The sequence below is a fragment of the Kitasatospora sp. NBC_00374 genome, from assembly GCF_041434935.1.
Lineage (GTDB): Bacteria > Actinomycetota > Actinomycetes > Streptomycetales > Streptomycetaceae > Kitasatospora.
Genome location: NZ_CP107964.1, coordinates 5,960,042 through 6,190,194, shown reverse-complemented (window position 1 = coordinate 6,190,194; position 230,153 = coordinate 5,960,042). Strand labels below are relative to the sequence as shown.

General features: G+C 72.3%; 203 protein-coding genes, 1 tRNA gene, 3 rRNA genes, 3 pseudogenes and 1 riboswitch (2 of these 211 running past the window's edge). Of the genes and pseudogenes, 73 read left to right on the top strand and 137 right to left on the bottom strand.

Annotation, left to right across the window (positions count from 1 at the left end; translation table 11 throughout):
* The 12 genes from OG871_RS27645 to OG871_RS27590 form a co-directional block, all read right to left on the bottom strand.
* Positions 1–611, bottom strand: the beginning of a protein-coding gene (locus OG871_RS27645; protein ID WP_371500315.1) for a hypothetical protein. Its footprint begins 2,827 nt before the window's first position; only the first 611 of its 3,438 coding nucleotides appear in the window; the start codon lies at positions 609–611; its stop codon lies off the left edge, out of view.
* A 14-nt stretch (positions 612–625) separates the two neighbouring features.
* The gene (locus OG871_RS27640; RefSeq protein ID WP_371500313.1) at positions 626–1,459 is read right to left on the bottom strand and encodes a hypothetical protein; all 834 of its coding nucleotides are present in this window, start codon (positions 1,457–1,459) and stop codon (positions 626–628) included.
* A complete protein-coding gene (locus OG871_RS27635) occupies positions 1,459–5,163 on the bottom strand; it encodes a hypothetical protein (RefSeq protein WP_371500311.1) in 3,705 nt (1,234 codons plus the stop codon). Before OG871_RS27635 ends, OG871_RS27640 begins: the two co-directional genes overlap by 1 nt.
* The gene (locus OG871_RS27630; RefSeq protein ID WP_371500309.1) at positions 5,153–5,422 is read right to left on the bottom strand and encodes a hypothetical protein; all 270 of its coding nucleotides are present in this window, start codon (positions 5,420–5,422) and stop codon (positions 5,153–5,155) included. The genes OG871_RS27635 and OG871_RS27630 overlap by 11 nt, the downstream gene beginning before the upstream one ends.
* A 5-nt stretch (positions 5,423–5,427) precedes the next feature.
* Positions 5,428–6,021: a hypothetical protein gene (locus OG871_RS27625; RefSeq protein ID WP_371500307.1), complete on the bottom strand. Its 594-nt coding sequence runs from the start codon at positions 6,019–6,021 to the stop codon at positions 5,428–5,430.
* Between the two features lie 175 nt (positions 6,022–6,196).
* On the bottom strand, positions 6,197–6,571 hold the full coding sequence (locus tag OG871_RS27620) for a hypothetical protein (protein WP_371500306.1): 375 nt from the start codon (positions 6,569–6,571) through the stop codon (positions 6,197–6,199).
* A gap of 222 nt (positions 6,572–6,793) precedes the next feature.
* Complete coding sequence (locus tag OG871_RS27615) at positions 6,794–7,360, bottom strand: hypothetical protein (protein WP_371500304.1); 567 nt, start codon at positions 7,358–7,360, stop codon at positions 6,794–6,796.
* Positions 7,361–7,504: 144 nt separating this feature from the next.
* Positions 7,505–7,933 carry a hypothetical protein gene (locus OG871_RS27610; RefSeq protein WP_371500302.1) on the bottom strand — a complete coding sequence of 143 codons (429 nt, stop codon included), beginning with the start codon at positions 7,931–7,933 and terminating at the stop codon, positions 7,505–7,507.
* Positions 7,926–8,171, bottom strand: coding sequence for a hypothetical protein (locus OG871_RS27605; RefSeq protein WP_371500300.1), 246 nt, complete (start codon positions 8,169–8,171; stop codon positions 7,926–7,928). Before OG871_RS27605 ends, OG871_RS27610 begins: the two co-directional genes overlap by 8 nt.
* A gap of 111 nt (positions 8,172–8,282) precedes the next feature.
* Complete coding sequence (locus OG871_RS27600) at positions 8,283–8,753, bottom strand: hypothetical protein (RefSeq protein WP_371500298.1); 471 nt, start codon at positions 8,751–8,753, stop codon at positions 8,283–8,285.
* Complete coding sequence (locus OG871_RS27595) at positions 8,753–9,094, bottom strand: hypothetical protein (protein WP_371500296.1); 342 nt, start codon at positions 9,092–9,094, stop codon at positions 8,753–8,755. The genes OG871_RS27600 and OG871_RS27595 overlap by 1 nt, the downstream gene beginning before the upstream one ends.
* Positions 9,094–9,702 (bottom strand): hypothetical protein, encoded by a 609-nt coding sequence (locus OG871_RS27590; protein WP_371500294.1) that lies wholly within the window; start codon positions 9,700–9,702, stop codon positions 9,094–9,096. Before OG871_RS27590 ends, OG871_RS27595 begins: the two co-directional genes overlap by 1 nt.
* 652 nt (positions 9,703–10,354) lie before the next feature.
* Between OG871_RS27590 and lysS the strand changes: the two genes are divergently transcribed.
* Positions 10,355–12,019 (top strand): lysine--tRNA ligase, encoded by a 1,665-nt coding sequence (lysS, locus tag OG871_RS27585; RefSeq protein ID WP_371500293.1) that lies wholly within the window; start codon positions 10,355–10,357, stop codon positions 12,017–12,019.
* Between the two features lie 49 nt (positions 12,020–12,068).
* Here lysS and OG871_RS27580 read toward each other — a convergent pair whose 3' ends face one another.
* The 8 genes from OG871_RS27580 to OG871_RS27545 are packed head-to-tail and all read right to left on the bottom strand — an operon-like array spanning position 12,069 to position 18,391.
* Complete coding sequence (locus OG871_RS27580) at positions 12,069–12,614, bottom strand: AAA family ATPase (protein ID WP_371500291.1); 546 nt, start codon at positions 12,612–12,614, stop codon at positions 12,069–12,071.
* Between the two features lie 30 nt (positions 12,615–12,644).
* A complete protein-coding gene (locus OG871_RS27575; protein WP_371500289.1) occupies positions 12,645–13,496 on the bottom strand; it encodes a class I SAM-dependent methyltransferase in 852 nt (283 codons plus the stop codon).
* Positions 13,497–13,530: 34 nt separating this feature from the next.
* Positions 13,531–15,312, bottom strand: coding sequence for an amino acid--tRNA ligase-related protein (locus tag OG871_RS27570; RefSeq protein WP_371500287.1), 1,782 nt, complete (start codon positions 15,310–15,312; stop codon positions 13,531–13,533).
* Complete coding sequence (locus OG871_RS27565; RefSeq protein ID WP_371500285.1) at positions 15,309–15,971, bottom strand: hypothetical protein; 663 nt, start codon at positions 15,969–15,971, stop codon at positions 15,309–15,311. Before OG871_RS27565 ends, OG871_RS27570 begins: the two co-directional genes overlap by 4 nt.
* Positions 15,964–16,500 carry a dCTP deaminase gene (locus OG871_RS27560; RefSeq protein WP_371500283.1) on the bottom strand — a complete coding sequence of 179 codons (537 nt, stop codon included), beginning with the start codon at positions 16,498–16,500 and terminating at the stop codon, positions 15,964–15,966. Before OG871_RS27560 ends, OG871_RS27565 begins: the two co-directional genes overlap by 8 nt.
* Entirely contained in the window at positions 16,497–16,997 is a 501-nt protein-coding gene (locus OG871_RS27555) for a deoxycytidine deaminase (protein WP_371500281.1), read from the bottom strand. The genes OG871_RS27560 and OG871_RS27555 overlap by 4 nt, the downstream gene beginning before the upstream one ends.
* Positions 16,994–18,211 (bottom strand): cytochrome P450, encoded by a 1,218-nt coding sequence (locus OG871_RS27550; protein ID WP_371500279.1) that lies wholly within the window; start codon positions 18,209–18,211, stop codon positions 16,994–16,996. Before OG871_RS27550 ends, OG871_RS27555 begins: the two co-directional genes overlap by 4 nt.
* Positions 18,212–18,268: 57 nt before the next feature.
* Positions 18,269–18,391 carry a hypothetical protein gene (locus tag OG871_RS27545; RefSeq protein ID WP_371500277.1) on the bottom strand — a complete coding sequence of 41 codons (123 nt, stop codon included), beginning with the start codon at positions 18,389–18,391 and terminating at the stop codon, positions 18,269–18,271.
* 129 nt (positions 18,392–18,520) lie between these two features.
* Between OG871_RS27545 and OG871_RS27540 the strand changes: the two genes are divergently transcribed.
* The 3 genes from OG871_RS27540 to OG871_RS27530 are packed head-to-tail and all read left to right on the top strand — an operon-like array spanning position 18,521 to position 20,246.
* A complete protein-coding gene (locus tag OG871_RS27540; RefSeq protein ID WP_371500275.1) occupies positions 18,521–19,378 on the top strand; it encodes a helix-turn-helix domain-containing protein in 858 nt (285 codons plus the stop codon).
* The gene (locus OG871_RS27535; protein WP_371500273.1) at positions 19,375–19,689 is read left to right on the top strand and encodes a DUF397 domain-containing protein; all 315 of its coding nucleotides are present in this window, start codon (positions 19,375–19,377) and stop codon (positions 19,687–19,689) included. The genes OG871_RS27540 and OG871_RS27535 overlap by 4 nt, the downstream gene beginning before the upstream one ends.
* Positions 19,690–19,715: 26 nt before the next feature.
* On the top strand, positions 19,716–20,246 hold the full coding sequence (locus OG871_RS27530) for an SDR family NAD(P)-dependent oxidoreductase (protein WP_371500271.1): 531 nt from the start codon (positions 19,716–19,718) through the stop codon (positions 20,244–20,246).
* A 50-nt stretch (positions 20,247–20,296) separates the two neighbouring features.
* Here OG871_RS27530 and OG871_RS27525 read toward each other — a convergent pair whose 3' ends face one another.
* From OG871_RS27525 to OG871_RS27510, 4 genes are read right to left on the bottom strand one after another with little or no spacing between them, the layout of a single operon-like run.
* Positions 20,297–21,121 (bottom strand): hypothetical protein, encoded by an 825-nt coding sequence (locus OG871_RS27525; RefSeq protein ID WP_371500269.1) that lies wholly within the window; start codon positions 21,119–21,121, stop codon positions 20,297–20,299.
* Positions 21,102–21,947 carry an aldo/keto reductase gene (locus OG871_RS27520; protein ID WP_371500267.1) on the bottom strand — a complete coding sequence of 282 codons (846 nt, stop codon included), beginning with the start codon at positions 21,945–21,947 and terminating at the stop codon, positions 21,102–21,104. Before OG871_RS27520 ends, OG871_RS27525 begins: the two co-directional genes overlap by 20 nt.
* Positions 21,944–23,134: a cupin domain-containing protein gene (locus OG871_RS27515; protein ID WP_371503447.1), complete on the bottom strand. Its 1,191-nt coding sequence runs from the start codon at positions 23,132–23,134 to the stop codon at positions 21,944–21,946. Before OG871_RS27515 ends, OG871_RS27520 begins: the two co-directional genes overlap by 4 nt.
* Before the next feature lie 14 nt (positions 23,135–23,148).
* Positions 23,149–23,289, bottom strand: coding sequence for a hypothetical protein (locus OG871_RS27510; protein ID WP_371500265.1), 141 nt, complete (start codon positions 23,287–23,289; stop codon positions 23,149–23,151).
* Positions 23,290–23,618: 329 nt separating this feature from the next.
* On the opposite strand from OG871_RS27510, the gene OG871_RS27505 reads away from it, so the two are divergent.
* Complete coding sequence (locus OG871_RS27505) at positions 23,619–24,656, top strand: NAD-dependent epimerase/dehydratase family protein (protein ID WP_371500263.1); 1,038 nt, start codon at positions 23,619–23,621, stop codon at positions 24,654–24,656.
* Positions 24,657–24,718: 62 nt separating this feature from the next.
* On the opposite strand, the gene OG871_RS27500 is transcribed toward OG871_RS27505, so the two are convergent.
* Positions 24,719–26,047 carry a DNA-binding protein gene (locus tag OG871_RS27500; RefSeq protein WP_371500262.1) on the bottom strand — a complete coding sequence of 443 codons (1,329 nt, stop codon included), beginning with the start codon at positions 26,045–26,047 and terminating at the stop codon, positions 24,719–24,721.
* A gap of 523 nt (positions 26,048–26,570) precedes the next feature.
* Here OG871_RS27500 and OG871_RS27495 point away from each other — a divergent pair.
* The 9 genes from OG871_RS27495 to OG871_RS27455 all read left to right on the top strand — a co-directional run bounded on the left by OG871_RS27495 (position 26,571) and on the right by OG871_RS27455 (position 36,114).
* Positions 26,571–27,401 (top strand): hypothetical protein, encoded by an 831-nt coding sequence (locus tag OG871_RS27495; RefSeq protein ID WP_371500260.1) that lies wholly within the window; start codon positions 26,571–26,573, stop codon positions 27,399–27,401.
* A gap of 64 nt (positions 27,402–27,465) precedes the next feature.
* Positions 27,466–28,962, top strand: a complete 1,497-nt coding sequence (locus tag OG871_RS27490) for an amino acid permease (RefSeq protein ID WP_371500258.1) — start codon at positions 27,466–27,468, stop codon at positions 28,960–28,962.
* A complete protein-coding gene (locus tag OG871_RS27485; RefSeq protein ID WP_371500256.1) occupies positions 28,959–30,371 on the top strand; it encodes a glutamine synthetase family protein in 1,413 nt (470 codons plus the stop codon). Before OG871_RS27490 ends, OG871_RS27485 begins: the two co-directional genes overlap by 4 nt.
* Positions 30,372–30,455: 84 nt before the next feature.
* Positions 30,456–31,961 carry a Mur ligase domain-containing protein gene (locus OG871_RS27480; protein ID WP_371500254.1) on the top strand — a complete coding sequence of 502 codons (1,506 nt, stop codon included), beginning with the start codon at positions 30,456–30,458 and terminating at the stop codon, positions 31,959–31,961.
* 29 nt (positions 31,962–31,990) lie between these two features.
* Positions 31,991–32,512, top strand: a complete 522-nt coding sequence (locus tag OG871_RS27475) for a LuxR C-terminal-related transcriptional regulator (protein ID WP_371500252.1) — start codon at positions 31,991–31,993, stop codon at positions 32,510–32,512.
* Positions 32,513–32,538: 26 nt separating this feature from the next.
* Positions 32,539–32,757: a hypothetical protein gene (locus OG871_RS27470; RefSeq protein WP_371500251.1), complete on the top strand. Its 219-nt coding sequence runs from the start codon at positions 32,539–32,541 to the stop codon at positions 32,755–32,757.
* A 78-nt stretch (positions 32,758–32,835) separates the two neighbouring features.
* Positions 32,836–33,210: a hypothetical protein gene (locus OG871_RS27465; protein ID WP_371500249.1), complete on the top strand. Its 375-nt coding sequence runs from the start codon at positions 32,836–32,838 to the stop codon at positions 33,208–33,210.
* Positions 33,211–33,458: 248 nt separating this feature from the next.
* The gene (locus tag OG871_RS27460; RefSeq protein WP_371500247.1) at positions 33,459–33,941 is read left to right on the top strand and encodes an NUDIX domain-containing protein; all 483 of its coding nucleotides are present in this window, start codon (positions 33,459–33,461) and stop codon (positions 33,939–33,941) included.
* A gap of 169 nt (positions 33,942–34,110) precedes the next feature.
* Positions 34,111–36,114: an ABC transporter ATP-binding protein gene (locus tag OG871_RS27455; protein WP_371500245.1), complete on the top strand. Its 2,004-nt coding sequence runs from the start codon at positions 34,111–34,113 to the stop codon at positions 36,112–36,114.
* 292 nt (positions 36,115–36,406) lie between these two features.
* Here OG871_RS27455 and OG871_RS27450 read toward each other — a convergent pair whose 3' ends face one another.
* Together OG871_RS27450 and OG871_RS27445 are read right to left on the bottom strand one after the other, a co-directional pair.
* Positions 36,407–36,862 carry a hypothetical protein gene (locus tag OG871_RS27450; protein WP_371500244.1) on the bottom strand — a complete coding sequence of 152 codons (456 nt, stop codon included), beginning with the start codon at positions 36,860–36,862 and terminating at the stop codon, positions 36,407–36,409.
* The gene (locus tag OG871_RS27445) at positions 36,862–38,178 is read right to left on the bottom strand and encodes a phage major capsid protein (RefSeq protein WP_371500243.1); all 1,317 of its coding nucleotides are present in this window, start codon (positions 38,176–38,178) and stop codon (positions 36,862–36,864) included. The genes OG871_RS27450 and OG871_RS27445 overlap by 1 nt, the downstream gene beginning before the upstream one ends.
* 347 nt (positions 38,179–38,525) lie before the next feature.
* Between OG871_RS27445 and OG871_RS27440 the strand changes: the two genes are divergently transcribed.
* On the top strand, positions 38,526–39,203 hold the full coding sequence (locus tag OG871_RS27440; protein WP_371500241.1) for a hypothetical protein: 678 nt from the start codon (positions 38,526–38,528) through the stop codon (positions 39,201–39,203).
* 63 nt (positions 39,204–39,266) lie between these two features.
* Here the strand turns inward: OG871_RS27440 and OG871_RS27435 are convergent, their stop codons facing one another.
* The 9 genes from OG871_RS27435 to OG871_RS27395 all read right to left on the bottom strand — a co-directional run bounded on the left by OG871_RS27435 (position 39,267) and on the right by OG871_RS27395 (position 48,817).
* The gene (locus tag OG871_RS27435) at positions 39,267–40,091 is read right to left on the bottom strand and encodes an N-acetylmuramoyl-L-alanine amidase (RefSeq protein ID WP_371500239.1); all 825 of its coding nucleotides are present in this window, start codon (positions 40,089–40,091) and stop codon (positions 39,267–39,269) included.
* A 105-nt stretch (positions 40,092–40,196) separates the two neighbouring features.
* On the bottom strand, positions 40,197–41,357 hold the full coding sequence (locus OG871_RS27430; protein WP_371500238.1) for an HK97 family phage prohead protease: 1,161 nt from the start codon (positions 41,355–41,357) through the stop codon (positions 40,197–40,199).
* 68 nt (positions 41,358–41,425) lie between these two features.
* A complete protein-coding gene (locus OG871_RS27425; RefSeq protein ID WP_371500236.1) occupies positions 41,426–42,457 on the bottom strand; it encodes a hypothetical protein in 1,032 nt (343 codons plus the stop codon).
* A gap of 89 nt (positions 42,458–42,546) precedes the next feature.
* A complete protein-coding gene (locus tag OG871_RS27420; protein WP_371500234.1) occupies positions 42,547–43,572 on the bottom strand; it encodes a hypothetical protein in 1,026 nt (341 codons plus the stop codon).
* A 122-nt stretch (positions 43,573–43,694) separates the two neighbouring features.
* On the bottom strand, positions 43,695–43,940 hold the full coding sequence (locus tag OG871_RS27415; protein WP_371500232.1) for a hypothetical protein: 246 nt from the start codon (positions 43,938–43,940) through the stop codon (positions 43,695–43,697).
* A 63-nt stretch (positions 43,941–44,003) separates the two neighbouring features.
* On the bottom strand, positions 44,004–46,070 hold the full coding sequence (locus tag OG871_RS27410; protein WP_371500230.1) for a phage portal protein: 2,067 nt from the start codon (positions 46,068–46,070) through the stop codon (positions 44,004–44,006).
* 14 nt (positions 46,071–46,084) lie between these two features.
* Positions 46,085–46,306, bottom strand: coding sequence for a hypothetical protein (locus OG871_RS27405; protein WP_371500228.1), 222 nt, complete (start codon positions 46,304–46,306; stop codon positions 46,085–46,087).
* 10 nt (positions 46,307–46,316) lie between these two features.
* Positions 46,317–46,685, bottom strand: a complete 369-nt coding sequence (locus OG871_RS27400) for a hypothetical protein (protein ID WP_371500226.1) — start codon at positions 46,683–46,685, stop codon at positions 46,317–46,319.
* Between the two features lie 425 nt (positions 46,686–47,110).
* On the bottom strand, positions 47,111–48,817 hold the full coding sequence (locus tag OG871_RS27395; protein WP_371500224.1) for a DEAD/DEAH box helicase family protein: 1,707 nt from the start codon (positions 48,815–48,817) through the stop codon (positions 47,111–47,113).
* 187 nt (positions 48,818–49,004) lie between these two features.
* On the opposite strand from OG871_RS27395, the gene OG871_RS27390 reads away from it, so the two are divergent.
* Complete coding sequence (locus OG871_RS27390; protein ID WP_371500222.1) at positions 49,005–49,493, top strand: hypothetical protein; 489 nt, start codon at positions 49,005–49,007, stop codon at positions 49,491–49,493.
* A 43-nt stretch (positions 49,494–49,536) separates the two neighbouring features.
* On the opposite strand, the gene OG871_RS27385 is transcribed toward OG871_RS27390, so the two are convergent.
* The 3 genes from OG871_RS27385 to OG871_RS27375 form a co-directional block, all read right to left on the bottom strand.
* Positions 49,537–50,721: an AAA family ATPase gene (locus OG871_RS27385; protein ID WP_371500220.1), complete on the bottom strand. Its 1,185-nt coding sequence runs from the start codon at positions 50,719–50,721 to the stop codon at positions 49,537–49,539.
* A 444-nt stretch (positions 50,722–51,165) separates the two neighbouring features.
* A complete protein-coding gene (locus OG871_RS27380; protein ID WP_371500219.1) occupies positions 51,166–52,326 on the bottom strand; it encodes a hypothetical protein in 1,161 nt (386 codons plus the stop codon).
* Positions 52,327–52,398: 72 nt separating this feature from the next.
* Positions 52,399–52,629, bottom strand: a complete 231-nt coding sequence (locus tag OG871_RS27375; protein ID WP_371500218.1) for a helix-turn-helix domain-containing protein — start codon at positions 52,627–52,629, stop codon at positions 52,399–52,401.
* 745 nt (positions 52,630–53,374) lie between these two features.
* Here OG871_RS27375 and OG871_RS27370 point away from each other — a divergent pair.
* Both OG871_RS27370 and OG871_RS27365 read left to right on the top strand, forming a co-directional pair.
* Entirely contained in the window at positions 53,375–53,683 is a 309-nt protein-coding gene (locus OG871_RS27370; RefSeq protein WP_371500216.1) for a helix-turn-helix transcriptional regulator, read from the top strand.
* Between the two features lies 1 nt (position 53,684).
* Positions 53,685–54,962, top strand: a complete 1,278-nt coding sequence (locus OG871_RS27365; protein WP_371500214.1) for a tyrosine-type recombinase/integrase — start codon at positions 53,685–53,687, stop codon at positions 54,960–54,962.
* Between the two features lie 203 nt (positions 54,963–55,165).
* Here OG871_RS27365 and OG871_RS27360 read toward each other — a convergent pair whose 3' ends face one another.
* From OG871_RS27360 to OG871_RS27340, 5 genes and pseudogenes are all read right to left on the bottom strand, one after another.
* Positions 55,166–56,821, bottom strand: a complete 1,656-nt coding sequence (locus tag OG871_RS27360; RefSeq protein ID WP_371503446.1) for an IS1182 family transposase — start codon at positions 56,819–56,821, stop codon at positions 55,166–55,168.
* A gap of 787 nt (positions 56,822–57,608) precedes the next feature.
* Complete coding sequence (locus tag OG871_RS27355) at positions 57,609–60,536, bottom strand: tetratricopeptide repeat protein (RefSeq protein WP_371503445.1); 2,928 nt, start codon at positions 60,534–60,536, stop codon at positions 57,609–57,611.
* 285 nt (positions 60,537–60,821) lie between these two features.
* Positions 60,822–62,264, bottom strand: a pseudogene (locus OG871_RS27350) (SAV_2336 N-terminal domain-related protein); the annotation flags it as partial.
* On the bottom strand, positions 62,221–63,174 hold the full coding sequence (locus OG871_RS27345; protein ID WP_371500213.1) for an AAA family ATPase: 954 nt from the start codon (positions 63,172–63,174) through the stop codon (positions 62,221–62,223). The pseudogene OG871_RS27350 and the gene OG871_RS27345, both read right to left, overlap by 44 nt.
* Entirely contained in the window at positions 63,171–64,700 is a 1,530-nt protein-coding gene (locus OG871_RS27340; RefSeq protein ID WP_371500211.1) for a hypothetical protein, read from the bottom strand. The genes OG871_RS27345 and OG871_RS27340 overlap by 4 nt, the downstream gene beginning before the upstream one ends.
* Before the next feature lie 261 nt (positions 64,701–64,961).
* On the opposite strand from OG871_RS27340, the pseudogene OG871_RS27335 reads away from it, so the two are divergent.
* The 3 genes and pseudogenes from OG871_RS27335 to OG871_RS27325 all read left to right on the top strand — a co-directional run.
* Positions 64,962–65,866, top strand: a pseudogene (locus OG871_RS27335) (IS3 family transposase); the annotation flags it as partial.
* A 289-nt stretch (positions 65,867–66,155) separates the two neighbouring features.
* Positions 66,156–67,355: an IS30 family transposase gene (locus OG871_RS27330; protein WP_371503444.1), complete on the top strand. Its 1,200-nt coding sequence runs from the start codon at positions 66,156–66,158 to the stop codon at positions 67,353–67,355.
* Between the two features lie 4 nt (positions 67,356–67,359).
* Positions 67,360–67,656 (top strand): annotated as a pseudogene (locus OG871_RS27325) (transposase); the annotation flags it as partial.
* 380 nt (positions 67,657–68,036) lie between these two features.
* Here OG871_RS27325 and OG871_RS27320 read toward each other — a convergent pair.
* The 8 genes from OG871_RS27320 to OG871_RS27285 form a co-directional block, all read right to left on the bottom strand.
* Positions 68,037–69,146, bottom strand: a complete 1,110-nt coding sequence (locus tag OG871_RS27320) for a hypothetical protein (protein ID WP_371500209.1) — start codon at positions 69,144–69,146, stop codon at positions 68,037–68,039.
* 325 nt (positions 69,147–69,471) lie between these two features.
* A tRNA-Pro gene (locus tag OG871_RS27315) sits at positions 69,472–69,545 on the bottom strand.
* 159 nt (positions 69,546–69,704) lie between these two features.
* Complete coding sequence (locus tag OG871_RS27310; RefSeq protein ID WP_371500207.1) at positions 69,705–70,985, bottom strand: MFS transporter; 1,281 nt, start codon at positions 70,983–70,985, stop codon at positions 69,705–69,707.
* Positions 70,986–71,120: 135 nt separating this feature from the next.
* Positions 71,121–71,903, bottom strand: coding sequence for a DUF1684 domain-containing protein (locus OG871_RS27305; protein WP_371500205.1), 783 nt, complete (start codon positions 71,901–71,903; stop codon positions 71,121–71,123).
* A gap of 121 nt (positions 71,904–72,024) precedes the next feature.
* Positions 72,025–72,888 carry an acyl-CoA thioesterase gene (locus tag OG871_RS27300; protein WP_371500203.1) on the bottom strand — a complete coding sequence of 288 codons (864 nt, stop codon included), beginning with the start codon at positions 72,886–72,888 and terminating at the stop codon, positions 72,025–72,027.
* Positions 72,889–73,079: 191 nt separating this feature from the next.
* Positions 73,080–73,751, bottom strand: coding sequence for an alpha-ketoglutarate-dependent dioxygenase AlkB (locus OG871_RS27295; RefSeq protein WP_371500201.1), 672 nt, complete (start codon positions 73,749–73,751; stop codon positions 73,080–73,082).
* Between the two features lie 109 nt (positions 73,752–73,860).
* Positions 73,861–74,238 (bottom strand): transglycosylase family protein, encoded by a 378-nt coding sequence (locus OG871_RS27290; RefSeq protein ID WP_371500199.1) that lies wholly within the window; start codon positions 74,236–74,238, stop codon positions 73,861–73,863.
* A gap of 258 nt (positions 74,239–74,496) precedes the next feature.
* Positions 74,497–75,264: a transglycosylase family protein gene (locus OG871_RS27285; RefSeq protein WP_371500198.1), complete on the bottom strand. Its 768-nt coding sequence runs from the start codon at positions 75,262–75,264 to the stop codon at positions 74,497–74,499.
* 596 nt (positions 75,265–75,860) lie between these two features.
* Here OG871_RS27285 and OG871_RS27280 point away from each other — a divergent pair.
* Together OG871_RS27280 and OG871_RS27275 are read left to right on the top strand one after the other, a co-directional pair.
* On the top strand, positions 75,861–76,736 hold the full coding sequence (locus OG871_RS27280; RefSeq protein WP_371500196.1) for a hypothetical protein: 876 nt from the start codon (positions 75,861–75,863) through the stop codon (positions 76,734–76,736).
* Positions 76,737–76,997: 261 nt separating this feature from the next.
* Positions 76,998–77,612: a hypothetical protein gene (locus OG871_RS27275; RefSeq protein ID WP_371500194.1), complete on the top strand. Its 615-nt coding sequence runs from the start codon at positions 76,998–77,000 to the stop codon at positions 77,610–77,612.
* 212 nt (positions 77,613–77,824) lie between these two features.
* On the opposite strand, the gene der is transcribed toward OG871_RS27275, so the two are convergent.
* From der to OG871_RS27260, 3 genes are all read right to left on the bottom strand, one after another.
* Positions 77,825–79,345: a ribosome biogenesis GTPase Der gene (der, locus tag OG871_RS27270; RefSeq protein WP_371500192.1), complete on the bottom strand. Its 1,521-nt coding sequence runs from the start codon at positions 79,343–79,345 to the stop codon at positions 77,825–77,827.
* A gap of 286 nt (positions 79,346–79,631) precedes the next feature.
* Positions 79,632–80,348, bottom strand: a complete 717-nt coding sequence (cmk, locus tag OG871_RS27265) for a (d)CMP kinase (RefSeq protein WP_371500190.1) — start codon at positions 80,346–80,348, stop codon at positions 79,632–79,634.
* 181 nt (positions 80,349–80,529) lie between these two features.
* Positions 80,530–81,615 (bottom strand): prephenate dehydrogenase, encoded by a 1,086-nt coding sequence (locus OG871_RS27260; RefSeq protein WP_371500188.1) that lies wholly within the window; start codon positions 81,613–81,615, stop codon positions 80,530–80,532.
* A gap of 296 nt (positions 81,616–81,911) precedes the next feature.
* Between OG871_RS27260 and OG871_RS27255 the strand changes: the two genes are divergently transcribed.
* From OG871_RS27255 to OG871_RS27245, 3 genes are all read left to right on the top strand, one after another.
* The gene (locus OG871_RS27255; RefSeq protein WP_371500186.1) at positions 81,912–83,966 is read left to right on the top strand and encodes a mucoidy inhibitor MuiA family protein; all 2,055 of its coding nucleotides are present in this window, start codon (positions 81,912–81,914) and stop codon (positions 83,964–83,966) included.
* 4 nt (positions 83,967–83,970) lie between these two features.
* Positions 83,971–85,575, top strand: a complete 1,605-nt coding sequence (locus tag OG871_RS27250; RefSeq protein WP_371500184.1) for a mucoidy inhibitor MuiA family protein — start codon at positions 83,971–83,973, stop codon at positions 85,573–85,575.
* Between the two features lie 70 nt (positions 85,576–85,645).
* On the top strand, positions 85,646–86,008 hold the full coding sequence (locus OG871_RS27245) for a DUF952 domain-containing protein (RefSeq protein ID WP_371500183.1): 363 nt from the start codon (positions 85,646–85,648) through the stop codon (positions 86,006–86,008).
* A gap of 31 nt (positions 86,009–86,039) precedes the next feature.
* Here OG871_RS27245 and OG871_RS27240 read toward each other — a convergent pair whose 3' ends face one another.
* The 10 genes from OG871_RS27240 to OG871_RS27195 form a co-directional block, all read right to left on the bottom strand.
* Positions 86,040–87,020: a helix-turn-helix domain-containing protein gene (locus OG871_RS27240; protein WP_371500181.1), complete on the bottom strand. Its 981-nt coding sequence runs from the start codon at positions 87,018–87,020 to the stop codon at positions 86,040–86,042.
* A gap of 198 nt (positions 87,021–87,218) precedes the next feature.
* Positions 87,219–88,577: a pseudouridine synthase gene (locus tag OG871_RS27235; RefSeq protein ID WP_371500179.1), complete on the bottom strand. Its 1,359-nt coding sequence runs from the start codon at positions 88,575–88,577 to the stop codon at positions 87,219–87,221.
* A gap of 55 nt (positions 88,578–88,632) precedes the next feature.
* The gene (gene scpB / locus OG871_RS27230; protein WP_371503443.1) at positions 88,633–89,247 is read right to left on the bottom strand and encodes an SMC-Scp complex subunit ScpB; all 615 of its coding nucleotides are present in this window, start codon (positions 89,245–89,247) and stop codon (positions 88,633–88,635) included.
* Positions 89,248–89,519: 272 nt separating this feature from the next.
* Positions 89,520–90,398, bottom strand: coding sequence for a ScpA family protein (locus OG871_RS27225; RefSeq protein ID WP_371500177.1), 879 nt, complete (start codon positions 90,396–90,398; stop codon positions 89,520–89,522).
* A gap of 69 nt (positions 90,399–90,467) precedes the next feature.
* Positions 90,468–90,974, bottom strand: a complete 507-nt coding sequence (locus OG871_RS27220) for a hypothetical protein (RefSeq protein WP_371500175.1) — start codon at positions 90,972–90,974, stop codon at positions 90,468–90,470.
* Complete coding sequence (locus tag OG871_RS27215) at positions 90,971–92,032, bottom strand: ParA family protein (RefSeq protein ID WP_371503442.1); 1,062 nt, start codon at positions 92,030–92,032, stop codon at positions 90,971–90,973. The genes OG871_RS27220 and OG871_RS27215 overlap by 4 nt, the downstream gene beginning before the upstream one ends.
* Before the next feature lie 545 nt (positions 92,033–92,577).
* A complete protein-coding gene (ald, locus tag OG871_RS27210) occupies positions 92,578–93,693 on the bottom strand; it encodes an alanine dehydrogenase (RefSeq protein ID WP_371500173.1) in 1,116 nt (371 codons plus the stop codon).
* Positions 93,694–93,934: 241 nt separating this feature from the next.
* Positions 93,935–95,887, bottom strand: a complete 1,953-nt coding sequence (locus OG871_RS27205) for an AAA family ATPase (protein WP_371500171.1) — start codon at positions 95,885–95,887, stop codon at positions 93,935–93,937.
* Positions 95,888–96,045: 158 nt separating this feature from the next.
* Positions 96,046–96,720 (bottom strand): NUDIX domain-containing protein, encoded by a 675-nt coding sequence (locus tag OG871_RS27200; protein ID WP_371500170.1) that lies wholly within the window; start codon positions 96,718–96,720, stop codon positions 96,046–96,048.
* Between the two features lie 202 nt (positions 96,721–96,922).
* On the bottom strand, positions 96,923–98,599 hold the full coding sequence (locus tag OG871_RS27195; protein ID WP_371500168.1) for a CTP synthase: 1,677 nt from the start codon (positions 98,597–98,599) through the stop codon (positions 96,923–96,925).
* Between the two features lie 685 nt (positions 98,600–99,284).
* On the opposite strand from OG871_RS27195, the gene OG871_RS27190 reads away from it, so the two are divergent.
* Positions 99,285–101,246, top strand: coding sequence for a glycoside hydrolase family 15 protein (locus OG871_RS27190; protein ID WP_371500166.1), 1,962 nt, complete (start codon positions 99,285–99,287; stop codon positions 101,244–101,246).
* A 37-nt stretch (positions 101,247–101,283) separates the two neighbouring features.
* On the opposite strand, the gene OG871_RS27185 is transcribed toward OG871_RS27190, so the two are convergent.
* The 3 genes from OG871_RS27185 to OG871_RS27175 form a co-directional block, all read right to left on the bottom strand.
* Complete coding sequence (locus OG871_RS27185) at positions 101,284–102,447, bottom strand: glycosyltransferase family 4 protein (protein ID WP_371500165.1); 1,164 nt, start codon at positions 102,445–102,447, stop codon at positions 101,284–101,286.
* Positions 102,448–102,676: 229 nt separating this feature from the next.
* Entirely contained in the window at positions 102,677–104,410 is a 1,734-nt protein-coding gene (gene recN, locus OG871_RS27180) for a DNA repair protein RecN (RefSeq protein ID WP_371503441.1), read from the bottom strand.
* A 75-nt stretch (positions 104,411–104,485) separates the two neighbouring features.
* Positions 104,486–105,139: a YitT family protein gene (locus OG871_RS27175; RefSeq protein ID WP_371500163.1), complete on the bottom strand. Its 654-nt coding sequence runs from the start codon at positions 105,137–105,139 to the stop codon at positions 104,486–104,488.
* A 98-nt stretch (positions 105,140–105,237) separates the two neighbouring features.
* On the opposite strand from OG871_RS27175, the gene OG871_RS27170 reads away from it, so the two are divergent.
* Entirely contained in the window at positions 105,238–106,740 is a 1,503-nt protein-coding gene (locus OG871_RS27170) for a PLP-dependent aminotransferase family protein (RefSeq protein ID WP_371500161.1), read from the top strand.
* A gap of 29 nt (positions 106,741–106,769) precedes the next feature.
* Here OG871_RS27170 and OG871_RS27165 read toward each other — a convergent pair whose 3' ends face one another.
* The 4 genes from OG871_RS27165 to OG871_RS27150 form a co-directional block, all read right to left on the bottom strand.
* Entirely contained in the window at positions 106,770–107,672 is a 903-nt protein-coding gene (locus OG871_RS27165) for an NAD kinase (protein WP_371500159.1), read from the bottom strand.
* A 93-nt stretch (positions 107,673–107,765) separates the two neighbouring features.
* Entirely contained in the window at positions 107,766–108,572 is an 807-nt protein-coding gene (locus tag OG871_RS27160) for a TlyA family RNA methyltransferase (RefSeq protein WP_371503440.1), read from the bottom strand.
* 53 nt (positions 108,573–108,625) lie between these two features.
* Positions 108,626–108,808, bottom strand: a complete 183-nt coding sequence (locus OG871_RS27155) for a hypothetical protein (protein WP_371500157.1) — start codon at positions 108,806–108,808, stop codon at positions 108,626–108,628.
* Complete coding sequence (locus OG871_RS27150; protein WP_371500155.1) at positions 108,801–109,664, bottom strand: hypothetical protein; 864 nt, start codon at positions 109,662–109,664, stop codon at positions 108,801–108,803. The genes OG871_RS27155 and OG871_RS27150 overlap by 8 nt, the downstream gene beginning before the upstream one ends.
* A 198-nt stretch (positions 109,665–109,862) precedes the next feature.
* Here OG871_RS27150 and OG871_RS27145 point away from each other — a divergent pair, with 198 nt between their 5' ends.
* The gene (locus OG871_RS27145) at positions 109,863–110,210 is read left to right on the top strand and encodes a sterol-binding protein (protein ID WP_371500154.1); all 348 of its coding nucleotides are present in this window, start codon (positions 109,863–109,865) and stop codon (positions 110,208–110,210) included.
* Between the two features lie 26 nt (positions 110,211–110,236).
* Here the strand turns inward: OG871_RS27145 and OG871_RS27140 are convergent, their stop codons facing one another.
* The 3 genes from OG871_RS27140 to OG871_RS27130 all read right to left on the bottom strand — a co-directional run bounded on the left by OG871_RS27140 (position 110,237) and on the right by OG871_RS27130 (position 113,426).
* Positions 110,237–111,727, bottom strand: coding sequence for a VWA domain-containing protein (locus OG871_RS27140; RefSeq protein ID WP_371500152.1), 1,491 nt, complete (start codon positions 111,725–111,727; stop codon positions 110,237–110,239).
* Positions 111,728–111,805: 78 nt separating this feature from the next.
* The gene (locus OG871_RS27135) at positions 111,806–112,849 is read right to left on the bottom strand and encodes an HAD-IIA family hydrolase (protein ID WP_371500150.1); all 1,044 of its coding nucleotides are present in this window, start codon (positions 112,847–112,849) and stop codon (positions 111,806–111,808) included.
* Positions 112,850–112,922: 73 nt separating this feature from the next.
* Positions 112,923–113,426, bottom strand: a complete 504-nt coding sequence (locus tag OG871_RS27130; RefSeq protein ID WP_371500149.1) for a tetratricopeptide repeat protein — start codon at positions 113,424–113,426, stop codon at positions 112,923–112,925.
* A 96-nt stretch (positions 113,427–113,522) separates the two neighbouring features.
* On the opposite strand from OG871_RS27130, the gene OG871_RS27125 reads away from it, so the two are divergent.
* On the top strand, positions 113,523–114,896 hold the full coding sequence (locus tag OG871_RS27125; protein ID WP_371500147.1) for a DUF1015 family protein: 1,374 nt from the start codon (positions 113,523–113,525) through the stop codon (positions 114,894–114,896).
* Between the two features lie 60 nt (positions 114,897–114,956).
* Here OG871_RS27125 and OG871_RS27120 read toward each other — a convergent pair whose 3' ends face one another.
* From OG871_RS27120 to tyrS, 5 genes are all read right to left on the bottom strand, one after another.
* Positions 114,957–115,802, bottom strand: coding sequence for a hypothetical protein (locus OG871_RS27120; protein ID WP_371503439.1), 846 nt, complete (start codon positions 115,800–115,802; stop codon positions 114,957–114,959).
* Positions 115,803–117,605: 1,803 nt separating this feature from the next.
* Positions 117,606–117,722, bottom strand: a 5S ribosomal RNA gene (rrf, locus tag OG871_RS27115).
* A gap of 87 nt (positions 117,723–117,809) precedes the next feature.
* Positions 117,810–120,931 (bottom strand): 23S ribosomal RNA (locus tag OG871_RS27110).
* Between the two features lie 283 nt (positions 120,932–121,214).
* Positions 121,215–122,738 (bottom strand): 16S ribosomal RNA (locus tag OG871_RS27105).
* Together the 16S, 23S and 5S rRNA genes form the textbook arrangement of a ribosomal RNA operon.
* Before the next feature lie 574 nt (positions 122,739–123,312).
* Positions 123,313–124,578: a tyrosine--tRNA ligase gene (gene tyrS / locus OG871_RS27100; RefSeq protein ID WP_371503438.1), complete on the bottom strand. Its 1,266-nt coding sequence runs from the start codon at positions 124,576–124,578 to the stop codon at positions 123,313–123,315.
* A gap of 249 nt (positions 124,579–124,827) precedes the next feature.
* Here tyrS and OG871_RS27095 point away from each other — a divergent pair, with 249 nt between their 5' ends.
* A complete protein-coding gene (locus OG871_RS27095) occupies positions 124,828–125,337 on the top strand; it encodes an HNH endonuclease (RefSeq protein ID WP_371500145.1) in 510 nt (169 codons plus the stop codon).
* Between the two features lie 54 nt (positions 125,338–125,391).
* On the opposite strand, the gene OG871_RS27090 is transcribed toward OG871_RS27095, so the two are convergent.
* The 7 genes from OG871_RS27090 to OG871_RS27060 all read right to left on the bottom strand — a co-directional run bounded on the left by OG871_RS27090 (position 125,392) and on the right by OG871_RS27060 (position 131,396).
* Entirely contained in the window at positions 125,392–127,356 is a 1,965-nt protein-coding gene (locus OG871_RS27090) for a PQQ-binding-like beta-propeller repeat protein (RefSeq protein ID WP_371500144.1), read from the bottom strand.
* Between the two features lie 98 nt (positions 127,357–127,454).
* Positions 127,455–127,754: a 4a-hydroxytetrahydrobiopterin dehydratase gene (locus OG871_RS27085; RefSeq protein ID WP_371500142.1), complete on the bottom strand. Its 300-nt coding sequence runs from the start codon at positions 127,752–127,754 to the stop codon at positions 127,455–127,457.
* A gap of 18 nt (positions 127,755–127,772) precedes the next feature.
* A complete protein-coding gene (locus OG871_RS27080; RefSeq protein ID WP_371500140.1) occupies positions 127,773–127,952 on the bottom strand; it encodes a DUF1272 domain-containing protein in 180 nt (59 codons plus the stop codon).
* A 90-nt stretch (positions 127,953–128,042) separates the two neighbouring features.
* Positions 128,043–128,807, bottom strand: coding sequence for a sulfite exporter TauE/SafE family protein (locus tag OG871_RS27075; protein ID WP_371500138.1), 765 nt, complete (start codon positions 128,805–128,807; stop codon positions 128,043–128,045).
* Positions 128,808–129,026: 219 nt separating this feature from the next.
* Positions 129,027–130,043 carry an SPFH domain-containing protein gene (locus tag OG871_RS27070; RefSeq protein WP_371500136.1) on the bottom strand — a complete coding sequence of 339 codons (1,017 nt, stop codon included), beginning with the start codon at positions 130,041–130,043 and terminating at the stop codon, positions 129,027–129,029.
* Positions 130,044–130,053: 10 nt separating this feature from the next.
* Entirely contained in the window at positions 130,054–130,476 is a 423-nt protein-coding gene (locus OG871_RS27065) for an NfeD family protein (RefSeq protein WP_371500133.1), read from the bottom strand.
* Positions 130,477–130,604: 128 nt separating this feature from the next.
* The gene (locus OG871_RS27060) at positions 130,605–131,396 is read right to left on the bottom strand and encodes an ABC transporter ATP-binding protein (protein WP_371500130.1); all 792 of its coding nucleotides are present in this window, start codon (positions 131,394–131,396) and stop codon (positions 130,605–130,607) included.
* A gap of 200 nt (positions 131,397–131,596) precedes the next feature.
* Here OG871_RS27060 and OG871_RS27055 point away from each other — a divergent pair, with 200 nt between their 5' ends.
* Positions 131,597–132,391, top strand: a complete 795-nt coding sequence (locus tag OG871_RS27055) for a hypothetical protein (protein ID WP_371500128.1) — start codon at positions 131,597–131,599, stop codon at positions 132,389–132,391.
* 21 nt (positions 132,392–132,412) lie between these two features.
* On the opposite strand, the gene OG871_RS27050 is transcribed toward OG871_RS27055, so the two are convergent.
* The 3 genes from OG871_RS27050 to OG871_RS27040 form a co-directional block, all read right to left on the bottom strand.
* On the bottom strand, positions 132,413–133,069 hold the full coding sequence (locus tag OG871_RS27050) for a response regulator (RefSeq protein WP_371500126.1): 657 nt from the start codon (positions 133,067–133,069) through the stop codon (positions 132,413–132,415).
* Entirely contained in the window at positions 133,062–134,252 is a 1,191-nt protein-coding gene (locus OG871_RS27045) for a GAF domain-containing sensor histidine kinase (protein ID WP_371500124.1), read from the bottom strand. Before OG871_RS27045 ends, OG871_RS27050 begins: the two co-directional genes overlap by 8 nt.
* Positions 134,253–134,430: 178 nt before the next feature.
* Positions 134,431–137,025: an FHA domain-containing protein gene (locus tag OG871_RS27040; RefSeq protein WP_371500122.1), complete on the bottom strand. Its 2,595-nt coding sequence runs from the start codon at positions 137,023–137,025 to the stop codon at positions 134,431–134,433.
* Between the two features lie 234 nt (positions 137,026–137,259).
* Between OG871_RS27040 and serB the strand changes: the two genes are divergently transcribed.
* Complete coding sequence (gene serB, locus OG871_RS27035; RefSeq protein WP_371500120.1) at positions 137,260–138,516, top strand: phosphoserine phosphatase SerB; 1,257 nt, start codon at positions 137,260–137,262, stop codon at positions 138,514–138,516.
* A 57-nt stretch (positions 138,517–138,573) separates the two neighbouring features.
* On the opposite strand, the gene OG871_RS27030 is transcribed toward serB, so the two are convergent.
* The 3 genes from OG871_RS27030 to OG871_RS27020 form a co-directional block, all read right to left on the bottom strand.
* Positions 138,574–139,101 carry a histidine phosphatase family protein gene (locus OG871_RS27030; RefSeq protein WP_371500118.1) on the bottom strand — a complete coding sequence of 176 codons (528 nt, stop codon included), beginning with the start codon at positions 139,099–139,101 and terminating at the stop codon, positions 138,574–138,576.
* A gap of 90 nt (positions 139,102–139,191) precedes the next feature.
* Complete coding sequence (locus tag OG871_RS27025; protein WP_371500116.1) at positions 139,192–139,314, bottom strand: SGM_5486 family transporter-associated protein; 123 nt, start codon at positions 139,312–139,314, stop codon at positions 139,192–139,194.
* A gap of 48 nt (positions 139,315–139,362) precedes the next feature.
* Positions 139,363–140,667, bottom strand: a complete 1,305-nt coding sequence (locus OG871_RS27020; RefSeq protein ID WP_371500115.1) for an MFS transporter — start codon at positions 140,665–140,667, stop codon at positions 139,363–139,365.
* Positions 140,668–140,752: 85 nt separating this feature from the next.
* Here OG871_RS27020 and OG871_RS27015 point away from each other — a divergent pair, with 85 nt between their 5' ends.
* Positions 140,753–141,424, top strand: a complete 672-nt coding sequence (locus OG871_RS27015; protein WP_371500113.1) for a FadR/GntR family transcriptional regulator — start codon at positions 140,753–140,755, stop codon at positions 141,422–141,424.
* 71 nt (positions 141,425–141,495) lie between these two features.
* Here OG871_RS27015 and fabI read toward each other — a convergent pair whose 3' ends face one another.
* Positions 141,496–142,263, bottom strand: a complete 768-nt coding sequence (gene fabI, locus OG871_RS27010; protein WP_371500111.1) for an enoyl-ACP reductase FabI — start codon at positions 142,261–142,263, stop codon at positions 141,496–141,498.
* Positions 142,264–142,268: 5 nt separating this feature from the next.
* Positions 142,269–142,988, bottom strand: a complete 720-nt coding sequence (gene fabG, locus OG871_RS27005; RefSeq protein WP_371500109.1) for a 3-oxoacyl-[acyl-carrier-protein] reductase — start codon at positions 142,986–142,988, stop codon at positions 142,269–142,271.
* 272 nt (positions 142,989–143,260) lie between these two features.
* Here fabG and OG871_RS27000 point away from each other — a divergent pair, with 272 nt between their 5' ends.
* From OG871_RS27000 to OG871_RS26975, 6 genes are all read left to right on the top strand, one after another.
* Complete coding sequence (locus OG871_RS27000; RefSeq protein WP_371500107.1) at positions 143,261–144,412, top strand: MBL fold metallo-hydrolase; 1,152 nt, start codon at positions 143,261–143,263, stop codon at positions 144,410–144,412.
* A 184-nt stretch (positions 144,413–144,596) separates the two neighbouring features.
* Complete coding sequence (locus tag OG871_RS26995) at positions 144,597–146,150, top strand: TldD/PmbA family protein (protein WP_371500105.1); 1,554 nt, start codon at positions 144,597–144,599, stop codon at positions 146,148–146,150.
* Positions 146,150–147,553 carry a metallopeptidase TldD-related protein gene (locus OG871_RS26990; protein WP_371500103.1) on the top strand — a complete coding sequence of 468 codons (1,404 nt, stop codon included), beginning with the start codon at positions 146,150–146,152 and terminating at the stop codon, positions 147,551–147,553. The genes OG871_RS26995 and OG871_RS26990 overlap by 1 nt, the downstream gene beginning before the upstream one ends.
* A gap of 35 nt (positions 147,554–147,588) precedes the next feature.
* Positions 147,589–148,137 (top strand): RNA 2'-phosphotransferase, encoded by a 549-nt coding sequence (locus tag OG871_RS26985; protein ID WP_371500101.1) that lies wholly within the window; start codon positions 147,589–147,591, stop codon positions 148,135–148,137.
* A 126-nt stretch (positions 148,138–148,263) separates the two neighbouring features.
* Positions 148,264–148,614: a DUF3099 domain-containing protein gene (locus OG871_RS26980; RefSeq protein ID WP_371500100.1), complete on the top strand. Its 351-nt coding sequence runs from the start codon at positions 148,264–148,266 to the stop codon at positions 148,612–148,614.
* 303 nt (positions 148,615–148,917) lie between these two features.
* Entirely contained in the window at positions 148,918–149,163 is a 246-nt protein-coding gene (locus OG871_RS26975) for a hypothetical protein (protein ID WP_371500099.1), read from the top strand.
* A 34-nt stretch (positions 149,164–149,197) separates the two neighbouring features.
* On the opposite strand, the gene moaA is transcribed toward OG871_RS26975, so the two are convergent.
* From moaA to OG871_RS26955, 4 genes are all read right to left on the bottom strand, one after another.
* The gene (gene moaA / locus OG871_RS26970) at positions 149,198–150,187 is read right to left on the bottom strand and encodes a GTP 3',8-cyclase MoaA (RefSeq protein ID WP_371500098.1); all 990 of its coding nucleotides are present in this window, start codon (positions 150,185–150,187) and stop codon (positions 149,198–149,200) included.
* Positions 150,188–150,286: 99 nt separating this feature from the next.
* Positions 150,287–151,906, bottom strand: coding sequence for a cation acetate symporter (locus OG871_RS26965; RefSeq protein WP_371500096.1), 1,620 nt, complete (start codon positions 151,904–151,906; stop codon positions 150,287–150,289).
* Positions 151,903–152,247 (bottom strand): DUF485 domain-containing protein, encoded by a 345-nt coding sequence (locus tag OG871_RS26960; RefSeq protein ID WP_371500094.1) that lies wholly within the window; start codon positions 152,245–152,247, stop codon positions 151,903–151,905. Before OG871_RS26960 ends, OG871_RS26965 begins: the two co-directional genes overlap by 4 nt.
* A gap of 242 nt (positions 152,248–152,489) precedes the next feature.
* On the bottom strand, positions 152,490–153,533 hold the full coding sequence (locus OG871_RS26955) for a zinc-dependent alcohol dehydrogenase family protein (protein ID WP_371500092.1): 1,044 nt from the start codon (positions 153,531–153,533) through the stop codon (positions 152,490–152,492).
* Between the two features lie 168 nt (positions 153,534–153,701).
* Between OG871_RS26955 and OG871_RS26950 the strand changes: the two genes are divergently transcribed.
* The 5 genes from OG871_RS26950 (at position 153,702) to OG871_RS26930 (ending at position 157,625) form a co-directional block, all read left to right on the top strand.
* Positions 153,702–154,691, top strand: coding sequence for a DEDDh family exonuclease (locus OG871_RS26950; protein WP_371500091.1), 990 nt, complete (start codon positions 153,702–153,704; stop codon positions 154,689–154,691).
* Between the two features lie 32 nt (positions 154,692–154,723).
* On the top strand, positions 154,724–155,521 hold the full coding sequence (locus OG871_RS26945; RefSeq protein WP_371500089.1) for an SURF1 family protein: 798 nt from the start codon (positions 154,724–154,726) through the stop codon (positions 155,519–155,521).
* A gap of 29 nt (positions 155,522–155,550) precedes the next feature.
* Positions 155,551–156,195: a hypothetical protein gene (locus tag OG871_RS26940; RefSeq protein WP_371500087.1), complete on the top strand. Its 645-nt coding sequence runs from the start codon at positions 155,551–155,553 to the stop codon at positions 156,193–156,195.
* A 64-nt stretch (positions 156,196–156,259) separates the two neighbouring features.
* Positions 156,260–156,820, top strand: a complete 561-nt coding sequence (locus OG871_RS26935) for a VanZ family protein (RefSeq protein ID WP_371500085.1) — start codon at positions 156,260–156,262, stop codon at positions 156,818–156,820.
* Positions 156,821–156,863: 43 nt separating this feature from the next.
* A complete protein-coding gene (locus tag OG871_RS26930) occupies positions 156,864–157,625 on the top strand; it encodes an SDR family oxidoreductase (protein WP_371500083.1) in 762 nt (253 codons plus the stop codon).
* A 7-nt stretch (positions 157,626–157,632) separates the two neighbouring features.
* On the opposite strand, the gene OG871_RS26925 is transcribed toward OG871_RS26930, so the two are convergent.
* The 9 genes from OG871_RS26925 to OG871_RS26885 form a co-directional block, all read right to left on the bottom strand.
* Positions 157,633–158,265 carry an alkaline shock response membrane anchor protein AmaP gene (locus OG871_RS26925; protein ID WP_371500081.1) on the bottom strand — a complete coding sequence of 211 codons (633 nt, stop codon included), beginning with the start codon at positions 158,263–158,265 and terminating at the stop codon, positions 157,633–157,635.
* Entirely contained in the window at positions 158,262–158,933 is a 672-nt protein-coding gene (locus tag OG871_RS26920; protein WP_371500080.1) for a DUF6286 domain-containing protein, read from the bottom strand. Before OG871_RS26920 ends, OG871_RS26925 begins: the two co-directional genes overlap by 4 nt.
* On the bottom strand, positions 158,930–159,283 hold the full coding sequence (locus OG871_RS26915) for a hypothetical protein (RefSeq protein ID WP_371500078.1): 354 nt from the start codon (positions 159,281–159,283) through the stop codon (positions 158,930–158,932). The genes OG871_RS26920 and OG871_RS26915 overlap by 4 nt, the downstream gene beginning before the upstream one ends.
* Positions 159,283–159,474: a hypothetical protein gene (locus OG871_RS26910; protein WP_371500077.1), complete on the bottom strand. Its 192-nt coding sequence runs from the start codon at positions 159,472–159,474 to the stop codon at positions 159,283–159,285. The genes OG871_RS26915 and OG871_RS26910 overlap by 1 nt, the downstream gene beginning before the upstream one ends.
* A 24-nt stretch (positions 159,475–159,498) precedes the next feature.
* On the bottom strand, positions 159,499–159,981 hold the full coding sequence (locus tag OG871_RS26905) for an Asp23/Gls24 family envelope stress response protein (RefSeq protein WP_371500076.1): 483 nt from the start codon (positions 159,979–159,981) through the stop codon (positions 159,499–159,501).
* 167 nt (positions 159,982–160,148) lie between these two features.
* The gene (locus OG871_RS26900; RefSeq protein WP_371500074.1) at positions 160,149–160,955 is read right to left on the bottom strand and encodes an enoyl-CoA hydratase/isomerase family protein; all 807 of its coding nucleotides are present in this window, start codon (positions 160,953–160,955) and stop codon (positions 160,149–160,151) included.
* A 233-nt stretch (positions 160,956–161,188) separates the two neighbouring features.
* Entirely contained in the window at positions 161,189–161,422 is a 234-nt protein-coding gene (locus OG871_RS26895; RefSeq protein ID WP_179419346.1) for a helix-turn-helix domain-containing protein, read from the bottom strand.
* A gap of 387 nt (positions 161,423–161,809) precedes the next feature.
* A complete protein-coding gene (abc-f, locus tag OG871_RS26890; RefSeq protein WP_371500072.1) occupies positions 161,810–163,408 on the bottom strand; it encodes a ribosomal protection-like ABC-F family protein in 1,599 nt (532 codons plus the stop codon).
* Positions 163,409–163,686: 278 nt separating this feature from the next.
* The gene (locus tag OG871_RS26885; protein WP_371500071.1) at positions 163,687–164,604 is read right to left on the bottom strand and encodes a hypothetical protein; all 918 of its coding nucleotides are present in this window, start codon (positions 164,602–164,604) and stop codon (positions 163,687–163,689) included.
* Positions 164,605–164,806: 202 nt separating this feature from the next.
* Between OG871_RS26885 and OG871_RS26880 the strand changes: the two genes are divergently transcribed.
* Positions 164,807–165,205, top strand: coding sequence for a neutral zinc metallopeptidase (locus tag OG871_RS26880; protein ID WP_371500069.1), 399 nt, complete (start codon positions 164,807–164,809; stop codon positions 165,203–165,205).
* A gap of 53 nt (positions 165,206–165,258) precedes the next feature.
* Positions 165,259–166,383, top strand: a complete 1,125-nt coding sequence (locus OG871_RS26875; protein ID WP_371500067.1) for a glycoside hydrolase family 26 protein — start codon at positions 165,259–165,261, stop codon at positions 166,381–166,383.
* On the opposite strand, the gene OG871_RS26870 is transcribed toward OG871_RS26875, so the two are convergent.
* The 9 genes from OG871_RS26870 to OG871_RS26830 all read right to left on the bottom strand — a co-directional run bounded on the left by OG871_RS26870 (position 166,360) and on the right by OG871_RS26830 (position 176,996).
* On the bottom strand, positions 166,360–167,517 hold the full coding sequence (locus tag OG871_RS26870; RefSeq protein ID WP_371500065.1) for a GNAT family N-acetyltransferase: 1,158 nt from the start codon (positions 167,515–167,517) through the stop codon (positions 166,360–166,362). The two genes, OG871_RS26875 and OG871_RS26870, sit on opposite strands and share 24 nt — an antisense overlap.
* Positions 167,514–168,248, bottom strand: coding sequence for a lipopolysaccharide biosynthesis protein (locus tag OG871_RS26865; RefSeq protein ID WP_371500063.1), 735 nt, complete (start codon positions 168,246–168,248; stop codon positions 167,514–167,516). Before OG871_RS26865 ends, OG871_RS26870 begins: the two co-directional genes overlap by 4 nt.
* A 66-nt stretch (positions 168,249–168,314) precedes the next feature.
* Complete coding sequence (locus tag OG871_RS26860; protein ID WP_371500061.1) at positions 168,315–169,511, bottom strand: glycosyltransferase; 1,197 nt, start codon at positions 169,509–169,511, stop codon at positions 168,315–168,317.
* On the bottom strand, positions 169,508–170,308 hold the full coding sequence (locus OG871_RS26855; RefSeq protein ID WP_371500059.1) for a polysaccharide deacetylase family protein: 801 nt from the start codon (positions 170,306–170,308) through the stop codon (positions 169,508–169,510). Before OG871_RS26855 ends, OG871_RS26860 begins: the two co-directional genes overlap by 4 nt.
* On the bottom strand, positions 170,298–172,028 hold the full coding sequence (locus OG871_RS26850; RefSeq protein WP_371500057.1) for a lipid II flippase MurJ: 1,731 nt from the start codon (positions 172,026–172,028) through the stop codon (positions 170,298–170,300). The genes OG871_RS26855 and OG871_RS26850 overlap by 11 nt, the downstream gene beginning before the upstream one ends.
* Positions 172,025–173,362: an O-antigen ligase family protein gene (locus tag OG871_RS26845; RefSeq protein WP_371500055.1), complete on the bottom strand. Its 1,338-nt coding sequence runs from the start codon at positions 173,360–173,362 to the stop codon at positions 172,025–172,027. Before OG871_RS26845 ends, OG871_RS26850 begins: the two co-directional genes overlap by 4 nt.
* Position 173,363: 1 nt before the next feature.
* The gene (locus tag OG871_RS26840) at positions 173,364–174,866 is read right to left on the bottom strand and encodes a sugar transferase (RefSeq protein WP_371500053.1); all 1,503 of its coding nucleotides are present in this window, start codon (positions 174,864–174,866) and stop codon (positions 173,364–173,366) included.
* A 348-nt stretch (positions 174,867–175,214) separates the two neighbouring features.
* Complete coding sequence (locus OG871_RS26835; RefSeq protein ID WP_371500051.1) at positions 175,215–176,378, bottom strand: glycosyltransferase; 1,164 nt, start codon at positions 176,376–176,378, stop codon at positions 175,215–175,217.
* A 177-nt stretch (positions 176,379–176,555) separates the two neighbouring features.
* On the bottom strand, positions 176,556–176,996 hold the full coding sequence (locus OG871_RS26830) for an SRPBCC family protein (RefSeq protein ID WP_371500050.1): 441 nt from the start codon (positions 176,994–176,996) through the stop codon (positions 176,556–176,558).
* 347 nt (positions 176,997–177,343) lie between these two features.
* Between OG871_RS26830 and OG871_RS26825 the strand changes: the two genes are divergently transcribed.
* From OG871_RS26825 to OG871_RS26810, 4 genes are read left to right on the top strand one after another with little or no spacing between them, the layout of a single operon-like run.
* A complete protein-coding gene (locus tag OG871_RS26825; RefSeq protein ID WP_371500048.1) occupies positions 177,344–177,937 on the top strand; it encodes a hypothetical protein in 594 nt (197 codons plus the stop codon).
* Between the two features lie 31 nt (positions 177,938–177,968).
* Entirely contained in the window at positions 177,969–178,502 is a 534-nt protein-coding gene (locus tag OG871_RS26820; RefSeq protein ID WP_371500047.1) for a SigE family RNA polymerase sigma factor, read from the top strand.
* Entirely contained in the window at positions 178,499–179,200 is a 702-nt protein-coding gene (locus OG871_RS26815) for a hypothetical protein (protein WP_371500045.1), read from the top strand. Before OG871_RS26820 ends, OG871_RS26815 begins: the two co-directional genes overlap by 4 nt.
* A gap of 35 nt (positions 179,201–179,235) precedes the next feature.
* Positions 179,236–180,129, top strand: coding sequence for a HipA family kinase (locus OG871_RS26810; protein ID WP_371500044.1), 894 nt, complete (start codon positions 179,236–179,238; stop codon positions 180,127–180,129).
* 122 nt (positions 180,130–180,251) lie between these two features.
* Here the strand turns inward: OG871_RS26810 and OG871_RS26805 are convergent, their stop codons facing one another.
* The 3 genes from OG871_RS26805 to OG871_RS26795 all read right to left on the bottom strand — a co-directional run bounded on the left by OG871_RS26805 (position 180,252) and on the right by OG871_RS26795 (position 184,344).
* On the bottom strand, positions 180,252–181,736 hold the full coding sequence (locus OG871_RS26805) for a S8 family serine peptidase (protein WP_371500043.1): 1,485 nt from the start codon (positions 181,734–181,736) through the stop codon (positions 180,252–180,254).
* A gap of 156 nt (positions 181,737–181,892) precedes the next feature.
* Entirely contained in the window at positions 181,893–183,020 is a 1,128-nt protein-coding gene (locus tag OG871_RS26800) for an amidohydrolase family protein (RefSeq protein WP_371500041.1), read from the bottom strand.
* Between the two features lie 4 nt (positions 183,021–183,024).
* Positions 183,025–184,344 (bottom strand): glutamine synthetase, encoded by a 1,320-nt coding sequence (locus OG871_RS26795; protein ID WP_371500039.1) that lies wholly within the window; start codon positions 184,342–184,344, stop codon positions 183,025–183,027.
* 104 nt (positions 184,345–184,448) lie between these two features.
* Here OG871_RS26795 and OG871_RS26790 point away from each other — a divergent pair, with 104 nt between their 5' ends.
* The 3 genes from OG871_RS26790 to OG871_RS26780 all read left to right on the top strand — a co-directional run bounded on the left by OG871_RS26790 (position 184,449) and on the right by OG871_RS26780 (position 187,141).
* On the top strand, positions 184,449–184,730 hold the full coding sequence (locus OG871_RS26790) for a hypothetical protein (RefSeq protein WP_371500037.1): 282 nt from the start codon (positions 184,449–184,451) through the stop codon (positions 184,728–184,730).
* A 155-nt stretch (positions 184,731–184,885) separates the two neighbouring features.
* Positions 184,886–185,524 carry a TetR/AcrR family transcriptional regulator gene (locus OG871_RS26785; protein WP_371500035.1) on the top strand — a complete coding sequence of 213 codons (639 nt, stop codon included), beginning with the start codon at positions 184,886–184,888 and terminating at the stop codon, positions 185,522–185,524.
* Between the two features lie 126 nt (positions 185,525–185,650).
* On the top strand, positions 185,651–187,141 hold the full coding sequence (locus OG871_RS26780; protein ID WP_371500033.1) for an MFS transporter: 1,491 nt from the start codon (positions 185,651–185,653) through the stop codon (positions 187,139–187,141).
* A 63-nt stretch (positions 187,142–187,204) separates the two neighbouring features.
* On the opposite strand, the gene OG871_RS26775 is transcribed toward OG871_RS26780, so the two are convergent.
* Complete coding sequence (locus tag OG871_RS26775) at positions 187,205–187,786, bottom strand: Uma2 family endonuclease (protein WP_371500032.1); 582 nt, start codon at positions 187,784–187,786, stop codon at positions 187,205–187,207.
* Positions 187,787–188,217: 431 nt separating this feature from the next.
* On the opposite strand from OG871_RS26775, the gene OG871_RS26770 reads away from it, so the two are divergent.
* The 9 genes from OG871_RS26770 to OG871_RS26730 all read left to right on the top strand — a co-directional run bounded on the left by OG871_RS26770 (position 188,218) and on the right by OG871_RS26730 (position 199,867).
* On the top strand, positions 188,218–189,996 hold the full coding sequence (locus OG871_RS26770; RefSeq protein WP_371500030.1) for a 3-hydroxyacyl-CoA dehydrogenase family protein: 1,779 nt from the start codon (positions 188,218–188,220) through the stop codon (positions 189,994–189,996).
* Positions 189,997–190,223: 227 nt separating this feature from the next.
* Positions 190,224–191,114 carry a TetR family transcriptional regulator gene (locus OG871_RS26765; RefSeq protein WP_371500029.1) on the top strand — a complete coding sequence of 297 codons (891 nt, stop codon included), beginning with the start codon at positions 190,224–190,226 and terminating at the stop codon, positions 191,112–191,114.
* Positions 191,115–191,493: 379 nt separating this feature from the next.
* Complete coding sequence (ccrA, locus tag OG871_RS26760) at positions 191,494–192,831, top strand: crotonyl-CoA carboxylase/reductase (RefSeq protein ID WP_371500027.1); 1,338 nt, start codon at positions 191,494–191,496, stop codon at positions 192,829–192,831.
* Between the two features lie 8 nt (positions 192,832–192,839).
* Entirely contained in the window at positions 192,840–194,864 is a 2,025-nt protein-coding gene (locus OG871_RS26755) for a protein meaA (protein ID WP_371500026.1), read from the top strand.
* 21 nt (positions 194,865–194,885) lie between these two features.
* Entirely contained in the window at positions 194,886–195,848 is a 963-nt protein-coding gene (locus OG871_RS26750; RefSeq protein ID WP_371500024.1) for a CoA ester lyase, read from the top strand.
* A gap of 33 nt (positions 195,849–195,881) precedes the next feature.
* Positions 195,882–196,385 carry a MaoC family dehydratase gene (locus OG871_RS26745; RefSeq protein ID WP_371500022.1) on the top strand — a complete coding sequence of 168 codons (504 nt, stop codon included), beginning with the start codon at positions 195,882–195,884 and terminating at the stop codon, positions 196,383–196,385.
* Between the two features lie 162 nt (positions 196,386–196,547).
* Positions 196,548–197,750 (top strand): acyl-CoA dehydrogenase family protein, encoded by a 1,203-nt coding sequence (locus tag OG871_RS26740; protein WP_371500021.1) that lies wholly within the window; start codon positions 196,548–196,550, stop codon positions 197,748–197,750.
* Positions 197,751–198,306: 556 nt separating this feature from the next.
* Positions 198,307–198,999 carry a phosphatidylserine decarboxylase gene (locus tag OG871_RS26735; RefSeq protein ID WP_371500019.1) on the top strand — a complete coding sequence of 231 codons (693 nt, stop codon included), beginning with the start codon at positions 198,307–198,309 and terminating at the stop codon, positions 198,997–198,999.
* A complete protein-coding gene (locus OG871_RS26730; protein WP_371500017.1) occupies positions 198,986–199,867 on the top strand; it encodes a phosphatidylcholine/phosphatidylserine synthase in 882 nt (293 codons plus the stop codon). Before OG871_RS26735 ends, OG871_RS26730 begins: the two co-directional genes overlap by 14 nt.
* Positions 199,868–199,950: 83 nt before the next feature.
* On the opposite strand, the gene OG871_RS26725 is transcribed toward OG871_RS26730, so the two are convergent.
* The 3 genes from OG871_RS26725 to OG871_RS26715 form a co-directional block, all read right to left on the bottom strand.
* Positions 199,951–201,456 carry a hypothetical protein gene (locus tag OG871_RS26725; protein ID WP_371500015.1) on the bottom strand — a complete coding sequence of 502 codons (1,506 nt, stop codon included), beginning with the start codon at positions 201,454–201,456 and terminating at the stop codon, positions 199,951–199,953.
* 166 nt (positions 201,457–201,622) lie between these two features.
* Positions 201,623–202,723: an alpha/beta hydrolase gene (locus OG871_RS26720; protein ID WP_371500013.1), complete on the bottom strand. Its 1,101-nt coding sequence runs from the start codon at positions 202,721–202,723 to the stop codon at positions 201,623–201,625.
* A 117-nt stretch (positions 202,724–202,840) separates the two neighbouring features.
* Positions 202,841–203,425 carry a helix-turn-helix domain-containing protein gene (locus tag OG871_RS26715; RefSeq protein WP_371500011.1) on the bottom strand — a complete coding sequence of 195 codons (585 nt, stop codon included), beginning with the start codon at positions 203,423–203,425 and terminating at the stop codon, positions 202,841–202,843.
* A gap of 453 nt (positions 203,426–203,878) precedes the next feature.
* Positions 203,879–203,992: riboswitch (cobalamin riboswitch) on the top strand.
* A gap of 91 nt (positions 203,993–204,083) precedes the next feature.
* On the opposite strand from OG871_RS26715, the gene OG871_RS26710 reads away from it, so the two are divergent.
* From OG871_RS26710 to OG871_RS26690, 5 genes are all read left to right on the top strand, one after another.
* A complete protein-coding gene (locus tag OG871_RS26710; protein WP_371500010.1) occupies positions 204,084–205,049 on the top strand; it encodes a cobalamin biosynthesis protein in 966 nt (321 codons plus the stop codon).
* Positions 205,050–205,209: 160 nt separating this feature from the next.
* The gene (locus OG871_RS26705; protein ID WP_371500008.1) at positions 205,210–206,736 is read left to right on the top strand and encodes a cobyric acid synthase; all 1,527 of its coding nucleotides are present in this window, start codon (positions 205,210–205,212) and stop codon (positions 206,734–206,736) included.
* Between the two features lie 48 nt (positions 206,737–206,784).
* Entirely contained in the window at positions 206,785–208,833 is a 2,049-nt protein-coding gene (locus tag OG871_RS26700) for a putative cobaltochelatase (RefSeq protein ID WP_371500006.1), read from the top strand.
* A gap of 4 nt (positions 208,834–208,837) precedes the next feature.
* Entirely contained in the window at positions 208,838–209,443 is a 606-nt protein-coding gene (cobO, locus tag OG871_RS26695; protein ID WP_371500004.1) for a cob(I)yrinic acid a,c-diamide adenosyltransferase, read from the top strand.
* A 4-nt stretch (positions 209,444–209,447) separates the two neighbouring features.
* Positions 209,448–210,842, top strand: a complete 1,395-nt coding sequence (locus OG871_RS26690) for a cobyrinate a,c-diamide synthase (RefSeq protein WP_371500002.1) — start codon at positions 209,448–209,450, stop codon at positions 210,840–210,842.
* Here the strand turns inward: OG871_RS26690 and OG871_RS26685 are convergent.
* A complete protein-coding gene (locus tag OG871_RS26685) occupies positions 210,839–212,020 on the bottom strand; it encodes a DUF4190 domain-containing protein (protein ID WP_371500000.1) in 1,182 nt (393 codons plus the stop codon). The genes OG871_RS26690 and OG871_RS26685 overlap by 4 nt on opposite strands.
* Positions 212,021–212,254: 234 nt before the next feature.
* Here OG871_RS26685 and OG871_RS26680 point away from each other — a divergent pair, with 234 nt between their 5' ends.
* Both OG871_RS26680 and OG871_RS26675 read left to right on the top strand, forming a co-directional pair.
* Positions 212,255–212,725 carry an OsmC family protein gene (locus OG871_RS26680; protein ID WP_371499998.1) on the top strand — a complete coding sequence of 157 codons (471 nt, stop codon included), beginning with the start codon at positions 212,255–212,257 and terminating at the stop codon, positions 212,723–212,725.
* A 267-nt stretch (positions 212,726–212,992) separates the two neighbouring features.
* On the top strand, positions 212,993–213,949 hold the full coding sequence (locus tag OG871_RS26675; RefSeq protein ID WP_371499997.1) for a GNAT family N-acetyltransferase: 957 nt from the start codon (positions 212,993–212,995) through the stop codon (positions 213,947–213,949).
* Positions 213,950–214,064: 115 nt separating this feature from the next.
* Here the strand turns inward: OG871_RS26675 and OG871_RS26670 are convergent, their stop codons facing one another.
* The 4 genes from OG871_RS26670 to OG871_RS26655 all read right to left on the bottom strand — a co-directional run bounded on the left by OG871_RS26670 (position 214,065) and on the right by OG871_RS26655 (position 217,797).
* Positions 214,065–214,322 carry a hypothetical protein gene (locus OG871_RS26670; RefSeq protein WP_371499995.1) on the bottom strand — a complete coding sequence of 86 codons (258 nt, stop codon included), beginning with the start codon at positions 214,320–214,322 and terminating at the stop codon, positions 214,065–214,067.
* A 267-nt stretch (positions 214,323–214,589) separates the two neighbouring features.
* A complete protein-coding gene (locus OG871_RS26665; RefSeq protein WP_371499994.1) occupies positions 214,590–215,612 on the bottom strand; it encodes a TolB family protein in 1,023 nt (340 codons plus the stop codon).
* Positions 215,609–216,901 (bottom strand): MFS transporter, encoded by a 1,293-nt coding sequence (locus OG871_RS26660; RefSeq protein WP_371499992.1) that lies wholly within the window; start codon positions 216,899–216,901, stop codon positions 215,609–215,611. Before OG871_RS26660 ends, OG871_RS26665 begins: the two co-directional genes overlap by 4 nt.
* A 5-nt stretch (positions 216,902–216,906) precedes the next feature.
* Entirely contained in the window at positions 216,907–217,797 is an 891-nt protein-coding gene (locus OG871_RS26655; RefSeq protein ID WP_371499990.1) for an alkaline phosphatase family protein, read from the bottom strand.
* 282 nt (positions 217,798–218,079) lie between these two features.
* On the opposite strand from OG871_RS26655, the gene cobC reads away from it, so the two are divergent.
* Entirely contained in the window at positions 218,080–219,522 is a 1,443-nt protein-coding gene (gene cobC, locus OG871_RS26650) for an Rv2231c family pyridoxal phosphate-dependent protein CobC (protein ID WP_371499988.1), read from the top strand.
* Here the strand turns inward: cobC and OG871_RS26645 are convergent.
* The 4 genes from OG871_RS26645 to OG871_RS26630 all read right to left on the bottom strand — a co-directional run bounded on the left by OG871_RS26645 (position 219,491) and on the right by OG871_RS26630 (position 223,090).
* Positions 219,491–220,342 carry an MOSC domain-containing protein gene (locus OG871_RS26645; RefSeq protein ID WP_371499986.1) on the bottom strand — a complete coding sequence of 284 codons (852 nt, stop codon included), beginning with the start codon at positions 220,340–220,342 and terminating at the stop codon, positions 219,491–219,493. The two genes, cobC and OG871_RS26645, sit on opposite strands and share 32 nt — an antisense overlap.
* Complete coding sequence (locus OG871_RS26640; RefSeq protein WP_371499984.1) at positions 220,321–220,851, bottom strand: hypothetical protein; 531 nt, start codon at positions 220,849–220,851, stop codon at positions 220,321–220,323. Before OG871_RS26640 ends, OG871_RS26645 begins: the two co-directional genes overlap by 22 nt.
* 108 nt (positions 220,852–220,959) lie before the next feature.
* On the bottom strand, positions 220,960–222,087 hold the full coding sequence (locus OG871_RS26635) for a M48 family metalloprotease (protein WP_371499982.1): 1,128 nt from the start codon (positions 222,085–222,087) through the stop codon (positions 220,960–220,962).
* Positions 222,088–222,127: 40 nt separating this feature from the next.
* A complete protein-coding gene (locus OG871_RS26630) occupies positions 222,128–223,090 on the bottom strand; it encodes a DUF5937 family protein (RefSeq protein WP_371499980.1) in 963 nt (320 codons plus the stop codon).
* 70 nt (positions 223,091–223,160) lie between these two features.
* On the opposite strand from OG871_RS26630, the gene OG871_RS26625 reads away from it, so the two are divergent.
* Entirely contained in the window at positions 223,161–224,408 is a 1,248-nt protein-coding gene (locus OG871_RS26625; protein WP_371499978.1) for an MFS transporter, read from the top strand.
* Positions 224,409–224,496: 88 nt separating this feature from the next.
* On the opposite strand, the gene glnII is transcribed toward OG871_RS26625, so the two are convergent.
* A complete protein-coding gene (gene glnII / locus OG871_RS26620) occupies positions 224,497–225,519 on the bottom strand; it encodes a glutamine synthetase (RefSeq protein ID WP_371499976.1) in 1,023 nt (340 codons plus the stop codon).
* Between the two features lie 193 nt (positions 225,520–225,712).
* Positions 225,713–226,648: an SCO1860 family LAETG-anchored protein gene (locus tag OG871_RS26615; protein ID WP_371499974.1), complete on the bottom strand. Its 936-nt coding sequence runs from the start codon at positions 226,646–226,648 to the stop codon at positions 225,713–225,715.
* 308 nt (positions 226,649–226,956) lie between these two features.
* Here OG871_RS26615 and OG871_RS26610 point away from each other — a divergent pair, with 308 nt between their 5' ends.
* Complete coding sequence (locus OG871_RS26610) at positions 226,957–229,017, top strand: transglycosylase domain-containing protein (RefSeq protein ID WP_371499972.1); 2,061 nt, start codon at positions 226,957–226,959, stop codon at positions 229,015–229,017.
* A 51-nt stretch (positions 229,018–229,068) separates the two neighbouring features.
* On the opposite strand, the gene OG871_RS26605 is transcribed toward OG871_RS26610, so the two are convergent.
* Positions 229,069–229,746 (bottom strand): uracil-DNA glycosylase, encoded by a 678-nt coding sequence (locus OG871_RS26605; RefSeq protein ID WP_371499970.1) that lies wholly within the window; start codon positions 229,744–229,746, stop codon positions 229,069–229,071.
* Between the two features lie 23 nt (positions 229,747–229,769).
* Positions 229,770–230,153, bottom strand: the end of a protein-coding gene (locus OG871_RS26600; RefSeq protein ID WP_371499968.1) for an amidohydrolase family protein. Its footprint extends 708 nt past the window's final position; only the last 384 of its 1,092 coding nucleotides appear in the window; the start codon falls outside the window, past its right edge — the gene reads right to left on this strand; its stop codon occupies positions 229,770–229,772.

Genomic DNA, 230,153 nt, shown 5'->3' with positions numbered 1-230,153 from the left:
TAGGCGCGCAGCTGGTAGCCCTCCATGCGCACGTCGGCCCAGCCGGCGCCGGTGATGGCCGAGAGTGTCTTGAGTAGGTCACCGCCGGCGTCGTACTGCGCGGTGTAGGTGGTGGGCCAGGGCCGCCCAGCGCTGTCGACCGCGGAGGTGAAGTCCCATGACACCTCGGGCAGCGTGCCGCGTGCCTGGGCGCGCTGCAGGAGCGTGGCGAGGATCGCGCCGGGGCTGGCGTTGACGAACGGGAAGTGCGGGTCGAGGCCGATGACGGACGCGCCCGGGGTGTGCCCGACCGGGTAGATCAGAGCGCGTTCCAGCAGCGCGAGGGCGCCGCGGCAGCCGATCTGGATGGGCCGGGCCTCGCCTCCGCCGTCTGCCGGGTCGTCGCCGTCGTCCTCCAGGAGGTAGCGCTCCGGCCGTTCGGTGCCGTTGATGACGAGCGCGATGCGCGGGTCGTCGCCTGCCAGCAGCGCGGCGCCGGGGGCGTTGCGGGCGTAGGAGAAGGCGAGGCTGCCGGGCCCGTTGTGCTCGGCCTGGACCTTGAGGGCACTCGGGTAGGGCAGCAGCCCGAGCAGGGGCCCGCTCGGGCTGTAGACACGCAGGTGGACGGCCACGATGTGCTCCGGTATCAGGTCAGGTAGGCGCGGCGGCCGGTGACGGTCAGTTGGGTGCCGGCTCCGGCGTTGGTTCCGGACAGGCGCACGCTCGGCGGGCTGCCGGGCCGGCCGGGGGCGAGGCGCAGGAACGCGGGCCCGGAGTTGGTAAGCCGGGCGGGGTCGGGAACGAGGCCGCCGGCGCCGGTCAGCTGCCACGTGGCAGAGTCCACAGTGAGGGACTGGCCGGCGGCGATCTGCCCGGTGTAGGTGAAGGAGTCGCCGTAGCGGCCGGGCCCGTCGGTGGTGTCGGTGACGGTGGGCGCGGTGATCGGCCCGGTGATGCGGTAGGCGAGCTGTTCCATGGGTGCGGTGGCGTCCGCGAACGGCGTGAGGGTGAGGTCCTGCGGCAGGGCCGCTCCGGGGACGGTGGCCTCGAACGCGATGTCGGCGGACTCCCAGTAGCCGGCGGGCACGTTCACCTCCACACCGACCCGCATGCCGCCTTGGCCGAGCGGGGTGGGTGCCAGCGAGGACAGCACCTCGCCCTGGCAGCGGCGGATCTGTCCGGCGGCGGTGTGCCGTTCGAAGGTGAGCAGCCGGTGCGGGCGCACCAGCGCGCGGAGCAGGTCCTCCCAGGCGCGCTCGACGTCGGCCCAGCCGCCGGAGGCTGGCGCGAGCCACAGGGCGAGGGTGAACTTGCCGGGGCCGTGGTGCTTGGGCCTCCACAGTTCCCCGATGCGGTTGGGCACGGCGGCGTTCGCGCCAACAACGGCGGGGGTCGTGGACAGGCCGGTGCGGTACTCCACGTCCCGCACCAGCCCGTCGGTGAGCTCGTAGCCGTCCACCAGCCAGCGTTCCCGGGCCATCAGGCGCTCTCCTTGTCGAACAGGCCGAACGAGGCGAGGGCCCGCAGCCGGTTGTTGATGGTCTCCCCGGGGCTCTCGGGCGCCGGGTTGGTGATGTACTGGACGATCGCTCCGGGCGAGATGACGGTGCCGATCCGGTCGCCTTGGCCGCCGTCGGCGAGCTGCCCGCGGGCGGCGTTGATCGCGCCGACGGCGGAGCTGCCGCCGAGGCCCCGTACGGCCTGCGGGGTGAGGACGCCTTCTCCAGGGGACAGGCGGGCCAGGGTGCTGTCCTGACCTGGGGCGTAGCCGGGTACGACGCCGCCGGTGGCGTAGCCGCGCACGAAGGACAGCACTCCGTCCACGGCCCGGTTGACCATGCCGCGCAGCATGTCGCCCCATGCGTTGTCGGGCATCCAGTTGAACCAGCTGCGGATCGGGTTGAGCGCCTTGGCCAGGGCGCCGGCGGCCCAGCCGCGCAGCCGGTCCGAGACGGAGTCGACGATGCCGCCCAGGCCGAATCCCTGCGTTGGGGCGCTGGCCTGCTGAAGGCGTCCGGCGCGCGCGGCATCGTTGAGCGCGGTGATGCCGCCTTCGCCGCCGAGCTGGCGCACGGCCTGCGGGATCAGGACGCCTTCGCCGGGCGAGAGCATGGCGGGCACGGTGTCGCGGCCTGGGGCGTAGCCGGGCACGACTCCGCCTCGGGCGAAGCCGACGGTGAAGCTGGGCAGCTTGCCCAGGCCGAAGCTGTCTGCGATCCAGTTCCACAGCTTGCGGATCCCGCCGTCGTAGACGGTGTTCACCCAGAAGCGGATCGGCGTGGCGAAGATCCCCGACAAGGTGGGCCAGATCCACTTCACGAAGCCGACCAGGCCGTCGATCGCGAAGCGGATACCGTCGACCAGGCCGCCGATGGCGCCGTTGACGACGTTCCTGAACCACTCGGACTTCTGGTAGGCCGTTACGAAGGCCAGCACCAGGGCAGCGACCGCCGCGACGATCAGCATCACGGGGTTCGCCGAGAGGGCGAGCATCGCGATGCGGACGGCGCCGATGGCGTTCGAGACGGCCGTGATCCCGGCTGCGACGCCGGCCATCGTCAGGAGCGCGGACACGAACGCGCCCATGCCGGGGATCGACAGCAGTACCTCCACGGCGGACGCGACGGCCTGTATGACGAACAGGAATCCGGACAGGGTGTTGCCGAGGCCGCCGAGTTCAGCGGCGATGTTCGCCACTGACGTGATCAGGCTGAGCAGTTGGCCCCACAGCTGGCCGTTGCCGAGCGCCCCGGCGAGTTGCATGACTGCGGGCAGGAACTCGGTGCGCAGCCGGGCGATCAGCGGCGCGAGGCTGGGGTTGTTCGTGAAGTTGAACCAGGCGACGCCGACGGCCGCGACCAGGCGGCCGATCTCCTGGACGACGGGGACGGTGTTGGCGAAGTACCCGGCGAGCTTGGCCTGTGTCTCTCCCTCGCCGGTCAGTGTGCGGAAGCTGCTGGCAGCGCTGGCCAGGGAGGTGAGCAGGGCTTGGCCAGCGGGGGCGGCGGCCTGGCCGATGTGGAAGACACCGACCGCGATGTCCCGCAGGATGCCCCACAGCTGCGCGCCGGTGTCCCCGGCGCGCTGGAAGAACGTGCCGAGCTGGCCGCCGTCCCGGCCGGCCCGCACGAAGGCCGCGGCAGCGGCCATGCCGCGCTCGGCGGCGCCGGCCAGGCGCTCCACCAGCGGCCCGGCCGCGACCGTGATGTTGCGCAGCACATCGGCCGCACTCAGGCCGGCGGTGGCAAGCGAGCCGATGACCCGCGTGTTGGTCGCGGCGATCTGCGCCAGGTCCGCGCGCCAAGGCCCGGAGGTGACCATCTCCGCCCCCCGGATCGCGACCTGCCCGAGTACCTGCCCGGTCTGTGCGAGCGCGCTGTTGAAGATCGGCAGCAGCTGCAGGCCGCGGGTGATGGCCGTCTCCAGCGGCGGCAGGAGCGCTTCCTGCGCGGTGTCCCGCAGCCCCCGCAGGGCCGGTTGGACGGTGCCCTGGAGGAAGCGGGCGAAGCGCTGCCCGGCCGGGGACAGCTTGTCGAGCGCGGCGGCGGCCGCGTTGGCCGCCGTGCCGCCGGAGGCCAAGGCCTGGCTTTGGTCGCGTAGTGCCCGCGCTACGTCCCGCTGGGCGTCCGCTATCTGCTCGGCGGAACGTTTCTGCTGACGCTCCGCGTCGCGAACAATGCGGTCGAGCTCGGCGTGGGCGTCCTGGACTTCCCGGACGGCCTCGACGCGGGCGCGGGCCGCCTGCTGCTCCGCGTCCTGGACACCCCGGACGGCGTCCTGCTCCTCCTCCTGGACCCGGGTCAGCTCCTGCTTAGCAGCGGTGACCTGATCGCTGCCCTCGACGCCTTCCTGGTTCGCCTTCTTGACGTCCTCGGCGAGCCGCTGATTGCGGACCCGGACGTCCTCGAGCTGGTTGGTGGCCTCCTGGAAGGCGATCTGCGCCTCGCGCCGGTGGGTCTCGGACGCGAACGGCGAGGTGTTGACCTCGTTGAGCCGGGAGCGGGCCTGCTCCAGGCTGAGCAACGCCTTCTGCTCCTCCAGCGGCCCCCGGGCGGCGTCCCGGTTCAGGTCCTCCAGAGAACGCTGAGCATCCCGCCGGGCGTCGTTCAGCGCCTCCTGCGCGCGGGTCGCCGCCTGGTTGGCGCGGGTGACCGTCAGCTCGGCCGCCGCCAGCTGGCGGTCGGCGGCGGCCACGGCAGCAGCAGCCTGCTCCTGGACGTCCGCGAGGCGGCGGCGGGCCTGCGCAACGTGCTCGGCTCCGCTCAGGGCCTGTTCGTCGGCGTCACGCTGCGCCGCACCGAGGCGGCGCTGGGCGTCCGCGACGCGGTCAGCGGCGGCCTGCCGTGCCTGCGCGGCGGCGCTGGAGGCTCCGGCGGCCTGGGTGTCCGCCTGCCCGAGAGCCTTCACGGCGGCGCCGATGCCGCTGAACGCGGCCACGATGGTGCCAGCTCCCTGGGCCGCGGCGCTCATCGCTCCGGGGAGCGCACCAAGCAGTCCGACCGCAGGGGCGGCGGCCGCGCCCATGGCGAAGAGGCCACCGGCTGCCTGGGTGAGCGCCTGGCCGAGCGCGAGCGCGCCGGACGCCATCGCGGGCAGGCGCATCAGCCCGGCAATGGTGGACCCCAGCCCCCCGGCGGCCTCGGCGAGGCCTCCGCCCGCGCCGCCTCCGCCGGTGTTGATCGGGATGTCCAGCGGGCGGCCCGCCGTCGTGCGAAACGCGGCGACCCGCGCGGCAGCGGCAGTCGTGTCGACCTCGACCCGGACGTTGACGGACAAGCCGGCCAGCGCTGCCCGCACCCGGGAGCGCAGCCCAGCGGTGTCGACGTCGAGGCCGACCTTGACCGTGTTGGTGGCGGCTTCGACGGCCACCTCGACTCGGCGGCGCAGGTTGCCGGTGTCGAACGCGACGCCCACCCGCACGTGGGCGCCCCGGGCGGTCGCTGCCCGGATCTTCTCGGCCAGGCCCGAGGTGTCGGCATCGACCGCGACCTTGATCCGGGCACGGGCAGCCTGGGCGGCGGCCTGCATCCGCTGGCGCAGCCCGGCGGTGTCGGGCTCCAACCGCACCCGCGCGCGCAGGTTGCGGGTCGCCGCATCCACTCGGGCCCGCGCGTCCTGCGCGAACCCGGATGAATCAGCGGCGACCTGGACGACCAGGCGACCGGAGTCGATCTCATCCGTCACCGCGGGGCACCTTCCTGGTAGTGCCGCGCAGGACAGCGACCGCACGGGCAATCCCGTCCGCGTCGTGTCCCTGCGTGTGGCCGGCCCGCAGATGGGCCGGGCGGGGCAGCTCGACCGGCTGCCGCAGACGGCGCTCCGCCGCCATCACCGAAATCAGCTCGACGGCCTGCGCGAGGAGTTCCTGTGTCAGGCCCCAGCGATCGGAACCGACTTCGCCGGCGTCGCGGCGCAGCAGCGCCTCCGCCGGCAGTCCCCGCATCAGGGTCAGGAGGCGGCGGGTGCCGAGGAATCCAGGGTCACCGGGCCGTCGCCAGACGCCCCGGGCGTCGAGGTGGTAGAAGCGCTGGAGGTCGGCTTCGAGGTCGTCCCAGCGTTCGAAGGCGTCTCGGACGGCCCGATGAGTTCCCCCAGGCCCGCACCCCCGCCCATGTACTTCGTCCAGGCGAAGCGCACCAGCTCCAGCACATCGGAGTGGCTGGGCCGCTCGGCCATGAGCCGCGTGTAGCCGTCCTCACCGAGCAGTCGCCGGCCCATCTCCCCCGCAGCGGCGATCAGGTCGGACGGAAGGCCGGGCTCGGAGCCGAGGACATCCACGATCAGGCCGGCGGCCTCCGCCTGCTGCTCGCCCTTCGACTGGGCGGCCTCCACCAGCTTGCGCAGCAGCAGTGGCAGGTACGGGACCCCGATCAGCGGCTGCCACACCTCCAGGGGCAGTTCGGCGGGCAGGACGGCCACCTGGGCGCCGCCGAGGATGATCGGCTCCTCCCCGACGGTGTACTCGGCCTTCGCAGCGCGCGCCTTGTCGGCGGCGGCGGCCAGACGGCGCTTGCGCGCGGCGTCCAGATCGATCCCGGGCATTCAGGGCTCCTCGGTCTGTCGGGCGAGTGATCGCCGCAGACGCTAGGAGCGGCCCGGGGTTAGCGTCGCCCCGAGACGCTGGCCGGGCAGGGGACGAGGCGGCCCGTGAACGCGGCGAAGGGGGCCACGCCTGGGGTGACCCCCTCCCGGGTGCAGATCGACCGCTGACGGCGGCCTACGCGGGCTTCAGGGCCGCGTACTCGGTGCGCAGCCACTCCAGCGCGGCTCCCAGCGCTTCGGACTGCGTGGTGTAAAGCCGCTCCCGCCACTCGTCCTTCCCGGCCCACCCGTCGGTCTCCGAGTGCCACCGCCAGCCGGGGCCGCGCGGGCCCCACTCGCACATGCACGACTCGGTGTAGAAGACCCTCACCCGCCTGCGGGCCCACGGCCGGATCCGTGCGCTTCCGGACGCGATCGCCTCGACCCGGCCGCCCAGGCGCTGCTGGATGCCGTACCAGCCCGGCGCCAGGTGCACGAGCGTACCGAACCGGGTGTACCCGGCCTCCTCGTCCAGCCGGACGAACGTCCCTTCCGGGTAGGGCAGTTCCATGATTCCTCCCCATGCCTGTTGTGGTCCGGCCAGCCTCTGCGGCGGCGGCCGGTGCTGGGCACAGCGAAGCCCCGGCCGGGGGGGTGGGCCGGGGCTTCGCGGATTGCAGCCAGGCCCACCCTGGGGGGTAGGGGCGGTCGGGCTGACACACACCACAGTAGGCGCACGGGTGGCTTGTGGGCACAGCGACAAGAACGCCAACTTCGTTGACAGGAAGGCTGGTCAGGCTGCCGGGGCGAAGCCGGGATCGTCGGTAAGGTCGTACCAGGGGTCGCCGACGGCGCCGCCGATGACCTTGAGCTCCAGCGGCAGCGTGGACTCCGCGTCGTTGGGGAACTTCTGGTTGACCGAGGCCACCTGCTCGCACAGTGGCACGATCCGCCGGTAGTGCTTGGCCCCGTCGATCAGCTCGATCACCGCGGCGAACTGGTTACGGCCGCCCACGGCGGGCGGCGTGTACCGGTAGAACGTCTTCCCGCCCGCGGTGACGCTAGTGACCGCGCCGCCGCCGTACACCGCGACGATGTTGGTGGCGTTCCACTCCTGCAGCTCGACCTTGGCCGTCGCCGCGTCCTCAGTCTGGATGGTGCGGGCCGCGTACCGCAGCTGGTGAGACTTGATCTCCTCGAACTTCGGATCGGTGTTCCACTCCAGCGACCCGGGCTTGAACAAGCCCACGTCCTTCCAGGCAGCCGGCATGGCCACGATCGGATCGGCGGGCGCGACGGTACCCGGCACCGCCAGGTACAGCCGCGCCATCTGGGCGACGAACATGCTCTCCGTAGGCACGAACGATCTCTCCTCGGGGCGGACCGGTAGGTGTGCCGGACCGTAGGCGCCCGCCGGCCGTAGCGTCGCGCCGTCCCCGCCCCGACTGGGCGGCCCCTTGCCCGCGCGCGTAGGGCTGTCGCAGAACTCGCGAAATCCCGTGGTTCAGCCGGCGGCGGGATGGGCCGTCAGCGCCACCACCCCGAGGTACCGGCCCTGCCCGGTCGGCTCGGGCAACCACCCGCCGGTGGACAGGGCCTGTACGGCGGTCACCACAGGCTGGCCCGGCAGCGCGGGCCGCACGGTCAGCTCGTGCAGCGCCTTCACCGCCGTGGTGAACGCCAAGCGCAGCGCGGGCCGGGCCGTGGAGCGGTCGACATCGCCCAAGGCCTCCACCTGGATGTGGAACGTGCCGAGCCAGCGCCAGCCGGCGGCGGCTCCGCCGGGAATCTGTGTGATCCGGATACGCGGGTAGGGCGGTGCATTGCGCGCCCCGACCCGGCCCTTGCCGCCCAGCACGCCCGTCAGCTCCTCATGGTTGGACAGCCAGTCCACCACGAGGAGTTCGGCGTCGAGGGAGGCGAGATCACGCACTCGGCTTGGCCTCGGCCTTGTCCGCCGGGGGCTTGGCGGCGAGCTGCTTGCGGGACGGCTCGGGCGCCAGGGCCTTCGCTACGGCCTCCGGGTCGGACGGGTCGGCGCCGGCCACGTAACCCGAGGCGATGAGCTGCCTGGCCTCGTGGTGCGGCACCTCGATCTCGTCGCCGGGAGCCAGGTCCGCGCCGTCGCGGGTCAGGTGGTGGGCGAGAGTGATCCGGACGTTGCTGGCCATGGGGGGCTCCTTCAGGACGGAATGGGATGACCCGCCGAAGGAAAGCAAGCCGAGACGGCTACCGTCCCGCCGTGCCGGATGAGGCACGGCCGTCGGGCCTTGCGGGTGCTGTCAGCGGTGGCGGGTGGCGACCTGCGCGGCGGCCCTGCTCATGAAGTGCGTGCCCTCCCCCTGCGCGAACTCGGCATCGGCGGCGCCCGGGAAGTCGCAAACGACCTGGACCTCCGCACGCGAGCCGCGAATGGCGGCCTTGCCCGCAGTGATGGACGCAGCAACGGCCTCAGGGTCCTCGGTGACTGTGCACCGGCAGCCGGCAGTCTCCTCGATCGGCCCGCTCGGGTCGCGAGGGCCAGCAAGCAGAGCACCACCCACGTTGAACGGCACCGGAGCAGGCCGGGTCTGCCCGTCAGCGTCCCGGTGACTGGGGCGTGCCTGCCCGTCTTCACGTGTGTGCCAGGTCTTCGCGCCGGGCGCCAGCCGCCGGGCTTCGACGGCCACCTCTTCCGCCAGGCGCTCTGCGCGCCGGGCCAGCAGTGGGGCCAGCCGGTCCGCGATGTCGGGCGGCAGTTCGAGCTGTGCCATCAGGGGTGTCCTTCCGGTCGGGTGCCGCCTGCGGCCCGCGGCCGGGCCGTCACACGCATGTAGGTGAGGGCTGGGTCTACCGCGTTTCGCAGCTCGTCGGCTGTCAGCACGGTCCACTCGTCGCCGGTGGCCGGCTCCGCCACGATGTCTCCGACGAGCAGGCGTCCCGCCCGCGGGTCCACGGCAAGAAGCCAGGTGCCATCCGTGTGAGGTTGAGCGCGGCCGGGCCACGGGCCGCGCAGTTCACCGGGCGGCCCTGTCGTCTCGTCTCCGTAGGCGTCGAGTAGGGGCATGCCGCGGGTGCGCACGCCGAGCTGCCGGTCGGCGAGCAGGACGGCCATCACAGGCCGCCCGTGCCGGGGATGCCTCGGATCGTGAGCCCGGGCGGGGTGGGCCGTACTGGGGCCTGGTAGACCCGGCGGCCGCGCAGGCGCCATCGGTCCGTCGTGGCCAGGTCTGGGGGCGCGAGCAGCGCAGGCGGTTCGACGGCGGTGTCGTAGGTGACGGACTGACCCTCGACGGAGGCGGAGGAGACGCGGCGCTGTCGGGCGGGTGCGTCGGCCAGCAGCGGATGCTGGCAGGCGGTGGCACGCAGCCACAGGCGCAGCGGGGCGGTCTCCGGATTGGAGCGGGCATCGATGCCCGCTGTGTACCGCACGGTGTAGGTGGGCGCGCCGAAGCCGAAGGCGCCGGGCGGAGAGTTGGGCTCCGAGGTCGCTGATAGGACCGTGACCACGGGGGTGTGGCGCAGGACCAAGCCGTCCGGGCTGGCGTGAACGCCGTTCTCGGTGTACTCCGCCGGGAGCAGCGGCCTCCCGAGATGAGCCACGAGGGCGTCCTGAGCGTCCACGATCGCGGTCTCGATGCGCTGGCGTACCTCGTCGGCTACGGGCACCGGGTAGCCGAGACGCCGGGCGACGTCCTCCTCCGTGACGATCAGCTCCGTCATGGGGTGTCCTCCTTCAGGGCCCCTGACATAGGACCGACTAGAGGTGACGGTAGGAGGTGGGCGTGCTTGCGTCCCGCCGGGAGGGCAGCAGGTTCCCCCCGGGGAACCCAACGGGTTTCCCGAGGGGAACCCCTTCCTTCCTTATCCTTCCTTTGTTCTTCCTACCCCCTTACCCCCAAGGCTGGGCGGACAGCTGGAGCGCCCGGGTGATCACCTGGTGTCTGGTCTCGAAGGGCGGCCTCCAAGGTGGACACGCCGTCAGCACGCGTCCACTCTCGGGGAGCGATGGACGCTGGCTCCGGGTCGAATGCTGTGCCGGGCGCCAGCCAGCCCGGCAACCACGGTTCGGTGCCCCGCGGGCAGGGGCCGTGGCACTGCCCGTCCACGCTCCAAGGCTGCCTCCCAACTTCGGTGCCCGGGAGGGCGGCTAAGTGGTTGGCCACGTAGTCCGTGTCTCTGGCCAGCCACGCAACCTTCCACGGCAGCGACGTCGAGCGCGGCCTTCCTGTGGTGTGAGTGATCCACCCTGCTGGGCTCATTAGGGAACGCCCACAGATTCGGTGGCTGACGCGTGGCCTATCTGGCTTAGGCCAGATAGGCCAGGCCATATCCTTGGAGTCTCTGAAAACCCATCAGTTGGAGGATCTTGCACATGGGCGTGAAGCAGGGCGATTGGGTGGTCGCAGCGGCAGACCAGGTCATCGCCGAGGGCAAACGCCGTGGTGACGGGACTCCGCTGGTGTGCGCATCGGGTATCAGCCCGTCCGGGCCGATCCACCTGGGCAACCTCCGGGAGATCATGGTCCCGCACTTCGTCGCGGACGAGCTGCGCCGTCGCGGGCTGGAGTGCCGACACATCCTGTCGTGGGACGACTACGACCGGCTGCGAAAGGTACCGGCTGGCCTGCCCGCCTCGTTCGCCGAGCACATCGGCCGGCCGCTCACCTCGGTCCCGGACCCGTGCGGCGAGCACAAGAGCTGGGCGGAGCACTTCAAGATCCCGTTCCGCGCCGCCTTGGCGGAGCTGGGCGTCGAAGTGGAGGAGATCAGCCAGACCCAGATGTACACCTCCGGGGCGTACCGCGAGCAGATCCTGCACGCGATGCGGCACCGCGCACAGATCGACGCCGTCCTCGGGCGATACCGCACGAAGAAGGCAACGCAGACCGCCCCGGATGAGGCGGAGGAGGCCGACGAGGTTGCGGCTGCCGGCGGCGGCTACTACCCCTACCGGCCGTACTGCGCGGTTTGCGGCCGTGACACGACCACGGTCGAGTCCTTCGACGAGGCCAGCACGGCGATCCGCTACCGCTGCGAGTGCGGTCACCAGGACGGCTTCGCCCTCGCGGAGGCGGACGGCGGGAAGCTGGTGTGGAAGGTCGACTGGCCGATGCGCTGGGCGTTCGAGGGCGTGACCTTCGAGGCCGGCGGCGTTGACCACTCCTCCCCGGGTAGCTCGTTTACCGTCGGATCCCAGCTTGTGCGCGAGGTTTTCAGCGGCCACCCGCCGTCGTACCTCGGGTACTCGTTCGTCGGCATCAGCGGGATGTCGAAGATGTCCGGTTCGGCTGGCGGGGCACCCACGCCGACCGACGCCCTGGGAATCCTGGAAGCGCCGGTGATGCGGTGGCTGTACGGGCGGCGTCAGCCCCGGCAGTCGATCACGGTGGCGTTCGACCAGGAGATCCTGCGGCTCTACGACGAGTGGGACGCGCTGGCGCGGAAGGTGGAGTCCGGCACGGCCACGGAGCTCGATGTCGCCGTACGCGAGCGCTCCGTTGCTACAGCGGCCGGACAGCTGCCGTCCACACCGCGGGCGCTACCGTTCCGCACGCTCGCTTCGGTGGCTGACATCAGCGCCGGGAACCCAGAGCAAACCCTGCGGATTCTGCGCGACTTCGCCGGGGACGAGCCATTGGCCTCGCTGGACGATGCCCGGCCACGTCTAGACCGGGCGCAGGCCTGGGTGAACGGCTACGTCTCGGCCGAGGAGCGCACCCAGGTTCGTAACGAGGCAGACCACGAACGGCTGGAGCAGCTGTCGCCGTCACAGCGGGAGGCAATCAAGCTGCTGCTTGACGGCCTGGACGAGCACTGGTCGCTGCCAGGGCTGACGGGACTGGTGTACGGCGTCCCGAAGCTTCAGGCTGGCCTGCCGTTGGACGCTCCGGCATCGCCGGAGCTGAAGGCGTCGCAGCGGGAGCTGTTCGTGCTGCTGTACGAGCTCCTGGTCGACCGGGACACGGGTCCGCGGCTTCCCACGCTGCTGCTGGCGCTCGGGGCTGACCGGATCAGGTCGCTGCTGACCGTGGCGTAAGGGGTGTCGGCGGGGCGGAGCCGTGGTCGGCTCCGCCCCGCCACGTTGTTCAGTGTGCGGCCTGCGGTTGCAGGCCGGTGCGGTCGAGGATCTCGTCGGCGACCTGATCGGCCGGGCGGTGTTCGGTGTCGAGATGAGTGGCGAACAGTGGGCTGCGCAGGCTTTCGAGGCAGCGTTCGACCTGGTTTCCCTCCCAGCTGAGAGGCCCCCACTTGTCGGGGCCTTCGCCGCGCTCGCGCAGGCGGCCCCGGATGGTCGCAGGTACGGCGAGGAGCGTGAAGTGCCGCACCTCGTGGCCTTGGTCGCGTAGGGGCTGGACGATCTGGGCGAAGACAGTGGGCCGGGCGATGGTCATGGGCACGAGGATCGGCCGATCGTAGGAGCGAGCGGCTTGGTCGAGCAGGCAGTGGGTCAGCACCGGCCAGACGGGCTCCAGCTCGAACTCCTCGGTTCGCAGGTCCAGGGGGAGCTGGGCCCAGAGCATGTGTCCGACCTTCTCGGGGTCGAGGACCAGGGCGTGGGGCAGTCGGGCGGCGAGGGCTCCGACAGTTGTGGACTTGCCGACGCCGAAGGCCCCATTCACGAAGACGATCACGCGATGTCCCCTTTCTGTGGGCGGGCGGGGTCAGAACTGCTCGACATAGCGGGCGGGGTAGGTGCGGGAGTCGTAGCGCAGGACCAGGACCGTGTACCGCTGGTGGCGGCGCAATGTGTTGGTGGCCTGCTTCACCTGGCGCAGGCGGTCGGTCATGGCGTTGCGGACGGCGGGGTCGCGGATGCCGGCCTGGGCGCACGTGCGGTCGATGGTGGAAGCGCAGTAGTGCTCCATGGCGTCGTCGGGTTCGACGGTGAGCTGGTGGTCGGCCTGGTAGAGGACGTCGAGCCCGGCGAACAGGGCGAGGGCCTGCTCGCGCGTCTCCATGGGGCTGGTGATGCCGAAGACGTCGCGGCGAACGGCGGCGACGTGCTCGGGCAGGGGGTCGGGGGCCCAGAAGGGCGCGGCGAGGAGGTATCCGCCGTGGTCGAGGAAGCCGAGTAGGCGCTTCGCCATGGCTGGTGGGTCGGGGAAGAAGCCGAGGGCGGCGCCGACGGCGATGTGGGTGAAGGTGCGGTCGGGCTGGAAGGTGGTGCCGTCGGCCTGGCGGTAAGTGAGGCGCAGGGCGGGGTCGAGGGTGCGGTGGTTGTAGCGGGCGAGGGCGACGGAGTCCTGGTTGATGTCGAAGCCGGTGGCGGTGCAGCCGGTGAGGCGGGCCAGCTCCCGGGAGGTGAAGCCGGTGGTGCAGGCGACGTCCAGGATGTGGCTGTCTCGGTCGATGCGGGAGTGCAGGGCCCAGGTGTTGACGGTCGCGTGGGCGCCGGGCATGACGTTGGTCTGGTTGATCATGGCGACGAAGTCGGGGTAGCTGGCGGCCCACACGTCGGCGGCGGCGCGGGGCACGGTGCGTAGGGGCCAGTTGGTGGCCGTGGCGGTGGTCATGTCGTCCTCTCGGTGGTCTGGGGAATGCTGGTGGTCAGGCGGCTGACGCTCGGCGGGGGCCGGGGATGCTGGCGTGGGCGAGGGCGGCGAGGCGGGTGACGGACATGCCGAGCCCGACGCACGGCGGCAGGCCGCTGTCGAACACGTCCAGCACGCCCTGGTAGGTGCGGTGGGCGGCGTGGCGGTCGGTGGTGAATTGGGCGCGGAATGCGGCGGCGAGCCGGGCGGGGTCGCGTTCGTTGCGGGCGATCTCGGCGAGTTCGAGTCCGTCGACGTACAGCCACACGCGTTCGGCGGTGCGGCCGGTGCCGGCGATGAGCGGGGAGCCAGGTCCGGGGATGTGGGTGATAGCGGTGAGGCCGCGCAGGTTCTGCCGGACGCTGTGGCGCCACAGACGTCGGGCGAGGAGGTCGGGGTCGTCGGTGCGGGCGGCGGTGTACGGGATCTGCGGGTAGGCGAGTGCCCGGATGGCGGGGGCGTCGACGGGGTGGATGCCGGTGATGTCCTGGAAGGCGTCGTCGAAGGTGCGGTGCCGCAGGGGGCCGGGGAGGTGGAGAATGCCGGCGACGAGGCCAGCGAGGTAGCGGGTCGCGTGATCGAGGTCGAGGTCGGCGGCGTACGCCTCCAGCATCACGAACTCGCTGACCGGTTGGCCTCGGCGTCCTTCGTTGCGGAAGCTGGGGCCAATCTCGTAGCAGCGGCTGGTTCCGGCGGCGATGACGGCGAGCAGGTCGAGTTCCGCGGTGACGCGCAGGTACTGGCGGCGCCCGGTGGCGTGGGCCCAGGTGGTGAACGGCCGTGCGGCTCCGCCGAAATAGGCGTCGGTGAGGACGGGGCCGATCGCCTCGCGGAATCCGTCCGCGGCCAACCGGGCCCGCAGGGGGGCCAGCGCGGGCGAGAGGTCGGGGTGGGGTGACGGTGGTGGGGCGCCGGGCTCGTGGCGCTCCAGTTGCCGGACGAAAAGGGTGGGCTCGCCGGTCCGGCTGGCCGAGCAGGTTCCGCGCACCACGACGAGGTCGCCGGGCTGGAGCGTGCTGGCCTTGTCGGGGTCGAAGGCGAGCTGGGCGGTGCGGCCGTCCCATGCAAGGTCGGCGAAGGTGAGGTGGCGGTGTGCGCGGACGGTGGCCACCCGGCCGGACAGGCGCAGCACATGGTCCGGCGCCGGCCAGGCGGCCCAGTCCGCCGTGGGGAGTGCTTGGTTGCACCGCTCGGCGGCTCGTGTCCGGCTGACGGGTACGGGGGCGAGCGGGTCGTCCTCGCCGGTGAGGTGCAGCAGCAGCCGGGTGGGGTCCTCAGTGCGGGGGTCGAGGAGCCAGGCAGTTCTGCGCAGAAGGGTGCGGCGCAGGGGTTCGTCGGCGGTGGGCAGTTGCCGCAGGAGGTAGTGCACGGCAGCGGCGCGAAGTGCGTCGGTCCGGCAGGGGATCTGGCTGGTGAGTGCTCTGGTCGCGGCAGTGAGGAGGCCTGGGTCTGCGTGACTGTGGGGCCAGGGCAGGCTGCCGGGGGCTGCAGCGGCGATGAGGGCGTGGAGGAGGACGTCCTCCTCGCGGGGGCCTGTCGGCCCGGTCGGCCGGGCTTGCGGGGGGATGGCGGTGTCAGTGCGGGTGGCGTGGAGGGTAACGGCGGGGTGAGGTCCGTGGCCGAGGAGGCGGGCAATTCCGGCGAGCAGTTCGTCGGCTCCGTCGGCCGGAGGGTGGGTGAACAGGGCCTGTGCGGCGGACAGGAGTTCGGCGGGTGCGTTCCAGGCGGTAGGAACCGTGGTGGCGTGGGTGGCGGCTATGTCGGCGGCGAGCTGGTGGAGGCTGGGGTGCGTCTTCATGCAGTCTCCGGGCAGTGCAGGCCGGGCTGCCACCAGGTGACGGGCGGGTCGTCCTGGTGCAGGGGTGCGATGAACTTCAGTGCTTCGATGTCCTGTTGGGCGAGCGCCGGGTCGTAGGGGCATCCGGCGACGGTGTGGGCGTCGCGGATCCGCTGACGGACGACCGGGGCGATGACGCTGCCTTTAGGGCTGGCGTGGCGGTCGAAAGAATGGACGGGCTGCAAGAGGAGAAAGGTAGAGGTGAGGCCGTGGGTGGAGCGGGGTGAGGTGGAGGGGTAGCAGGGGGCGAAGACGACGACGAACCAGCGGGTGCCGGCGAGGGTGAGCCACCAGCCGGGGGTTCCGGCATCGCGCAGGGCCGTGCCGGGATCGGTGCCGATGGCGTCGAGGAGCCCGGAGATCACTTGGCGGACTGTGACAGCCAGCGTGTCGAGGTCCGCGCCGAGCGGGCGGTAGGTGAGTTCGAGGACCAGACCGTCGAGTTCTTCGGCTTGGGCGCGCCAGGCGAAGTCGACAAGGGCGGGTGCGGCGGCCCGACCGGCAGTGAAGGCGTCGGTGCCGTCGAAGACCGGTGCGGCTTCCAGGCGGGCGCGGGTCGCGAACAGGCAGGCCGAGTCCTGTTGAAGGGAGGTGAACGTTCCCACCGGGATGTCAGTCACGGGCTGCCGCCGCCCACGGGTCGAGGTGGCTGCGCGAGGGCAACGGGCCGTCCGCGCCCTGGTACTTGCCCGTGTAGAGCTCGATCTCTCCGTACGGCACCCAGAAGGTGGCCTGTGCGACGAGCATGCCCGGGAAGATCATGACAGGCAGCGTCGCGTACAGCTGGAGTGTGGAGCGGCCGTGGAACCCGAGGTCGATCAGGTCCGCGGTCACGTGGGCGAAGGCACCCAGGCGGGCGAACCCGGACTTGGCGTGGATCAGGGGGACGTAGTGGTCACTGCCGAGCCGCTCGGCGGTTTCGGCGAGCACGAAGTCACCGGCCTGGAGGACGTAGCCGGTGGCGGGGATCTCGCGGGTCTCGTGCGCGGACGGCAGGCGGGGGTCGAGGACATCGTCGAGGTAGACCAGCAGCCGGTGTCCGAGGGCGAGATCGTAGGAGTTGGTGGTGCAGCGGGCCGGGTCGAAGGGGTCCATGGTGATGCGTCCCTGCTCGACCTGGCGGGCGATCTCCGGTCCGGTGAGGATCACGCGGGGGCTCCGATCATCTGCGATTCACAGGGGTGGCTGAACCCCGCGTACAGCGCCGGAGTCGGTTGGACGGGGCCGGCGTTGTGCCAGAAGGACACCTGGCCGGCGACCATGCCGGGGAAGATCCACGTCGGCTTGGCCGCGACGATCTCCAGCGTCCAGCGGTGCTGCGAGGTGGTGTGCCCGAGGTCTGCGGACAGTTGTAGGAACAGCCCGCGGCGGCCGTTGGAGCTGCATCCGATCAGGCGCATCGCAAACTCGCGGCTGCCGATGACCTCGGCAGTGTGACCCAGGTACATCCGGCGTGGGCGCAGGAGATAGCCGTCCGAGGTCATCTCCACTGCGCTCCAGCGCTTGGTCCGCTCGTTGTAAACCCTGAGTTCGGTGCCCAGGTGATAGTTGCAGCTGTTCGGGTTCACGGCGTGGTCGGCGAGTGGGGCGAAGGTGATGCGGCCGGCCGCGACCTCCTGCCTGATCGCGGGACCGGTGAGGATCACCTCGTGCTCCCGGAGACCACGGCCGTAGGCAGGAGGGATGCCGAGCGGATTACCTGGGAGGGCTTCCACGCGACCTGGTCGGCCTGGATCCGCAGCTGGTCCGCCCGGCGGACGAAGGCCCGCAGCATCGCGGTGGCCTCCATCCGGGCCAATGCAGCGCCGAAGCAGGCGTGCGGTCCGTGCCCGAAGGCAACGTGCGGGTTAGGACTGCGGTCGGGCCGGAACTCCTCCGGCTCCTCGAAGATCTCGGGGTCACGGTTCGCCGAGGACTGCAACAGGACGAGCCGCCGCCCCGCGCTAATCGGGATGCCGAAGACATCGCAGTCCGCAGCGGCGGTCCTGGCCGTGATCATCGCCGGCCCATACAGGCGCAGTACCTCCTCGACGAACCCGGCCGCGAAGGCGTCGTCGGCAAGGACCCGGTCCCAGTGCTCGGGGTGTTCGGCGGCGGCGAGTAGCAGGGCCGAGATCAGCCCGCCGGTCGTTTCGTGACCGCCGACGAGCAGGGCGATGAGATTCGACACCGCCTCGATACGGGTAAGGCGGTCGCCCTGGGCCTCGACATCGACGAACGCCGAGACGATGTCGTCGCCAGCCTGGGCGCTCCGCTGCTCGATAAGGTCACCGAAGTAGGACGCCAGCTGGGTCCATGCACGGGCAAGCTGCTGCTCCTGGTCGCCGGTGAGCGCGGGCTCGGTCAGGAGGATAACGTCGTCCGACCATGCCTTGACCGTGGCGCGGTCCGCGATGGGGATGCCGAGCAGCGTGCTGATGGTGTCGACCGGCAGCGGCTCGGCCAGTCCACTGACTGCGTCACCGCCTCCGGACCCGATGAACCGCTTGACCAACTCGTCCGCCGCATCTGCAATGTGCCTCTCCAGGGCAGCTATCCGGCGCGGTGCGAAGGCCTTGGACAGCAACGTCCGGATACGCGGATGCTGCGGGGCGTCGGCGTACAGCACCCAGGAGGTGACCGGGCCGACGAGGGAGCGCAGTTCGGGCGGAAGCTCGTCGAGCATTCCCCTCGCCGTGGGCGCGCAGGTGAACCCCGGCGCCCGCAGCAGGTGGCGCACCTCCCGGTAGCGGGTGAAGACGAGGCGCCCGCTGCCGAGGTCGGGGCAGTCGATGGCCCTCGGTCCTCGGGCGAGCGCGGCCAGGGCGTCCTCTCTGTCCGCACCAGTATTCAGCGAGGCTAAGACGGTTTGCTGGTCCATACGTACCTTCCGGGTTCCAGGTGGCGTCTGGCAGTGAGCACCCCGCCGGCCTGCAAGTCACAGCAGCTGGACGGGGACGGGCCGACGAGCGCACAGCGTGGCCCGCGAGAGCATGCAGGCCAGCGATCCGAAGGAGGCGCCCAGCGCGATGGAGATGAGGACAAACTCCGGACTGCTCAACGATAATGACGCTACGTCAGCCCAAAGGGCAAGACCGTCGAAAGGGAAACAGTGTCCCTTTCGCGAGCCAGGCATATGCATCAACTGGCCCAAGCGCTAGCCTTTCCCCGACGAGGGAGGTGTCCAAGCATGGCCGTTGAACCCACACCGCGCCGCCGCCGCATTGGCAGCGAGGTCAGGCAGGCCCGCCTCCGCGTCGGTTGGTCGGTGGAACAGGCCGCCGAGGCCCTCGGGTACGGCTCCGCTTCGACCATCTCCAAGATCGAGAACGGCACGCAGGGCATCAAACTCCAGCAGCTCCCGCACTTCTTCCAGGTCCTGCAGATCGACGACCCAGAGGTTCAGGAAGCCTGGCGCGACATGGTCCGCAACGCACGAAAACGCGACTGGCACCAGCGGTACCCCGGAGTCGTCGACGATCCCCTCGGCGACTACCTCGCCAGCCTGGAGCTCGCCTGCGCCCTCTTCATCTGGTACCCCGTTGTCGTCCACGGCCTCTTGCAGTGCGACGACTACGAGCGCGCCGTCATCATCGCGAGCCGGGCCTGGAAGAGCGAGGAGGACATCGGACGCTTCATCACCACCCGCCGCAACATGCGTCTGGAGGCTCTCGACCGCCAGCCGGCCCTCCCGATCTGGGCTGTGCTCACCGAGGCACAACTGCGTCAGGAAGTCGGCGGCCGACAGACTGCCCGCGCCCAGGTCGAACACCTCATCAACCTGGCGCGCACGCACCGGAACATCGTCATCCAGGTCATCCCGCTCTCTCATGGCGCGCACGCGGGCATGGACGGCCCCTTCATGGCGATGTCCTTCCCGACCGGCCGCGACACCGTCACCATCGAAGGCATGCGCGCCGCGCTCCACCTCCACGACCCCGAAACCGTCACCGCCTACCGCACCACCAGCGACCACCTCAAGACAGACGCCCTGTCCCCGGCGGACTCGCTGGCACTGCTCTCCAGAATCGCCAAGGACCTCTCGTGACCCACGCCAACCTCAAGCAGGCCCCACCCGTCCAGCAGGCCAGCACCGCCTACTGGGGCCCGAAGGGCATCGTCACCGCCGACGAGAAGAACTCACTGGATCCGACGTGGGTCCAAGCGCAATACGACCAAGCGGAATGGCAAACGGCCAGCAGCGGCGGCACCAACTGCGTCGAGATCGCCTTCCTGGCCCGTGGACTGGTCGGGATGCGGGATTCCCTGAATCCCGACCAGCACCCGCTTCTCTTCACTGAGGGTGAATATGACGACTTTGTCGACGGCCTCACGGCGGGCAAGCTCCGCCGCCGCTGACCCACCCGCTTCGCGACACTGGCCGCATGACATTCTCGGAACACCGTGTCGCACTCGTCTCCGGCGGCAACCGCGGCCTCGGCCTCGCCATCGCCACCCGCCTCGCCGAACAGGGGATGCAGGTCGGCATGGGGGTACGCGACGCCCTGGCCGGCCGCGACACCCAGGCCGCCCTCAGCCGTAGGGGGCTGGTCGTCCACTCCCACGTCCTGGACGTCACCGACCCCGCGAGCGTAGCCCTCGCCGTCGCCGACGTGGCGGCACCGCTGGGCCGCCTTGACGTCCTCATCGACAACGCTGCCGTCGCCATCGACCGCCGACAGCCGGCCGCAGCACCGACTTCGAGAGGGTCCGCGCCACCCTCGACACCAACCTCCTCGGCGCCTCGCGGCTCAGCGCCGCCGCGATCCCCGAGATGCGCAAGAACGGCTACGGCCGGATCGCTTCCGCACGACCGTTCTCCTGTCGAACTCGACTCCCGATCCCTGCTCGACGCGGCTGAGCAGCCCCTCGACCGGGTCGACACGAAGGTCCACATCCCGTCCACTGGTTGCTGAGAGCGCCATGCTGGGGGCCGTAACAGCGTTGTTGTCGGGCCCGCCCGTGGTCAGCACGCGGGGCGAACGCCGGTGAGTCTGTATGCGGCGTCTGCGAGGAGTGGCGCCAGTTCCGGGTAGTATCCGCGGTCGACGGCTTGGAGCATCTCCGCGAGGGCGATCAGTCGGCCGACACGTCCGGCCGGGGTGTCGAGGACGGCGGAGAACTCCGCGCGGACGTGGTCTGCGACTGCGGGCACGAGAAGGCTGCTGACCCACAGGACCGCGGGGTCGTAGCCGACGGGGACGAGTCCCCAGCGCTCCCAGTCCAGAATCATGAGCGGTTTGGCGGTCAGGTTGGCCCACTGGAGATCGCCGTGGCCGGTGGTCCGCTCGACCGTAGCGGGGGCCGGGATGCCGAGGTACTTCGGGAAGACCTCCTCGACCCATTCGGGCCGCAAGAGGATCTTTGTCCCGGGGGCCATGGCGATGCCGGCCAGCGCGGTCTTCAGACCGCTCCACCAGCTGTCCTCCAGGCCCGGGTCCTGGCGGAGGTGCGGTGTCGAGGACACCGCGGAGCCGACCAGGTCGAAGACATCTGCCTGGTAGGCCCAGGCGGCCTCCGTCCAGTCCAGGGTGTCGTGCAGCCGCGGGCGCGGGACGGACTCCGGGATGAACTGCTCGGCTCCGAGAGGCCCTTGGCCGGTGGGCCGAGGGGCGAATCGGCGCCGGCCGCTGGAGACACGCAGCCAGAGGTCCCCTGCGCGGCGGCCGACCGTCGACCCGGAGGTGCCGAAGACAGACGGCCCAGTGCAGGCGAGGCCGAGAAAAGCTGCGGCCTTGGCGTGCGCGCCGTCCAGGCGGTGGCGGGCGGCGTCATCCGGCTGAAAGGACATCTAGCACCTTCCTGAGTCGGTCTTCCGGGATCGGGCGGGCGAGGGCCGTCGTGGCATCGTCCCAGTGCGCGCGGCTGCTGGTCGAGGTGAGGACGACGTCGAGAGCCGGGCAGGCCCCGACCAGGTGGAACGCGGCGGCGTACGGGTTCGATCCCGGCTGAATGAGATTCACCAGTTCGGGTGTCATCAGCGCGGGGAGTTCGCCACCGTGCAGGGGTGCGGAGGCGAAGGTGGTGATCCCGGCTTCGCGTGCGTGGACAAGTGGTCCGTCCCCGTCGAGAGCCTGGGTGAGGGACTCGGCCATTACCAGGCTCACCGGCATCTGCACCCCGGTGAGGCGGTGGCTCTGCGACCCGGCGGCGGCGCGGGCCAGGGCGACCAGCTCGGCGACGGTGAACGCCCGGGACGTGAAGCCGGACCAAGTGGCGACGCCGTAGCCGCCGATGCGCCCGGCGTGCGCGAACTCCTCGAGCACAGCGAACGCGCCGAGTACGTTCCGGTGCAGCTGCCCGCGGTCGTAGCTGGACCGCTCGGGGTTGTGGACGAACACCAAGTCCGCCTGGCCGAGGTCGGCGAGGGTCTGCTCGGTCTGGGAGCGGACGAACTCCGGGGCGATGCTGTGGCGTCCCTGCGGATCAAAGCCGGTCTTCGTCGCCACCCGAACACCCGGGTACTCCGGAAGAACGGCAGCGAGCTCGCGGTGGGCGCGGCCGTGCGCGTAGTTGGGAGCCGTGTCGATCCAGGGCGTTCCGGCCAAAAGGGCGGTGCGCGCCGCCTCGCTGACAGCGCGCACCCGGTAGGTCCCCAGGCCGAGAGCGGCGTTCACAGTGCTGCCTTGACGACGCAGGCAACCTGGCCCTTGATGAGGACCGCCAGGACGCCTGCCACGTCCTTGACTTCCAGGTCGGCGGCATCGGCGAGGTCCCCGATAGTCACGGGCTCGCCCGCGACCAAGGCGCGGAGCGCGGGGGCCGCCTGCTGCGCGAACTCCCACTCGGTGCCGGCCGCCGCCAAGGTGACGGTTCCCGCGGTGATGTTGGTCGTGAGCTTGGCTCGGGCCGCCGTGAGCCGTACGGCGATCTTCCGACGAGGCGGGAGCTCCGCCACGTACGGCAGGGACGGGGCCGGGCGGCCGAAGTGGGTGGTGTCGACAGAGTCCGCCCACCGGTCGATCAACTCGGGGTCGGACAGGGCGGCGATCATCGCAGTTCGCAAGGCTTCCAGGTACGTGGATTTCGCCGGAGATTCCGCGTGGCGGGGGATGTCCAGCCGCATGACGGCGTCCGTATGCATCTGGTCGGCCAGCCAGTTGATGAGGCTGGCTCCGGTGTGGGTGACGAGGCCGAATGTGAGGTGCAAGGATTCGGTGCCCTGGTCGGCGGTGACGGCGTGCCACCATCCGCGCGGCAGGTAGAGGACGTCACCCGGGGTAAGGACGATGTCAGCGACCGGTTCGCCGTCGGGTTCCTCCGGAGACTCCACGTCGCGGAAGGTGGGCGCAGTCCGGGTCGGCTCCCATAGCCGCCAGCGCTTCGCGCCGTGCTGCTGGACAACGACAACGTCATGGTCGTCCCAGTGCCGACCGAAGCCTTCCCGCTCGGTCCACGAGGCGTAGGCGTTCGTCTGCACGGGCGTGCCGAAGAAGCGTTCCAAGGCCTCGGCGGCGGCACGGATCGGCGGGTGGATCTCGTCGATCGCGTCCACGACTAAGGACGCGCCTTCGGCGAGCCTGGCATGGAGTTCGGCAGGGTGAACCCGGTTCCAGGTCACTCCGCGCCGGTTGGTGATCGGGGCCGAGTACCGGCCGAGGGGGGTGGTCTCCCCGTCCTGCGACAGCCGCAGCCTCGGCGGCTCCATGCGGTGCGTCGCGACGATGGAGTTCAGATCGTCCCAGGGGAGGAGGGAGCCTGTGTCGGTCCCGTCTGCCGGGAAGATGGCGTAGGAGCGGTGGAACACCCGGGTGAGGAACTGGTCCCCACCCAGGCGCACCGCCCACGAAGCGGCATCGTGCATCGTGGGCATCTGGATCAGGTGTCGTTCTGGTCGGACTTACCGCCCGTGTTGTCGGACGGCAGGTCCGCGCGGGACCGTGCGGCCCGGATGTTGCGGACGGCGACCAGGAGGCCGCCCCCCTCGTTGTCCTGAACAGCGGGCGTCATGCTTTCCATCAGGTACTCCTCTTGGATTCTCCCGCTGGCTTGTTCGGCGGGAATCGTGGTGAGTCCCGCGGGTGGCCGAGACAGACGCTCGTGCCGACGGGAATTCCCGGCAGCCACCGGTTGATCGATCCGGATCAGCGGTGCGGCCGAGCAACCCAGTCTGTCCGGGAGGCATTGACAGGGCCATGCCTTCGACCTGTCACTTCGGCGGCCTCTCTTCGCCGACGTGTCATCGAGGTGTCATCTTTGTCGCGGTCACGGCTGCGGCCTGGGGGTTCGGGTTTGACCGTGCGCTACGGGGTGGCGAGCGGGTGCCAACTCTGGGCAGGATGCCTGGCATGAGAGTCTTGGTGATCGGCGGCGGTTGGTTTCTGGGTAAGGCCGTCGTTGAGGAAGCGCTGGCCCGGGGTTGGGCCGTCACGACGTTCAATCGGGGCAGGTCCGGGGCGTTCTTTCCGGGCGTCCAGCGGGTGATCGGTGACCGTACATCGGCGGACGACCTGTCCCGGCTGGCAGAAGCGGGCCCGTGGGACGCCGTGATCGACACTTCGGCCGCCGAACAGCCGCCGAAGGTTGTGCTGGCCGGTGCGAGGGCCTTGGAAGGCGCAACGGACCGCTACGTCTACGTCTCGACCGTGTCGGTGTACGCCGGGTGGCCGGATCACCCCCTCAAGGTGGGCGACCCGCTGCTGGACGGACCTGCCGATGCCGGGAGCGACTACGGGATGAATCCTCCGGGCTGGTTGGGGCCGAATCTGCACTACGGTCGGCAGAAGGCTGGCGGTGAGCGGGCGGTGGTCGAGACGTTCGGAGCAGATCGGTGCTGGCTACTCCGCCCCGGCGTGATCTTGGGCCCACACGAGTACGTCGGCAGGCTTCCGTGGTGGCTTCGGCGAGCGGCCCGCGGCGGCGAGATCCTGGCTCCCGGAAGTCCCGGCAAGGGGATCCAGCCGGTGGACGTGAGAGACGTCGCTCGCTTCGCCGTCGATGTCGCCGACCATCCTGGCGGAGGCGTCCACAACGTGGCGGCGCCGATCGGCCGGGACACGATGGGGAGCTTCCTGGAGGCGTGCCTGGCCGTGACGGGCGGACCGGGTGAGCTTTGCTGGGTGACTGACGGAGTGCTGCTGGACCACGGGGTCCGCCAGTGGACGGAGTTGCCGCTCTGGCGGACGGACGAGGGGGTCTGGCTGGTGGACTCCTCCTCGGCCTACGCCGCTGGCTTCACCTGCCGCCCCTTGGAGGACACGGTCCGGGACACCTGGGACTGGCTGCAAGCAGGCAACTCACCTGTCCCCCACCCGAGGGCGTCTGCCCACGGCATCAACGCGGCCCGGGAGCAGGAGATCCTCGCGGCGGCCCGCTCGCTCGGCTGAGACGGCTGGGGCGGCGTGACCGGCATCCGCCTGGACCACCCCGCCCCACCGGTCAGGGACTGCTACTCGCCGATGCCGAGCCGTGCTACACCGGAACCGAGTTGCCTGGGAGCCGAGACCCTCGTGTACTCCTCCAGAGAGTCGCTCAGCGCGACGGCGGCGGGTGACGTCCGGACGGACTCCGTGGTGAGCAGTCTGCGGACGTTTATCACGCGCTCGACCAGGCCGGCCGGTCGCCTGTCGGGGGCGAGCGCGGCGATCGGCGTCAGGACCTCGACGGCCTCGTCCAGTTCACCGCCGAGGATCAGCGCTGACGCGAGGTCCGCTCGCGCTTCTGCTTCGATTCGGGGCAGCCTCTGATCTGTGGGAAGGCTGTTCTGCAGCTCCAGTACGCGCCTCGCGTGCTCCTGCGCCCCGGCACTGTCGTGCAGGAGCAGGAAGGTGGTGCCGTGAGAGCGGGCGATGCGCTCGGGCCCGTGCAGGAATTCCCCGGCAACCCCGTCATGGAGATCGTCGTGCTCGACTGCGGCATCACCTGCGATGCGGTTGACCGCCGCTGCCGCTCGCTGCCGGTCCCCTAGATGCCCGTAGGCCCTGGCCTCGATGGCGGCGATGCGCGTCCTGCCGGCCGTTCCGACACCGGCGAACGACTGCGCCTGCCGCACGAGGCGGATCGCCTCGGCTGGTCGGCCCTCCCAGTAGGCGAGAATCCCGAGCGTGCCGACCGCGAAGGCGGAGAGCGGCGTGAAACGGGTAGCTTCACCGTACATCGCGGCGGTGCGGGCGAGCCGTGTGGCGTCCCCGAGGGAGCCGAGGTCGAAGGCGGTCATGCTCAGCAGTGCCGTCGCTTGGCCGATTGCGATCAGCAGCTGCTGCTTCTGGCTGGGTATGTGGGTCCGGTCCGAGAGAGCTTCGGCGTCGGCCCGAAGCTGGCGGGCCTCGCGGAAGACGTCGAACGGAGGGCGGTTGTTGTAGGTCCGGGCCAGTCGAAGGAGGTCCTCTCCCACCTGGTCGATGGACAGGTCGGAGACGAAGGCGGACGCCACGGAGGCAGCGTGGTCGGATGCGTCGCGTGCGGTCATCGCGAGCTCTCTTTCAAGTTCTTGCCGGGATAGTGCTTCGGGGTCTCCCTCGCTTGCCGGTCCCAAGAGTTCGTCGGCGGACCGGCCGAACATGTGCTGGAGCACTTGTACGGACTTGCCGGTCGGGCGGGACACCGTCCCTGCGACCCAACGCCGATACGTGGCCTCCGACATGGTCAGGCCGCTAAACCGCGAGTCCTTGTGCTTCTTCGCCAGCTCGTTGCCGGCGTCCTTGAACTCCCTGTCGAAGTCGGGGAATTCCCATCCCCTTTTATCGATCAGGACCCGCAGCAGCGTCTTCTTCGACATGTCGCACGCCTCCGCCCCTTGGTGTCGACCAGAGCCTCAGCCGCCGCGCGTGCGGGGAGAGCCCGCATCTAGGAATACCCCGTATATGGCTTTCACGCTGCAGAAACTGACGAGATGACACCTCGATGATCGGCAGCCGTCAGCCCCAGCCACAAGATGACATGTGGCGGTTGTAGCGGTGTTCCGCGTGAGCCAGGACAGTAGGTGGCCGATCGCTGGATCACATGGCGCAACGTGATCCGGCCACTTCTCTTCTGCCTTCCTCGACCTGGCCGGGTGAACCCGGCTGTCCGCCGGCTGCCTGCCCGGCGTCCTCGGCCCTTCACCTAGCTGGGGAGAGCGGCACAGACGGATCACGAGGGGGAAATGGGTCATGCCATCAGCGTCTACCGTTGACACGGCTCAGCTGGTGCAACACCCTGCCGGCCACGACGGTGAGCTCCGGGCTGCACTGGAGGATCTACAGCACGGCCGCTGGTGGTCGACCCGTGCGCTCCTCGCACGGACGTGGGGCGACCCGGGCTTGTGGGCCTCCCGTACCCAAGCGCTCGGCGCGGTCTCGGCCCGGACGGATGTCCTTCAGCATTGGGGCGCCGAGGAGCCGAACGGCTTCGGCCTGGTCACGTTGCAGACCAGGGCCGCCGTCGAGCTGGCTCTCATGGCCGGGCAGCAGAAGACCGACCCGCAGGAAGCGGCCTCCCGCGAAGGCGCGGCCCGGGGGTGGTGCTGGCAGGCGGCCTCCACGCTCGCCGGCGACCCCGTTCCGTGGATCGGGCTGCTCGCGCTCGCCCAACTGGATTCCGCTCAGGCACGTCCAGAGCATCGGGTCGGGGCACCCGATCGGATGCTCCCTGCCGGGCCATGGGGTCTTCTCGGCCAGGCCCGCCGGGCGGACCCGTGGAGCAGGGAGGCGTTCCACCGCATGCTCCGGGTGTGGCTGGCCTGGGGCGGGAGCGGCACCGCGGCCGAGTTCCTGGCGACCTATCTGCCCGCCGCCCCGGAAGGCTCGCCGCTCCACGCCCTCCCTCTGTACCTGCACGTCGAGCGCTACCGCCGCGCTGAGCGCAAGGAGGAGGCCGCGCTTCAGTGGACGCACAACGACGGCATCCGGTCGACGGTGCGGCGGGCCTACGAGCACTGGCGGGCGGGGCACAGCGGTGTCGGCCGGTGGCCGGTGGTGGACGAGAGCCACCTCGCCCATGCGCTCTGGGCGACTCGGCAGCCGCGGCAGGCCGCCGAGGTGTTCGCGGCGCTGAACCCGTTCGTCTCCTCGCAGCCGTGGGCGAGCCTGTCGGGCCGGCCGGACGAGCTGATCCGCCAGGCCGTGGCCCAGTCGTTCGCCGCTGCTCGCTGACCGCCTCCCGCCCGGCCATCGGCTCGGGTTCTCCAACGCCGTCTCCCCCTACGGAGGTCTCTGCATGTCTCGGTATCACCGTTCCGCCCCCGCCCGCGGGGACGACGAGCATCTGCGGTCACTGGGCTACGAACCCGAACTGACCCGCAGGATGGGCTCGTTCGGGAACTTCGCCGTCTCCTTCTCGGTCATCTCGGTGCTCAGCGGGTGCATGACGCTGTTCGGGTTCGGGCTGGTGACCGGCGGCCCGGCCGTGATGATGTGGGGCTGGCTCGGCGTCGGCCTGGCCGTGCTGCTCGTCGGCCTCTCCCTGGCCGAGGTCACCAGCGCCTACCCCACCTCCGGCGGCCTCTACTTCATGTCCCAGCGCCTCGGCGGACCGCGCTGGGGATGGGTGACCGGCTGGCTCAACCTCTTGGGGCTGTTGGGCGGGATCGCTGGCATCGACTACGGCGCCGCCAGCTTCATCACAGCCTTCGCCGGGCTCCAGTGGGGCGTCATGCCGACACCGGGCGTGATCCTGACCGTCTTTGCCGCGGTCCTGCTGCTCCACGCCCTGCTCAACGTCGTCGGTGTCCGGGTGGTGAGCCTGCTCAACAGCATCTCGGTGTGGTGGCACCTGACAGGCGTCGCGGTGATCGTCGGCGTGCTCGCGGTCGTCCCCTCCCACCATCAGGACGCGAGCTTCGTGTTCGGGCACTTCGTGAACGAGACCGGCTGGTCGAACCCGGTCTATGTCTCGGCGGTCGGGCTGCTGCTGGCCGGCTACACCTTCTGCGGCTACGACGCGAGCGCCCACCTGTCGGAGGAGACGACGGACGCGCGGATGGCGGCGCCGCGCGGCATCGTCCGGTCGATCTGGGTCTCCTTGCTGGCCGGGTTCGTGCTGCTGGCGGGCCTGCTGTTCGCGGTGCAGGACTATGCCGGGACCGCCGTGGCGGCGGTGCCCCCGGCGCAGATCTTCCTCGACACGCTCGGGACAACCGGCGCGAAGGCACTGTTGCTGATCGTTATCGGCGCCCAGCTGTTCTGTGGCTCGGCCGAGACGACAGCCGCGAGCCGGATGATCTACGCCTTCTCCCGGGACGGCGCGCTGCCCGGGTCTGCGACGTGGCGCCGGGTGTCCCCCAACGGTGTTCCGGTGCCGGCGGTCTGGCTGGCCGTGTCGGTCGCATTCCTCCTTGCGGTGCCCTCGCTCTGGTCGCCGGTCGCGTATGGGGCGGTGACCGCCGTGAACGTGATCGGCATGACCCCGTCGTACATCATCCCGGTGTTCCTGCGGCTCCGTCAGGGCGACCGCTTCGTCCCCGGCCCGTGGACCCTGGGCCGATGGAGCCGTCCGGTCGGGATCGCCGCCGTGGTGTGGGTCGTCGTGGTGACGGTGCTGGTGTGCCTGCCGCAGCGATACCCCCTGACCGTCCAGACGTTCAACTACGCCCCCATCACCCTGATTGTCGTCCTGGCCCTGTCGGCCGCCTGGTACCGCTTGACCGGGTCGAAGTTCTCCGTGCCGGTCGTACAGGACGCGCACCTGGCCCGGGTCGAGGCGCAGATCGTATGAGGGCCACCTTGCGCGCCGCCCGCCTCCGCGCGGACCGGACTGCGGCCGGGGCCGCAGCGCCCGTCGGCCCGCTGCACCAGCTGGTGGACGCCCACGGCATCGATACCGTGCTGCTCGCGGCCCTCGACGTGCAGGGACGACTCAAGGGCAAGGCGTTCGACGCGCGGGTCCTGCTGGAGCGACTTCGGTCGGACCGGATCAGCCCGGAGATGTGCGGGTACGTTCTCGGCACCGACCTGGGCATGACCGCCCCACGGACCGGGGCCTTCTCGTGGGAGAGCGGCTTCGGTGACATCGCGCTGCTGCCCGACACCCAACAGGCCCGGGTACTGCCGTGGCTGCCCTCCACAGCGATCGTCCTCGCCGATCCGATCAGCGGGGGATTCCCACACCCACTCGCTCCGACAACCGTGCTGAACGAGCAGTGGCACCGCCTCGCCAGCCTCGGCCTGGTCGCCGCCGTCGGAATCGAGACGGAGTTCGTCCTCTACGAAGGCATCGCCCGGGACGCGGCGGCGGCTGGCTGGCAGGGGCTTCGCCCTGCAGTCCGGGACAACCGGGACTACTCGCTCGACCTTCCGCTTCCGGTCCGGGAGTTCAGCAGGAGGCTACGGCAGGTCCTCGCCGGGTCTGGCCTCCCGGTCGAGGCAGTCAAGGGTGAGGGCGCGCCGGGCCAGATCGAGGTCACCTTCCCCTACGGGGAGGTGACGGCCATGTGCGAGCAACACCTGCTGTTCAAGCACGCCGCGAAGACGGTCGCGGACGAGCAGGACCTGACCGCCTCGTTCATGGCGGCCCTGCCGGGCGGGGTCGGCAACGGCATGCACCTACACGTCTCGCTGCACGACTTCGACGATCGGCCGGTGCTGGCCGCCGACGCCAATGACGGGACGGCCCTGTCAGGGCTGGGCGAGCAGGCGGTGGCCGGCCTGCTGACCGTACTGCCGGAGACCGCCCCGCTGTGGGCACCGTACGTGAACTCCTACCGGCGCTACGGCGACCACTCGTTCGCTCCCGCCCGCTTCACCTGGGGGCGGGACAACCGCTCCTGCGCGGTGCGGGTGGTCGGCCACGGCCGCAGCCTGCGGCTGGAGGTGCGCCTGCCCGGCGCCGACGCCAACCCGGTGCTGGCGCTGACCGCAGTCCTCGCCGGAGTCCGGCACGGCATCGAGGCTGGCCTCAAGCCTCGTGACGCGAGCGTCGGCGACGCCTACCAGGACGTCGCCGCCGAGGCCGTGCCCCGTTCCCTGGCCGAGGCCCTCGCCGGGTTCGAGGCCAGCACGCTCGCTGCCGAGCTGCTGGGCGAGCGAGTCGTCGCGCACCTGGCCTCTGTCGCCCGCCTGGACCTGGACCACCACGCCGCCCGCGTCAGCGACGCCGAGTTGGAGCGCGGTTTCACCCAGGCATAAGCCCCGGGCCGGCGGTGGGTGATCCCCCTCCCCGCCGCCGGTCCGGACCAACCCCCACCTTCCGCTTCCCCGATGGAGACCCGCATGGACACCCCCACCCGCCCCACGACCAAGGTGGCCTCGGCCGTGCCCGAGCTGCTGTCCGCCCCACACCTGGTCGACGTCGCCGTACCCGGCATGGAGGGCCTGGCCCGATGGCTTGCCGGACGCGGCGCCGACGTCACCGGCAGCGTGCCACCCACCTCACAGGACAGCCCAGTGGTGGCAGGACTGAGAGCCGCCGGGGTGAAGGTCGAAGTCGGCTTCGAGGCCGGGCACGTGCGCACCGACCGTACGGCGGTGGTGTGGTCGGGTGTTCTCGTCGGCCGACATCCCGAGCTGGACCGCGCGCAGGTGCTGCGACTGCCGGTGCTCGGGCGGGCGCTCGCACTCGCAGCCGTGGCCGCGCACCCCGGACACCAGGTGGTGGCGGTCGGCGGCAGTCACAGCACCGCGACCGCGGCAGCCGCCCTGGCCGCGGCGCTCGACGACGGCACGACCGGCTGGATCCTCAACGCCGCGTCCCGGACGGGCTCCGTCGGGCACGCCGGCGAAGGCCGGCTCATCGTGGACTTCTGCCCCGACACCGCCACCCACGAGGCCGCGCCTCCCGGAGCCTGGCAGCACCGGCCCGCCCCGAACTACCTGGACAAGCACCCGCAGCCCGCCATCGCGCTGATCACCACCACCAGCGCCAACGCCCCGCATCACCCGGACAACATCGAGGGCCTGAACGCCGCCGAGCGCCTCGCCCGCACCGCCGCGACCGTCATCCTGCCGACCTGGGACCGCGGCTCGAAGATCCTCCGCGAACGACTGGGCGACCGCCCCGGCCCGCGCATGGTCAGCGTCGGCCTCGACCAAAACGACGACGTTCGGATCCTGGTACCCCGCTGGACCGGAGATCGCTACCACGCCACCCTGCAGCACCAGGGCGAGCAGCACCCGTTCGTCGTGCCGATCGCCGGCCGCCACCACGCCCTGGCCGCCTGCGCCGCGATCGCCACCGCTCTCGTCCTTGGCGAGGACCCGCAGGCGGTCGCCGACCTCGCCCGGTTCGACGGCGTCGAGCGCTCGCTCGCCACTGTCGGCACACACCGCCAGATCACCGTGGTCGACTCCCGCGCTCGTCACCCCCATGAGATCTCCGAGGACCTCACGGCCGCCCGGATGCTCGCCGAGGACTCGGTGATCGCGGTCCTGGAGCCCGACGGTGTCGCCCGCACCGCCGCGCACGCCGCCGAGCTGGGTGCCGCGATCGGCCACGCGGACCACGTGGTTCTGCTCCCGGTCAGCACCCCGTTGACCACCCTCTACGCCGACGACCCGCTCGACGCCGTCGAACAGGTCGCCCGCCAGGCCCTCGGAACGGACGCGGTCCACCGGATCCGCTCCAGCCCAGGCGAGCCCTGCGCCGAACAGCAGATCGCCGCTCTCACCACCCCCGGCGATCTCGTCCTCGTCATCGGCACAGACCAGGCAAGGCGCATCGGCCCGCGTCTGCTGTTCCACCTCGCCGCCCCCAACGCGCCGATCCCCCACCAGCTGTGACCCCGCCCGAAGCTGCGAAAGAACGAGCCATGACCGCCACTGGGCCCCTGCCCGACCTCAGCGACCAGGAACGCCGCCTAATCGTCCTCGTCGCCGCCGGCGCCAGCCACGACCAGATCTCCGCCGACCACGAGGCCGCTGTGGATCCGGGCAGTGTGCGTAGCGCCATCGAGCTGCTTCTCGCCAAGACCCGCACACGCACGGTGCTGCAGCTCGCCGCCTGGGCCTCCGCTCACCGGATCGTCACCAGCCCGGTCCACCCCAGCGCGGCCCTCACCATCAAGCCCCAACTCCCGCCTCGCCTGCTGCAGATCCTGCAAGGCTGGGCCGCCGGCCGGAGCACACCCGAGCTGACCGCCGACTGGGGCATCGCCCCGAGCACAATGCGCACCTACACCAAAACGCTGCTCACCCAGCTGGGTGTCGACAGCCAGCTTCAGGCCAGCGTCGTCGGTGTCCTCGCCGGTCTCACCAGGCTGAACGACATCGAGCCGGCCTGGCCCGCCGACCCGCGCGGTCACGACGTCGAGCAGCATCGGCGGGCGCCGTGAGCATCCGCCGAACAGCCAGCCGCGCTGTGCTGGGAGCGGTGTGCTTCCTGCTCGGCTTCTCGGTCGGCGGCGCCGTCCTCTATCTCCTCCAGCACCGCGCCGAGATCGGCCAACCCCTGGACCTGGGGATCCTCGCCATCGTCTCGCTCGCCGCCCTCGCCACCGCTGACCGTCTGATCAACCACCGAACCACCCCGCCAAAGCGCACATCCACCACCAGCGGCCAGCGGCCGCCGGCCAGCTGAGGACCCCCACCACCCCGCTCCACACCCATGGCGGCCGTTCGGGCCAGGGCCGCACCCCTTCGACCACAGAGAAGAGATGTGAATGCGCCACCCGGCAAGCACCCAGTCGATCGGGCCGCCCTGTGCCGGCTACGGCCGACCGGCGGGGCGAGCAGTCGCGAGCTGGACCTGTGGCATCGCGACCGAAACGCTGTCCTGGTCGACTTCGTCGCCCTGGCCGATATGCCGCGCACCGTGCTGTCCGGAGCCGCCGCTCCCGCGCTGCTGCCGACCGGCCTCAGCGCAGCGCCCAACTCCCCCACACAGGTGAGAATCCGCCGCTCCGCGCACGCGATCGCCATCGGCACCGTTCTCGGGCTACTCGCTATCCCCGGCTCCCCCAGGATCCGCGGGTGCGTCCATCAGGGTGAGGTCGAGGCTGACCCGTCGAGCAACACGCCAATATCGAACTGATGTTGGCACCATCGGGTGACCGTGCTGAGAGTTCAGCATCGTCGCCGAGCAGGCCTGTCAGGATCGTCGCCCGGGCGCTTCCCATCCGGTCTCCCGCCCACAGCACCTTCATGGAGGTCCCGTGTCGCCGTAGCGCGCCGTCCCAGCCGGACGGCATCTGTCCGTACGCGGGTTCCCCGTGTGAGCACCGCGCGTACAGGCCGCACGGCCGTACTCCCCTGCCCTTCTCACCCTTTTGGAGCAGCACTGTGCAGAGCCTGCGCCAGGCCGTGTCCGTGATCGTCCACGACGAGAAGATCGGCGGGATCGCCACCATCCACTACGCAGCGGCCAGTTGGAGCGAGGGCCCGGCATGGACGATCCCGGGCGGGAAGGTTGAGGAGGGCGAGCGGCTCGATGAGGCCGCCGCGCGGGAGCTGTTCGAGGAAACGGGGCTGGTCGTCGTGGCCGAGGACCTGCGGCTGGTCCACACGATCCAGGTCCGGGAGGGCTGGGATGGCCTGGGCCCTTTCCTGCTCTCGGTCTTCGCCACGACTAGTTGGACGGGCACGTTGACCAATACCGAGCCGGACAAGCACCTCGCGGTGGTGTGGTCGGACGCCGCCGCGCTGCCCCGTCCGATGTTCCCCACCTCCCATCAGGCCCTCGCCTCGTACCTGAACGGCGGTCGAGGCTTCTCCACCCACGGCTGGGACGCCGACGTCGATCCCCGCGCTCTGGTCGGAGCCTGACCGTGGGCCAGCCGCCGGCGACCGCCCGACCAGGCATTCCCCGCGCCATCGGCCTGGGCGCCGCCGACGCGGCCCTGCTGCGGGGCTCCTTCGACTCGGCCGGTGTCGCCGAGTAGCCGCTCGATGATCTGCTCTGCCTGCTCCTGACCACCTGACGGAGGCATCTGCGATGACACCCACACCCCCGAGCCCTGGCCGTCCCAAAGGGTCCGACAGCGAGCAGCTGCTGTTCGGCGGGCCAATGCGCTACGACTACGGCTGGGCCCGCCACGAGATGGCTGGCGCGGACGTTACTTTCCTGGCCGTGGCCCGGCAGCTGCCTTCCCTGATGCGGCTGGCTGGGCGGATGGCCTGGCAGGCCGATCGCACCTCGATGACCATGCTGGTCGGCGCCGAGGTGCTGCGAGGCCTCGCCGCCGCCGTCGCCCTGCTGGCCACCAGCCGGGCCCTCGCCCAACTCCTCACCCCCGGCCCAGTGGAGGACGTGCTGCGCGCGGCGCTGCCTGCGATCATGGTCGTGGGCGCCGTCGCGGGCCTTTCAGCGGTGCTGTCCGCCGCATCCGGCCGCGCGGCGGGCAAACTCGAGCCGGCCGTGTTCCGGGTCGCCACCGGCGACTTCCTGCGGATCGTTAGCCGCACGGAACTGGAGGCGATCGAGGACCCGGAGTTCCTGTCCTTCGTGGACAGCGCCCGCTGGGGCGCGGTGTCCATCCAGCACCTGGTCGGCCAGGCCACCTCCGTGCTCACCGCGTCGCTCGGTCTGGTGTCTGCTGGCGGCGTGCTGTCCGTACTGCACCCCGCACTCTTGCCGATGCTCCTGTTGATCTCCGCTCCGCGCGGCTGGGGCGCCGTGCGCACCGCGCGGCGCCGCTACGCCTCCACGAAGTCGTGGTTGCAGCACTCGCGGGCCAGCACCGCCCTGGCGGACATGCTGGTGCGGCCGTGGTCGGCGGCCGAGCTGCGTGTGCACGCCTCCGGGCCGTTCATCCTGGGCCACTACGAGCAGATGGCCCGGGCGGCCGAGAAGGAGCAGGCACGCCTGGCCGACGCGAAGGCCCGCACCGACCTGGTCAGCGCTGCTCTGGCCGGCCTGGCGACCGTCGGCGCGTTCGCCCTGCTCGGCTGGCTCGTGGTGGACGGCTCCATGGCCCTGGCCGTGGCCGGCACCGCCGTGGTCGCGATCCGCACCGGCTCGGCCAGCATCGGCGGCCTCGTCTCACAGATCAACGGGCTCTACGAAGAGGCCCTTTTCGTGCGGGACCTCGACGACCTCCACCGCGAGGGCGCGCGCCGGGCCATCCCCATCGGGGGCCTCCCGCTGCCCGAACGCCCGGAGACCATCCGCGTAGAGGACGTCACCTTCACCTATGACGGCCGCGACACCCCCGCACTGGACAAGATCAGCTTGACCATCGGCCGGGGCGAGGTGATCGCCCTGGTCGGCGAGAACGGCTCGGGCAAGTCCACGCTCGCCCACCTCCTGTCAGGGGTGTACCAGCCTCATCAGGGACGCATTGTGTGGGGGGACGTGGACGTCGCCGAAGCCGATCGCGACCAGCTGTTCTCGTCCGTTGCCCTGCTCGCTCAGAACTTCCAGCGCTGGGCCTTCACCCTCCGGGCGAATCTCCTGTTGGGCCGGCCCGAAGTCCCGTGCAGCCAGGAGCAGCTCGACGCCGCCGCAGATTACGCGGACCTGCAGCCCGTGGTCGAAGAGCTGCCGCGCGGCTGGGACACCCTGGTCGCGAAGGGCTACGAGGGCGGAGTCGGGCTGTCCGGGGGGCAGTGGCAGCGCGTCGCTCTGGCCCGCACCCACCTGCGGCTCACCACCCCGGCGCCGGACGGGCGGCTCCCGCACCTCGTGATCGTCGACGAGCCGACCTCCGCGATGGACGCAAAGGCCGAGGTCGCCGCTTTCGAGCAGATCCGCGACCTCACCAAACTCGGCGTCACCGTCGTCCTGATCACCCACCGGCTGGCGGCCACTGCCAAGGCAGACCGCATCTACGTCCTCCACCACGGCCGCCTGGTCGAGCAGGGCACCCACGACGAGCTGATGGCCCAGGAACCCATCACCCAGTACCGCGAGGCATACCTCCTCCAGGCGCGCCAGTACGCCATCTCGCATGTGCCTCAGCAGGCTGCGTCGGAGACCGATCCAGTGGTCAGGTTCTGAACCGGGTACTCGTCAAGCGCCGGGTCACGCTTTCCGGCGCCCGGTGCGAAGCCGTACCCCTCCCCGGGCACACCCACCTGTATGCCGGATGCTGTTCGCCTGAGCATGACTCGCTCGCGGGCGCTCGATTGCCTCTCGGAGCGCTGTCGAAGTGCTGCGCGCTCTCGCGAACACAGCCAGTACGTCACAGGTTTGCGGGATCGCGCCCATGCCCTCCCCCACTGGGTGGGGCGTTCACGGACGAGGCCCGTTCCGGGGTTCAGGGACGGGCTCGTGACCGTAGGGGTGGTGATCAGTCCCAGCCGAGGGCCTGCCGGAGCTGGTCGAACTCGCTGCGGGGGATCGACTGGGCTGGGGTGTACAGCAGGTGGGTCACGGTACGCCGGCTGCCGGTGTAGGTGCGGCGCTGGTAGATCCGTATCCGCGGATAGACGACGGTCCACTCTGGGTGGGTCAGGTCGAACAGCTCGGCCAGGTCCTGCGGCAGCTCGTCGCCGTCCTCATCCACCAGTTCGACGTCATCGCTGGCGAGTGGCTGGTGCGTCGTGATCCCGGGGGTGGGGGGCAGTTCGGGGCTGGGCGCTGGTGGCTGGGCGCTGACGGCCGCTGGCGGCTCGAGCGGGGCTGCGGCCGACAGCTCGATGCCGGGCGGGCTGACTGGCGGCGGGTTGCTGACAGCCCCAGCGGTCGGCCCGGTCTGCGGTTCGGGCGTGCTGGCCGGGCCCGTCGACGGCTTGCGGGCGGCCATCAGGGGGTCGCCTTAAAGGTGCCGTAGACGAAGGACTCCGGGCGGGGGACCTCCAGCCCGACGCGCTCGGAGCCGCGCATGGTCACCACACCCCGCTCGAAGTTGTCCCGGTTCTCGGTGGAGACCTGGACGGAGACCTGCTCGCGGTCGTACAGGCGGGCGCCAAGACCGAAGGAGCCGAGGAGGAACTTGCCCTCGTTGATCGCCATGGAGTCCACGACGGCGAGCCGCCAGACGACCTTCTGCGCGCCGATCGCGACGTTGACCGCCACGCGGTAGGCCCCGTTGTTGTCGACCTCCAGCTCCAGGTCCTCGAAGTCGAACGGGTGCAGGACGATCCCGGTAGGCGGGAAGTAGGCGAGGAACGCGCGGGTGGCGGCGCGGCGGATCGCGGCAGACTGCTTGTCCGGGTCCACCTGGGCGTAGGTCTGGACGCCCTGGGTGTTGACGATGCCGAGGATCTTCTCGTCTCCGCCGACGCCGTACAGGATCTCGTTGTCCTCGGTCATCTTCACGCCGTCGACCATCTCGGTGTCGATCAGGTCGCGCAGCCGCGGTTCGTCGGCGAGCGTGTTCTTGTGGACCGGCATCGTGTGCGCGATCTCGGCGACCGGGTAGGTGACGGTCTTGAAGGTGAGGTTCGACTGCCCGGCCCGAGCGTAGACCTCGACCGCTGCTCCGCCGCCGGGCGGCACCTCCATGGCCCGCTCAGGCACGATCCCGGCCGCGTTGGTGAAGCCGGTGACCCGGACGCCGTACAGCAGGTTCGCGGTGGTGGTCTGGGAGGGGAAGAGGTCGCGGATGCGGCCCGGTCGCAGGGCGCGCGGGACGATGTCCAGCCGCTCGGCGGCACCCAGGCCGAGGACAGCGGCAGTGCCGGCGGACCGGCTGAAGATGTCCTTGCTGGCGAGCTGGTCGAGGGCGTGGCCGTCCACGGTCACCATCTCGTCGAAGCTTCCCCGGAAGCCGCCGGCGCTCAGGGCCTTGAACTCGTCCGAGTCGACGAACCGCTGACCGAGGGTCTTGGCCTGGCCGGTGCCGAGGCGCGCAGCGAGCGCGGCGTCCTGCGGGGCGTAGGGCTGGGTGGTGGGCTCGTTGAGGAAGGTCTGAATGCCGGCGGCGCCCTCGAGGTCGGTGATCAGCTGCTTGATCTCCTGAGCCTCGCTGAGCGTCTTGCGGAAGGCAGCGGCCTTGTCGGGGGAGACGGTGACGCCGCCGTCCTCGATCGTGAAGGCGTTGCTAATGGTGTCCAGCTCCGCCGCCTTGGCGCGCAGCGCGGTGTTGAGCTCCTTGAGCCGGGTCTTGTCGGCGGTCACGAGGTGACGCTCCTTGGTGTTGAGCCGGGCCGCCCCGCCAGCGCGGGACGAAGGGGTGTCACGTCGTGCGCCCGGTCAGCACCGGAGCGCCACGGCGATCGGCACACCGTAGGAGCGGTCAGCCCTTAGTGTCGCGCCGAGGCTTGGGCAGGTTGCCAGCGTGAGCTGACGCCTCGCGCTCGCGCTTCAACTTCTGCTTCTTGCAAGACCATTGGGTGTTCCCAGGGCGGTCATGGGCTGGTGATGGTGGAGCGGTCGGGCAGAGCGCCGGACCTGCCGGGCGTGGCTCGGCCGCTATCGATCGGAGTGCCGCCGTGTACCCCTTTCCCCGCCCGGACTTGCCGCAGGTGTCCGACGACCTCGACCCGCCAGCAGCAGCGCCGGCCGATCGGCCGGGCAGCAGTCTGTCCGTCGCGGGGGCCCAGTTCCAGATCCTTTCCTCGGACGAGGGTTGGATGCTGCGCGCAAGCATGCCCGGGAAAGGAACGACGCTGTACGGGCCGTGCGCCGGGGAAGCGCGAGCCGACGCGTGGCTGCACCAGCTCGCGGCCTGGTGGCTGTGGCCGCGGGCGCAGGTGCGCGGTGTCTGGGGATGCCTCGCCCGGACGGAGGAGGGCTGGGTCACTGCTCTGGCTCACACCACCCTCTCACCGCAGGTGCAGGGTCACCCGGATGTGCAGGCCGCCGAGGAGTACGCCGCCCGTCACCTGATCACACCCGCTCTTTGGTCGGACGTGTCGGACTCGGGTCTGCCGGAGGCTGTCCGCAGGATCGAGACGCAGTTCTGGGTGCGTGAGGGCTTCCGGGTGCTGGCCACGTGGGCGAGCAGCACGCTGGGGCGCCTGACCCGGGAGGCCTACCGGTCGCGGGAACTGGCGCGGGGCAACTTCCCGAGCGTTGACCTCGCGGAACGTCTTGGGGTCTCCCACGCAACGGTCTCCAGCGCGACGACAGGACGGAGTTGGGACCCGCCGATCAACAGGGCACGAGGGGTTCTCGCAAGCCGAGCGCATAGTGCCCGGTAGTACCGGGCAGCCCGCTGAACGCCGCAGTGCCCCACCCTGTCTCTGGGTGGGGCACTGCGGCGTTCAGCGGGTGACGGGCCGGTCCCACAAGGCCGCCCAGGTGAGCGGTCCGACCTCACCGTCGTCGGCGAGCAGCCAGCCGTTGTCCGTGGAGTCTCGCTGGAACGCGGTGACCGTCGTTCGGGTGTGCTCCCCGTACCAGCCGTCCGCGCCGTCGGGGCCGACGTTCCACGTGCGTTCGATCAGCCGGGCCTGCACGGTTCCCACGTCGGAGCCGTGCATCATCGGTTCGGCGAGCCGCAGGATGCGGCCGGGGAAGGGCGGAGCGGCCGACGGGCCGGACGGCGGCACCGGTGCCGGCGCCGCTCCCGAGCCGCTGGGCCTGGGTGCGCCCTGCTGGATCCAGCCGTACAGGTCGTCGCCGGGGCAGTCGGTGGCGTAGCCGTCCCGGTGGCCCCGGACTTCGCTGCCGGCGCCGCCCTCGCTGCGGCAGTACTCGATGGCGTCGACCAGGCCGCCCAGCATGTCGTCGGTCGGCGAGGTGATGCCGGAGGTGCCGACCATGGCGCACACCGCGTAGTGGCCGGCGTTCAGGGGCCCGTTGCCGTTCGCGCCGTTCTTCCGGTGGAGGCCGCGTCCCTCGTGCACGTAGCCGTGCGGGCACACGACGAAGCTGTAGGCGATGTCGATCCAGCCCTCGCCCCGGTTCGCCATGTGCGAGGCCTGGATGTCCCGAACGTGGCCGGCGCACCGGCCGTGGTCGCTGGCGAGAGCGCCCGGGACGGCGGACCCCTCGTAGTGGATCTTGACGCCCTTGGTGGAGCTGACAGGAACGTAGGAGCCGGTGGGCCGCGCCGCGCCCCATTCAGAGCGGGAGACGAGCTTCATCGGCTCGCCTCCGGCTCGCTCCAATGCCTCATTCGCACGGTGTCCTCCCGGTCTGAGTACTTGGTGCCGGGAAACTAGGCCGGGGCTGTGGCTAAGGTCGCCTCGTCACTTGGCCGCGTCGGCGCCCTCGTGGGCATCGGCGAACAGGGCCAGGGCCGCGCTGATCTCGCCCAGGTGCAGGATCGTGGCGGTCTGCTTGCTCTGCGGCGGCGGGTCGTCCGACTGCTGCCAGGAGATGCCGGCGGAGTCGAGGACGGCGACCAGTTGCTGAACCGCGGTGGCCAGGCGGCCGGCGTTCTCGCCGGACAGGGCCCGGCCTTCCTTGCTCTCCACCGCGGTGAGGGTCTTGAGCTGGGATGTGACCCGGTCCAGCTCGGGCACCAGCGGGGCGAGGGCGGTGTCCGCTCCGTCCCCCTCGACGTCCAGGACCAGGCGCACCGGGCGGGGCGGGCCGGCGGTCGGCTGTCCTTCACCATCCAGGGTGTACGGCACCTCCCAGGTGGTGGCGCCGTAGCCGTCCTCGGTGTACTTCCACAGGGAGGCGATCACCCGGTCCGGGTAGGTGCCGATGATCTGAAGAGTGCCGCCGCCGAACTCGTCGGGGGCAGCCAGGAGGAGGCGCTGCTGCACGACGGCGGTGATCGCATCGATGCGCTCTTCCAGTGTCCCGGCGAGCGGGGCGAGTTCGACCTCGGCTTCGCGCAGCAGTCCGCGGGCCTTGGCGTCCGGGTGGCGCTTGAGGTCGAGGGTCGAGGTGTACGGGTTCGCGCCGAACAGGACCGGGCTGTACTCGTACAGGTCGAGGTCGGTGATGTGCCGGGCGCCCTTGCTGCGCTTGGCGGTGCGGACCTTGTAGCCGATCGACCACTGAACTTGGTCGCCGAAGAACTGCAGGTTGGCGTACATGTCCTGGCCGGCCTGCGTGGCAAGGTTGCAGCGGCCCTTGACAAGCAGCGCGCCCGCCCCGGGGGGCCACGGCTGCCCGTCCGGGAGGGTGGCGGGCAGACGCGCGTCGCCGGGCAGCAGTTCCTCGATGTGCTCGGTGCGTGCGGTCCACACGTTCCAGTCGTGCGACCACACCCCCTTGGGGGTGAGCTCGGCCAGGGTGCGGGTGTAGGCGCCTGGCTCGATGACGTCGCCGTCGTGGTCCAGGAGACCGGTGACGGACACGAGCGTGGTGAACGCGCCATGCTCGTCGTTGGTCTCCAGGACGCCGAGGGTCGCCTGCTTGTGGTCCAGCGTGCCGCTGGCTGTGCGTGCTCCCACCGTGTCGCTCCTCCGAGGTTGGTGCCGGCCACCGTAGGCGCCGGTGGGGTGTTGGGTCGCGCCTGGCCTCAGTCGAAGTAGTCGTCCGTCTCGTCGGGGTACACCTCGTAGACGTGCCACTCTCCGGGGCCGGCCAGGACGACGATCTCGTTCTCTTCCAGGCAGCCGATCCCGGTCCCTGGGACGGCCAGGATGCGGGTGACCGGCACGTCGCCGCTCATGACGTAGCCGGACACGTCGCCGCCTTGCGTGGCGAACTCCTCGGCCATGTGGTTCTCGGTGGAGAACGAGGAGAGCGGCCGGAGTGGGAGGTCGGTGACGGTACCGGTCCCGTCGATCTCGCTGGTGCGGGAGTCGTCGTAGTCGCCGGTGAAGCCGCGGTGCACGGTGACGTGGTCGACTCCCAGGGTGGCGAAGTGCTCCTGGGTGGTCTCCCACATGGCAGTGAGGAAGGCGTCCAGGATTGGGCCGTCCTCGGCGAGAACCTGTTGTGTCTCGGCTTCCAGTTCCTCGTGGCCGTGGTCCCAGGGCATCGTGTCCGCGAGGTTGAAGCGGCGGCGGGCTGTCTCCTGTAGTGCGAGGGCGTTGGGGTCGTGATCGTTGGCGGTGGAGGCCCAGCCGGCCACCAGGTGGGAGACGGCCTCGGCGCGGGCGAAGTCGCGGTACTCATCGCCGGTCATCCGTACGTAGCCCCACGGCTCTCGGCGGGTCCCGCTGTCCAGGTCGGCCTGATCCACATAGTCCGCGTACCCGTTGGCGCCGCTCTCCGGCCGGTAGGCCGCGAGTTGCCCGGCCCGTACTCGGGTGAGGCGGTCGCGTTGCCGGTCGGAGAGCAGCTGCTCGTCCGTGACGGCGCCCATGCGCTGGGCAAGCGAGCCGCACATGGCGGCCTTGACCTTCCCCGCAGAGCGATGACGGCTGCCGAGCAGCTCCGCGTCGGGGACGTGCTGGCTGTCGGATCGGGTGCCGGGGAGGACTGCTGGCGCGGTGCCGGCATGCTCGGCAAAGCGCCCGCGGTTGTCTCGGCGGTGGCGGTGTTCGTCCCACGGGCCAGTCTTGGCCCGCAGGTGCAGAGTGACGGTGGTGGGCTCGGCGTACACCGTGCTGCTTTCTGCCGGGTGGTGTGGGTCGCGGCAGGCTGGCAGCGGAAGGGGCGCAGCGTCGCGCCGAGCGCATGACTGAGCAGGCGTCAGTCGGCGCGCTGCCAGTGCCGGGTGCCCGGGCCGGCCAGAACGACGACCTCGGATTCGTCCAGGCAGCCGATCCCGGTGGCCGGGGTCGCGATGATGCGTCCGGCGGGCACGATGGCGCTCATGACGATGCCGGGGCCCTCGTCGGTGGCGAACTGGTGGGCCACGTCGGGGTCGAGGGAGAACGCCGAGAGGGGGCGCAGGGCTGGGTTGTTGAGGGTATTGCTGTCGGCTGCCCACCCGGCGGGCGGTTTGCCGTCGGGGGTGCTCATGCCACGGAACACCGTGAGGGAGCCGAGGTTGGCTTCGGCGAGGTGGGTCTGGGTGCGGTCCCACATGGCGGTGAGGAACGCTTCGAGAGCGAACCGGTGGGCGGCCTGGTGGTCGGCGGTGGCCTGCGTGAGGTGGTCGACGCTCGGCCAGTCGGCGGCCGGCTGCAGGCCGAAGTGGTCGCGGGCGGTTGCTTGAAGCGCGAGGGCGGCTGGGTCCTCGTCGTTGGAGGTCATCGCCCAGGTCGCGACCATGCGGTTCGCGGCTTCCGATCGCAGGAGGTCGCGGGCCTTTTCCGGGCTGACCTGCGTCCACGAGGGGTGTGGGGGCGGGCTGCCGGGGCCGGTGGTGCGCAGCTGCCCGGTCTCCGGGTCCTGGTGTGCGGTGGCGTAGCCGTTCTGGACGTTGGCCAGGCGGGTGCGGTCGTTCTCTGCGAGGAGCGCATCGTCTGGTACGTCCTTTAGGTCCTGGGTCAGGCCGGCGACGACGTTGGCCTTGTATGCCTGCGCTACGCGCTCGCTGTCGCCGTCCCGGAACACCAGGCCGTGTTCCTCCTCGTCGAACCGCGGCTGCGAGCGTGGACCGCGGGCGGGCCGAGCTGCGGCGGCCCGGATGCGCTCGAGTAGCGGGTCGGTGCTGGCGCCTGGCGTGTGCGCGAAGCGCCCCTGGCCATCCCGAGGGTGCAGACTTTCGCGGAAGGGCTGCTGCTTCACGCGGAGGCGCAGGTGGATGGCAGGAACGACAGGGTCCGGCACGGCACTCCCTCGGCAGCGCTGGGGCAGAGGGGGCACAGTGCCAAGAAGTCACCGATAGCGCCGCTGCGTCGCAGGACCGCCGATCCGTGTTCTGGCCTACGCAGTTCGGCGAGGGCGCGGGATCAGGAGGACGGGTCGGCTGCGGGCTCCTGATGGGCCTCGTCCAGCAGCTCCTGGGGGGCGGCCTTCCCGAAGGGCTGGGTCAGGACGCGCCGGGCCGCCTCGCGCCGATCGATGCCGAGCACTTCAGCGAGGCCGTCGAGCGTGGCCACGGGGTTGCCGTTGGCGTAGCGGATGTCCCAGCGTCGGCTGCGGATCCAGTCCTCGTTGAGCTGCTGCCGATCGCTGGGTGGGGTTCCGGTGCTCATGCTCCATCCTCACACGTGCCCGCCACGGGCCCTGGGCGGGTGCGTGGCAGGCTTGACGGGGGGTCAGTACTGGATCCGCCATGCCAGGCGGCATCGGCAGTTCAGGGCCTGTCCCGGGGGTGCCTGGGGGTCGCCGGGGTGGCGCAGCAGGTCCTGTCCGACGGCGAAGGGCTGTCCGAGCGGTTGGGTCTGGCCATCGGCGGCTTCGTGCTCGGGTCGGGTCCGGCCGTCGTCGTGGGCGACCCAGCGGCGAACGAGGCCGGCGCGGGCAGTCGCGGCGGCGGCCTGGTCTCGGGCGATCTCGATGGTGGCGGTGGCCAGGCGGTTGGCCGTGCTGGTGGCCCAGGCCGCGAGTGAGCGCCCCCAGTCTCGGGTGGTGTCGGTGATGCCGGTGAGGTTCTTCCCTGCGCGGTCGGCTTGTCGTACTTCCTCGGCGAGGACGCTGGCCTGTTTGGCCAGCCAGTCGGTGAGCAGCGGGGCGAGTGCGGGCCAGACGGTGACCGTACTGGTGCCGGTTGAGCCGAGAGCGGCGTTCAGTTCGTTCGCTGCGGCGTCGGAGGCGTGCTCGATGAGGGGCTGGAGGGCCTGGGTCGCTTCCTGCTGCCACGTCGCTACGTCGATGACCTGCTCGACGGGTAGGTCCTTGCTGCCGGCCCGGGTGTCCTCGGTACCGCGGTCGTCCCAGTGCCGGGTGCCCTTGCGGTGCCGTGGGGCGCTGAGCCGGGCGACGGTACGTTCGGTCCAGCGGACAGTGAGGGTCTGGAGCGCGTCGTCCAGGCGGGTGTGAAGGGTCTCGGCGGCGGTCTGGTCGAGCGACAGGTCGGTGGTGGTGTCGAGGGCCTTGGCCGTACGTGGTGGCTGGCTGGTGGGCGGCGTGGCGGCCGGGGTGAAGGCCTGGGCGTCGGCGGCGCGGGCGGGGACCGGGGTACGGCCGGAGGTGAGCCACAGGGCGCGGGTCGCCGGGGTGTCGTCGACCTCATCGGAGTAGCCGGCGAGTTCGGCGTAGGAGCGGACGGACCGGACGCCGGCGGCGACCTCCTCGCGGGCCTCGGTCAGGCGCTTGGAGCGGGCGTTGCGCAGCACGTCGATGTCGGAGGTGTCGGAGTAGACCTCGTTGCCGTCGCCGGCGTCCTCCTGGAAGCCGGCGGCGAGCAGCGACAGGTGTGGCGGCATGGTGACTTCCCAGAACTGCAGCTTCTCGGCCTGGGCGTTGTCGTAGGTGCGGCCGCTGGCGTTGCCGAGCTGGGATTCGGGGACGCCGAACGCGGCGAGGAGCTCGACCTTGGAGTTGAGGGACACGGTCTCGTAGGCCATGTCCCGTGGGGTGGTGGAGGTGTCGGTGACGGTGATGTTGCCGCCGGTCAGCACGGTCCAGGCACCGGCAGCTGACGGCCCGCCGCCGAACTTGGCGCGCAGCAGGCGCAGTTCGCTGTCGTCCATGTCGCCGTCGATGCCGATGACACCGCCGGGCCGGGCGTCGTTATGGACGAAGCTGAGGTTGTAGTGGCGGGTGAAGAAGTCGAGGTCGGCGGACAGGCCGGCGGCCTCCAGCGGGGTGATGCCGGAGTAGGGGTCGAGGGGGTGGGGGTTGCGGATCCATCGCACCCGGTCCACGTCAAGCGTGCGCAGTTCGCCGGTCGGCGTGACGGTTTCGAAGTGGGAGACGAGGTCCGCACCCTTGCCGGGGACTGGCCTGGTGCGCCCAGGGGGCAGGAGGTCGATACGCAGGAGGTCGCCGCCCCGGCTGAACGTCGGCTCGAGGAAGACGCCGCGTTTGCTGAGCAGGAGCTGCATGCTCGCCCGCTTCTTGAGGATCCAGGCGACCTCGAGGGGGTTGGCCTTGACGTTCATCGCCTGGTAGAGCGGGTGGTCGGCGAGCGGCGGCAGGGGCTCATCGGAGCTGTCGCTGCGTGGGCGCACACGCAGGAGTCGGTCGGCGGCGTGGTTGGCGATGGTGTCCACGGCCTTGTAGATCCACACGGCGCGTTCCATGCCGTCCTGGACGGCTCGTTCAACGGACCACGGCCTGGCCCGGTCGATGCCGGCTGGCGCCCAGTTGAGGGTGTAGTTCGGCTCGCTCTTGGCGTCCGGCGGAGTGCTGCGCAGGGTGGGGAACCATCGGCGGGACATGGGCGGGGCTCCTCCTACTGCTGCTCGTCGTCGCGCCCGAGGATGGTGGCGACGGTGAGCGCGCACAGGCTGGTGCATGCCGTGCCGAGCCGCGGGTCCGTGGTGTAGGCGGCGGTGTTGAGTCCCGCCGCGCCGAGGGCGAACAGGACTACGGCGGCGATGTCGCGCACCCGGCGTGATGCCGGGTGCGCGACATCGTTCTTGGTGCGCGGGTTGGGCCTGCTGGGTGTCGTCACGGCACGCAGGCTAGGCAGCCCCGCTGCTTAGCGTCCTGGTGTGGCTGGCGGCGGGAATGCGCCGCGCACCCGAGGTGCTGGCGAGGCGGACGGCGGGCGCGGCGGCGGTGCCGGCGGGGTGCGCTGCGGGGGTGCGTCGCTTCCGGGTTCCGACGGGGCCGCCGTGGAGGGTGGGGTCGGAGCCGGGGCACTCGGTGTGCAGGGCCTCGTCGTAGGGCTTGCGGCAGTGAATGCACATCACCTCGGCGGAGGAGACCTTGGTGGTGGCCGGAACGCGGTAGACGCCGCGTCGGCGTGCATATGCAGCGCCCTGTGCGTCCACGGGGACGTAGGCGGCGATAACCCATTCATGCGAGAGCTTCTCAGCAGCCGTGGTCATTTGGAAGCTCCTTTCCGGACGGCCTGACGGGGGTAGGCCGCGTAGCGCATGAACTGATTTGTGAGCACTGATTCATCCTTTTCTCGCCAGGGGTGGTAGCACCTCCAACGTGGGGTTGGAGGCACCTCCGTCTCGACCTAGGTATCCGAGTAAGGAGAAATGGAGGAGCACGTGGAGCGTGGTCCAGATATGTGACACACCCCCGCCAAATCCCCCGAATCCCCCGACGCCGTCTGGCATATGCAGTACGGCTCGCTAACGATTCAATATCCGCCAATGCCGCCCTCGCCACTTCTTTTGATGTGACTTCCATCACATGCCTTGATCTGCCGCCTTCGGATTCGTCCCCCGTCTAACAGGTGGGATCTTCATGCGCACATTAGATGCATCGTCTGACAACTGTCGGCATGCATTCGACTGGTGCCCTATGCGACAAGTCGGACCTTCCGGCGACGCGCCTGCGGCTCGTACAGAGCCAGCAGCAGGGCCTCCGCCCGGTCCGGAGAACTCACTCCCCTCGCCTTCATCGACCGCTTGGACTCGATCACCGTCCGCCCGGTCGCGCTTGTGCCGAGCTTGGGCGCGGACAGCTGGGCCTGAGTCCGCCGATCCACGCGCAGGCGTAGCGCCGATGCGGCGGGCGAGACCAGCGCCCGGGTCGCCAGCCACATCTCGTCGCGCTGGGTCGCAGGGCGCAGCGTGGCCGCCTCGTCGTCCCGGCCTGGTGCCTCGCTGACGACGACCGACACGATCTCCGCCTCGTGCAGCCCTTCCCGTCGCCACGACTCCAGGAGGCCGGCCACACCCCAGCCGACCCCGACACCGTCGACCTTGACCCGGACCGGGAGCCGGGTGCCGATCGCTCGCGCGAGGACCTGAGCCGCCAGGATCTCGCGCAGCACGACGCCGGCGACCGCGACGGGGTCGGCGTTGTCCTGGCCTGCCGTGGCGTGGCGCAGCTCCACGAGGTCGCCGACCGCGCGGGCGATCACCATCTCGTCGCCGCCGCCGGCAGCGACATCGACGCCCAGGCGCACCCACGCGCCGGCCTTCACCCGGTACGGGGAGGTCTCGCCGTCCAGGCCGAGGCCCTTGAGCACGTGGAAGTCCTCACCGTCCGGCTCGGCGGCGTCGGCTGCGGCCTCGATCCAGGACGCCGGGATCGCTCGGGCCTGGCCGCCGCGCGGGAACTGGGCGTGCACCTTGGCCTGGACGAACGGGGCGTCCTCCCCGTGGTCCCGGATCGTGTCCCGTACCCACTCGGGGTCCACGAGGTGGGAGGCGAGCAGGTGCGCTGGCGCCTGCGGAGGGCAGGATCGGCAGCGCCGCGTTCGTTCGCCCGACATCAGCGGGGTGTCGTAGACGCTGATCGGCAGCACGTGTACGGCCGGGTCGGCGCAGGTCTGCTCGAACCAGCTGCCCTCGTCGTCGGTCGGTGGGTTGCCGATCAGCAGGGCCCGGGTGTGCTCGCCGGTGAGCACACCGCGCATGGCCGCACCGATGATCCGACCGATGCCGCCGGCCTCGTCCACAATGAACATCAGCCGCGGTGCGTGGATGCCCTGAACGGCGGACTCGTCGTGGTCGGGGGCCGAGAAGCCGTATGCCACCACGACGTCCGAGCCGTGGGAGTCCGGCATCTTCCACTGGGTGACGCCCACCTCTCCGGGCAGGCCTGCCCGGGCGACGATCTGCCGGATGTGGGGCCACATCTGACGCTGCACCTGCCGGGCACGGGTGGCGGTGGTGACCGTCAGGGCGGTGCCGGGCGGGTGGACGACCGAGAACCAGACGGCCGCTCTCGCCGCGATGTGGGTCTTGCCGGAGCCAAAGCACGAGGGGACTGCGACGCGGCGGTGGCCCACCAGCGCTTCCAGGATCTCGCGCTGGCGGCTCCACTGGGATTCGCCGAGGACGTCTTCGACGAAGCCGACGGGGTCGTCGGCCCACAGGGCGTACGGGGTGCCAGCCTCGGCCTTGGCAGCGGCGAGGACCTGGGCCCAGTCCCTGACCGCCAAGCCGTCGTAGAAGCGGCGGCGGAGGGCTGGGGGCGAGGCCGCGAGGTCGGCGTACAGGCGGCGGCCGACCTTGCCGGGGCGAGGCGCGGGCAGGGCTGGCAGGGGCTGCTTCACGGGCTCCCCTACGGGTCGGGATCGATCGGCAGGCCACAGTGCATGGCTGTCTGCGGTGTGTCGCGCCGAGACCCGAGAGAGAAAGCTTACGCAAGTCTTCTTTATAGACTTAGGTCTACTTCTTTGCGAGGCTGGTCCTGCCAGCCGGGGACCGCGAACCCCCGGCCCACACACAGGGAGACCAACCATGGCACTGACCAGCCGGATCACCGCCCGCCACGCGGCCATCGCCTTCGCCGTGGCCGCCGCCTTCACCGCCGGAACCACCCTCGCGTCCCACCCGGCCTCCGCCCCGGCCGCTCCCCTCACCCCGGCTGCCCCAGCGTCCGCGTTCCTGAGCCCCACCCCGGCGCAGCCTGTGATCGCCCCCTCCGCTCCAACCGCCCCGGCCCTGCCGACCTGCCCCGCCCCGGCCGCCGACGACCCCGGCCTCGCCATCGCCACCCTGACCACTCCCGTTCTCACCATCACCACCCCGGCCACCGTCACTGAGCCCGCCCCGACCGTCACCGTGACGGTCAGCGCCACCGCCACCCAGGTGGTCACCGCCCCGACCCCGGCCGCACCCGGCACCAACAGCCCCGCAACGATCCTTCCGGCCGCCCCGCAGCCCCCGAGCCCGACCGTCACCCGTAGCCCGCTGCAGCCCACCAACAGCCCGCAGCCGACGCGCTGACCGCCGAGCCGGGCCCTTTCTGGACGGGAAGGGCACGGCTCGTTCACCGGCCTACGTGCTGCGGAGGAAGAGACAGCACCCACCCCTGGGCCGTCTTCGTCGCCACGACACCGAGCTGCGTACGCGCCCGCTGAACAGTGCGCGGCGCCAAGCCCACGTCCGCGGCGGCCGCCGTCACGTCCCGGGCCGGTACGGGCCCCTCGGCCAGCAGCTCCTCCAGGAACCTGTAGGCCCCGGTGCTCGCCGGGCGCCGACGGCACAGGTCCGCGCTCTCGATTGCCCGATCCGTACCGCGCGAGAAGCGGGAGTTCCACACCACCGGCCGATCACGGCCGGCCTGACGGAACTTCAAGCCGCCCATCACCCTCCACGACTCGCAAGCAACCGGTACCAGCGCCATCGAACTCTCGGGCCCGTTCACAGCCATGTGCACCGCCGCCGCACTCCCCAGCTCCGCAGCCTCCTGCGCACGGCGCGAAGCCAGCCAGCCCGCCCGCTTGGACGCTTCCCTCACCGCCAGCACAGCCATCCCGAGACGCTCCGACACCTCGCCCAGAGCCCGCAGCGCCCTCTCCGCAGGCACCCGGTAGGGGCACACCAGCATCACGTCCACCACCAGCAGCTCCACGCCCCGTCCGCGCAGCAGTCCCTCCACCTGCGCCACATCCGCCGGCAGCCGCAGCCCCCGCTGACCACCGCGCCCGCCCAGGACCTCAATCACTTCGGTCCGCCCGGCATCTGCACCCGAGGCCGACAGCAGCCGCCGTACGTCCGCCGTGGTGTGCGGCGCCGTCAGCACCACCACACCCCGGCCGGTGGGCGGATGTTGGCCGTCCGGCAGGACAGACCCGGCAGAAGCCCGAGCAGCCACATCCAGCGCCACCGTCAGGGTGTTGACGCCGTCCTCCCCGTCGATCAGCGTCAGGCCAACCGACGGAAGGTAGCCCGGCCAGATCCAGCCCGGACCGTCCTCGAACGCCGGCGGCGGTACCACCACGTACTGCGCGCCGATCCTCAGAGCCGCCGCCACGTCCTGCGGGTCGCAACCGGCGCCCAGGCAGTCCAACTCGACTCGGCCATCGCCAGCAGCAAGCACGAGTAGCGAGCCCTGCCGGTCATCGTGGGCTGGGCACCTCGCCAGCCATCCCCCCTCGGTCAGCCTCACGTTCCCCCAGCGGCGCAGCGCTTCCCGCACCACCTCGTAAGAGCTATCCGACAACACGATCATTCTCCCTTCGTTCAATCGACGGGCATCGCGTCGCTTCGCAGCGATGCGACCCCTCGCCCCCTGTCGACACGCCCACCAGGCAACCAAGCTGACGCCACGACAGCTCGGGACCACAGGACGTCCCAGCTCGCACGCGCTTACGCCAAACCGAGCAGCCTATCCCCGCCCCAGGCCCGGGCCACAGGACCCAAAGTCCCTGTTCGCTGGGCCAGGCGGGCACGTCGCCACGTGCGGCACAAAGAGCCGCTCGTACGGCAGCAGTGGCAGCTCCCGGGTGGGCCAGCGTGAGCGAATCGTCCCGGCGCCATCCCGGTAGACCGCGGTGTTCCCCCGGCAGGAAGGCTGAGGGTCGATGGCCAGGCGCGCCCCCGAGTCGGTCACCGTCCAGTGCACCGGGCGCCGGCACCTCCGGCACCTCGACAGCCCTCGACGCGGCAGCACGGCTCACACCCCGCCGGTCGCCGGTTCCGGAACGGCAAGGAGCGCAGCCACCTGCCGCCAGCCGTACATCGCCACCGCGTTCGCCTGACCGTGCTCGGCGATCGCCTCCAGAACAGCCACCGGATCCACCGCGCCCCGGCCGCCTCCGGGCAGCGCCGCCATCAGTGGACGCTGCCCTGGCATGACCGTCGACGCCGGGCGCTTCCCGCCGGCAGGCGGCGCGTCTACAAGCGACAGCGTCCTCGACCCGGCTGCTGGCGAGCTGTCTTCCAGCGCGATCCGCCGCTCGATGCCCGCGAACCGCTCGGCCACCGACACCTGCGCCGCATCCGCCACCTTCCGGTGCTGGGCCGGACGGGACCGGCGATCCGGGGCCTGCAGCGCAGGCGCCCCCGGCTGAACCCGCTGCTCCCGCACCCACTTGCGCCACATCGCCTGCCAATCGGCCCCCTGCGTGCCACGACCGCGGTGCCAATCCACGAACGCCTCCGTCGTCGCCGCCAGACCCTCCCGGCCGCCGAGCCGGCCAAGGTGCCCCTCGGCAGACGCCCACAGCAGGGCCGCCTCATCGGGTTCGAAGCCGTCCGGAAGTGGATGCCGGCGTGGGTGCCGGCGTGCCGGCCCCAACGGACGTACAGGCTCCCCACACACATCAACCCCCTCCCTTCGGGAGGGGAGGGCAGGGGCTGGGCGCGCGCGAGGATCATTCCGGTCCCCGAGGGACTCAGGTTCCTGAGCTGCGCCGTTACCACCATCGGGCTCGCGATTGGGTTCGCGGTTGTCCGGCGAAGCGTCATCATCGGCGGGCGGATGACCGCCGCCGCGCTGCTGGCGCTTCTTCTCCGCCGCGCGGCGGCGGCGCTCGTGAACCTGCTGGCGGCTGGGGTTGGCGTCCAGGTAGTCGTGCATCACGAAGTCGCCCTCCCGGACCTGCGGGCACTTCGGGCATGTGTGCCGTGCCGCGTGCCACAGCCCGGCCGCCACGAGCTTCCGGGTCTGCGAGGCGGTGCCGTTCTTGGCGGCGACCGCTCCGGGGATCACGCCGTCGGTCAGGTGGGCGGCGGCGTAGGCGCCGCAGCGCAGCCAGAGCCCCATGGCGGCGTTGCCCGCCGCAAGGGTCTTGAAGTGGTCGTCGGTGCTGTCTCCAACAGCAAACCAGGACATGCCAGCGTCTCCTACCAGGGGTCGTGTGCCGGGGCCGCAGTCCGGCAGGTGAGTGATCGGGCGCTGGACCGTTCAGGCCGCCGCGTCCGTGGTGGCCGCCGCGTCGATGCCGAGCAGGGCGCGCAGCTTGGCGGTGGGAACGAGGAGCCGCCGGCCGACCGAGATCGTCGGGATGTCGCCGCGCCGGGCCGCGTTGTAGCTCGCGGCCTTCTGAAGGCCGAGGAGTCGGCCGGCCTCCGGCACCGTCATGGTCGGCTGAACCCGCGGGTCGGGCAGGACGGGAGTGTCGTCTGTCGTCGTCATGACCGCACCCTGTCCCGGCCCGGGCCTTTTCGTCCCGCCGTCCACCTCCGGCACCATCTGTCTCGGCACGTATCACCAGGCACGCGCGCGGTACAGGCGAGACCACATTCGTGCAGGTCAAAGTGCATGCGCACCGCAGATGGCGTTCTTGGCGCGAGTGAGCTGACACAGGGTCACCTAAGTAGAGGGTGGCTTTCGACCTGCCGAAACGCCCTGTTTCACCGGCTAGTTGTTCGCCTGTTGTCCACGCTCGTCCACGCCCGTATCTGCGAACCGCAGCCAGGGCCACCGCCGTCCAAGCTCGACGCGACCCAAGAGCGCCGGCGCGCATACGGTCACGCCAACTCCTCCACCGTCCCTCGGGTCTGTGCCCCAAGAAGCGCAGGTCCGTGACTGTTGGGCACGCCCTGCACGCCAGCCCAGGTGCGACCCACCAAGCAAGAGCGCCATCGGCGACCTGCGCCGTCGTGGCGACCACGACTACCCCGGAGAAGGCGAGTCCTTCCCCCCGGCGACCTGCACAGACGCTGGCAGGCTATGCGGCTTCGGCCGACATTCGCAGACCCGAGGTGGCATTGCGCGCGCGGCGTGCGCCCAGGATCTCGACGTGCCTGATGACCACGGCGTGCGTACGGTCTGCCCCATTCAGCACGCCAAACCCTGTTCCGCCCACCCAGGTGGCCAGGTGACTGTAGACGTGTCCGGCCGAGCCCAAGCGGCTCCCACGCCCCAACAGAGGGAGACCATGCCTGCCCCGCTCCACATCCCCGCCAGCACTCGGCCCTCTGGGCCGCTCCCGGACTCCGCAGGCAACACCACACACGGGGCAGATCCTGCAACGGAGTTCGACCTCCTACACAGCGGCTGGTACTCGACCGAGGAACTGGCGACCCTGCTGACCGTCGATCCCTCGACCCTGCGGCGCTGGCGCTCCGCCACTCCCCCGCAGGGGCCGCCATTCGTGCAGATCGCACCCCGGCTGTACCTCTACAGCATCCCCGACACCCAGGTGTGGCTCGCCCAGAGGCGCACCGTCCCACCCAAGGCAGCCTGAATTGTCCGACCGCACCCAGCTCATCCCCATGGGTGTCCACCTCTCCACCGACATCGAGCACCGCCCCGACAGGCAGCCATCCCGCCGGTACCGCGCCCGCGTGCGCTGGACTGATCCAAACGGTGATGGCCGCAAGTCGCTCTCCTCCTCCGTTGCCACGGAGGAGGAGGCCAAAGCCTGGATCGCCCGTATGGAGCGAGCTGCAGGACGCGGCATCACACCTCACACGCTCACCATGACTCTCGCCGAATACGGCGATGAGAACTGGGACTTGGCCATGCGCGGCCTCGAAACCACCACCCTCGACCCCTACACCGCAGGCTGGAAACTCCGAGTCGTCCCAACCCTCGGCCACATACCTGTCACCAACATCACCAACGGCATTACCGACCGGGCACTCCACTCCTGGATCGCCGACGAGCTCAGCATCTCCTCCGTCAAGAACAGCCTCGCCCCACTCGTCCGCATCATGGAGCAAGCCGTCCGCGACGGCCTCATCGACTTCAACCCCTCACGCATGACCGGCTGGCAACGCCTCTACAAGAAAGCCGAAGACGAACTCGACGACCCCCGCTCCCTCGCCCTCAAGGACTGGGACGCCCTCGAAGAACTCGCCAACGCCATCGTCGAACGCTCACACAACCACTACCGCGGCTGGGGCGACATCGTCCGCTTCGCCGCCTGCACAGCCGCCCGCATCGGCGAAGTCTCCGGCGTCCGCGTCAAAGACATCAACCGCTTCGACTGGACCTGGGACCTCTGCCGACAAACCACCACCGCACCCGGCGGCCTCATCGACAAAGGCACCAAAGGCAAACGCCGCCGCACCGTACCCATCATCGAAGAGATCCGCGACCTCGTGAACTGGCGCATGAACGTGGTCGGCAACGACCCCATGGCCCGCCTCTTTACCGGCCCACGAGGAGGACGCATCACCACAGCCATCCTCCGCGACGCCACCCACTGGGACGAAGTCGTCGTCAGTCTCGGCTACGAATACCTACGCCGCCACGACCTCCGGCACACCGGCCTCACCTGGCTGGCCGACGCCGGCGTTCCAATCCACGTCCTTCAGAAGATCGCAGGACACGGCCACATCACCACCACCCAGCGGTACCTCCACCCAGACAGGAGCGCCATCAAGCAGGCCAGCCAAACCCTCAGTGCTCATCTGGCATTGGACCGCGTCGCAACCACTGACCGTGCATCTGCCGACACCAGCACGGGGCCGGAGCGAACCGCTCAAGCCTCGGTCCGTCACCTGCGGCTGGTCCAGTAACTACCGTGCTCTGTCGACCACGTCGAACCATCACCCGAGAGGACGACCAAGACGTCTCCGCCGACCAGGGCAGCTCCGTGTATGAGTACGTCATAGAGGAGAAACAGCCCGAGGATACTTGGATACGCATCGTGCGCGCGAGCGCGTCGCCCTCGACATTCAGGGGAACTGAGGTGACCCCCGCGATGACTCTGCTGGCCAATTCACACGGCGAGGGTGAGTGACTGCCGGAGCGTGGTGAGGCGGGAGGTCCAGCTGCCGCCCAGCGGGGCTCCGGTGAGCCAGGCATCGACGCGGACGAGGTTGAGAGATATCGCCGTGAGTACATGCTGCAGATGGACCTTGGCCTGGCCTCGGTAGCGGGCCCGGTGGACACCGCAGCGGCGTGAGGCCTGTGCCATGGTCCCCTCGACTCCGGAGCGGGTGGCGTACTGTGCGCGCCAGCCATCGGTGGCCTGTTCTGCGCGGATGTGACGCTGGGCCTCCAGTTGGGGGCGGGCGCGGAAGGTCAGACCCCGGGCGCCGGTGGCCGAGCGGGTGCAGCGCGGGCGGTCGGGGCACGGCCCGCAGTCGGGCATCTTGAAGGTCACCTGGACGATCGGCAGACCGTCCGCGTTGCTGGTGCTCTTCCAGTTGCGACTGGTGGCTCCGTTGGGGCAAGTGACGTTCTGTGTCTCCCAGTTGATGGTGAACCGGGTGAGGTCGAATGCCTCGGGGTCGCGGGCCTGCCAGGCCGAGTCCGGCGGCAGCGGACCGATCAGTTCGATTCCGTACTGGGTGCGGGCGTCGAGAATGTGGTCCACGCTCACGTAGCCGGCGTCGACATATTCCTGTTCGGGCAGCAGGTCGGCTTCGGCGAGGTCGGCATGCCGGGTGGCGACTGTCTCCACGTCGGAGGTCGTCGCCGGCGTGGTGGCGACGTGGACGATGACATGCGGGCGGCTCGCTTCGCAGGTCTCGGTGAAGTGGCCCTTGTATCCGCTCCAGCCCATGCCGCGCTTGACCCCGTAGCGGGCATCGGTGTCGTACGGGCTCGTGATCGCCACCGCCCCGGGCGGCCGCTCCCCCTTCCCGCGCAGGCGCGGCCCGTCGTGGTCACGGTGGTACTGCTGGACCCAGATCATCCGCAGGACCTGAAGCGCGGGGATCTCCCGCAGCCACGCGGGCGCGCCCTCGGCGTGGACCGCCTCCAGCAACTGGTACCCGTCCGTGCCCACCGTGACGGCCAGCGCCGCACGAGGGCCCTCTCCCTGCGGCAGGCGGTAGTCACTCGCCCGCTGGGCATAGCGCTCCCACCAGGCATCGGGCGCGTGGCCGACCAGCCATACCGGGGCCGCCACGGACAAGGCCTCCAGAGCGGCGCGCATCGACTCCATGGCGAGCTCCAGACGATTGAGCAGCCGCACGCACGCCAGGACGTGCGTGGCATCAGTGCGTTGACGGCCGCCCTTCGCCAGCAGGTCGTGCTCCCGCAGGACATCGAGCAGCCGTGCGAGCAGAAGCTCGGCCCGGTCGCCCTGCGCCAGCCTGGTGCGGAACTCGCTGAGCACGGAGGCGTCGAAACCCGGATCGGTCAACTCCAGGGAGAGACAGTACTTCCAGTCCACTCTCGCCCGTACCGCGTCGGCCGCCTGGCGGTCCGTCATCCCCTCCGCGAACTGCAGCACCAGCACCATGACCAACCGCGCCGGCGAGATCGAAGGGTGTCCGCGCCCCGCGAAGTACTCGGCGAACTGCCCGTCGGCGAACACCTCCCCGAGCGCCTCCCGCACCCGGATCGCCAAGCTCCCCTTGGGGAACGCGGCGTGCGCCACCCGAGCTGTCAGCGGCGGCACCTCACAGCCCGACCTCGGCCACATCGACACAACGGACCACCCCACCCGAACTCAGGACGTGCACGCATCAACACAGTCCCACAGGCCGAAGGATCACCGCAGCAGTCCTTGTGAATTGGCCAGCAGAGTCATTCCGGGGGTCACCTCAAACCTCCGCGCCGCAGGCGTCGAGCTAACTCTTGACCAAGTCCTTGAATTGACTGTGCGCGCGACGCGCCGAGCCGCCTGAGGCTCACCTCACACCTTGGAACGATCACCTAGCCGCCCACCCGATACCGTACTGGCTTGGCTCAGGAAGGAGCGCGTATGTGACAAACCCGCGTTCCGCGCAATTCGGGGCCACTGGAGCAACGACACGCCTCATGGCCTGCGACTTCACCGCTTCGGGCGCCGCAGGCCGTTTCTCTAGGACTCAGCGTTTCCGCAGGTGGCGGGACTTCCGGTTGTCACTTCTGGAGCACCCGAACGACAGCCTGTTGCGAGCCGAGTCGAGTGTCACGATAGAGCCCGGGCACCACGTGCCGCTTCTGGTCCGTCAACTTGCCCCATATTGTGGTGATTAAGCCGGACGGAAACGGTGCCATTGTTGGCTTGAGAGTGCGCCCGGCCACCTCGCTGACCTGCGCGTTTCTCTAGGCCTAGAGAAACGCCCCGGCGGCACGTCCATGAGCGTTATCGCAGGTCATGGCCCAGATGCGCACTCTAGCGGCTCCGAATTGCGCGGAACGCAGGACAAACCTGCCCACAGAAGGGCCGCCAACAGTGCTCCTGGCAGGCCCGGTGCGTCCAATGCACAGGGTGTCGAGCTCTCTCAGTCGCTGTCCATCGGCCGCTCTGTAATCATGGGGATCCGCGGGGACTGCTCAAAGTTCGGAAGCGCGAACCCAGGGCGGATTTGCATCAGCTCCCGACGGATCGTCAAAGCCTCATTAGATACGGCCAGGGCCTCCTCCGCGCGGCCGAGTTCACGCAGCACCACGGAGTAGTGGCTCAGTGTCACAGTAAAGTCGACAAGGAAGACAAAGGAGACGTCGCGGTTGGCACGCACTACCTCCCTGCAGACCGCCACCGCCTCCTCCGCCACAGACAATGCCTCCTCCATGCGCCCAGCAGCATGCAGGAGGCTGGAGTAGTGACTCAGCGGCCTAGCGAGCTCGGGCACCATGGAGCCAGACCGGACACGCGCCACCTCCCTGCAGACCGCCACCGCCTCCTCCGCCACAGACAATGCCTCCTCCATGCGCCCAGCAGCATGCAGGAGGTCTGAATGGCTCTCGAGCCAGCGTGCGAGGTTGCTGCGGGTCGCGAGGGTATCGGGGTGGTCCGGCCCCAAGATCCGCAGCCTGTCGGCAAGCAACTCCTCCAAAGCTGCCACCGCACCGACAACATCCCCAGCCTCACCACGCCAGATGGCAACGTTGTTGCGCGTGGCGAGCGTCGCTGGATGGTCCGGCCCCAAGATCCGCACGCTATCGGCAAGCAACTCCTCCAAAGCTGCCACCGCACCGACAACATCCCCAGCCTCACCACGCCAGCGTGCGAGGTTGCTGCGGGTCGCGAGGATGTCGGGGTGGTCCGGCCCCAAGATCCGCAGCCTGTCGGCAAGCAACTCCTCCAAAGCTGCCACCGCACCGACAACATCCCCAGCCTCACCACGCCAGATGGCAACGTTGTTGCGCGTGGCGAGCGTCGCTGGATGGTCCGGCCCCAAGATCCGCACGCTATCGGCAAGCAACTCCTCGAACTCGGACACCGCACCGACAGCATCTCCGGCATGGCCGCGCCAGCGTGCGAGGTCGTTGCGGGTCGTGAGGGTATCGGGGTGGTCCGGCCCCAAGATCCGCAGCCTGTCGGCAAGCAACTCCTCCAAAGCTGCCACCGCACCGACAACATCCCCAGCCTCACCACGCCAGATGGCAACGTTGTTGCGCGTGGCGAGCGTCGCTGGATGGTCCGGCCCCAAGATCCGCACGCTATCGGCAAGCAACTCCTCGAACTCGGACACCGCACCGACAGCATCTCCGGCATGGCCGCGCCAGCGTGCGAGGTTATTGCGGGTCGTGAGGGTATCGGGGTGGTCCGGCCCCAAGATCCGCAGCCTGTCGGCAAGCAACTCCTCCAAAGCTGCCACCGCACCGACAACATCCCCAGCCTCACCACGCCAGCGTGCGAGGTTATTGCGGGTCGTGAGGGTATCGGGGTGGTCCGGCCCCAAGATCCGCACGCTATCGGCAAGCAACTCCTCCAAAGCTGCCACCGCACCGACAACATCCCCAGCCTCACCACGCCAGATGGCAACGTTGTTGCGCGTGGACAGGGTATCGGGGTGCTCCGGGCCCAACACCTGGCTAGCAGTGGCGGTTAGGTGGGTGTAGTAGTCGACCGCCGCACTGACCGCGCCAGATTCTCCGAGACTGCGCCCAAGCCGAAAAAGCAGGCGGTGCCGACGGGGGATCCACAGTGCCCGGCTTGGGGCCCCATTTCCCTGGAGGGCGTAGGCGTTGGCTCGGAGGATTGCGGCGAGGCCCTGGTCGTGCTCAATCTCCGGCCAGATCGAGGTGAGAGCGTCGGCCGCCGCTCGCACACGACCAAATAGGCCGCCACGCTCGTGGATGGTTTCCTGTAGAGCACTCTGGATTAGTGGGTGGATGCGCACGACGTCGCCTGCTCGCGACTGGCTGAGCAGGCCAAGACGCTGGAGCACGCGCAACGCGTCTCTGACATCTCTCGCCCCAGCCTTGCGGCCGAGGGCCTCGGCAAGCCGGCGCTGTTGATTCAGGTGAGCCAGTACTGCGGACGATACGAGGACGTCCATAGGGATGCCATTGCCATCCAGAACCGAAATGAGCTGGAGCAGTGGTAGCGCGAGACCCTTCAGTTGGGTATCGGCCCAGTCGACGGACGCCTTACAGACCGCGGAGATCGAGTTGGTGCGAAGCTTATCGGCGGCAGGGGCACGGCTGTGGCCAGCCAGTCCAGCCCGATAGTCAGCCACGGGCAGGCCTGTGTCGATCAGATAGGCAGCGGCCAGGGCGAGCGCGAGGGGGAGGTGTCCCAGGTCTTGAGCGAGTGCGGCCAGCTCCTCGTACGTAACGCGCTGGGCAGCGCGGCCCATTGCCTCGAGCAGGTAGGCCGCGGATTCCCGCTCGGTGAACGTGCCGAGATCTAGCAATGTCCATCTGCTGCCGGCCCAGGCGGGGTCACGGTGCCGGGTCGTCACCACCACCTGGCCGCTCATAACTTCAGGAGGCCATAGCCCGGTCAGCTCGCCAGGGCTGCTGACATCATCCAGGACGATGAGCCACCGCCGATTCGTGGTTCCCAGCCAGGTCAGGAAGCGCTGCGCGATCCCTTCAGCGTCTTCTCCTTCCGTATCTGCGTCGAGGACGGCTCCGGCGGCCTGCGAATAGGCGGTGATGACGGCCTGCCGGTTGGCTGCTCCGACCCACAAGAGAAGGTCGAGATCCGAGCGTCGCTGGGTGTTCCAGACATGGTGGGCGGCGAGTGTGCTCTTGCCAACGCCTCCAAGCCCCATGATGGCAACGCTGTTTGCCGACCTGCTAAGCCGTTCCAGTTCCACCTCGATCGAGCGACGCTGGAAGTGCTCGGGCGTCTGAGGTACTGCACCGATCACCAGTGGCCATTGCGGCACCAGTGGGGCCCTAAGCGCGGGGCCGCGCGCGGAGCGCAGCTCATCGACAATCAAGCCTGAAGCCCCGGCCCGCTCTCCTGAGGTCACCGGTGGGGAAGTACTGCTTGGGCCCGCCGAGCCAGAGGTCGCGGGTTCCGCGGTGGCGTCAGGGCGTAGGCCAGCCGGCAACTGTGATCCTGGACCGGCCAAACGCTCCGGGGAACGGTCGACCAGGGCCTCAGCGTTGGTCGCGGGCGGCGCAACATTGAGAAGACGCCGGGTGGCCGAGACAGCTTCGGCGAAAGCACGCACTGACGCGGGTAGGAGATCAGGCGAATCGGAGCTGTGCAGAATGGCGGTAATGCCGTGGGGCGCGTGGGGGTGTGCGGCGAGATGCTGGCTGAGAGCTTGGAAGGTCTGCCAGACGTCGCGTGTGGTTAGTTGACTGCGCAGGCGGTCGCGAGCAGCATCATGGAAGGCTAGGGCTGGGTCTAGCCCGGATGAGCGAGTAACGGTCAGCAATCCGCTGGTAACAACCTCGGCAAGGTCGGAGAGGTCCGCTTCGGGGACCGCTCGGTCGCGCAGCGCGTGGACAACTGGCAGGGTGAAGCGGTCCAGGGATGAGCACAGGACTGCGAGTCGGGCTGCCGGGGCCGGGGCAGTGCGCAGGAATGAGTCGACGAGTAGTGCCGGATCCGTCCCAGGGGTGCTCTGCACTTTGGTGGGACGGGGCGGTCGTCCTGAGGCGGGGACCAGGACGGCGTCGCAGCCTCGGGGGTCCGCAAGCATGACAGTTCTTGCCCACGCCGCGAGCGCATGGGAGTTGAAGGACAGGACAGGCAAAGCCTGCCAGGGCCCTAGGTCGTCGGCACCGCCGGCCCCAGGGTGCAGTCGGATAGGGAGCCGGTGATGCAGGACATGTCCAGGCACACCAGCACGAGGAGCGGTCGCGCGTACGGCCGGAAGGTTAAGGGCGGACCGGCGCCACAGGCGGCGGGGCAGCGGATCGATGAGGGCCACCGGTACATGCCAGCCCCATGTATGCAGCATCTGCCATGGCTGCGGCTCGTGCCATCCGCGGGCTGCGCAGTCAGAGACGACGAGGATCAGCCGTCGCCCGTGGGGGCCGCCGCCATGGTGGGGCACACGGTCGGAGGGGACGACCCTGCCTAGGTGGTCGTGCAGCTGAGGCTGGGAGGCGTGAAGGTCCAGACGCCAGGTGTGCACGGACCGGAAGGCTCCCAGGGAGCGCAGGAGCTGGGTGAGGGCCCGCGTGGTCTCGTCCCACACGCTCATCGTCAACGAAGTGTCGACCACAAGGACGGCTTCGAACCAGGGCTCCGGCGCGGCGGTAAACAGGGGCACCAGCTCCCCGCTGCGGGTGTAGTGCTCTACTGTCGTGTCCAGGTTCAGCACAGCACGGGCGCCGCGCTGCCAGCGCCGCCGGAAAGGCCGCAGAGCTCGTCCAATGGCCAGGCCGTGGGGCAGCGGGGCAGCCCGGCCCAGAGACAGGGGGACCCCCCGGACGTGGGTGGTGCTGTCTGGGTCATAGAAGGACACTCCCGATTTGCCGAGGTCGCTGCGGGCAGCGTCCCTGGTGGCGGGCGGCACTGGGGGGACGATCGGGAGATCGTCGGGGCCAGCTGGCAGCTCGGGACGGGGGGAATATGCCGGATCGGCACCGCCGTGTGCGGTGCCAGCTGCGGCCAGCCACACAGCGTCAGCGAGATCCCGCCCGTCCGCGCTGGCAGGAGCGGCTGCGCCCAGGACCGCCAACAGGCGAGTGAGGGCATCAGTCACGAGCGAGCTCACGCAAGAGCAGGGCGCGCAGGTCATCGCGCTGTTCACCGTACGGTGCCTGATCGCCAGTCAGTAGAGATACTGCGTTGAGGAGCTGATCTACCGCCAAGTGGTCGCCGCGGCCTACGCGGTCGGCGAACTCCTCGATCAGCGCATGCGCCCCCTCATCCTCTGCCCTGCCCAAATGCGCACGGACGATATCCCCCAGCATGGCCGCGGTCAGCTGCGGCATGGTGTATCGAATACAGCGCCTCAGGAACGCAGGCGGGAAGTCTCGCTCACCATTGCTGGTCAGCACGATAAAGGGGAACTGCGTGCAGCGAACGAACCCGCGTTCGATTACATGCGTCTCGCGACTTTCCCATTGACGTACAGCAACTGCAGGGCGGCGATAGCGAACCAACTCAGGGATCTCGTATTCGCCGCGCTCCAGCACCTCCAGCAGGTCGCTGGGCAGGTCTAGATCGCTCTTGTCAATTTCGTCGATGAGCAGTGCTCGGGGTGGCTCGGTGGGCAGCAGGGCAGTGCCCAGCGGGCCGAGCTGCAAGAAAGGGGCGATGTCATCGCGGCCGCGGCGATCCCGGGCTCCGATGCGGTGGCGGGTGCTGGTCCCCAGGTTCTGCGCATGGATTCGACCCAGTGCGTCGTAGCGGTACAGCGCCTCAGCAAGGGTGCTCCGGGAGGTGATGTGCCACCGCAGCACCTGTCCCAGTCCCAATTCATGGGCGACCTGTTCGATGACGGTGGACTTCCCCGAACCGGCGGGTCCGGTGACCAGGAGCGGGCGGCGCAGGTGCAAGGCCGCGTTGACGGCGTCCACCAGGCCGGGCGGTGGTTGGTACTGCTCGTGCTGCGAGACGCGGGGGAAGGTCCGCCAGGGCGGCGGTGCCTCCAACGGGGTCTGCCGCTGTTCCCCGTCACCGCGGTAGTAGGGCTTCCAGGTCATTCGTCCTCCTCAAGGCCAGCCACGATGCGGTTCTCGAATGGGCGGCAGAACTCCAGCCACGGCTCGTCGTGCCACACGGCGCGGATATGGCCGAGCCCGACAGGGCAGTCCTCACCAGAAGCCGTGCGTTCGCGGTAGGCAGTGGCGAACCCGCCGGGCAGGTCGTGCCAGTGCTGTTGGACCACGGTCCGCAATTGGTCTTGGTCGAAGCGAACGCCCGCGCGCGGCCACAGAACGATCGGCGCGTAGGGCAGCAGCACCTCCAACACCTCGCGAAGGTCGTCGGGGTGGTGGTCGACACCAACCGCCGGGGCGAACTGGCCGGTCATGAGGCGAATGTGCATACCTGGCAGGTCGTTCAGGACGTCCGCGCCAACCCAGTCCACCGGCGCCACATCGGAGGCGGCCAGTTCTTGCAGGGCCTTGCGGGCCGCGTCGTTGATCTCTGAGTTGTCTTCTTGCGGGTCTAGGCTGCCGCTCCAACGTGAGACAACATGATGCTTGGCCCCCAGAACGAAGCGGCCAACCACAGCCTCCTCCGGGTGCCACTGCGCCAACAGGTGAGCAGGCGCGGCCACATCCACGTACTCCAGCAACTCCTCGGGAGCGAGCTGGTTGCGCGCCCACGTTAGCGCAGCATGGATCGCCTTTCCTGTGCCGGCGCGGTCGGAGGATCCGCAGGAGAACGTGCGTCGTGTCGGTGGGGCGGAGCCGCGAAGAAGCCACGCATCTAGCTCATCGGGCCAATCAGTCCAAGCGTTGGCCAGACTGATCACCAAGCGCAGCCCTCGCCGGTGCTGGTCCAAAGTGAACTCGGCCAGCGCGTCGTTGAACTCGGGGACCACCTGTAGCCTGCGTGCCCACGCCCTGAACGGTGTATCTGCGCCAGTCATGTCCTGTAGATGAGCGAGGGCGGCCATGAGTCGAGCCAGGCCTGCCCATCGTGAGGCGTGCAGAGGCTGGGCCCTCAACGTGGAGTACTCCAAATAGTCACGCAGCGTCGCCGTAGCACCCGTTTGAGGGGTGAAACCTGCCAGTCGTGCGGCCGCACGCAGCTTGTCACTCGTAAGAGCGCCGGCCAGTTCTTCGCTTAGGAACTTGGTGGTCTGCGCACACTCCAAGAGCGCTGTCACCACAGCTTCCACTCGTGGGCGCCAGGAAGTGCCGGTCTCGTCCTCGACGTGATCCGGGGCGCGCAGGAAGCCCTCGAGTTCGATGAGGGCGGAAAGGTTCCAACGTTCCGGCAAGCGTCGCTGAGGCCGCCACATCTCCACGACCTGACGCAGATCCTCACGCCCAATTGGGCCAACGGTGTCATCGGGGAAGTCGCTGGTATGGCGGAGGTTGCCAGCCAGCCACAGGCCATCCAATGCGAACGGGTCGTTGTCGTGCTCGACCCTGCCAATGTCCTGCCCGTGAACTCGGTCGCGAAGCGCGCAGGTGAGCAGCCGGTCCACATAGAGCCGTGGTCCGGAGCCGGCTAACCCTTCGCGCAATACCCCGGCCAATGCGAAAGTCAGACGCATGTCTCGGGCTGGCTGATCAGCGGCGGCCGCAGTAAGGATAGCCAGCCGAGTCTTGCCCGCGCGGATCCCACCGGCTAGCTGACCCGCGTCTGGGACCGCGCCAGCTGCATGGCACGTGTCTACGAAGGCAATCACGCCATCTACCCCAGGCTCGTCTGCTGCCTGAGCCAGCAGTTGCCCTACGTGCACTGCTGAGGTGACCCCCGCGATGTGGACACACCTGACAATGGATCTTGTAGATCCAGGAAGGTGAAGATCCGCGTGGCAAGGCCATCGAAGTACAGTCCGGAGTTCAGAGCCGACGCAGTCGCACTGTGGCAGGCGTCGGCGGGCAGGCGGACGTTCAAGTCCGTCGCCGACGACCTCAACATCAACCACGAGACCCTGCGCACCTGGGTCCGCGAGGCCGAGGGGACACCGCTCTCCGGCGGTGGGGCCGAGGACGAGCTGGCCCGGCTGCGGGCGGAGAACGCCCGGCTGGTGAAGGCGGAGAAGGAGTGGCAGCTGGAGCGGGAGATCCTGCGCCGGGCAGCCGCCTATTTTGCCAAGGAGATGAAGTGACGCCCCGCCGCTGGGACTTCATCTCTGCCAACGCCGGGGCCTTCGGCGTGCAGCGGCTGTGCCAGGTGCTCGGCGTCTCCCGCTCGGGCTACTACCGCTGGCAGGCCGGTGCCCAGACCCGTGCCGCGCGTCAGGAGGACGAGGACGCCCTGGTCGAGGAGATCCGGGAGATCCACGCCGAGCACAAGGAGACCTACGGCGCGCTGCGGGTCCACGCCGAACTGCGGGGCTTCGGCCACACCGTGAACCGCAAGCGCGTGGCGCGGTTGATGCGCAAGCACCGCATCGTCGGCCGCCACCTGCGCCGCAGGAAGCTCACCACGATTCCCGATCCGATCGCGCCGCCGGTCCCGGACCTGATCCAGCGCGACTTCACCGCCACAGGCCTCGACGAACGCTGGTGCGGCGACATCACATACATCCAGGTCGGCGCGACGTGGCTCTACCTGGCCTGCGTGATCGACATCCGCTCACGCCGGGTGCTCGGCTGGTCGATGGCTCCCCACATGCGGGCTGAACTCGTCATCGACGCGCTGCAGGCCGCGATCGCGGCTCGGGGCCGGAACGTGGCCGGAGTGATCTTTCATTCGGACCGCGGGTCGCAAGGTGAATTCAACTGGTCGTCGCAACACCCTGATCTCGGAGGTATGCGGCGTGGCTACAGCGGACTGGAGTTTGAACACCAGCGATGTTCCGGAGGGGCGGCGTCGGCAGTGGCGTGCTGACCGTGCGTTGCGGCCGGCGATGCGTTCGCCGGGGCGGCCTGATCCGTCTCGGGTCGTGCAGCGCCAGTTCTGGCGCCTGATCGCCACGGGGGTCACGACGGTGGAGGCGTCGCTGGCGGTCGGCGTGTCGTGGCCGGTGGGTGCGAGGTGGTTTCGTCACGCTGGCGGCATGCCTCCGATCTCGTTGGCCGAGCCCTCGGGCCGGCACCTCACGTTCGAGGAGCGCGAGGAGATCGCGATCCTCAGGGCGATGAGCAAGGGTGTGCGGGAGATCGCCCGCGCACTGGGGCGTGACCCCGGGACAATCTCTCGCGAACTGCGCCGCAACGCCGCCACGCGCGGCGGCAAGCAGGAGTACCGCGCGACGGTCGCCCAGTGGAAGGCTCAGCAGGCGGCCAAGCGTCCGAAGAGCGCGAAGCTCCTGGGTAACGACCGGTTGCGTGAGTACGTGCAGGAGAGGCTTTCGGGGAACGTTCACCGGCCTGACGGGACGGTCGTCGCGGGACCGCAGACGCCTCCGTGGAAGGGGCTGAACAAGCCGCACCGGCAGGACAGGCGGTGGGCGACAGCATGGAGCCCGGAGCAGATCTCGCACCGGCTGAAGGCCGACTTCCCCGAGGATGAGTCCATGCGCATCAGCCACGAGGCGATCTACCAGTCGCTGTTCATCGAGGGCCGTGGTGCGCTCAAGCGGGAGCTGGTCGCCTGCCTGCGCACCGGGCGGGCACTTCGAGAGCCTCGGTCGAGGTCACGGAACAAGCCGCAAGGGCATGTCACCGCGGATGTCGTCCTCAGTGAACGTCCTGCAGAGGCCGGGGACCGCGCGGTCCCGGGGCATTGGGAAGGCGATCTGATCATTGGGACAAGCCGGTCCGCGATTGGCACGCTCGTCGAACGCAGCAGCCGATCTACCCTCCTGGTGCATCTGCCGAGGATGGAGGGCTGGGGCGAGGTGCCACCTGTGAAGAACGGCCCGCCGTTGGGCGGTTACGGCGCCGTCGCGATGAACACTGCTCTGACCGAGTCGATGACGAAGCTACCCGAGCAGCTCCGCAAAACCCTGACCTGGGACCGCGGGAAGGAACTTTCCGGACATGCCCAGTTCGCGCTCGAGACCAGGACGAAGGTGTTCTTCGCCGATCCGCACTCGCCCTGGCAGCGACCCACGAACGAGAACACGAACGGGCTGCTGCGTCAGTACTTCCCGAAGGGCACCGACCTGTCCCGGTGGTCCGCCGAGGACCTCGAAGCCGTCGCCCTGGCGATCAATGACCGACCCCGCAAGATCCTTGGCTGGAAGACCCCGGCCGAGGTCTTCGAGGAGCAGCTACGCTCACTACAACAGCCCGGTGTTGCAACGACCGGTTGAACTCGCCCAATACACCTCGGCCGCGTTCGCACAGGTCTGCGACTCGCACGGCATCCGCAGGAGCATGGGCCGGGTCGGCTCGAGCTACGACAACGCCCTGGCCGAGAGCCTGTGGCAGGGGCTGAAGCGAGAGGTGATGCACAGGAAGCTGTTCCTGACCATGAGCCAGGCACGGCTGGAGATATTCCAGTGGCTCACCTACTACAACGCCCGCCGGCGCCACAGCGCCCTGGGCTACTTCTCCCCGATGGAGTTCGAACAACAGCACCACGCAGCAGCTAAACTCTCACTCGCAGCATGAACCCCTGTGTCCACATTCCGGGGGTCACCTCACTGCCGACATCGTGCTCTCGGTTGTCGAGTCCCCAACCATGAAGTAGAGGTCAGTCTGCTGCGGCGGAGTGAAGCCGTGACCAAGAAACGCCACTACCAGCACAGCTCCGTCTGCCTTGGCCTGCCGCACCGCCTCACGGACAGCCTCGTTGACGTCTTCCGGCTTTAGACTTGTTCCTGTGAGCAGCGAGGGATGCTCGCCTGCACGAGGCAGACACCCGCCAAGCCTGGGATCGGTTAGCACGGCGTGCAGCTCTCGTGCGGCAGTCTCCAGCCGCGACAACGTCGGCATTGCCCGACACTGCGCCGCGACCACCAGCAGGTGCCGCGCTGGCACCGGCCCGCCCATCACTTCTTCAGCGCCTCCACAATTGGGCCAGCCACGCCCGGCTGCCGCAGGTACTTCGTCGCGGTATGCACCCACACACCATCAGAGTCCACCCGCTTCGTATGTGGTGCAACGCCAGAGAAACTCTGTCGCATCCACGTTTCCACCCGCGGACGGGCAACAATGATGTCGTCGCGGTCCCAGAAGTTCAGCCACCTCTGCACCGACTCCGGAGTACGCGGAGGCTGAGGGCTCACCCGCTGCAGCACCGCCGCTCCGGTTGCGAGCGGCGAGCCCAACGTCACAAGCAGCCCCACCTGACCGGCATAGTGATGCAATGCTTCGAAGGCGACCACCGACCCCAGCGAATGCGCCACGACCACGAGTGGCCGCTCAGGATCAACTCCCTGCAGCACCCGATCGCGCGCCCGCACATCCAGGGTCCGGCCGGCTGCGTCCGCCTCGCCACGATCCAAATAGCGGCCAACCTGCGCCAGATGTCCAAGCAGTGACCGGCCATTCGCCCACTGAGCGGCGCGCTTCAGTCCCGGCACCTGCAGAATCGTGGTCAACGCCCTGCCCAGCATCCTCACCGGCGCTCCCAGACCCTGCTGCTCCCCTCCGTCAGGGCACAACTGGGCCCGGGCGCCCGCAATAACCAGCTGTGACTGCGAGTCCTCCTTCTCCTCTGCCTGCCGACCGAGTTCGTCGACCACATTCCGGACAAACGGGTCCAGAAAGGCAACCTCCTCGGCCCCTGGCTCCACGCCTCCGGACCCCTGGGTCTGCCAGGCCGCAAACAGGTCGCTGTAGTCCGCGAAGCGCGCCTCCGCAAGCCACCCCTGGGTCAGTCCAGACACATCATCGGCATGCCCAGCCTCCCGCGCGCCATGAGCCAGAGCCTCCACCCAGTCGCGGCACTCCTGCCCAGCGTCACGCACACCCCCGATGCCATGTACAAACACCAGCTGCGCCCTGCCGGAACCACCCACCCCGCCCACCTCCACATCAGGTCTAACCTCGGCACGCGTCGAAACATTAACAGCGGGCCCAGCAGCCCCTTGGCCGAATCGCGACGGAAAGACGTTCCGTGCATAGACGTTGACGGATAGCCAGTCCAGCGAAGCCACTCGAATGAGTCAGCTGCCTTCCTCTGCGGTGCGTGATGCCGGCGTCCGTCATCTCCGACCAAGTCGGGCCCGTAGGGGCCGACGGAGAAACCGCCCACCCCCGTGTTCGGGTCAGAGCGGTCACGCCTGTCCGGGACTGTAGCTCTGCACGGACAGGTTCCCTCAGCAGAAGCTCATCGAGTGGCCGCAGACCGAACTGGTCCCCCGCTGGTCCCCCGCAAGATGACTAGAAGCATCACAGACAGCCCATCCCACTGACGGGGTATCAACAAAAAAAGCCCTCTGACCTGGACTTTCGTCCAAATCAGAGGGCTTCCGACATATGTCGGGACGACAGGATTTGAACCTGCGACCCCTTGACCCCCAGTCAAGTGCGCTACCAAGCTGCGCCACGTCCCGTGGTCTGATTGCCTCCGATCATCTCGTGATGATCTTCGACTCTTCGACCTTGCCCCCGGTCTCCCGGCGACGTGGAAAACAATACAGCACGTGGAGGGGTGCTCGCTGCCAGGTTTCCGGTGGCGGCGGGGCGGCGTGGTGTCGGGTGGAAGGTGCAGGTCAGGGTGTGGGGTGGCGGGCGTCGTAGCGGAGGAAGGCGGGGCGTCGGGCGGCGAGCAGGAGGACGGCGGCGACGCAGGCGAGGCCGCCGGTGATCACGGAGACGGCGGGGGTGGTGAGGGCGGCGACGGTACCGGATTCGAAGTCGCCGAGGCGGGGGCCTCCGGCGACGACGACGATGAAGATGCCCTGGAGGCGGCCGCGCATCTCGTCGGGGGCGGCGACCTGCATCATCGTGTTGCGGAAGATCATGCTGACGGTGTCCGCGCACCCCGCAGCCGCGAGCAGCGCCAGCCCCAGCCACAGCTCCCGCACCAGCCCGAACGCCGCGATGGACAGCCCCCACGCGCACACCGCGGCCAGCACCGCCGCCCCGTGCCGGTGCACCCTCCCGATCCATCCGGAGAACAGTGCCCCCGCCAGCGCCCCCACCGCCGGCGCGGCGACCAGCAGCCCGACGGTCCCGGGTCCGCCGCCGTAGAAGCCGACCGCGATGGCGGGGAAGAGTGCCCTCGGCAGGCCGAAGATCATGGCGGCGAGGTCGGCGAGGAAGCTGGTCCGCAGGTTGGGCTGCTCCCGCAGGAACCGCAGGCCGTCGAGCACGGAAGCCCGCCGGCCCGCCTCGCCGAGCGGCCGCATGGCCGGCAGCCGCCACATCGCGTAGAGGGTGGCGCTGAACGCCACGGTGTCCACCAGGTACGCGGACCGGACGCCGTACGCGCCGATCAGGATGCCGCCGAGCATCGGGCCTACCGTCATGCCCAGGTTCATGCTGATGGTGTTGAGCGCGTTGGCGGCGGGCAGCTGCTGACGGGGCACCAGGCGCGGGATCATCGACGACCGGGCCGGGGAACTGAGCGCGAAGAAGCCCGACTGCACGGCGACCGCGGCGTACAGCAGCGCGACCGCGCCGAGGCCGAGCAGGGCCTGGACGGCCAGGACGGCGGAGACCGCGGCGAGGCCGGCCGAGCCGATCAGGCCGAGCTTGCGCCGGTCGACGCGGTCGGCGACGGCGCCGCCGTACAGGCCGAAGGCGATGAGCGGGCCGAGCGAGAACAGGCCGACCAGGCCGGTGGCGAAGCTCGACTTCGTCAGGTCGTACACCTGCACGGAGACGGCGACCGCCGTCATCTGCTGGCCGACGGCCGAGACGGACTGTCCGGCCCAGACCCGCCGGTAGTCGGGGTTGTCCCGGAGCGGGCCGATGTCGGCGAGGGTGTTCCGGGCGGCTTTCGCCAGCCGCCCGGAACGCCCGGCGAACCCAGACACGTGCCCGGACACGCGCACAGGCTTTCGCGCGGGCTCGGGCTCGGGCTCGGGCTCGGCGGCGGGCGGGTTCTCAGCGGCGGTGGCTGGTTGATCTGTCGACACAGAGACTCATGTTCGTCCACCGCCCAGCCCGTTCCCGCACCGGGGTCACCTCGACAGCACCTGCTTCTCCCCGGCCTCCACCGCCACCGTCAGCCGGTTGCCCGGCGGCGGGAAGGGGCAGACGAAGTGGTCGGCGAAGGCGCACGGCGGCAGGTGGGCGTGGTTGAGATCGAGCACCGTTCGGCCGTCCGCGTCCGGCGCGGGAAGGGTGATGAAGCGGAAGCGGTAGGTCTGGCGGCCGCTGGTGGCGTCGGCGATCACGCCGGTGAGGCGTTCGCCGGAGCGGCTGACGGTGAGGGTGTGGTCCTCCCCCGCGAGCCGGAAGGCGATCCGGCCGGTGACCTCCAGGGGGCGTTCCTTGCCGTCCGCGTTGGGGACGACGACCGCACGGTCGTCCTCGAAGGGGGTGAAGACCGCCGGGACGGCCCACTCGGGCGCGTAGGGGTAGACGGTGATCCCCGCGAAGGCCGCCCGGGCGGGCGAAGCCGGGTCGAAGACCCGCAGCGCCAGTTCGCCCTCCCGCTCGATCGGGACGAGCCGGACGTCGCCGAGGGTGGCCGGCTGGGGTGCCGGGTCGGTGTCGGGGCGCAGCGTGTTCTCGCCCTCCAGCAGGTCGTACCCCGGCGCCTCCAGCCGTACGCCGTCCGCCGCCGCGACGCTGACCCGGACCAGGCCGTCGGTGGCCGACCAGAGCCCGGGCAGGCCCGGGATCTCGGTCGGCTCGGGCCCCAGCCAGTGCGTGCCGGTGAGCGCGAGCGGTCCGTGCGGCGCGCTGACGGAGGCGGCCCGCGCCTCCGTCCAGTGCTTCCATTCCTCGGCGGCGGTCATCGGACCATCCCCTCCCTGGGTGAGTTGAGACCGAACTACGGGACGACGGATACGAGTAGGACAACGCGACAGTGCGTACGGGACGGACGGTCAGCGGCAGCCGGCGGTCAGCGGCCGGCTGTCAGCGACCGGCGAGGGGGCGGAACAGCCCCTCCTGCATGACGGAGACGACCAGCCGCCCGCTCCGGTCGTAGATCTCGCCGCGGGCCAGACCGCGCGCGCCGTGCGCGATCGGCGACTCCTGCTTGTAGAGCAGCCAGTCGTCGGCGCGGAACGGGCGGTGGAACCACATCGCGTGGTCGAGCGAGGCCATGTCGAAGTTCCGCTCGCCCCACAGCGGCTCGACGGGTGCGCGGACGGCGTCGAGCAGGGTCATGTCGCTGGCGTAGGTGAGGGCGCAGACATGGATCAGTGGGTCGTCGGGCAGGGCGCCGTTGGTCCGCAGCCACACACCGCTGCGCGGCTCGACACCGACCAGCTCCTCCTTCGACCACCGCAGCCGGTCGACGTAGCGGATGTCGAAGGGCTGGCGGCGGCTGATGAACGGCGGCAGCTCACCGAGCTTGGACCCGACCTCGTCCAGCGCGCTGGGCAGGTCCTCGGGCGCGGGGACGTCGGGCATCGCGTCCTGGTGCTCGATGCCGCCCTGCTCGGGCAGGTGGAAGTCGGCGGTGAGGGCGAAGATCGAGCGGCCCTGCTGGATGCCGAGCACCCGGCGGGTGGTGAAGGAACGGCCGTCGCGGATCCGGTCCACCTGGTAGACGATCGGAACGCCGGGAACGCCGGGCCGCAGGAAGTAGGCGTGCAGGGAGTGGACAGGGCGCCCGTCCTCGACCGTACGCCCTGCGGCCACCAGGGCCTGGCCGGCCACCTGACCACCGAACGTCCGCTGCAGGGCCTCCTCGGGGCTGCGGCCCCGGAAGATGTTGAGCTCGATCTGCTCCAGGTCGAGCAGGTCGACGAGTTGGTCGACGGGCGTTCCCATGGTCTGTTCCTCTCCGGCCGACGGCCGGTCCGGGAGGCACACTCCACCCGGTCCCGCCGCCTTCGTCTACCCAGAAGTCTGCTCGCCGCCCCGGAATTCCCGCCGCCCGGGACGGGCGATCGGACGTAGTCCGCGGAGCCGCGGGCGGCAGCGGACGGCAGCGGACGACCGGACACGGCGAAAGGTTGGGATCATTCCAGTCCGGACTGCCGCACCGTGATGTTCAACCGGCCGGTCATCCCCAGGGCGGGGTCGGCGGTGCCCGCGAGGGTACGGACCACCCCGTGGTAGGCGAAGCGTGACGGACCGCCGAAGACCAGCAGGTCACCGCTGTGCAGCTCCAGGTCGGTCCACGGGCGGGTCCTGGTCTCGGTGTTGCCGAGCCGGAACACACAGCTGTCGCCGAGCGAGAACGAGACCACCGGGGCGTCGACCCGCTCCTCCCGGTCCCGGTGCAGACCCATCCGCGCGCCCTCGGCGTAGTGGTTGACCAGGGCCACGTCGGGCTCGTACGCCTCGGCTCCGGCGATCCCGCCGAGGCCGCCCGGCCCGTAGGCGGCGGCGACGGCCCGTTCGGCGAGGCGGCCCAGCAACGGCGGGAACGGCTTCACCGGTGTGCCGTCGCCGTCCACCACCGTCCGGGCGTAGCCGTACGGGTACCAGTGCCAGCCCAGGCAGACCGTGCGCACCGACATCTGACCTCCGGTGGGGAGCCGGACGGTCCGCAGGCCGGCCGGCGGGCGGGCCCACTCGCGGCAGGCGGCGACGAGTTCGAGCTGCTCGGCGGGGGTGAGCCAGTCGGGCAGCAGGACGGCCCCGGGGGCCGGGTCGGAGCGTTCTCGGGGGAACAGTTCGCCGGGCACGCCCCCATCCTCGCACCGGGTTCGGGCCCGGGACGGCCCGGCCGACCGCGACCGCCGCGGCGACGGCGTACGGCCTGCGTACTGCGTACTGCGCACTGCGGTGGGACCGTCAGCGGCTCCGGGCCGAGGCGCGCAGCAGTCCGAGCGTCTCGGCGCAGCCGGACCAGGCTGCCCAGCCCTGCTGACTCAGGATCTCCTCGCCGACGGTGATCTGCTCGCGGCGGGTGGCCAGGTCGGGCCTGGCAGCGAAACGGAGCCCGTCCGCCTCCTCCCAGGTGGGGGGCCAGATCTGCAGGCCGCCGTAGAAGCCGTTCCCGGTGTCGGCGTGCCAGTCACCGCCGCTCTCGCAGCGGGCGATTCCGTCCCAGATCTGGTCCGGGGTCCGCCGGGCGGCCTGGGCTGCGGCAGCCTCGGGCACCAAGGGGAGGACGGACAGCAGCGGGGCGGCGGTGACCGCCAGCACCCGGTTCAGCAGACGTGTGCCCATCCACCGACGGTAGGCGCCGGGCGGGGACGTCGCCCTCGGCGCATGGGTCCGGCTCGACCGTCCGGGTCACCACCCGTACGGCATGGCGAAAGCCGCCGCCCGCACCCCGAGGGGATGCGGCCGACGGCCTTCAGGCAGATCCGGCGGGCACAGCAACGGGCCGACCTGACCGGACAGGTCCAACAGGTACCAACGACCCTGATCGAGCCCATGAACCAGCTGAAGCGCGTGAACCGGGTGAACCGGTCACACCATCCGTCAGACGGACAGGACCTGGCCCGGGAGGATCAGGTCGGCGTCGCCACCGATGACGCTGACGTTGTTCTTGTACAGGGTCTTCCAGTCGAGGCCCTTGGCGGCGGCGATGTCGCTCAGGGTGTCGCCGCTCTTGACGGTGTAGGTGCCACCGTTGGTCTTCTCGGCCGGGGCGGCGGGCGCGGCGGCCTTCGGGGCCTCGGCGGCCTTGGTGGGCGCCTGGGCGGCGAGCGGCTGGCGCTCGGTGCTGCGGTTGGCGCGCTCGGAGTCGGCCTTCGGCGCGGCGGCCTTGGGGGCCGGCTTCGGGGCGGTCTCCGCCTTCGGGGCGGGGGCGGTCTTGGTGGTGGCCGCAGCACCGGTGTCGACCTGCGGGGCCTCGCCGCCCTTGGTCAGGCCGGCCTTGACGGAGCACACGGGCCAGGCGCCCGGGCCCTGGGAGGCGAGCACCTTCTCCGCGACGGCGATCTGCTGCGCCTTGGTGGCCAGGTTGGCCTGCGGGGCGTAGGCGGTGCCACCGTAGGCGGCCCAGGTGCTGGAGGTGAACTGCAGGCCGCCGTAGAAGCCGTTGCCGCTGTTGATGCTCCAGTTACCCGTGGACTCGCACTGCGCGACCTTGTCCCAGGTGGCCACCGACGCGGCGGAGGCCGAGGTGGCCGTGACGAGGCCGGCCACCGGAAGGGCAACGACGACGCTGCCCAGAACGGCCATCCGCACGCGGTTGCGCTTGGTGGCAGTGGTGGTGGCAGCGGCAGTCTCGTTACGGAAGGTCATGAGGTTCCTCTCGACAGCCCCGGGCGGGCATGCGGAACCAAGCCCTCGAAGGGCGTGGTTCGCTTGCCGCGTCCGCAAGGCGGCCGTGCACGTGTCCGACGTGCCGCGCCGCCCCGGCCACCCTCCCGACCGGTGTGCGCGGCGCCCGCTTCGTGCGGGGCCTGCGCTGCGGTCGGTGCCCCGCGTCGCCGGGGGTCAGCCGGCCGCTCTGGCACCTGGGGGTGAACCCGGGTAGTGCTCGTTGCACTGGGATCGAAGCTACGAGGCGAATAAGTGAGGACCAAACGTTTTCGGGTCATCCCAGGTCAATCAGGTGTTACCGGCGGTATTGATCAAGCAGATCCATGCCGAATGACCGATTTATCCATATTTGATAAGGTCAAACATCGACCCAATGTGACCTGGGGCACGATTTCGCCCCTGTGAGCTCGGGCACAGCATCGACACGTAGTGACCAGTCGACCACCTGCAGCAGTCAAATCTGCGGCAAATCCCATCGGAGTCGAGCCCACCCGTGACCCCTGACACAGGGGCCCGTTGGTAATGGCGGCCGGGCGCGCGCCCGCGCCACGTCCCAGACCAACAGAGGAGCCTTCGTGCCGCGCATGCTCAATGTGAGCGACGACGTACGAGCCGAGATCGGCGACGACGAAGCCGACCGCCTGCTGGGCGGCGCCCACGCACCCGACGTCTACGACTGCACTTCCTGCCGACAGCCCGGTGACTCCCTCCAGGAGCCCACCAGCACAGTGCTCTTCGTCGGCGAGGAGACGGCGGTGCTCGCCTTCGCCCACTCCCGGTGCATTCCCTCCCAGGTCGTACCGGTCGCCGAGGAACAGTTGCTCGGGGCGGTCCGCAGCATCAGCCAGGCCCAGGGCAGCGCCCCCTCACCTGACGCCCCGACGGCCCCGACCATCCCGGCCCCGGCCTCTCCGGGCATCCCGGCGGCCCCCGCCCCCACCCCCGCCCAGCCGGCAGGCGCAGCCACCGCCGGGACCCAACCGGCCGTCCTCGGCGTCACCTGCGGGCTGGTGCTGTGCGGCGACACCGGGCACGCCGCCCTGGTGGTCGAGCCGACCGGCCCGGTCGGCCGGCCGGGCAGCGCCTCCACCGACGACGAGTTTCTGTCGCTGCTCACCGAGCACGGCTTCCAGCAGATCTCCAACGTCAACCAGGCCCCGGTCCGCCCGCTGGCGGGCTGGTCGGTGCTGATGGCGATCGGGCAGCTGCACGCGATCCTCCAGCCCTCCGCGGCCGGCGGCAGCGCCGCCTGGTGGCAGGCCCACCAGCCGCTCCAGGTCACCGACGCCTGGCGGGCCGCCGCGGCCAAGCAGTCCGAGGTGATCATGTACGCGGTGCCGGCCGACACCATCGGCCGCCAGCCCCGGGAGGACCTGCTGCGCCTCGCCCTCGACCGGGCGGCCGGCCAGGGCCGCCTGGTCGCCGGCATGCTGCCCCTGGCCGGCACCTGACCGGACCGCGCCCCGCCCCCGCCCCTCCCCCACACCGGCACCGACACCGGGCCGCCCACCGCCCCGACGGGCGGCGGGCGGCGGGCGGCGGGCGGCGCACCCCCGATCGGCGGCGCACGGGGGTGCGCGACCGCGCACGTCCGAGGGCGGGGGCGCGTACCAGGCGCCGCCCGCCCTCGGCGCCACCCAAGCGCCACCCGGAGGCGCGCGACAGCGCCCGTCACCCCCGCATCCCCCGCGCGGCTCACTCGTTGGCCCTACGTGTACAGCTACGACGTCGCCTCGCCCAGCCGCCCCTCCGCCAGCCGCTCCATCCCGAGCATGCGCCCGTCGTACGACGCGGAGCACCCGTCCTCGGCCACGCCGATCTACGACGCGCTGTACTCCGAATACCGCAGGCTGTTCCGGGCGCTTCCGGGAGACCGCTCGGACGAGGAGAACATGCGCTTCACCGGATTCGCCGTTCGGGAACCGGCCAGCACCCGGCACGAGTTGATGCCGTATCCGCAGCACCAGACGTTCCACACCTTCGCCGGACAGGCCGGGATCCCGCAGTTCATGCCGTCCCAGCAGTCCGGCGCGGGCCAATTCGGTCTCGGGCCCGGCCACGGCTCCGGCGGCGGCAGCACCGGCGCCAACAACGGCAGCGCCGCCCTCGGGCAGGGCCTCGCCGCCGGCGCGGGCCAGTACGCCACCACCGGCCCCGCCACCGGCCAGGGCTGGGTGGCCGCGGGCTACCTCGCCCCGCCGCAGCCCACCGACCCCCCCACCGTCGGTACGGCTGCCGCAGCAGGTGCGGCGGGCAGCCCGGGCACCGGCGGCCGACACCGCTCGATGCTCTCGCTGCCCCCCGGCCGCGGCCCGGCCCAGAGCTGAGCCCCGGCCGCACGGCAGGCGGCAGGCGGCGGGCGGCAGACGCCGGAAGGACCAGCAGCGGCTCCGAGCGTCGCCTCCGAGCTCCGGACACGGCGAAGGCCGGGCAGTCACTCGACTGCCCGGCCTTCGCCGATTCCTACGATCCACGCCCGCGCCCGCGGCCGACCCCGACCCCGGCCCCGACCCCGACCCCGGCCCGACCGGGGATCAGGTCACTTCTTGCGGCTGCGCTTCTCCCGCACCCGGACCGAGATCGAGATCGGCGTACCGACGAACCCGAACTCCTCCCGGAGCCGGCGCTCGACGAACCGGCGGTAGCCGGCCTCAAGGAAGCCGGAGGCGAAGAGCACGAACCGCGGCGGCCGGGTACCGGCCTGGGTGCCGAACAGGATGCGCGGCTGCTTGCCACCCCGGATGGGGTGCGGGTGCGAGGCCACCAGCTCGCCCAGGAAGGCGTTCAGCCGGGAGGTCGGGATCCGGGTCTCCCAGCCGGCCAGCGCGGTCTCGATCGCCGGGACGAGCTTCTCCATGTGCCGGCCGGTCAGCGCGGAGACGTTGACCCGGGGCGCCCACTGGACCTGGACGAGGTCGCGCTCGATCTCGCGCTCGAGGTAGTAGCGCCGCTCCTCGTCGAGCTGGTCCCACTTGTTGTACGCGACGACGACGGCGCGCCCGGCCTCGACGGCCATCGAGATGATCCGGGTGTCCTGCTCGGCCAGCGTCTCGCTCGCGTCGATCAGGACGACCGCGACCTCGGCCTTCTCCAGCGCCGAGGAGGTGCGCAGCGAGGCGTAGAAGTCGGCGCCTGCGGTGAGGTGGACCCGGCGACGGATGCCGGCGGTGTCGACGAACTTCCAGGTCTTGCCGCCCAGCTCGATGAGCTCGTCGACCGGGTCGCGGGTGGTGCCGGCCAGCGAGTTGACGACCACCCGCTCCTCGCCGGCGACCTTGTTGAGCAGGCTGGACTTGCCGACGTTCGGGCGGCCGATCAGCGCGACGCGGCGCGGGCCGCCGAGGGTGCCGGTCCCGAAGGTCTGCGGCGGCGCCTCCGGGAGGGCGGCCAGGACGGCGTCCAGCAGGTCGCCGGAGCCGCGGCCGTGCAGGGCCGAGACGGGGTACGGCTCGCCGAGGCCGAGCGACCACAGGTAGGCGGCCTCGGCCTCGGTGGACTGGCCGTCGACCTTGTTGGCGCAGAGCACGGTGGGCTTGCCGGCCTTGCGGATGATCTTGATCAGGGCTTCGTCGGTGTCGGTCGCGCCGACGGTGGCGTCCACCACGAAGAGCACGGCGTCGGCGGTCTCGATGCCGAGCTCGGCCTGGGCGGCGACCATGGCGTCGAGGCCGAGGACGTCGAGCTCCCAGCCACCCGTGTCGACCAGCTTGAAGCGGCGGCCGTTCCAGGTGGCCTCGTAGGTGACCCGGTCGCGGGTCACGCCCGGACGGTCCTCGACGACCGCCTCACGGCGGCCGATGATGCGGTTGACCAGAGTCGACTTGCCGACGTTCGGGCGGCCGACGACGGCCAGCACGGGCAGCGGACCGCCGGAGGACGCGTCCAGGTCGGCGTCGATCTCCTCCGAGTCGAAACCCTCCTCGGCGGCGAGTGCCATGAACTCGGCGTACTCGGCGGAGTCCAGCTCGCCGTGCGAGCCGGCGGAGGCGGCGGAGGCGGCGGAGGCGGAGGCGGCGGAGGCGGCCGGACCGGTCGAGCCGGTCGCGATGTCGTTGCTCATCTTCGTTTCCCATTTCCCGGCACGGCCCTTCCCAGGGGCGTGCCGTGCGTACCTGCCCTGGCGGGCAGCGCGAGTCCTGCATGATGCGGTCGGTTACCGCAGGTCTGTGGGCGCGGGCCGATGCCCGCGCGGGGTGGTGCGGATGGTGCGCGTGGTGCAGATGGTGCGGATGGTGAGGGCAGTACGTGCCGGTGCAGATGCTGGACGGCTGCGGATGACCCGCGCACCACAAGCGGCCCGCCCGCCCCGTCCCGCCCCGGCCCGGCCCGGCCGGAAGGCCGGCAGGTCAGACGGCGGACAGGCGGCCGGCCCGGTCCTCGACCAGCGCGGCGATCCGGTCGATCACCTGCTCCAGGGTGAGCTCGCTGGTGTCCACCAGGACCGCGTCGGCGGCCTGGGTCAGCGGAGCGGTCGCCCGGGAGGAGTCGGCTGCGTCGCGGCGGGCCAGGTCGGCGGCCATCGCGGTGATGGTGGCCTCGTCCACGCCCTTGGCGCGCAGTTCGGCGGCCCGGCGCTCGGCGCGGGCCGTCTCGGACGCGGTGAGGAAGATCTTCACGGTGGCGCTCGGGAACACCACGGTGCCCATGTCCCGGCCCTCGGCGACGATGCCGCGCTCGGCGACCTCGGCGCAGCCGCGCTGCAGCTCGACCAGGCGGGCCCGGACGGCGGGGACGGCGGAGACGGCGGAGACCTGGGCGGTCACCTCCGGTCCGCGGATCGGGCCGGAGACGTCCCGGCCGTCGACCGTTATGGTCGGGCCGGCCGCGTCCGTACCGGAGACGATCACCGGCTTGCCGCAGGCGATGGCGACCGCGTCCGGGTCGTCGACGTCCACGTCGTTGCTGAGCATCCACCAGGTCATCGCGCGGTACATCGCGCCGGTGTCCAGGAAGCTCAGCCCCAGCCGGGCGGCGACCGCCCGGGAGACGGTCGACTTGCCGGAGCCGGAGGGTCCGTCGATGGCGACGACGACCGGGGCGTGCGCTCGGTCGGCAGTGTCCACGGGGCGAACCTCTCTCCAAACAGACAACCGGGTGACTACCCCAAGGTTAGACGACCGCCGGGCTCTCCCCCGCCGCCCCGGCCGTCACCCGATCGGCCCAAGCCCCGCCGGGCGCTCTCGGCGCCCTTGGCAGGGGTCGGCCGGCCACCGACCCGGGAGGCCCGGCGCGCCCCGGCCCGGCTCAGTCCCGGACGCTCCAGCCGCGCTCGCGCAGGCCCGTGGTGAGCGGCTTCACAGCCGCCGCGGCGACCGCGAGGTGGACGTGGCCGACCTGCTGGCCGGTGGAGTGCTCGATGGTGACGTCCTCGATGTTGACCCCGAGCACCCCGACCTCGCCGAACAGGCGGCCGAGCTCGCCCGGCTGGTCGCCGAGCACGACGGTGACGCTCTCGTAGCGGGTGGGCGGGGCACCGTGCTTGCCGGGGATCCGGGCCTGGCCGGTGTTGCCCCGGCGCATCACGGCCTCGATCCCGGTGGCGCCCGCCCGGCGTTCGCCCTCGTCGGACGCCTGCAGGGCGCGCAGCGCGGTGACGGTCTCGCCGAGGTCCCCGGCGACCTCCTCCAGGATGTCGGCGACCATGCCGGCGTTGGCGGAGAGGATGTCCACCCACATCGAGGGGTTGGAGGCGGCGATCCGGGTGACGTCGCGCACGCCCTGGCCGGAGAGCCGGACGGCGGTCTCGTCGGCGTGCTCCAGCCGGGCCGCGACCAGCGAGGAGACCAGCTGCGGGGCGTGCGAGACCAGGGCGACGGCCCGGTCGTGGGCGGCGGCGTCCATCACGATCGGCATGGCGCCACAGAGCGTGACCAGTTCCAGCACCGCGTTGAGCGTCCCGGTGTCGGTGTCGTCGGTCGGGGTGAGCACCCAGGGACGGCCCTCGAACAGGTCGGCCCGGGCGGCCAGCGGGCCGGACGTCTCCCGGCCGGCCATCGGGTGGCTGCCGAGGTAGTGGGAGGTGTCGCAGCCCAGCGCGACGATCTCGGCCCGCGGCCCGGCCTTCACGCTGGCGACGTCGGTGTACCAGCGGGCGAGGCCGCGGCGCTGGCAGTCGGCGAGCACCTTGCCGACCAGGGCGGGCGGCACCGCGATGATCGCCAGGTCGACCGGCGCCTCGGGCGGCTCGGTGGTGCCGGCGCCGAGCGAGGCGGCCGTGCGGGCGGCGTCCGGGTCGGCGTCCTCCAGGTGGACGCTCACCCCGCGCCCGGTGAGGGCGAGGGCGGCGGAGGTACCGATCAGTCCGGTGCCGACAACGGCGGCGGTGCGCATCGGGGCGGGTCTCCTGTGTACCGGTGGCGTGGTGGGCCCCCATCCTCTCGTACCGCGCCGCCCGCCGCCGCACCCGCACCCCGCGCTCCCCACACCGCTGCACCCCGGCCAACCCCGCACGCCGGCCCCGGGCCGTCCCGCACCTCACACGCCGGCCCCCGGCCGTCCCGGCCACGCGGAACCATCCGTTCACCCCGTCCGTCCACTCACCCGACGCGCCACGGAAATCCACGGACAGCCGGGCAGGGTCGGGGCAGACTGGGCGCCCGGGCAGCCGGCACGAAGGGGGCAGCAGGGTGACAGGCCAGACAGCGGGTGGCTGGGAGTCGGAGCTCGACTCCGTCACGGTCTACGCCACGGGTGCGCTCTGCCGCAGACGGGCCCGGGGAGTCGTGCCGCCGGACGGCCGGGTCCGGCTGCCGGGCCTGCCGCGCTCGCTGGACGCCGGCTCGCTGCGGGCCAAGGTGCTCGGCGCCGGCGGCGCCCGGGTGACGGAGGCCCGGCTGGCGGTGGAGGCCGAGCTGCGCGACCCGTCCGAGCTCCCGGAGCTGCGTCGCCGGGTGGACCGGGCCCGGGACGAACGGGACGCCGCCCTCGAGCGGCACGCCCGCCGGCTCGACCGGGTCGCGGAGGTCTCCGCGCTGCGCGCCGTCCCGCCTCCGCGCCTGCCCGAGGAGCCGCACCGCCGGACGCCCTCCGACGCCTGGCTGGAGCTGGCGGACTTCGTCGACGAGCGGCTGGCCCGCCTGCACGAGCGGGCCGCCGAGCTGACCGAGGAGCTCCGGCTGGCCGAGCACGCGCTGGCCGTGGCCCAGGACGAGCTGGACCGGGCCTCGAACGCGGCGCCCGCCCGGCCGGTGGCCACCGGCGCGACCGCGCTGCTCACCCTCGTCGGCGCCGACGCCGGCGAGATCGAGCTGGAGCTGGAGTACGGCGTGCCGGGCGCGGTCTGGGTCCCGACGTACCGGCTGAGCCACCGCGACGGCGAGCGGACCGGGCAGCTGGTGCTGCGCGCCGCGGTCGCCCAGCGTTCGGGCGAGGACTGGACGGGTGTCCGGCTCTCGCTCTCCACCGCCGACCTGCGGCGCCGCACCGAGCTGCCGAAGCTGCGCTCGGTGCGGATCGGCCGCCGCCAGTCCGCCCCGCAGCCCTCCGGCTGGCGGGAGCCGCCCGCGGGGCTGGCCGATCTGTTCACGGGGTATGACGCCGTCGGCCCGGCCCCGGGCGCCGCACCGGAGCGCGGGTGGCCACTGCCGCCGCCCGCCGTCCCCGCGTTCGCGCCGCCGCCCGCCCCGGTCGCCCCGATGCCGCCGCAGGGCTACGGCGGCATGCTGGGCGCCCCCGCGCCGGGTGCGGCGCCGTCCCCCTCGATGGCCCCGGCCGCGGGCGGCGGCGGCTTCGGCGGTGCGCCCGCGGCCGACACCTACCGCAAGCGGTCGGCCGCCCCGGCCCCGTTCGCCCAGGCCCAGGCCCCGGCCCCGTTCGCCCAGGCCTCAGCCCCGGAGCCCGGGCCGCAGGGCCCGCCGCAGCCCCCCGCCGAGCTGCTCGACTACGCGGCGCTGACGCTGGCCGGCCCCGACGAGCCCGCCGCCCGGCGCGGCCGGCTGCTGCCCCGGCAGGGCGGCGACCCGCTGGCCGCCGAGCGGCGCCGGATCGCCGAGCAGGTGGCCGGTCTGCCGCTGCCGGGCCGCGCGGTGCGCCCGCGCGAGTCGGCCGGCTCCTTCGACCACCGCTTCGACGCCGCGGCCCCGGCCGACATCCCGTCCGACGGCACCTGGCACACCGTCGCCGTCACCGAGCTGCCGGTCGGGGTGACCACCGAGTACGTCTGTGTGCCCGCGGTCGAGGAGACCGTGTACACCACCCTGCTGCTCGCCAACGAGACCGACCAGGCGCTGCTGGCCGGTCCGGTCGACGTGTCGGTCGACGGCGAGCACCTGGTCACCGCCGCCCTGCCGACCCTGGCGCCCGGCGATCGCCGGCGGGTGGGCCTCGGGCCGGCGGAGGGGATCCGGGTGGCCCGCCGCGTCGAGATGCGCGAGTCCACCGCCGGCATGCTCAACAACACGACGGTCCTGGACCACCGCGTCCACATCGAGCTGGCCAGCCGGCTCACCCGGCCGGCCGTGGTGGTGACGTACGAGCGCATCCCGGTCACCTCGGACTCGGACATCCGGATCGAGGAGCATCCCGGATGGGTCTCCCCCGACCCCCTGTCGGGCTACCCGCCGGCGTCCACCCGGACCCGGCGGGCGGAGCTGCCCGCCGGCGGCACCGTCGAGTTCGACGGCGGCTTCGAGATCCGTATCCCGGCCGGCAAGGCCCTGGTCGACGGCAACCGCAGGAGCTGACCCCATGACCATCGAGCCCACCGAACCCACGGCGCCCGCCGAGCCCACGGCACCCACCGGGCCGATCCCGCTGCCCGTCACCGCCGTCACCTGCCTGGAGGACCGCGCCCAGGTCGAGCGCACCGCCGTACTCGACCTGGCTGCCGGGGTCCAGCGGCTGCGGCTCGGTCCGGTCACCGCGCTGGCCGTCGACCGCACCCTGCACGCCGAGCTGACCGCCGGGCAGCCCGCCAAGGTGCTCGACCTGCGGCTGGTCCGCGGTTGGACGCCGCGCAGCCCGCTGCCGCCCGGCGCCGACGACTCCCCGCTGCGCCACCGGATCCACGCGCTGACGGTGGAGCAGCTTGCCGAGGGCCGCCGGCGGGAGCGGCTGGAGGCCAGGATCGCGCTGCTCGGGCAGCTCGCCGCCGACCTGCTGCGGGAGATCGGCGAGGGCGCGGGCCGGGGCGAGGTCGAGCGGGCCCGCTGGACCCGGGAACTGGACCGGGTGGACGCCGAGCGGGAGGAGTACGGCGAGCGGCTGCGGGCCAACCGCGCGCGGCTGGCCGCGCTCTCGGACGAGCTCGCCGAGGCGCTGCGGGCGCTGGACGAGGCCGAGGAGGAGCCCGCCGAACTGACCGCCCACCTCGAGGTGACGGTGACGGCCGACGCCGCCGGCCCGGCCGAGCTGCGGGTCGGCCACCTGACCCCGTGCGCGCTGTGGCGGCCGGCCTACCGGGCCACCCTGTCCGGCGGTGAGCTGCACCTGGAGACCGAGGCGGTGGTGTGGCAGCGCACCGGCGAGGACTGGTCGGGTGCCCGGATGTCCTTCTCCACCGCCCGCTCGGCGCTGGCCACCGACCCGCCGCGGCTGGCCGAGGACCGGCTCTCGCTGCGGGAGCGCTCGGCCGAGGAACGCCGGACGGTCGAGGTGGAGCTGCGCGAGGAGGAGATCGGCAGCACCGGTCCGGCCGCGCCGGACGGCGGCCTGCCGGGGGTGGACGACGGCGGCGAGGTCCGGGTGCTGCGCGCACCGCACCCCGCCTCGGTGCCGGGCGACGGCCGGGCCCACCGGATCCCCCTGACCGCCTTCACGACGTCGGCGAGCAGCGAGTACGCCTGTGCGCCCGAGCTGTCCCCGCTGGTCACCCAGGTGGTCCGGTTCGGCAACGGCTCGGGGCACGCGCTGCTGGCCGGCCCGGTGGACCTGGTCCGGGGCAGCGGTTTCACCGGTCGCGGCGAGCTGTCCTTCACCGCGCCCGGCGCCGCCGCCGAGCTCGCCTTCGGCAGCTCGGACGGCTACCGGGTGGTGCGGGAGACAGAGGAGAGCCGGGGGTCGGTCGGGCTGACCCAGCGCACGGTGCTCACCCGGACGGTCCGGCTGCACCTGTCGCGGTTCTCCGGCCCGGAGGAGCACGACGAGCAGGTGGTCGCGGTCCGCGAGCGGATCCCGGTCTCCGAGGTGTCGGCGGTCGAGGTGCGGCTGCGCAAGGAGGCCTGTGTGCCGGCGCCGGACGAGCTGGACGCCGAGGGCGTCGTCCGCTGGCAGGTGCCCCTGCCGCCGGGCGGGCGGCGCACCGTCACGCTGGTCTACGAGGTGTCGGGAACGGCCAAGGTGGCGGGCCTGTGAGCGGGCCCGCCGGGGGCGGCCGGCAGGATCTGCTCCGTCAACTCCGGTGCCAATCCGGTACAAAAGAGGCATGATCTACCATCTCGCCCCCCTGGACGACTGGCTGCGCGACCCCGGCCGGCCGTACGCCGCCGCCTCGCTGCTGACCGACGGCTTCATCCACTGCTCGGCCGACGAGCCGACCCTGCTGGCCGTGGCCAACAGCTTCTTCCGGGACACGCCGGGGCCGCTGATGGCCCTGCTGATCGAGGAGACGCTGGTCGAGCCGATGGTCAAGTGGGAGGCCGCCACCGGCGGTCCGCCGCCCGGCGCCACGCCCGGGGTGCTGTTCCCGCACATCTACGGCCGACTGAACCGCACGGCGGTGGTCGGCCTGGAGAAGCTCGAACGCGGCCCGGACGGCCGGTGGGCCACCCTGCTGCCCTGGAGCTGACCGCTCCCGGGCCCGGCCCGACGGGCGCCCGCTACAGCCAGCCGCGCTCGCGGGCCGCCATGCCGGCCTGGAAGCGCGTGGTGGCGCCCAGCTCCCGCATCAGTCCCTGCAGCCTGCGCTGGGTGGTCCGGGCGCTCCAGCCGAGCGAGCGGGCGATCGACTCGTCGGTCAGGCCGGCGGCCAGCAGGCCGAGCAGCTTGAGGTGGTCGGCGTCCGGGCCGTCCGTGCCGTCGCCGCTCCCGATCGCGGTCTGCAGCGGCACCGCCCGCTCCCACTCCGCCTCGAACAGCGCGTCGAGCGCCTGGAGCAGCGCGGACGGGTGGATCACGTACGCGGCGTCCAGGACGGCGTCGCCGACGCTGATCGGGATGATCGCCATCCGGTCGTCCGACATCATCATCTTCATCGGCAGGGTGGGCCGGACCCGGGCCTCCTCGCCGTCCTCGACGCCGACCAGGATCTCCTTCTCCAACCGGCCGGGCCAGGCGATGGCCTCCTTGTCGAAGACCGTCCGGAAGCGGATCCCGGACCTCAGCTTGGCCCGCTGGCGCGGCAGGTTGGCCACCGGGTCCTGGATGTACGGCGGGCAGTCGAAGCCGCGGACCTGGTAGTGGCTGGTCTCGATCAGGTGCTCCAGCCGCTGGGCGATGGCCTCGCCGCCGGTCAGCACCTCCACCGAGTGCGCCGGGTCGGTGTACCGGGAGGCCTCGCGGAAGGCGTCCATCAGCCGGTGCATCTCGGCGCGGGCGCTGCGCAGCTGGGCCTCGCGGTGGCCGATCAGCGTGCCGATCGCGACGTCCGGGGCGACCGCCAGGTAGCGGTCGCGGTCCACCGGCGCGCGGGTGGCCATGCCCTGGTCCGCCAACCGGTCCAGGGCGTCCTGGCTCTGTTGGAGTGTCAGGCCGCACTGGTCGGCCAGCTCCACCGCGGTGGACTGCGGCGTCGTCACCAGCTCCGCGTAGACCTGCCCGTCCGGCCGTCCGAGGCCGAGCACTCCGAATGCGTCGAGCATGCGGCTCCTTCCCCCACCCGGCCACGGCCTCGGGCCGTGGCGCAGTTCCGCCATCCGAAGAGGCGAGTTTTCGTGGCCATCCTGTGCCACGGGTCCGCACGCTGACAAGGCCGTGCGGTGAGGCTCACACCAAGCCTCGGCAAAGACCGCGGGCCCCTCCACCAGCGGCGGAGGGGCCCGGACGGAGCTGCGGGACGGCTACAGGCCGACCTCGTTCAGCAGGCGGCCGACCTCGGGGTTGGTCAGGCGGCGCAGCCAGCCCGACTTCTGGTCGCCGAGGGCGATCGGGCCGAAGTGGGTCCGGACCAGCTTGTCGACCGGGTAGCCCACCTCGGCGAGCATCCGCCGGACGATGTGCTTGCGGCCCTCGTGGAGGGTCACCTCGACCAGGTAGTTCTTGCCGATGTTGGAGACCACCTTGAAGCTGTCGGCGCGGGCGAAGCCGTCCTCCAGCTCGACGCCCTCGGCGAGGCGCCGGCCCAGGTCGCGCGGGATCGGCCCCTGGATGGCGGCCAGGTAGGTCTTGGTCACGCCGTACTTGGGGTGGGTGAGGCGGTGGGCCAGCTCGCCGTGGTTGGTGAGCAGGATGATGCCCTCGGTCTCGGTGTCCAGGCGGCCGACGTGGAACAGCCGGGTCTCCCGGTTGGTCACGTAGTCGCCGAGGCACTGGCGGCCGTCCGGGTCCTCCATGGTGGAGACCACGCCGGCCGGCTTGTTGAGCGCGAAGAACAGGAACGACTGGGTGGCGACGGTCAGGCCGTCCACCTTGATCTCGTCGTTCTCGGCGTCGACCCGCTTGCCCTGCTCGGTGACCTGCTTGCCGTTGACCTGCACCCGGCCCTGCTCGATCAGCTCCTCGCAGGCGCGGCGGCTGCCGATGCCCGCGCGGGCCAGCACCTTCTGCAGGCGCTCGCCCTCGGGCTCGCCGAAGGTCTTGGGCAGCTTGACGGCCGGCTTGTCGTGCCGGGCCAGCACGGCGTCCTCGATCCGGGCCTGCAGCTCGCGCGAGCGCTGCGGCTGACGGCGCGGGTCGCCGGGCGCACCCTGGCCCTCGCGGCGCGGCTTGGGCGCGGGCGCCGGGCGGCGCGCGGTGTAGCCGCCGCGGCTGGGCGTCGCGTTCGGGCCGCCACCGAACTCGGGGCGGTCGTAGCGGCGCTCCTCGGGGCGCAGCGGGCGGTCGGGGTAGCGGTTGTCGTCGCGCCGGTCGTCCCTGCGGTCGTCCCGCCGATCGCGGGAGAAGCCGCCGCCCGAACCACCACGGCCACCGCCGGAGCCGCCGGGGCCGCCCGAACCGCCGCGGCCACCGCCGGAGCCGCCCGAACCACCGCGGCCGCCGCCGTACGACGAGCCGCCGCGGCCGCCACCGGAGGACGGGCCGCCGCCCGAGCCACCGCGGCCACCGCCGGAGCCGCCGCCGTACGACGAACCGCCGTACGAGCCGCCGCCCCGGCTCCCGCCCTGACCCTGGCCGCCCTGGCCCTGGCCGCCCCGCCCCTGGCCACCACTGCGGCCCTGGCCGCCGCCGCTGCTGTTCCTGCCGTTGCCACTGCTACGCATCAAATGTCCGTACGTCGTGTTCCGTCGTGGGATGTGCAAGTCGTGCCGGCCGACCTCACCGCACTTCCCGACCCGCCTCGTCGCGGTCGCCCGCCGCTTGCGCGGCCGCGACCGCCTCCGCGATCACCGTGCCTTCGAGGGACTCCGCTTCCACGTCGTCGACCTCGGGCAGAAAGGGCGCGAGCTCCGGCAGCTCGTGCAAGCCGCGCAGCCCCATCCGTTCCAGGAAGTAGTTCGTCGTCCGATACAGGATCGCACCTGTTTCGGGCTCGGATCCGGCTTCTTCCACCAGTCCTCGCTGTACCAGGGTACGCATCACGCCGTCACAGTTCACACCACGTACCGCGGAGACCCTGCCGCGCGACACCGGTTGCCGGTATGCGACGACCGCCAGCGTCTCCAGTGCGGCCTGGGTGAGGCGGGCCTGCTGGCCGTCCAGGACGAAGCGGTCGACGGCCTGCGCGCAGTCGGCCCGGCTGTAGAACCGCCAGCCGCCGGCGACCTGGCGCAGGTCGAAGCCGCGGCCCTGGTCGGTGTACTCGGCGGACAGCTCGCGCAGGGCGGCGGCCACCTCGGCCCGCGGGCGTTCCAGGACGGAGGCCAGGTGCCCGTCGGGCACCGGATCGTCGGCGATCATCAGGATGGCCTCCAGCGCCGCCCGGAGCGGCACCTGGGGGCCTTCCGCGGCCTCGGCGGGCTCCGGTGCCCCGGCCGGCCCCGCGGCCTGTGCGGGCACCTCCAGGGCCGTCTGCCGGGCAGGCCCGGGTGCGGGCGGCCCGGCAGGTGCGGGGACGGCCGGCGCGGAGGGCGCGCGGATAACGGGCTCCGCCGGTACGGGAACGGCCGGCGCCTGGGGCGGGTGGGCGGACTCCTGCCACTCCTCGGGCCGGCTCTGCCCGGGCAGGCCCAGGGCCCGCCGGGGCTGCCTCGACCGTTCGTCGCTCACCGCTGTCCACCGTCCTTCGCAGCGCCGTCCGGCTCGCCGGGCGGGCGGTCGAACTCGTCCGTCACCTCGACCTGGCGGTCGGTCTCCGCGATCCACCGGACCACGAGCTCGCCGAGCGCCTCGGGCTGGTCGAAGTCGAGCACCCGTTCCCGGTAGAGCTCCAGCAGGGCGAGGAACCGGGCGACCACGACGAGGGTGGTCCCGGCGTCCGCGACCAGCCGGCCGAAGCTGGCCGTACCGAGCGCGGTGAGCCGGTCCACCACGACGGCGGCCTGCTCGCGGACGCTGACCGGCGGGGTGTGGATGTGGTCGACGTAGACCGCGGGCCTCGGTCTGGGCGTCATCGCCCGGGCGGCGAGCTGCGCGAACCGCTCCGGCCCGATCGCCAGCACCACCTCGGGCAGCAGTGCGGCGTGCCGGGGCTCCAGGCCGACCGTGCGCGGCCGCAGCCGCAGCTCGGCGGCCCAGCGTTCGGCGAGGACCGCGGCGGCCTGCTTGTACGCGCGGTACTGCAGCAGCCGGGCGAAGAGCAGGTCCCTGGCCTCTAGCAGGGCCAGGTCCTCCTCGTCCTCGATCTCGGCGGCGGGCAGCAGCCGGGCGGCCTTGAGGTCGAGGAGGGTGGCCGCGACCACCAGGAACTCGGTGGCCGCGTCCAGGTCCCAGTCCGGGCCCATCGCCCTGATGTGGGCGACGAACTCGTCCGTGACGGTGGACAGCGAGACCTCGGTGACGTCCAGCTTGTGCTTGGCGATCAGGCCGAGCAGCAGGTCGAACGGGCCCTCGAAGTTGTCCAGCCGCACCCGGAAGCCACCGCGCCCGTCGGCCGCGGCGGGCTCGGGGGCGGTGGTGACCGGGGTTTCGGTGCTGCTGGACATGAGGGTCCATCTTCGCCCGGGTGCGGTCCACGCCGTGCGCCGGGGCCCGCGACACGCGGAGGGCGGGCGTCAGCGCCCGCGCAGCCGCCGGACCAGGATGCTGGCCTCGCCCCGCTGTTCCAGGTCGGCCAGGACCACCGAGATGGCCTCGCGGACCACCCTGCCGCGGTCGACCGCGAGGCCGTGCTCGCCGCGCAGCACCAGACGGGCGTGCTCCAGGTCCATCAGTTCCTCGGCGGAGACGTACACCGTGATCTTCTCGTCGTGCCGCTCCCGGCCGGTGGGCCTGCGGGCGCCCCGGCCGCGCTGGCGGGGCCGCCTGGTCGGGTCGGCGGCCTGCTCCTCGGCCCCGGCGTGCCGGGCGGCCCCCTGGGCGGCCTCGGCGGGGCCGCTGTGCGGCTCCGGGCGGGCGGCGGGCACCTCGGCCGTGCCGGAGGCCTGATCGGCCTTCCTGGCCACCTCGGCCGCTCGGGCGGTCTCCGCTCGGGCCGCCGATGCCTCGGCCGACCTGAGGGAGGGCGACAGGGCCATCCCCCCGGTGGCCCGGAACAGCTCGTCGGCCCCCGGGAGACTCACTCGACGGGGCGGCACCGGTCGAGCACCTCCCTGGCGAGCTGACGGTAGGCGGCGGCGCCGACCGAGTTGGTGGCGTACGTGGTGATCGGCTCGCCGGCCACGGTGGTCTCCGGGAACCGCACCGTGCGGCCGATGACGGTGTGGAAGACGTGCTCGCCGAAGGCCTCCACGACCCGGGCCAGCACCTCGCGGCTGTGCACCGTGCGGGAGTCGTACATGGTGGCCAGGATGCCGTCCAGGCGCAGGTCGGGGTTGAGCCGCTCGCAGACCTTCTCGATGGTCTCGGTGAGCAGCGCGACACCGCGCAGCGCGAAGAACTCGCACTCCAGCGGGACGATGACGCTGTGAGCCGCCGTCAGGGCATTGACCGTCAGCAGGCCCAGCGAGGGCTGGCAGTCGATGATGACGTAGTCGTAGTCGGGCAGCAGCGGCCTGAGCGCCCGCGCCAGCGCGGACTCCCGGGCCACCTCGCTGACCAGCTGCACCTCGGCGGCCGACAGGTCGATGTTGGAGGGCAGCAGGTCCATGCCGGGGACGGCGGTCTTCAGGAGCACCTCATCGGCCGTCAGACCCCGCTCCATGAGCAGGTTGTAGACCGTGACGTCCAGCTCCATCGGGTTGACGCCCAGTCCGACCGAGAGCGCGCCCTGCGGGTCGAAGTCGACCAGCAGGACCCGGCGGCCGTACTCGGCGAGCGCGGCGCCCAGGTTGATGGTCGAGGTGGTCTTGCCGACCCCGCCCTTCTGGTTGCACATCGCGATGATCTGCGCGGGCCCGTGCTCGGCGAGCGGCGCGGGGATCGGGAAGTACGGCAGCGGGCGGCCGGTCGGGCCGACCCGCTCGCGGCGCTGGCGGGCGGCGTCGGGGGCCAGGGTGGCGGCGTACTCGGGGTCCGGCTCGTACTCGGCGTCCGGGTCGTCGTACGGGCCGTAGCCGAGCTCGCTGTAGGCCAGACCGTAGGCCGCGAACTCCGCGTCGAGGTCGGCGGGGGCGGCGGCGGCGTGCTGACGCGCCTCGAAGGTGCGGACCGCTACCGAGCCGACCTCCACCGTGCCCACCGCGGCCTGCCGGGCGGTGAGCTCCTCGTTCGACTGTCCGGCAGCGTGCTCCGCCAGTCCTGGCTGACCACCCCCGGGAGCAAATGTCGACTCATTCACAAGTCGTCTTACCTCCTTGGGCGTCCAGGACTCTATGTCGATTCGTCAGCGTGGCAGCTAGCCGACGGTTTGCGACTCTAGGCCGTTTCGGGCGTTCGCAGCAACACAATCCACGGTAGTGGGCCGGATGTGTCGGCCCACCACCCGGTCCCTGTCAAGGGATGGCAGGGCTTGTGACCCTAACGTTTCTGCGGAGCTCCGCGCTCCTGGGAGGGTAAGTCAGAAGCCGTGGTCCACAGGGCGGGTGACATGTTGCACATAAATTGACATCCCGAGGTCACCGCACCGTCACCCGTCCGGCCGGACGCCCCGCCGCGCTCCGCGACGCCCGCCACCCGCAGGATGCCGCCCGTCGCCGCGCCCCGCCGGACGCCGCCCGGCCGCGGGCATGCCGAACGCCCCCGGCCCGAGGGGAGCGGGCCGGGGGCGTTCGTGCGGGCGTGAGGTCAGGCGAGCACGCTGTCCAGGGAGACCGACTCCAGGCCGAAGGCCTCGGCGACGGCGCCGTAGGTGATCTGGCCCTCGTGCACGTTGAGGCCCTTGGCCAGCGACGCGTCGCGGCGCAGCGCCTCCTTCCACCCGCGGTTGGCCAGCTCGACGATGTAGGGCAGCGTCGCGTTGGTCAGCGCGTAGGTGGAGGTGTTCGGGACGGCGCCCGGCATGTTCGCCACGCAGTAGAAGACCGAGTTGTGGACCTGGAAGGTCGGCTCGGCGTGCGTGGTGGCACGGGAGTCCTCGAAGCAGCCGCCCTGGTCGATCGCGATGTCGACGAGCACGGAGCCCGGCTTCATCCGGGAGACCAGCTCGTTGGTGACCAGCTTCGGGGCCTTGGCGCCCGGGATCAGCACGGCGCCGATCACCAGGTCGGCGTCCAGGACGGCCTTCTCCAGCTCGAAGGAGTTGGAGGCGATGGCCTTGATCTTCGTGCCGAAGATCTTGTCGGCCTCGCGCAGCTTGTTGATGTCACGGTCCAGCAGGGTCACGTCGTAGCCCATGCCGATGGCGATGGTGGCCGCGTGCCAGCCGGAGACGCCACCGCCGATGACGACGGCCTTCGCCGGGTGGGTGCCGGGCACGCCGCCGGGGAGGGTGCCGCGGCCGCCGGCCGGGCGCATCAGGTGGTACGAGCCGACCTGCGGGGCCAGCCGGCCCGCGACCTCGGACATCGGGGCGAGCAGCGGCAGGGCGCCGTTGGCGAGCTGCACGGTCTCGTACGCGATCGCGGTGGTGCCGGACGCGACGAGCGCGTCGGTGCCGGCACGGTCGGCCGCCAGGTGGAGGTAGGTGAAGAGGGTCTGACCCTTGCGCAGGCGGTGGTACTCCTGCGCGATGGGCTCCTTGACCTTCAGCAGCAGGTCGGCGGTGGCCCACACCTCGTCGGCGGTGGGGAGGATGGTGGCGCCGGCCGCCACGTACTCCTCGTTCGGGATCGAGGAGCCGACGCCGGCGTTGTCCTCGATGAAGACCTCGTGGCCGTTGCGGACCAGCTCAAGCACGCCGGCAGGCGTGATGGCCACGCGGTACTCGTGGTTCTTGACCTCGCGGGGGATGCCGACCTTCACGGCTAAACACGTCCCTCTTACCTGGGGGTCCCGGCCGGGGAAGACCGGCGGGTGACGCGCACGGGGAAGCCTCCGGGACAGGCCGGGGCACGGATCGCTGCGCGACTGCTGTCGAGTGTAATGAAGCCCAGCGGATCCGTCAGCCTTCCAAACTGAATAAATCTGCCGGACACATTGGCAGTTTCGTAGGCTTGCATCACGATCTAGGTATCAAAGAGGGGTCAAACCCTTACCTCAGACATTACTCCGAAACCGGGTGATTCCCCTCACCGTCGACCAGCCGCCGCAGGCGCTCCAGGGCCTGCGCGAGCGCCGCCGCACCCGCCTCGTCGCCGATCCGGCGCAGGGTCGCGACGGCCGCCCGGTACTCCCGGTCGGCCTCGTCGTAGCGGCGCTGCGCGGTGTGCGCCTCGGCGATCCGGGCCAGCAGCCGGGCCTCGGCCCGGTGGTCGCCCAGGCTCTGCCGCAGGGCGAGCGCCCGGCCGTACCAGTCACCGGCGCGGACCGGGTCCCCGAGCGCCCGGTGGCATCCCGCCGTGCCCTCCAACGCGCGGGCGCAGGCGGGTTCGTCGCCCGCCGTCCGGGCCCGGTCCAGAGCGGCCCGGTAGCGGTCCTCGGCCTGCTCCCAGTGGCCCGCGGCGGCCTGCAGGTCGCCCAGGTTCAGCAGGGCGGCGGCGGCCCGCCGCGGCGCCTCCTGCCGCTCGGCCACCCGCAGCACCAGCTCGTGCAGCTGGTGCAGATCGGCCGGTGCGGTGCCGCCGGTCAACGGCAGGGCCCGCAGCAGGGCCGTCACCAGCCGGCCCGCCGAACCGTCCAGATCGCCCTGCCCGATCGCGTCCCGGACGGCGACCAGCAGCTGGTCGCGCTCCCCGGTCAGCCAGCCGGCCGCCTGGGCCGCGCTTCGCAGGCGCAGCGGGCCGGGCAGCGGATCGGGGTTCTCCCCCGCCGAACGGTCCAGCAGCAGCCGGGCCGAGTCCACCAGCCGGACCAGCCGCTCCAGCAGCCGGGCCCGGGCCAGCTCGATCTCGGCCGGGCGGTCGCGCCCGGTGCGCAGTTCCACCAGCCGCGGGTACAGCCGCCCCGGCACCCGGTAGCGCGCCGTGCCGTCCGCGGCGGCCGGCTCCCGCTCCAGCAGCTCCTGCTCGGCGAGGCGCTCCAGGAGCGTCCCGGCCTCCGGCGCCGGGCAGCCCACCAGTGCGGACGCGGTCCGCAGGTCGGCGCTCTGGGCGGGTGCCAGGGTCAGCATCCGCAGCATCCGGGCGGACGGCGCGGGCAGCGCCCGGTAGAGCAGTTCGAAGGCGGCGACCAGCGGGTCGGTGTCGGGCACCGGCACCGGCTCGGCGGGCAGCAGTTCCCGTGCCTGCCGCCGGTTCGCGGCGCCGCCGCGGCCCTTGGGCTTGGTGGCCCCCCGCGACTTGGGGGCCTGCGGGGCCTCCTCGGGCGCCGTCGGCGCGAGTTCCGCCGCCACGTCGGTGACCGCGGCCCGGGCGTCGGCCCGCAGCCGCCCGGCGACCAGCCGCAGCGCGGCGGGCCGGGCGGTGCAGGCCTCGGCGAGGTCGGCCGCCCCGACCGGGTCGCAGCTGATCCGGGTGCCGCCGATCAGCGAGCCGAGCAGTTCGACGGCGGACGCCTGGTCGAGACCGCCGAGGATCACCGGGTCGATCGCCTCGATCCCGGTCAGCGGCCCGGAGGTGGTGGCCAGCACCAGGCAGCCGGGTTCGTCGACGAGCAGCGGGAGCAGCTGGCCGGCCTCCCGGACCTCGTCCAGCAGGACGAGCAGCTTGCGTCCGGACAGTGCCTCGCGCAGTGCCCCGCAGGCCGGGTCCTCGGCCGCGGGGTCGGCGGGCAGCAGCCCCTCGGGCACCTCCGCCAGCTGTTCCAGCAGCCGGCGGGCGGCCCGGCCGGGCCCGACGAGGCTGCCGTCCGGCGCGGACATCCGGGCGAACAGCAGCCCGTCGGGGTAGTCGCCGGCCACCGAGCGCGCGTAGCGCACCGCGAGCGAGGTCCGCCCCGACCCGGGCCGGCCGGCGAGCACCAGCAGCCGGCCCCGCCCGGGTACCGGCCGGGCTGCGGCGGCTGCCAGCGCGGCCAGCTCGGTACGGCGCCCGACGAACGGTTCCGCTCCCGCGGGCAGCCGGTCGGTCACCGCGGACCCGGGCAGCGGTGCGTCCATCGTCGCCGTCTTCCTCGCCACCTGCGCCACTCCCGACCAGTCGCCCAGCAGAGCCGGCCCGATCCTCGGGGCCCTGTCCGCGAAGCGTAGTTCGAGCGCACCCCCGTGCCGAGCTGACATCCGGTACTACCAACCGGCAGATCACCTGCCCGGATCAACAGCGACGGGCCCGGACGGGCTCAGGCGGCGTCGAAGGGCCGGGCCGGCCAGGGCGAGTCGGCGGGCCGCAGCGAGTCCAGGCCCGGGCCGGTCAGGGCGGCGTGCAGGGCGAGCGTGCCGGTGATCAGGGTCGGGTTGTGCAGCCCGCCCGCCAGGATCAGCCGGACCAGCTCCTCGACCGGCACCCGGGCGGTCTCGATCTCCAGCTCCTCGCCGTGCGCGGCGTAGCGCTCGCCCTCGGCCTCGGCCAGGTCGGTGGCGAGGAAGAGCCGCAGCGCCTCGTCGGTGCCGCCGGGCGAGGTGTAGAAGTCCACCAGCACCCGCCACTGCCCGGCGGTGCAGTGCGCCTCCTCGTACAGCTCGCGCTGCGCGGCGTGCAGCGGGTTCTCCCCGGGGACGTCCAGCAGCCCGGCCGGCAGCTCCCACAGCCGCTGGCGCACCGGGTGCCGGTACTGGCGCAGGATCAGCACCCGGCCCTGGTCGTCCAGCGCGAGCACGGAGACCGAGCCCGGGTGCGTCTGGTAGTCACGGCGGGCGTAGCTGCCGTCCGGCATGAGCACCTCGTCGGTCCGCACACCGGTGACCCGCCCCTGGAACGGCGTCTCGGTGGTCCGCACCGGCCACTGCTCCTCCAGGTCCCGGATCTGCTGGAGCACCTCGGCCTGCTGCACCTCGGCCTGCTGCACGTCGGTCATCGCGACTCCCCTTTTCGTCAGTACGACACAATCTAGGCCATCGAGCCGCCGTGGGGGTGGGCGACAGACGAGCGATGGGCCGAGGATCGGCTCTCCTCGCCCTCAGCCTCGCGCCTGCACGGTGCCCCCGCCCGGCAGGCAAGCCGAACGGCGGTCACCCGGGCCTTCCCGGGTGACCGCCGTCCGGACGGAGCGCGCGCCGTTACGGGGCGTCGGTCTTGATCTTGATGGCCGCCGCCACCAGACCCGCGAACAGCGGGTGCGGACGGGTCGGACGGGACTTCAGCTCCGGGTGCGCCTGGGTGGCGACCAGGTAGGGGTGCACCTCGCGCGGGTACTCGACGTACTCGACCAGGTCGCCCTTCGGGGACAGGCCGGAGAACTGCAGGCCGGTCTTCTCCAGGTCCGCCCGGTAGGCGTTGTTGACCTCGTAGCGGTGGCGGTGGCGCTCGTCCACGTACTGCTCGCCGCCGTAGACCTCGCGCACGATCGAACCCTCGGCGAGCTTGGCCGGGTAGAGGCCGAGGCGCATGGTGCCGCCCAGGTCGCCCTTGCCGTCCACGATCGCCAGCTGCTCGGCCATGGTGGAGATGACCGGGTACTTCGCGGCCGCGTCGAACTCGGTGGAGTTGGCCTCCGGCAGGCCGGCCAGGTTGCGGGCCGCCTCGATGACCACGCACTGCAGGCCCAGGCACAGGCCGAGCAGCGGGACCTTGTTCTCCCGGCCGAAGGTGATCGCGGCGACCTTGCCGTCGACACCGCGGTCGCCGAAGCCGCCGGGGATGCAGATCGCGTCCACGTCGCCGAGCTGCTCCTGGGCGCCCTCGGGCGTCAGGCAGTCGTCCGAGGCGACCCACTTGATCTCGACCCGCGCGTTGTTGGCGAAGCCGCCCGCGCGCAGCGCCTCGGTGACCGACAGGTAGGCGTCGGGCAGGTCGATGTACTTGCCGACCAGCGCGACCTTGACGATGTGCTGGGGCTCGTGGACCCGGCGCAGCAGGTCGTCCCAGACGGTCCAGTCGACGTCGCGGAAGGCCAGGTCCAGACGGCGCACCACGTACGCGTCCAGGCCCTCGCCGTGCAGCACCTTCGGGATGTCGTAGATCGACTTGGCGTCGATGGCCGCGACCACGGCCTCCTCGTCCACGTCGCACATCAGCGAGATCTTGCGCTTGATGGCCTGCGGGACCTCGCGGTCGGCGCGCAGCACGATGGCGTCGGGCTGGATGCCGATGTTGCGCAGCGCCGCGACCGAGTGCTGGGTCGGCTTGGTCTTGAGCTCGCCCGAGGGGCCGATGTACGGCAGCAGGGAGACGTGCACGAAGAAGACGTTGTCCCGGCCGACCTCGTGGCGGACCTGGCGCACGGCCTCCAGGAACGGCAGCGACTCGATGTCGCCGACGGTGCCGCCGACCTCGGTGATCACCACGTCGACGTCCTCGGTCGCCATCCGGCGGATCCGGGACTTGATCTCGTTGGTGATGTGCGGGATGACCTGGACGGTGTCGCCCAGGTACTCGCCGCGGCGCTCCTTGGCGATGACCGTCGAGTACACCTGGCCGGTGGTGACGTTGGCCGAGCCGTGCAGGTTGGTGTCCAGGAACCGCTCGTAGTGGCCGATGTCCAGGTCGGTCTCGGCGCCGTCGTCGGTGACGAAGACCTCACCGTGCTGGAACGGGTTCATAGTGCCCGGGTCTACGTTGAGGTACGGGTCGAGCTTCTGCATCGTCACGCGCAGGCCGCGGGCCTTGAGCAGCGCTCCGAGGCTGGAGGCGGTGAGGCCCTTGCCGAGCGATGAGGCGACACCCCCGGTGACGAAGAGGTGCTTGGTCGTCACGGCGCGGCTGCTGGACGCCTTGCCGGAATGGGGCTGTGCCAAGAGGGGGCTCCCGTGGGTCGCGTGTCGAAGGTGACTCGGTGGATGGGCTTGCCCCGGTCCAGTGACCGAATCGGCGAGGAGCGGGTCCCTTTTGCGGGGGAACTGTGCTCGGCCGGTGAGCCCGGCGGGGTCGTCGAGTCGGCGGATCCGGGGTGGTCTTTCCCACCAGTCCACGGGATACCAGGGTATCAGCGCGCCGGACGGGACGCGTTCGGCCGGGGTCCGGCGCGCCCCGGCGGCGCCGGGTCGGACGGCTCCGGCGGCCCCTGATCCGGGTCGTCGGGATGGCCCGGAAGGATCATCCCCGGATGGCCGGACCGGGTGGTTTTCCACTGCCCCGGGCCGCGCCACTGTTGATCTGTTGGTGTGAGCGCGGGAGGACCGGCGCCACTCCGCGTGCCCCGACAGGGCCGATCGACGTATTCTGCACGGACGCATCGCCGACAGCAGAGCACGCGGAGGGCGAGGGGGTCGGGACGACGCCTCTCGGTCCCCGATGCGCGACCGGAACCTCCCGTACCAGTTCACCCGCTCGCCCCAACGGGCCCCACCACAGGCCCACGCTGACACCACGAGCCCCACCACCCACAGGGGCCTCACGGTGCCCGCCAGAGCGCTCCGGCCCCGCAGACTCGTGCTCCGCCGTCGGACGTCGCCGAGCACATCTTGCGAACTGGAGACCCACGTGGCCGGCCGTATCGAGGACTACGCCCTCATCGGAGACATGCAGACCGCTGCCCTCGTCAGCAGGGACGGCGCGGTCGACTGGCTCTGTCTGCCCAGATTCGACTCGCCGGCCGTCTTCGCCGGCCTGCTGGGGACCGATGAACACGGGTTCTGGCGGATCGGCCCGGCCGAACCGGTCACCGACCCCGCGACCCCGCCCGCGCCGCGCACCGCCGTCAGCGACACCGACGAGATCCCCGTCCCGGTCACCGCCGGCGCCCCCGCCCTGCCCAGCGACCGGCGCCGCTACCGCGGCGACTCGCTGATCCTGGAGCACGAGTGGGACACCCAGGGCGGCAGCGTCCGGGTCATCGACTTCATGCCGCCCCGCCACCTGCTCGGCACCCCCGACGTGCCGCAGATGATCCGGATCGTCGAGGGCCTCAAGGGCCGGGTCCGGATGCGCTCGGCCGTCCGGATGCGGTTCAGCTACGGCCGGATCGTGCCCTGGGTGCACCGGGTCGAGCAGCCCGACGGCGGCCACCGCACCGTCGCCGTCGCCGGACCGGACTCGGTCTGGCTGGACGGCGTCGCCGAGACGTACGGCCGCGACCTCACCACCTACGCCGACTTCACCGTCGACGAGGGCGAGCGGATCGCCTTCGCCCTCACCTGGCAGGCCTCGCACCTGCCCGCCCCCGCCGCGCCCGACGCGGAGGAGGCGCTGGCCGCCACCGAGCGGTTCTGGCGGGACTGGGTCGGCCACTGCACCTACCAGGGCCCGTACCGCGAGGCCGTGGTCCGCTCGCTGATCACCCTCAAGGGGCTCACCTACGCCCCCACCGGCGGCATCGTCGCCGCGCCCACCACCTCGCTGCCCGAGGACCTCGGCGGAGAACGCAACTGGGACTACCGCTACACCTGGCTCCGCGACGCCGCCATCACCCTCTCCTCGCTGCTGCGCACCGGCTACCGCGAGGAGGCCCGGGCCTGGCGCGAGTGGCTGCTGCGCGCCGTGGCCGGCGACCCGGAGAACCTGCAGATCATGTACGGCATCGCCGGCGAACGCGAGCTCACCGAGTCCGAGCTGGACTGGCTGCCCGGATACGAGGACTCCACCCCCGTCCGGGTCGGCAACGGCGCCGCCGGCCAGCTCCAGCTGGACGTCTACGGCGAGGTCGTCGAAGCCCTGCACCTGGGCCACATGACCGGCCTGGTCCGCAACGACCACGCACACCAGCTCCAGCTGAAGCTGATCACCTACCTGGAGAAGCACTGGCGCGAGCCGGACGAGGGCATCTGGGAGGTGCGCGGCCCGCGCCGGCACTTCGTGCACTCCAAGGTGATGGCCTGGGTCGCCGTCGACCGGACCATCAAGCTGATCGAGCAGAGCCCCGCCGAAGGCCCGCTGGAGCGCTGGACGGCGCTGCGCGAGGAGATCCACCGCGAGGTCTGCGAGAAGGGCTACGACCCGGAGCGCAACACCTTCACCCAGTACTACGGCGGCAAGGAGCTGGACGCCTCCCTGCTGCTCATCCCCCAGGTCGGTTTCCTCCCGCCGGACGACAAGCGGGTGATCGGCACCATCGAGGCCATCCAGCACGAGCTGTCCACCGAGGACGGCTTCGTCCTGCGCTACCCGACCCACGACGACCAGGGCAACAACGTGGACGGCCTGTCCGGGCACGAAGGGGCCTTCCTGGCCTGCTCGTTCTGGCTCGCCGACGACCTGGCGATGATCGGCCGGGTCGGCGAGGCGCGGGAGCTGTTCGACAAGCTGCTGTCGCTGCGCAACGACGTCGGGCTGCTCGCCGAGGAGTGGGACCCGCGCGAGAAGCGGCAGGTCGGCAACTTCCCGCAGGCCTTCAGCCACGTGCCGCTGATCGACACCGCCCTGCGGCTGACGGCCGCCGCCGGGGCCTACATCTCCCCCCAGCCCGACGCCCGCACCACCGACCGGGCCGACCAGCCCGCCCACTGACCCGGGCGGGCCGGGCCCGGAGAACCCTCGGACGTGCCTAGCCGGCCCGCTGCACCAGTTCGTCGTAGGTGGAGAGCACCTGGGCGACGGTGGCCGCCTCGTCCGGCCAGGTGGCGGCCTGCTGGCGGCCGGCCTCGGCCAGCTCGGCCCGGCGCTTGGGCTCGGCGAGCAGCTCGCGCAGGGCACCGGCGAGGGCCTGCGGGTCGCCGTAGGGGACCAGCAGTGCGGCGTCGCCGACCAGTTCGGGGATGCCGCCGACCGCGGTGGAGACCACCGGTACGCCGGCCCGCATCGCCTCCTGGACGACCAGCGAGCGGGCTTCCCAGCGGCTGCTGACCGCCACCACGTCGGCGCCGGCGAGCAGGTCGGGCACGTCGGTGCGGTAGCCGAGCAGTTCGGCCGGCAGCCGTTCGGCGGCGATCCGGTCCCGCAGCGGCTGGGCCTCCGGGCCGTCGCCCGCGATCACGACCAGGGGTCGGGGGTCGGTGAGCCGGCGGGCCGCGTCCAGCAGCAGACCGAAGGACTTCTGCGGTACCAGGCGGCCGACCGCGAGCACCACCGGGCGGTCCGGGCGGTCGCCGAGCAGGGCGGCGCGGGCCTCGTCGCGGTCCAGGCTGCCGGGCGGGATCGGCGGCGCGGCGATCGGCCCGAGCCGGGCGTCGGTGGCGCCGAGTTCGCGGGCCCGGGCGACGAGGTCGGAGGAGGCACCCAGGACCAGGTCGGCGGCCCGCACCACCCGGCGTTCCATCAGCCGCTGGAGCCGGCGCTCCATGCCGGTGGCGAGCATCGCGTGGTGCGAGGTGACCACCAGCGGGGTCTGCGGGCGCAGCCCGGGGAACCGGCCGGCGGTGCGCAGCGCGAGGTCGGCGAGCAGTCCGGCCCGCATCCCGTGGGCGTGCACGACGTCGGCGCCGGTGAAGGCGCGGCGCAGTTCACCGATCGCGGCGGCGTCGCTGCGGGCGCCGGACGTCGGGGTGATCTCGACCTGGTGGTAGCGGGCGCCGGCCTGGGAGAAGCCGAAGAGGTCGTCGGTGCCGGCGGGTGCGCAGACCGTCACGCCGACGCCGTGCGCGACCAGGCCCTGGGCGAGGGAGCGGACGTGCGCTCCAATGCCGCCCGTGCTGGCTGACAGGACGAGCACCACATGCAGCTGCCCCGACTCGTGGGCGGCGGCGGTGCCCCGGGTGGCGGAATGGTCCACGTCGTTTCGCTCCGGCTCGATCTCTCGACTCGCGCTGCCGCAGGGGTTGCCTTCGGCTCGGCGCTCGGGACTGGAAAGCCAATGTCCAGCCGCCACCATGCCAGGTCGGGCGGGTTCTTGGACAGTCGGGCGGGCCTGCGGGCGCGTCGCGGATGTGCTGCGCCCGAGGTGTGGTGACGTCCCCGGCCCTGGTCGGGGGTGGTGACCGGGCCGGGGTTCGGTCGGCGGGTCAGCCGGTGCGGGGGGCGCGGGCGGCGGCGAGCAGTTCCTCGGCGTGGGCACGGCCGAGTTCGGAGTCCTCCAGGCCGGCCAGCATCCGGGACAGCTCGCGGACCCGTTCCTCGTCGGTGAGCAGCTTGACGCCGCTGCGGGTGACGGTGCCGTCGTTGGTCTTCTCGACCACCAGGTGGCGGTCGGCGAAGGCGGCGACCTGCGGGAGGTGGGTGACCACCACGACCTGGGCGCTGCGGGCGAGTTTGGCCAGGCGGCGGCCGATCTCGACCGCGGCCTTGCCGCCGACGCCGGCGTCGACCTCGTCGAAGAGGTAGGTGGGCACCGGGTCCGCGCCGGCGAAGACCACCTCGACGGCGAGCATCACCCGGGAGAGCTCGCCGCCGGAGGCGCCCTTGGCGATCGGCCGGGGCTGGGCCCCGGGGTGCGGGGCGAGCAGCACCTCGACCTCGTCCACGCCGTGCGAGCCGTAGGCGACGGTGCGCCCGCCGACCTCGATCCCGGACAGGTCGTCGACCTGGCTGATCGCGAAGGTCACCCGGGCGTGCGGCATGGCGAGTTCGGCGAGTTCGGCGGAGACCGCGGCGGCGAACTTGTCGGCGGCGGCGTACCGGGCGGCCGACACCTCGGCGGCGAGCTCGGCCAACTCGGCGCGCAGTGCGGTCTCCTGGGCTCCGAGCTCGTCGATCCGCTCGTCGTCGCCGTCGAGTTCCAGCAGCCGGACGGCGCCGGCCTCGGCCCACGCCAGGACCTCGGCGAGGCTGCCCTCGGGGCCGGCGTACTTGCGCAGCAGCTGGGCGAGGACCGCACGGCGGTCCTCGACGGCGGCCAGCCGGACCGGGTCGGCGTCCAGGTCGTCGGCGTAGCCGGCGAGGTCGCCGGCCACGTCGGAGAGCAGGTAGCCGACCTCGTTCAGGCGGTCGGCGAGGGCGGCCAGCCGCTCGTCGTGCTGGCGGACGGCCTCCACGGCGCGGCGGGCCTGGGCGACGAGGGTGCCGGCGTCGACGCCCTCCGGGTCGGAGGGGTCTCCGGCCAGGGCGGCGTGCGCGAGGGTCGCGGCCGAGGAGAGCGAGTCGGCGTGGCCGAGCCGTTCGGCCTCGGCGGACAGCTCGGCGTCCTCGCCGGCGACGGGTTCGGCGGCGGCGATCTCGTCCAGGCCGAAGCGGAGCAGGTCGGCTTCCTGGGCGCGCTCGCGGGCCCTGGTGGTCAGCTCCTCCAGAGTCGCGGAGACCTCGCGCAGCCGGCGGTAGGTCTCGCGGTAGCGGGCCAGCGGCTCGGCGACGTGCTCGCCCGCGTACCGGTCCAGGGCGCCGCGCTGCCGGGAGGGGCGCAGCAGCCGCTGCTGGTCGGTCTGCCCGTGGACGGCGACCAGGTCCTCGCCGAGCTCGGCGAGCAGGCCGACCGGGACGGACCGCCCGCCGACGTGCGCCCGGGAGCGTCCCTCCGCGGACACCGTACGGCTGAGCAGCAGCTCACCGTCGTCCAGCTCGGCGCCGGCCTCCAGGGCGCGGGCCAGTACCGAGGAGTCGGCGGGCAGGGTCATCCTGCCCTCGACCACGGCCCGCTCGGCGCCGCGCCGTACCAGCGCCGGGTCGGCCCGGCCGCCGAGCAGCAGGCCGAGGCTGGTGACCACCATGGTCTTGCCCGCTCCGGTCTCACCCGTCACCGCGGTGAAGCCCGGCGCCAGTTCGACCACGGCGTCATCGATGACACCAAGATCCCGTATCCGCATCTCGTCCAACACGGAGACGACCTTACGAGGTTCTGCCCACACCGCGCGACGAGCGGCGGCCCCGGATGCCCAAGTTCATCCCTTCCGGGCGGCTTCGCGCACTCCCGTCGCCCCGACGGTCGGCACCGTGCACCAGCGCAGGAAGAACTGCGCCAGTGGGCCTATGGCCAGCGCGTATGCCACCGTGCCGATGCCGAAGGTGCCGCCGAGCAGGATGCCGACCAACAGGACCACCAGTTCGATTCCGGTACGGATCAGTCGCAGCGAACGGCCGGTGCGGCGGTGCAGGCCGGTCATCAGGCCGTCGCGCGGGCCGGGGCCGAGCCGGGCACCGATGTAGAGACCGGTGGCCAGTCCGTTCAGCACGATGCCGCCGGCCAGCAGCAGGATCCGGGCCGGCCAGCCGGTCGGGGCCTCGACCACGCCAAGGGTGAGGTCCATCGCCGCCCCGAGCACCAGGACGTTGCCGATCGTGCCCACCCCCGGGCGCTGGCGCAGCGGGATCCAGAGCAGCAGGACGAAGGCGCCCATGATGGTCACCCAGGCGCCGACGCTCAGGCCGAGGTGGCGCGTCAGGCCCTGGTGCAGCACGTCCCACGGGTTGGCGCCGAGCGAGGCGCGCAGCATCAGGGCCATGCTCGACCCGTAGAGCACCAGGCCGGCCAGCAGCTGGCCGAGGCGCCGAGCGAGCGCGTCGGCGAACCGGGCTGGGGTGTAGGTGACGGCCATCGGGTCTCCCTTGCTGCGATACTCGGACTGGACTCATGATGGAAGTCCAATCGGGCCGGCAACAGGTCCAATTCGAAGCGAGTGGACTGGTGGCTCCCATGACTCAGTGGCACAGCACGGTCACTCCCCCCGCCCTGGCGCGGCTGCTGCGCACGGCCGAGCTGCCCGAGGTGCCCGGCCGCCGTCCCGCGTACCGGACCCTGGCCGGCCAGGTCCGCGCCCTCGTCGCCGAGGGACGGCTGCCGGTCGGCGCCCGGCTGCCCGCCGAGCGCGAGCTGGCCGCCGAACTCTCCCTCAGCCGCACCACCGTGGCCACCGCCTACGAGGCCCTGCGCACCGAGGGCTACCTGCGCAGCCGCCGCGGCGCGGGCAGCTGGACCGCGCTGCCCGAAGGCGCCCGGCCACCCGGCGACGCCCTGCACCCCGTCCAGCCGGACCAGCGCGGCGACGTGGTCGACCTGGGCGTCGCCGCCCTGCCCGCACCGCAGCCGTTCCTCGGCGAGGCCGCCGCCCGCGCCCTCGACCAGTTGCCCGCCTACGCCGCCGGCCACGGCCACTACCCCACCGGCGTACCCGTCCTGCGCGAGGCCGTCGCGCGCCGGTACACCGAGCGCGGCCTGCCGACCGTGCCGGACCAGATCCTGATCACCACCGGCGCGATGGGCGCCCTGCACCTGGCGCAGCGGGCGCTGCTCGGACGCGGCGACCGGGTCGCCGTCGAGGCGCCCAGCTACGCGCACAGCCTGCAGTCGCTGCGCCGCAACGGAGCCCGTCTGGTACCGGTCGCCCTCGCCCGCCCCGAGGGTCCGGAGGGCCCGGCCCGCTGGGACCTCACCGAGTGGCAGCGCGTCCTGCGCGGCGCCGCACCCCGGATCGCCTACGTCATCCCCGACTTCCACAACCCGACCGGCGCGCTGGTCGACGAGGAGCAGCGCCGCGCGCTGCTCGGCCACGCCCGGGCCGCCGGCACGGTCCTGCTGGTCGACGAGACCCCCGCCGAACTCGGCTGGGGCACACCGGAGTCCGCGCTCCCCCGGCCGCTCGCCGCGCTCGACCGCTCGGCCCAGGTGGTCACCGTCGGGTCGGCCGGCAAGGTGATCTGGGGCGGGCTGCGGATCGGCTGGCTGCGCGCCACCCCCACGCTGGTACGGCAGTTGGCCTCCGAGCGGGCGTTCAGCGACATCGGCACCCCGGTGCTGGACCAGCTGATCGCCGCCGAACTGCTCGGCGAACCCCTCGCCGAGGTCCGTGCGCACCAGCACGAGCGGCTGCGCGCCAGCGCCCACGCGCTCGCCGACGAGCTCCGACGGCGGCTGCCCACCTGGCGGTTCGCGATGCCCACGGGCGGCCTCGCGCTCTGGCTGGCCACCGACGGAGTCTCCGGCGGCGCCCTCGCCCGGGCCGGCGAACAGACCGGCGTACGGCTCGCCGCCGGGGCCCGGTTCGGCGTGGACGGCGCCTTCGAGAACTATCTGCGGATCCCGCTGACCGTCCCGCCCGCGGCCGCCCCCGAGGCCGTCGCCCGGCTCGCCGAGGCAGCGGTCAGGGCCGCCCGGGGCGGCTACGGCGGCACCGCCGAGAGCACCCCGTCGGCGGCCTGAAGCTCAGGCCCGTCGCGGCCGCCCCACCGTCAGGGCGTCTGCGCGCGCCCCCGCCAACCGGTCACCGGCAGCGCGAACTTGGCCACCAGCCGGTCCGTGAAAGGCGCCCGGTGCAGCCGCGCCAGCCGGACCGGGATCCGGCCCCGGCGGACCTCCACCCGCGCCCCGGCCGGCAGCTCCACCGAGCGGCGGCCGTCGCACCACAGCACCCCGTGCGGGGTCTTCGGCTGCACCTCCACGGCCAGCACCGAGGCCGGCGAGGTCACCAGCGGCCGCGCGAACAGCGCGTGGGCGCTGATCGGCACCATCAGCAGCGCCTCCACCTCCGGCCACACCACCGGGCCGCCACCGGAGAACGCGTACGCGGTCGAACCGGTCGGTGTCGCGCACACCACCCCGTCACAGCCGAAGTTGGACACCGGACGGCCGTCCACCTCGGTGACCACCTCCAGCATCCGCTCCCGGGCCGCCTTCTCGATCGAGGCCTCGTTCAGCGCCCAGTCCTCGTGCACCACATCGCCGTTGGTCCGCACCAGGACGTCGATGGTCATCCGCTCCTCGACCTCGTAGTCGGCGTCGACCACCCGCTCGACCACCACCGCCAGGTCGTCCCGCTCGGCCTCCGCGAGGAACCCCACCCGGCCGAGGTTGATGCCCAGCATCGGCAGCCCCGACTCGCGGGCCAGCTCGGCCCCGCGCAACAGCGTGCCGTCACCGCCGGCGACCAGGATCAGCTCGCAGCCGGCCGCCGCCTCCGGACCCGCGGTCACCCGCTCGACGCCCTCGGGCAGGTCGAGGTCGACCGCCTCCGAGGCGAGCAGCCGGATTCTGATCCCGGCCTTCAGCAGGCCGTGCACCAGGCCCTCGACGCTGCGCAGGGCAGCCTCCCGCCCGGTGTGCGCGATCAGAAAGACCGTACGTCCGCCACTCATGCCCGCTGCCCTCTCCCTCACGTCTGCCGGCTCGCCCTTGAGCCGGTCCCGGCCGCGGCCGTGCGCGCGGCGTTCGGACGTCTGCCAAGCACCCTATCGGGGCCCCTCCGCGACGGCCCGGTCCGCCTCGGCCGGATCCAGCGGCGGCGCGTCACGGCGCAGCCACAGGAAGTACTCCACGTTGCCGGACGGCCCGGGCAGCGGACTGGCCGTCACGGCCCGCACCCCGAGCCCGCACTCCCGCGCCTGCCCCGCGACCTGACGGATCGTCTCGGCCCGCAGCTCCGGGCTGCGCACCACGCCGCCGCTGCCGAGCCGGTCCTTGCCGATCTCGAACTGCGGCTTGACCATCAGCACCAGGTCGGCGTCCTCGGCGCAGCAGCCGGCCAGCGCCGGCAGCACCAGGCCCAGGGAGATGAACGACAGGTCGCCCACCACCAGGTCGACCGGCTCGCCGCCGATCTGCTCCAGGTTCAGCTCGCGGACGTTGGTGCGGTCCATCACGGTGACCCGCTCGTCGCTCTGCAGCGACCAGGCGAGCTGTCCGTAGCCGACGTCCACCGCCAGCACGTGCGCGGCGCCCGTGCGCAGCAGCACGTCGGTGAAACCGCCGGTGGAGGCACCCGCGTCCAGCGCCCGGCGTCCCTCGACGACCAGCCCCTGCGGGACGAAGGCGGCGAACGCGCCGGCCAGCTTGTGGCCGCCGCGCGAGACGTAGTCGGGGTCGCTGTCGTCCTTCGCCACCACGACCGCGGCCGCGGTCTCGACCTGGGTGGCCGGCTTGGTCGCGGTGGTGCCGCCGACCGTCACCCGGCCGGCCGCGATCAGCTCGCTCGCGTGCTCCCGCGAACGGGCCAGGTTGCGGCGGACCAGCTCCGCGTCGAGTCGGCGTCGTGCCACTGCCACTGGTAGTTCAGCTCCCACTGCTCGTCACTGCTGCCCGCCGCCGCTGCTCATCGCTGTTCGCGGTCGAGCGCTGTCAGGGTGTCCGACAGCCGCTGGTGAACATCTTCGTACACCGCGGCGTGTGCCTCGGTCTCCACCCCGTCCAGCGCCTCCAGCCGGCCGAGTGCCTCGTCCACGGCCGGGTGACCGGTCGGGTCGAGGGCCGGTACGAACGCGACGGGCTCAGCCATCGGTGCCCTGTTCCGGCTCCGGCTTGGCGGCCGAGGTCTTGCGCACCACGGTCTTGCGGGCGGCGGTCTTGCGGCCGGCCGGCTTCGTCGGCTCCGCCCCGCCTGCCACGGTCTTGCGGGCGACGGTCTTCTTGGCCACGGTCTTCTTCCCGGTGGCCTTCTTCGCCGCGGGCTTCTCCACCGGGTGGGCCGGCGCCTCCTTCGGCATGGCCTCCCTGGGCGTGGGAGCCTTCGCCGTACGCTTCGCCGCCGGGGCCTTCTTCGCCGGGGCCTTCTTCGCGGGGGCCTTTCCCGGTCCGGTGGAGCGGGCGGCGGGCCCGGTCACCGGCTCCGCCGGCTTCTCGTCCGGTTCCGGTTCCTCCTCCGGTACGGCCCAGGCGTCCGCCGGTACCGTCTCGGCGTCGGTCTCGGCCCGGCTGCCCCACTCCTCGTCGTCCCAGCCGGCCTCGAACAGCGCCTCGGCGCGCGCCGCGGGCCGGGCCGGCGGCTGGTCGGCCCCGGCGGCCGCGGCGGGCTCCTCCTCGGTGTTCCGCAGCTGGCTCTCCAGGAAGCTGAGCACCACGCCGATCTTGACGACCTGGTCGCCGACCCGCTCGAAGACCTTCTCGGCCTCGGCCCGGGCGACACCGACGGCCATGTCCACGCCTGCCCGGCCGACCGTCACGGCCTCCTCGGCGAGACTCTGCAGGGACCGCCCGGACGGCGGGAACTGCTCGGCGAACCGCCGCTCCACCGCCGCCACGTCGACCCCGCCGCGCTCCAGCAGACCGGTCGCCGTGGTCAGCACCCGCTTCCCGGTCTCCTCGGCGATCGTCGTGGCGACCGCCACCACGCCCCGCACCGCGTCCCGCAGCATCCGCCCGCCTCCTTCGGCGCCCACCGGCGCCCAGCTCCGCGGCGGCCCGGCCCAGTGCCCACCACCTGTCCCCCGACGCTACCTCCTGGCACCCCCGGCCCGCTGCACCTTCCGGAGCCCCTCTGCCGTCCGATCGGCCGACCGGCCGCTGCGATAGCGTGGAACGCCGACCACCATCCGACGGGAGCCGCCCAGACCATGGCCAGCATCGAGGAGTGCCGCGAGGCCCTGGAGCAGCTCAGCCGGAACATGTCCCGCTCCGAGGGCGGCGTCCGCAAGGCCGCCGCCCTGGACCGCTCGCTGAGCTGCTGGATCACCGACCTCGACCTGACCTTCTCGGGCCGGCTGCGGGACGGCCGGATCCACGACATCATCAGCGCCCCCGGCGCCCCGGCCGCCAGGGCCGAGATCCGGCTCGCGATGGCCGGCGACGACCTGGTCGCCATGGTCGGCGGCCGGCTCAACTTCGCGTCCGCCTGGGCCTCCGGCCGGGTCAAGCTCGAAGCCGGCTTCCGCGACCTGCTCCGGCTGCGCTCGCTGCTGTAGGCGGGCCGGCGCCGCGGCCCGCCGGTTCAGCGCAGGATGCCGCGGGCCCTGGCCTCCGCCGACCAGCGCGGGAACTCCGCCATCAGGGCGTCGTAGAGCGCCTCGTCGTGCCAGGCCCGGGGCTGCGGGCCGACCGCCACGAAGTCCGCGTTGTCGATCGCCCGGTCCTTCAGGTCGTCCAGGCCCGCCAGGAAGGTCAGGTCCTCGCGCTCGCCGAACCCGACGAACTGCCAGAACAGCGGCAGCGTGGAGGCCGACTTCAGCAGCTTCTGGGTGGGCCGGCGGTCGTACGGGTCGCCGTCCGTCTGGAAGATCACCAGGGCCGGCACCCCGCCCCCGCGGCGCTGGTGGAGGTCGATGACGGCCTGCATCGCGGGCGCGTAGCTGGTCCCGCCCATCCGCACCGAGCGGCGGGCCTCGTCGATCCGGCCGTGGTGACCGGCCAGGTCGATGTCGGTGACCAGCTCGACCTTGTTGGAGAACAGCACCAGCGGCACGCTGCCGTCGTCGTCCAGATGGGCCGCCAGGCTCAGCACCTGCTCGGCCAGGTGCTGCACGCTGCCGTCGTTGTAGTAGCCCTTCATGCTCATCGAGTAGTCGAGCACCAGGTACACCGCGACCCGCTGGCCGGTCAGGCCGCGCTTCGCCAGCGACACCCCGGCCGACTCGTACTTCTGCAGCAGGGCGGGCGCGGTCGAGCGGACCTTCTCCAGGCTGATCGCCGGCGCGGGGCCGGCCGGCGGCGGGTAGCCCGGCGCCTGGCCGTACCCGGGTGCGGGCGGTGCGGCGTACCCGGGCTGCACCGGGTACCCGGGCTGGGGCACGGCCGGCGGAGGCGGGTACACCGGTGGCTGCTGCCCGTACGGCGCGGCGGGCGGCGGGTACCCGGGCTGATGCTGCCCGTACGCGGGTGGCGCCGCGAAACTCTGCCCGTACGCGGGCGGGGCGGGCTGGGCGGGCTGGGCGGGCGGCGCGGCCACGGGCGGCGCGACCGGTGCTGCGGGCTGCGGTGCGGGCGCGGGCTCCCCGACGTCCACCCCGAAGTCGGTGGCCAGCGCGGCCAGTCCGCCCGCGTAGCCCTGCCCGACCGCCCGGACCTTCCACTCGGCCCCACGTCGGTACAGCTCGACCAGCACCACGATGGTCTCGCCGCCGGTCAGCGCCGGCGGGGAGAACTCCAGCTCGGCGCCGCCGCACGTCACCACCGCGCGCGGCGTCCCGGCGGCGTCGAACACCACCCCGGGACGGTCCACGTCCACGCTCGCCACCACGACCACCGACTCGACGCCGGCCGGCACCGAGCCGGGCTCCACCGTGACCACCGGCCCGGCGACGCGGACACCGTCCCGGGCCGGGTTGTTGAAGAACACCAGGTCACGGTCGTCCCGGACCTTCCCGGTGCCGGTCACCAGCAGCGCCGAGACGTCCACCGGGACGCCGGTCGCACTGACGGTCACGGTGACCGTCGTTCCGGTCAGCGGGGCGTTCGAACCCTTGGTCAGTACGGTGCGCGACATGGCTCCCCCTCGTTGGTCCGACCCAACCTGGCAGAACGCGTGATCGGCCGTCAACGGCGGTGCGGAGGCGACCCCGGCTCAGAAGCCCAGCTCGGCGAGGGCCTTGCGGCCGTCCGCGGGCGCACCGTCGCGGTCCAGCGCCGTCCAGGCCGCACCGCACAGCGCGCGCAGACCGTCGTAGCGGTCCGCGCCCTCGCCGGAGAGTTCCAGCACGCCGTCCGCCGCCCGGGCCGTCCAGCCCCCGCAGGTGTGGGCACCGTCGTCCCCGGCCGACACCGCCGGGTGCTCGACGAGCAGGCCACGCAGGTCGGCGGCCAGGTAGGTGGGCCGGTACCTGGGCTCGGCGGCCAGCAGCTGCGCCGGGGTGGTGACCCCGGTGAAGACCAGCAGGCTGTCCACCTCGCCGTTGTAGGCGCCCTCGATGTCGGTGTCCAGGCGGTCGCCGACCACCAGCGGCCGCTTCGCGCCGGTCCGCAGTACGGTCTCCCGGTGCATCGGCGGCAGCGGCTTGCCCGCGACCTCCGGCTCCACCCCGGTCGCGGCGCGGACGGCCGCGACCAGCGTGCCGTTGCCGGGCGCGATGCCGCGCGCGGTCGGCACCGTCAGGTCGGTGTTGGAGGCCACCCAGGGCAGGCCCTGCGCCACCGCGTACGAGGCCTCGGCCAGCTGCTGCCACCCCACCGACGGGTCGTAGCCCTGGACGACCGCGAGCGGCTCGTCGTCCAGCGAACGGACCGCGACCAGCCCGTGCTCGGCCAGCGCCTCGACCAGCCCGGCACCGCCCACCACCAGCACCTTCGCGCCGGCCGGCACCTTTCCGGCGATCAGCCGGGCGGCGGCCTGCGCCGAGTTGATCACGTCGGAGGCCTCGGCCGGCGCACCCAGCTCGGTCAGGTGCTCCGCCACCACCCTCGGCGGCCGGGACGCGTTGTTGGTCACGTAGGCGAGCCGCATCCCGGCCTTCCGCGCGGCCGCCAGCGAGTCCACCGCGTGCTCGATGGCGTGCGGGCCCGCGTAGACCACACCGTCCAGATCGAGCAGCGCGACGTCGTACGCCCCGGTCAACGCGCGGTCACTGCCACCCGGTGCGGTCCGTGCGGGGCCGACTGCCGTGCTGGTCATGCGTGCTCTCCCTGTGTCCGTCCATGTCACCTGCCCGGTGCGGCCGGGCTCCCGGCCGCACCGTCCGCCGCCGCTAGCCCTCCGGCGGCGCCAGATACCCGGGTGCGCCCGGCTGCAGCGGCCCGTAGGCCCCCGCCCTGGCCGCCAGCGTCGCCCGGGACTGCCGGAGCGCCGAGCGGTAGTGCGCGTTCTCCGGCCGCATCGCGACGGCCAGTGCCAGGTGCTCGACCGAGCCCTCGAAGTCGCCCAGCCGGGCCGCGGCGACGCCCCAGCCGAACTGAGCGTAGTCGTCGGACGGATCGGCCAGCGCCACCGTCCGGAAGTTCTCCAGCGCCGCCCGGTAGGAGCCCGCGTCGAACTGCGCCCGGGCCAGCGCCTCGCGGATGCTCAGCGACTGCGGCTCGCTCTGCGCGGCCCGCGCCAGCAGCTGGACGGCCGCCGCCGGGTGCCGCTCCTCCAGCAGCCGCACGCCCCGCCGGAACCAGTCGTACACGTCGCCGCCGGGCTCACCGGGGGCCGGCACGTCCACCTGTCCGTCGGCGTCCCCGCCGGTCGGCCGCTCCTGCCCACCACTCATGCCGTACCTCGTTCCCGGAGCTCCGGCTCGATCCGGCAGAGCGGCACCGAGCACTTTTGATCACTCAACACCCATACCCCGACTAACATGCCCACAATGAGTGCACCCAGTGCCGAAAGCGGCGCCGACCCTGCGTCCGGCGGCCCCGGGGACCCCGGGCACGTCGCCACCGCAGGCCTCTCCCTGTCCCCCTTCCGCGGTCTGCGCTACGTCCCCGACCGGGTGGGCACGCTAGCCGCGGTCACCTCGCCGCCGTACGACGTCGTCGACCCCAACCGACGGCTCGACCTGGAGACCGGCGACCCCCACAACATCGTCCGGCTGATCCTCCCCAGGCCGGAACCCGAGGACAGCGGCGACCGGCCGGACCGCGACACCCGCTACCGGCACGCCGCCCGGCTGCTCGCCCAGTGGCAGCGCGAGGGCATCCTCGCCGCGGACCCGTTCCCCGCCCTGTACGTCTACGAGCAGCGCACCCACGAACCGGGAGCCCCCGGCGGCGGTGTCCTGCAGCGCGGGCTGATCGGCGCCCTCGCCGTGAGCGGCCGCGAGGCCGGCGTGGTCCTCCCCCACGAGGACGTGATGCCCCGGCCGGTCGCCGACCGGGTCGGCCTGATGCGCACCACCAAGGCCAACCTCGAACCGCTCCTGCTCACCTACCGCGGCAACGGCGGCGCCGCCGAGGTCGTCGAACGGGCCGTCCAGGGCGAGCCCCTGCTGTCCACCACCACCTCGGACGGCACCGACCACCGCCTGTGGGCCGTCACCTCCCCGACCGACCTGGCCGCCGTCACCCGCGACCTGAGCACCTGCCGGGCCCTGATCGCGGACGGCCACCACCGGTGGGAGATGTACCTGCGCCTCCAGCGCGAGCACCGCCACCTGCCCCGCAGCCCCTGGGACCGCGGCCTCGTCCTGCTGGTCGACACCGCCCGCTACCCCCTGCAGGTCCGGGCCATCCACCGGGTGCTGTACCGCCTGCCGGTGTCCGAGGCACTCGCCGCGCTCGCCAAGCACTGGCAGCTCAAGGAGGTGCCCGGCCCGCTGGACACCGCTCTGGAGGCCCTCTCCGAGGCCAAGCGGCACGGCGGCAACGCCTTCCTGCTGACCGGCGGCAACGGCACCTTCTGGCTGGCCGGTGACCCGGACGAGGCGCTGCTGGCCTCCACCGTCCGCACCGACCGCCCTGAGGAGTGGCGCCACCTGGACGCCACCGTGCTGCACGCCACCCTGCTGGACCACACCTGGCAGATCCCCGACGGCCCCGACGACATCGGCTACCTGCACTCCGCGGAGGGAGCCGAGCGCGAGGCCGCCCGCTCCGGCGGCACCGCCGTCCTGCTCCACCCGGTGGCCGAACGCGTGGTGCGCCGACTCGCCGAGCAGGGCGTCACCATGCCGCGGAAGTCGACCTCCTTCGGCCCCAAGCCGGCCACCGGCCTGGTGCTGCGGAGCCTGGAACTGGGCTGAGAAACGCCGAGGGCCCCACCGCGGTGTGCGGTGGGGCCCTCGGCTGCCGTGCTGCTGTTCCTAGCGGCGGTCGTCGTCCTCGGCGCGCGCGGGGCGGGCCCGGTCGTCGTCCTCGTCCTCGTCGATCTCGAGGTCGTCCTCGTCGTAGTACTCCTCGACGTCCTCGTCGCTCTCGTAGATCACGCGGTCGTCACCGACCTCGTCCGGAGCGATCGCCTTCGCCCGCGGCTGCTCCGCCGGCTCGCCGCCCTGCTCCTCGTCGGCCAGCTCCGGGTCGAGGGTGTCGACGAACTCCAGGCCGTCGATCTCCGCGAGCCGCTCGGACGCGTTGGTGACACCGTCGGTGTCCGCCTCGGCGGCCTTGGCGAACCAGTCACGGCCCTCGTCGGCACGGCCGGCCGCGATCAGCGCCTCGGCGTAGGCGTACCGCAGCCGGGCGGTCCACGGCTGCAGGGTGTTGGAGGCCAGCTCGGGGCTCTGCAGCGTCACGACGGCCGCGTCGAACTGCTCCAGGTCGCTGCGGGCACCCGCCGCCACCAGGCGCATCTCGACCTGACCGGCCTTGTCCAGCTGCTTCACCTCGGGCTCGCCCGCCATCGCCAGCGCCCGTTCCGGGCGGCCGAGACCACGCTCGCAGTCCGCCATCACCGGCCACAGGTCCGCCCGACCGGTCATCCGGCGCGCGGCACGGAACTCGGTCAGGGCCTCGGCGTACCGCTGCGTCATGTACGAGGCGAAACCGGCCGCCTCACGGACCGACGCGACCCGCGACGCCAGCCGCAGAGCGACCCGCGAGTAGTTGTAGGCCTCCTCCGGCTCGGTGTCGAGCAGGCGCGCGACCATCACCAGGTTGCGGGCGACATCGTCCGCGAGGGTCTTCGGCAGGCTCTTCAGGTCCTGGCGCACGTCGGCGTCGATCTCGAAGCCGGTGACGTCCTCCGGGATCGGCAGCCGCTTGACCGGCTCGTAGTTGCCCCGGCGCTCCTCGTAGCCGCCGCCGTCCCGACGGTCGTCCCGACGCCCCTCGAAGCGGCCGCCACGGTCGCCACCGCGGTCCCGGTCGCCGTACGACGGCCGGCCACCCCGGTCGTCACGGCGCGGGCGGTCCCCGTAGGACGGGCGGTCGCCGGCGCCACGGTAGCCACCGCCGCCACCGCCGGAGGACGGACGGTCGTCACGGCGCGGCCGGTCCCCGTACGACGGGCGGTCGCCGGCGCCACGGTAGCCACCGCCGCCACCACTGGAGGACGGACGGTCGTCACGACGCGGCCGGTCCCCGTAGGACGGACGGTCGCCGCCACCGCGGTAGCCACCGCCGGACGGACGGTCGCCGTAGGAGGGACGGCTGCCACGGTCACGGTCACCGTACGACGGCCGGTCATCCCGACGCGGACGGTCGTCGCGGTTGAAGCCACCACCCGACGGGCGGTCGTCACGACGGAACTCGCCACGCGGACGGTCGTCGCGGTTGAAACCGCCACCACCGGACGGGCGGTCGTCACGACGCGGCCGGTCCCCGTAGGACGGGCGGTCGCCGCCACCGCGGTAGCCACCGCCGGACGGACGGTCGCCACCGGACGGACGGTCGCCGTAGGAGGGACGGCTGCCACGGTCACGGTCACCGTAGGAGGGACGGTCGTCGCGGCGCGGACGGTCGTCGCGGTTGAAACCGCCACCACCGGACGGGCGGTCGTCACGACGCGGCCGGTCCCCGTAGGACGGGCGGTCGCCGCCACCGCGGTAGCCACCGCCGGACGGACGGTCGCCACCGGACGGACGGTCGCCGTAGGAGGGACGGCTGCCACCGGACGGACGGTCGCCGTAGGAGGGACGGCTGCCACGGTCACGGTCACCGTACGACGGCCGGTCATCCCGACGCGGACGGTCGTCACGGTTGAAACCGCCACCACCCGACGGGCGGTCGTCACGACGGAACTCGCCACGCGGACGGTCGTCGCGGTTGAAACCGCCACCACCGGACGGACGGTCGTCACGACGCGGCCGGTCCCCGTAGGACGGGCGGTCGCCGCCACCGCGGTAGCCACCGCCGGACGGACGGTCGCCGCCACCGCCGCGGTAGCCACCACCCGACGGCCGGTCACCGTACGACGGCCGGTCGTCGCGACGCGGACGGTCGTCACGGTTGTAGCCGCCACCGCCCGACGGACGGTCCCCGTAGGAGGGACGGCTGCCACGGTCACGGTCACCGTAGGACGGGCGTCCGCCACGGTCGCCACCACCCTGGTAGCCACCACCGGACGGACGGTCGCCACCACCGCGGTAGCCACCACCCGACGGCCGGTCACCGTACGACGGCCGGTCATCCCGACGCGGACGGTCGTCGCGACGGTTGCCGCCCGCGCCACGGTCATCCCTACGCGGGCCGCGGTCGTAGGACGATCCGCCGCCCGAACGGGGCTCGTAACCGCGGCCCTCGTCCGATCGGCGCTCGGGACGGTCCTGGGGCGGGTTCGACATCCTGGTGACTCCTGTCTGCTGCTTCGACCTCTGGCGCCGCTGCCGTTCCGGGCACCAGCGTCATCGCATCCTGGTGCCGGCCCCCTGGCCGCACACCACCTCTATTGTCCGGCATCCGGTCCGGGCCCGCGTGCGGGCCGACCCCGGTTCTGTCCGGCGTACTTCACAACCTGTCAAAGAAAAAAGGCCGTGGCCCCAGCGATTCGCTGGGGCCACGGCCTTTGAATAATTGTTCGGCGGCGTCCTACTCTCCCACAGGGTCCCCCCTGCAGTACCATCGGCGCTTTGAGGCTTAGCTTCCGGGTTCGGAATGTAACCGGGCGTTTCCCTCACGCTATGACCACCGAAACACTATGAAACTGTCAACCGCACCACACCCGTGACCAAACGGTGTGGGGTCGTTGTTTCAGAACAACACAGTGGACGCGAGCAACTGAGGACAAGCCCTCGGCCTATTAGTACCGGTCAACTCCACCCCTCACAGGGCTTCCATATCCGGCCTATCAACCCAGTCGTCTACTGGGAGCCTTACCCTCTCAAGGAGGTGGGAGTGCTCATCTCGAAGCAGGCTTCCCGCTTAGATGCTTTCAGCGGTTATCCCTCCCGAACGTAGCCAACCAGCCATGCCCTTGGCAGGACAACTGGCACACCAGAGGTTCGTCCGTCCCGGTCCTCTCGTACTAGGGACAGCCCTTCTCAACACTCCTACGCGCACAGCGGATAGGGACCGAACTGTCTCACGACGTTCTAAACCCAGCTCGCGTACCGCTTTAATGGGCGAACAGCCCAACCCTTGGGACCTACTCCAGCCCCAGGATGCGACGAGCCGACATCGAGGTGCCAAACCATCCCGTCGATATGGACTCTTGGGGAAGATCAGCCTGTTATCCCCGGGGTACCTTTTATCCGTTGAGCGACGGCGCTTCCACAAGCCACCGCCGGATCACTAGTCCCGACTTTCGTCCCTGCTCGACCCGTCAGTCTCACAGTCAAGCTCCCTTGTGCACTTACACTCAACACCTGATTGCCAACCAGGCTGAGGGAACCTTTGGGCGCCTCCGTTACTCTTTAGGAGGCAACCGCCCCAGTTAAACTACCCACCAGACACTGTCCCTGATCCGGATCACGGACCCAGGTTAGACATCCAGCACGACCAGAGTGGTATTTCAACGACGACTCCACCCAAACTGGCGTTTGGGTTTCAAAGTCTCCCACCTATCCTACACAAGCCGAACCGAACACCAATATCAAGCTATAGTAAAGGTCCCGGGGTCTTTCCGTCCTGCTGCGCGAAACGAGCATCTTTACTCGTAATGCAATTTCACCGGGCCTATGGTTGAGACAGTCGAGAAGTCGTTACGCCATTCGTGCAGGTCGGAACTTACCCGACAAGGAATTTCGCTACCTTAGGATGGTTATAGTTACCACCGCCGTTTACTGGCGCTTAAGTTCTCAGCTTCGCCACACCGAAATGTGACTAACCGGTCCCCTTAACGTTCCAGCACCGGGCAGGCGTCAGTCCGTATACATCGCCTTACGGCTTCGCACGGACCTGTGTTTTTAGTAAACAGTCGCTTCTCGCTGGTCTCTGCGGCCACCCCCAGCTCGGAGTGCAAGACTCGTCACCAGGAATGGCCCCCTTCTCCCGAAGTTACGGGGGCATTTTGCCGAGTTCCTTAACCATAGTTCACCCGAACGCCTCGGTATTCTCTACCTGACCACCTGAGTCGGTTTGGGGTACGGGCCGCCATGAAACTCGCTAGAGGCTTTTCTCGACAGCATAGGATCATCCACTTCACCACAATCGGCTCGGCATCAGGTCTCAGCCTCAATGAGTGACGGATTTGCCTATCACTCGGCCTACACCCTTACCCCGGGACAACCACCGCCCGGGCTGGACTACCTTCCTGCGTCACCCCATCGCTCACCTACTACCCTGTTGGGTCACCGGCTCCACCACGTCCCTTTGTCCGAAGACTCCGGGCCGGCTTCACGGGCTTAGCATCAAGAGGTTCGACGTTGGCGCTTCAAAGCGGGTACGGGAATATCAACCCGTTGTCCATCGACTACGCCTGTCGGCCTCGCCTTAGGTCCCGACTTACCCTGGGCAGATCAGCTTGACCCAGGAACCCTTGGTCAATCGGCGCAAGAGTTTCTCACTCTTGTATCGCTACTCATGCCTGCATTCTCACTCGTGTACCGTCCACAACTGGATTCCTCCGCTGCTTCACCCGGCACACGACGCTCCCCTACCCATCCACACAGCCGTTGGGCCTATATATGTGAATGACACGACTTCGGTGGTGTACTTGAGCCCCGCTACATTGTCGGCGCGGAATCACTTGACCAGTGAGCTATTACGCACTCTTTCAAGGGTGGCTGCTTCTAAGCCAACCTCCTGGTTGTCTCTGCGACTCCACATCCTTTCCCACTTAGCACACGCTTAGGGACCTTAGTCGGTGTTCTGGGCTGTTTCCCTCTCGACCATGGAGCTTATCCCCCACAGTCTCACTGCCGTGCTCTCACTTACCGGCATTCGGAGTTTGGCTAAGGTCAGTAACCCGGTGAGGCCCATCGCCTATCCAGTGCTCTACCTCCGGCAAGAAACACACGACGCTGCACCTAAATGCATTTCGGGGAGAACCAGCTATCACGGAGTTTGATTGGCCTTTCACCCCTAACCACAGGTCATCCCCCAGGTTTTCAACCCTGGTGGGTTCGGTCCTCCACACGGTCTTACCCGCGCTTCAACCTGCCCATGGCTAGATCACTCCGCTTCGGGTCTTGGGCATGCAACTCAACCGCCCTATTCGGACTCGCTTTCGCTACGGCTACCCCACACGGGTTAACCTCGCTACACACCGCAAACTCGCAGGCTCATTCTTCAAAAGGCACGCAGTCACGAGACACACAGCAAGCTGCACATCCGACGCTCCCACGGCTTGTAGGCACACGGTTTCAGGTACTATTTCACTCCGCTCCCGCGGTACTTTTCACCATTCCCTCACGGTACTATCCGCTATCGGTCACTAGGGAATATTTAGGCTTAGCGGGTGGTCCCGCCAGATTCACACGGAATTTCTCGGGCTCCGTGCTACTTGGGAGAAGCTCAAGTGAGCCGTACAAGTTTCGTCTACGGGGGTCTTACCCTCTACGCCGGACCTTTCGCATGTCCTTCGACTACCCATACGGTTTCTGACTCACCCAGCCGCCGGCAGACGACTGAAGAACTTTCCCACGACCCCGAAGTGGCAACCCCTGCCGGGTCTCACACCACTCCGGTTTAGCCTCATCCGGTTTCGCTCGCCACTACTCCCGGAATCACGGTTGTTTTCTCTTCCTGCGGGTACTGAGATGTTTCACTTCCCCGCGTTCCCTCCACATACCCTATGTGTTCAGGTATGGGTGACAGCCCATGACGACTGCCGGGTTTCCCCATTCGGAAACCCCCGGATCAAAGCCTGGTTGACGGCTCCCCGGGGACTATCGTGGCCTCCCACGTCCTTCATCGGTTCCTAGTGCCAAGGCATCCACCGTGCGCCCTTAAAAACTTGGCCACAGATGCTCGCGTCCACTGTGCAGTTCTCAAACAACGACCAGACACCCACCATCAACCCACCAACAGGCGGACATCAAGTAGGACCGGCTCACTGAAGCAACGACCAACCGGCCGTTCCCTCAGGACCCAACAACGTGCCCGACACACCAGACCCTCAGAAACACTTTCCACGCCGAAGCAGTACTCGTGAAGCCCTTGGACCCCGTGTGCCGAATAGTCAACGTTCCACCCATGAGCGAGCACTCCGGAACATTCGTCCGAAGCTGCTATGTGCTCCTTAGAAAGGAGGTGATCCAGCCGCACCTTCCGGTACGGCTACCTTGTTACGACTTCGTCCCAATCGCTGGTCCCACCTTCGACGGCTCCTCCCCTTACGGGTTAGGCCACCGGCTTCGGGTGTTACCGACTTTCGTGACGTGACGGGCGGTGTGTACAAGGCCCGGGAACGTATTCACCGCAGCATGCTGATCTGCGATTACTAGCAACTCCAACTTCATGGGGTCGAGTTGCAGACCCCAATCCGAACTGAGGCCGGCTTTTTGGGATTCGCTCCGCCTCGCGGCATCGCAGCCCTTTGTACCGACCATTGTAGCACGTGTGCAGCCCAAGACATAAGGGGCATGATGATTTGACGTCGTCCCCACCTTCCTCCGAGTTGACCCCGGCAGTCTCCTGTGAGTCCCCATCACCCCGAAAGGCATGCTGGCAACACAGAACAAGGGTTGCGCTCGTTGCGGGACTTAACCCAACATCTCACGACACGAGCTGACGACAACCATGCACCACCTGTATACCGACCACAAGGGGGGCTACATCTCTGCAGCTTTCCGGTATATGTCAAGCCTTGGTAAGGTTCTTCGCGTTGCGTCGAATTAAGCCACATGCTCCGCTGCTTGTGCGGGCCCCCGTCAATTCCTTTGAGTTTTAGCCTTGCGGCCGTACTCCCCAGGCGGGGAACTTAATGCGTTAGCTGCGGCACCGACGACGTGGAATGTCGCCAATACCTAGTTCCCAACGTTTACGGCGTGGACTACCAGGGTATCTAATCCTGTTCGCTCCCCACGCTTTCGCTCCTCAGCGTCAGTAATGGCCCAGAGATCCGCCTTCGCCACCGGTGTTCCTCCTGATATCTGCGCATTTCACCGCTACACCAGGAATTCCGATCTCCCCTACCACACTCTAGCCTGCCCGTATCGAATGCAGACCCGGGGTTAAGCCCCGGGCTTTCACATCCGACGCGACAGGCCGCCTACGAGCTCTTTACGCCCAATAATTCCGGACAACGCTCGCACCCTACGTATTACCGCGGCTGCTGGCACGTAGTTAGCCGGTGCTTCTTCTGCAGGTACCGTCACTTGCGCTTCTTCCCTGCTGAAAGAGGTTTACAACCCGAAGGCCGTCATCCCTCACGCGGCGTCGCTGCATCAGGCTTTCGCCCATTGTGCAATATTCCCCACTGCTGCCTCCCGTAGGAGTCTGGGCCGTGTCTCAGTCCCAGTGTGGCCGGTCGCCCTCTCAGGCCGGCTACCCGTCGTCGCCTTGGTAGGCCATTACCCCACCAACAAGCTGATAGGCCGCGGGATCATCCTGCACCGCCGGAGCTTTACACCCACCCCCATGCGAGGACAGGTCATATCCGGTATTAGACCTCGTTTCCAAGGCTTGTCCCAGAGTGCAGGGCAGATTTCCCACGTGTTACTCACCCGTTCGCCACTGATCCACCCCGAAGGGCTTCACCGTTCGACTTGCATGTGTTAAGCACGCCGCCAGCGTTCGTCCTGAGCCAGGATCAAACTCTCCGTGAATGTCTACCGGTCATCCGGTAACCACTCGCGTTGAGCGGCACGGCAACCACCGGAATAGGGCGGCCCCGCGCACTGCGTCCTCGCTAGTGTTTTGTTACTAAAGGAATCTCCAACCGATCCGAAAGGACCGGCCGGGGATGTCAACATATCTGGCGTTGACTTTTGGCACGCTGTTGAGTTCTCAAGGAACGGACACTTCCTTCGGACCGCCTTCCAGCGGGCCCTCCGGGCGCTTCGTTCGTGTTTCCCAGCTTACCAGATGTTTTCCGCTCCATTTTCCGGGGCTTCATTCATCCGATTAGCTTTTGCCTTTCGGCGCTCCGAACTCTAGCAGAGTAATTCGGTCCGCTTTTCCGTCTCGATCGGAATCGAAAAGGTGCGCGACGAGTCGCTCATCAGAGTTTGGGGGTTCTTCGCCTTCGGCCTCAGCCGTTCAGGCGACTCGGACTACGTTACGCCGAGGTGTCGACGGAGTCAAACATGAGGGGGCCGGATCTGGCTGGATCCGGCCCCTCTCCCCCGAGTACACAGGTCAACTCGGGTCTGTTCTCGGCCACCTGAAGCCGGTTCGCCGTCAGCCCGCCGTCAGCTCGACGGCCGCGAGGTTGCGCTTTCCGCGGCGCAGGACGAGCCAGCGACCGTGCAGCAGGTCGTCGGCGGCCGGCACGGCCTCCTCGTCGGTGACCTTGGCGTTGTTGAGGTACGCGCCGCCCTCCTTGATCGTGCGGCGCGCCGCGGAGCGGCTCGGGGCCAGGCCGACCTCGACCAGCAGGTCGACGATCTGGCCGAGCTCGGTGACCGACGCCTTCGGCACCTCGGCGAGGGCCGCGGCCAGGGTGGCCGGCTCCAGGTCGCCCAGCTCGCCCTGGCCGAAAAGCGCCTTGGACGCGGCGACCGCACGCTCGTACTGCTCGGCGCCGTGCACCAGCGAGGTGAGCTCCTCGGCGAGGGCCCGCTGCGCGAGGCGGGCGGCCGGGCGCTCGGTGGTCTCGCGCTCCAGCTCCTCGATCTCCTCCCGGGAACGGAAGGAGAAGATCCGCAGGAAGTTGGAGACGTCCCGGTCGTCCGCGTTCAGCCAGAACTGGTAGAAGGCGTAGGGGGTGGTCAGCTCCGGGTCGAGCCAGATGGTGCCCGACTCGGTCTTGCCGAACTTGGTGCCGTCGGCCTTGACGATCAGCGGCGTGGCCAGCAGGTGGACGGACTTGCCCTCCGCCTTGCGGATCAGGTCGCTGCCGGCGGTCAGGTTGCCCCACTGGTCGCTGCCACCGGTCTGCAGGGTGCAGTTGTAGCGGCGGTTCAGCTCCAGGTAGTCCATGCCCTGGAGGATCTGGTAGCTGAACTCGGTGTAGCTGATACCGGCGTCGGAGTTGAGCCGTCGGGCGACGGCCTCCTTCGCGATCATGTTGTTGACCCGGAAGTACTTGCCGACGTCCCGCAGCAGGCTGATGGCCGACATCCCGGACGTCCAGTCCAGGTTGTTGACCATGCGGGCCGCGTACTCGCCCTCGAAGTCGAGGAAGCGGGAGATCTGGCTGCGCAGGCGGTCGACCCAGGCGGCCACCGTCTCGGGGTCGTTGAGGACCCGCTCCGCGGTCGGCTTGGGGTCGCCGATCAGGCCGGTGGCACCGCCGACCAGGCCGAGCGGGAGGTTTCCGGCCTGCTGGAGGCGGCGCATGGTGAGGATCTGCACCAGGTTGCCGAGGTGCAGGCTCGGGGCCGTCGGGTCGAAGCCGCAATAGAAGGTGACCGGGCCGTCCGCGAACGCCTTGCGCAGTGCGTCCTCGTCGGTGGACAGGGCGATCAGCCCACGCCACCGCAGCTCGTCGACGATGTCCGTCACGGTCACGCTTCTCCTTCGATCGGGCGCCCGGCACGCCGGTCGGCCCGTTCCCTCGGGCCGTGTGCCTGGACGACTCCAGCGTTGTAGAGAGTACGCGGTCGTGGCCAGCGGGTTTCGGCCGGTCGGCGCGCAGGCGCGGAAATTCCGTTGTTACGCGGGGTCGCTCACGGTCACAGTGGTGCCACCGCCGGAGGGGTGGTGACAGGGCGGCCGTGCCGTCGGCACGGTCTGCAGGGAGGTGGCCGGAAGATGCGCAACACGCTGGTACTGAACGCGAGCTACGAGCCGCTGACCACGGTCTCGCTCAAGCGCGCCGTGGTGCTCGTACTGCAGGACAAGGCCGTCGTGGAGCAGGCCCATCCGCTGCGGGTCGTCCGCGGTACCGGCGTATCGATCCCGGTGCCCCGGGTGATCAGACTCCAACGCTACGTCAGGGTGCCGTTCCGACAACGGGCGCCGTGGTCGCGGCGCGGTGTGCTGGTCCGGGACCAGCACGTGTGCGCGTACTGCGGGCGCCGGGCGAGCACGGTGGACCACATCATGCCGAAGTCGCGCGGGGGCGCCGACAGCTGGCTGAACACGGTCGCGGCCTGCGCCGAGGACAACCAGCGCAAGGCCGACCGGACCCCGGAGCAGGCCGGGATGAAGCTGCTCCGGCGCCCGTTCGAGCCGACGCCCGAGGCCACCCTGATGCTGGCGCTCGGACTGCGCGAGAGCGACCTCGGTGACCTGGCGGCCTGGCTGCCGGCCACCGCATAGAGCCGGTGGGCCGACCCGGTCGGGGGACAGGTCGGCCCACCCATCACCTTCCCGTCAGCCCTTGCTGCGGAAGGCCGTCGCGACGCCGAAGTTGAAGGCGTGCTCGGGCACCGCCACCACCTTGTCGCCGCCGCTGAGCAGTCGGCCGGAGGTGAGCAGCGAGCCGGTGCCCTGCGGGAACGCGCCGCCCTGGGTCTCCTGGCCGCCGGTCAGTGCGAAGCGGCTGATGTGGGCCGGCTGGTCGAGGCGTTCGTCGACGGCCAGCAGCAGGCCCCCGGCGTCCAGACCGACCGCCCGGGACTTGCTCTTCTCGGCGACGGCGGTGCGCCAGACCGACTTGCCGGTGGTGAGGTCGTAGGCGACGACCGCGGGAGCGCCGCCGTCGGCCGGGCTCGCGGTGGCGATCATGGTGTGTTCGTGGAAGTACACGGCCGGCGCGGCGTCGAAGCCGCCCCGGGTGACGTCGAGTCGGCCGCCGTCGGCCACCACCGGGATCTCGGCCGCAGGGTCGCCGGTCGGGCCCCAGGCGAAGACCCGGTCGTCGGCGGGCTTCTCGCCGGTGGTGAGCACCGCCGCCGGTTCGGCGGACAGCACGGTGACGGTCTTCGGCTGGTTGTTCAGCCCGCGCCACCAGGTGACCTTGCCGTCGTTCGCGTTCAGGGCCACGGCTTGGTCCACCGGGGCCGAGTCGGCGCAGCTGCTGTGCAGGACGACGGTGGCACCGCTCGCGCCGCCGGACAGGGTGCAGAACTTCCCCTGGCCCGCGTACTGCCACAGGTCCTTGCCGTCCTCGGCCGCCCAGGCGGCCACCCGGTCCTCGCCGACCGCGATCACCTTGTCGTCGGTGACGGCGACGTGCGCGGTGTAGGGGTCCTTGGCCTCCGACAGGGTCTTGGTCCAGGTGCCCTTGCCGCTCTTGGTGTCGACCACGGTCAGTGTGGTGCACGGGGTCTTGGGGTCGGCCGCGGGGCGGAACAGCACCGCGCCGAGGCCCTTGGCGTTGACGCTCTGGCTGAGCCCGCACGGCACGGCGCCCTCGGCCGGCGCGGGGACGGACCAGGTCGGCTTGCCGTCGGCGAGGCCGTAGGCGTGCACGCCCGAGCCGTCGGCGCGGACCACCGCGTCGCCGAGCAGCCAGCCGCCGACCAGGGTGTCGTCGGTGCCGTCGGCCGGAGCGGCGGCGGCCTGGGCGGCCCAGGCCCGGTCGTGGGCGACCGAGATGTTCTGGCTGACGGGGGCGTCGGCTGCGGCCGGCTTGCCCTTGTCGTCCTCGCCGGTCACCAGCACGCCCGCCGTCACCAGCACGGCCAGCGCAGCGACACCGGCGCCGGCCCGCAGGGCCAGGGCGCGGCGGCTCGGGGCGTGCTCGCCGGAGACCACGTTGCCCGCGACGTTGCCCGCGGCGGCCTTGGCGCGGTCGATCAGCGAGCCCTTGCCCGAGCCTGCCGAGGGCTCGGTGGTCCCGGTGGTCCCGGCAGCGTCGGCGGGGGCCGGCACGGATGGCCGGCCGACGGGCGGCGGCGGCGCGGCGGGCTGCGCCGGCACCGCGGCCTCGGCGTACGGCTGGGCGGACTCGGCGTACGGCTGCGCGGGGGCGGCGTCCGGGTAGCCCGTCCCGAACTCGGCGGCCGGGGCCGGCTCGTACGGGAGGTATCCGCCGTAGCCGTCCCCGGTACCGGCCGGGGCGTAGAGCTGCTGGTCGTGCCCGGGCGCGCTCGGGTAGCCGGTGCCGGCCTGGTACCCGTAGGCGTCCGCGGGGTAGCCGGTGTAGTAGCCGGCCTGGTCGGGCTGCTGCTGCTGCTGCGGGGCCGCGGTCTCCCACTGGTCGCCCGGCTGCCAGGGTTGGGCCTCGGGGGATGCCGCGTACGGCTGCTGATAGCCGGCCTCGGGCGTCCACGGGGTGCCGGCGGCCTCGGCCTGCTGGGGGTACCAGACCTGCTGGTCGTAGCCGACGGGCTGCTGCCCGGTGGCGTCGTGCGGGTACCCCTGGCCGGAGGCTGGGGGATGGTCCTGAGCCATGCGTTCCGTCCGTCCCGACTGCTTGCTGCCGTGGTCAGCATCTCACGGCGAACGGGGCGGATCGGTCGGTAGCGGGCGGGGCGGGCGCTGACCGGGGGTCAGGCCGCCGCGTTCAGGGCCTCGTCGACGAGTGCGGCGAGGGTGAGGTCGAGGCCGGTGAGGCCGCCCGCGCTGTGGGTGGACAGGACGAAGCGCAGGGTGCGCCAGCGGATGTCGATGTCCGGGTGGTGGTCCAGGCGCTCGGCCTCCACCGCGACCGCGTCGACCACCCGGATCGCGGTGGGGAAGCTCGCGGTCTCCGCGGTGCGGACGATCGAGTCGTCCTCCCGCCGCCAGTCCGGCAGGCCGGCCAGGCCGGCGGTGATCTCGTCCTCGGTCAGCCTGGCCCTGCTGGTCATCGGATGCCTCTCGTCGTCTCAGGCGGTGACCCGGCGCGGGCGGACGAGCAGCTCACCACCGCAGTTGGGACAGGTGGCGGCCATCGCCGCGGTGCAGTCCGGGCAGAAGGTGCACTCGTAGGAGCATATGAAGGCGGGGTCGGCCGCCCGCAGCGACACCTCGCAGCGTTCGCAGATCTCGCGCATTTCCAGAGCCATCGGGGTCCTCCCGGATCGGTACGCATGACGGTGGATCGGATGATCCGACCCGCCCAGGGTGGCGCGCCCGGATCGAGTCCGCCTGGTGCGTCAGCTGAGCAGCATCCGGATGACCGCGACCAGGCCGACCACCACGATGACGCCCCGCAGCACCTGCGGCGGGAGGCGTCGGCCGACCTTGGCGCCGAGCTGGCCGCCGGCCGCCGAGCCGACCGCGATCAGCAGCACGGCGGTCCAGTCGATGGTGGAGGTGAAGAGGAAGAAGACCGCCGCCACACCGTTGACGATCATCGCGAGCACGTTCTTGGTGGCGTTGATCCGCTGCATCGTGTCCTGGAGCAGCATGCCCATCAGGGCGAGCAGCAGGACGCCCTGGGCCGCGCCGAAGTAGCCGCCGTAGACACCGGCCAGCAGCACGCCGGTGAACAGCAGCGGGCCGACCTCGGCGACCGGCGCGCCGGCCTCCTTGCGGCGGGCCGCCACCGCCCGGGCGACCCGGGGCTGCAGCACGACCAGGACCAGCGCCAGCAGGATCAGCACCGGGACGATCGCGTCGAAGGCCTCGGCGGGGAGCCGGATCAGCAGGAACGCGCCGATCAGACCGCCCACCAGGGAGGCCACCGAGAGCCGGGCCAGCCGGTGTCCCTGGCCGGTCAGTTCGCGGCGGTAGCCGATCGCGCCGCTGAGCGAGCCGGGGACCAGCCCGAGGGTGTTGGAGACGTTCGCGGTGACCGGCGGCAGGCCCACGGCCAGCAGGACGGGGAAGGTGATCAGGGTGCCCGAGCCCACGATGGTGTTGATGGCGCCGGCGCCGACACCGGCGATCAGCACGGCCACACCCTCCCAGAGTGTCATCGGTCATCCCCTCGCTCGGTCCTGTCGGCACCGATCATGCCGGAGGACGGCGGTGGGCGGCCAGGCGCCTCCAGGATGCGGACGCCCCCGGCACTCCCCCGGTGCGCCGCGCCGGTCCGGCCCCGGACAGCCCGAGGGCCCGCCCCGGCGGTGCGGGACGGGCCTCGGACGGTAGGACGACGGGACGACGAACGGACGCCGGACCGTCGGTGCGTCAGCTCACTCGGGGTCGAGCTTCGGGTACTCGCGGGTCGGCTCGACCCGGGGGCGGGCGGCCGACTTGGTGTCGGTGTCCACCGGACGCGGGCCGGCGGCCGGGTCCACCGGGACGCGGCCCGCGGCCGGGGCCGCGCCGTTGCCGCCGCCGGTCAGGCCGGAGAAGGCGCCGCCGAGGCCCTTGAGCGCGTCGCCGACCTCGCTCGGGATGATCCAGAGCTTGTTGGAGTCGCCCTTGGCCAGCTCGGGCAGGGTCTGCAGGTACTGGTAGGCGAGCAGCTTCTGGTCGGCGTCGCCCTCGTGGATGGCCTCGAAGACCGTCCGGATCGCGGCGGCCTCACCGTCGGCGCGCAGCACCGCGGCCTGCGCCTCGCCCTCGGCCTGCAGGACCGCGGCCTGCTTCTCACCCTCGGCGCGCAGGATGGCGGCCTGGCGGGAGCCCTCGGCGGTGAGGATCGCGGCCCGCTTGTCGCGGTCGGCGCGCATCTGCTTCTCCATCGAGTCCTGGATGGAGGTCGGCGGCTCGATCGCCTTCAGCTCGACCCGGTTGACCCGGATGCCCCAGCGGCCGGTGGCCTCGTCCAGCACGCCGCGCAGCCCCGCGTTGATGACCTCGCGGGAGGTCAGGGTGGACTCCAGGTCCATCGAGCCGATGATGTTGCGCAGGGTGGTGACGGTGAGCTGCTCGATCGCCTGGATGTAGCTGGCGACCTCGTAGGTCGCGGCCCTGGCGTCGGTCACCTGGTAGTAGATGACGGTGTCGATGTTGACGACCAGGTTGTCCGAGGTGATGACCGGCTGCGGCGGGAAGGGCACGACCTGCTCGCGCAGGTCGATCCGGTTCCGGATGGTGTCGATGAAGGGCACCACGATGTTCAGGCCCGCGCCGAGCGTGCGGGTGTAGCGGCCGAAGCGCTCCACGATCGCCGCGCTGGCCTGCGGGATGACCTGGATCGTCTTGATCAGTGCGATGAAGGCCACCACGACCAGGACGACCAGGACGATAAGGACGGGTTCCACGACTCTCCCCCTAGACGACCAGGGCGGTAGCGCCCTGGATTTCGACGACGTCGACCTGCTGCCCCGGCTCGTAGACGCTGCCGGGGTTGAGTGCGCGGGCCGACCAGATCTCGCCGTTGAGCTTGATCCGTCCGCCCTCCGCGTCGACCCTTTCCTGTACCACGGCCGAGGCACCCGGGAGGGCGTCGACGCCCGTGCGGATCTGCGGTCCCTTCTGCAGCAGGCGGTAGGCCACCGGCCTGACCACGACCAGGAGGGCGACGGAGATCCCCACGAACACCAGGAACTGGAGGACCACCCCCGCCCCGAGCGCGGCCGCCAGCGCCGCCGCGCCGGCGCCGAGCGCGAACATGGCGAACTCGGGCATGGCCGTGAGTACCAGAGGTATGCCCAGGCCGACGGCGGCGAGAAGCCACCAGATCCAGCTGTCCACAGGTCCATCCTAGGGAGGGAACGGTCTTGCGGCGGAAAGTTCCCGCAGGTGGACGGGCGGAAACCGGCCGCACGTACGACCGGTCCGCTTCAGCCGAAGTTCAGTTGTTCAGTAACGCGCTCCGGACGTCAGCCGAGCGGCAGGCCCTGGGCGGACCAGCGGTCGCCGTGGCGCTCCAGGGTGAGCGGCAGGCCGAAGCAGAGCGAGAGGTTGCGCGCCGTCAGCGTGGTGTCGAGGGGGCCCGCCACCAGCACCTTGCCCTGACGGATCATCAGGACGTGGGTGAAACCGGGGGCGATCTCCTCGACGTGGTGGGTGACCATCGCCATCGACGGCGCGTACTCGTCCTGGGCCAGCGCGCCGAGGCGGCGGACCAGGTCCTCGCGGCCGCCGAGGTCGAGGCCGGCGGCCGGCTCGTCGAGCAGCAGCAGCTCGGGGTCGGTCATCAGCGCGCGGGCGATCAGGGTCCGCTTGCGCTCGCCCTCGGAGAGGGTGCCGAACTTGCGGTCGGTGTAGCCGGCCATGCCGAGGCGGTCCAGCAGGGCGAGGGCGCGCTGCTCGTCGGTGGTCTCGTACTGCTCGCGCCAGCTGACGGTCATCCCGTACGCGGCGGTGAGTACGCACTGCAGCACGGTCTGCTCGGGCGGCAGCTTCTCGAACATCGCGGCGCTGGCCAGACCGATCCGCTGGCGCAGCTCGAAGACGTCGACCTCGCCGAGCTTCTCGCCCAGCACGGCGGCGGCGCCGGTGGTGGGGAAGAGATAGGTGGCGGCGATCTGGAGCAGGGTGGTCTTGCCGGCTCCGTTCGGGCCCAGGATCACCCAGCGCTCACCCTCGGCGACCGACCAGGACACCTGGTCGACGAGTGCGCGCCCCTCCCGGACCACGGATACGTCCACCAGCTCCAGCACGTCGCTCATGCCTACGCCTTCCCCAATGCAGTTTCGGCCGACCCTGTGACCTGCGCGAAGGTCCTCGGGGTGCGGTCCACTCGTGTCGACAGTCGGCGCGGGCGGGCAGCCCGCTCCACCAGTGGGACGGTCGGGGAGCGGGTGCGGCGCACGCAGCACAGGGCAAACCTACGCCACCCTGATGTCGGCGTTGTCCGTAGGCTGGCTGGATGCTCGCTACTCCTTCCGAGAATCCGTACGAAGAGCCGCGATCGGGCCGGCTGACCGCCTGGGGCAACGCCCTGTTGAACGGCAGCGCCTCCCCCGACGACGCGGCGGCGGCCGTCCTGGGCGCCGACGAGACCCACCGGGTGACCGGGCTGCCGGGCGACACCGAGGGCGAGCTGCACGGGCTCACCTGGGCGCTCGGACGGCTGCGGGTGCTCGGGGTGAAGGGCCTGCGGCTCGCCCTGCCGGCGGCCGGGCACCCGCTGGGGCTGACCGGACCGGCCGCGTTCAACGACCGGGCGCTCGGGGCCGGCGAGGCCGTCCTGGCCGTCGGGGTGCCGCTCGGGCTGGTGCCCGAGGTCGAGGTGTTCGGGCCCGCCGGGGACCGGTCGGCCACCGTTCTGTGGCGCTGCGCCGACGTCAACGACGCCCCGCCCGCCGACGTGCCGTCCCTGCACGAGGCCGAGCGGGAGCTGGCGGACGGGTTGCGCGAGGCGACCGCGCTGCTGGCCCGCCTCGACGTGGCCGGCGCCGGACCGGACACGCTGCGGGCGCTGGAGGCGTACCGGCGGCGCGGGCACGCCGAACTGCTGGCGCCGGGTTACCCGCCGCGGGCGGTGCGGATCCTGGAGTCCGCCCGGCAGGTCTCGGCGCTGCTGTCGATCGCGTCCGGCAGCCACGGCGCGGCCGTCAGTGCCTCGGAGATGGCCGCCCGCCGGGCCACCCTCGCCCCGCTGGAGCGCACGGCCCGTCGGGCCCAGGTCGCCGCGTACAACGCCGTGGTCGACGAGCGCTGACGCGGAAGGGCGGGGCGGTCCTCAGACCTCGCCCGCCGCGCCGTTGCGGACGGCCCAGAGGGCGGCCTGGGTGCGGTCGGCGACGTCGAGCTTCATGAGGATGTTCGAGACGTGGGTCTTGACCGTCTTCTCGGAGAGGTGGAGCGAGCGGGCGATCTCGCGGTTGGAGCGGCCGGCCGCGATGTGGCCGAGCACCTCGCGCTCACGGTCCGTCAGGGTGCCGCCCCGGCCCTGGGGGACGTGCGGGCCGCTGTCGGAGAGCAGGGCCGCGGCCAGCTCCGGTTGGAGCAGCACGTGCCCGGCGTGCACCGAGCGGATCGCACCGGCCAGCGCCTCGGGGTCGACGTCCTTGTACACGTAGCCGGCCGCGCCGGCCCGCAGCGCCGGGACCATGGTGCGGTGCTCGGTGAAGCTGGTGACGATCAGGATCCGGGCCGGGCTGCCCTCCTCCTTGAGCAGCCGCAGGGCCTCGATGCCGTCCACGCCGGGCATCTTGAGGTCCATCAGCACCACGTCGGGGCCGAGCTCCTGGGTCCTGGCGACGGCCTCGGCGCCGTCGGCGGCCTCGCCGACCACCTCGATGTCGTCCTGGACCTCCAGGAAGGTCCGCAGGCCGCGCCGGACCACCTGGTGGTCGTCGACCAGCAGCACGCGGATCCGTGCGTCGGTGTCAGGCACCGGGGACCTCCATCTCGACCACGGTCCCCCTGCCGGGGGCCGATTCCAGGGTGAGGCGGCCGCCGACGGAGGCCGCGCGGTCGCGCATCGAGACCAGGCCGAGGTGCCGGCCGCCGCGGCGGACCGACTCCGGGTCGAATCCGCGGCCGTCGTCGGTGACCCGCAGCACCGCGCCCCGGCTCGCGGTGCCGGTGAGGGAGACCGCGACGCTCTGCGCGCCGGAGTGCCGCAGCGCGTTGTGCAGGGCCTCCTGGGCGACTCGCAGCACCGCCGCCTCGCGGGCGGGCGGAAGCGCCCGGACATCGGCCTGCCGGAAGGTGACGTCGGCGCTGTGGGCCCGGTCGAGGACCTGGACCTGGGAGGCGAGGGTGGCGACCAGGCCGTCCTCATCCAGCGCGGCCGGGCGCAGCTCGACCACCACGGCGCGCAGTTCGTCGGCGGCCTCGGCGGCGAGTTTGGCGACCTCGGCGAGTTCGGCGCGGGCCCGGGCCGGGTCGCGGTCGACGAGGGTGGCGGCCGCCTTGGCGGTGAGGCGCAGCGAGAAGAGCTTCTGCGAGACGGCGTCGTGGAGGTCGTGGGCGATCCTGGCGCGCTCGCCGGCGAGGGTGAGTTCGCGGCTGCGCTCGTAGAGGCGGGCGTTGCCGAGGGCGAGGGCGGCGTGGGCGGTGAGGATCCGCAGCAGTTCCTCGTCGTGGGCGGTGAATCCGGCCCGCGGGCCGCCCGCCTCCGGGCTCTGCTTGTTGGCCAGGAAGAGCGCTCCGACGATCTCGGTGCCGTCGACGATGGGCATGCCCAGGAAGTCCTTGAGCTCCGGGTGGGCGGCGGGCCAGCCGCCGAAGTCGGGGGCCTGCCGGACGTCGGTGAGCCGGGTGGGGGTGACCTGGTGGAGCATGGCGGCGAGGACGCCGTGCTGGCGGGGCAGCGGGCCGATCGCCTTCCACTGTTCGTCGCTGACGCCGTCCACCACGAACTGGGCGAAGCCGCCGTGGTCGTCGGGGACGCCGAGGGCGGCGTACTCGGCGTTCAGCAGGCTGCGGGCGGAGGCGGTGATCCGGCGCAGGACCTCGCGGACCTCCAGGTGGCGGCTCATCGCCAGGACGGCCGTGCTGATGGCTTCGATGCCGCCGAGGCACGGGTCGCAGGCGGGGGCCTGCTCGGGTGGGACGGCCGGTTCCGAGGACATGCCACCACGCTACCGCCGGGTCGGCGGCCCCCGCGTCGGCCGCAGGCAGGGCCGGTCGTACGACCAGCGGCCCGGGACCTCGGGCGTAGGACCGGGTACGCCGACGGGCGGCGCCCGGTGCGGGGCGCCGCCCGTCGGCGGTGGTGGTGGTGGCGAGGGTCGGTGGTGGTGGGGGCGGTCAGCCCTTCTGCATGACCTCGGGCTCGTGCCGGCGCTGGAGGCGCTGGATCAGGAACGCGAGGCCGACCGAGATGACCACCATGGCGAGGCAGTTGAGCACCCAGATGCCGGCCGAGTGGTCCCACAGGGTGTCGATCGGCGCGGCCGCCGGGGGCTTGGCCTGGGCGACGGGGGCGATGTGGGCCAGGTCGAGGGTGGTGCCGGCGCCGGCCACGCCCCAGCGGGCGGGCATCAGCCAGGCGAGCTGCTCCAGGCCCGGCTTGTCGAAGAGCTGGAAGATCGCGCCGGTGAAGACCATCTGGACGATGGCGAACATCACCAGCAGCGGCATGGTCTTCTCGGCGGTCTTCACCAGGGCGGAGATGACCAGGCCGACCATCATCGAGGTGAAGCTGAGCAGGATGATGGCGATGGCCATCTCGACGGCCGGGGAGTGCTTGAACACCAGGCCCTCGGCGGGGAGTTTGCGGACCCCGAAGCCGATCGCCGAGATGATCCCGCCCTGCAGGAAGCTGATCACCCCGAGCACGATGATCTTCGACATCAGGTACGCGGACCGGGAGAGCCCGGTGGCTCGTTCCCGTTCGTAGATCGCCCGTTCCTTGATCAGCTCGCGGACCGAGTTGGCCGATCCGGACAGACAGGCGCCGAAGGCCAGCACCAGCAGGATCATGCTGGCGATCTGGTTGCGCCCGGCGGGCCCGTCGCCCGCGGCGAGGCCGAATTTGGACGGGATCACCGCCGAGACCCCGCCGAGCACCAGCGGCAGGATCACCGACAGGGCGAGGAAGCCGCGGTCGGAGGCGATGACGGCCAGGTAGCGGCGGATCAGCGTCCACAGCTGGGAGCCCCAGCTCTGCGGCTTCGGCGGCCGGACCTGGTTGTGCACGTTGGGAGCCGCCTGGGTGGCGACCGCGTCGACCGCCGCCGAGTACTCCTGGTAGTGCACCGAGCCGCGGTAGCGGCCGGCCCAGTCGTGGTCGGGGTAGTTCTCGAAGGCCTGGAAGACATCGGCCCAGGTCTCGTAGCCGAAGAAGTGCAGGGCCTGCCCGGGCGGGCCGAAGTACGCCACCGAGCCGCCCGGCGCCATCACCAGCAGGCGGTCGCAGAGCGCCAGTTCGGCCACGGAGTGGGTGACCACCAGGACGGTGCGGCCGTCGTCGGCCAGGCCGCGCAGGGTCTGCATGACCTCGCGGTCCATGCCCGGGTCGAGGCCGGAGGTGGGCTCGTCCAGGAAGATCAGGGACGGCTTGGTGAGCAGCTCCAGGGCCACCGAGACGCGCTTCTGCTGGCCGCCGGAGAGCGCGGTGATCCGGTTGTCGGCCCGCTTGTCGAGGCGCAGCTCGTACAGCACCTCGTCGATCCGGCGCTCGCGCTCGGCCGGCTCGGTGTCGCCGGGGAAGCGCAGCCGGGCGGCGTACTTGAGGCCGCTGCGGACGGTGAGCTCCTTGTGCAGGATCTCGGACTGCGGGACCAGGCCGATCCGGGAGCGCAGTTCGGCGAACTGCTTGTAGAGGTTGCGGCCGTCGTAGCGGACCTCGCCGCGGTCGGCGGGGCGGTAACCGGTGAGGGCGCGCAGCAGGGTGGACTTGCCGGAGCCGGACGGGCCGATCACCGCGACCAGGGACTTCTCCGGGACGGAGAAGCTGACGTCGTTGAGCAGGACCTTCTTGCCGCCCTTGAAGTCGACCTCGACGGTCAGGTGGTGGGCGGAGAAGGTGACGGCGCCGGTGTCGACGAACTCCTGCAGCTGGTCGCCGACCAGGGTGAAGCTGGAGTGGCCGACGGTGAGGCGGTCCTGCGGGCCCATCAGCTGGCGCTGGACCGGCTGGCCGTTGAGGAAGATGCCGTTGTGGCTGCCGAGGTCGACGATCTCCCAGCGGCCGTCCGGCAGCTGGCGCAGCTCGGCGTGGTGGCGGGAGACCTGGAGGTCGGAGACCACGATGTCGTTGTCGAGCGCGCGGCCGATCCGGATGGTGCGGCTGCCCGCGGTGAGGTTGCGGACCATGGTCGGGTGGCCGAGGCCGCCGACCGGTTCCGGGTGACCCTGCTGGGCCGGCACCGGGACGTGCTGCGGCCCGGTGCGGAACTCGCCCGGCTCGGCAGGGAAGGACTGCTGCTGCGGGAAGCCCGGCTGCGGGGTGGGTGTGTCCCACTGCTGCTGGACCGGCGGGGCCTGGACCGGCGGCTGCTGCACGGGCGGCGGCTGCGGGGTGTTCCACGGCTGCGGGGCGCCCGGTGCGGTGCGCCGGGTGGTCGCCTCGTGGATGTTGCCCATCGCCTCGGCGGGGGCGGCGACGGCCGGGGCGGAGAAGCTCAGCCGCGGGCCGTTCTCCGGGTTGCCCAGGTTGACCACCGCGCCCGGGTGGAGCTGGGCGTGCAGCGTACGGGCTCCACCGGCGAAGGTGCCGTTGGTGGATCCGTGGTCGTCCAGCTGCCAGTTCGCCCCGGTGAAGCTGATGGTGGCGTGCCGCCAGGAGACCCTGGCGTCGTCGAACGGGAAGTCCGAGTTCGGGTCCCGTCCGATGGTGTAGCTGCGGCCGGGTTCCAGGACCCGCCGCTGCCCGTTGAGCTCTAGTACGAGTTGCGGCACTGTCGGCCTGCCCCGCTCTCTCGGTCCCCCGGTCCGCCCCCGGTGCGGGGGCCACGTCTTCTGACGGGGGGAATCATTCCAGCCGCGGGGCCGTACCTGAAAGTCACCTCCGGGACTGTGACCTGGTGGCAACAGACCACGTGGCGCGCGGTGACACGGCGCAGCCGCCCGCCGTCCCAGTGTGCGGACCGGTGCGGTGGGCCGTGGCCCCCGCCCGGTAGCGTGGGAGACACCATGAACGCAACTGATCCGGCCGCTGAGCCTCTCCCCGCCTCACAGCCCCGGACCGCCGACGAGCGCACGCTGCTGGTCAAGGTGTTCGGCAAGGACCGCCCCGGAATCACGGCGGGCCTGTTCAGCACGCTCGGCGACTTCGGCGTCGACGTGATCGACTTCGAGCAGATGGTCACCCGTGGCCGGATAACGCTGTGCGCGCTGGTCACGCCGCCGGCCGCGGCCGACGCCGAGGGCGCGCTGCGGGTCACCGTGCACCGCTGGGCCGAGGAGATGAAACTCCAGGCCGAGGTCATCTCGGGCATCGGCGACAACCGGCCGCGCCGCGAGGGCCGCTCGCACGTCACCGTGCTCGGCCACCCGCTGACCGCCACCGCGGTGGCCGCCCTGAGCCGCCGGATCTCCGACGCCGGCGGCAACATCGACCGGGTGTTCCGGCTCGCCAAGTACCCGGTGACCGCCGTCGAGCTGACCGTCTCCGGGGTCGGCACCGGGCTGCTGAGGACCGAGCTGGCCCAGGAGGCGGCCGCCCAGCGGATCGACGTCGCGGTGGCCGAGGCCGGTCTGCACCGGCGGGCCAAGCGCCTGGTGGTGATGGACGTCGACTCGACGCTGATCCAGGACGAGGTGATCGAGCTGTTCGCCGCGCACGCCGGGTGCGAGCGGAAGGTCGCCGAGGTGACCGCCGCGGCGATGCGCGGCGAGCTGGACTTCGCGGAGTCGCTGCGGGCCCGGGTCGCCCTGCTGGCCGGCCTGGACGCCGCCGTGGTGGAGAAGGTGCGCACCGAGGTACGGCTGACGCCGGGCGCCCGCACCCTGATCCGCACCCTGCAGCGGCTCGGCTACCAGGTGGGCATCGTCTCCGGCGGGTTCACCCAGGTCACCGACCATCTGGTGGAGCTGCTCGGGCTGGACTTCGCGGCGGCCAACACCCTGGAGGTCGAGAACGGGAAGTTCACCGGCCGGGTCACCGGGGAGATCGTGGACCGCGCGGGCAAGGCCCGCTGGCTGGCCCGGTTCGCCGAGCAGGCCCGGGTGCCGCTGGCCCAGACGGTGGCGATCGGCGACGGCGCCAACGACCTGGACATGCTGAACGCGGCCGGGCTCGGGGTGGCGTTCAACGCCAAGCCGGTGGTCCAGGAGGCCGCCGAGGTGGCCGTGAACGTCCCGTTCCTGGACACCGTGCTGTACCTGCTCGGGATCAGTCGCGAAGAGGTCGAGGCGGCCGACGAGCTGGACGGCACCCCCACCGACTGACCGCACACGGTCGGGGCCGGCATCCGTCCGCGGACCCGGCCCCGCCCGTGTCCGCGGCTACTCGGGCAGCGTGTGGTACGAGTCGAGCTTGGCCACCCCGGGCTCCACGCCCTTCCAGGAGCCGGCGAAGCTCAGCACCGCGATCGCGCCGGTCGGGAAGCCGTTCAGCCGCAGCCGGTTGAGCGCGTCGGTGTCCCCGTGGTCCCCCGCGAGCACCTGGGTCAGCCCGAGCACGCCGGGGTTGTGGCCCACCAGCAGCAGGTCGGCGGTGTCGTCCGGGGTCTCCTGCAGAACCTCGATGATCTGGCCGGGACTGGCCTCGTACACCCGTTCCTCGAACACGGCGCGGCGGTGCCGCTTGGGCAGCTCGTGCGCGACCAGCTTCCAGGTCTCCCGGGTGCGCAGGGCGCTGGAGCAGAGCACGTGGTCGGGGTTGATACCGGAGTCGACCAGCCACTGGCCCGCCTCGGCGGCCTGCAGCCGGCCCCGGTCGGCCAGTGGCCGTTCGTGGTCGGCGACCTGGTTCGGCCAGTCGGCCCGGGCGTGGCGGAGAACGATGATCCTTCGGGGTGTATCGGCGCTCATACCCCCAGAGCTTCGCAGAAAATCAGCCGCCGGGCGCGTGCTCCACAACTCCGCCACCCGCAGGAGTGGAGCGGCTGCGCCGCGCCACCGTCAGCCCAGGTTGGCGGCGACGGTGGCGACCACGCCGACGAGCACCACGACCGCGGCGATGAGGCCGAGCAGCTGGAGCAGCTTCTTCTGGCCGTTCTGGGGATTGGGTTCGAGGACCGGCATGCCGCCAGTCTCCCATCCCCGATGGCCGGCCCTGGCCACCGGGTGCCGTCAGGCCGCGGCCGGCCGCGCCTCGTCCTCGATGTGCCGGGCCATCGCCGCCCGCAGGCCCACCGCCATCTGCGGGACCAGCAGCAGGGCCAGGAAGCCCAGCGGCAGGTACCAGCCACCGGTGGACTGGTAGAGGCTGCCGACCAGGAACGGGCCGGGGAACGAGATCAGGTAGCCGACACTCTGGGCGAAGGCCGACAGCTGGGTGACCCCGCCCGGCGTGCGGGCCCGCAGACCGATCATGGTCAGGGCGAGCGGAAAGGCGCACATGGACAGGCCCACCAGGCAGGCCCACAGCCAGGAGGCGGTACCGGCGGCCAGGGCCAGGCCGGTGTAGCCGGCGATCCCGCACAGGCCCAGCACCACCACGAAGATCCGCTGGTCGCCGCGTCGCACCGCGAGGTTCGGCAGCACGAACGAGGCCGGCACGCTGATCACCATCACCAGCGCCAGCAGCACCCCGGACGCGCCCTCGGAGACCCCGGCGTCCTGGTAGATCTTGGGCAGCCAGCCCATCGCCGCGTACGCGCTGGTGGACTGCAGGCCGAAGAAGGCGGCCAGCGCCCAGGCGGTACGGCTGCGCAGGATCGGCAGCCGGGTGGCCTGCCCGGCCGGGCCGCCGGCGGTGCGCTCGCGCCGCAGCAGGGCGGTGACCAGCCAGAGCACCAGCGCGGCGGCGCCGAGCAGGCCCCAGATGCCGAGGCCCAGGCGCCAGCTGCCGCCGAGCGCGGCGGTCAGCGGAACGGCGGCGGCGGCCGCGGCCGAGGTGCCGACCGACAGGGCCATCGAGTAGAGGCCGATCATCGGTCCGACCCGGTCCGGGAAGTAGCGCTTGATGACCACCGGCAGCAGCACGTTGGAGACCGCGACGCCGGCCAGCGCGACCGCGGTGAGCAGCAGGAAGAACGCGGTACTGCCGGTGAAGGCGCGGGCCAGCAGGCCGACGGAGATGGCGCCCATCCCGGCGGCGACCACCGAGATCGGCCCGATCCGGCGGGCCAGCGCGGGCGCGGCGATGCCGAAGACGGCGAAGCAGAGCGAGGGGAGGGCGGTGAGCAGGCCGGCCGCGGCGGCACTCATTCCCAGGCCCGAGCGGACCTGGTCGAGCAGCGGGCCGAGGCTGGTGACCACCGGGCGCAGGTTGAGCGCGGCGGCCACGATGGCGGCGGCCAGCAGCCAGGAGAGGTACCGGGAGCGGGTGGGGGCGGGCGGGGACGAGGGCTCGGTGGAGCGCTCGGCGGGCCGGTCGAGTGGTGCTCGGAGGGCGGCGCCGTCGGTCGTGGTGGTGTCTGCTGCGGTAGACATAGCGACCATCATAGAATCATGGGATGAATTAGTGCACACCGCTATCCTGGAGACCCTCAACCCATCCGCAAGGAGTCCCGATCCCATGGCCCTGTCGACCACGCGTCGCGCGCCGCTGTCCGATCAGGTGATCGCGCAACTGCGCGGACAGATCACCTCGGGTGAGTGGCCGGTCGGCTCGCGCATCCCCACCGAGTCGGAGCTGGTCGAGCAGCTCGGGGTGGCCCGCAACACCGTCCGCGAGGCGGTACGGGCGCTCGCGCACAACGGGCTGCTGGACATCCGCCAGGGCTCCGGCACCTACGTGCTGGCCACCAGCGAGCTGGCCGGGGTGATGCACCGGCGGTTCGCCGACGCCGACGGGGCCCAGGTCGCCGAGCTGCGGGCCACCCTGGAGACGGCCGCGGCCGGGCTGGCCGCCCTGCGCCGCAACGACCGGGACCTGGAGCTGCTGGAGTCCACCCTGGCCCGCCGGGACGCCGCCTGGGAGGCCGGCGACCCGGAGGACTTCGTCCAGGCCGACGCCGCCTTCCACCAGGCCGTGGTCGCCGCCGCGCACAACGACGTGCTCGCCGCCGTCTACGCCGACCTCGGCGAGGTCACCCGGGCCCACCTGCGCCGGGACGTCGGCCCCGAACTCGTCCCGGACCGCTTCCTCAGCCACCGGGGGATCATCGACGGCATCCGGGCCCGGGACACCCAGGCCGCCTCCACCGAGGCCGGCCGCGCGATCGGCGCCTGCGGCCCGGACAGCTGACGCCCCCCTCACAGCACGCTGCCCGGCGCCGCTCCGAGGAGCGGGCCGGGCAGTCGGGCGTACCGGGGGTGTCAGGCGCCGATGGCGTGCAGACCGCCGTCGACGTGGATGATCTCGCCGGTGGTCTTCGGGAACCAGTCCGAGAGCAGGGCCACGACACCGCGGCCGGCCGGCTCCGGGTCGTTGAGGTCCCACTTCAGCGGGGAACGGTGGTTCCAGGTGTCGGCCAGCTCGCCGAAGCCCGGGATGGACTTGGCGGCCATCGAACCGATCGGACCGGCCGAGACCAGGTTGCAGCGGATGTTGCGCTCGCCGAGGTCACGCGCCATGTAGCGGCTGGTGGCCTCCAGCGCGGCCTTGGCCGGGCCCATCCAGTCGTACTTCGGCCACGCGAACTGCGCGTCGAAGGTCAGGCCGACCACCGAGCCGCCGTCCTGCATCAGCGGGAGCAGCGCCATGGTCAGCGACTTCAGCGAGAACGCCGAGACGTGCATGGCGGTCGCCACGGACTCCCACGGGGTGTTCAGGAAGTTGCCGCCCAGGGCGTCCTGCGGGGCGAAGCCGATCGAGTGGACGATGCCGTCCAGGGTCGGCAGGTGCTCGCGCACCTTGTCGGCGATGCCCGCCAGCTGCTCCTCGCTGGAGACGTCCAGCTCCAGCACCTTCACCGGGGCGGGCAGCTTCTTGGCGATCCGCTCGGTCAGGCTGGGCCGGGGGAAGGCGGTCAGGATGATCTCGGCGCCCTGCTCCTGCGCCAGCTTGGCGGTGTGGAACGCGATGGAGGACTCCATCAGCACGCCTGTGATCAGGATCCGCTTGCCTGCAAGGATTCCGCTCATGTTGCTCAGTGACCCATGCCCAATCCGCCGTCGACGGGAATGACGGCTCCGGTGATGTATGCGGCCTCGTCCGAAGCGAGGAAGCGCACGGCCGAGGCGATCTCGGCGGGCGCGGCGTAACGGCCGAGCGGCACGCCGGCGACGATCTCCGCGCGGCGCTCGTCGGTGAGCACGGCGGTCATGTCGGTGTCCACGAAGCCCGGGGAGACCACGTTGACGGTGATGTTGCGCGAGCCCAGCTCACGGGCCAGCGAGCGGGCGAAGCCGACCAGGCCGGACTTGGACGCGGCGTAGTTCGCCTGGCCGGGCGAACCGGTCAGGCCGACCACCGAGGAGATCAGCACGACACGGCCCTTGCGGGCCCGCAGCATCTTCGCGGAGGCGCGCTTGACCACCCGGAAGGTGCCGGTGAGGTTGGTGTCCAGCACCGAGGTGAAGTCGTCCTCGGACATCCGCAGCAGCAGGGTGTCCTTGGTGATGCCGGCGTTGGCGACCAGCACCTCGACCGGGCCGTGCGCGGCCTCGATCTCGGTGAACGCCGCGTCGACCTGCGCGGCGTCGGTGATGTCGCAGCGGACTGCGAGCACGTCGAACTTGGCCAGCTGCTCCGGGACCTCGCCCGAACGGCTGGTGATCGCGACCTTGTCGCCGGCCTCGGCGAAGGCCTCGGCAATCGCGAGGCCGATGCCCCGGTTGCCTCCGGTGACGAGAACCGAGCGGCTCAACGGTCCACCTCTCTCCTAGTTGACCTGCATGCGTACGCACTGTGACGGTATCGGTCCCGCCGAGGGCACGGCCCCTACGGCTCCGACAGGTCCGCCACACGGTATCTGTCGCTTCCCGACAATACGTACGCCCCGGACCTGGCCCGACGCACCCCCGAGAGGGAACCATGGACCGGTCACACCCGTTGCTCACTGGGCCCCCGGACCACCCGGAGGCCCCGCGAGGGATCCGGCCCGGCGGCCGGGAACGAGACAAGGGAAGCGGAACGCGGATGAGCAAGCACCCCCGAAGCAGTGGTGGCGGCCGACGTGCCCGACTGCTGGCCCTGACCGCGCTGGCCACCGCGGCCGGCGCCGCCGCCTGGTCGCTGCGCGACCTGCCGGCCGCGTTCGGCCGCCGGCCGGACGGCACCCGGGACGCCCGGGTCCGCAACTCCCCGCAGTTCCGCGACGGCGTCTTCCACAACGCCCCGAGCACGCTGGCCCAGCAGGAGCCCGGCCGGCCGGACGGCGACACCTTCCGCCGGATGCTGCTCGACGACCGCGCCGCACGCCGCCCCAGCCTGCCGGTGCCGATGGAGCGCTCGTCCGACGGCTCCACCCGGCCGGCCGCCGAGGGCGTCGAGGTGGTCTGGTACGGCCACGCCTCGGCGCTGGTCGAGGTCCAGGGCACCCGGGTGCTGATCGACCCGATCTGGTCCGACCGCTGCTCCCCCGTCCACCAGCTCGGCCCCAAGCGGCTGCACCCGGTGCCGGTCGCCCTGGCCGAGCTGCCGCCCGTGGACGCCGTGCTGATCTCGCACGACCACTACGACCACCTCGACATGGCGACCGTCAAGCAGCTGGTGGAGCTGCAGTCGGCGCCGTTCGCGGTGCCGCTCGGCATCGGCGGCCACCTGCGCCGCTGGGGCGTGCCCGAGCACCGCATCATCGAGCTGGACTGGGACGAGACCTGCACCCTGGGCGAGCTGACCCTCACGCTGACCTCGGCGCACCACTTCTCCGGCCGCGGCACCACCCGCAACACCACGCTCTGGGGCTCCTGGGTGATCGCCGGCCCCTCCCGCAAGGTCTACTACACCGGTGACTCCGGCTACTTCGAGGGCTACGCCCGGATCGGCGAGCAGCACGGCCCGTTCGACGCGGCCCTGGTCCAGATCGGCGCGTACGACGTGGCCTGGCCGGACATCCACATGACGCCGGAGGACGCCGTCCGGGCCCACCTGGATCTGCGGGCCGAGCTGCTGATACCGGTGCACTGGTGCACCTTCAACCTGGGCCTGCACCCGTGGGCCGAGCCGGTGGAGCGGCTGCTCGCGGAGGCCAAGGCCCAGGCCGTCCCGCTGGTGGTGCCGCGCCCCGGCCAGCGGGTCGACGTCGACAACCCGCCGGAGCTCGACGGCTGGTGGGAGACGGTGGTCTGACACGTCGGCGGCCCGGCTCGGGGCGGCACCCGGTACGGCTCCGGGTGCCGCCCCGCCGTCCGCGCGGGCCCGCTGACACGCCGACGGGAAATCCGCTTGGCGCCCAATCCTCTGGACAGGAATGATGCGATGCGGGCGCCCCTGTCCCGGGGGCGGCCGCCGTTCACCCGACCCAGGGAGCCTGATGCCGCCCACCTCCAGCGCCGGCGCGCCGAACAGCCGTGCCGTCGATCCGCTGTTCCTCGCCTACCCGCTGCGCACCCTCGCCGACGCGGCCCTCACCCGGGCCCGCGAACTCGGCGCGGCCCACGCCGACTTCCGGCTGGAGCGAGTCCGCAGCGCGTCCTGGCGGCTGCGCGACGCCCGGCCGTCCGGCAGCTCGGACACGGTGCAACTCGGCTTCGCGGTAAGGGTGTTGCTGGACGGCGCCTGGGGCTTCGCGGCCGGCGTCGACCTGACCGCCGCCGCGGCGGCCCGGGTCGCCGAGCAGGCGGTGGCGGTGGCCCGGCTGTCGGGCGGGATCAGCCGGGCGGCCGGCTCCGAGGACCTGGTCGAGCTCGCGGACGAGCCGGTCTACACCGACGCCACCTGGGTCTCCTCGTACGAGCGCAACCCGTTCGAGGTACCGGACGCCGAGAAGACCGCGCTGCTCGCCGACTGGAGCGGACGGCTGCTGGCCGCCGACGGTGTCTCGCACGTCACGGCCTCACTGCTGACCGTGCAGGAGAACAAGTTCTACGCGGACACCGCGGGCACCGTCACCACCCAGCAGCGGATCCGGCTGTACCCGCAGCTGGAGGCCACCTCGGTCGACGAGCGCACCGGCGCCTTCGACTCGATGAGCACCATCGCACCGCCGGCCGGCCGCGGCTGGGAGTACCTGACCGGCACAGGCTGGGACTGGAACAGGGAGCTGGCCGAGCTGCCCGAGCTGCTGGCCGAGAAGATGAAGGCCCCCGGCGTCGAGCCCGGCAGCTACGACCTGGTGATCGACCCGTCCAACCTGTGGCTCACCATCCACGAGTCGATCGGCCACGCCACCGAGCTGGACCGCGCGCTCGGCTACGAGGCCGCGTACGCCGGCACCTCGTTCGCCACCTTCGACAAGCTGGGCTCGCTCAAGTACGGCTCCGAGCTGATGCACGTCACCGGCGACCGCACCGCCGAGCACGGCCTGTCCACCATCGGCTACGACGACGAGGGCGTCGCCACCCAGTCCTGGGACCTGGTCAAGGACGGCGTGCTGGTCGGGTACCAGCTGGACCGCCGGATGGCGAAGCTCAAGGGCCTCGGCCGCTCCAACGGCTGCGCCTTCGCCGACTCCCCCGGCCACGTGCCGGTGCAGCGGATGGCCAACGTCTCGCTCCAGCCGGTCGAGGGCGGCCCGGACACCGAGGGCCTGTTCGAGGGCGTGGAGAAGGGCCTGTACATCGTCGGCGACCGCTCCTGGTCGATCGACATGCAGCGCTACAACTTCCAGTTCACCGGCCAGCGCGCCTTCGCGATCAGGAACGGCCGGCTGGCCGGCCAGGTCAAGGACTTCGCGTACCAGGCCACCACCACCGACTTCTGGGGCTCGATGAGCGCCGTCGGCGGCCCGCAGACCTACGTCCTCGGCGGTGCCTTCAACTGCGGCAAGGCCCAGCCGGGCCAGGTCGCGGCGGTCAGCCACGGCTGCCCGTCCGCGCTGTTCCGCAACGTCAACGTGCTCAACACCCAGCAGGAGGCCGGTCACTGATGTCCGACACCACCCACCGGCCGCACGAGCTGGTCGAGCGCGCCCTGGAACTGTCCCGCACCGACGGCTGCGTGGTGATCGCCGACGAGGACTCCACCGCCAACCTGCGCTGGGCCGGCAACGGCCTCACCACCAACGGCGTGACCCGGGGCCGCCGGCTCACCGTGATCGCCACCGTGGACGGCGCCGAGGGCACCGCCTCCGGCGTGGTCTCCCGCGAGGCCGTCACCCGGGACGAGGTGGAGAGCCTGGTCCGGGCCGCCGAGGCCGCCGCCCGCGACGCCGGCCCGGCCGAGGACGCCCGGCCGCTGCTCGCCGGCCGCCCCGCCTCGCCCGACTTCGCCGACGCCCCGGCCGAGACCTCGGCCGAGGTCTTCGCCGCGTTCGCCCCGGCCCTGGGCGAGGCCTTCGCCCGGGCCCGCAAGAACGGCGAGCTGCTCTACGGCTTCGCCCGGCACGAGCTGACCACCAGCTACCTGGGCACCTCCACCGGCCTGCGGCTGCGCCACGAGCAGCCCACCGGCACCGTGGAGCTCAACGCCAAGACCGCCGACCTGACCGGCTCCGCCTGGGCCGGCGCCGCCACCCGCGACTTCACCGACGTGGACGTCGCCCAGCTGCACTCCCGGCTCAGCCGGCGCCTCGGCTGGGGCAGCAAGCGGATCGACCTGCCGGCCGGCCGCTACGAGACCCTGCTGCCGCCGTCCGCGCTGGCCGACCTGATGGTCTACCTGAGCTGGTCGGCCGGCGGGCGGGACGCCGCGGAGGGCCGCTCGGTCTTCAGCCGGCCCGGCGGCGGCACCCGGATCGGCGACCGGCTCAGCGAGCTGCCGCTGACCCTGCGCTCCGACCCGGCCGAGCCGGGGCTGGAGGCGGCGCCGTTCCTGCTCGCGCACTCCTCGGGCGACAGCGCCTCGGTCTTCGACAACGGGCAGCAGCTCGCCCCCACCGAGTGGATCCGCGGCGGCGAGCTGGCCAACCTGTCCACCACCCGGCACTCGGCCGGCCTGACCGGCCTGCCGATGCGGCCGCCGATCGACAACCTGGTGCTGGAGACGGCCGACCAGGCCGCCGCCCCCACCCTGGAGGAGATGGTCGCCCGCACCGAGCGCGGGCTGCTGCTCACCTGCCTCTGGTACATCCGCGAGGTCGACCCGGCCACCCTGCTGCTCACCGGTCTGACCCGGGACGGCGTCTACCTGGTCGAGAACGGCGAGGTGGTCGGTGCGGTGAACAACTTCCGGTTCAACGAGTCGCCCGTCGACCTGCTCGGCCGGATCACCGAGGTGGGCCGCACCGAGCGCTGCCTGCCCCGCGAGTGGAGCGACTGGTTCACCCGCGCCGCGATGCCGCCGGTCCGGGTGCCGGACTTCAACATGAGCTCGGTCAGCCAGGCCTCCTGACCGGGAGGCCAGCAACGCAGGAGGAGAAGGAGAAGGTGGACGAGAAGCAGACCGTCCGGGTGTCCAAGGCGCTGTCACGGGTGCTGCGGCACGACCCCGACTCGATCGGGATCAGGCTGGACGCGGCGGGCTGGGTGCCGGTCGACGACCTGCTGGCGGGCCTGGCCCGGCACGGCCGCGGGGTCAGCCGGGCCCAGCTGGACCACGTGGTGGCGACCAACAACAAGCGCCGCTTCGCCTTCTCCGAGGACGGCCGCTCGATCCGGGCCAGCCAGGGCCACACCGTCGAGGTCGACCTCGGCCTGCCCGCCGCCGTCCCGCCCCCGGTGCTGTACCACGGCACCGGGTCGCGGACGGTGGGGATCATCCTGCGGGAGGGCCTGCGCCCGATGGCCCGGCGGGACGTCCACCTCTCCGCGGACACCGAGACGGCCGTACGGGTGGGGTCCCGGCACGGCCGTCCGGTGGTGCTGGTCGTGGACGCGGCCGCGATGGCGGCGGCCGGCCACGAGTTCCGGGTCAGCGCCAACGGCGTCTGGCTGACCGACGCGGTGGCGCCGGAGTACCTGACCCAGGCCCCCTGACGCGGGCGCGGGGCGCGGCGGGGCGGGACTCGCCGCGCACCCGCGCTGCTCCCCCGCCCCCTGGCGGCGTACCGTGAGGATGCCGCAGCCCGGCCGTGGGTGCGGAGACGGACGAGGGCGGTAGACATGCGCAAGAGCGAGGACGACGGGCAGGTCTTCCGGATCACCGGGGCCCGGACCAGCCTCTCCGAGGACGTCCGGGGGCGCCAGCGGCGCTATGTGATCTCGATGCTGATCCGCACGGTCTGCGTGCTGCTGGCCGTGGTGATGTGGGACGTGCAGCGGTACGTGGCCTTCGTCGCGCTGGCCGGCGGGGTGCTGCTGCCGTACTTCGCCGTGCTGGTCGCCAACGCCGGGCGGGAGCGGGCACCCGGACTGCCGAGCACCTTCGCGGTACCGCCGGAGGTTCCGCTGATGCTCGGGCCGGGCGGCACCGGCGGAGGCGGTCGGTCCGCCGAGGGCCACACCCCCGAATGAGAATTGCCGACGGGGCTCATCCCGGTCTGTCCGTTTATCTGACCGATTGCCCGGCAGAAAGCTCAGAGCAACCTCAGATTAATCATGAAAGAGGGCCCCACGAGGGGTCCTGGCCGTGCCATACTGCGTAGGCGCTCCGCATCCCCCGTCGGAGCGACAGACCGACGCCGGGCAACTCCCCCCGTGGTTGCCCGGCGTCGTCATTCCCGGATCCGGGCGCACGGTCGGGTGCGGGCAGCCGACCGACGAGTGCGAGACTGGCGTGACTGACCACCGCCAGCGCTTCCCGGGACGGCACTCACCATGGACACCCCCTCGCTCGGACTCTTCGGCTCGGCGGACGGCCCCGAGGGCCCGCCGGTCTGCTCCGGCAAGGGCTGCCGCCGGCCTGCCGTCTGGGTCCTGGTGTGGAACAACCCGAAGCTGCACACCCCGGAGCGCCGCAAGACCTGGCTGGCCTGCGAGGACCACCGGGAGCACCTGTCGCAGTTCCTGAGCGTGCGGGGCTTCCTCAAGGAGGTCGTCGCCCTCGACGCGTTCGAGGGCTGACCGACGGGTCGCCGGGCCCGCGCGGACGCGCCGCTCAGCCGCCGATGGCGGACATCGGGCGGTCCGGCTGATGGAACTCCGGGGCGTCGATACCGGCGCCCGCCTTCTTGCCCCACATGGCGGTACGCCACAGCTCGCCGATCTCGGCGTCGCCGGCGCCGGAGCGCAGGGCGGTCCGCAGGTCGGTCTCGCCGGTGGCGAACAGGCAGTTGCGGATCTGTCCGTCGGCGGTGAGCCTGGTCCGGTCGCAGGCGCTGCAGAACGGCCTGGTCACCGAGGCGATCACGCCGACCCGGTCGGGCCCGCCGTCGACCAGCCAGCGCTCGGCCGGGGCGGCGCCGCGGGCGGCGGACGGTTCGGGGGCCAGGGTGAAACGCTCGCGCAGCCGGTCCAGGATCTCCCCGGCGGTGATCATCCGGGAGCGGTCCCAGCCGTGCTGGGCGTCCAGCGGCATCTGCTCGATGAAGCGCAGCTCGTACCCGCGCTCCAGGCACCAGCCGAGCAGGTCGGCCGCCTCGTGGTCGTTGACGCCGCGCATCAGCACGGCGTTGAGCTTGACCGGGGTGAGGCCGGCGGCCTCGGCGGCGGCCAGGCCGTCCAGGACGTCCTGGTGGCGGTGTCGACGGGTCAGGGTGTGGAAGGTGTCCGGGTCCAGGGTGTCCAGCGAGACGTTGACCCGGTCCAGGCCGGCCTGCCGCAGAGCCTCGGCGGTGCGGGCCAGGCCGACCCCGTTGGTGGTCAGCGAGAGCTCGGGGCGCGGGTCCAGCCCGGCGCAGGCGGCGACGATGCCGACCAGGCCGGGGCGCAGCATCGGCTCGCCGCCGGTGAAGCGGACCTCGCGTATGCCCAGGTCACGGACGGAGATCCCGACCAGCCGGACGATCTCCTCGTCGGTGAGCAGCTCGGGCTTGGCCAGCCACTGCAGGCCCTCCTCTGGCATGCAGTACGTGCAGCGCAGGTTGCACCGGTCGGTGAGGGAGACCCGCAGGTCGACGGCTTGACGGCCGAAGGTGTCCAGCAGCATGACGGCTCCCTTCCCGGAAGTGCGACCGGCCCGGCCGCCTGGTGGGGCGGGCCGGGCCAGCTTAGCCGTGGGCGGGCGGCGGCCTCGGCCGCCGTTCGCCTAGTGGGCGCCCAGTCCGGTCAGCGAGCGGACCTCCAGTTCAGCGTACTTCGCCGGGTCGGCGCTCTCCCTGGAGAGCAGGGTGCCGAGCCACCCGGCCAGGAAACCGACCGGGATGGAGACGAGTCCGGGGTTCTCCAGCGGGAACCAGTGGAAGTCGCTGTGCGGGAGCAGTGAGGTCGGCTTGCCGGAGACGACGGTGGAGAAGACCACCAGCAGCACCGAGCTGACCAGGCCGGCGTAGACCGAGCTGACCGCGCCGACGGTGTTGAAGCGCTTCCAGAACAGCGAGTAGAGCAGGGTCGGCAGGTTGGCGGAGGCCGCGACGGCGAAGGCGAGCGCGACCAGGGCGGCGGTGTTCAGCTTGTCGGCGAAGATCGACAGCACGATGGCGACCGCGCCGATCGCGACCGCGGCCAGCTTGGCCGAGCGGATCTCCTCCTTCTCGCCGGCCCGCCCCCGCCGGATCACGTTGGCCCACAGGTCGTGGGCGAAGGAGGCCGAGGAGGCGAGGGTGAGGCCGGCGACCACGGCCAGGATGGTGGCGAAGGCCACCGCGGAGATCACCGCGAGCAGGACCGCGCCACCGGTGCTGCCGGAACCGCCGCCGAGGTACTCGGCGAGCAGCGGGGCCGCGGTGTTGCCGGCCGGGTTCGACTTCTTGATCACACCCGGCCCGACCAGGGCGGCGGCGCCGAAGCCGAGGGCCAGCGTCATCAGGTAGAAGCCGCCGATGATGCCGATCGCCCAGAGCACCGACTTCCGCGCGGCCTTGGCGGTGGGCACGGTGTAGAAGCGGACCAGGATGTGCGGGAGTCCGGCGGTGCCGAGCACCAGGGCGAGGCCGAGGCTGAGGAAGTCGAGTTTGCTGGTGTCGCTGGCCCCGTACTTGAGGCCTGGTTCCAGGAAGCGCGAGCCGTTGCCGCCGGCGTCGGCGGCGGCGCCGAGCAGGCTGGAGAGGTTGAAGTGGTACTTGGCCAGCACCAGGACGGTCATCAGTCCGGCTCCGGCGATCAGCAGCACGGCCTTGACGATCTGCACCCAGGTGGTGCCCTTCATGCCGCCGATCACCACGTAGACGACCATCAGCGCGCCGACGGCGACCACCGTCCAGCGCTTGGCGGAGTCGCCGCTGACGCCGAGCAGCAGGGCCACCAGGGAGCCCGCGCCGACCATCTGGGCCAGCAGGTAGAAGATCGACACCACGATGGTGGAGATGCCGGCGGCGGTCCGGACGGGGCGCTGGCGCATCCGGAAGGCCAGCACGTCGGCCATGGTGTAGCGGCCGGAGTTGCGCAGCGGCTCGGCGACCAGGAGCAGCGCGACCAGCCAGGCGACCAGGAAGCCGATCGAGTAGAGGAAGCCGTCGTAGCCGTACAGGGCGATGGCGCCGGCGATGCCGAGGAAGGAGGCGGCCGACATGTAGTCGCCGGAGATCGCCAGGCCGTTCTGGAAGCCGGTGAAGCCGCGGCCGCCAGCGTAGAAGTCGGAGGCGTCCTTGGTCTGGCGGCCGGCCCAGACGGTGATGCCGAGGGTGGCGAGCACGAAGACGCCGAACAGCGTCATGGTCAGGCCGCGGTGCTCGGTCGCGGAGCCGGCGGCCAGCAGGGTGGTGGTCATTCGGCGGCCTCCCGGGTGTGCTGCTCGCGGATCGCGGTGGCCGCGGGGTCGAGCCGGCGGTCCGCGTAGGCGGCGTACCAGGCGGCGATGGCGAAGGTGCTGGCGAACTGGAGCAGGCCGAGGGCCAGGGCGATGTTGATGTGCCCGAACAGCTTGGTGGCCATGAAGCCGGGGGCGTAGCTGGAGAGCAGGACGTAGAGCAGGTACCAGAGGATGAAGCCGGCGGTGACGGGGAAGGCGAAGCCGCGGAAGGAGCCGCGCAGCTGGCGGAACTCCTCGCTCTGTTCGATGGACGGGAGCGTGTCGGGCGGTGCTGGACGGGCGGTCGGCGGGGTGTCCACGCGGTGTCTCCTGGGGTCAGCGGGTGCACTGGTGGAACGATCGGACGTGAGGGGCGTCACAGTCGCGGTGTGCCGCTGCATGCTAGATCCGCTCCGGGGCTTCGACCAGACTCCGCGCAGAGTCGGCCCACGTGTACACCTCAAATGGCCGAAAAGCATCGAAACGGCCGACGGGGCGCCACCGGCCTGCGGTGGCGCCCCGTCTGAGCGGTGGTCGGCTGGCTGCGGTCAGCGGACCGCGGTCACAGCGCGATCCGGACCTTCAGCGCCGAGCGGTCGTCCATCGCGCGGTAGCCGTCCGGCACGCCGTCCAGGCCGACGGTTCGGTCGAACACCAGGCCGGGCTCGATCGCGCCGGAGAGCACGTCGGCCAGCAGCTCGGGGATGTACGCGCGGGCGGGGGCCACGCCGCCGCACAGCCGGACGTTCCGGTCGAACATCTGGCCGACGTCCACGCCGGCGCTGCCGCCGTGCGGGACACCGACGTAGCCGACCGCGCCGCCGTCCCGCGTGATCGAGATCGCGGTGCGCATCGACTCCTCGGTGCCGACCGCCTCCAGGACGGCGTGCGCGCCCCGGCCGCCGGTCAGCTCCCGGACCACCTCGACGGCCGCCTCACCGCGCTCGGCGACCACGTCGGTGGCCCCGAACGCGCGGGCGATGTCCGTCCTCGCCCGGTGCCTGCCGAGCGCGATGATCCGCCCGGCGCCGAGCCGGTGCGCGGCCAGCACACCGCACAGCCCGACCGCGCCGTCGCCGACCACCGCGACCGTGGAGCCCGGCCTCACCCCGGCGCTGACCGCCGCGTGGTGCCCGGTGGCCATCACGTCCGAGAGCGCGAGCAGGCTCGGCAGCAGCTTCTCGTCACCCGCGGCGTCCTTGGGCAGCCGGACCAGCGTGCCGTCCGCGAACGGGACCCGGACCGCCTCGCCCTGGCCGCCGTCCGAGCCGACCGAGCCCCAGAAGCCGCCGTGCGGGCAGGAGGTCTGCAGGCCCTCGCGGCAGAACTCACAGGTGCCGTCCGACCAGACGAACGGCGCCACCACCAGGTCGCCGCGGCGCAGCCCCGGCACCTCGGGGCCGACCTCCTCGACCACACCGAGGAACTCGTGCCCGATCCGCTGGCCGGGCTGACGGGCGGCGACCCCCCGGTACGCCCAGAGGTCGCTGCCGCAGATACAGGCGTTCACCACCCGCACCACCGCGTCGGTGGGCTGCTGGATCCGGGGGTCGGGCACCTCCTCGATCCGGATGTCGTGGGGGCCGTGGATCACGGTGGCGCGCATGGGGGTGTCCTTTGCGAATGCCGCCGCCCCGGGGTGCGAGCGGCGTGGGAGAGCTTCGACCGGTAGTACGACCGCTCCGGCGCCCACTCTATTCCGGGGTGTGGTGCACACCACCGCTCGGCACGGATCGGCCACCGCGGTCGGTGACGGCCCTTAAGCTGGTTGACCATGCACGCGATCCAGTCACCGTGGGACGGCTCCGCCCTGCCTGTTCCGTTCCCGGCGCAGCGCACCGAGGAGCACGGCCGGGGCTTCGCCGTGGTCGACGTCGAGACCACCGGGCTCGGCCGCTCCGACCGCGTCATCTCGGCCGGTGTCTACCAGCTCGACCAGCACGGCGAGGTGACGGACCACTGGTACACCCTGGTCAACCCCGAGCGGGACCCCGGCCCGGTCTGGATCCACGGACTGACCAGCGCGGTGCTGGCCGGCGCGCCGACCTTCCCGGAGATCGCCGAGGAGCTGGCGGCCCGGCTGGACGGCCGGGTGATGGTGGCCCACAACGCGCTCTTCGACTGGAACATGATCTCCCGCGAGTACGCCCGGGCCGGACTGCGCGCCCCCGTCGAGCACCGGATCTGCACCATGGTGCTGGCCCGCGACCTCGCCCTGCCGCTGCCCAACGGCAAGCTCTCCTCACTGGCCGAGTACTTCGGCGTCCAGCAGCGCCAGGCGCACAACGCGCTGGACGACGCCCGGGTGCTGGCGGAGATCTTCCGCCCGAGCCTGCGGCTGGCCCGCCAGGCCGGCCTGCCGCTCCCGCTGACGACCTGTGTCGCCGTCACCGACCTCGGCGAGGAGACCCCGGCACCGCAGCGTGGCTCGTGGAGCTCCTCGTACCGGCCCGGCCGGAAGCGGCCGCCGTGCCCGTACCCGAACCCGGGGCGCTGGGTGGACGGACGGCCGCTGATGCAGGGCATGCGGGTGGCGATCACCGGCGACACCGCCACCGACCGGGAGCTGCTGGAGGACCGCGCGATCGAGGCCGGGCTGCACATCGCGAGCTCGGTGAGCCGGCTCACCAGCCTGCTGGTGACCAACGAGCCGGGCAGTTGGAGCGGCAAGGCGCGCAAGGCGCGGGAGCACGGCACGCCCGTGGTCGGCGAGGACGCCTTCCTGCAGCTGCTGCGCGAGGTCGTGCCGCACCCCGGTGTCTGACGTGCGTGTGAGGTGGGCGTAGCGTGCCGGGTGTGTACCGTTTTCTGCTCTCCCGGCGCTGGGCGATCATCACATTGATCGCGCTGCTGTTGATCCCCGCCATGATCCGGCTGGGCTTCTGGCAGCTGCACCGGCACGAGGCCCGGGTCGCCCGCAACGAGCTGATCGCGCGCAGCCTGACCTCGCCCGCGGTGGCCTTCGACACGCTCTCCGCCTCCCCCGGCTTCGCGGTGCCCACCGAGCTGACCTGGCGGGCGGTCACGGCGACCGGGCAGTACGACCCGGCGCACGAGTTCGTGGTGCGCGGCCGCACCGAGCCCGGCGGCAGCAGCATCGGCTACTTCGTGGTCACCCCGCTGAAGCTCGCGGACGGCCGGGGCGAGGTCCTGGTCAACCGCGGCTGGGTGGACTCGGGCACGGACGCCACCAGCTATCCGCAGGTCCCGGCCGCGCCGGGCGGCGAGGTCACGGTGACCGGCCGGATGCGGGCCGACGAGACCACCGCGAGCAGCGGCATCAAGGAGCGCGGCAGGCTGCCGGACCGGCAGTTCAAGCTGATCAACAGCGGTCAGCAGGCCGGGTCCGGCGGCGAACGCGTGCTCGGCGGCTACCTGGAGCTGGTCTCCACCTCCCCGCAGCCGGCCGACGGCCCGGTGCTGCTCGCCGAGCCCAACCACTCCGACATCGGGCCGCACATGGCCTATGCGGTGCAGTGGTGGCTGTTCTGCGGCCTGGTGCCGGTGGGCCTGGTGGTGATGGCCCGGCGCGAGGCTCGGGAACGCGCCGCCGAGGCCCGGTCCGCGGCCGAACCGGAACTCGTCGACGCATAGACCCGGTGGCTCGCGGACAGACTCGGGAGATGTCACAGAGCACTCCCGTCTCACCCGTCACCGCCGCCGACGTCGACCTGTCCGTCGCGCTGGCACTCGAAACCCTGCGCGAGGCCGACCCGACCGGCTGGGACGCCCCCGCCGGGCCACTGGAGTGGGACTGCTGGGAGACCGCCGAGCATCTCGCCGACGACCTGTTCTGCTACGCGGCGCAACTGACCACCGCTCAGCCGCAACTGCACGGGTACATCCCGTTCGAGATCTCCGCCCGCCGCGAGGGCGGCCCGCGCAACGCCGTCGCCGCCGACCGGAAGGCCGGGCCGGACGGGCTCCTCCAGGTGCTCGACACCAGCGGCGGCCTGCTGTCCGCCGTGGTCCGGGCCACCCCCGCCGGACGCCTGGGCTACCACCCGTTCGGCGTGTCGGACCCGGAGGGCTTCGCCGCGATGGGCGTGGTCGAGGTCCTGGTCCACCTGGACGACCTGGCCCGGGGCCTCGGCCTGCGCTGGCGCCCGCCGGCGGACCTCTGCGGCCGGGTGCTGACCAGGCTGTTCCCCGACGCCCCCACCGGCACCGAGCCCTGGCCGACCCTGCTCTGGGCCACCGGCCGCGGCGAGCTGCCCGGCCGGGCCCGCCTCACCTCCTGGCGCTGGGACAGCCGCCCCCGGCGGTAGCGCCGACCCGGCCGCGCGGCCCGCCCCGGCAACCGAACGGGCGTCCGGCGGCGTCGGGACCTGTGTGATCGAAGCCGTTCTGAGTGCCTCCCCGCTGTTCTGGCCCGGTGTGCTCTGCTCGCTGCTGCTGGCCGCCCTGCTGAGCCGCCCGGTGGGCCGCCTGCTGCGCGCCCACCGCGCCGCGGGCTTCCTCTCCGTGCTCGCCCTGGGCGGGATCATCACCCTCACCCTGCTGCCGGACACCCGGCTGCCGCTGTGGGAGAACGCCAGATACGCGGTGCAGCAGTGCAGCTTCGACCGGGTCGGCCCGCACCCCCTGGCCGAACTGTTCACCGCCACCCAGAGCAGCCTGAACGTGGCGCTGTTCGTGCCGCTCGGCCTGACCGCCGCGCTGGCCGGCACCTGGGGCCGCCGGATCGCGGCCGGCTCGGTCGCGGCCCTGATCCCGCCCGCGGTGGAGGCCACCCAGTACGCGATCCCGGCGCTCGGCCGCGCCTGCGACGGCCAGGACCTGCTGGACAACTACTTCGGCCTGGCACTGGGTCTGGTCCTGGGCGCTCTGGCCGGCCCGATCGCCCGGGCCCTGGTCCGCTCCCGCCGCCGTGCCGCCCACGGCCGGGCCTGACCGCCGTACCCCGCCGCCCGGTGGACCGGGCAGGATGGGGCCCATGGATCTCGGACTTCACCAGAAGGTGTACGTAGTCACCGGCGCCACCCGCGGCCTGGGCCTGGCCTCCGCGCGGGAACTGGTCGCCGAAGGCGCCCGGGTGGTGCTCAGCGGGCGGACCGAGCAGTCGGTGGCCACGGCCGTCGACGCGCTCGGCGGCCCCGAGCACGCCCACGGCGTGGTCGCCGACAACGGTGACCCCGCGACCGCCGACCGGCTGGTCGGCGCGGCCCGCGAGCGGTTCGGCCGGCTCGACGGCGTCCTGGTCAGCGTCGGCGGCCCGGGCGCGGGCCCGGTCTCGCAGATCGAGGACGACGCCTGGCGCGGCGCCTTCGAGTCGGTCTTCCTCGGTGCCCTGCGGATCGCCCGGGCCGCGGCCGCCGCGCTCGACGAGGGCGGCGTGATCGCCTTCGTGCTGTCCGGCTCGGTCCGCGAGCCCATTCCCGGCCTCGGCATCTCCAACGGCCTGCGCCCCGGCCTCGCGATGGCCGCCAAGTCGCTCGCCAACGAGCTCGGCCCGCGTGGCATCCGGGTGATCGGCCTGCTCCCGGGCCGGATCGACACCGACCGGCTGCGCGAACTGGACGCGCTCGGCGGGGACCCGCAGGCCGCCCGGGACCGGGCCGCCGCGACGATCCCGCTCGGGCGCTACGGCAGGCCGGAGGAGTTCGGCAGGGTCGCGGCCTTCCTGCTCTCCCCCGCCGCCTCCTACCTCACCGGCGTGATGGTCCCGGTGGACGGCGGCGCGCTGCACGGGCTCTGACCTTCCGTCAGGTCACCCGGGGGCTGCGACGGCCGCGGGTGCGGGCCGGACGCCGGCCCGCGACCCGCAGCCGCAGCTCGGAGCGCAGGTCCGCCAGCCCCAGACTGCTGCGCACCTGGGCCAGCGGGCCGGCCGAGTAGTCCGTCAGCAGGGCGCCCGGGGCCCCGCCCGCCTTCAGCCGGACCGCCGCCCGGACCACCACCGGCCGCCCGCGGCGGCGGCCCACCAGCCGGACGGTGACCCGCTCGACCCCGGGCAGCGCGACCGTACCGGTCTCCAGCGCGTCCTCGACCGCGCGACCGCGCACCCGTACCGTCGTCGCGGCGGCGGGCGGGGCCAGCTCCAGCGAGCCCGGCCCGGTCCGCCGCAGCTGCGTGAACAGCCACGCCAGGGCACCGGCGACGATCACCGCGGGAACGGCGATCGCGACCGGCCACCACCAGGCCCGGTGCACCCAGCGGGTCCGGGCGGCCTCGCCGAGCAGCGGGTGGTCCGGGGTGAGGTACGGCCACCGCCGCGGCATCGAGAGGTGGACCCGGGCGTACAGGTCCAGGCCCCCGGCCAGCACCAGCAGTCCACCGGCCAGCAACAGCACCCCGACCACGGCCAGCACGGTCCGGTTCACGGCGGTTCGGCTCACGGTCGGGCCTCCTGGTGCGACTGCTCCCCGGTCTGCGGCTGGTCCACGGTGTACGGCCGGTCCACGGCGTGCGGGTGGTACGGGCGGGGCCCCCGGGTACGGACGTCGAGCCGGTTGGGCTCCGCCAGCGGGATCCGGGCCAGTTCCGCCCGCAGCGCCTTCTGGACGCCCACCGGATCCGCCGCTCCGGTGATCCGCACGCGCGTGCGGCCGCGGCCGACCCGGACCTGGACGGCCTGCACCTGGGGCAGCTCGGCCGCCCGGTCCGAGATCAGCGCGGCCACCCCGGAACGGTCGATCAGCGCGCCCGGCACCCGCAGCGGCAGCCAGCGCCGTTCCCCGGCCGCGAAGGCCTGCCAGAGCAGCAGCAGCCCCAGCAGCACCGCGACCCCCGCGCCGACAAGCACCCAGGTGTCGTCCAGCTGCCGGTCGGCCAGCTCCCGGGCCACCCGGGCCCGCCAGGGCCTGGCCCGGTGACCGGTACGGACCGCGATCACGTCGTAGAGCAGTGCGCCGGCCAGCACCAGGACGGCCACCACCACGACGAAGGTGAGGGCAGTCCGCGGCGAGCGCGGAGCGGTGATCTTCGGCCGCCGCTCGTCCGGCAGCTCCTCGGCGGGCCGGGTCTCCGCGGGCGGCGTCTCGGCCGGTCGCTCCTCGGGGCTCACCGGCCGCCCCCCGCCGACAGCAGCCGCTCGACCAGCACGGTGACCTCGCCCACCGGCGTCCCGGTCAGCCCGGAGACCTGCGCGGCCGCCGCGTCCCGGGCGGCGCGGGCGAGGGCCGCCAGGTCGGCCGGAAAGGGCAGTTCCAGATGCAGGGTGAGCCGCGCCGTACCGTGCAGGATCTGGACCGAGACCCGGGGCGGGGCGCCGCGCTCGGGCCGGCCGGCCCAGTGCCCGGCCAGTTCCCGCTGCACCGCCTGCGTGGCGATCCGGACGAACACCCGGTCGGCGATCCGCAGTTCACCTCTCCGAGCGGGCACCGGCAGGGCGCCGGACGAGGTCGGCGTGGACATCAGCGCCGCCGGTCGCGGCTGCGCAGCAGGTCACCGAGATCACTCAGGTCCAGGTCGCCCTCCAGCACCCGGCCGACCACGAAGCCGACCACCCCCAGGGCCGCGACCAGCAGAAAGGCGGCGAAGCCGCCGAAGTATCCGGCGAAGCCCAGGGCCATCCCCGCCAGCATGCCCGCCAACGCCAGATTCATCCGGTTCTCCTCGTCTGACGGGTCCTACTGGACCCGGGGGCGACTGACGGAGGAGACGGTCTCCTCCTCCTCGGCCTCGTCCGGCTCGTCGGGCAGGTGGACGTCGTTGACGGCGATGTTGACCTCGACCACCTCCAGGCCGGTCATCCGCTCCACGGCCGCGATGATGTTCTCCCGCACCTCGGCCGCCAGTCGGGGGATGACCACCCCGTACTCGACCACCAGGGCGATGTCGATCGCCGTCTGCCGCTCGCCGACCTCCGCCTTGATCCCGCGGCCGATGCTCGACTTCCCGCCGGGGACGCGGTCCCGCATCGCGCTGAAGGTCCGCGAGAAGCCGGAGCCGAGCGCATGGATGCCGGCGACCTCCCGGGCGGCCATCCCGGCGATCTTCTCGACCACGCCGACGGCCAGTGCCGTACGGCCCCGCTCGGTCGTCACGGTGCGGCCGGTGCCGTGCTCGGGGGCGCTCTTCTGGAGGTCGGCGGGGGTCGGGGTCTGCGGCATGGCGGTCTCCTGGGGTCGCGATCCAGCTATATCGCACATCGGTCTCAACGATGACATTTCGCCCTCACCCCCGCGCGTCGCACGCAGCCCCGGACAGCCCTGGAACGGCTCGGGCCCCACCCCCCGGTCGAGCAGGGGGCAGGGCCCGGACGTCCGCGGGGTCGGCCTCAGTCGCCGAGGCCGGCCAGGTCGCGCAGCCGACGGGCCTGGGCCGCCCGCTCGGCGGCCCGCTGCTCCTCGTACGAGCGGCCGGCGGCGCCCTGGAGCAGCGCCTTGGTCTCGGTCACCGCGCTGCGCGGGGCGGCGAGCAGGGCCGCGGCCAGATCCCGGGCGGCCTCGTCCAGCTCGGCGGCCGGCACCGCGATGTTCGCCAGGCCGGTGGCCACGGCCTCCTCCGCACCCACCCAGCGGCCGGTCGCGCAGATCTCCAACGCCCGTGCGAAGCCGACGAGTTCGGTGAGCGGCTTGGTACCGGCCAGGTCGGGGACGAGGCCGAGCGAGGTCTCCTTCATGGCGAACTGGACGTCCTCGGCGACCACCCGGAGGTCGCAGCCGAGGGCGAGCTGGAAGCCGGCGCCGACGGCGTGGCCCTGGACGGCGGCGATGCTGACCAGGTCGGGGCGGCGCCACCAGGTGAAGGCCTCCTGGTAGCCGGCGATGGCCTCGTCCAGGTCCTTGTCCTCCGCGGCGGCCAGCTGGAGGAAGGTGCGCTCGCCGGGGATCCCCTCGGGGGTGAACATCGCCCGGTCGAGCCCGGCGGAGAAGGAGACCCCCTCGGCGCGCAGCAGCACCACCCGAACGGTGCCGGGCAGGCTCCGGCCGACCGCGGCGAGTGCCCGCCACATCGCGGGGCTCTGGGCGTTACGCCGTTTGGCGTGACAGAGCGTCACCAGAGCCAGCTCGCCGTCGAGCTCCAGGCGGACGCCGTCCTCTTCCCACTGCTGCGAGTCGGGGTGGGCTGCGGGCGCGGTCATAGGGGGTACCTCCAGCAAAGGGGCAATTAACCTACTGGAGAGTAACAAAGTGCCGGACGGGCCGACAGGGCCGACTTCGCGAGGGGTCCGGAAAACGACGATCGGCGGCCCGGGAAACCCGTCCGCCGATGCGTCTGGAACTGTCGACTGCGCGTTCTGCTGTGTGCCGCGCCCATACGCGCAGTGCCGGAGCGGCGACCCGGGCAAAAGCCGCCGGCTGATGTGATGGAGAGTCAGGAACCCGCAGCGGCAGTAGCCTTGCTCTTGCCACGCGTCGCACCGCCGCGGCCGCGGAGATTGACCCCGGACTCACTCAGCATGCGGTGCACGAAGCCGTAGGAGCGGCCCGTCTCCTCCGCCAGCGCGCGAATGCTCGCCCCGGAGTCGTACTTCTTCTTCAGATCGGCCGCGAGCTTCTCACGCGCGGCACCTGTCACCCGGCTGCCCTTTTTCAGAGTCTCGGCCACCCGTGCCTCCTCGTAGCTGTGCTCGGTCAGATTCCCATGATCACCCATAGCCAGGCTCCTGGCCACCCATTCGACAAGGTCGATACCGGGAAAGCGCAGTCTGCCGGTGGTGCTCGCTCCGCACAAGGGCGCTCACACAGGGTGCACGCGCCCCCCGCATTCCGCGTCTCCGGCGATGAATCTGCTGATCAGAACGGGCAGCCCCGCCGCAAACCACGGCGGGGCTGGGTCAAACGGAATCCCCGGCTCTGGGATTCCCGGGGATCACCGAAGCTGAGTTTTTCTCAGCCGGACAGCGGATCCGGCGTCTACCCGGCCCCTGGTCCCCGCCCGAGCGGCGGAGCCTCACCGGACGGCACAGGACCGGGCACAGGCTCGGGCGCAGGCTCAGGCGAGCGAGACCAGGTCGTGGTACGCCGGGCTCCAGAGGTCCTCGACACCGTCGGGCAGCAGGATGATCCGCTCCGGCTGGAGCGCGTCCACCGCACCCTCGTCGTGGGTCACCAGCACCACCGCGCCGCTGAACGAGCGCAGCGCACCGAGGATCTCCTCGCGGCTGGCCGGGTCGAGGTTGTTGGTGGGCTCGTCGAGCAGCAGCACGTTGGCGCTGGAGACCACCAGCGAGGCGAGCGCCAGCCGGGTCTTCTCGCCACCGGAGAGCACACCGGCGGGCTTGTCGACGTCGTCGCCGGAGAACAGGAACGAGCCGAGGATCTTGCGGATCTGCACCAGGTCGGTGTCCGGGGCGGCCGAGCGCATGTTCTCCAGCACCGAGCGCTCGGGGTCGAGCGTCTCGTGCTCCTGAGCGTAGTAGCCGATCTTCAGACCGTGGCCGGCGATCACCTCACCGGTGTCCGGCTCCTCGACCCCCGCCAGCATCCGCAGCAGGGTGGTCTTGCCGGCGCCGTTGAGGCCGAGGATGACCACCCGGGAGCCGCGGTCGATCGCCAGGCCCACGTCGGTGAAGATCTCCAGCGAACCGTAGGACTTGGACAGCCCCTCGGCCGTCAGCGGGGTCTTGCCGCACGGGGCCGGGTCGGGGAAGCGCAGCTTGGCGACCTTGTCCGAGACCCGGACCTGCTCCAGGCCGGCCAGCAGCTTCTCGGCCCGGCGGGCCATGTTCTGCGCGGCGACGGTCTTGGTCGCCTTCGCCCGCATCTTGTCGGCCTGCGAGTTGAGGGTCGCGGCCTTCTTCTCGGCGTTGGCGCGCTCGCGCTTGCGGCGCTTCTCGTCGTCCTCGCGCTGCTGCTTGTACTGCTTCCAGCCCATGTTGTAGATGTCGATGGCCGCGCGGTTGGCGTCCAGGTAGAAGACCTTGTTGACGACGGTCTCGACCAGGTCGACGTCGTGCGAGATGACGATGAAGCCGCCCTTGTAGGTCTTCAGGAAGTCGCGCAGCCAGGCGATCGAGTCGGCGTCCAGGTGGTTGGTCGGCTCGTCCAGCAGCAGGATGTCGGCGTCCGAGAACAGGATCCGGGCCAGCTCGACCCGGCGGCGCTGGCCACCGGAGAGGGTGTGCAGCTCCTGGCCGAGGATGCGGTCCGGCAGACCGAGCGCGGCCGCGATGGTGGCGGCCTCGGCCTCGGCGGCGTAGCCGCCCTTGGTGAGGAACTCCGTCTCCAGCGCGGAGTACTTCTTCATCGCCTTATCGCGGGTGGCGCCCTTGCCGTTCGCCATCCGGTCCTCGTTCTCGCGCATCTTCTTCAGCACGGTGTCGAGGCCGCGGGCGGAGAGGATCCGGTCGCGGGCCAGCACGTCGAGGTCACCGGTGCGCGGGTCCTGCGGAAGGTAGCCGACCTGGCCGGAGTTGGTCACCGTGCCGCCGGCCGGCAGGCCCTCGCCGGCCAGCACCTTGGTCAGGGTGGTCTTGCCGGCGCCGTTGCGGCCGACCAGGCCGATCCGGTCGCCCGGGGCGATCCGGAAACTGGCGGACTCGATCAGGACGCGGGCGCCGGCGCGCAGCTCCAGGGCGGTGGCGGAAATCATGGCTGGGAATACTCCTGAGACGTGGGCATGGCTCGGCGGCCGGGCGGGAAGGGGGGGCGACACACGCGATCGGCGGCCCGGCCCGTCGAGGGCCCGGCCGGGTGGCGCTAATGCCCGAGGAGAACAGCCATGCCGACAGTCTACCGGGCCCCGCCGCGGGCCCCGGAGGAGAGCGTGAGCGGCCCCCGGCGGGCACCGGCCGGTGCCGGGGGCTCAGAGCCGGGGGTCAGGGCCGGGAGTTGAGGGCCGGACGTACGCCGGACGTGCAGGGCCGGGGTTCAGGGCCTGGGGCAGGCGTCCTTGGCCGGGACGGCGGCGAACGGCGCACCGGTGGCACCGCAGACCGTCTCGGGAGCCCCCTTGCGGGTGTCGAAGACGTGGCTGCCCACGATCGGGCCGTCGTCGATGGTCACCCGGTGGCCGTCGACGCGGCGCAGCGCGACGTCGGGGCCGGCGTTGAGCAGGGCGGTCTGGCCGCCGTCCAGCTCGAAGACGCTGATCCCGCCCGGGAGGGCCCGGCCGAGGCCGTCGGTGGTGCAGGTGCGCGGGGTCAGGACGGCGTCGTCGGTGTGCACCGCGCGCAGCGGGTCGAAGGTGCAGCCGGCCTGCGGGCGCGAGTTGAACCGCAGGTCGCCGTCGCGGTCGCGGAAGCCCATGGTCAGCGAGGGGGTGACGATCGCCACCCAGGCCTCGGCGACCGAGGCCGGCTGGAGTGCGGCGGCGGCCCGCTTGACGGCGGTCGCTCGGCGGTCGGTCTCGGTCCGGTCGGCGGCGCCGGGCTCGCCCTCGGCGCGCAGCCAGTCGGCCAGGCCCGGTACGGCCCGGTGCCAGCGGACCGAGTGGTCGCTCGGGCGGACCGAGGTGATCAGGCCGTCGTCCCAGACCACCACGGCGCTCTCGCCGGCCATCGCCAGGTGCAGCGCGGTCGCGCCCTCCCGGCGGTAGGACCACAGGTGCTCGCCGGTGGCCGGGTTGTAGGCCTCCAGGCCGGGCCCGACCTTGAGCTCCATCCCGCCGGTGTCCAGCGACTGCGCACCCACCGGGCTGGCGTCCGCACCACCGGGCTCGGCCACCCGGTCGCCGAACGGCACCGGCCGGTTGGCGTGCGCGGCCGCGCCCGCGCCGAGGACCAGCAGGACGGCGAGGGCGGGCAGAGCCGATCGGGGTGTGAGGCTGCGCAGCGGATTCCAGGACACGGGCGGAGCGTACCTCCCGCACGCATGTCCGTCAGCTCGACGCGGCCGCGCCCCCGGGCGGGCGGCCGGCCCCGCGGCACCACGGTACTCCGCCGCTCACCTGCGGTTGTCAACGGGCGGTGCGCAGGGCCCGAGGCCGATCTGCCCTTCGGCAGGCTGGACGGACTGTTACAGAGGTGATACAGGATGCCGTTCGACGACGATGCACCCCTGGGCACCTCGCAGGTTCAGGACCGCCCGGGGGATTTCCGGCGGGATGCCGACGGTCGGTGGCGGCGCGGCGGGACTGGACCTGCCGGCCGACCGCTACACCGGGGTGCCCCTCGCAGCTGACGGACGCGGACACCACCCGGGCGCTGGACGCCGCGTCGGCGGTCGGCGGTCGGCGGTCGGCGACGACCGGATCCGGCAGCGGGCCACCGGCCGGGTCAACCCCGGGGCCTGGACGCCCGGTTCCTCCGCGCAGCGCAGACCGTGGTCCACCACCGGGTACCGGACCCGAGACCCGACGCGGTGCACGCCGTGCCGCGGGCGGCCGACGGTGCTCGCCGCCGGTCGTCAGTGCGAACTGCCACTTTGGAGTGACATGGGGCTTTTCTGACGGCTTGTGGCCGTACTGTCGGGTGAGCCGTTCCCCGCCCTCTGGAGAGCCCCATGCGACTCGGCCGCCTCACGCTGGCCGCCTCCGCGCTGCTGCTGGTGACCACCGCGAGCGTCCCGTCCGGAACGCCGCTGAGTCAGACCGAGCGCCACACCGCACTCTCCTCGGACACCGTCCGGCCGGGCGGCGCGGCGCCCCGGCCGGTGGTGGAGCGGGCCCCGCACGAGGTGCCGTTCGGTGCCTTCGTCGGCTCCTGGGACACCTACATCCCGAACGTCGCCGAGATGGCCCGCTGGCTGAACGGCGCCAACATCCAGGTCGGCCACACCTACCTGGCCGGCAACGGGTGGAACGACATCGAGGGCGAGGCGGTGGTACTCGGCCTGTGGTCGCAGTGGCGGCAGGCGGACCCGGCCCGCAGGCTCGTGCTCGGCGTCCCCATGCTGGTGCCCAACGAGGCCGGCGTGCCGGACGCCGAGGTGGCCCAGCTGCTGGCCCGTGGCGACGAGGGCGAGTTCGACGCGCACTTCCTCAAGCTGGCCCGGAAGCTGGTCGCCCTCGGCGGCGGGGACACCGTGATCACCCTCGGCTGGGAGATGAACGGCGTCACCTACACCGGCCGCTGCAAGCCCGACCCGACCGCCTGGAAGGCCTACTGGCGGCGGATCGTCGGGGTCATGCGCTCGGTACCGGGCCAGCACTTCGCGTTCGACTTCACCCCCACCCGCGGCCTGGACGCGATCCCGTGGACCCACTGCTACCCCGGCGACGACGTGGTCGACATCATCGGGATGGACAGCTACGACCAGCCGGCCGGCGCCACCTTCGACGACTACGTCACCGAGCCGTACGGGCTGCAGGACCAGGTCGAGTTCGCCGCCAAACGCGGCAAGCCGGTCTCCTACCCCGAGTGGGGGCTGTTCCGCAACGGCGACAACCCGGTGTTCGTGGCGCGGATGGTGGAGTGGATCCGCACCCACGACACCGCCTACCAGACCGTCACCGACTACTGCCCGCACGGGTTCTGGCAGTGCGACCAGAACCCGAAATCGGCCGCGAGGTTCCGGCAGCTGATGTCCGGCTCGCAGGGCGCACCGGCGGGCGCACCGGCCGACCGGCCGACCGGTACGCCCAGTGCGCCCGGGCAGGCGGCATCAGCGCAGCCGACGGGCCACTAGCGCCGCCTTCAGCCGCGGCATCCGGCTGCGGAGCACGCCCACCGCCACCCCGCGCAGCCGGACCCGGCCCGCCCGGGCCGCGGCGAACGGCGCCAGCCGGCCCGGGCCGAGCACCAGGCGCTGGTTGTGCAGTCGGTCGGGGCGCCAGCGCTGCTTGTACGGCTCCTGGCCGCGCAGCAGGCTGAGCACCGGGATGCCCGCCGCCCTGACCTCGTCCAGCGCGACCCCGAAGAGCAGCCCGGCGATGTCCAGCCGCTCGCGCAGCGCCGGGTGCGCGCCGTACATGTAGAGGCCGCCGAAGGACGGGCAGAGCACCAGCAGGTTGACCGCGACCAGTTCGCCGTCCAGCCAGTAGCGGTGTATGGCGGCCCGGCCGCCGGCCACCAGGGCGGTGGTGGAGTCGGTCAGGTGGGCGGCGAAGCGCTCGGTGCGGTGCTCGGGGGTGACGCCGCGGTCCTGCCACTGCAGGACGTGCAGCCGCAGCAGTTCCCGGACGGCCTCCGGCACCTCCTCGGGCGCGGTCGACCTGACCACCACCCCGGCCTCGGCGATCTTGCGCTGCTTGACCCGGCTGCGCTGGGCGGTCTTGCCGGGCAGACGCTTCAGCAGCTCCTCCATCGGCACCGCGGGCAGGTACTGGCAGAGCGAGTCCTCGAACCGGTACCGGCGGCCGCGCCAGGCTCCGAACAGCTGCTGGACGGCGGCGTCCGGGCGGACCTCGCGCAGCTCCAGGCTGTGCCAGGGACGGCGCAGCGGCAGGGCGGCCGCCAGCTCGGCGGCGGCGCGGTCGGCGCAGGCGTCGTCGAGCAGCACGTCGGTGAAGTCCACCAGGCCGCCGCCGAGGTTGGTCAGCCCGCCGAACCGGCCGCGACGCTGCAGGGCCGCGGCGGCGACCAGCCGGCCGTCCCGGCGGACCAGCACCACCACCAGGCGGCCGGGCCGCCCGTACTGCCGCCACCAGGAGGCCAGCCAGCCGGCGGCCTGGAAGGACGTCGCCGTGCGGCAGCGCGCCGCCAGCGCGTCCCACTCCTCGGTGAGCCGGTCGAGGGTGTCGTCCGCCCGGCGGACCTCGGCCGTCCAGCGGGGGGCCGAGCCCTGGGCGGGCAGACCGGCAGTGGTCACCTCGGTGGTCATCGGGGGCTCCGGGCGGTGCCGGCCGGCCGGACGGGGGCGGTGTCGGCGTCGGTGTCCCCGGCCCCGGCTCCGGCTCCGGCTCCGGCTCCGGCTCCGGAGGTGGCGTCGCGCGGGCGGGGCGGGGCGGGGCGGTCGTCCGGGGCGGCCTCGGCGCGCTCCTCGGCGGGGGCGGCCCCGCCCCGGCGCCGGGTCATCATCACCAGCGCGCCGATCAGCACGCCGGCCGCCCCGCCGACGGCCGTGTCGAGCTGGGCGGAGGGCGTGGACGGCTTCTCCGGCTCGGCGGCGGGTGCCAGCGGCACCAGCCGGACGCCGGTCTCCCTGCTGCTGGTGTTGGCGAACGCGATCAGGGACCTGGCGACGGCGTCGGCCGCGCGGACGGCGTCCTGCGGCCTCGGCCCGGTGCCGGTGATGTCGATCACCGGGGCGTCCGGCGAGGTGGTGCCGCTGACCAGGCCGCCGAGCGCGGCCACCGTGTGCCCGGTCTCGGCGGCCGCTCCGGCCAGCACCTGCGGCTGGCCGGCCAGCCGGCCGTACGCCTGTGCGAAGTTGACCGCGGCGGCACCGTCCCCCGGGCTCTGCGGGACCACCACCACGTAGGAGTCGGCCGCGTAGGAGGGGTGCGACACCGCCGCGTAGCCGGCCCCGGCCAGGGCTCCCAGCGGGACGGCCACGGCCACCGGCCACCAGCGGCGGGCCAGCGCACGGGCGCTGAGGCGCAGATCGGACATCGGTAGCTCCTTGGATCGACGCAGCGGTGGTGCCACCGGGCCGCTGCGCACTGGCGGTTGGTTGGTTCAGACCCGGTCGGCGACGGCCCGGCGGGGGCGGGCGGCCAGGCCGTCGGCGGGCGGACCGTCGGCGGGCGGACCGAGGCGGTCGTAGAGTCGGCCCAGATCGGCGGCGATCCGGGCGATGTCGTAGTGCCGGACGGCGGGCGGCTGCGGCAGCGCGGCGCTGCGCCGGGCCCACAGCCCGCGCAGCGCGGCCGTGTAGGCGGCGGCCTCGGACGGCAGCCGGACGGCCTCGGGGGCGGCCTGCGGGTCGAGCTCGTCGAGGGCCGGGCAGGCGCTGTGCCGGACCGGTAGCCCGGCGGCGAGCGCCTCCAGCACCGTCAGGCCGAAGGTCTCCCCGGCCGAGGGTGCGGCCAGCACGTCGATCGCGGTGAGCAGCTCGGGCACGTCCTCGCGTTCCCCGGTGAACAGCACGGCGTCGCGCACGCCGAGCCGTTCGGCCCGCCGTTCCAGGGCGGTCTGCTCGGGGCCGGCGCCGACCAGCAGCAGCCGGGGCTCGCGCAGCGCGGGGTGGCGTTCGGCCTCGGCGCGCAGTTCGACCAGCGCGTCGACCAGCACCTCGAACCGTTTGCCCGGCACCAGCCGCCCCACCCCGCCGACCACCCAGGCCTGCTGGGGCAGGCCCAGGGCGGTGCGGAGGTTCTGCCGCAGGGCGGCCCGGGAGGCGGTCGGCAGCAGGTACGCGGCGGCGTCGATCCCGTTCGGCAGCAGGTGGACGCGGGCCGGCGGCACGCCCCAGTCGGCGAGCGTGCCGGCGACCTGGCCGGAGACGGCGACGGTGACGCTGCCGAGCCGCTCGGCGGCGAGGTAGAGCGCGCGCACACCCCGGGAGGTCGGACGGCCCTCGATCACCCCGGCGTGCAGTGAGTGCTCGGTGGCGACCACCGGACGGACCCCGGCCAGCCGGGCCGCCAGCCGGCCGTACAGGCCGGCCCGGTAGAGGTGGGTGTGCACCAGGTCGTAGCCGCCGGAGCGGATCAGCCGGGTCAGCCGGGGCAGCACGGCGAGGTCGCGGTTGCCGCGCATCGCGAGGTCGTGGACGGTGACCCCGTCGGCGCGCAGCGCGGTGGCGACCGTGCCGGGGTTGGTGAGGGTGGCCACCTCGCAGTGGTGCTCGCGGGGCAGGTGGCGCAGCATCAGCAGGAGCTGTCGCTCGGCGCCGCCGGAGGCGAGGCCGGTGATCACGTGCAGGACCTTCACCAGGACTCCCCGTGCTGGCGGACCAGGGTGGTGCGGCGCAGTCCGGTGACGGCGTCGCGCAGTCGGTGCCGGCCGACCTTGGCCAGCAGCCGCAGGGCGCCGTCGCGGTCGCCGACGTAGCAGCGCGGCAGCGCGAACCGGCCGGTCAGCAGGGAGTGCTCGATCGCGCAGGCGTAGTCGTAGCCGGCGTCCCGGACGGCCAGGGTGGCAGGCAGGTCGACCGCGCCGTACGGGTAGCAGAAGCCGGTGACCGGGCCGCCGACCAGCTCCTCCAGGGCCCGGCGGCTCTCCCGGCACTGGGTGGCGAGCAGGTCTGCGGGCAGCCCGGTCAGCGCCTGGTGGCCGAGGCCGTGCGAGCCGATCTCCCAGCCCGCGGAGGCGAGTTCGGCGACCTGCTCGACGGTGAGCAGTTTCTTGCGCGGGCCTTCCACGTCCCAGCCGTTCTCGGTACCGAGCAGGTCGGGCACCACGTACGCGGTGGCGGTGAAGCCGAACTCGCGGAGCACCGGGACGGCGTGCCGGGCGAAGTCCGCGTACCCGTCGTCGAAGGTCAGGCCGACCAGGCCGGCGGCGTCGCCGTGGGTCTGCGCGTGCAGCAGCTCGCGGACGCTGACGCCGCGCCGGCCGGTGCGGTGCAGCCAGTCCATCTGGGCGGCGAACCGCTGGGGGCTGACGGTGAGCAGGTACGGGTCCTCCTCCTCGTCGGCCACCGAGTGGTACATCAGGATCCAGGGCGCCGGCCCCGGGGCCGTCGACCGGGCCGGTGGGTGCGGATGCCGGGCGAGTTCAGCGTCCATGGGGCAGCTTCCCTTCAGCGGCCGTGGCAGGGGGGTACAGCGCTCTGCCGAGGGCGAGGACGGGGCCGCGCACCTCGGCCGCGCCGAGCGCGGCGCCGAGCGCGGCGAAGGCGAGGACCACGGCGGCGCCGCCGAGCAGCGTCGACACCAGCGGGTTGCCGGCCAGCCCGCCGGCCGGCACCCCGACCGCGGCCGCGGCCACGGCGGCGGCCAGCAGTCTGGCCTGCCCGGCGAGCACCCGGCGCAGGCGCAGCGCGATGCCGCGCAGCAGCAGGCCGCGCAGCAGCAGGGCGGCCGTGGTGGTGATGCCGGCCGCATTGCCCGCGGCCAGGCCCGGTGCGCCGTACCGGGGGGTCGCGGCGAGGCCGACACCGACCGTGACCAGCAGCCCGAGGGTCATCGCGGCGACCGGGTACCAGTCGAGCAGCCGCCGGCCGCCGTCGTCGCTCTGCGGGTCGTCGGCCCGGCGGACCACCGGCCGCAGCGAGAAGTACGGCCGGACCAGCACGCCGATCATCGCCTGGGCCGGCAGACCGAAGCTGTAGACCCGGATGACGGCGGCGGTGGCGCCGGTGTCGTGCGGGCCGAAGGCCCCGCGCTGGAAGAGCAGGGCGACCACCGAGGGGGCGCAGGCCATCAGGAAGGCCGTGCCCAGCAGGACCACGGCGGTGGCCTGCCCGAGGTCCTTCTCGACCCGGTCGCGGGCCGTCGCCAGGTCGCCGGCGGCGAGCGCCCTGGCGACCAGCGGGAAGGTCACCGTGACGATCAGGATGCCTGCCGTCATGGCGAGTTGGGAGACCTTCGTGGCGTAGTTGAGGTGCGAGATGGTGCCCGCCGGAAGCCCGGAGCCGAGATAGCGCTCGATGAAGACCTGTGCCTGGCGGGTGAGCGTGAAGGCGGCCACCGGCAGCATCGCCAGCGGGATCAGCACCAGGCCCTGGCCGGGCGTGCCGCGGGCGGCCGGGCCCCGGCGGCCGGAGCGCAGCCGGCCGAGGAACGGGCCGATCAGGACACCGGCCATCAGCAGACTGCCGAGGACGACCCCGAGGGCGGCCGAGCGCACGCCCCAGACCGCCTGGCAGGTCAACAGCACGGCGAGGATGCCGAGGTTGTAGGCGACGTAGATGGCGGCCGGGGCGGTGAACCGGTGGTGCGCGCGCAGGGCCGAGCCGAGGTAGCCGGCCACACCGAACGGCAGCACGGTGAAGGCCGTGATCCTGGTACAGGTGACGGCGAGCTGGGGGTCGGCCAGTCCGGGGGCGAGCAGGGCGACCAGCTGCGGGGCGCCGAGGGCCGCCGCGGCCGACAGGGCGCTTAGGGCGAGCAGCAGCCAGGGCAGCGTGGAGCGCACCAACTGCCGTACCGGGTCCGGTCCGTGGGGGCGTTCCTCGCGCAGCACCAGGGCCAGGCTGAAGGCCGGCACCATGAGGAACGCCATCGCGTCCTCGATCAGCAGCGGCGCGGCCGTCTCGGGGACCGTCCAGGCCACCAGGAAGGCGTCGGTGCCCTGGTCGGCGCCGAAGTAGCGGGCCAGCAGCAGGTCGCGCAGCAGCCCGCAGGCCGAACCGGCCGCGCTCAGCAGGGCGGTGACCCCGAAGGCCTTGGCCAGGAAGCCCCGGCGGGCCGGTGCCGCGTGGGCCGGACCGGGCGGGCCGGTCTCGGCCGAGCGGGCCGGCGGGATCCCCGCGACGACCGCTCGGGCGGGTTGGTCGGTGGTCATTCGGCGTACGCTCCGCGGGAGTCCGGTCCGGGCAGGGCGGACCGGGCGGCGAGGCCCAGCACCACCGAGGTGAGCACCGTGGTGGTGCCGCCGATGTCGGCGTACAGGAAGTCGACCGTCACCCAGGCGAGCAGGGCGAGGGCTGCGAGGGCGGGGCCGCCGGCCCGGCGCAGGCAGCCGGTCAGCAGCGTGAGGAAGAGCGCCAGGTAGGCGACGACGCCGACCAGGCCCTGCTCGCTGAGCACCAGGAAGTACATGTTGTGCGGGGAGAGCAGCGGTTCGCGCTGGAAGCCGATGGTGGCGTCGGCCGCGTCGCTGCCGGAGGACAGCCGCAACGGGGCGTGGCTGTCGCGCAGCCGCTGGAAGGCCTTGGGGCCGGCCCCGGTGACCGGGTGGTCCTGCCAGATCCGGCCGGCGGTGGTCCACAGGTCGTAGCGGTCGCTGACGGACTGGTCGGGGGCCGCGGAGACCGAGCCGATGCTGGTGAGCCGGTCGGTGACGCCGGAGGCGCCGAGCCCGAGGCCGCCGACCAGCACCACGGCGGCCGCCGCCGCGAGCACGGCGGCCCGGGCGGCGAGCCGGGCGTCGGCACGCAGCAGCAGGACGGTGGCGGCGACCGCGCAGGCGATCCAGCTGCCGCGGCTGAACGAGACCGCGAGCGGGAAGGCCAGGAAGGCCGCGGCGCCGGTCGTCGCCAGCCGCAGCCGGCGGCTGCCGCCCGGGCCGCGCTCCCCGAGGGCGAGCGCCAGCGCGGCGAGCAGGCCGAAGCTGACGACGGTGGACATCCCCATGATGTCCAGTGCGCCGAAGGTGCCGACCGCCCGGATCGGCTGCCCGGTGTAGGAGGCGCCGGTGCGGGTGAGGTACTGGTGGGCGCCGACCACGCCCTGGACCAGCGCGGCGGCGACGAAGGAGCCGAGCACGATCCGCTGGTCGCGGCGGTCCCGCAGCGAGCACACCACGGCGGCGGGGACGAGGACGAAGACCTGGAGAAGCCGGACGAAACCGGTGAGGCTGGTGCTCGGCTCGATCGAGGTGACGGTGGCGGCGGCGGCCGCCAGCACGATGCCGCCGAGGAGCAGCGCGGCCGTGCGGTCCAGGCGGCGGGTGCGGCCGCGCAGCAGGTCGAGCGCGGTGACCGCGACGAGGGCCAGCGAGGCCAGGTCCGCCGCGGTGACGTGGACGGCCGCGGTGACGTCCTTCTCGCCGGTCGGCAGGCAGACCAACAGGACGGTGGCGGCGGCCAGCAGGCTGGGCCGCGCGGTCACTATTCCGGCCGTCCGACGTACGGTCAGGCCTCCGGCCGGGGAGGGCCGCTGGAGGGTGAGCGCCATCTCAGCTCCCGTCCGGGTGCAGCATCAGGGCGGCGGTGCGGAGCAGGATCTTGGCGTCCTGCCACAGGCTCCAGCCCTCGATGTAGCGGTTGTCGAAGCGGGCCCGGTCCTCGATCGAGGTGTCGCCGCGCAGACCGTTCACCTGGGCCAGGCCGGTGAGTCCGACCGGCACCCGGTGGCGGTCGGCGTACTCGGGGTAGGCCTGGCCGAAGCGCATCACGAAGTACGGGCGCTCGGGCCGGGGGCCGACCAGGCTCATGTCGCCGCGCAGCACGTTCCACAGCTGCGGGAGCTCGTCCATCGAGCTGCGGCGCAGCAGGCGGCCGACGGCGCCCATCCGGTGGTCCTGGGAGATGTTCCAGCGGGTCGCGGACTCGTGCTCGTTGCTGGGGCGCAGGGTGCGGAACTTGAGGACGGTGAACACCTTGCCGTCCAGGCCGGTGCGCTGCTGGCGGAAGAGCACGCCGGGGCCGGTGTCGAAACGGACGGCCACCGCGCAGACGGCCAGCAGGGGGGAGAGCGCGAGCAGGCCGAGGCCGGCGGCGGCGATGTCCAGGGCGCGCTTGGCGGGCCAGCCGTGGCGGCGCATCGCCGCCCGGGCCAGTGGCAGGCAGGGGAAGCCGTACAGGTGGTCGGCGGGGAAACGGCCGAGTGGGCCGTACTCGCGCAGCGCGGGCACCAGCCAGACCTGGCAGCCGAGCCGGGCGGCGTCGCGCAGGGCCGCGGCGGTCTCGGCCTCGTCGGCGGCGCCCTCGGTGGCGACCACGTGGTGGATGCGGTGCCGGCGGATCTCCCGTTCCAGCACCTCGCGGCCGCCGAGCACCGGGAGTCGGGCGTCGTCGGCGAGCAGGACCGGGTCGGGGTCGACGTAGCCGATCGGGCGCAGCCCGTACTCCCGGCGTTCGGTGAGGGCGGCCGCGATCCGCTGGCCGAGGTGGCCCGCGCCCAGGACCAGGACCGGGCTGGGGCGGCGGCGGCGGGCCTTGCGCAGCAGGTGGTAGGCGAATGCCCGGCCGCAGGTGGCCAGCAGCAGGATGCCGGCCACCAGGGCGGCGAGCCGCAACGGGGTGGCGGGGCCGAAGTCGGGCCAGTGGCCGTTCAGGCAGCCGGCCAGGGTGACCGCGAAGGCGGTCGCCACGGCGGCCCGGGCGGTGAGGGCCGGCACCTCGTCCAGGGCGGAGAGGCTGAGCCGGTTGCGGTAGAGGCCGCCGGCGAGGTTGAGCGGCAGCAGCAGGGGGATCAGGGCGGCGGCGCCGGCCAGCGGGTGCAGGCCCGGGGCGGCGGCGGCGATGCCGGCCTGGGCACCGTAGACCGCGAGGCTGTCGACGGCGACCAGCGAGAGCGGCAGGGCGGCCCGGGAGCGGAACGGCCTGCGGTGCCGGCCGAGGCTCGGCGCGGAGCGGGCGCGGAGGCCCACCGGCCGGTCGAGCAGCCCGGTGGCGAGCCGCCGCGGCGCCGGCAGGGACCTGCCCGGCCGCGGCACACTCTCGTGGTCAATGGTCATCAGCGCACGAACTCCCCTGCTGTGTACCCGCCGTGGCGGGACAGCCGGAGCCGGGGTCGCGCCGACACGGCGATCCCGGCCCGGTGGACGCGGTCCGGGTAAGCACCTGCTGCCTCGGGCGGCTATCGGCCATTTCTCTGATCGACCTCGGATGGATTGACCGCGGGAAATTGGAACGAAACAGGCGAAATCAGACATTAGCGAACGCCGCCTGAAACAGCGGAAGTTGACTTGCCATGTCATTCCACCTGCCCATTAGTCAGACTGTCGGATATCAACCTCAGCTCTGCGGGTCAGGTGCGAATACGGCAGCACCTTCGCGGCAGGCATTCACGGTCTGAGAAACGATCAGGACCGCTCCGGGACACGGGGCCCACACCCCACGGGCACCACCGCCCCCGGCAGCAGCGAGCCGTACACGGCGGCCACCTGCCGGACCACCTCCCGGATGTCGTGCCGCTCGACCATGTGCGCCCGGGCCAGGGCCCCACGGCGTTCGCACCCGACCGGATCGGTCAGTGCCCGCACCAGCCGGGCCGCCAGCGCGGCCGGGTCCCCCGGCGCCACCAGGCCGGCCGCCGCCTCGCCCGGCGGCAGGCACTCGCGAGCCCCCGGCACGTCCGAGAGCAGCACCGGGCGGGCGGTCGCCATCGCCTCCAGCGGGGCCAGCGCCATCCCCTCCCAGCGCGACGGGAGGACCACCAGATCGGCCGCCGCCAGCCACGGCCGGGGATCGGGCACGTCGCCCGCCAGCCGGACCCCGGCCGGATCGGGCAACGCGCGCACCCGCTCCGCGAGCACGGCGGCGTCCGGCCCGCCGCCGACCAGGGCCAGCCGGGCCGCCGGAACCCCGGCCGCCACCTCGGGCCAGGCGTCCAGCAGGACGTCCTGACCCTTCTGCCGGCACAGCCGCCCCACGCAGACCGCGAGCGGGGCGACCGGGTCGAGGCCCAGCGCCGCCCGGGCGGCCCGCCGGGCGGCGGCGTCGGCCACGGCGAAGTGCCGCACGTCCACCCCGTTGGGCACCACCCGCCAGCCGCCGTCCAACCCGGCGGCCACCCCGTCCACCCGCTCCTGCTCGCTGACGCAGAGCAGCACCCGGGCCCATCGGGTGGCGAACCGCTCCCAGCGCACCGAGGCGGCGGCCAGCGGCCCCCCGACGGCGGCGAAGGACCAGGCGTGCGGCTGGAACACCGTGGGCACCGCGCCGCGGACGGCCAGCCGGCCGGCCAGGCCCGCCTTCGCGCTGTGCAGGTGCAGCACGTCGGGGGCGACCTCGCGGACGATCCGGCGCAGCCGCGCCGCCTCCCCCGGCGTGCCGGGGCCCGGCGAGCGCCCGGCCCGCCAGTCCAGCACCCGGGCCCCGGCGGCCGCGGCCTCGGCGGCCAGCCGGCCACCGGGCGGGCAGGCCACCAGGACCCGGCAGCCCGCCTCCCGCTGGCCCCGGACCAGGTCCACCACCACCCGGGCGACTCCGCCGTCCACGGGCTGCGAGATATGAAGGATCGTCATGCGCACGGCCGCGAGCCTAGGTCGGCGCGGGCTGCGGACCGGGGTCGCTTCACCCGTCCCGGGGAACCGGGCCACCCGTACGGCACGCCGGCCGCACGGGCGTTCCCCGCTGGCGTACGGACGTACGGGCCGCTGCCGGGCCGCTGCCCGCCCGTCGGCCGGTACGCCGCGGACGGGTCAGGCCAGCTCGTCCGCGAGCTTGGCGAGGACCGCGTCGTGGATCCGGTTGAGGCCCTTCGGGGCGAAGGTCCGCTCGAAGAAGCCACCGATGCCGGTGGCCCCCTGCCAGCTCGCCTCCACGCTCACCCGGGAGCCGCTCTCGCCGACCGCCGACACCGTCCAGGTGATCACCATGGTGGAGTTGGCGTCGGTCTCCACCAGCTTCTCGGGGCTCGGCTCGGTCACCGTGAACAGGCAGTCCCGGACTCGCTTCTCGGTCGCCTGCAGCCGCCAGTGCACCTGCGTACCGGCGCCGGTGCCGCCCGCCCGCACCTCGTACTCGCTGTACTGCGCCGGCAGCAGCCGGGGACGGACTGTGGTGTAGTCCGCCAGCGCCTCGTACACCTGCTTGGGGGTGGCCTGGTAGACGCGCTCCGTGCCGGCCTGCACCTTGCCCATGTGACTGCTCTCCTTCTGCTGTCCGGACGATCGCCGTCGCACGGTGATCCCGACAAGCCAACCACCGCGCCCGGCCGCCGCCCAAACCGGCCCGGCGCAATCCGTGCGGGCCCGTCGGCGGCACCGGGTCAAGACCCGGGGCCTCCGGCGGCGAAGCCCCGAAGGTGGGCAGCCGTCCGGTCGGACCCGTGGAGCCCGTCGGCCCCCGGATTCCGGGAAAGGACAGGCCGGAGACTCCCCCAGGAAGAGACGCACCCCATCCGTGCAACCCGTTCGGCGCAGCGGGAGTACTCACGGGTGGAGAGGCGCCGCTCCAGCCGTTCATCCCTCGCGATCCAGGAGAAACCATGACCCAGGCACGGACCAAGAAGCTCATCGCGGCCGCCGCGGCCGCCGCCGCGCTGGCCGGCCTCGCCCTGAGCACCTCCGCCAGCGCCGACTCCACCCCCGCGGCCACCGCCGATCCGCTCGCCTCGGGGCCGGTCGCGGGCCAGCTGTCGCAGACCGTGGGCAGCGGCGTCCTGGACGGCGCCGCCTGGTCGGTGACACTGACCTACTACCCCACCGTCCCCGCCGACTACGCACCCGGCGAGAAGACCGCCGGCAGCCTGGTCTGCCTGCGGACCACCTTCAACGACCGGGTCACCAACCCCTACGGCGACTGCGCCGGCGTCAAGAGCCCCACCGACACCAGCCCCCGCGGCATGTACGGCCAGCACAACCTCCCCAACGGCGCCAGCCTCTTCCTCGCCCAGCCCGCCGCCGACGTCGCCAGCGCCACCATGACCTTCAGCAACACCACACCCACCACCGCCACCACCGCCACCATCCCCGGCACCGCCTTCACCGCCTACGCCATCCCCGTCCCCGCCACCTCCCACCAGACCACCCTCGACGAGTACGACACCCAACACCACACCGTCGGCCACCAGAACTTCTGACAGCCCACCGACCCGAAGGACGCCCATTTCCGTGCGCAGCGGCACAGAGCGAGCAGGCAGGGACGCCGGCTTCAGCGAGTTCGTGGTGGCCCGGTGGGGGGCACTGGTGCAGACCGCCTATCTGCTGACCGGTGACTTCCACGAGGCCGAGGACCTGGTGCAGACCACCCTCGCGAAGGCGTATCCGCACTGGCGGCGGATCGACCCGGACACCGCCGCGAGCTATCTGCGACGCGCGCTGGTGAACAACAACCGCAGCCGGTACCGGCGGCGAAGGGTCAGCCACCTGCTGACGCCCTTCCTGCCGGACACCCCGGCGCCGGCGGTCACCCACGACGGCGAGGACCGCGACCTGCTGGTCGCGGCCCTCGCCGGGCTGCCCGAACGCCAGCGGGCCGTGGTGGTACTGCGCTACTGGGAGGACCTGAGCCTGGAGCAGGTCGCCGACGAACTCGGGTGCAGCATCGGCACGGTGAAGAGCCAGGCGTCCCGTGCGCTGGCCAGGCTGCGCTCCGACCCCGCCCTGCTCGACCACGCCGCCGACCTGTTGGGAGCGACCCCATGACCGATCGACTCCAGGACGCCCTCGCCCGTTCGGCCGGGCGAGTCACCCCGTCACCCGCGCCGGTCACCGAGATCCTGCGGTCGGGCCGGGCCCGGCGCACCCGCCGCCGCCGGGCGCTGACCGGCGTCGCGACCTGCGCCCTGGCCGGTGCCCTGACCGGCGCCCTCGCGCTCTCCTCGGAGCTGCGGGACCCGGCGGGACCACCACAGGTCCAGTTCGCCGCCGCACCACCGCCCCCGGTCGCGGGCCAGCTGTCGCAGACCGTGGGCAGCGGCGTCCTGGACGGCGCCGCCTGGTCGGTGACACTGACCTACTACCCCACCGTCCCCGCCGACTACGCACCCGGCGAGAAGACCGCCGGCAGCCTGGTCTGCCTGCGGACCACCTTCAACGACCGGGTCACCAACCCCTACGGCGACTGCGCCGGCGTCAAGAACCCCACCGACACCAGCCCCCGCGGCATGTACGGCCAGCACAACCTCCCCAACGGCGCCAGCCTCTTCCTCGCCCAGCCCGCCGCCGACGTCGCCAGCGCCACCATGACCTTCAGCAACACCACACCCACCACCGCCACCACCGCCACCATCCCCGGCACCGCCTTCACCGCCTACGCCATCCCCGTCCCCGCCACCTCCCACCAGACCACCCTCGACGAGTACGACACCCAACACCGCACCGTCGGCCACCAGAACTTCTGAGGGTGCAGATCGCCGGTCGGTCTAAGCTGGCCGGTGTGCTCGATCAGGTGACCGCAGTCCGCTATGTCGATCCGCTGCGCGCGGGTGGTTCGGTGCCGGGGGTCGTCGAGACCGACGACCTGGGTACCTACGTGGTGAAGTTCGCCGGTGCCGCGCAGGGCCGCAAGGCGCTGGTGGCCGAGGTGATCGTCGGCGAACTGGCCCGGCGGCTCGGGCTGCGGGTACCCCCGCTGGTGCTGGTCGACTTCGACCCGGTGGTCGCGGCCGACGAACCGGACCCGGAGATCCAGGACATCCTGCGGGCCAGCGCCGGCCTCAACCTGGGTATGGACCTCCTCCCCGGCGCCCGCGACTACCGCCCCGGCCTGCTGGACGTCGACCCCGTCGAGGCCGGCCGGGTGGTCTGGCTGGACGCGCTGACCGGCAACGTGGACCGCACCACCGCCAACCCCAACCTGATGGTCTGGCACGGCCGGCTGTGGCTGATCGACAACGGCGCCGGGCTGGTCTTCCACCACCGCTGGTCCGGTGCCGCCGCCTCGCTGCTGAAGGCCTACCCGATGGCCGCGCACGCGCTCGGCGGGCACCACCCGGACGTCCGGGCCGCCGACGCGGCGCTCGCGCCGCTGGTCACCGAGGCGCTGCTGCGGGAGGTGGTCGCGCTGGTGCCGTCCGAGTGGCTGGCCGACGAGCCCGGCTTCGCCACGGAGTCGGAGCTGCGGGCGGCGTACGTGGCGCAGCTGGCCGCGCGGGCGGCCGGGTCCGCCGCCTGGCTGCCGACCTGCTTCGCCACCCCGGAGGAGCAGCGGGCCGCCGAGGCCGAGCGGGCGGCGGCCACCCTGGCCGCGCGGCCGGACTGGCTCAAGCAGGTCCCGAACCGGCACGGTCTGGCCCCGGTCGAGGCCGACTGGAGCCGGCACGTCGGCTGACCGGCGCCGGCGGCCGGCCGCGGATCCGTCGAACCGCCGAAACGGCGAAACGGCGAGCCCCGCCCGGGCGGGAGGCCCGGACGGGGCGGGGTTCGGCGGGAGCTCGGGAGGTCAGCCCCGGCTCACCAGCGCCACCACTGCGCGGCCTTGGCCGCGTTGATGATGCCGGCGCCGTAGAAGCCGTTGTTCGAGGTACCGCCCTCGCAGACCGCCTTCCACGCGCCGTCGCCGGACGGGTCGTAGGTCGCCGGGCAGGCGTGCTCGTCGGCCTGGTGGGTCAGCATGGCGCGCAGCTCGTCCGGCCCGGCCCACGGGTGGGTGGAGGCGAGCAGCGCGACCACGCCGGTGGTGTGCGGGGAGGCCATCGAGGTGCCCTGCATGTAGGCGTAGCCGCCGCGGACGGTGGAGAGCACCCGGCCGTTCTTGTCGGGGGTGTCGGGCAGCTGGTAGCGGGAGTCGCCGCCGGGGGCGGCGACCGTCACCTTGCCCTTGCCGTAGGTCGAGTAGAAGGACTTGTCGCCCTTGACGCCCACCGAGGAGGTCACCACGACGCCGGGCACCTCGGTCGGCAGGACCAGGCAGTTGGCGTCGATCGGGCGCTCGGCCGGGGTGGTGTCGTCCGGGCTGGTCGGGTCGACGGTCTTGTGGGCCAGGTCGTAGTTCTCGTTGCCGGCGGCGGCCACGTTCAGCACGCCGTTGCGCTGCGAGAAGGCCACGGCCCGGCGGACGGCCGTCGAGACGGCGGCCTGGTCGGGGTCGCTCTTGCAGTTGAACAGCCACGGGTCGATGTAGTAGCTGTTGTTGGTCACCTTGAAGTGGTGCTCACCGGCCCAGACGAAGCCGCAGATGGCGTACTCCGGGTAGATGAACCCGCCGTCGTCGACCACCTTGACCGCCGCCAGCCGGACGCCCGGGGCGATGCCCTCGACGCCCTTGCCGTTCTTGGCGGCCGCGATGGTGCCGGCCACGTGCGTGCCGTGGTCGCTGGTGGTGGGCTGCCAGGCGTTGTAGTCGGTGTTCGGCTTGCCGCCCTCGATGCAGGAGGCCGAGAGCGAGGCGTCCACGTTGGCGGCCAGGTCCTCGTGCTTGGCGTCGATGCCGGAGTCCAGCACCCCGACCACGACGCGGCGGCTGCCGAGCGTGGTCTCGTGGGCCTTGTCCACGCCGATCTGCCGCATGTCCCACTGGTTCGCCCAGAGCGGCTCGGAGCCGTCGGTCGGGGTGGCGCCCGCGGAGACCCGTTCGACGGTGGACTCCACGTCGGCGGCGACGATGCCGGCCGTCCGGCTGGCGCCGACCGAGTCGATGCCGCGGACGTGCCGCAGCCTGGCCGCGAAGCCGGTGTCGGCGGACCGCGCGATCACCACGCCGATCTGCTCGTACGCGTAGACCACCGTGCCGCCGGCCTTGGTGATCTCCTTCTCGGCCTTCTTCACCTGGCCGTGGTCGGCCTGGGTGTTCACCACATAGCTGAGCAGGGGCCCGGCCGCCGGAGCGTCCGATCCGGCTGCCGCGGCGGTGCCGGCCGGCAGCGCGATCGAGCCGGCGGTGGCGAGCGCGAGACCTGCCGCCGCGAGCCGCGCCCGACGTATCCGAGGAACTCTCATAGGGGATGACCCTCCCGAGTCTCGTAGTGCCCCGCTGATGGCAGGAACACGTAAGTGGGTGGGACGCTAGTGACCATCGGATCGCTTCCGCAAGGGTGCCGACGGGAGTGATCCGCGGCGGCCCGGGGAAGGCGGGCCTGACCAGCTGATGTGACCTCAGGTAACCTGGCCGTCAGCTGGGGTGGCGAGATCCAGCCGGTAGAGGCGGCTCGCGTTGGCGCCGGACAGCCCCGCCCCGATCGCGGCCGCGTCCGCCGCGGTACAGGCGCCGTCCTGCCGCCAGCCGGCCAGCAGCCGGTCGAGCGCGTACCGGTACTGGGCGGCGCCGACCAGGTACAGCTCGGGCAGCCCGTAGGCGTCGGTGGAGAACATCACCTTGCCGAACGGGGCCAGTTCGAGCACCTCTCCGAGCACCTCGGCCGCCCGCGCGCCGGTGTACGAGAGGGTGAGGCCGACGTCCACGTAGACCTGGGGGAAGCAGTGCGCCAGCCAGGCGGCCTGCCGGTGGTACGGGTAGCAGTGCAGCAACACCAGCGGCACGCCCGAGGGTTCGACCGCGCGGACGAAGTCCACCAGCAGGGCCGGATCGGCGAGGTGGAGCCGCAGGTCCGGGTCGCCGAAGCCGGTGTGCAGCTGGATTGGCAGCCCCAACTCAACGGCCTGCCAGAGCAGATGGCGCAGCAGCACCGGATCGGCGAGCCGCTCGCGCGGCCCGCCCAGCCACTCGCCGGCCGCCCGCACCACCTCGGCGCGGGTCGGCCGGGCCGCCGGGATCGCCAGCCCGTAGCGGTACGCCAGTACCGACTTCACCGCCACGGCGTCCGCGCAGGCGTCCGCGAGCGCCTGCGCCAGGGCCTCCGGCCAGCGGGCCGGCTCGGCCACCACTTCGGCGGCGACCGTCTCCAGCCGGACCACCTCGTACACCCGGGCGCCCGAGGCCCGGGCGAGATCGGCGAGCGGGAGCAGCGGGCGGCCGGCCGCGGTGGTCAGGCCGGTGTCCACCAGGCAGGCCGTCAGGCCGGCGGCCGACAGCAGCCGCCGGGTGGCCTCGGCCGTCCCCAGCTCGCGCCGCCGGGCCAGGTACGCGGCCGGGTCGGCGTGGGCCGGCAGCCCCAGGGCGGGCGGGCACCAGCGGCGGACGGCGAGGCCGAGCGCGCCGCCGAACGGGTCGGTGCCCGCCGCGGGCGGCCGGTCGGACTCGGTGAGCAGCGTGCCGAGCGTCTCGTCGTCCGGCTCCTCGGCGCCGGGCGCGAGCACGCTGTGGCAGTGCTGGTCGATCAGCACGCCCTCACCAGCGCATCCGGGTCGCGGCGATCACGTCCTCGGCGGTCCACCCGGCGAACAGGCCGGTCTCGGCCTCCCGGACGGCCAGCACCGCCGAGTGCAGCTCCTCGCCGAGGGCCGTCCGCAGCACGTCGGACCCCTTGAAGGCGGCGGTGGCCTCCGCCAGGTCGGCGGGCAGCCGCTCGGCGTAGCCGGAGTCGGCCGGGTCCCCGGACACCTCCGGCGGCAGCCGCAGCCCGCGGTCGATCCCGTCGAAACCGGCCGCCAGCACGCCGCCGACCGCCAGGTACGGGTTGGCCGCGGCGTCGAAGCACTTCACCTCGGCGTTGGCCTGCTCCGGTACGGAGCCGGGGATCAGCCGCAGCGCCGCCTCCCGGTTCTCCCGCCCCCAGCACCGGTAGGGGCCCGCCCAGCGTCCGGGCACCAGGCGCAGGTAGCTGGCCACGCTCGGCGCGCCGAGCGCGAGCAGGGCCGGCAGTTCCGCCAGCACCCCTGCGAGGAAGGCTTCGCCCTCCGCGGTCAGCCCGTACCGGCCGGGGCCGCCGCTGCCCAGGTTGCGCCCGGCGCGCCGGAGACTGAGGTGCAGGTGTCCGCCGTTGCCCACACCGCCCGCGGTGACGGCGGGGGCGAAGGAGGCGTCCAGCCCGTGCCGTACCGAGACGGCCTGCACGGTGTGGCGCACCAGCAGGGCGGTGTCCGCGGCCTCGACCGGGCCGGCCGGGGCGGTCGAGACCTCGAACTGGCCGACGGCGTACTCCGGGTGGATCTGCAGCACCGTCAACCCCTGGTCCCGCAGGGCCCGGAGGACGTCCCGGAGGTAGTCGGACAGCCCGATCAGGCGGCGCATCCCGTACGCGGGCCCGGCGCCGGCGCCGTCGACCACCACCCACTCGGTCTCGATGCCCGCCCGGATCTCCAGACCGCGCCGTCCGGCCTCGGCCGCCATCCGGCCGGCGAAGAGCCGCTGGCAGCCGGGGTGCGGCTCGCCGTCCTGGGCGTACCGGTCGGCCGGGGCCCAGGCCCAACCCGGCTGCGCGGACAGCGCGGTGAGGGCGGCGATATCCGGGACCAGGCGCAGGTCGCCGACCGGGCTGCCGGTCGGGGCCATCGAGTCGTCGACCAGAAAGGCGTCGAAGCAGGGCGCGGCGCCGACTCCCCACTCGGCCGCGTGCGGCAACTGCCCGACCGGGACGGCCTTCACGCGGTGCAGACCGGCGTTGTCGACCCAGCCGAGCACCACACCGTCCACGCCGGCCGCGCTCAACCGGTCGGCGGCGGACAGGGCTTGGGCGGCTCGCTCGGCGCGGGTCTGCAGCGTGCTCATGCACCCATGCTGCCGCCCGGGTCGGCCGTGTACCGACCTCCGGCCGGTCCATTCACCCGACCGGGCGAGCGGGCGCGACCCCGGCGCGCTGATGGACATGCGATATGACACACACGTCCCCGGCAGTACGGCCGACTCCGGCCGGTCCGGCGGCCGTCCTCGGATTCCGGGGCCCGCTCGTGTTCCTGGCCGCACTGGCCGGGGCGCTGCCGGAGCCCGGCGGAGTGGAGATCACCGTCGCCGGCGTCGGGCTGGAGGGTTCCGGTTACGCGTACTTCCCCGACGGCGCGCCCGAGCGGACCTCGGCCGACGGCAGGAGCTACCGGTTCGACGAACCGCTGGGCGGCGCCCGGTACACCTGGTCGGGGAACAACGACATCTTCTGAGCCCGACCCGCCGGCGACCCGCAAAACCCGATGTGGCGCACGTCACATCGGGTTTCGAAATTTCCGGGGACTCTTTCCCCGCTTAGGCTAGTGTCGAAGCAAGCGGGGAGACATTCCCCGGAAGCATCCGCCACGGGGGTCGAGGGGAGCACCAGATGATCACCAACACCACTCCGACCCCGAAGCTCCGGGCGGACGCGAGTCGCAACCGGGCCCGGATCATCGACGCGGCCCGCGAGGCCTTCGTCGAGCACGGCGCGGACGTCCCGTTCGACGAGATCGCGCGCCGCGCCGGAGTCGGCAACGCGACGCTCTACCGCAACTTCGCCGACCGGCGCGAGCTGATCCACCACGTGACGCTCTCGGTCCTGGACCGCGTGGTGGAGCACGCCGAGCGCGCCATGGCCGAGGAGCCCGACGCCTTCGCGGCCCTCACCCGTTTCGCCCACGCCTCGGCCGACGAGCGGATGGGCGCCCTGTGCCCGCTGCTCTCCGACCACATCGACATGAACGACCCCGAGATGGCCGACGCCAAGGCCAGGCTCCAGGAGACCACCACCGAGGTGGTCGCCCGGGCCCACGAATCCGGACAGCTGCGCGAGGACGTGGGGGTCGGCGACTTCGTCATCGCCATCACCCAGCTCACCCGCCCGCTGCCCGGTACCAAGTGCCTGGACATCGACCAGTTCGTCCACCGCCACCTGCAGCTCTTCCTCGACGGCATGCAGGCCCCGACCCGATCCGCCCTGCCCGGCCGCGCCGTCACGCTGGAGGACCTGAAGCCGCGCGCCTGACACAGGTCCCGCCTCCCGCACCTCGGCTTGCACGTTCCGCACGACCGTTTCCGCACGACCGTTTTCCGCACGTCCCGCGTCACCTCCCTGACTTTTCCGCTCTCTCGCACACAAGTGGGTACCCCCATGTCTGAATCAGCCCTGCAGCCCGATCCGCGGCGGTGGAAGGCGCTCATCTTCATCGGCCTGGCCCAGCTGATGGTCGTCCTGGACGCCACGGTCGTGAACATCGCGCTCCCCTCGGCCCAGACCGACCTGCACATATCCGACGGCAACCGGCAGTGGGTGATCACCGCCTACGCGCTGGCCTTCGGCGGCCTGCTGCTCTTCGGCGGCCGGATCGCCGACCTGTGGGGCCGCAAGCGGACTTTCACCGTCGGCCTGATCGGCTTCGCGCTCGCCTCCGCGATCGGCGGCATGGCCGCCAACACCGGCATGCTGCTCGGCGCCCGCGCCCTGCAGGGTGTGTTCGGCGCACTGCTCGCCCCGGCCGCGCTCTCGCTGCTCGCGGTGATGTTCACCGACGCCAAGGAGCGGGCCAAGGCCTTCGGCATCTACGGCGCGATCGCGGGTGGTGGCGGTGCCATCGGCCTGATCCTGGGCGGCCTGCTCACCGAGTACCTGAACTGGCGCTGGACCTTCTACGTCAACATCCCGTTCGCCCTGGTCGCCGTCGCCGGCGCCGTGCTGGTGATCCGCGAGCCGGTCGGCAGCCAGAACCGCAACCGCCTGGACATCCCCGGCGTGCTGCTGGTCACCACCGGCCTCGTCTCCCTGGTCTACGGCTTCACCCGGGCCGAGTCCGCCGGCTGGACCTCCGGCAGCACCATCGCCCTGTTCGTCGCCGCCGCCGTCCTGCTGATCGCGTTCGTCCTGGTCGAGAGCAAGGTCAAGGCCCCGCTGCTGCCGCTGCGGGTCATCACCGAGCGCAACCGCGGCGGCGTCTACCTGTCGCTGGGCCTCGCCGTGATCGGCATGTTCGGCCTGTTCCTCTTCCTGACCTACTACCTGCAGGTCGTCCTCGGCTACAAGCCGGTCGTCACCGGCCTGGCCTTCCTGCCGATGGTGGCGGGCATGATCACCGGCTCGACCCAGATCGGCGCCCGCCTGATGACCCGGGTCGCCCCGCGCTACCTGATGGCGCCCGGCTTCCTGGTCGCCGCCCTGGGCATGCTGATCTTCACCCGGATCGGGGTCTCCACCTCGTACTGGGAGCTCCTGCCCGGCCTGATCCTGATGGGCCTCGGCATGGGCACCGCCTTCATGCCGGCCATGAGCATGGCCACCCACGGTGTGAAGCCGCAGGACGCCGGCGTCGCGTCCGCCATGGTGAACACCTCCCAGCAGGTCGGCGGCGCGATCGGCACCGCGCTGCTGAACACCATCGCGACCAGCGCCTTCACCGCGTACCTGACCTCCCACCACGAGGGGCCGGAGCAGCTGATCAAGCTCCAGGCCATGGTGCACAGCTACTCCACCGCCATCTGGTGGTCGGTCGGCATCCTGGTGCTGGCCGCCGGTATCGCCTTCACCCTCATCAACACCGGCCGCCCGGACGCCCACCAGGCCTCCGCCGCCGACTCGGACGAGCTCGCCGTGCCCGTCATGGCGCACTGACACCCCGTCCGACCCCACTGCGGCCCGCCCGGAACCCTCCGGGCGGGCCGCAGTGCGTCCGGGTCAGCGGACGTAGTCCTTGAGGGCCTCGGTGTCGAGAGTGATCGAGACGGGGCTCGGGATCACCACCTCGTGCCCGTACGAGAGGGTGACCACGCTCCGGTACCGGCCGGCCTCGGGCTCGCTGTGCACGGTGACCGTGTCGGCGTCGCGGTCGATCAGCAGGTAGACCGGGATCCTCGTCTGCGCGTAGGCGGCCGGCTTCTCGATCCGGTCGCGCCGGTCGGCGTCAGGGTCGCGGGAGGTGACCTCGACCACCATCAGAACCCCGTCGGGGTCGGCCCACTCGCCCTGCCCCGCGAAGGTGCCCTTGTGTGCGAGAGCACCGTCGGGCCGGGCGTGACCGGTGCGGTAGCTCTCCACCTTCAGCCCTTGCTCCGGATAGAGACGAAGTTCGCGGCGCTGCTGCATGCACCGTTCGAGCAGCCACATGATGATCTCGCCGTGGTCGCCGTCGGGCACCGGCTTGACTCCGATCCTGCCGTTGATGAACTCCAGCGTCACGTTCTCCCGCGCGGCGGTTATCGCGATGGCCTCGAAGGCCGCAAGGTCCATCTGAGTCCGGTCCAAGGTCATGACTGCCATGGTGTCCTCCTTCGGTCGGCGCGGCCACCAAACGACAACCCGCGTGTCCCGGTGGCGGATTGCCCTCTTCCTACCCCGGGGTAACTCCGCTACAGTGACCGCACGCACCACTGCCGGGCTTCGGGAGCCGCACCGGCAGGGCCGCGGCCGTGTGTGATCGACGGCCGCCTGGTGTTCTGCTTCCCGGGCCTTCAGGGCCTCCTCAGCGCAGTCCTTCAGAGTCGCTTCCTTCTTCTCTCAGAACGCCTGAGCACCTCGGCACACCCTCAGCACGGCCGGAGCGGACCGGCCCCTGTCGGCATGTCACGAAACGTCATCTCCCGCCCCCGCGCCGCCGAACCCTCCTCCCGCGCACCCTGAGCCGCCGCTCGACGACGAGCCGGCCGGCCGTGCGGGAGCGCGGCGCGGGCCCATGACAAGGAGTCCGGACAATGGAGCGTCCCTTCCCCACTGTCGCTGTGGTCGGCCTCGGCACCATGGGTGCCGGTGTCGCCGTCGCGGTGGCCCGCAGTGGCCGCCGGGTGATCGGCATCGAGGCCGACGCGGCCGCCGCCGCCCGGGCCCTGGCCCGGATCGAGGAGGCCACCGCGCACGCCGTCGAGCGTGAGCGGTTCACCCCCGAAGCTCGCAGCGCACTGCTCGCCCTGATCTCGGTCGGCCACGAGCTGGAGGCCGCCGCCGGCGCCGATCTGGTGATCGAGGAGGTGCCGGAGCAGCTGGAGCTGAAGCGGCAGATCTTCGCCGAGCTGGACCGGATCTGCCCGGCCGGGACCGTGCTCGCGACCGGTACCACCGCACTGTCGGTGACCCGGATCGCCGCCGCCACGGCCCGCCCGGAGCGGGTGCTCGGCGTGCACTTCTTCAACCCGGTGCACTCGATGCGGCTGGTCGAGGTGGTCCGCACGGTGCTGACCTCCCCGCAGGCCGCCGAGGATGTCGCCACCCTGGCCCGCGAGCTGGACAAGGAGCCGGTGGCCGCGGGCGACCGGGCCGGCTTCATCGTCAACGGCCTGCTGTTCGCGTACCTGAACCAGGCCGCCGCGATGTTCGAGTCGCGGTACGCCACCCGGGAGGACATCGACGCCGCGATGCGGCTGGGCTGCGGCCTGCCGATGGGCCCGCTGGCGCTGCTCGACCTGATCGGCATCGACACCGCGCGCACCGTGCTGGAGGCGATGTACGAGCAGTCCAGGGACCGGCTGCACGCCCCGGCCCCGATCCTCGGCCAGCTGGCCTCGGCCGGGCTGCTGGGCCGCAAGTCGGGCCGCGGCTTCTACACCTACGAGGCCCGCGGGTCGTCCAAGGTGGTCGCCGAGCCCGCCGGGGCGGGCCGGGCGGGCCGGGTCGCGGGCCGTGAGGTGCGCAGCATCGGCGTCTGCGGCTCGGGCACGATGGCGACCGGCATCGTCGAGGTGCTGGCCAAGGCCGGCTACCCGGTGCTGCTGGCCGCGCGCAGCCAGGAGAAGGCGGACCGCGCCAAGGCGCAGCTGGCGAAGTCGCTGGAGCGCTCGGTGGCCAAGGGCCGGCTGACGGCGGAGCAGCGCGACGCGGCGCTGGCGCTGACCACCCCGACCGGGCAGTACGCCGACCTGGCGGAGGTCGACCTGGTGGTCGAGGCGGTGGCGGAGGACCTGGAGATCAAGCGGGAGCTGTTCGCCACCCTCGACAAGATCTGCAAGCCGGGTGCGGTGCTCGCCACCACCACCTCCAGCCTGCCGGTGATCAGCTGTGCGACCGCGACCTCGCGGCCGCAGGACGTGATCGGCATGCACTTCTTCAACCCGGCGCCGGCCATGAAGCTGGTCGAGGTGGTCTCCACGGTGCTGACCGCCGAGGACGTCACCGCGACGGTGCTGGAGCTGTGCGGCAAGGCCCGCAAGCACGCGGTGGAGTGCGGTGACCGGGCCGGCTTCATCGTGAACGCGCTGCTCTTCCCGTACCTGAACGACGCGGTGCGGATGCTGCAGGAGCACTACGCGACGGTGGACGACATCGACACCGCGATGAAGCTGGGCTGCGGCTACCCGATGGGCCCGTTCGAGCTGCTGGACGTGGTCGGTCTGGACGTCTCGCTGACCATCGAGCAGGTGCTGCACCAGGAGTTCCGCGAGCCGGGGCTGGCGGCGGCGCCGCTGCTGGAGCACCTGGTGGCGGCCGGCTGCCTGGGCCGCAAGAGCGGTCGCGGCTTCCGCGACCACGCCCGCCGATGACCGGCCGGGCGACGGGCCGTCCGGGCGTGCCCGGCGGGGTTCCGTCCGGGGTGCCCGGGGTGCTGCCGGGCGGGCCCCGGCGGCAGGCCGGGCCGGCCTGGGGCACACTGCCCGCGGGCACGTCCGCGGGTACCCGGTGGCCGCGGCCCGCGGTGGGGACGGCGGCGGTTCCGGTGCGCCGGACGAAGCCGGGGGCAGCCGCTCCCGGTGCGTGTAGCGTTCCGGCCATGGATCGGGATCAGTCACCCTCGGAGCAGGACGTCGCACGGCCGGCGGTGGAAGCGGGCGCGGGCGGACGGCGGGCGGCGGCCCAGCGCCAGCAGATGCGCCAGGACCTGGCGACCGCCGCCATGGAGCTGTTCGCCACCCAGGGCTACGAGGAGACGACGGTCGATCAGATCGCCGCCGCCGCCGGGGTCGCCCGCCGGACGTTCTTCCGGTACTTCCGCTCCAAGGAGGAGGCGATCTTCCCGGACCACGACGACACCCTGGTCCGGGTGGCCGACCTGCTGGCGAGCGCGGACTCGGAGGAGCATCCGCTGGACGTGGTGTGCCGGGGCATCAAGGAGGTGCTCCGGATGTACGCCTCCACCCCGGCGGTGTCCGTCGCCCGGTACCAGTTGATCCGGCAGGTGCCGGCGCTGCGCGAGCGGGAGATCGCGGTGGTGGCCCGGTACGAGCGGCTGTTCACCCGGTACCTGCTCGGGCGCTTCGACGCGGCGGAGGAGACCCCGCCGAGCTGGCAGCGGGGCGGGGACGACGACTCGATGCTGGCCGAGGTGTCGGCCGCGGCGGTGGTCGCGGCCCACAACCACGTGCTGAGACGCTGGCTGCGGGCCGGTGGGCACGGGGACGTGGAGTCACAGCTGGACCACTCCTTCGACGTGATCCGCGGGACGTTCTGGCCGACCCCGCCGAGCGGTGCCCGGCGCCGTGGCACCGCTGTGGCACCCGGTGCCACAAGTGACTCGCTGTCACCGCTGGAGGCTGCGGCGGTGAGCGCACTCAGTGCCAGCCCGGGAGGTGAGGTGCTCATCACAGTGGCCCGCACCGACGCTCCGCTGGACCTGGTGGTCGATTCCATCAGGGCGGCCCTGGCCGGCTCCCAGGCTGGTTAACGCAGGCGATTCACGCAGGTCACAGCAGATTCGAAGGCCCGTCCGGGAGTTTTCCGGGCGGGCCTTCGATGTGTCGGCCCGCCGGTTATCGAACTGTCATCGGGTTCACTCGAACTGGTGACACCCGGTGTCTTTACGAGTGGCACAGGGTGCCACTACTTTGTTACCCACCAGTCGCGGCGCCGCGGCTCCCCACCTCGGCGCGCCGTGTCCGGGCGTCCCCGCACCGTTGGGGGCGGCAGTACCAGCACCACCTCGGCGACCCACCCATCAGTCGCACCGCAGACCCACCCAGACCCTCAGCGAAGCCGGTGTCCGCTCCCGGCTCCCCCAGACGCCCTGTGCGCCCTCAAACACAGGTACGCCTTCGGAGGCAGCCATGCAGGAAATCCTCGACGCGATCCTCAGCTCCGACAGCTCCGCGGCGGACTTCGCCGCGATCAAGCTCCCGGACTCCTACCGCGCCGTGACGCTCCACAAGGACGAGGAGCAGATGTTCGCCGGCCTCGACAGCCGGGACAAGGACCCTCGTAAGTCCCTGCACCTCGACGACGTCGCGCTGCCGGAGCTCGGCCCGGGCGAGGCCCTCGTCGCCGTGATGGCCAGCGCGGTGAACTACAACACCGTGTGGTCCTCGATCTACGAGCCGGTCTCCACCTTCGGCTTCCTGGAGCGCTACGGCCGGCTGTCCCCGCTCACCAAGCGGCACGACCTGCCGTACCACGTGCTCGGCTCCGACCTCGCGGGCGTGGTGCTGCGCACCGGCGCGGGCGTCAACGCCTGGAAGCCGGGCGACGAGGTCGTCGCGCACTGTCTGTCGGTCGAGCTGGAGAGCTCCGACGGCCACAACGACACGATGATGGACCCGGAGCAGCGCATCTGGGGCTTCGAGACGAACTTCGGCGGCCTGGCCCAGCTCGCGCTGGTGAAGACCAACCAGCTGATGCCCAAGCCCGCCCACCTCACCTGGGAGGAGGCCGCCTCCCCGGGCCTGGTCAACTCCACCGCGTACCGTCAGCTGGTCAGCCGCAACGGCGCCGGCATGAAGCAGGGCGACAACGTGCTGATCTGGGGCGCCAGCGGCGGCCTCGGCTCGTACGCCACCCAGTACGCGCTGGCCGGCGGCGCCACCCCGATCTGCGTGGTCTCCAACGACCAGAAGGCCGAGATCTGCCGGGCCATGGGCGCCGAGGCGATCATCGACCGCAGCGCCGAGGGCTACCGGTTCTGGAAGGACGAGAACACCCAGGACCCGCGGGAGTGGAAGCGCCTGGGCGGCCGGATCCGCGAGCTGACCGGCGGTGAGGACGTCGACATCGTCTTCGAGCACCCGGGCCGCGAGACCTTCGGCGCCTCGGTCTACGTCACCCGCAAGGGCGGCACCATCGTCACCTGCGCCTCCACCTCCGGCTACATGCACCAGTACGACAACCGCTACCTGTGGATGTCGCTGAAGAAGATCGTCGGCTCGCACTTCGCCAACTACCGCGAGGCCTGGGAGGCCAACCGGCTGGTCGCCAAGGGCAAGATCCACCCGACCCTGTCGAAGGTCTACTCGCTGGAGCAGACCGGCCAGGCCGCGCTGGACGTGCACCAGAACAAGCACCAGGGCAAGGTCGGCGTGCTCTGCCTGGCCCCGTCCGAGGGCCTGGGCGTGCGCGACGCGGAGCTGCGCGAGAAGCACCTGCCGGCCATCAACCGCTTCCGCGACATCTAGGACCTCCGATGAGCACTCAGAAGCGTGACCGGCCCTGGCTGATGCGCACCTACGCCGGTCACTCCACCGCGAGCGACTCCAACGCGCTCTACCGGCGGAACCTCGCCAAGGGCCAGACCGGCCTCTCGGTCGCCTTCGACCTGCCCACCCAGACCGGGTACGACTCTGACCACATCCTCGCCCGCGGCGAGGTCGGCCGGGTCGGCGTCCCGGTGGGCCACGTCGGGGACATGCGGACGCTGTTCGACGGCATCCCGCTGGAACAGACCAACACCTCGATGACGATCAACGCCACCGCGATGTGGATGCTGGCGCTCTACCAGGTGGTCGCCGAGGAGCAGGGCGCCGACATCGCCAAGCTCACCGGCACCACCCAGAACGACATCGTCAAGGAGTACCTGTCGCGCGGGACGCACGTCTTCCCGCCCGGCCCCTCGGTCCGGCTGATCACCGACATGATCGCCTACACGGTCGCCCACATCCCCAAGTGGAACCCGATCAACATCTGCAGCTACCACCTGCAGGAGGCCGGGGCCACCCCGGTCCAGGAGATCGCGTACTCGATGTGCACGGCGATCGCGGTGCTGGACGCCGTCCGGGACTCCGGGCAGGTGCCGCCGGAGCGGATGGGCGAGGTGGTCGCCCGGATCTCCTTCTTCGTGAACGCGGGCGTCCGCTTCATCGAGGAGATGTGCAAGATGCGGGCCTTCAACCAGCTCTGGGAGAAGGTCACCCGGGAGCGGTACGGCATCGAGGACGCCAAGCAGCGCCGCTTCCGCTACGGCGTCCAGGTCAACTCGCTCGGCCTGACCGAGGCCCAGCCGGAGAACAACGTCCAGCGGATCGTGCTGGAGATGCTCGCCGTCACCCTCTCCAAGGACGCCCGCGCCCGCGCCGTCCAGCTGCCGGCGTGGAACGAGGCGCTCGGCCTGCCCCGGCCGTGGGACCAGCAGTGGTCGCTGCGGATCCAGCAGGTGCTGGCGTACGAGTCCGACCTGCTGGAGTACGGCGACATCTTCAACGGCTCCGCGGTGATCGAGGCCAAGACCGCCGAGCTGCTGTCCGGCGCCGAGGCCGAGATCGCCAAGGTGCTGGAGATGGGCGGGGTGATCCCGGCCGTCGAGTCCGGCTACCTCAAGTCCAACCTGGTCGCCTCGCACGCCGAGCGGCGGGCCCGGATCGAGGCCGGCGAGGACAAGATCGTCGGGGTCAACTGCTTCGACACCACGGAGGAGAACCCGCTCACCGCCGACCTCGACGCGGCCATCATGGTCGTCGACCCGGCGTCCGAGCAGTCGGTGCTCACCGCCCTGCGGGACTGGCGCGAGGGCCGGGACGAGGCGGCCGCCCAGACGGCGCTGGCCGAGCTCAAGGCCACCGCCGTCACCGCCGACAACCTGATGCCCGCCACGCTGGCCTGCGCCCGTGCCGGGGTCACCACCGGCGAGTGGTCCTTCGCCCTGCGCGAGGTCTTCGGCGAGTACCGCGCCCCCACCGGGGTCGGCGGCGCGCCGGTGGCCGTGGCCGCCGAGCCCGGCGGCGAGCTCGCCGCCGTCCGCGAGGCGGTCGCCGCCACCGCGGCCGAGCTGGGCACCGGCAAGCTGCGTCTGCTGGTCGGCAAGCCCGGCCTGGACGGCCACTCCAACGGTGCCGAGCAGATCGCGGTCCGCGCCAGGGACGCCGGTTTCGAGGTGGTCTACCAGGGGATCCGGCTGACGCCCGAGCAGATCGTCTCCGCGGCCGTCGCCGAGGACGTCCACTGCGTGGGCCTGTCCATCCTCTCCGGCGCCCACCCCGAGCTGGTTCCGGACGTCCTGCACCGGTTGCGCCGGGCCGGGGTGGAGGATGTGCCAGTGATCGTGGGTGGCATCATCCCCGCTGCGGACGCCGAGACTCTCAAGGCCGCCGGTGTCGCCGCGGTCTTCACCCCCAAGGACTTCGGCATCACCACCATCATCGGCCGGATCGTGGACGAGATCCGGCTGGCCAACAGGCTTCAGCCCTGGGCCGCCGCCACCGCTGCGACCAGCTGACCGGGAAGGACCAACCCCCTCATGACCACTGTCAACCGCCTCCGGCCCCGCCGTTCCTGCCTGGCCGTACCCGGCAGCAACCCGCGCTTCCTGGAGAAGGCCCAGGGCCTGCCGGCCGACCAGGTCTTCCTCGACCTGGAGGACGCCTGCGCCCCACTGGTCAAGGAGAGCGCCCGGCACAACATCGTCGATGCCCTGAACAACGGTGACTGGGGCAAGAAGACCAAGGTCGTCCGCGTCAACGACTGGACCACCCACTGGACGTACCGCGACGTCATCACCGTCGTCGAGGGTGCCGGGCCGAACCTGGACTGCATCATGTTGCCCAAGGTCCAGGACGCCACCCAGGTCAAGGCGCTCGACCTGCTGCTCACCCAGATCGAGAAGACCATGGGCTTCGAGGTCGGCAAGATCGGCATCGAGGCGCAGATCGAGAACGCCAAGGGCCTGGTCAACGTCGACGAGATCGCCGCCGCCTCGCCGCGGCTGGAGACCATCATCTTCGGCCCGGCCGACTTCATGGCCTCGATCAACATGAAGACCCTGGTGGTCGGCCAGCAGCCCCCCGGCTACCCCGCCGACGCCTACCACTACATCCTGATGCGCATCCTGATGGCGGCCCGCACCCACGATCTGCAGGCGATCGACGGCCCCTACCTTCAGATCCGCAACGCAGAGGGCTACCGCGAGGTGGCCGGCCGCGCCGCCGCCCTCGGCTTCGACGGCAAGTGGGTGCTGCACCCCGACCAGGTCGCCGCCGCGAACGAGATCTTCTCGCCCTCGCAGGAGGACTACGACCACGCCGAGCTGATCCTGGACGCCTACGACTGGTGCACCTCGGAGGCCGGTGGCGCCAAGGGCTCCGCGATGCTCGGCGACGAGATGATCGACGAGGCCAGCCGCAAGATGGCCCTGGTCATCGCCGGCAAGGGCCGGGCCGCGGGCTTCGAGCGCACCAGCAAGTTCGAGCCCCCGCAGGCCTGACCCCCCCTCCCTCTCTTTAAAGGAATCTGAATCATGCAGTTCGGACGCACCTACGAGGAGTTCGAGGTCGGCGCGGTCTACAAGCACTGGCCCGGCAAGACGGTCACCGAGTACGACGACCACCTCTTCTGTCTGCTGACCATGAACCACCACCCCCTCCACATGGACACGAACTATGCGGAGAAGACGACGGACTTCGGCAAGAACGTCGTGGTGGGCAACTACATCTACTCCCTGCTGCTCGGTATGTCCGTCCCGGACGTCTCCGGCAAGGCGATCGCCAACCTGGAGATCGAGTCGCTGCGCCACATCGCGCCGACCTTCCACGGCGACACCCTCTACGGCGAGACCCTGGTGCTCGACAAGTGGCCGTCCAAGTCCAAGGACGACCGCGGCATCGTCTACGTCGAGACCAAGGGCTACAAGCAGGACGGCACGGTGGTCTGCATCTTCCGCCGCAAGGTGATGGTGCCGACGGAGACGTACATCAAGGCCCGCGGCGGCGAGCAGCCCGGCCGCCCGGAGCCGCTCTCCTAGGCCTCGGCCTCACCACCCCACGAACCCCGGCTGGGCAGGCCGCCGTCATCGGCCGATCCCACTCCGGTACGGGGGCCCGGCTGCCGCAGCCACGCCGGTCGGGCCCCCGGCAACACCCTTTCCCCCACCCTCAGCGCATTTCCCCAGAGACGGAGCCGCACGATGGGACGCCTCGCACAGACCGACGGCCTCACCGAGATCCAGCGGGACATCCTCGCCACCGTGCGGGACTTTGTCGACAAGGAGATCATCCCGGTCGCGACCGAGCTGGAGCACAAGGACGAGTACCCGGCCGCGATCGTCGAAGGGATGAAGCAGCTCGGCCTCTTCGGCCTGACCATCCCGGAGGAGTTCGGCGGCCTCGGCGAGTCCCTGCTGACCTACGCCCTGGTGGTCGAGGAGATCGCCCGCGGCTGGATGTCGGTCTCCGGCATCGTCAACACGCACTTCATCGTCGCCCACATGATCAACGCGCACGGCACCCAGGAGCAGAAGGAGTACTTCCTGCCCCGGATGGCGGCCGGCGAGATCCGCGGCGCCTTCTCGATGTCCGAGCCGGGTCTCGGCTCCGACGTCGCGGCGATCTCCACCAAGGGCGTCAAGGACGGCGAGTTCTACGTCCTCAACGGCCAGAAGATGTGGCTGACCAACGGCGGCACGTCCACCCTGGTCGCGGTCCTCTGCAAGACCGACGAGGGCGGCTCGACCCCGTACAAGAACATGACCACCTTCCTGATCGAGAAGACGCCCGGCTTCGGGCCGAACGAGACCGTCCCGGGCCTCACCGTGCCCGGCAAGATCGAGAAGATGGGCTACAAGGGCGTCGACACCACCGAGCTGGTGCTCCAGGACGTCCGGATCCCGGCCGACCGGATCCTGGGCGGCGTCCCCGGCAGGGGCTTCTACCAGATGATGGACGGCGTCGAGGTCGGCCGGGTCAACGTGGCCGCCCGCGGCTGTGGCGTCGCCCGGCGCGCCTTCGAGCTGGGCATCCAGTACGCCCAGCAGCGCTCCACCTTCGGCAAGAAGATCGCCGAGCACCAGGCGATCCAGTTCAAGCTGGCCGAGATGGCCACCAAGGTCGAGGCCGCGCACCAGATGATGGTGATGGCCGCCCGCAAGAAGGACAGCGGCGAGCGGAACGACCTGGAGGCCGGCATGGCCAAGTACCTCGCCTCCGAGTACTGCAAGGAGGTCGTCGAGGACTCCTTCCGGATCCACGGCGGCTACGGCTTCTCCAAGGAGTACGAGATCGAGCGGCTGTACCGCGAGGCGCCGATGCTGCTGATCGGTGAAGGTACGGCGGAGATCCAGAAGATGATCGTGGGCCGCCGCCTGCTGGAGGAGTACCGGCTCGCCGACTGAGCCGGCCGGTCTCCCCGACGAGACCATCCGCCCGGCCGGGCGCGGGCGTGCGGGCCCGCCCCGGCCCCGCCGCACCCGCCGAGGGCTTGGTCGGCCCTCGGCGGCCGTGTGGCGCCCTGAGGCGGCCGCAGGGCGCGTTCTTGCCGTACGCGCCCTGCGGCCGCCTCTTCCCGCCTTACGGCCCCGCTCCAGCGCCTCTCCAGCGCCCTCCGAGCGCCTCTCCGGCGCCCCTGCGACGCCATTCCGGCCCCCGACTCCGGCGCGGCCTCGCAGAACGCGCCGGTCACGATCCGGGCCCGCTCCGGTGGTGAGACATGGGTCACCCGATTCGTCCGGACCCTTGGGAACGGGACCGGGCCGAGCTACGGTCGTACACATAGCACGCACACCTGGGTACCGCACTGGAGAGTTCCACGAGCAGGCGGCTTGCCCACCTACCGTCTGGTCCCGATAGCATCCACCGGGACAGCAGCCGTCCACTTATCACCCGAACCCCGCGGTGGCCCCCGTCCAGCGGCCATGCTCTGTCCCTCGGGGCCCGCGACAAAGGTCTTCGATGCCCATCAGCCCGTCCCCTCACACCTCCGTCCAGGACCGCGATGCCCTCGTCGCCCCCGCGGCCGGCCCGCGACCCCGCGTGACCATCGCGCGCGGAGCCACACCCTGGTTCGTCCCCACTCTGGCCACCGCCGCCGTCACCAGCGCTCTCACCAAGCGCAACGGCAAGTGGGCCCTGGCGGCCGTCCCTGCCTGTGCGCTCAGCGCGGGCATGCTGTGGTTCTTCCGCGACCCCGAGCGTGAGATCGGCGTCGGCAGAGTGATCTCGCCGGCCGACGGTGTCGTGCAGTCCATCGACGCCTGGCCGGACGGCCGGACCCGAGTCGCGATCTTCATGAGCCCGCTCAACGTGCACGTCAACCGCGCGCCGCTGCCCGGCACCGTGACGTCCGTGGAGCACGTCGCCGGCGGCTTCGTCCCGGCGTTCAACAAGGACAGCGACCGCAACGAGCGCGTCGTGTGGCACTTCGACACCGAGCTCGGTGACATCGAGATGGTGCAGATCGCGGGCGCCGTCGCCCGTCGCATCGTGCCCTACATCGACGCCGGCACCAAGGTCGAGCAGGGCGAGCGGGTCGGTCTGATCCGCTTCGGCTCCCGCGTCGACACCTACCTGCCGGCCGGCATCGAGGCCGGTGTCGAGGTCGGCCAGAAGACCACCGCCGGGGTGACGCGCCTTGACCGTGACTGATCCTGAGACTCTCGTCGGACTCGACGACGACGCGGAGACCGACCTGCGCCGCCGCCGCTGGGCGCGCGACCGCGAGCTGCGGGCCCCGCGCTCGCCGCAGCACCTGTCCACCGCCGACTTCCTGACCCTGGGGAACGCCGTCTGCGGCTTCCTGGCGATCTACTCGATCACCACCGGGGTCCTGATGCCGCACCTCACCGGCGAGTCCAACACGCCGGACAAGCACAGCGCGGCGACGGCCGTGACGCTGCTGCTGATCGGTGCGATGTGCGACCTGTTCGACGGCCTGGTGGCCCGCAAGCTCCGCTCCTCGGCACTGGGCGCGGAGCTGGACAACCTCGCCGACCTGATCAGCTTCGGTATCGCGCCGGCGTACTTCGTCGCGGTCTGGGGCATCGTCTCGCCCGACAGCAACCAGCAGCTCTCGGCGTTCATCGCGCTGACCGTGCTGCTCTCGGTCGTGCTGCGACTGGCGAGGTTCTCGACCGTCAAGATGCGGCCGGGGATCTTCCAGGGCATGCCCTGCCCGATGGGCGCGATGACGGTGATCGCGATCGTCCTGCTGGACCCGCCGTTCGTGCCGGGCCTGCTGATGATCTTCGGTGTGGCCTACCTGATGGTGAGCCGGATCGAGTACCCGAAGCCGCAGGGCCTGCTGGCCACCGCCACGCTGGCCTGGATCGTCGTCAGCATCGGCTGCCTGGCCTCCTGGGCGGCCGGTCTGCCCGGCGGCGACACGCTGATGCACATCGGTGCGGTCGCCCAGATCGCGCTGGCCGCGATGGCGCCGCTGCTGGTCATCCGCCGCAAGGTGGGCCAGAAGGTCGGCGACGTGCGCGCCCGCCGCGCCGAGTCCCGGGGCTGCTGACCCCGGTCGTACCACGCGAAGGGCCCGGATCCACCAGGATCCGGGCCCTTCGTCGTGCGTGCCTGCCGCGGTGCGGCCGGCGGCTACGCGCCGCCGCGGTGGACGCTGAAGGCCGACCTGCGGGCCGCCCGGGCCACCGCCGGGTCCGGGTGCACCCCGGCCACCGCCGTGAGCACCGAGGCCGCCCTGGGGTGCCCCGACTGCCGGGCCCGGTTGAACAGCCGGACCGGCTCGCCGGCCGACGCCCCCTCGACATGCCCGACCAGCAACTCGGTCTCCCCGTGGTCGAGCACGGCGGCCGCCGTGTCCACCCAGAGCCAGGCGGCGTCCTCCGCGCCCAGCACGTCGGCCGGGGAGACTCCCCCCTCGTCCAGCTGCTCGGCCAGCCAGAGCAGCGCGTACGGGCGCAGCACGGCCTCCTCGACGGCCTCGCGGACGGCCGCCTCGGCCGTCCGGCCGGCCACCCGGAGCGCCTCGAAGGCCAGGCCGCGCACCAGCGCGTCCTCGCCGCGGGCGGCGTCCATCAGCTCGGCGACGGCGCGGTCGGCCGGGCGGGCGGCCACCCAGGCGCGGTACTCGGCGCGGGCGGGGCCCGGCGAGTAGTCGGCGCAGGCGCTGAGCAGCTCGGGGGCGCTCTGCTCGATGTGCCCGGCGGCGGTCTGCGCCACCGTGCAGATCTCCTCCAGCTTGGCGCGGACCGCCCAGTGCCCCAGCGGGGAGAGCTCGGCGGCCTCGTCACGGCGGGTCAGCGCCCCGACGGCGGCCAGGCCGTCCAGCATCCAGTCCAGGACGGCGGCGACGTCGCCGGAGGCCGGCAGGGTGTCGATCTGCGGCTCGCGGCAGGTGCCGCGGACGGCCGAGACGGCGGAGGCGGCGTGCGGGACGGGCGAGAGCGGCCCGGCACCGACGGCCACGCCGACCCGGCGCTCGTCGAGGCCGCGCCGCAGCAGCTCCAGCAGCTCGCTGTCGGGGACCGGCCCGTCCACCAGGTGCAGGAAGGAGAGCAGCTGGGGCGCCTGGTCGACGGCCTGCCCGGCGAGCACCGCGAAGACGCCGCGCATGGCGGCGGGCGGTACGGGTGCGAGCAGGGTCCAGGCGTCGAACAGCGCCGACCAGCCGCGGACCACGGCCTCGTCGTCGTGCTCCCAGGCGTGCAGCCGCCAGCCGGGGCCCGCACCGCCGTCCCGGAGCTCGACCAGACCGATCTGCAGCGCCTGGCCCCAGGCCTTGGCGGCGGCCGCGACGGTCATGGCGAGGGCGAGCCCGGCCGCCCGCGCGTCGTCGGGCAGCAGCTCCCCGCGCTTGTCGACCTCGCCCAGCTCGCCGGCCCAGCGGGCGACCCGGACCGCGTCGGCGAGCATGCGCCGGGCGAGCGGGGCCAGTTCGGCGGGGGCGGGGAAGCCGTCGGGTACGGGTACCCTGCCACGCCCGGGCTTGGGCTGGGGGGTACGGCGGCGGGCTGCGGCGGGGCTGCCCTGAGGTGCGCTGTCGGCTCGGCGGGCCGTGCCGGGCAGACGGGTCACCGTCGCACCGGTACGGATCGTCGGCGGGAGCGGGGCATCACGGTCGCGCGGGTTCCGAGACGTCACGCCGTGCAGTCTTCCCCTTGTACGGGCGTTCTGTCACATCGGGTGCGGCGCGTCTTTGCGGCCGGCGGGCCGGGGGTGGTCCCGGATTCGGGCAAGGGCCCGCAAACCGGGCCGGGCACCCGCGATTAACGCCAAGTACACGTCAACAATCCGTGGCCGTTCCGGCTCAAAGCAGCGGGGTCAGAAAGCGCCGCAGGCTCTCCAGGTAACCGTCCGGGTCCGCGTTCCACAGGGCCGCGTGCCCGGCCTCGGGCACGGCGTGCAGACTGACCAGGTTCTCGGCCTGCTCCGCCAGCCGCTCGGCGGCCTGCGGCGGCGCGACCCGGTCGTCCGGGCTGTACATCAGCAGCACGGGCACCTGGAGGTCCCCGCCGTCCGCGATACGGGCGGAATCGGCCAGGTCCGTGCCGGAACGGCCTCGGGCGGCCGACGCGCCCAGCGCGGCGAGCCGGGCCGGCACCCCGGACCGGCCCGCCGTGGCCGGCCGGTCCAGCACCGGGGAGTCCAGCACCAGCCCGCTGATCGACCCGCGCCAGTCCGAGCGGGCCGCCGTCCGCAGCGCGAGGGTGGCGCCGAGCGACCAGCCGTACAGCACCACCTTGCTCGCGCCGGAGGCCAGCGCGGTGCGGACCGCCGCCTCGACGTCTACCCACTCGGTCTCGCCGAACCGCCCGTGGCTCTCGGCCACGGCCGGGGCACCCCGGTCGCCGCGGTAGGTGACGGTGAGGCTGGGCAGCTGGAGCGACCCCAGCAGCGGCAGCACCGGCAGCACCTGCGACCGGTCGCCCCCCGGGCCGTGCACCAGGACCACCCAGGTCCCGCGGACCGCCGGGATGTACCAGGCCGGGAGCGGCCCGAGGTCGCCGGGCACCTCGGCGTCCTCGAACGCGATGCCCACCGCGCCGAGCGGGTCCCCCCGGTACACCCGGGGGGTCATCCGGACCTCGGTACCGGTCGCGAGCGTGCCGACGTCGGCGCGCTCCAGCCGGCGGGTGACGGTCTGCGCGTCGGTGGCGACCGGCTCGCCGACCACCGCGTGCCCGTTGTCCCCCCACTCCAGGGCGTACCGGCCGGGGCGGACCGAGTCGGGGGTGCGGGTCAGGGTGACCAGACCGGGGGCGAGCCGGTGCACCCGCAGGGAGGCGCCGGGGCCGAGTTCGGCGCCGGCCGGGTGGACCCGGGCGGCGACCCGGCGGCCGACCAGCAGGACCGCCGCTCCGGTCCCGACGGCGGCGGCGGCCACGATGGCGGCGGTTCCCCAACGCATAGCTGCTCCCCGGTGTGCTGGTCGCGGACCGAACTCGATGCGGTCCCAGTCCACCGTCCGGGCCGGGGCACAGCCACCGGACACGTCCGTTCGAGGGGCCGGGGGGCGGCCGACGCGTCAGACCGGGATCTCGGTGGGCCGGCGGGCGAGCAGCTCCCAGAACCGGCTCGCGAGCGGCTTGCGCGGCTGCTCCTCGGCGGCCGGGGTGGCGGCGCCCCAGTGCATCGGCACCTGGTACTCGCCCTGGAGCTCCGCCAGGACGTCCGCGAGCTGCTCGCGGTCGACCGGCACCAGCCGGGCGACCGCCTTCAGCTGGGCCTGCCAGCGGCCCTGGACCACCTGCCGCAGCCGCTGGTCCAGCTCGTCCCGCCGGTGGGTGACCAGCACCAGGCCGCGCAGGCCCAGACCCAGGACATGGGCCAGCGCGCGGGTCTGCTCCTCGTCGCCGGTCCACCTCCCGGTGGTCTCGGCCTTCTCGTACGTCTGCGGCGGGACGCCGATCCGGCGGGCGGCCTGCTCCTGGCTGAGCTCCCGGGCCAGGCGGAAGTCGCGCAGGCTGGCCGGGCGGGTGGCCATCAGCTGGGCCGGCGGGCACCACAGGGCCCGTGACAGCGCGATGAACTCCTCCTCCGACGGCCTGATCTCGCCGGTCTCCCAGCCGATCACATGACCGGGCAGCAGCCGGACGCCGTGTGCGGCCATGCCCTCGGCCACCTGTTCCGGCGTCAGACCGAGACCGGCTCGGTGAGCCCGGGCGGCCGCCGGGGAGAAGGGCACCGGGGCTGGGGTGGGCTGTCTTCGTCGCATGGGACCGAAGCTATGCGCGGGGCGGCGGTGCCTGTAGCCGCTGAACACACGAAGGCCGGTTGGACACTCAGACAGTGGACTGGGCGATCGTCCAGCGCGGGGCTCCGGAAAGCCCGGACTACTCGGAGGTAGTGACGGCGCCCCGTCACCTTCGCACGCTACGCGGGTAGTTCGCGGCCACCTGCCGGCGGCGGGACCGCCCGCCCCGGCCACCCGGTCGACACCGGCCCGGACGGCGCCCGGCGCGCCGGTGAGCTGGGCTGATGACGTGTGATCAAGCCCTCCGCCGGGCTGGTTGACTCCCGGACGAGCCCCGTGATGGGATCCTTGCGCCATACGGAGGCAAGGAGAGGAAGCCGGTGCGAGTCCGGCGCGGTCCCGCCACTGTCACCGGGGAGCACGCTCGGCCGGCCGCCTGACCGGCGGCCCGAGAGTGCGTCCGACCCGGAAGCCAGGAGACTCTCGCCGCCGTTCGTCGATCCAGGGCGCGGACCCTGAGTGAGGACACGCACGCCATGCCGGCTGCCCCCGACCGAGCCCCGCTCGCTGCGCCGTGCGCCGACTGAGCCCGGCCCTCCCCCCGCTGCTCGGCGCCGTCGCCGGCTATCTGGCCGACACCCGGTACGGCGACCCCCGCCGCGGCCACCCGGTCGCCCTGTTCGGCTCGGCCGCCGGCCGGCTGGAGCGCGCCGTCTGGCGCGACCACCGTGCCGTCGGGGCCGCCTACACCGCCACCTGCGTCGGCGGTGTCGCGGCCGCCGCCGTCCTGGCCGAACGGACCCTCGGCCGCTCCCCCGCGGGCCGGGCCGCGCTGGCCGCCGCCGCCACCTGGACCGTCCTCGGCGGCACCTCGCTCACCCGCGAGGCGCGGACCATCGGCGGCTCGCTCCGGGCCGGGGACCTGGCGGCCGCCCGGGACCGGCTGCCGCACCTGTGCGGACGCGACCCGAGTGCGCTGGACGGGCAGCAGCTGGCCCGCGCCGTGGTCGAGTCGGTCGCCGAGAACACCGCCGACGCCGTGGTGAACGCACTGACCTGGGGCGCCCTGGCCGGTACCCCCGGACTGCTGGCCTTCCGCGCCGTGAACACCCTGGACGCCATGGTCGGCCACCGCTCGGCCCGGCACACCCGCTTCGGCTGGGCCTCCGCCCGGCTCGACGACGTGGCCGGCTGGCCCGGCGCCCGGCTGACCGCCCTGCTGACGGTCGCCGCCTCCCCCGACCCCCGGCGGGCCTGGCGGATCTGGCGACGCGACGGCTCCGCACACCCCAGCCCCAACGCGGGCCAGGCCGAGTCCGCCTTCGCCGGCGCACTCGGCGTCCGGCTGGGCGGCACCCTGCACTACGGCGAGCGGGTCGAGCACCGGCCGGTGCTGGGCGCGGAGCTGCGGCCGGTCACGGTCGACGACGTCGAACGGGCCTGCGTGCTCTCGCGCCGCGTCGGCGCCCTCGCGCTGGCCACCACCGTGGCGGCCCGCGCGGCCTGGACCCTCACCCGGCGCCACCGGGCCCGTTCATGAAGCCGACAGCCCGCCGCTCAGAGGTCAACACCCGGGCGCGCAACGGCACACCGCCGGGCGGCCCCACGCACACGGCCGACCCCCGGGCACGCCGCAGTGCTCCCGGCTACGGCGGTGCGCCGCTGCGCGGCCGCGGGCGGAACAGGACAGGGAGGCAGACATGAGCAACGCGCTGTTGGTGGCCGGGACGACGTCCGACGCGGGCAAGAGTGTGGTCACGGCGGGTATCTGCCGCTGGTTGGCCCGGCAGGGTGTGCGGGTCGCGCCGTTCAAGGCGCAGAACATGTCGTTGAACTCCTTCGTCACCGCGGACGGCGCCGAGATCGGCCGGGCCCAGGCGATGCAGGCCGCCGCCGCCCGGGTCGAGCCCGAGGCCGCGATGAACCCGGTGCTGCTCAAGCCCGGTGCCAACGGCCGCAGTCAGGTGGTGCTGCTCGGCCGGGCGGTCGCCGAGGTCGGTGCGCTGGACTACCGGGAGCGCAAGCCCGTCCTGCTGGAGCGGGCGCTGGAGTGCCTGGCCGACCTGCGCGGCCGGTACGACGTGGTGGTCTGCGAGGGGGCCGGCTCCCCGGCGGAGATCAACCTGCGGGACCGGGACATCGCCAACATGGGCCTGGCGACGGCCGCCGCACTGCCGACCGTGGTGGTCGGCGACATCGACCGCGGCGGGGTGTTCGCGGCGATGTACGGGACGCTGGCGCTGCTCTCGGCCGAGGACCAGCGGCACGTGGCCGGCTGGTTCGTCAACAAGTTCCGCGGCGACGCGCGGCTGCTCGCGCCGGGGCTCGACATGCTGCACCGGCTGACGGGCCGTCCGGTGCTGGGCACGCTGCCCATGCTGGCCGGGCTGTGGCTGGACGCGGAGGACTCGCTCGACCTCACCACCGTGGTCGAGCGCGGCGCGGTGAGCGGCCCGGTCGGCGCGGACGTGCTGCGGGTCGCCGTGGTGCGCTTCCCCCGGCTGTCGAACTTCACCGACCTGGACGCGCTGGCCCAGGAGCCGGGTGTGCTGGTCCGCTGGGCCACCCGGCCCGAGGAACTGGCCGACGCGGACCTGGTGGTGCTGCCCGGCACCCGGGCCACCGTCGCCGACCTGGCCTGGCTGCGCGAACGCGGTCTGGAGGCCCCGCTGAAGGCCCGTGCGGCCGCCGGGCAGCCGGTGCTGGGGGTCTGCGGCGGCTACCAGATGCTGGGCCGGGAGATCGTCGACGAGGTGGAGTCGAAGGCCGGTACCGTCGACGCGCTCGGCCTGCTGCCGACCCGGGTGGTGTTCGGCGCCGAGAAGGTGCTGGCCCGGCCGGTCGGCGAGGCGTACGGGGAGCGGGTCGAGGGGTACGAGATCCACCACGGGGTGGTGGGCGTGGAGGGGGGAGAGCCGTTCGTCCGCGACGGCGACGGGCGCGGTCTGGACGGCTGCCGCCTCGGCGCGGTGTGGGGAACCACCTGGCACGGGGTACTGGAGAACGACGGCTTCCGCCGGGCGCTGCTGCGCGAGGTGGCGGCCCTGGCGGGACGGGCCTTCGTCCCCGCGCCCGACACCTCGTTCGCCGCCGCCCGCGAGGAGCGGTTGGACCGACTGGGAGACCTGATCGAGGAGCACGCCGACACCGACGCGCTGTGGAAGCTGATCGAGGGCGGGGTGCCCGTCGCGGGCTCGCTGCCGTTCGTCCCGCCGGGGGCACCGTGACAAGTCCCGCCGGAGGCACCGTGAGAAGTCTGGAGAGTGGCACGACTGATGAGTGACGTCCGATACCCGTTCACCGCGATCGTCGGCATGGCCGACCTGCGGCTCGGGCTGCTGCTCAACGCGGTCTCGCCGGCGGTCGGCGGAGTGCTGGTCCGCGGTGAGAAGGGCACCGCCAAGTCCACCATGGTGCGGGCCCTGGCGGGCCTGCTGCCGTCGATCGCGACGGTCGACGGCTGCCGGTTCGCCTGCGACCCGGCCGCGCCGGACCAGCAGTGCCCGGACGCACCGCACGCCGTACCCGGCACCGAGCTGCGCCCGGCGCACCTGGTCGAGCTGCCGGTCGGCGTCTCCGAGGACCGGATCGTCGGCTCGCTGGACCTGGAGCGGGCGCTGGCCGAGGGCGTGAAGGCCTACGAGCCCGGTCTGCTGGCCAAGGCGCACCGCGGTGTGCTCTACATCGACGAGGTCAACCTGCTCCAGGACCACCTGGTGGACCTGCTGCTGGACGCCGCCGCGATGGGCCGCTCGTACGTGGAGCGCGAGGGCGTGTCCGTGCGGCACGCGGCCCGCTTCCTGCTGGTCGGCACGATGAACCCGGAGGAGGGCGAGCTGCGCCCGCAGCTGCTCGACCGGTTCGGGCTCACCGTGGAGATCGCGGCCACCCGGGACGCCGCCGAGCGCGCCGAGGTGGTCCGGCGGCGGCTCGCGTACGACGCCGATCCGGCGGGCTTCGCCGCCCGGTTCGCCGAGGACGAGCGGGCGCTCGCCGAACGGATCACCACCGCGCGGGCGTTGCTGCCCGAGGTCGGGCTGAGCGATGTGGCGCTGCGTCAGATCACCGCCGTCTGCGCCGCCTTCGAGGTGGACGGCCTGCGGGCGGACATCGTGATGGCCCGCACCGCCGTCGCGCTGGCCGCCTGGGCGGGCCGCACGGAGGTCGAGGAGGAGGACGTCCGGCAGGCCGCCCGGCTGGCCCTGCCGCACCGGCGCCGCCGCAACCCCTTCGACGCGCCCGGGCTGGACGAGGAGCAGCTGGAGCGGACCCTGGAGGAGCACGCCGGTCAGCCGGACGGCCCCGAGGACCCCGACCAGGACCCCGACCGCGGCCCGGACGGGGACGGCGGCGGCCCGGACGGCGGCGGCGCCCCCGAGCCCGGCGGCCCGCCGCAGGACGGCAGCGCGGCCGGCGCACCCGAGGAGGCCGAGCAGCAGGGCGCCCCGGCGCCGCAGCCGGCACCCGGCGGCGGCCGTGAGTCCACCCCGGTGGCCTCCGGCGAGCCGTACCGGACCAGGCTGTTCAAGGTGCCCGGCACCGGGAAGGGCGCCCAGGGGCGCCGTTCCCCCGCCGAGACCGACAGCGGGCACACCATCCGGGCCCGCCGCCCGCAGGGCCGGCTGGCCCGCCTGCACCTGGCCGCCACCCTGCAGGCCGCCGCCCCGCACCAGGTGGCGCGCGGGCGGGACTCGCGGGCGCTGGTGCTGCACCGGGACGACTTCCGGGAGCAGGTGCGGCAGGGCCGGGAGTCGAACCTGGTGCTGTTCGTCGTGGACGCCTCCGGCTCGATGGCGGCCCGGCAGCGGATGACCGCCGTCAAGGGCGCCGTGCTGTCGCTGCTGATGGACGCCTACCAGCGGCGCGACAAGATCGGCATGATCACCTTCCGGGGTTCGGCCGCGGACCTGGTACTGCCGCCGACCTCCTCGGTGGAGGTCGGCGCGGCCCGGCTCGAACGGCTGCCGACCGGCGGCCGCACCCCGCTGGCCGCCGGCCTGCTGCGCGCCCACGAGGTGCTGCGGGTCGAGCGGATGCGCGACCCCGACCGCCGCCCGCTACTGGTGCTGGTCACCGACGGCCGGGCGACCGGCGGCCGGGACGCGCTCGCGCAGGCGAACCGGGCCGCCGAACTGCTGGCCGCGCAGGGCCTGGCCGCCGTGGTGCTGGACTGCGAGTCCGGCCCCGTCCGGCTCGGCCTGGCGCACACCCTGGCCGCCCGGCTGAACGCCCCCGCCGTCACCCTGGACGAGCTGCGCGCCGAGGGCGTGGCCGCCCTGGTGCACGCCCACCGCTCCGCCGACCACGACCGAAAGGCCGCGTGATCCCATGCCGCAGGGCAAGCCCGAGACCGTCCCCGACGACGGCCTGACCACCCGCCAGCGCCGGACGCTGCCGATCACCGCCGTGCACACCGGCCCCGGCAAGGGGAAGTCCACCGCCGCCTTCGGCATGGCCCTGCGGGCCTGGAACCAGGGCTGGCCGATCGGGGTGTTCCAGTTCGTCAAGTCCGCCAAGTGGAAGGTCGGCGAGGAGAACGCGCTGCGCGTGCTCGGCGCCTCCGGCCAGGGCGGCACGGTGGACTGGCACAAGATGGGCGAGGGCTGGTCCTGGGTCCAGCGCTCGGCCGAGATGGAGCAGTCCAGCGAGGAGGCGGCCAAGGAGGGCTGGGAGCAGGTCAAGCGCGACCTCGCCGCCGAGACCTACCGCTTCTACGTACTGGACGAGTTCACCTACCCGATGCACTGGGGCTGGGTCGACGTGGACGAGGTGGTGGCCGTGCTCAGGGACCGCCCGGGCAGCCAGCACGTGGTGATCACCGGCCGCTACGCCAAGGAGCCGCTCACCGAACTCGCCGACCTGGTCACCGAGATGACCAAGGTCAAGCACCCCATGGACGCCGGCCGCAAGGGCCAGCGCGGTATCGAGTGGTAATCCGTTGACCATCCCCCGTCTCGTCGTCGCCGCCCCCTCCTCCGGGGCGGGCAAGACCACCGTCGCCACCGGGCTGATCGCGGCGCTGGCCGCGCGCGGCCTCACCGTCTCGCCGCACAAGGTCGGCCCGGACTACATCGACCCCGGCTACCACGCGCTCGCGGCCGGCCGGCCGGGCCGCAACCTGGACGCCTACATGTGCGGGCCGCAGCGGGTCGCCCCGCTGTTCCTGCACGGCGCGGCCGGCGCCGACGTGGCGGTGGTCGAGGGCGTGATGGGGCTCTACGACGGCGCCGCCGGGCGGGGCGAGCTGGCGTCGACCGCGCAGGTCGCCAAGATCCTCAAGGCGCCGGTGGTGCTGGTGGTGGACGCCTCCTCGCAGTCCCGCTCGGTGGCCGCACTGGTGCACGGCTTCGCGTCCTGGGACCCGGAGGTCCGCCTGGCCGGGGTGATCCTCAACCGGGTCGCCTCCGACCGGCACGAGGAGCTGCTGCGCGAGGCCCTGGAGGAGGGCTCCGGCGTCCCGGTGCTCGGCTCGGTCCGGCGGACGGCCTCGGTCGCCACCCCCTCCCGCCACCTCGGGCTGATCCCCGCCGTGGAGCGCACCACGGAGGCCCTGCGGGCCGTCCACGACATGGGCGAGCTGATCGGCCGCTCGGTCGACCTGGACGCCCTGCTCGCCCTCGCCGCGACCGCGCCACCCCTGGCCGCCGACCCCTGGGACCCGGCCGCCGAGGTCGCGCCGGTGCCCGGCCGGCCCAGGATCGCGGTCGCGGGCGGGGCCGCGTTCTCCTTCTCGTACGCGGAGAACTCCGAACTGCTCACCGCCGCCGGCGCCGAGGTCGTCACCTTCGACCCGCTGCGCGACCCCGCGCTGCCCGAGGACACCGCCGCCCTGGTGATCGGCGGTGGCTTCCCCGAGCTGTACGTGACCGAGCTGAGCGAGAACGCCCCGCTGCGCGCGGCCGTCGCCCGGCTCGCCGCCGCGGGTGCGCCGATCGCCGCCGAGTGCGCCGGACTGCTCTACCTGGGGCAGGAGTTGGACGGCAGGCCGATGTGCGGGGTACTGGACACCACCGCCCGGATGACCGAACGCCTCACCCTCGGCTACCGGGAGGCCGTGGCACTCGGCGACAGCCCGCTCGCCCGGGCCGGCGCCCGGGTGCGCGGGCACGAGTTCCACCGCACGGTCTGCGAACCGGGCAGCGGCGAACAGCCGGCCTGGGCCTGGCGGGCGCCGACCGGCCCGCGTACCGAGGGCTTCGTCCGCGGCTCGGTGCACGCCTCGTACCTGCACCTGCACTGGGCGGGGGCACCCGAGGCGGCCGAGCGGCTGGTGCGCGCGGCCGCGCTCTTCCGCCCGGCCGCCGAGGGCCGGGGCCCGTCCGAGTCGCCCTAGACCGCGATCGGGGCCGAGCCGTCGCCGCCGTGCGAGCCGGAGGTCGCGAGGTCGAGCGCGGTGCGCACGGCCATGGCCTTGGCGGCCACCGCACCCCTGCGGGCCGCGGCGAGCTCGTGCTCGACCGTGGCCGGGTCGGCGGCCTGCGAGGCCGCGCGGAAGTGCGCGGCCTCCTGCCTGACGGCGGCGGCCAGGTCGGCCACCGGCTGCCGGGCGGCGGCGCTCCAGCCGCCGGACTCCAGGGCGCCCGCCTCCGCGTCGGCGCCGTCCGCCAGCTCCCTGGCCCAGGCGCGGAAGGCCTCCGGGTCCTCGGCCGGGTCCTCGGCGTCGGGGCTGTGCTCCAGCGCGGTGTTGAACGGCTTGACGGCCTTCAGGTAGGCCGTCTGCTCGGCCGTCAGGTTGCTCGCGTCGCGGCGCAGCGATCCGGTCCGGTCGCCGTGCCCGAACGAGTAGACGCAGATGACCCGCCGGTCGTCGGCCCACTCCCAGCCGGCCTTCTGCGGGTAGTAGTAGAAGAGCTCCGCCTGGTCCGGGACGGCCAGCTCGTCCATCGTGTACTTCTCCTGGCCTGCGTCGCAGAGCTTCTCGGCCGCCGCGGTGACCTTCTCCTCGCCCGGGTAGTCGCCCTTGGGGAGGTCGCCGTCGGCGTACACCTCGCCGTAGTGGGCGGCCGCGCAGGCCACCAGGGTCAGCCTGGTGGCGCGGTCGAGGTCCTTGGGCCGGGTGTAGCAGTCACCGACGCGCAGGTCGTCGACGCTCACCCGGCCGGTCCGCACGCCGCGGTCGTCGGTGTGGTCGTTGGCCCGGTCCAGCGCGCCGACGACGGCGCCGAGGACCAGCAGAACCCCCCAGACGGTGCCCAGCACGATGCCCGCGACCGCCATGCCCTTCCCGCGCTGGTTGCGCTGCGGGATGGTGCGCAGCGCCGCGACACCGAAGGCGATCGCGCCCACCCACAGGAAGCAGGCGATGCCGAGGATGCCGAGCACCAGCGCGGTGATGGCGAAGCCGCTCCAGCCGGTGGGCGGCGGCGGGGGCGCCCAGCCGGGGAAGCCCGGGTAGGGGTGGGGCCAGGGGCCCTGCGGGTGGGGCTGCTGGTGGGGCCCGGCCTGCTGGTGGGGCGGCGGGACCGGGGGTGCGCCGGGGGTCTCCGTCGGCGGGGCGAACGCCTGGAACATCGCGTCCCCGGGCGGCGGGGTGGGGTCGGAGGCGTCGGTCGGGGTCTGGTCGGACGGAATGGCGGGCTCTCCTCAGGCACAGGGCGGCCGTCGGGTGGACCTGTTCGACGGCTGCGCGAATATAGCCGACCGGATGATCACCGAACCACCGCATTCCCCGCGGTGTTTGAATGCCTCGTGCGCACCGGCACCGGCACCACCCACCCGTCCGCCCGTCCACCGGGGAGTCACCGCATGAACAGGCTGCACAGCTACACCGCGAGCATCACCTGGACCGGCAACCTCGGTACCGGCACCAGCGGTTACCGCGCCTACGGGCGCTCGCACGAGGTCGCCGCCGAGGGCCGGCCGACCATCCCCGGCAGCTCCGACCCGGCCTTCCGCGGCGATCCGGCGCGGTGGAACCCGGAGCAGTTGCTGCTCGCCTCGATCGCCCAGTGCCACCTGCTCTGGTACCTGCACCACTGCGCCGTCAACGGCGTGGTGGTGGTCTCCTACCGGGACGAGCCCGAGGGCACCATGGCCGAGACCGCGACGGGCGGGCACTTCACCGAGGCGGTACTGCGGCCGCGGGTCGAGGTGGCCGAGGCCGGGATGGTCGAGCGCGCCCTCGCCCTGCACCGGGACGCGCACGCCTCCTGCTTCATCGCGAACTCGGTCAACTTCCCGGTCCGGCACGATCCGACGGTGTCCGTCCGGGTCTGAGCCGACCCGAAAACGGTTGCCGCCCGATCGGCCTCTGCCCTAATCTGACGACCGCTCGGTGACGTGATCACCTCGGGCCGCCCTCGACGGCGGCCCGCAACCCGGTCGGGCCGCCGTCGTGCGCGGCCCCCGCACAGAAGGGAGTTCCGTGATGTTCACCCCGAACCCGGCGCTTCCGATCGCCCCCGCTGTCGCCTCCGCCCCGCGGACCCGGTAGCGAGCCACCGTCGATCAGTCGCGCCTCCCGCTCCACGCCCCGGAGGCACCGTGCTGTTCCGCTCCACCGTCGAGGCCGACCTCGACCGTTTTCTCCCCCTCGTCACCGTCGATCCCGCGAGCGGGATGACCCCCGAGAAGTACCGCGAGAACCTCGCGGACCGCCAGTACCGCCCCGAGCGGACCTGGATCGCCGAGGACGGGGCCGGCACCGTCCTGGCCCTGGCCGTCTGGTGGGGCGGCTCCGACGAGGAGCGCCCCGCCGCCCTGGACGGCCTGTTCGTCCACCCGTCGCTCGGTACCGGCGAGGAGCGCACCGACCTCGCCGCACGGCTGCTCGGCGCCGCGCACACGGCCTTCGCCGCCACCGGCCCGAACGCCCCGCCGGAGTACCACGTCTTCCTGCCGGGCGACTGGCACGAGCGGCCCGAGGCGGTGGCCGCCCTGACCTGGCGCCGGGAGGCGGCCCGGCGGGCCGGGCTCCCGGCGGAGCTGGAACGGCTGCGCTACGCCTGGACCCCGCAGGACGCCCGGCCGGAGCCGGCCCGGCTGCTGGCCTTCGAGCCGGAACCGGACGACGGGGTCTTCGTCGGCCTGTTCCACCGGACGCTGGCCGGCAGCCTGGACTCGCACTCGCTCAAGGAGGCGGCCGAGCTGGGCGCCGAGGCGCAGGCCCGCGCGGACGTGGAGTTCTACCGCACGTTCATGCGCGGCGAGCGGTCCTGGTGGCGCGTCGCCCGTGACGCCGACGGCGAGGTGGTCGGGTTCGGCCTCCCCTCCCGCAACCACGCCTTCCCGGTGATCGGCTACCTGGGTGTGCTGCCCGAGTACCGCGGGCGCGGCTACGTCGGCGAGATCCTGGGCGAGATCACCCGGATCCTGCTGGCGGAGGCCGCCCCGGAGGAGATCCGGGCCGACACCGACCTCGGCAACGTGCCGATGGCCGCCGCCTTCGAACGGGCGGGCTACCGCAACTTCGCCCGCCGGCTGGTGTTCTCGGCCACCTGAGCCCGGCTCCCGGCCCCGTCCGGCCCCGGTCCGCCCTCGCGGGCGGCCGGGCCCGGGCGGGGTGCCGGCCGGGGTCGCGACGGCCCAGGGGCTCGGGGCTCAGTGGCTCAGTGGCTCAGGAGCAGGAGGCCAGGATCTCGTCCTCCAACGCGCTCTGCTGGGCCTCGTCGAGTTCGAGCCGCTCCCTGAGCTCGCGCAGGCGGGTGCGCAGGGCCTCGATCTGGCTGGGCGGGGTGTCGGGGATGTGCTCCAGGGCGTCGACCTGGCTCTCCAGCAGGTCGATCCGCCGCTTCTCGTCCTCGATCTCCTTCCGCCCTTCCTTGGCCATCCGCTTCATCAGCTGGCAGCCGCTCAGCACGGTACCGGTGGACATGGCGTACTCCTTCGCACGTGCCGGGCCCTCGCCACCGGGTCTCCCGACGGCTGCCCCGCCGATCGACCCGCCGATCGGCCTGTCCGATCGACCTGCCGAGGGGCAGCCTCGCCCGGGGTCGTCCGGTGGCGGGCCCGTCCGGTCGGATGGTTCGGCGCGCGGCGCCGGGGCCGTCGGCACGGCTCCCCCGCAGGTGCGCAGTTCCAGCCTGGCATCGCCCGGGCGCCCCCGCAGCTCGGCCTCCCCGGCCCGGCCGACCGGGTGCGGCTAGCCCAGGTAGGCCGGGGCGACGGCGGAGGTCATCAACTGCCCGGCCGCACCGCCGCCGTCGGCGGGGACGGTCCACAGGTCGGAGCCGTAGTCGCCGGGGAGGGCGTAGACGAGGGTGGCGTCGTCGGCCCACAGCGCCTGGTCGTCGATGTTGCGCTGCTCGGCGGTGGCGGTCTCGGCCATCGTCCGCAGGTCCAGCACGTACAGCCGCCAGGGCGCGTCGGGCGAGGCCCCGGTGACCCGCTTCTTGTAGGCGACCCGGGTGCCGTCGGGGGACAGCGAGGGGCATTCGACGTTCTGGTGCAGGGTGGTGAGGGTGCGCGCGGCCACGTCTCCCCGGACCAGGTAGGTCTGCCCGCCGGTCGCCAGGGTGGCGTAGAAGCCGCCGTCGTCGGCGAAGGTGACGCCCCAGATGTTGATGTCGGACGCCCGGTACGGCTTGCCGTCCTTGGTGACGGCGAAGGTCTCCAGGTTGTCCTCGACCGCCCAGGTGCGGGTGTCCACGATCGCGGTGCGGGTGGAGAAGTCGGTGCCCGCGTACGAGTCGCCGCTGACGAAGACCGTCCAGGCCACCAGGTGGCCGGAGGGCGAGACCCGGGCCCGGGTCGGGATGCCGGCGGCCGGGAAGTGGCGCAGTTCGTGCAGCTGGGCGTCGAGCACCACCGCCCGGTAGGTGTCCTCCAGCGCGCCGCGCTCCGCCTGCAGGCAGATTCCGGTGCCGGCGGCGGCGTGGAAGCGCAGGCACTTGACGCCGGAGACGGTGCGCGGGCCGTCCGGCCGGTCGGCGGCCACGGTGGCCAGCTCGTCGCGGTGCGGGCCCCAGGCCAGGTTGCGGACCAGCAGCTGCCGGCCGTCCGGGCGCAGCGAGACCGGGCCGGTGCGCACCTGCGGGCCGCCCGCCTGTTCCTGGTCGCGCCGGCCGGAGCGGTCGGCGGCGTACCGCACCGCGCCGGTGCCGACCGCGCCGAGCAGCACGACGGCGACCAGCAGGATCAGCAGGCGGGTGCGGTTGCGGGTCATGCGGACACCTCATCGGTGGGACGGAGGACGAAGGCGGCCACCACGGTGCCGGCCGCCAGCGCGGCGGCGGCGACGGCGAGCGCGGTCCGCCCGCCCCACAGGCTCCAGGCCGCGCCGAAGGCGAGCGAGCAGGCGAACCGGGCCAGCGCCTGGCCGGTACCGACCAGTGCCTGCCCCGCGCCCTGCTGCGCGGCCGGTACGGCGCCGGCGGTCGCGGCGGCGAGCACGCCGTCGGTGGACGCGTAGAAGGCGCCGTGCAGCACCAGGACGACGGCCAGCACCGGCAGCCCGCGCAGCGGCGAGAGCACCAGGCCGTAGCCGAGCAGCAGGAGGCCGTGGCCGGCCAGGAAGAGCCGGCGCCGCCCGATCCGGTCGGCGAGCGCGCCGAGCGGGACGGCCAGCAGCAGGAACGTGGCGGCGGTGCCGAGCGGCAGCAGCGGGAACAGGTGGGCGGGAAGCCGCAGTTCGCGCTGGAGCAGCAGGTAGAGGAAGGAGTCGCTGATTGTGGTCAGGCCCAACAGGGCCGCACACACGGCCAGCCGGCGCAGCTCGGGGCGGTGCAGCAGGGCCAGCGAGTCGCGCAGGGTCGGGCGGGGGCCCGCCGGTTCGGCCTCGGCCGGGGTGATCCGCCGGGGGACGAAGAGCACCAGCACCAGGACGCCGAGCGCGGCGACACACCCGCTGACCGCGAACACCGCGTCGTACCCGCCCGCCCCGGCGCCTTCGCCGAGGAGGGGCCCACCCGCCACCCGCAGCACCGCGAAGGCCGCCAGCGGGCCGAGCAGCGCGCCGGTGGTGTCCATCGCCCGGTGCACGCCGAACGCCCGCCCGCGGTGCTCGGGCGGCGTGGCCAGCGAGATCATCGCGTCCCGGGGGGCGGTGCGCAGGCCCTTGCCGGTGCGGTCGACGGCGAGCACCGCGCTGATCAGCGGCAGGCCGTGGGCGAGCAGCAGCAGCGGTTTGCAGGCGGCGGAGAGCCCGTAGCCGAGGCCGGCCACCACCTTGTGGCGACGGCCGCCGCGGTCGGCCAGGTGGCCGCCGGTGAGCCGGACGAGCGCGCCGACGCCGTTGTTGATGCCGTCCAGCAGGCCGAAGCCGAGCGGGGACAGGCCGAGGGTGGCGACCACGTAGAGCGGGAGGACGGCGGTGACCATCTCCGAGGAGACGTCGGTGATCAGGCTGACCGCGCCGAGGGCCAGGACGGTGCCGGGCACGGCGGCCGGCCGCCGCCCCGGACGGGTGTCCGGGGCGGCGGCGGCCTTGGTGCTGCGGGAGTCCGCGAGGTACACGGGTGTCAGTTCCAGATGCCGGTGATGTCGGAGGCGGAGCCGGCGTTGCCCGCGTGGGCGGACAGGCCGGCCAGGTCCTCCAGGGTGCGCAGCACGTTGTAGTGGTTGTACGTGGTGCTGCTGGAGCTGCCCGGGGTGACGTGCTCGCCGTAGAGGACGGTGGGGATGCGGTTGCCGGAGAGGCGGTTGTCCTCGTCGAAGGTGACGACCAGGATGCTGTTGTGGGTCTTGGCCCAGGTCGCGTAGGCGCCCAGCTTGTTCTTGATCCAGGTGTCGCCGGTGGAGACCGAGCAGTCGTGCATGTCGTTGCACAGGTCCGGGACGACGAAGGAGACCTTCGGCAGGGTGGTGAAGTCGGTCGGGAACTGCGTCATGGTCTTGGCGGTGCTGGTCGGCACGTTGGAGAAGCCGAACCACGGGTTGTGCTTCTGGGCGTACTTGCCGCTGCTGCAGGTGGTCGAACCCTGGCTGGGCAGGCCCTCGTTGTAGCTGGCCCAGGTCTTGCCGGCCGCGATCAGCTCGGAGGCCAGGTTGGGCGCGGAGAGCGAGCCGACGCCGACACAGCTGTCGTCCGTGCGGCCCTGGTTGGAGCCGGAGAACAGCATGTAGTAGTTGGGTTCACTGGGGTGGGTGAGACCGAAGGACTGGGTGAGGTTCGCCCCACCGGCCTTGAGGGTGTTGTTCAGGTACGGCGCGCTGGAGCTGCCGATCACCTGGGTGTAGGCGTGGTTCTCCATCACCACGACGACCACGTGGTCGGGCGACGGCAGTGCGGCGGCCTGCGCGGTGGAGCCGGTGGCGGCCCAGAGGCCCGCCGAGGTGGCGGCGAGGGCGACGGCCCCGGCCAGGGCGGTGAGGGAGCGGCGGTTGCGCTTGGGGGCCTGAGCGGCGGTCATGACTGTCCTCCGGACAGAAGTGACGGGCGTGCGACGGGGTTGGAGCGCGGCAACCCTAGGAGCGCGGCGGTGGACTCGGCCGCGCTTCGCAGGTGAAGAACAGGCGAACGCTGTCCCCCCGATTCTCTCCGCAGGGAACAGAATCGGCCAGGTCCACGACAATGCCGGTCGGTACCGGAAGCGGGTACGGCCTCGGCGCGGGCGGGCCGGTGGGCCGGCGGCCAAGCTCACAACCCCGCCGATTGACCCGGTCATCGGCCCCGTGGTGGGATTTCGACGCCGATGACCAGGTCGTTTTCGAGAAGGGTGGGGACGGTGCACGGACCCTCGCTGAGCGTCGGGGTCGGCGCGAGCCGCGGTGTGGGCGCCGACGAGGTGCTCGCCCTGATCGACGCGGCACTGGCCGAGGCGGGCCGCACCCGGCCCGAGGTGGCCCGGCTGGCCACCCTGGACGCCCGGCTCGACGAGCCCGGGTTGCGCGCGGCCGCCGCCGAGCTCGGCGTGCCGCTGGCCGGCCACACCGCCCAGGCGCTGGCACGGGTCGCGGTCGAGCACCCGTCCCACCGGGCCCTGGCCGCGGTGGGCACCCCGAGCGTGGCCGAGGCGGCGGCACTGCTCAGCGCGGGCGGCGCCCTGCTGGTCCCCAAGCGCATCTCCGCCCGGGCCACCGTGGCCGTCGCCGTCGAACCCGACCTGCGCCACCACGGGGACGCCGAGGTCGGCGCGCCCGGCCTGGTCGACCTCGCCGTCAACGTCCGCACCGGCACGCCGCCGCGGTGGCTGCGCGACCACCTGGCCGACACCCTCGCCGGGCTCGCGGCCTACCCCGAGCAGTCCGCCGCGCGCGCCGCCGTCGCCGCCCGGCACGGCCGTCCAGCCGGGGAGGTGCTGCTGACGGCCGGCGCCGCCGAGGCCTTCGTGCTGCTGGCGCGCGTTCTGACGCCACGTCATGTCGTCGTGGTGCACCCGCAGTTCACCGAGCCGGAGGCAGCCCTGCGGGACGCCGGCCACGTCGTGCACCGGGTGCTGCTCACCGCCGCGGACGGTTTCCGGCTGCGGCCGGACGCGGTGCCCGAGGAGGCCGACCTGGTGGTGATCGGCAATCCGACCAACCCCACCTCCGTCCTGCACCCCGCCGCCGACCTGACCGCGCTCGCCCGCCCCGGGCGCACCCTGGTCGTCGACGAGGCGTTCATGGACACCGACCCCGGCGAGAGCGAGTCCCTGGCCGGTCTGCGGGAACTCCCGGGCCGGGTGGTGGTGTTGCGCAGTCTCACCAAGACCTGGGGGCTGGCCGGGCTGCGGATCGGCTACGTCCTCGGCCCCGAAGGGCTGATCGCCGAACTCTCCGCCGCCCAGCCGCTCTGGCCGGTCTCCACCCCGGCCCTGGCCGCCGCCGAGATCTGCAGCGCGCCCGCGGCCGTCGCGGAGGCGGACCGCGCCGCCGAGACCTGCGCCGAGCACCGCGCCCACCTGCTCAAGGGCCTGGCGGCGGTGCCCGGCGTCCGGGTGTACGGCGTGCCGGCCGCCTCCTTCGTCCTGATCGAACTGCCCGGCGCAGCCGAGGTCCGCGAGCGGCTGCGGACGGCCGGGTTCGCCGTACGCCGCGGCGACACCTTCCCGGGCCTCGGGCCGGACTGGCTGCGGATCGCGGTCCGCGACCCTCGGACCACCGACCGGTTCCTCGCCGCGCTCAGCCGAATCGCACCCGGTCCCCGGGGCTGATCACCCCGGGCCGCAGCACCGTCGCGTACACCCCGGCGCAGGGCTGCGGGCCCATCCCCGGCAGCGGCTCCACCCGGTTGTGCCGGGCCGGTACGCGCAGGGCGTCCCGGTCCCCCGGCAGGGCGCCGTGCGCGAGGGTGGGGACGGCGCAGCGCGGCGTCGCCACCAGGACCTTCAGCCGGAGCTCGGCGCCGACCAGCAGCTCGCGACCGGCCCAGCCGTTCTCGGTGAAGCCCTCCGCGTCACCGGTGTCGATCACCAGGTTGGGCCGGTACCGGGCCGCCTCCACGGCGCCCCGCGGGCTCAGCCGGGCGATCCGGGCCAGCGAGGCGGTGGTCAGCAGGTGCAGCGGCGCGAAGTCGAAGAAGGTGCCGGGCGGCGCGGCCCGGCCCAGCTGCGACACCGTGAAGGCGACGTCGGCGCGGCTGCCGCGCGCCAGCACCTCCTCGGGGACGGCCCGGGCGAGCTCGGCGCCCGCCGGCGGGGAGTCGATCAGGGTGACGGCGCGGCCGAGCCCGGCCGACAGCCCCTCGTGGACTCCGGGGTCGGCGCTCCAGAGGGATCTGCCGCCGGGCGCCTCGATCCGGACCCCGGTGTCCGTGCGGGTGGCGGCGTAGCCGAGCAGCCCCTGCCACAGGCGCGGCTGCTTGGCGCTGGCGATACGGCCGCTCTCCCGGTCGAGCAGGGCGAGCGCCCGGTCGCCGGCCACGCCGCGCCGGGTGACCTCGGCCTGCGCCAACTCCTCGCCCAGCATGGACTTCACCGGGTACCGGTGCACGCTCCCGAGCACGCCGAGGGTCACCTCGGGGCCCGCGCCCACGCGTCGAGGCGGGCGAAGTCCGCCGGCTGCAGCCCCACCCGGTGGTCGACCGCCAGCGTCAGGGCCGGGGCCGGGTGGTGGGCGGCGATCCACGCGGTGTCCTGCGGCTCCAGCTCGTCGTCCACCCAGGCGAACGGGCGGCCCGCGGCCCACTCGACCAGGTACCTGGTCTTCCAGTGCAGCCCGTCCGGGTCCCCGTGGTGCATGGACGGCCAGTCCACGTAGGGGAGTTCGGGCAGGCCGAGGAGCGGCCCGACGTGCTCGTTGGCCTCGTCCTTCCAGGTGGTGCACCAGACCAGCTCGAACGGCAGGGCGCGCAGCGCGGGCCCGTGCCCGGGGTGCAGCCACAGCCGCAGCGGCTTGGCGTACTGCGGCGGCCGGTCGGTCTGCCGGGCGATCCACGAGGCCGGCCGGACCCGGTGGGTCAGATAGCCCTCCGGACGGCGGTGCGGCTTGCCCGCGTACGGGTTGAGCGGGCCGTCGACGTCGAGCAGCAGCAGTGGTCGCACGACTCCCCCTCCCGGATCCACGGGCCCATCCTCCGGCCTGCGCGCGTCCGGCGCCAGCGATATCCGACGGGCCGCTCCCGGGTTTCACGTTGCGAAGGCAACGGGGTGTCAGGTCTGCTGCCAGGAGCGGGCGGCGGCGATCCGGCGAACGGCGCTGGGGTGGGTGGCGAAGAGCAGCTCCAGCAGCCGGGGCGGGTCGACGTCGGAGATGTTGGTGACGGCCAGCCGGCGCTGCATGGCGACGAACTGGTCCGGGTCGGCGGTGAGTTCGAGGGCGTGCCGGTCGGCGCGGGCCTCGATCCGGCGGCTGACGGCGCACTGGGCCGGGCCGCTCACGGCGCCGATCAGCGCGGCGCAGGCGGCCAGCAGCGGCAGTGAGCGCGGGTCGGCGGCGTCCGTCGCGCCGGCGGCCGTCAGCAGCGGCGGCCAGGAGAGCAGCAGGCCCAGCACGGCGACCGCGACCGCGGCCCCCACCGCCCCCAGCGCGGTGCCGGTGAGGACGTCGCGGTGCTTGACGTGGCCCAGTTCGTGGGCGACCACCAGCTCGACCTCGCGCGGCTCGGCGGCTGCCAGCAGGGTGTCGTACGCGACGATCCGGCGGGTGGCGCCGAGGCCGGAGACGTAGGCGTTGAGCGCGGTGGTGCGGCGTGACGCGTCGGCCACCAGCACCTGGCGGACGGGGATGCCGTCCTGCGCGGCGAGCGCGTGCAGGGCGTCCCGCAGCGGCCCCGGCGGCATCGGGGTGAAGCGGTTGAACAGCGGCTCGAACAGCAGCGGGTGGAGGAACGACAGCGCCACGGTGAGCAGCGCCGCCGCCCCGGCCGCCGGCAGCCACCAGTCCTGCGCGGACCACGCGGTCAGCGCGTACAGCCCGTACGCGAGGGGCAGCCCGAGCAGCAGGGTCAGGCCGAGCCCGCGCAGCGCGTCCACGGCCCAGCCGCCCCAGCCCTGGGTGACCAGGCCGTACCGGCCGCGCACCACCCGGACCCGGGCGGCGAACGGCAGACCGAGCAGCTGCCCGAGCAGCACCAGCGCGGCGGCGCCGGCCAGCACCTCGGCCGTCCGCGAGCCGCCGAACAGGCCGCCGGCCGCGGTCACCAGGCCGGCGCCGGCGGGGGTGAGGCCGAGCACCAGGGAGAGCGCCAGGGCGGCGAGCCGGCCGGCGAGCAGCCACGGCACCTGGGCCCGTCGCAGCGCGCGTCCCCGGGCCACCTGTTCGGGCGTGAAGTCGTCCATGGCGACCACCCTAGGACGCGCCGGCGGGCCGCCGGGAGGGTCAGCCGGCCGCGGCGGCCAGCAGGGTGTCGGCGACGGCCGTCCGCTGGTAGAGCACCGAGCGGCCGGCCCGGTGCGAGGTGACGATGCCGGCTGCCCGCAGCGCGGTGAGGTGCTGGGAGACTCCGGCGGCGGACAGGCCGGTGCGGCGGGAGAGTTCGGTGGTGGAGGCGGGTTCGGCGAGCTCGGTCAGCAGCAGCGCGCGGGACTTGCCGAGCACCGCCGCGACGGCGTCCGGCACCTGGGCCGGGGCCTGTTCCCAGAGCGTCCCGACGCCCCGGGTCGGGTAGCACATCTGCACCGTCTCCGGCGGGGCGTCGACGATCAGCACGGACGGGCCGACGAACGCGGACGGCACCAGCAGCAGCCCCCGCCCGGCCAGGCTGCTGGAGCTGCCGCAGAGCGAGTTCGGGATGCTGAGCACCTCGTCGCCCCACTCCACGTGCGGGTTCAGCTCGCGCAGCACCGCGGCGGCGCCCTCGGCCGCGAACCGCCGCGACTGGTGCAGCACGTCGGCCTCCAGGACGGCCCGCAGCCGCGGCCAGTACGGCGCGAGCGCGACCTCCCAGTAGCGGGTCAGCTCGGCGGTCAGCCGGGTCAGCCCGGCGGCCGGGTCGTCGTGGAAGGCCTGGACCTCCGGGGTCCAGCGGGTCAGCCGGCCGAGGTCGGCCCGGATCCGCGCGTGGCCCGTGCGGGCCACGGTGGCCAGTTCGGCGTCGAAGGACGGTACGGCGGAGGCGGCCGGCGGGTTGAGGAAGTCCGGGATGTAGCCGTGCACCGGGACGAGGGCGGTAAGCAGGGCGAGGTCGCGCAGCCGTGGCCTGGTGCGGGCCGCCCAGCGCAGGTGCAGCGGGCGGATCCGCTCCGACTGCAGCACCCGGAGGCTGGTGACGGTCTCCCAGAGCGGGGAGACGGCCAGCCGGGTGCGGGCGAGATCCCGGGCGGAGAAGGCCAGTTCCAGCATGCGTACCCCCAGGATTCAGCCCTGACCGAATGAATGGTGGCAACGAGGAGCACGGACGCAGGATTCCCCCATGACCTCGCCGACCCTGCATTCTCCCCCACCCGTCGCTCCGCCACCACCCGCCGCCGGCCGGGTGCGTACCGTCCTCGCCGGGCGCTTCGGCGGCTTCGACGGGCCGTTCTGGGTGGTGATCGGCGGTACCGCCATGAACAGGGTCGGGAACATGGTGCTCCCGTTCCTGGTGTTCTTCCTCGGTTCGCGCGGCATCGCCACCGACCGCGTCCCGTACGTGCTGGCGGCGCTCGGGGCGGGCGGGCTGGTCGGGCCGGTGCTCGGCGGGCTGCTGACCGACCGGTTCGGCACCCGGCCGACCCTGCTGGTTGGGCTGCTGGCCACGGCGGCCGGCCAGGGGCTGCTGTTCGCGGCGCCGGGCCTGGCCACCCTCACGGCGGCGGCCGCGCTGCTCGGCGCCTCGGGCTCGGTGTACCCGCCGGCGGCCGGCGCGGTGATCGCCGGGGCGGTGGCGCCGGCCCGTCGTCAGATCGCCTACGGGCTGCTGCACTGGGCGATCAACGTGGGCAGCGCCGTGGCGGGCGCGCTCGGCGGTTTCCTGGTGGCGCACGGCTACGGCCTGCTGTTCGCGCTGGACGCGGTGACCTGCCTGGCGTACGCCGCGCTGGTCGCCGTCCGGCTGCCGCGGGCGGCCGCCGGCCCGCCGCGGCGCCGTTCGGACGACGGCGGCTACCGGGTCGTGCTGCGGGACCGGCCGATGCTGCTGCTGATCTCGCTGAGCGCGGTCGCGGAGGCGGTCTACGCGCAGACCGAGTTCACCCTGCCGCTGGCCGTCCGGGACCACGGGCTGCCGGCCACCACCTTCGGGCTGGCGTCCGTGGTGAACGCCCTGCTGGTGGTCACCCTGCAGCCGTTCGCCTCGGTCTGGCTGGCCCGCTTCGACCGGCTGCGGGTGTGGTCGTTCGCGTCGGTGCTGGCGGCGGTGGGCATCGGGCTGACCGGGCTGGCGGACAGCACCTGGGAGTTCGCACTGACCGTGGTGGTGTGGAGTGCGGCCGAGGTGTGCGTCGGCGGCATCGTCACCTCGATCGCGGCGGACCTCGCCCCGGCGGGCGCGCAGGGCCGCTTCCAGGGTGCGCTCAACTGGTCCCGCGGGCTGGCCCGGTTCGCCGCCCTCGGCGGCGGGGCGGCGGTGTACGCGGGACTCGGCCCGGCGGCGCTGTGGTGGGGCGCGGCGCTGACCGGCATCACCGGGGCGCTGCTCAGCCTGCGGCTGGCCGGTGCGGTGCGCGAGCGCACCGGCTGACGATGGGGCACACGGCACGCGCCCGCCGGTCCTCTCCTCACGGGGTGGGAGAGGACCGGCGGGCGCGTCGGGCGCTGGGGGCCTCGGATCAGACCTGGCCGGCCTTCTCCAGGGCGGAGCAGCAGGTGTTGACCAGCAGGCGGGTCACCACGTACGGGTCGACGTTCGCGTTCGGACGACGGTCCTCGATGTAGCCCTTCTGCTCGACCTCGACCTGCCACGGGATGCGGACCGAGGCGCCGCGGTCGGACACGCCGTAGGAGTAGACGTTCCACGGGGCGGTCTCGTGCAGACCGGTCAGGCGGGACTCGATGCCGAAGCCGTACTGCTTGACGTGCTCCAGGACCTTCTCCTGCGAGGTGCCGAGCGACTCGCAGGCGGTGATGATGGCGTCGTAGCCCTCACGCATGGCCTTGGTGGAGAAGTTGGTGTGGGCGCCGGCGCCGTTCCAGTCGCCACGGACGGGCTTGGCGTCCAGGGTGGCGTCGATGCCGAACTCCTCGGCGGTGCGGTAGAGCAGGTAGCGGGCGACCCACAGGTGGTCGGAGACGGTCAGCGCGTCGACCGGGCCGATCTGGAACTCCCACTGGCCGGGCATGACCTCGGCGTTGATGCCGCAGATGGCCAGGCCGGCCTCGATGCAGCGGTCGAGGTGCAGCTCGACGATCTCGCGGCCGAAGACCTCCTCGGCGCCGATGCCGCAGTAGTAGCCGCCCTGCGGGGCCGGGAAGCCGCCCTCGGGGAAGCCGAGCGGGCGCGAGCCCTTGAAGAAGGTGTACTCCTGCTCGATGCCGAAGATCGACTCCTGAGCGGCGAACTGCTCGGCGATCGGGCGGAGCAGAGCACGGGTGTTGGAGACGTGCGGGGTGCCGTCGGTCTCGTTGACCTCGCACAGCACCAGGATGTTGTCACCGCCGCGGATCGGGTCCGGGAAGGACGCGACCGGCTCGAGCACACGGTCCGAGGCGTGACCCTCGGCCTGGTTGGTCGACGAGCCGTCGAAGCCCCAGGTCGGCAGCTTGTCCGCGTTGGCCAGGATCCGAGTCTTGGAACGGAGCTTGGCGGTCGGCTGCGTGCCGTCGATCCAGATGTACTCGGCCTTGATTGCCATTGCGGTGAACCTCACTGCTTGGGTGGTGGGTGCCCGCGTAGCGTCGCAAGCCGCCGTTTCCCGGTTGTTCCTCCTATGTAACGCCCATGTGAACCAACGGACCGCAGCGGCACGCTCACATACGGAGAGTGCCAGTCCCACACCGTGGGCGCGCCACCGGGCCCGGCGGGCCGGTGCCGCCCGCCACGACCGGTCAGTGGCGGCGGGCGTGGGCCCGGCGGCGGCGGGTCGTCCAGAGCGCGGCGACGCCGCCGACCAGCAGGGTCCCGCCGCCGGCCAGCAGCGGCAGGGTGCCGCTGCTGCCGGTCGAGGCGAGCGAGGCGTCCCGGTCCTCGGCGGGGACGGCGCGGCCCGCGGTGGTGGCGGGCGCAGCGCCGGTGACCGGTGCGGCGGACGTGGCGGGCGCCGGTACGGGCTTCTCGCAGCTGACCGAGGCGATGGTGATGCGCCCACTCACCCGGGCGACGTTCAGGTTCAGCGGGTTGACGTCGACGGTCGCCTCCAGGGCCGAGGCGGCGGCCGTCGCGGAGGTGGTGGTGCGGTGCGAGAACCGGATGTCCACCGTGCCGACGCCGGGCACCGCGACATGGCTGGGTCCGTCCAGCCCGGCGGTGACCGACTTCCCGAGCACCGTCACCTTCGCCGGGGCCACCACCTTGGCGGTGGGCGCCCCGTCGACCGGACAGGTCACCTCCGCGCTGAGCGCCTCCAGGCCGAGCAGGGTGGTCGCCGGCAGGCCGGGCGCGCGCAGGTCCGCGTCGACCAGCGTGACGGAGGCCGCGGCGCCGTGGTCGTCGGCGCTGGTGACGGACTTGCCGAGCTGGGCCTTGAGCAGCGTCAGCGGCCGGCCCTGGTCGACCCCGTCGACCGTGGCGGTCAGGACCGCGCTGTCCTGCCGGGCCGGGCTCTGCACCCGGTTGAGTGCGACGTCCACCGGCACGTGGACCTTGCTCAGCAGGCTGACGTCCAGGCTGAGCTCGGCGGTCACCGCGGTGGCGCGGCCGGGGCGGGCCGCCGGGTCGGCCGCGCGGGCGGCCGAGACCGGCAGCGTGACGGTGAGCGCCGACACGGCGAGGCCGGCGGCGACGGTGCGCAGCGCGGTGCGCGGAGCGGGAACGGCTGAGGACATGGCGGTACCCCCACGGGTGCGGACGGGACAGAGCGCGCTCCGGACTCACCCCGCGCGGGCTCACACCGCAGCGGCCAGGGGGAAGGGGCTTGTGCTCTCGACTGCCGCCAGTCTCTTCGAACGATCAGTCACATGAGTCACACAGAAAGCCATTTCACTCCTTCGAGTGAGAATGTCCCGCTGTGTCCCGCGGATTGCCCGCCGGTGCGCCGTTGGAGCCGGGAGCTCCGCTTTCTGTCGCAGTCCTGTGACGAACCAAGGCTCCTGATCAGGCCGTTCCTCTCATGTCCTCTGTCTACGCTCGGATCATGCCCTCGCCGAACTCACGCCCCGCCATACCCCGGCTCACCCGGGCCGTCGGGCTCACCGTCAAGCTGGTCGCCGTCAGCGCCGTCGCAGGTGTCCTCACCGCCGGGCTGGCCCTTCCCGCCGTCGGCAGTGTCGGGCTCGCCGCGAAAGGCGCGGTCTCGGACTTCGACAGCCTGCCGGACGACTTCACCGCGCCCCCGCTCTCCCAGGCCTCCACCGTCTACGACGCGGCCGGCACCGTGATCGCCACCGTCTACGAGCGGGACCGCACGGTGGTGCCGAGCGACCAGATCTCCCCGCTGGTGAAATCCGCCCTGGTGGCCATCGAGGACAACCGCTTCTACGAACACGGCGCGGTCGACCTCAAGGGCGTGCTGCGCGCGATCAACAAGAACGCGGTGAGCGGCGGGATATCCGAAGGGGCCTCCACCCTCACCCAGCAGTACGTCAAGAACGTCTTCGTCGACCAGGCCGGCGAGGACCCCAAGGCGGTGCAGGCCGCGCAGGCCCAGACCCTCGGCCGCAAGGTCAAGGAGATGAAGTACGCGATCAAACTGGAGGAGACCCTCACCAAGGACCAGATCCTCACCAACTACCTGAACATCACCTTCTTCGGCGAGCAGGCGTACGGCATCGAGGCCGCGTCCCAGCGGTACTTCAGCACCCACGCCAAGGACCTCACCCTCCCGCAGGCCGCGCTGCTGGCCGGCCTGGTGCAGTCGCCGTCCGGCTACGACCCCGTGATCAACCCCGGGGCGGCCAAGGAGCGCCGCGACACGGTGCTCGGCAAGATGGCCGAGTACGGCAGCGTCACCCGGGCCCAGGCGGACGAGGCCGTCGCCACCCCGGTCGCGCTCACCGTCAGCCGCCCCCGGCAGGGGTGCATCACCGCGCAGGACGGCGAGGGGTTCTTCTGCGACTACGTGCGCAAGCTGATCACCTCCGACCCGGCCTTCGGCGCCACCGCGGCCGAGCGGCAGGCCCTCTGGGCCCGCGGCGGCCTGCAGATCCGCACCACCCTCGACCCGGTGGCGCAGCGGGCGGTGCAGAAGGCGGTCACCGACCACGTGTACGCCACCGACAAGGCGGCGGGCGCGATGACCGTGGTCCAGCCCGGCACCGGCAAGATCCTCGCGATGGCCCAGAGCCGCCCGTACGGCCTCGGCGCCGACCAGACCCTGATCAACCTCAACGTCGGCAAGGCGATGGGCGGCGGGCTCGGGTTCCCCACCGGATCGACCTTCAAGCCGATCGTGGCCGCGGCCGCCCTGGACGGCGGCCTCACCCCGGCGCAGTCGTACCCGTCCCCGTACAGCATGCCGTGGCCGGCCATGAAGAACTGCGACGGCGGCCGCTACCCGCAGGGCGGCGAGGTGCACAACGACGAGAGCGACCTGTCCGGCCCGTTCACCATGGGCCCCGCGATGGCCAAGTCCGTGAACACCTACTTCGCCGCGCTGGAGGGCGAGATCGGCCTGTGCACCGTGGCGCAGATGGCCAACCGGCTGGGGATCACCCAGCAGGCCGGCGGCACGAAGCTGGACGCGGTGCCGTCGATGGCGCTCGGCAGCAACAGCCTGAGCCCGCTGGACATGGCGAGCGCCTACGCCGCGTTCGCCGCGCACGGCACCTACTGCAGGCCGGTCGCGATCGCCTCGGTGACCACGGCGGACGGCCGGGCGCTGAAGGTCCCCGCCGCCGGCTGCGGGCAGGCGATGTCGGCGCAGACCGCCGACGCCCTCACCACCATGCTCAAGGGCGTGGTGCAGGACGGCACCGGCACCAGGGCCGGCCTGGACGACCGTGACAGTGCCGGCAAGACCGGTACCACCAACGGCTCCAAGCAGGTCTGGTTCGTCGGCTACACCCCCGAACTGGCGGCCGCCACCGTGGTCGGCGACACCGACAACCAGGCCTCGCTGAACGGCCGGAGGATCGGCGGGAAGTCCGTCGGCTCGGCGTCCGGCGGCACCGTGGCCGGCCCGATCTGGCGCGACGCGGTCACCGGCGCCCTGCGCGGGACCACCCCGCGGCCGCTCGCCCAGGTCCCGCTGCCGTAGGGCCGTCCCGGCCCGGCCCGCAGGACCCGGTCCTGCGGGCCGGGCCGGCGGTTACGGCAGGCGCCAGTCGACGGGCTGCGCGCCCTGGCGGACCAGCAGGTCGTTGGCCCGGCTGAACGGGCGGGAGCCGAAGAAGCCCCGGTCGGCCGACATCGGGCTCGGGTGCGCGGACTCCACCGACGGCACCTGGCCCAGGACGGGGCGCAGGTTGCGGGCGTCACGCCCCCAGAGGATCGCCACCAGCGGGCCGCCGCGCGCCACCAGCGCCCGGATCGCCTGCTCGGTGACCTCCTCCCAGCCCTTGCCGCGGTGCGCGGCCGGGTTGCGCGGGGCGGTGGTCAGCGCCCGGTTGAGCAGCAGCACGCCCTGCTCGGCCCACGGGGTGAGGTCGCCGTTGGCGGGCGCGGGGTGGCCGAGGTCGCGTCCGTACTCCTGGAAGATGTTCACCAGGCTGGCGGGGATCGGCCGGACCTCCGGCGCCACCGAGAAGCTCAGGCCGACCGCGTGCCCCGGCGTCGGGTACGGGTCCTGACCGACGATCAGTACCCGCACCTGGTCGAACGGCTGCTGGAACGCCCGCAGCACGTTCGGCCCGGAGGGCAGATAGGTACGGCCGGCCGACAGCTCGGCGCGCAGGAAGTCGCCCATGGCGGCGACCCGCCCGGCCACCGGTTGCAGGGCCTCGGCCCAGCCGGGTTCGACGATCTCGTGGAGGGGACGCGGTGCCATACCGCCACCCTATCGGCCCAACGTCAGCCGACGATCCGCCCCCGGAGCACCACCAGGCGCGGATCGGCCAGCACCCGGATGTCCGCCCGCGGGTCCTCGGCGTAGACCACCAGGTCGGCCGGCGCCCCCTCGGTCAGCCCGTCCCGGCCCAGCCAGGCGCGGGCCCGCCAACTGGCCGCGTCCAGCGCCTCGGTGGCCGACAGCCCGGCCTTCACCAGCTCCGCCGCCTCCTCGGCCACCAGGCCGTGCGCCAGCGAGCCGCCCGCGTCGGTCCCCACGAAGATCGGGATGCCCGCGTCCCGGGCCGCGCCGACCGTGTCGTACCGGCGCGCGTGCAGCCGCCGCATGTGCGCCGACCAGGCCGGGAACCTGCTCTCGCCGCCCGCGGCCAGGCCCGGGAAGGTGGC

Coding starts and splice junctions, on each gene's coding strand:
- OG871_RS27640 (WP_371500313.1), bottom strand. CDS start 1,459: ATGGCCCGGGAACGCTGGCTGGTGGACGGCTACGAGCTCACCGACGGG.
- OG871_RS27630 (WP_371500309.1), bottom strand. CDS start 5,422: ATGCGGGGACTGCCGGCGGAGGCGCTGCTGCGCCGCGACGCCGGCGAA.
- OG871_RS27625 (WP_371500307.1), bottom strand. CDS start 6,021: ATGCCCGGGATCGATCTGGACGCCGCGCGCAAGCGCCGTCTGGCCGCC.
- OG871_RS27620 (WP_371500306.1), bottom strand. CDS start 6,571: ATGGAACTGCCCTACCCGGAAGGGACGTTCGTCCGGCTGGACGAGGAG.
- OG871_RS27605 (WP_371500300.1), bottom strand. CDS start 8,171: ATGGCCAGCAACGTCCGGATCACTCTCGCCCACCACCTGACCCGCGAC.
- OG871_RS27600 (WP_371500298.1), bottom strand. CDS start 8,753: ATGGCACAGCTCGAACTGCCGCCCGACATCGCGGACCGGCTGGCCCCA.
- OG871_RS27595 (WP_371500296.1), bottom strand. CDS start 9,094: ATGGCCGTCCTGCTCGCCGACCGGCAGCTCGGCGTGCGCACCCGCGGC.
- OG871_RS27590 (WP_371500294.1), bottom strand. CDS start 9,702: ATGACGGAGCTGATCGTCACGGAGGAGGACGTCGCCCGGCGTCTCGGC.
- lysS (WP_371500293.1), top strand. CDS start 10,355: ATGGGCGTGAAGCAGGGCGATTGGGTGGTCGCAGCGGCAGACCAGGTC.
- OG871_RS27575 (WP_371500289.1), bottom strand. CDS start 13,496: ATGACCACCGCCACGGCCACCAACTGGCCCCTACGCACCGTGCCCCGC.
- OG871_RS27570 (WP_371500287.1), bottom strand. CDS start 15,312: ATGAAGACGCACCCCAGCCTCCACCAGCTCGCCGCCGACATAGCCGCC.
- OG871_RS27550 (WP_371500279.1), bottom strand. CDS start 18,211: ATGGACCAGCAAACCGTCTTAGCCTCGCTGAATACTGGTGCGGACAGA.
- OG871_RS27540 (WP_371500275.1), top strand. CDS start 18,521: ATGGCCGTTGAACCCACACCGCGCCGCCGCCGCATTGGCAGCGAGGTC.
- OG871_RS27530 (WP_371500271.1), top strand. CDS start 19,716: ATGACATTCTCGGAACACCGTGTCGCACTCGTCTCCGGCGGCAACCGC.
- OG871_RS27525 (WP_371500269.1), bottom strand. CDS start 21,121: ATGTCCTTTCAGCCGGATGACGCCGCCCGCCACCGCCTGGACGGCGCG.
- OG871_RS27515 (WP_371503447.1), bottom strand. CDS start 23,134: ATGCACGATGCCGCTTCGTGGGCGGTGCGCCTGGGTGGGGACCAGTTC.
- OG871_RS27510 (WP_371500265.1), bottom strand. CDS start 23,289: ATGGAAAGCATGACGCCCGCTGTTCAGGACAACGAGGGGGGCGGCCTC.
- OG871_RS27505 (WP_371500263.1), top strand. CDS start 23,619: ATGAGAGTCTTGGTGATCGGCGGCGGTTGGTTTCTGGGTAAGGCCGTC.
- OG871_RS27500 (WP_371500262.1), bottom strand. CDS start 26,047: ATGTCGAAGAAGACGCTGCTGCGGGTCCTGATCGATAAAAGGGGATGG.
- OG871_RS27490 (WP_371500258.1), top strand. CDS start 27,466: ATGTCTCGGTATCACCGTTCCGCCCCCGCCCGCGGGGACGACGAGCAT.
- OG871_RS27485 (WP_371500256.1), top strand. CDS start 28,959: ATGAGGGCCACCTTGCGCGCCGCCCGCCTCCGCGCGGACCGGACTGCG.
- OG871_RS27480 (WP_371500254.1), top strand. CDS start 30,456: ATGGACACCCCCACCCGCCCCACGACCAAGGTGGCCTCGGCCGTGCCC.
- OG871_RS27475 (WP_371500252.1), top strand. CDS start 31,991: ATGACCGCCACTGGGCCCCTGCCCGACCTCAGCGACCAGGAACGCCGC.
- OG871_RS27455 (WP_371500245.1), top strand. CDS start 34,111: ATGACACCCACACCCCCGAGCCCTGGCCGTCCCAAAGGGTCCGACAGC.
- OG871_RS27450 (WP_371500244.1), bottom strand. CDS start 36,862: ATGGCCGCCCGCAAGCCGTCGACGGGCCCGGCCAGCACGCCCGAACCG.
- OG871_RS27435 (WP_371500239.1), bottom strand. CDS start 40,091: ATGAAGCTCGTCTCCCGCTCTGAATGGGGCGCGGCGCGGCCCACCGGC.
- OG871_RS27415 (WP_371500232.1), bottom strand. CDS start 43,940: ATGAGCACCGGAACCCCACCCAGCGATCGGCAGCAGCTCAACGAGGAC.
- OG871_RS27410 (WP_371500230.1), bottom strand. CDS start 46,070: ATGTCCCGCCGATGGTTCCCCACCCTGCGCAGCACTCCGCCGGACGCC.
- OG871_RS27400 (WP_371500226.1), bottom strand. CDS start 46,685: ATGACCACGGCTGCTGAGAAGCTCTCGCATGAATGGGTTATCGCCGCC.
- OG871_RS27390 (WP_371500222.1), top strand. CDS start 49,005: ATGGCACTGACCAGCCGGATCACCGCCCGCCACGCGGCCATCGCCTTC.
- OG871_RS27385 (WP_371500220.1), bottom strand. CDS start 50,721: ATGATCGTGTTGTCGGATAGCTCTTACGAGGTGGTGCGGGAAGCGCTG.
- OG871_RS27380 (WP_371500219.1), bottom strand. CDS start 52,326: ATGTCCTGGTTTGCTGTTGGAGACAGCACCGACGACCACTTCAAGACC.
- OG871_RS27375 (WP_371500218.1), bottom strand. CDS start 52,629: ATGACGACGACAGACGACACTCCCGTCCTGCCCGACCCGCGGGTTCAG.
- OG871_RS27370 (WP_371500216.1), top strand. CDS start 53,375: ATGCCTGCCCCGCTCCACATCCCCGCCAGCACTCGGCCCTCTGGGCCG.
- OG871_RS27360 (WP_371503446.1), bottom strand. CDS start 56,821: ATGTGGCCGAGGTCGGGCTGTGAGGTGCCGCCGCTGACAGCTCGGGTG.
- OG871_RS27345 (WP_371500213.1), bottom strand. CDS start 63,174: ATGACCTGGAAGCCCTACTACCGCGGTGACGGGGAACAGCGGCAGACC.
- OG871_RS27340 (WP_371500211.1), bottom strand. CDS start 64,700: ATGCGTCTGACTTTCGCATTGGCCGGGGTATTGCGCGAAGGGTTAGCC.
- OG871_RS27330 (WP_371503444.1), top strand. CDS start 66,156: ATGCCTCCGATCTCGTTGGCCGAGCCCTCGGGCCGGCACCTCACGTTC.
- OG871_RS27305 (WP_371500205.1), bottom strand. CDS start 71,903: ATGACCGCCGCCGAGGAATGGAAGCACTGGACGGAGGCGCGGGCCGCC.
- OG871_RS27300 (WP_371500203.1), bottom strand. CDS start 72,888: ATGGGAACGCCCGTCGACCAACTCGTCGACCTGCTCGACCTGGAGCAG.
- OG871_RS27290 (WP_371500199.1), bottom strand. CDS start 74,238: ATGGGCACACGTCTGCTGAACCGGGTGCTGGCGGTCACCGCCGCCCCG.
- OG871_RS27285 (WP_371500198.1), bottom strand. CDS start 75,264: ATGACCTTCCGTAACGAGACTGCCGCTGCCACCACCACTGCCACCAAG.
- der (WP_371500192.1), bottom strand. CDS start 79,345: ATGAGCAACGACATCGCGACCGGCTCGACCGGTCCGGCCGCCTCCGCC.
- OG871_RS27260 (WP_371500188.1), bottom strand. CDS start 81,615: ATGCGCACCGCCGCCGTTGTCGGCACCGGACTGATCGGTACCTCCGCC.
- OG871_RS27250 (WP_371500184.1), top strand. CDS start 83,971: ATGACCATCGAGCCCACCGAACCCACGGCGCCCGCCGAGCCCACGGCA.
- OG871_RS27245 (WP_371500183.1), top strand. CDS start 85,646: ATGATCTACCATCTCGCCCCCCTGGACGACTGGCTGCGCGACCCCGGC.
- OG871_RS27240 (WP_371500181.1), bottom strand. CDS start 87,020: ATGCTCGACGCATTCGGAGTGCTCGGCCTCGGACGGCCGGACGGGCAG.
- OG871_RS27235 (WP_371500179.1), bottom strand. CDS start 88,577: ATGCGTAGCAGTGGCAACGGCAGGAACAGCAGCGGCGGCGGCCAGGGC.
- OG871_RS27225 (WP_371500177.1), bottom strand. CDS start 90,398: ATGTCCAGCAGCACCGAAACCCCGGTCACCACCGCCCCCGAGCCCGCC.
- OG871_RS27200 (WP_371500170.1), bottom strand. CDS start 96,720: ATGACCGACGTGCAGCAGGCCGAGGTGCAGCAGGCCGAGGTGCTCCAG.
- recN (WP_371503441.1), bottom strand. CDS start 104,410: ATGCGGATACGGGATCTTGGTGTCATCGATGACGCCGTGGTCGAACTG.
- OG871_RS27175 (WP_371500163.1), bottom strand. CDS start 105,139: ATGGCCGTCACCTACACCCCAGCCCGGTTCGCCGACGCGCTCGCTCGG.
- OG871_RS27170 (WP_371500161.1), top strand. CDS start 105,238: ATGACTCAGTGGCACAGCACGGTCACTCCCCCCGCCCTGGCGCGGCTG.
- OG871_RS27165 (WP_371500159.1), bottom strand. CDS start 107,672: ATGAGTGGCGGACGTACGGTCTTTCTGATCGCGCACACCGGGCGGGAG.
- OG871_RS27155 (WP_371500157.1), bottom strand. CDS start 108,808: ATGGCTGAGCCCGTCGCGTTCGTACCGGCCCTCGACCCGACCGGTCAC.
- OG871_RS27150 (WP_371500155.1), bottom strand. CDS start 109,664: ATGCTGCGGGACGCGGTGCGGGGCGTGGTGGCGGTCGCCACGACGATC.
- OG871_RS27145 (WP_371500154.1), top strand. CDS start 109,863: ATGGCCAGCATCGAGGAGTGCCGCGAGGCCCTGGAGCAGCTCAGCCGG.
- OG871_RS27140 (WP_371500152.1), bottom strand. CDS start 111,727: ATGTCGCGCACCGTACTGACCAAGGGTTCGAACGCCCCGCTGACCGGA.
- OG871_RS27135 (WP_371500150.1), bottom strand. CDS start 112,849: ATGACCAGCACGGCAGTCGGCCCCGCACGGACCGCACCGGGTGGCAGT.
- OG871_RS27130 (WP_371500149.1), bottom strand. CDS start 113,426: ATGAGTGGTGGGCAGGAGCGGCCGACCGGCGGGGACGCCGACGGACAG.
- OG871_RS27125 (WP_371500147.1), top strand. CDS start 113,523: ATGAGTGCACCCAGTGCCGAAAGCGGCGCCGACCCTGCGTCCGGCGGC.
- OG871_RS27095 (WP_371500145.1), top strand. CDS start 124,828: ATGCGCAACACGCTGGTACTGAACGCGAGCTACGAGCCGCTGACCACG.
- OG871_RS27090 (WP_371500144.1), bottom strand. CDS start 127,356: ATGGCTCAGGACCATCCCCCAGCCTCCGGCCAGGGGTACCCGCACGAC.
- OG871_RS27085 (WP_371500142.1), bottom strand. CDS start 127,754: ATGACCAGCAGGGCCAGGCTGACCGAGGACGAGATCACCGCCGGCCTG.
- OG871_RS27080 (WP_371500140.1), bottom strand. CDS start 127,952: ATGGCTCTGGAAATGCGCGAGATCTGCGAACGCTGCGAGGTGTCGCTG.
- OG871_RS27075 (WP_371500138.1), bottom strand. CDS start 128,807: ATGACACTCTGGGAGGGTGTGGCCGTGCTGATCGCCGGTGTCGGCGCC.
- OG871_RS27060 (WP_371500130.1), bottom strand. CDS start 131,396: ATGAGCGACGTGCTGGAGCTGGTGGACGTATCCGTGGTCCGGGAGGGG.
- OG871_RS27055 (WP_371500128.1), top strand. CDS start 131,597: ATGCTCGCTACTCCTTCCGAGAATCCGTACGAAGAGCCGCGATCGGGC.
- OG871_RS27045 (WP_371500124.1), bottom strand. CDS start 134,252: ATGTCCTCGGAACCGGCCGTCCCACCCGAGCAGGCCCCCGCCTGCGAC.
- serB (WP_371500120.1), top strand. CDS start 137,260: ATGAACGCAACTGATCCGGCCGCTGAGCCTCTCCCCGCCTCACAGCCC.
- OG871_RS27030 (WP_371500118.1), bottom strand. CDS start 139,101: ATGAGCGCCGATACACCCCGAAGGATCATCGTTCTCCGCCACGCCCGG.
- OG871_RS27025 (WP_371500116.1), bottom strand. CDS start 139,314: ATGCCGGTCCTCGAACCCAATCCCCAGAACGGCCAGAAGAAGCTGCTC.
- OG871_RS27020 (WP_371500115.1), bottom strand. CDS start 140,667: ATGTCTACCGCAGCAGACACCACCACGACCGACGGCGCCGCCCTCCGA.
- OG871_RS27015 (WP_371500113.1), top strand. CDS start 140,753: ATGGCCCTGTCGACCACGCGTCGCGCGCCGCTGTCCGATCAGGTGATC.
- fabI (WP_371500111.1), bottom strand. CDS start 142,263: ATGAGCGGAATCCTTGCAGGCAAGCGGATCCTGATCACAGGCGTGCTG.
- OG871_RS27000 (WP_371500107.1), top strand. CDS start 143,261: ATGAGCAAGCACCCCCGAAGCAGTGGTGGCGGCCGACGTGCCCGACTG.
- OG871_RS26995 (WP_371500105.1), top strand. CDS start 144,597: ATGCCGCCCACCTCCAGCGCCGGCGCGCCGAACAGCCGTGCCGTCGAT.
- OG871_RS26990 (WP_371500103.1), top strand. CDS start 146,150: ATGTCCGACACCACCCACCGGCCGCACGAGCTGGTCGAGCGCGCCCTG.
- OG871_RS26980 (WP_371500100.1), top strand. CDS start 148,264: ATGCGCAAGAGCGAGGACGACGGGCAGGTCTTCCGGATCACCGGGGCC.
- OG871_RS26975 (WP_371500099.1), top strand. CDS start 148,918: ATGGACACCCCCTCGCTCGGACTCTTCGGCTCGGCGGACGGCCCCGAG.
- moaA (WP_371500098.1), bottom strand. CDS start 150,187: ATGCTGCTGGACACCTTCGGCCGTCAAGCCGTCGACCTGCGGGTCTCC.
- OG871_RS26965 (WP_371500096.1), bottom strand. CDS start 151,906: ATGACCACCACCCTGCTGGCCGCCGGCTCCGCGACCGAGCACCGCGGC.
- OG871_RS26955 (WP_371500092.1), bottom strand. CDS start 153,533: ATGCGCGCCACCGTGATCCACGGCCCCCACGACATCCGGATCGAGGAG.
- OG871_RS26950 (WP_371500091.1), top strand. CDS start 153,702: ATGCACGCGATCCAGTCACCGTGGGACGGCTCCGCCCTGCCTGTTCCG.
- OG871_RS26940 (WP_371500087.1), top strand. CDS start 155,551: ATGTCACAGAGCACTCCCGTCTCACCCGTCACCGCCGCCGACGTCGAC.
- OG871_RS26930 (WP_371500083.1), top strand. CDS start 156,864: ATGGATCTCGGACTTCACCAGAAGGTGTACGTAGTCACCGGCGCCACC.
- OG871_RS26915 (WP_371500078.1), bottom strand. CDS start 159,283: ATGTCCACGCCGACCTCGTCCGGCGCCCTGCCGGTGCCCGCTCGGAGA.
- OG871_RS26910 (WP_371500077.1), bottom strand. CDS start 159,474: ATGAATCTGGCGTTGGCGGGCATGCTGGCGGGGATGGCCCTGGGCTTC.
- OG871_RS26905 (WP_371500076.1), bottom strand. CDS start 159,981: ATGCCGCAGACCCCGACCCCCGCCGACCTCCAGAAGAGCGCCCCCGAG.
- OG871_RS26900 (WP_371500074.1), bottom strand. CDS start 160,955: ATGACCGCGCCCGCAGCCCACCCCGACTCGCAGCAGTGGGAAGAGGAC.
- abc-f (WP_371500072.1), bottom strand. CDS start 163,408: ATGATTTCCGCCACCGCCCTGGAGCTGCGCGCCGGCGCCCGCGTCCTG.
- OG871_RS26880 (WP_371500069.1), top strand. CDS start 164,807: ATGCACCCCTGGGCACCTCGCAGGTTCAGGACCGCCCGGGGGATTTCC.
- OG871_RS26875 (WP_371500067.1), top strand. CDS start 165,259: ATGCGACTCGGCCGCCTCACGCTGGCCGCCTCCGCGCTGCTGCTGGTG.
- OG871_RS26870 (WP_371500065.1), bottom strand. CDS start 167,517: ATGACCACCGAGGTGACCACTGCCGGTCTGCCCGCCCAGGGCTCGGCC.
- OG871_RS26865 (WP_371500063.1), bottom strand. CDS start 168,248: ATGTCCGATCTGCGCCTCAGCGCCCGTGCGCTGGCCCGCCGCTGGTGG.
- OG871_RS26855 (WP_371500059.1), bottom strand. CDS start 170,308: ATGGACGCTGAACTCGCCCGGCATCCGCACCCACCGGCCCGGTCGACG.
- OG871_RS26850 (WP_371500057.1), bottom strand. CDS start 172,028: ATGACCACCGACCAACCCGCCCGAGCGGTCGTCGCGGGGATCCCGCCG.
- OG871_RS26845 (WP_371500055.1), bottom strand. CDS start 173,362: ATGGCGCTCACCCTCCAGCGGCCCTCCCCGGCCGGAGGCCTGACCGTA.
- OG871_RS26840 (WP_371500053.1), bottom strand. CDS start 174,866: ATGACCATTGACCACGAGAGTGTGCCGCGGCCGGGCAGGTCCCTGCCG.
- OG871_RS26835 (WP_371500051.1), bottom strand. CDS start 176,378: ATGACGATCCTTCATATCTCGCAGCCCGTGGACGGCGGAGTCGCCCGG.
- OG871_RS26830 (WP_371500050.1), bottom strand. CDS start 176,996: ATGGGCAAGGTGCAGGCCGGCACGGAGCGCGTCTACCAGGCCACCCCC.
- OG871_RS26825 (WP_371500048.1), top strand. CDS start 177,344: ATGACCCAGGCACGGACCAAGAAGCTCATCGCGGCCGCCGCGGCCGCC.
- OG871_RS26815 (WP_371500045.1), top strand. CDS start 178,499: ATGACCGATCGACTCCAGGACGCCCTCGCCCGTTCGGCCGGGCGAGTC.
- OG871_RS26805 (WP_371500043.1), bottom strand. CDS start 181,736: ATGAGAGTTCCTCGGATACGTCGGGCGCGGCTCGCGGCGGCAGGTCTC.
- OG871_RS26795 (WP_371500039.1), bottom strand. CDS start 184,344: ATGAGCACGCTGCAGACCCGCGCCGAGCGAGCCGCCCAAGCCCTGTCC.
- OG871_RS26790 (WP_371500037.1), top strand. CDS start 184,449: ATGACACACACGTCCCCGGCAGTACGGCCGACTCCGGCCGGTCCGGCG.
- OG871_RS26785 (WP_371500035.1), top strand. CDS start 184,886: ATGATCACCAACACCACTCCGACCCCGAAGCTCCGGGCGGACGCGAGT.
- OG871_RS26780 (WP_371500033.1), top strand. CDS start 185,651: ATGTCTGAATCAGCCCTGCAGCCCGATCCGCGGCGGTGGAAGGCGCTC.
- OG871_RS26775 (WP_371500032.1), bottom strand. CDS start 187,786: ATGGCAGTCATGACCTTGGACCGGACTCAGATGGACCTTGCGGCCTTC.
- OG871_RS26770 (WP_371500030.1), top strand. CDS start 188,218: ATGGAGCGTCCCTTCCCCACTGTCGCTGTGGTCGGCCTCGGCACCATG.
- OG871_RS26765 (WP_371500029.1), top strand. CDS start 190,224: ATGGATCGGGATCAGTCACCCTCGGAGCAGGACGTCGCACGGCCGGCG.
- ccrA (WP_371500027.1), top strand. CDS start 191,494: ATGCAGGAAATCCTCGACGCGATCCTCAGCTCCGACAGCTCCGCGGCG.
- OG871_RS26755 (WP_371500026.1), top strand. CDS start 192,840: ATGAGCACTCAGAAGCGTGACCGGCCCTGGCTGATGCGCACCTACGCC.
- OG871_RS26750 (WP_371500024.1), top strand. CDS start 194,886: ATGACCACTGTCAACCGCCTCCGGCCCCGCCGTTCCTGCCTGGCCGTA.
- OG871_RS26745 (WP_371500022.1), top strand. CDS start 195,882: ATGCAGTTCGGACGCACCTACGAGGAGTTCGAGGTCGGCGCGGTCTAC.
- OG871_RS26740 (WP_371500021.1), top strand. CDS start 196,548: ATGGGACGCCTCGCACAGACCGACGGCCTCACCGAGATCCAGCGGGAC.
- OG871_RS26735 (WP_371500019.1), top strand. CDS start 198,307: ATGCCCATCAGCCCGTCCCCTCACACCTCCGTCCAGGACCGCGATGCC.
- OG871_RS26720 (WP_371500013.1), bottom strand. CDS start 202,723: ATGCGTTGGGGAACCGCCGCCATCGTGGCCGCCGCCGCCGTCGGGACC.
- OG871_RS26715 (WP_371500011.1), bottom strand. CDS start 203,425: ATGGCCGCACACGGCGTCCGGCTGCTGCCCGGTCATGTGATCGGCTGG.
- OG871_RS26705 (WP_371500008.1), top strand. CDS start 205,210: ATGAGCAACGCGCTGTTGGTGGCCGGGACGACGTCCGACGCGGGCAAG.
- OG871_RS26700 (WP_371500006.1), top strand. CDS start 206,785: ATGAGTGACGTCCGATACCCGTTCACCGCGATCGTCGGCATGGCCGAC.
- cobO (WP_371500004.1), top strand. CDS start 208,838: ATGCCGCAGGGCAAGCCCGAGACCGTCCCCGACGACGGCCTGACCACC.
- OG871_RS26685 (WP_371500000.1), bottom strand. CDS start 212,020: ATGTTCCAGGCGTTCGCCCCGCCGACGGAGACCCCCGGCGCACCCCCG.
- OG871_RS26680 (WP_371499998.1), top strand. CDS start 212,255: ATGAACAGGCTGCACAGCTACACCGCGAGCATCACCTGGACCGGCAAC.
- OG871_RS26670 (WP_371499995.1), bottom strand. CDS start 214,322: ATGTCCACCGGTACCGTGCTGAGCGGCTGCCAGCTGATGAAGCGGATG.
- OG871_RS26665 (WP_371499994.1), bottom strand. CDS start 215,612: ATGACCCGCAACCGCACCCGCCTGCTGATCCTGCTGGTCGCCGTCGTG.
- OG871_RS26655 (WP_371499990.1), bottom strand. CDS start 217,797: ATGACCGCCGCTCAGGCCCCCAAGCGCAACCGCCGCTCCCTCACCGCC.
- cobC (WP_371499988.1), top strand. CDS start 218,080: ATGACCAGGTCGTTTTCGAGAAGGGTGGGGACGGTGCACGGACCCTCG.
- OG871_RS26635 (WP_371499982.1), bottom strand. CDS start 222,087: ATGGACGACTTCACGCCCGAACAGGTGGCCCGGGGACGCGCGCTGCGA.
- OG871_RS26630 (WP_371499980.1), bottom strand. CDS start 223,090: ATGCTGGAACTGGCCTTCTCCGCCCGGGATCTCGCCCGCACCCGGCTG.
- OG871_RS26625 (WP_371499978.1), top strand. CDS start 223,161: ATGACCTCGCCGACCCTGCATTCTCCCCCACCCGTCGCTCCGCCACCA.
- glnII (WP_371499976.1), bottom strand. CDS start 225,519: ATGGCAATCAAGGCCGAGTACATCTGGATCGACGGCACGCAGCCGACC.
- OG871_RS26615 (WP_371499974.1), bottom strand. CDS start 226,648: ATGTCCTCAGCCGTTCCCGCTCCGCGCACCGCGCTGCGCACCGTCGCC.
- OG871_RS26610 (WP_371499972.1), top strand. CDS start 226,957: ATGCCCTCGCCGAACTCACGCCCCGCCATACCCCGGCTCACCCGGGCC.
- OG871_RS26605 (WP_371499970.1), bottom strand. CDS start 229,746: ATGGCACCGCGTCCCCTCCACGAGATCGTCGAACCCGGCTGGGCCGAG.